This window comes from Janthinobacterium sp. SUN137 (genome assembly GCF_030587265.1).
GTDB lineage: Bacteria > Pseudomonadota > Gammaproteobacteria > Burkholderiales > Burkholderiaceae_D > Janthinobacterium > Janthinobacterium kumbetense.
This window is the reverse complement of the sequence record NZ_JAPWHZ010000001.1, coordinates 630659-855973: the sequence shown is the minus strand read 5'-3', so window position 1 is coordinate 855973 and position 225315 is coordinate 630659. Positions and strand designations below refer to the sequence as shown.

At 63.1% G+C, this 225315-nt stretch carries 215 protein-coding genes and 2 tRNA genes (2 of these 217 only partly in view); 95 read left to right on the top strand and 122 right to left on the bottom strand.

What is annotated here, in order from left to right; genetic code table 11:
• Window positions 1-71: the 3' portion of a nitroreductase gene (locus tag O3298_RS03965; protein ID WP_305058562.1), read on the top strand. 649 nt of this gene lie to the left of the window's left edge; the window shows 71 of its 720 coding nt (coding positions 650-720); its start codon lies off the left edge, out of view; the stop codon is at window positions 69-71.
• A gap of 177 nt (window positions 72-248) precedes the next feature.
• Window positions 249-1322 (top strand): D-alanyl-D-alanine endopeptidase, encoded by a 1074-nt coding sequence (gene pbpG, locus O3298_RS03960; protein WP_099666799.1) that lies wholly within the window; start codon window positions 249-251, stop codon window positions 1320-1322.
• Window positions 1323-1357: 35 nt separating this feature from the next.
• On the opposite strand, the gene O3298_RS03955 is transcribed toward pbpG, so the two are convergent.
• On the bottom strand, window positions 1358-2137 hold the full coding sequence (locus tag O3298_RS03955) for an IclR family transcriptional regulator (protein ID WP_099378009.1): 780 nt from the start codon (window positions 2135-2137) through the stop codon (window positions 1358-1360).
• Between the two features lie 151 nt (window positions 2138-2288).
• Here O3298_RS03955 and O3298_RS03950 point away from each other — a divergent pair, with 151 nt between their 5' ends.
• The 8 genes from O3298_RS03950 to O3298_RS03915 all read left to right on the top strand — a co-directional run bounded on the left by O3298_RS03950 (window position 2289) and on the right by O3298_RS03915 (window position 9184).
• Window positions 2289-2672 (top strand): diacylglycerol kinase, encoded by a 384-nt coding sequence (locus tag O3298_RS03950; protein ID WP_035821531.1) that lies wholly within the window; start codon window positions 2289-2291, stop codon window positions 2670-2672.
• Between the two features lie 130 nt (window positions 2673-2802).
• Complete coding sequence (locus tag O3298_RS03945) at window positions 2803-3807, top strand: sulfate ABC transporter substrate-binding protein (protein ID WP_099666802.1); 1005 nt, start codon at window positions 2803-2805, stop codon at window positions 3805-3807.
• Window positions 3808-3860: 53 nt separating this feature from the next.
• Complete coding sequence (locus O3298_RS03940; RefSeq protein ID WP_034747509.1) at window positions 3861-4427, top strand: alpha/beta hydrolase; 567 nt, start codon at window positions 3861-3863, stop codon at window positions 4425-4427.
• Between the two features lie 45 nt (window positions 4428-4472).
• Window positions 4473-5111 carry a peroxiredoxin gene (locus tag O3298_RS03935; RefSeq protein ID WP_034785187.1) on the top strand — a complete coding sequence of 213 codons (639 nt, stop codon included), beginning with the start codon at window positions 4473-4475 and terminating at the stop codon, window positions 5109-5111.
• Window positions 5112-5434: 323 nt separating this feature from the next.
• Window positions 5435-6244 carry a sulfate ABC transporter permease subunit CysT gene (cysT, locus tag O3298_RS03930; RefSeq protein WP_099408869.1) on the top strand — a complete coding sequence of 270 codons (810 nt, stop codon included), beginning with the start codon at window positions 5435-5437 and terminating at the stop codon, window positions 6242-6244.
• A complete protein-coding gene (gene cysW / locus O3298_RS03925; protein WP_251350677.1) occupies window positions 6241-7167 on the top strand; it encodes a sulfate ABC transporter permease subunit CysW in 927 nt (308 codons plus the stop codon). Before cysT ends, cysW begins: the two co-directional genes overlap by 4 nt.
• Window position 7168: 1 nt before the next feature.
• Window positions 7169-8239 (top strand): sulfate/molybdate ABC transporter ATP-binding protein, encoded by a 1071-nt coding sequence (locus O3298_RS03920; RefSeq protein ID WP_034747519.1) that lies wholly within the window; start codon window positions 7169-7171, stop codon window positions 8237-8239.
• Between the two features lie 12 nt (window positions 8240-8251).
• Complete coding sequence (locus O3298_RS03915) at window positions 8252-9184, top strand: CysB family HTH-type transcriptional regulator (RefSeq protein WP_034785189.1); 933 nt, start codon at window positions 8252-8254, stop codon at window positions 9182-9184.
• Here O3298_RS03915 and O3298_RS03910 read toward each other — a convergent pair.
• Complete coding sequence (locus O3298_RS03910) at window positions 9181-9534, bottom strand: MmcQ/YjbR family DNA-binding protein (protein ID WP_289911250.1); 354 nt, start codon at window positions 9532-9534, stop codon at window positions 9181-9183. The genes O3298_RS03915 and O3298_RS03910 overlap by 4 nt on opposite strands.
• Window positions 9531-10142, bottom strand: coding sequence for a DUF2185 domain-containing protein (locus tag O3298_RS03905; protein WP_305058561.1), 612 nt, complete (start codon window positions 10140-10142; stop codon window positions 9531-9533). The genes O3298_RS03910 and O3298_RS03905 overlap by 4 nt, the downstream gene beginning before the upstream one ends.
• A 353-nt stretch (window positions 10143-10495) precedes the next feature.
• On the opposite strand from O3298_RS03905, the gene O3298_RS03900 reads away from it, so the two are divergent.
• The gene (locus O3298_RS03900; protein ID WP_289911248.1) at window positions 10496-11050 is read left to right on the top strand and encodes a PEP-CTERM sorting domain-containing protein; all 555 of its coding nucleotides are present in this window, start codon (window positions 10496-10498) and stop codon (window positions 11048-11050) included.
• 92 nt (window positions 11051-11142) lie between these two features.
• On the opposite strand, the gene O3298_RS03895 is transcribed toward O3298_RS03900, so the two are convergent.
• From O3298_RS03895 to O3298_RS03885, 3 genes are all read right to left on the bottom strand, one after another.
• A complete protein-coding gene (locus O3298_RS03895) occupies window positions 11143-13563 on the bottom strand; it encodes a TonB-dependent siderophore receptor (protein ID WP_305058560.1) in 2421 nt (806 codons plus the stop codon).
• A gap of 296 nt (window positions 13564-13859) precedes the next feature.
• Window positions 13860-14906, bottom strand: coding sequence for an aldo/keto reductase (locus O3298_RS03890; RefSeq protein WP_289916892.1), 1047 nt, complete (start codon window positions 14904-14906; stop codon window positions 13860-13862).
• Window positions 14907-14915: 9 nt separating this feature from the next.
• Window positions 14916-15965, bottom strand: coding sequence for a quinone-dependent dihydroorotate dehydrogenase (locus tag O3298_RS03885; protein ID WP_099666807.1), 1050 nt, complete (start codon window positions 15963-15965; stop codon window positions 14916-14918).
• A 203-nt stretch (window positions 15966-16168) separates the two neighbouring features.
• Here O3298_RS03885 and O3298_RS03880 point away from each other — a divergent pair, with 203 nt between their 5' ends.
• Entirely contained in the window at window positions 16169-19480 is a 3312-nt protein-coding gene (locus O3298_RS03880; RefSeq protein WP_305058559.1) for a S41 family peptidase, read from the top strand.
• 43 nt (window positions 19481-19523) lie between these two features.
• Here the strand turns inward: O3298_RS03880 and O3298_RS03875 are convergent, their stop codons facing one another.
• The 3 genes from O3298_RS03875 to O3298_RS03865 are packed head-to-tail and all read right to left on the bottom strand — an operon-like array spanning window position 19524 to window position 21632.
• Window positions 19524-20246, bottom strand: a complete 723-nt coding sequence (locus tag O3298_RS03875; RefSeq protein ID WP_305058558.1) for an arginyltransferase — start codon at window positions 20244-20246, stop codon at window positions 19524-19526.
• A gap of 60 nt (window positions 20247-20306) precedes the next feature.
• Complete coding sequence (gene aat, locus O3298_RS03870; RefSeq protein WP_305058557.1) at window positions 20307-21023, bottom strand: leucyl/phenylalanyl-tRNA--protein transferase; 717 nt, start codon at window positions 21021-21023, stop codon at window positions 20307-20309.
• A 30-nt stretch (window positions 21024-21053) separates the two neighbouring features.
• Window positions 21054-21632 carry an NUDIX hydrolase gene (locus O3298_RS03865; RefSeq protein ID WP_305058556.1) on the bottom strand — a complete coding sequence of 193 codons (579 nt, stop codon included), beginning with the start codon at window positions 21630-21632 and terminating at the stop codon, window positions 21054-21056.
• 224 nt (window positions 21633-21856) lie between these two features.
• Here O3298_RS03865 and O3298_RS03860 point away from each other — a divergent pair.
• Window positions 21857-21933 (top strand) — tRNA-Met (locus tag O3298_RS03860).
• Window positions 21934-22096: 163 nt separating this feature from the next.
• A tRNA-Met gene (locus O3298_RS03855) sits at window positions 22097-22173 on the top strand.
• A gap of 59 nt (window positions 22174-22232) precedes the next feature.
• On the opposite strand, the gene O3298_RS03850 is transcribed toward O3298_RS03855, so the two are convergent.
• Window positions 22233-23021 (bottom strand): helix-turn-helix transcriptional regulator, encoded by a 789-nt coding sequence (locus O3298_RS03850; RefSeq protein ID WP_305058555.1) that lies wholly within the window; start codon window positions 23019-23021, stop codon window positions 22233-22235.
• A gap of 110 nt (window positions 23022-23131) precedes the next feature.
• Between O3298_RS03850 and O3298_RS03845 the strand changes: the two genes are divergently transcribed.
• A complete protein-coding gene (locus O3298_RS03845) occupies window positions 23132-24337 on the top strand; it encodes an MFS transporter (protein WP_305058554.1) in 1206 nt (401 codons plus the stop codon).
• On the opposite strand, the gene O3298_RS03840 is transcribed toward O3298_RS03845, so the two are convergent.
• Entirely contained in the window at window positions 24334-26640 is a 2307-nt protein-coding gene (locus tag O3298_RS03840; RefSeq protein WP_305058553.1) for a xanthine dehydrogenase family protein molybdopterin-binding subunit, read from the bottom strand. The two genes, O3298_RS03845 and O3298_RS03840, sit on opposite strands and share 4 nt — an antisense overlap.
• A complete protein-coding gene (locus O3298_RS03835) occupies window positions 26637-27113 on the bottom strand; it encodes a (2Fe-2S)-binding protein (protein ID WP_289903870.1) in 477 nt (158 codons plus the stop codon). Before O3298_RS03835 ends, O3298_RS03840 begins: the two co-directional genes overlap by 4 nt.
• A 152-nt stretch (window positions 27114-27265) precedes the next feature.
• On the opposite strand from O3298_RS03835, the gene mug reads away from it, so the two are divergent.
• The gene (mug, locus tag O3298_RS03830; RefSeq protein WP_305058552.1) at window positions 27266-27787 is read left to right on the top strand and encodes a G/U mismatch-specific DNA glycosylase; all 522 of its coding nucleotides are present in this window, start codon (window positions 27266-27268) and stop codon (window positions 27785-27787) included.
• A gap of 43 nt (window positions 27788-27830) precedes the next feature.
• Here mug and O3298_RS03825 read toward each other — a convergent pair whose 3' ends face one another.
• From O3298_RS03825 to O3298_RS03805, 5 genes are all read right to left on the bottom strand, one after another.
• On the bottom strand, window positions 27831-28616 hold the full coding sequence (locus tag O3298_RS03825) for an anti-sigma factor (RefSeq protein WP_305058551.1): 786 nt from the start codon (window positions 28614-28616) through the stop codon (window positions 27831-27833).
• Entirely contained in the window at window positions 28613-29134 is a 522-nt protein-coding gene (locus O3298_RS03820; RefSeq protein ID WP_305058550.1) for an RNA polymerase sigma factor, read from the bottom strand. The genes O3298_RS03825 and O3298_RS03820 overlap by 4 nt, the downstream gene beginning before the upstream one ends.
• Window positions 29135-29155: 21 nt before the next feature.
• The gene (locus tag O3298_RS03815; RefSeq protein WP_289916882.1) at window positions 29156-29527 is read right to left on the bottom strand and encodes a hypothetical protein; all 372 of its coding nucleotides are present in this window, start codon (window positions 29525-29527) and stop codon (window positions 29156-29158) included.
• A 57-nt stretch (window positions 29528-29584) separates the two neighbouring features.
• On the bottom strand, window positions 29585-30508 hold the full coding sequence (locus O3298_RS03810; RefSeq protein ID WP_305058549.1) for a DNA-3-methyladenine glycosylase: 924 nt from the start codon (window positions 30506-30508) through the stop codon (window positions 29585-29587).
• A 69-nt stretch (window positions 30509-30577) separates the two neighbouring features.
• Window positions 30578-31585, bottom strand: a complete 1008-nt coding sequence (locus tag O3298_RS03805; protein ID WP_305058548.1) for an XdhC family protein — start codon at window positions 31583-31585, stop codon at window positions 30578-30580.
• A 100-nt stretch (window positions 31586-31685) separates the two neighbouring features.
• Between O3298_RS03805 and O3298_RS03800 the strand changes: the two genes are divergently transcribed.
• Complete coding sequence (locus tag O3298_RS03800; RefSeq protein WP_162835767.1) at window positions 31686-31826, top strand: hypothetical protein; 141 nt, start codon at window positions 31686-31688, stop codon at window positions 31824-31826.
• A gap of 82 nt (window positions 31827-31908) precedes the next feature.
• Here the strand turns inward: O3298_RS03800 and O3298_RS03795 are convergent, their stop codons facing one another.
• The 15 genes from O3298_RS03795 to O3298_RS03725 all read right to left on the bottom strand — a co-directional run bounded on the left by O3298_RS03795 (window position 31909) and on the right by O3298_RS03725 (window position 49481).
• Window positions 31909-33012: a M48 family metallopeptidase gene (locus tag O3298_RS03795; RefSeq protein WP_305058547.1), complete on the bottom strand. Its 1104-nt coding sequence runs from the start codon at window positions 33010-33012 to the stop codon at window positions 31909-31911.
• 10 nt (window positions 33013-33022) lie between these two features.
• Entirely contained in the window at window positions 33023-33472 is a 450-nt protein-coding gene (gene dut, locus O3298_RS03790) for a dUTP diphosphatase (protein ID WP_099666823.1), read from the bottom strand.
• A gap of 34 nt (window positions 33473-33506) precedes the next feature.
• Complete coding sequence (gene coaBC, locus O3298_RS03785; RefSeq protein ID WP_099666824.1) at window positions 33507-34727, bottom strand: bifunctional phosphopantothenoylcysteine decarboxylase/phosphopantothenate--cysteine ligase CoaBC; 1221 nt, start codon at window positions 34725-34727, stop codon at window positions 33507-33509.
• A gap of 17 nt (window positions 34728-34744) precedes the next feature.
• Entirely contained in the window at window positions 34745-35248 is a 504-nt protein-coding gene (gene lspA / locus O3298_RS03780; RefSeq protein ID WP_077407922.1) for a signal peptidase II, read from the bottom strand.
• A gap of 183 nt (window positions 35249-35431) precedes the next feature.
• Window positions 35432-38332, bottom strand: coding sequence for an isoleucine--tRNA ligase (ileS, locus tag O3298_RS03775; protein WP_289898672.1), 2901 nt, complete (start codon window positions 38330-38332; stop codon window positions 35432-35434).
• An 81-nt stretch (window positions 38333-38413) separates the two neighbouring features.
• Entirely contained in the window at window positions 38414-39385 is a 972-nt protein-coding gene (locus O3298_RS03770; protein WP_077407919.1) for a bifunctional riboflavin kinase/FAD synthetase, read from the bottom strand.
• A 187-nt stretch (window positions 39386-39572) separates the two neighbouring features.
• Window positions 39573-40784: a hypothetical protein gene (locus O3298_RS03765; RefSeq protein ID WP_099666826.1), complete on the bottom strand. Its 1212-nt coding sequence runs from the start codon at window positions 40782-40784 to the stop codon at window positions 39573-39575.
• Window positions 40785-40862: 78 nt separating this feature from the next.
• The gene (locus tag O3298_RS03760) at window positions 40863-41294 is read right to left on the bottom strand and encodes a biopolymer transporter ExbD (protein ID WP_170840419.1); all 432 of its coding nucleotides are present in this window, start codon (window positions 41292-41294) and stop codon (window positions 40863-40865) included.
• 105 nt (window positions 41295-41399) lie between these two features.
• Window positions 41400-41828: a biopolymer transporter ExbD gene (locus O3298_RS03755; protein ID WP_071075811.1), complete on the bottom strand. Its 429-nt coding sequence runs from the start codon at window positions 41826-41828 to the stop codon at window positions 41400-41402.
• Window positions 41829-41833: 5 nt separating this feature from the next.
• Complete coding sequence (locus tag O3298_RS03750) at window positions 41834-42754, bottom strand: MotA/TolQ/ExbB proton channel family protein (protein ID WP_180278707.1); 921 nt, start codon at window positions 42752-42754, stop codon at window positions 41834-41836.
• Window positions 42755-42840: 86 nt separating this feature from the next.
• Window positions 42841-43497 (bottom strand): energy transducer TonB, encoded by a 657-nt coding sequence (locus O3298_RS03745; RefSeq protein WP_289911227.1) that lies wholly within the window; start codon window positions 43495-43497, stop codon window positions 42841-42843.
• Between the two features lie 539 nt (window positions 43498-44036).
• The gene (locus O3298_RS03740; protein WP_099666828.1) at window positions 44037-45638 is read right to left on the bottom strand and encodes a SpoVR family protein; all 1602 of its coding nucleotides are present in this window, start codon (window positions 45636-45638) and stop codon (window positions 44037-44039) included.
• Window positions 45638-46906, bottom strand: coding sequence for a YeaH/YhbH family protein (locus tag O3298_RS03735; RefSeq protein WP_077407911.1), 1269 nt, complete (start codon window positions 46904-46906; stop codon window positions 45638-45640). Before O3298_RS03735 ends, O3298_RS03740 begins: the two co-directional genes overlap by 1 nt.
• A gap of 72 nt (window positions 46907-46978) precedes the next feature.
• Window positions 46979-48901 (bottom strand): PrkA family serine protein kinase, encoded by a 1923-nt coding sequence (locus tag O3298_RS03730; RefSeq protein ID WP_099666829.1) that lies wholly within the window; start codon window positions 48899-48901, stop codon window positions 46979-46981.
• 328 nt (window positions 48902-49229) lie between these two features.
• Complete coding sequence (locus tag O3298_RS03725) at window positions 49230-49481, bottom strand: hypothetical protein (protein WP_305058546.1); 252 nt, start codon at window positions 49479-49481, stop codon at window positions 49230-49232.
• Here O3298_RS03725 and O3298_RS03720 point away from each other — a divergent pair.
• Window positions 49480-50511 (top strand): adenosine deaminase, encoded by a 1032-nt coding sequence (locus O3298_RS03720; protein WP_305058545.1) that lies wholly within the window; start codon window positions 49480-49482, stop codon window positions 50509-50511. The two genes, O3298_RS03725 and O3298_RS03720, sit on opposite strands and share 2 nt — an antisense overlap.
• 21 nt (window positions 50512-50532) lie before the next feature.
• The gene (locus tag O3298_RS03715) at window positions 50533-53064 is read left to right on the top strand and encodes an ABC transporter permease (protein WP_305058544.1); all 2532 of its coding nucleotides are present in this window, start codon (window positions 50533-50535) and stop codon (window positions 53062-53064) included.
• On the opposite strand, the gene O3298_RS03710 is transcribed toward O3298_RS03715, so the two are convergent.
• Together O3298_RS03710 and O3298_RS03705 are read right to left on the bottom strand one after the other, a co-directional pair.
• Window positions 53061-54068, bottom strand: a complete 1008-nt coding sequence (locus O3298_RS03710; RefSeq protein WP_289911221.1) for a response regulator — start codon at window positions 54066-54068, stop codon at window positions 53061-53063. The genes O3298_RS03715 and O3298_RS03710 overlap by 4 nt on opposite strands.
• Before the next feature lie 3 nt (window positions 54069-54071).
• Window positions 54072-55370 (bottom strand): HAMP domain-containing sensor histidine kinase, encoded by a 1299-nt coding sequence (locus O3298_RS03705; RefSeq protein ID WP_289903884.1) that lies wholly within the window; start codon window positions 55368-55370, stop codon window positions 54072-54074.
• A 152-nt stretch (window positions 55371-55522) separates the two neighbouring features.
• On the opposite strand from O3298_RS03705, the gene cqsA reads away from it, so the two are divergent.
• Complete coding sequence (gene cqsA / locus O3298_RS03700; RefSeq protein ID WP_305058543.1) at window positions 55523-56770, top strand: alpha-hydroxyketone-type quorum-sensing autoinducer synthase; 1248 nt, start codon at window positions 55523-55525, stop codon at window positions 56768-56770.
• Between the two features lie 5 nt (window positions 56771-56775).
• Here cqsA and O3298_RS03695 read toward each other — a convergent pair whose 3' ends face one another.
• From O3298_RS03695 to O3298_RS03685, 3 genes are read right to left on the bottom strand one after another with little or no spacing between them, the layout of a single operon-like run.
• Window positions 56776-57225 carry a MarR family winged helix-turn-helix transcriptional regulator gene (locus tag O3298_RS03695; RefSeq protein ID WP_099668394.1) on the bottom strand — a complete coding sequence of 150 codons (450 nt, stop codon included), beginning with the start codon at window positions 57223-57225 and terminating at the stop codon, window positions 56776-56778.
• A 57-nt stretch (window positions 57226-57282) separates the two neighbouring features.
• Complete coding sequence (locus O3298_RS03690) at window positions 57283-57630, bottom strand: GIY-YIG nuclease family protein (RefSeq protein ID WP_305058542.1); 348 nt, start codon at window positions 57628-57630, stop codon at window positions 57283-57285.
• A 3-nt stretch (window positions 57631-57633) separates the two neighbouring features.
• The gene (locus O3298_RS03685; RefSeq protein WP_305058541.1) at window positions 57634-58911 is read right to left on the bottom strand and encodes an MFS transporter; all 1278 of its coding nucleotides are present in this window, start codon (window positions 58909-58911) and stop codon (window positions 57634-57636) included.
• Window positions 58912-59043: 132 nt separating this feature from the next.
• Between O3298_RS03685 and O3298_RS03680 the strand changes: the two genes are divergently transcribed.
• Together O3298_RS03680 and rmuC are read left to right on the top strand one after the other, a co-directional pair.
• The gene (locus O3298_RS03680; protein WP_034785429.1) at window positions 59044-59439 is read left to right on the top strand and encodes a group II truncated hemoglobin; all 396 of its coding nucleotides are present in this window, start codon (window positions 59044-59046) and stop codon (window positions 59437-59439) included.
• 5 nt (window positions 59440-59444) lie between these two features.
• Window positions 59445-60830, top strand: coding sequence for a DNA recombination protein RmuC (gene rmuC, locus O3298_RS03675; RefSeq protein ID WP_289898665.1), 1386 nt, complete (start codon window positions 59445-59447; stop codon window positions 60828-60830).
• 12 nt (window positions 60831-60842) lie between these two features.
• On the opposite strand, the gene O3298_RS03670 is transcribed toward rmuC, so the two are convergent.
• The 6 genes from O3298_RS03670 to O3298_RS03645 form a co-directional block, all read right to left on the bottom strand.
• Window positions 60843-61742, bottom strand: coding sequence for an MHFG family PEP-CTERM protein (locus O3298_RS03670; protein WP_305058540.1), 900 nt, complete (start codon window positions 61740-61742; stop codon window positions 60843-60845).
• Between the two features lie 288 nt (window positions 61743-62030).
• Window positions 62031-62813, bottom strand: coding sequence for a hypothetical protein (locus tag O3298_RS03665; RefSeq protein WP_305058539.1), 783 nt, complete (start codon window positions 62811-62813; stop codon window positions 62031-62033).
• Window positions 62810-64687 carry a gephyrin-like molybdotransferase Glp gene (glp, locus tag O3298_RS03660; RefSeq protein WP_305058538.1) on the bottom strand — a complete coding sequence of 626 codons (1878 nt, stop codon included), beginning with the start codon at window positions 64685-64687 and terminating at the stop codon, window positions 62810-62812. The genes O3298_RS03665 and glp overlap by 4 nt, the downstream gene beginning before the upstream one ends.
• Before the next feature lie 62 nt (window positions 64688-64749).
• The gene (gene moaA, locus O3298_RS03655; RefSeq protein WP_305058537.1) at window positions 64750-65871 is read right to left on the bottom strand and encodes a GTP 3',8-cyclase MoaA; all 1122 of its coding nucleotides are present in this window, start codon (window positions 65869-65871) and stop codon (window positions 64750-64752) included.
• A 29-nt stretch (window positions 65872-65900) separates the two neighbouring features.
• Window positions 65901-67238, bottom strand: coding sequence for a chromate efflux transporter (gene chrA, locus O3298_RS03650; RefSeq protein ID WP_305058536.1), 1338 nt, complete (start codon window positions 67236-67238; stop codon window positions 65901-65903).
• Between the two features lie 87 nt (window positions 67239-67325).
• The gene (locus O3298_RS03645) at window positions 67326-70421 is read right to left on the bottom strand and encodes an Rne/Rng family ribonuclease (protein ID WP_305058535.1); all 3096 of its coding nucleotides are present in this window, start codon (window positions 70419-70421) and stop codon (window positions 67326-67328) included.
• A gap of 686 nt (window positions 70422-71107) precedes the next feature.
• On the opposite strand from O3298_RS03645, the gene O3298_RS03640 reads away from it, so the two are divergent.
• The 4 genes from O3298_RS03640 (at window position 71108) to O3298_RS03625 (ending at window position 74265) form a co-directional block, all read left to right on the top strand.
• The gene (locus O3298_RS03640) at window positions 71108-72103 is read left to right on the top strand and encodes an RluA family pseudouridine synthase (protein ID WP_077407877.1); all 996 of its coding nucleotides are present in this window, start codon (window positions 71108-71110) and stop codon (window positions 72101-72103) included.
• Between the two features lie 87 nt (window positions 72104-72190).
• The gene (locus O3298_RS03635) at window positions 72191-72850 is read left to right on the top strand and encodes an HAD-IIIA family hydrolase (RefSeq protein ID WP_035821424.1); all 660 of its coding nucleotides are present in this window, start codon (window positions 72191-72193) and stop codon (window positions 72848-72850) included.
• The gene (locus O3298_RS03630; RefSeq protein WP_099666844.1) at window positions 72847-73224 is read left to right on the top strand and encodes a Rieske 2Fe-2S domain-containing protein; all 378 of its coding nucleotides are present in this window, start codon (window positions 72847-72849) and stop codon (window positions 73222-73224) included. Before O3298_RS03635 ends, O3298_RS03630 begins: the two co-directional genes overlap by 4 nt.
• A 39-nt stretch (window positions 73225-73263) precedes the next feature.
• A complete protein-coding gene (locus O3298_RS03625) occupies window positions 73264-74265 on the top strand; it encodes a S49 family peptidase (RefSeq protein WP_099666845.1) in 1002 nt (333 codons plus the stop codon).
• Between the two features lie 374 nt (window positions 74266-74639).
• Here O3298_RS03625 and O3298_RS03620 read toward each other — a convergent pair whose 3' ends face one another.
• Window positions 74640-75017 carry a hypothetical protein gene (locus O3298_RS03620; protein ID WP_305058534.1) on the bottom strand — a complete coding sequence of 126 codons (378 nt, stop codon included), beginning with the start codon at window positions 75015-75017 and terminating at the stop codon, window positions 74640-74642.
• Between the two features lie 256 nt (window positions 75018-75273).
• Here O3298_RS03620 and O3298_RS03615 point away from each other — a divergent pair, with 256 nt between their 5' ends.
• The 11 genes from O3298_RS03615 (at window position 75274) to O3298_RS03565 (ending at window position 86599) form a co-directional block, all read left to right on the top strand.
• Window positions 75274-75984 (top strand): pseudouridine synthase, encoded by a 711-nt coding sequence (locus O3298_RS03615; RefSeq protein ID WP_034754110.1) that lies wholly within the window; start codon window positions 75274-75276, stop codon window positions 75982-75984.
• Between the two features lie 87 nt (window positions 75985-76071).
• The gene (locus O3298_RS03610; protein ID WP_305058533.1) at window positions 76072-77070 is read left to right on the top strand and encodes a fumarylacetoacetate hydrolase family protein; all 999 of its coding nucleotides are present in this window, start codon (window positions 76072-76074) and stop codon (window positions 77068-77070) included.
• 139 nt (window positions 77071-77209) lie between these two features.
• Window positions 77210-78403 carry a flagellar biosynthesis protein FlhB gene (gene flhB, locus O3298_RS03605; RefSeq protein ID WP_289916853.1) on the top strand — a complete coding sequence of 398 codons (1194 nt, stop codon included), beginning with the start codon at window positions 77210-77212 and terminating at the stop codon, window positions 78401-78403.
• A complete protein-coding gene (flhA, locus tag O3298_RS03600) occupies window positions 78400-80496 on the top strand; it encodes a flagellar biosynthesis protein FlhA (RefSeq protein WP_289916852.1) in 2097 nt (698 codons plus the stop codon). Before flhB ends, flhA begins: the two co-directional genes overlap by 4 nt.
• 267 nt (window positions 80497-80763) lie before the next feature.
• Complete coding sequence (gene flhF / locus O3298_RS03595; protein WP_305058532.1) at window positions 80764-82092, top strand: flagellar biosynthesis protein FlhF; 1329 nt, start codon at window positions 80764-80766, stop codon at window positions 82090-82092.
• Window positions 82085-82948 (top strand): antiactivator of flagellar biosynthesis FleN protein, encoded by an 864-nt coding sequence (locus tag O3298_RS03590; protein ID WP_251350710.1) that lies wholly within the window; start codon window positions 82085-82087, stop codon window positions 82946-82948. Before flhF ends, O3298_RS03590 begins: the two co-directional genes overlap by 8 nt.
• Window positions 82949-82993: 45 nt before the next feature.
• Entirely contained in the window at window positions 82994-83725 is a 732-nt protein-coding gene (locus O3298_RS03585) for an RNA polymerase sigma factor FliA (protein WP_077407859.1), read from the top strand.
• Window positions 83707-84453 (top strand): flagellar motor protein, encoded by a 747-nt coding sequence (locus O3298_RS03580; protein WP_099666849.1) that lies wholly within the window; start codon window positions 83707-83709, stop codon window positions 84451-84453. Before O3298_RS03585 ends, O3298_RS03580 begins: the two co-directional genes overlap by 19 nt.
• A gap of 5 nt (window positions 84454-84458) precedes the next feature.
• The gene (gene motD, locus O3298_RS03575) at window positions 84459-85241 is read left to right on the top strand and encodes a flagellar motor protein MotD (RefSeq protein ID WP_077409251.1); all 783 of its coding nucleotides are present in this window, start codon (window positions 84459-84461) and stop codon (window positions 85239-85241) included.
• Between the two features lie 64 nt (window positions 85242-85305).
• Window positions 85306-85668 carry a translation initiation factor Sui1 gene (locus O3298_RS03570; RefSeq protein ID WP_251350711.1) on the top strand — a complete coding sequence of 121 codons (363 nt, stop codon included), beginning with the start codon at window positions 85306-85308 and terminating at the stop codon, window positions 85666-85668.
• Window positions 85669-85741: 73 nt separating this feature from the next.
• Window positions 85742-86599 carry a hypothetical protein gene (locus O3298_RS03565; protein ID WP_305058531.1) on the top strand — a complete coding sequence of 286 codons (858 nt, stop codon included), beginning with the start codon at window positions 85742-85744 and terminating at the stop codon, window positions 86597-86599.
• 49 nt (window positions 86600-86648) lie between these two features.
• On the opposite strand, the gene O3298_RS03560 is transcribed toward O3298_RS03565, so the two are convergent.
• The 3 genes from O3298_RS03560 to flgA form a co-directional block, all read right to left on the bottom strand.
• Window positions 86649-87116: a flagella synthesis protein FlgN gene (locus O3298_RS03560; RefSeq protein ID WP_099666853.1), complete on the bottom strand. Its 468-nt coding sequence runs from the start codon at window positions 87114-87116 to the stop codon at window positions 86649-86651.
• Window positions 87117-87124: 8 nt separating this feature from the next.
• A complete protein-coding gene (gene flgM / locus O3298_RS03555) occupies window positions 87125-87433 on the bottom strand; it encodes a flagellar biosynthesis anti-sigma factor FlgM (RefSeq protein ID WP_034787161.1) in 309 nt (102 codons plus the stop codon).
• A gap of 111 nt (window positions 87434-87544) precedes the next feature.
• Window positions 87545-88240: a flagellar basal body P-ring formation chaperone FlgA gene (gene flgA, locus O3298_RS03550; protein WP_099666854.1), complete on the bottom strand. Its 696-nt coding sequence runs from the start codon at window positions 88238-88240 to the stop codon at window positions 87545-87547.
• Window positions 88241-88431: 191 nt separating this feature from the next.
• Here flgA and flgB point away from each other — a divergent pair, with 191 nt between their 5' ends.
• The 13 genes from flgB (at window position 88432) to O3298_RS03485 (ending at window position 101280) form a co-directional block, all read left to right on the top strand.
• Window positions 88432-88884: a flagellar basal body rod protein FlgB gene (gene flgB / locus O3298_RS03545; RefSeq protein WP_099666855.1), complete on the top strand. Its 453-nt coding sequence runs from the start codon at window positions 88432-88434 to the stop codon at window positions 88882-88884.
• Window positions 88885-88886: 2 nt separating this feature from the next.
• Window positions 88887-89288 carry a flagellar basal body rod protein FlgC gene (flgC, locus tag O3298_RS03540; RefSeq protein ID WP_071075845.1) on the top strand — a complete coding sequence of 134 codons (402 nt, stop codon included), beginning with the start codon at window positions 88887-88889 and terminating at the stop codon, window positions 89286-89288.
• Between the two features lie 15 nt (window positions 89289-89303).
• Entirely contained in the window at window positions 89304-89999 is a 696-nt protein-coding gene (locus O3298_RS03535) for a flagellar hook assembly protein FlgD (protein WP_099666856.1), read from the top strand.
• Window positions 90000-90052: 53 nt separating this feature from the next.
• On the top strand, window positions 90053-91600 hold the full coding sequence (locus O3298_RS03530; RefSeq protein ID WP_099666857.1) for a flagellar hook protein FlgE: 1548 nt from the start codon (window positions 90053-90055) through the stop codon (window positions 91598-91600).
• A gap of 60 nt (window positions 91601-91660) precedes the next feature.
• Window positions 91661-92404 (top strand): flagellar basal body rod protein FlgF, encoded by a 744-nt coding sequence (locus tag O3298_RS03525; protein WP_070253727.1) that lies wholly within the window; start codon window positions 91661-91663, stop codon window positions 92402-92404.
• 72 nt (window positions 92405-92476) lie between these two features.
• Entirely contained in the window at window positions 92477-93259 is a 783-nt protein-coding gene (gene flgG, locus O3298_RS03520; protein ID WP_034754070.1) for a flagellar basal-body rod protein FlgG, read from the top strand.
• A 50-nt stretch (window positions 93260-93309) separates the two neighbouring features.
• Window positions 93310-93960 (top strand): flagellar basal body L-ring protein FlgH, encoded by a 651-nt coding sequence (locus O3298_RS03515; RefSeq protein WP_099377950.1) that lies wholly within the window; start codon window positions 93310-93312, stop codon window positions 93958-93960.
• Window positions 93961-93962: 2 nt separating this feature from the next.
• Window positions 93963-95078: a flagellar basal body P-ring protein FlgI gene (locus O3298_RS03510; protein ID WP_099666858.1), complete on the top strand. Its 1116-nt coding sequence runs from the start codon at window positions 93963-93965 to the stop codon at window positions 95076-95078.
• A gap of 10 nt (window positions 95079-95088) precedes the next feature.
• Window positions 95089-96015 (top strand): flagellar assembly peptidoglycan hydrolase FlgJ, encoded by a 927-nt coding sequence (gene flgJ, locus O3298_RS03505; RefSeq protein ID WP_289898654.1) that lies wholly within the window; start codon window positions 95089-95091, stop codon window positions 96013-96015.
• A gap of 88 nt (window positions 96016-96103) precedes the next feature.
• The gene (flgK, locus tag O3298_RS03500; RefSeq protein WP_099666860.1) at window positions 96104-98071 is read left to right on the top strand and encodes a flagellar hook-associated protein FlgK; all 1968 of its coding nucleotides are present in this window, start codon (window positions 96104-96106) and stop codon (window positions 98069-98071) included.
• 51 nt (window positions 98072-98122) lie between these two features.
• Window positions 98123-99364 carry a flagellar hook-associated protein FlgL gene (flgL, locus tag O3298_RS03495; RefSeq protein ID WP_180278709.1) on the top strand — a complete coding sequence of 414 codons (1242 nt, stop codon included), beginning with the start codon at window positions 98123-98125 and terminating at the stop codon, window positions 99362-99364.
• A 155-nt stretch (window positions 99365-99519) separates the two neighbouring features.
• Window positions 99520-99972 carry a MarR family winged helix-turn-helix transcriptional regulator gene (locus O3298_RS03490; RefSeq protein WP_369811453.1) on the top strand — a complete coding sequence of 151 codons (453 nt, stop codon included), beginning with the start codon at window positions 99520-99522 and terminating at the stop codon, window positions 99970-99972.
• 48 nt (window positions 99973-100020) lie between these two features.
• The gene (locus tag O3298_RS03485) at window positions 100021-101280 is read left to right on the top strand and encodes an MFS transporter (protein WP_305058529.1); all 1260 of its coding nucleotides are present in this window, start codon (window positions 100021-100023) and stop codon (window positions 101278-101280) included.
• A 1-nt stretch (window position 101281) separates the two neighbouring features.
• Here the strand turns inward: O3298_RS03485 and fliR are convergent, their stop codons facing one another.
• The 13 genes from fliR to fliF all read right to left on the bottom strand — a co-directional run bounded on the left by fliR (window position 101282) and on the right by fliF (window position 112636).
• Window positions 101282-102136 (bottom strand): flagellar biosynthetic protein FliR, encoded by an 855-nt coding sequence (gene fliR / locus O3298_RS03480; RefSeq protein ID WP_289903910.1) that lies wholly within the window; start codon window positions 102134-102136, stop codon window positions 101282-101284.
• 16 nt (window positions 102137-102152) lie between these two features.
• Complete coding sequence (gene fliQ, locus O3298_RS03475) at window positions 102153-102422, bottom strand: flagellar biosynthesis protein FliQ (RefSeq protein ID WP_035821365.1); 270 nt, start codon at window positions 102420-102422, stop codon at window positions 102153-102155.
• Between the two features lie 10 nt (window positions 102423-102432).
• Window positions 102433-103191: a flagellar type III secretion system pore protein FliP gene (gene fliP, locus O3298_RS03470; RefSeq protein WP_369811507.1), complete on the bottom strand. Its 759-nt coding sequence runs from the start codon at window positions 103189-103191 to the stop codon at window positions 102433-102435.
• Between the two features lie 7 nt (window positions 103192-103198).
• A complete protein-coding gene (gene fliO / locus O3298_RS03465; protein WP_305058528.1) occupies window positions 103199-103798 on the bottom strand; it encodes a flagellar biosynthetic protein FliO in 600 nt (199 codons plus the stop codon).
• Window positions 103795-104229 (bottom strand): flagellar motor switch protein FliN, encoded by a 435-nt coding sequence (gene fliN / locus O3298_RS03460; RefSeq protein ID WP_034754038.1) that lies wholly within the window; start codon window positions 104227-104229, stop codon window positions 103795-103797. Before fliN ends, fliO begins: the two co-directional genes overlap by 4 nt.
• Window positions 104230-104277: 48 nt before the next feature.
• A complete protein-coding gene (gene fliM, locus O3298_RS03455) occupies window positions 104278-105264 on the bottom strand; it encodes a flagellar motor switch protein FliM (protein WP_034754035.1) in 987 nt (328 codons plus the stop codon).
• A gap of 6 nt (window positions 105265-105270) precedes the next feature.
• The gene (gene fliL, locus O3298_RS03450) at window positions 105271-105783 is read right to left on the bottom strand and encodes a flagellar basal body-associated protein FliL (RefSeq protein WP_099666868.1); all 513 of its coding nucleotides are present in this window, start codon (window positions 105781-105783) and stop codon (window positions 105271-105273) included.
• Window positions 105784-105969: 186 nt separating this feature from the next.
• On the bottom strand, window positions 105970-107274 hold the full coding sequence (locus O3298_RS03445) for a flagellar hook-length control protein FliK (RefSeq protein WP_305058527.1): 1305 nt from the start codon (window positions 107272-107274) through the stop codon (window positions 105970-105972).
• A 19-nt stretch (window positions 107275-107293) separates the two neighbouring features.
• On the bottom strand, window positions 107294-107734 hold the full coding sequence (gene fliJ / locus O3298_RS03440) for a flagellar export protein FliJ (RefSeq protein WP_077407817.1): 441 nt from the start codon (window positions 107732-107734) through the stop codon (window positions 107294-107296).
• Window positions 107735-107766: 32 nt separating this feature from the next.
• Window positions 107767-109083: a flagellar protein export ATPase FliI gene (gene fliI, locus O3298_RS03435; protein ID WP_233516143.1), complete on the bottom strand. Its 1317-nt coding sequence runs from the start codon at window positions 109081-109083 to the stop codon at window positions 107767-107769.
• Between the two features lie 89 nt (window positions 109084-109172).
• Entirely contained in the window at window positions 109173-109886 is a 714-nt protein-coding gene (locus O3298_RS03430; RefSeq protein WP_305058966.1) for a flagellar assembly protein FliH, read from the bottom strand.
• A gap of 43 nt (window positions 109887-109929) precedes the next feature.
• Window positions 109930-110928, bottom strand: a complete 999-nt coding sequence (gene fliG, locus O3298_RS03425) for a flagellar motor switch protein FliG (protein WP_077407811.1) — start codon at window positions 110926-110928, stop codon at window positions 109930-109932.
• Window positions 110921-112636 carry a flagellar basal-body MS-ring/collar protein FliF gene (fliF, locus tag O3298_RS03420; protein WP_251350721.1) on the bottom strand — a complete coding sequence of 572 codons (1716 nt, stop codon included), beginning with the start codon at window positions 112634-112636 and terminating at the stop codon, window positions 110921-110923. The genes fliG and fliF overlap by 8 nt, the downstream gene beginning before the upstream one ends.
• A gap of 337 nt (window positions 112637-112973) precedes the next feature.
• On the opposite strand from fliF, the gene fliE reads away from it, so the two are divergent.
• The gene (gene fliE, locus O3298_RS03415; protein ID WP_230539976.1) at window positions 112974-113276 is read left to right on the top strand and encodes a flagellar hook-basal body complex protein FliE; all 303 of its coding nucleotides are present in this window, start codon (window positions 112974-112976) and stop codon (window positions 113274-113276) included.
• A 143-nt stretch (window positions 113277-113419) separates the two neighbouring features.
• On the opposite strand, the gene O3298_RS03410 is transcribed toward fliE, so the two are convergent.
• The 12 genes from O3298_RS03410 to O3298_RS03355 all read right to left on the bottom strand — a co-directional run bounded on the left by O3298_RS03410 (window position 113420) and on the right by O3298_RS03355 (window position 126253).
• Window positions 113420-114166, bottom strand: a complete 747-nt coding sequence (locus tag O3298_RS03410) for a flagellar brake protein (RefSeq protein ID WP_251350722.1) — start codon at window positions 114164-114166, stop codon at window positions 113420-113422.
• A 25-nt stretch (window positions 114167-114191) separates the two neighbouring features.
• Window positions 114192-114518 carry an EscU/YscU/HrcU family type III secretion system export apparatus switch protein gene (locus O3298_RS03405; RefSeq protein WP_099666872.1) on the bottom strand — a complete coding sequence of 109 codons (327 nt, stop codon included), beginning with the start codon at window positions 114516-114518 and terminating at the stop codon, window positions 114192-114194.
• Window positions 114511-115671, bottom strand: coding sequence for a flagellar hook-length control protein FliK (locus O3298_RS03400; RefSeq protein ID WP_305058526.1), 1161 nt, complete (start codon window positions 115669-115671; stop codon window positions 114511-114513). The genes O3298_RS03405 and O3298_RS03400 overlap by 8 nt, the downstream gene beginning before the upstream one ends.
• A 53-nt stretch (window positions 115672-115724) precedes the next feature.
• On the bottom strand, window positions 115725-116051 hold the full coding sequence (locus O3298_RS03395) for a flagellar protein FliT (protein WP_305058525.1): 327 nt from the start codon (window positions 116049-116051) through the stop codon (window positions 115725-115727).
• A gap of 3 nt (window positions 116052-116054) precedes the next feature.
• Window positions 116055-116501 (bottom strand): flagellar export chaperone FliS, encoded by a 447-nt coding sequence (gene fliS, locus O3298_RS03390; protein ID WP_289903915.1) that lies wholly within the window; start codon window positions 116499-116501, stop codon window positions 116055-116057.
• 22 nt (window positions 116502-116523) lie between these two features.
• Entirely contained in the window at window positions 116524-119205 is a 2682-nt protein-coding gene (gene fliD / locus O3298_RS03385) for a flagellar filament capping protein FliD (protein ID WP_305058524.1), read from the bottom strand.
• A gap of 230 nt (window positions 119206-119435) precedes the next feature.
• A complete protein-coding gene (locus O3298_RS03380; RefSeq protein WP_251350725.1) occupies window positions 119436-119807 on the bottom strand; it encodes a flagellar protein FlaG in 372 nt (123 codons plus the stop codon).
• Between the two features lie 84 nt (window positions 119808-119891).
• Window positions 119892-121355, bottom strand: a complete 1464-nt coding sequence (locus tag O3298_RS03375) for a flagellin (protein WP_289898647.1) — start codon at window positions 121353-121355, stop codon at window positions 119892-119894.
• Between the two features lie 340 nt (window positions 121356-121695).
• The gene (locus tag O3298_RS03370; RefSeq protein ID WP_077407790.1) at window positions 121696-123267 is read right to left on the bottom strand and encodes a GGDEF domain-containing protein; all 1572 of its coding nucleotides are present in this window, start codon (window positions 123265-123267) and stop codon (window positions 121696-121698) included.
• A gap of 201 nt (window positions 123268-123468) precedes the next feature.
• Complete coding sequence (locus O3298_RS03365) at window positions 123469-124116, bottom strand: response regulator transcription factor (protein WP_077407788.1); 648 nt, start codon at window positions 124114-124116, stop codon at window positions 123469-123471.
• Between the two features lie 23 nt (window positions 124117-124139).
• Window positions 124140-125648, bottom strand: coding sequence for a sensor histidine kinase (locus tag O3298_RS03360; RefSeq protein WP_305058523.1), 1509 nt, complete (start codon window positions 125646-125648; stop codon window positions 124140-124142).
• Between the two features lie 17 nt (window positions 125649-125665).
• Window positions 125666-126253 carry a hypothetical protein gene (locus O3298_RS03355; protein WP_305058522.1) on the bottom strand — a complete coding sequence of 196 codons (588 nt, stop codon included), beginning with the start codon at window positions 126251-126253 and terminating at the stop codon, window positions 125666-125668.
• 115 nt (window positions 126254-126368) lie between these two features.
• Between O3298_RS03355 and greB the strand changes: the two genes are divergently transcribed.
• Window positions 126369-126935, top strand: a complete 567-nt coding sequence (greB, locus tag O3298_RS03350) for a transcription elongation factor GreB (protein ID WP_289898644.1) — start codon at window positions 126369-126371, stop codon at window positions 126933-126935.
• 55 nt (window positions 126936-126990) lie between these two features.
• Here the strand turns inward: greB and O3298_RS03345 are convergent, their stop codons facing one another.
• The 3 genes from O3298_RS03345 to gmk all read right to left on the bottom strand — a co-directional run bounded on the left by O3298_RS03345 (window position 126991) and on the right by gmk (window position 130250).
• Window positions 126991-129273: a bifunctional (p)ppGpp synthetase/guanosine-3',5'-bis(diphosphate) 3'-pyrophosphohydrolase gene (locus O3298_RS03345; protein ID WP_305058521.1), complete on the bottom strand. Its 2283-nt coding sequence runs from the start codon at window positions 129271-129273 to the stop codon at window positions 126991-126993.
• Window positions 129274-129355: 82 nt separating this feature from the next.
• Window positions 129356-129559, bottom strand: coding sequence for a DNA-directed RNA polymerase subunit omega (gene rpoZ / locus O3298_RS03340; RefSeq protein ID WP_010400723.1), 204 nt, complete (start codon window positions 129557-129559; stop codon window positions 129356-129358).
• A 52-nt stretch (window positions 129560-129611) separates the two neighbouring features.
• Window positions 129612-130250, bottom strand: a complete 639-nt coding sequence (gene gmk / locus O3298_RS03335; protein ID WP_099666877.1) for a guanylate kinase — start codon at window positions 130248-130250, stop codon at window positions 129612-129614.
• 210 nt (window positions 130251-130460) lie between these two features.
• Between gmk and O3298_RS03330 the strand changes: the two genes are divergently transcribed.
• Window positions 130461-130871 (top strand): DoxX family protein, encoded by a 411-nt coding sequence (locus O3298_RS03330; protein WP_251350732.1) that lies wholly within the window; start codon window positions 130461-130463, stop codon window positions 130869-130871.
• 6 nt (window positions 130872-130877) lie between these two features.
• Here the strand turns inward: O3298_RS03330 and O3298_RS03325 are convergent, their stop codons facing one another.
• The gene (locus tag O3298_RS03325) at window positions 130878-131768 is read right to left on the bottom strand and encodes a YicC/YloC family endoribonuclease (RefSeq protein ID WP_289903925.1); all 891 of its coding nucleotides are present in this window, start codon (window positions 131766-131768) and stop codon (window positions 130878-130880) included.
• A gap of 302 nt (window positions 131769-132070) precedes the next feature.
• Here O3298_RS03325 and rph point away from each other — a divergent pair, with 302 nt between their 5' ends.
• The 3 genes from rph to hemW all read left to right on the top strand — a co-directional run bounded on the left by rph (window position 132071) and on the right by hemW (window position 134793).
• A complete protein-coding gene (rph, locus tag O3298_RS03320; RefSeq protein WP_034787067.1) occupies window positions 132071-132799 on the top strand; it encodes a ribonuclease PH in 729 nt (242 codons plus the stop codon).
• Window positions 132800-132937: 138 nt separating this feature from the next.
• Window positions 132938-133522, top strand: coding sequence for an RdgB/HAM1 family non-canonical purine NTP pyrophosphatase (gene rdgB, locus O3298_RS03315; protein ID WP_099666881.1), 585 nt, complete (start codon window positions 132938-132940; stop codon window positions 133520-133522).
• Window positions 133519-134793 (top strand): radical SAM family heme chaperone HemW, encoded by a 1275-nt coding sequence (hemW, locus tag O3298_RS03310; protein WP_305058520.1) that lies wholly within the window; start codon window positions 133519-133521, stop codon window positions 134791-134793. Before rdgB ends, hemW begins: the two co-directional genes overlap by 4 nt.
• Window positions 134794-134811: 18 nt before the next feature.
• Here the strand turns inward: hemW and O3298_RS03305 are convergent, their stop codons facing one another.
• The 3 genes from O3298_RS03305 to O3298_RS03295 all read right to left on the bottom strand — a co-directional run bounded on the left by O3298_RS03305 (window position 134812) and on the right by O3298_RS03295 (window position 139044).
• The gene (locus O3298_RS03305) at window positions 134812-135999 is read right to left on the bottom strand and encodes a tetratricopeptide repeat protein (protein ID WP_305058519.1); all 1188 of its coding nucleotides are present in this window, start codon (window positions 135997-135999) and stop codon (window positions 134812-134814) included.
• Window positions 136000-136129: 130 nt separating this feature from the next.
• Window positions 136130-137848: a methyl-accepting chemotaxis protein gene (locus tag O3298_RS03300; RefSeq protein ID WP_305058518.1), complete on the bottom strand. Its 1719-nt coding sequence runs from the start codon at window positions 137846-137848 to the stop codon at window positions 136130-136132.
• Window positions 137849-137970: 122 nt separating this feature from the next.
• Window positions 137971-139044: a patatin-like phospholipase family protein gene (locus O3298_RS03295; RefSeq protein ID WP_289903930.1), complete on the bottom strand. Its 1074-nt coding sequence runs from the start codon at window positions 139042-139044 to the stop codon at window positions 137971-137973.
• 203 nt (window positions 139045-139247) lie between these two features.
• Here O3298_RS03295 and O3298_RS03290 point away from each other — a divergent pair, with 203 nt between their 5' ends.
• A complete protein-coding gene (locus O3298_RS03290) occupies window positions 139248-140126 on the top strand; it encodes a hypothetical protein (RefSeq protein WP_305058517.1) in 879 nt (292 codons plus the stop codon).
• 75 nt (window positions 140127-140201) lie between these two features.
• Here the strand turns inward: O3298_RS03290 and tal are convergent, their stop codons facing one another.
• Window positions 140202-141137 (bottom strand): transaldolase, encoded by a 936-nt coding sequence (gene tal, locus O3298_RS03285; RefSeq protein ID WP_086146874.1) that lies wholly within the window; start codon window positions 141135-141137, stop codon window positions 140202-140204.
• Window positions 141138-141344: 207 nt separating this feature from the next.
• Between tal and O3298_RS03280 the strand changes: the two genes are divergently transcribed.
• From O3298_RS03280 to O3298_RS03235, 10 genes are all read left to right on the top strand, one after another.
• Entirely contained in the window at window positions 141345-144197 is a 2853-nt protein-coding gene (locus O3298_RS03280; protein ID WP_305058516.1) for a type VI secretion system Vgr family protein, read from the top strand.
• A gap of 13 nt (window positions 144198-144210) precedes the next feature.
• Window positions 144211-145140, top strand: a complete 930-nt coding sequence (locus O3298_RS03275) for a DUF4123 domain-containing protein (RefSeq protein WP_305058515.1) — start codon at window positions 144211-144213, stop codon at window positions 145138-145140.
• Between the two features lie 40 nt (window positions 145141-145180).
• A complete protein-coding gene (locus tag O3298_RS03270) occupies window positions 145181-145636 on the top strand; it encodes a DUF3304 domain-containing protein (RefSeq protein WP_289911161.1) in 456 nt (151 codons plus the stop codon).
• A gap of 146 nt (window positions 145637-145782) precedes the next feature.
• Window positions 145783-146238, top strand: a complete 456-nt coding sequence (locus O3298_RS03265) for a DUF3304 domain-containing protein (protein WP_289903939.1) — start codon at window positions 145783-145785, stop codon at window positions 146236-146238.
• A complete protein-coding gene (locus tag O3298_RS03260; protein WP_305058514.1) occupies window positions 146174-148408 on the top strand; it encodes a DUF2235 domain-containing protein in 2235 nt (744 codons plus the stop codon). The genes O3298_RS03265 and O3298_RS03260 overlap by 65 nt, the downstream gene beginning before the upstream one ends.
• Before the next feature lie 67 nt (window positions 148409-148475).
• Window positions 148476-149099: a DUF3304 domain-containing protein gene (locus tag O3298_RS03255; RefSeq protein WP_305058513.1), complete on the top strand. Its 624-nt coding sequence runs from the start codon at window positions 148476-148478 to the stop codon at window positions 149097-149099.
• Between the two features lie 374 nt (window positions 149100-149473).
• Entirely contained in the window at window positions 149474-150097 is a 624-nt protein-coding gene (locus O3298_RS03250) for a DUF3304 domain-containing protein (protein WP_305058512.1), read from the top strand.
• A 27-nt stretch (window positions 150098-150124) separates the two neighbouring features.
• Window positions 150125-150394, top strand: a complete 270-nt coding sequence (locus tag O3298_RS29145; protein ID WP_369811451.1) for a hypothetical protein — start codon at window positions 150125-150127, stop codon at window positions 150392-150394.
• Between the two features lie 83 nt (window positions 150395-150477).
• Window positions 150478-151101: a DUF3304 domain-containing protein gene (locus tag O3298_RS03240; RefSeq protein ID WP_305058511.1), complete on the top strand. Its 624-nt coding sequence runs from the start codon at window positions 150478-150480 to the stop codon at window positions 151099-151101.
• A complete protein-coding gene (locus tag O3298_RS03235) occupies window positions 151098-151229 on the top strand; it encodes a hypothetical protein (RefSeq protein WP_305058510.1) in 132 nt (43 codons plus the stop codon). The genes O3298_RS03240 and O3298_RS03235 overlap by 4 nt, the downstream gene beginning before the upstream one ends.
• Window positions 151230-151255: 26 nt before the next feature.
• Here O3298_RS03235 and O3298_RS03230 read toward each other — a convergent pair whose 3' ends face one another.
• Window positions 151256-151480, bottom strand: coding sequence for a hypothetical protein (locus O3298_RS03230; protein ID WP_289916800.1), 225 nt, complete (start codon window positions 151478-151480; stop codon window positions 151256-151258).
• On the opposite strand from O3298_RS03230, the gene O3298_RS03225 reads away from it, so the two are divergent.
• Window positions 151479-152102 carry a DUF3304 domain-containing protein gene (locus O3298_RS03225; protein ID WP_305058509.1) on the top strand — a complete coding sequence of 208 codons (624 nt, stop codon included), beginning with the start codon at window positions 151479-151481 and terminating at the stop codon, window positions 152100-152102. The genes O3298_RS03230 and O3298_RS03225 overlap by 2 nt on opposite strands.
• A 141-nt stretch (window positions 152103-152243) precedes the next feature.
• Here the strand turns inward: O3298_RS03225 and O3298_RS03220 are convergent, their stop codons facing one another.
• Window positions 152244-152483, bottom strand: a complete 240-nt coding sequence (locus O3298_RS03220) for a hypothetical protein (protein WP_289911153.1) — start codon at window positions 152481-152483, stop codon at window positions 152244-152246.
• Between O3298_RS03220 and O3298_RS03215 the strand changes: the two genes are divergently transcribed.
• A complete protein-coding gene (locus O3298_RS03215) occupies window positions 152482-153102 on the top strand; it encodes a DUF3304 domain-containing protein (protein WP_305058507.1) in 621 nt (206 codons plus the stop codon). The genes O3298_RS03220 and O3298_RS03215 overlap by 2 nt on opposite strands.
• 162 nt (window positions 153103-153264) lie before the next feature.
• On the opposite strand, the gene O3298_RS03210 is transcribed toward O3298_RS03215, so the two are convergent.
• From O3298_RS03210 to O3298_RS03200, 3 genes are all read right to left on the bottom strand, one after another.
• Window positions 153265-154119: an SIS domain-containing protein gene (locus O3298_RS03210; RefSeq protein WP_034750862.1), complete on the bottom strand. Its 855-nt coding sequence runs from the start codon at window positions 154117-154119 to the stop codon at window positions 153265-153267.
• A 211-nt stretch (window positions 154120-154330) separates the two neighbouring features.
• A complete protein-coding gene (gene zwf, locus O3298_RS03205) occupies window positions 154331-155803 on the bottom strand; it encodes a glucose-6-phosphate dehydrogenase (protein WP_034750861.1) in 1473 nt (490 codons plus the stop codon).
• Between the two features lie 96 nt (window positions 155804-155899).
• Window positions 155900-156193, bottom strand: a complete 294-nt coding sequence (locus O3298_RS03200) for a hypothetical protein (protein WP_305058506.1) — start codon at window positions 156191-156193, stop codon at window positions 155900-155902.
• Window positions 156194-156364: 171 nt separating this feature from the next.
• Here O3298_RS03200 and O3298_RS03195 point away from each other — a divergent pair, with 171 nt between their 5' ends.
• Window positions 156365-157318, top strand: coding sequence for a chemotaxis protein (locus O3298_RS03195; protein WP_070281275.1), 954 nt, complete (start codon window positions 156365-156367; stop codon window positions 157316-157318).
• Window positions 157319-157389: 71 nt separating this feature from the next.
• Here O3298_RS03195 and O3298_RS03190 read toward each other — a convergent pair whose 3' ends face one another.
• The gene (locus tag O3298_RS03190; protein WP_289916790.1) at window positions 157390-158286 is read right to left on the bottom strand and encodes an SMP-30/gluconolactonase/LRE family protein; all 897 of its coding nucleotides are present in this window, start codon (window positions 158284-158286) and stop codon (window positions 157390-157392) included.
• Window positions 158287-158300: 14 nt separating this feature from the next.
• Window positions 158301-159965, bottom strand: coding sequence for a glucose-6-phosphate isomerase (pgi, locus tag O3298_RS03185; protein WP_305058505.1), 1665 nt, complete (start codon window positions 159963-159965; stop codon window positions 158301-158303).
• Between the two features lie 336 nt (window positions 159966-160301).
• On the opposite strand from pgi, the gene edd reads away from it, so the two are divergent.
• The 3 genes from edd (at window position 160302) to O3298_RS03170 (ending at window position 163549) form a co-directional block, all read left to right on the top strand.
• Entirely contained in the window at window positions 160302-162215 is a 1914-nt protein-coding gene (gene edd / locus O3298_RS03180; protein ID WP_305058504.1) for a phosphogluconate dehydratase, read from the top strand.
• A gap of 3 nt (window positions 162216-162218) precedes the next feature.
• Window positions 162219-162848, top strand: a complete 630-nt coding sequence (gene eda, locus O3298_RS03175; RefSeq protein WP_289903953.1) for a bifunctional 4-hydroxy-2-oxoglutarate aldolase/2-dehydro-3-deoxy-phosphogluconate aldolase — start codon at window positions 162219-162221, stop codon at window positions 162846-162848.
• A 188-nt stretch (window positions 162849-163036) separates the two neighbouring features.
• Complete coding sequence (locus O3298_RS03170) at window positions 163037-163549, top strand: Rhs element Vgr protein (protein ID WP_305058503.1); 513 nt, start codon at window positions 163037-163039, stop codon at window positions 163547-163549.
• Between the two features lie 20 nt (window positions 163550-163569).
• Here O3298_RS03170 and O3298_RS03165 read toward each other — a convergent pair whose 3' ends face one another.
• The 23 genes from O3298_RS03165 to O3298_RS03055 form a co-directional block, all read right to left on the bottom strand.
• Window positions 163570-164592: a LytR C-terminal domain-containing protein gene (locus tag O3298_RS03165; RefSeq protein ID WP_305058502.1), complete on the bottom strand. Its 1023-nt coding sequence runs from the start codon at window positions 164590-164592 to the stop codon at window positions 163570-163572.
• 13 nt (window positions 164593-164605) lie between these two features.
• Window positions 164606-165553: a type II secretion system F family protein gene (locus O3298_RS03160; protein WP_289911140.1), complete on the bottom strand. Its 948-nt coding sequence runs from the start codon at window positions 165551-165553 to the stop codon at window positions 164606-164608.
• A 19-nt stretch (window positions 165554-165572) separates the two neighbouring features.
• Window positions 165573-166547 carry a type II secretion system F family protein gene (locus O3298_RS03155; RefSeq protein ID WP_289916782.1) on the bottom strand — a complete coding sequence of 325 codons (975 nt, stop codon included), beginning with the start codon at window positions 166545-166547 and terminating at the stop codon, window positions 165573-165575.
• A 10-nt stretch (window positions 166548-166557) separates the two neighbouring features.
• On the bottom strand, window positions 166558-167925 hold the full coding sequence (locus tag O3298_RS03150) for a CpaF family protein (protein WP_099379045.1): 1368 nt from the start codon (window positions 167923-167925) through the stop codon (window positions 166558-166560).
• A 26-nt stretch (window positions 167926-167951) separates the two neighbouring features.
• Window positions 167952-169103, bottom strand: coding sequence for an AAA family ATPase (locus tag O3298_RS03145; RefSeq protein ID WP_289911138.1), 1152 nt, complete (start codon window positions 169101-169103; stop codon window positions 167952-167954).
• A 22-nt stretch (window positions 169104-169125) separates the two neighbouring features.
• The gene (locus O3298_RS03140; RefSeq protein ID WP_099666904.1) at window positions 169126-169644 is read right to left on the bottom strand and encodes a TadE/TadG family type IV pilus assembly protein; all 519 of its coding nucleotides are present in this window, start codon (window positions 169642-169644) and stop codon (window positions 169126-169128) included.
• Window positions 169645-169654: 10 nt separating this feature from the next.
• Complete coding sequence (locus O3298_RS03135) at window positions 169655-170122, bottom strand: TadE/TadG family type IV pilus assembly protein (protein WP_289903960.1); 468 nt, start codon at window positions 170120-170122, stop codon at window positions 169655-169657.
• Window positions 170123-170129: 7 nt separating this feature from the next.
• A complete protein-coding gene (locus O3298_RS03130) occupies window positions 170130-171677 on the bottom strand; it encodes a TadE/TadG family type IV pilus assembly protein (RefSeq protein ID WP_305058501.1) in 1548 nt (515 codons plus the stop codon).
• Between the two features lie 46 nt (window positions 171678-171723).
• Window positions 171724-172002, bottom strand: a complete 279-nt coding sequence (locus O3298_RS03125) for a hypothetical protein (RefSeq protein ID WP_305058500.1) — start codon at window positions 172000-172002, stop codon at window positions 171724-171726.
• A gap of 9 nt (window positions 172003-172011) precedes the next feature.
• On the bottom strand, window positions 172012-173598 hold the full coding sequence (locus O3298_RS03120; RefSeq protein ID WP_305058499.1) for a type II and III secretion system protein family protein: 1587 nt from the start codon (window positions 173596-173598) through the stop codon (window positions 172012-172014).
• Window positions 173599-173620: 22 nt separating this feature from the next.
• Complete coding sequence (gene cpaB, locus O3298_RS03115) at window positions 173621-174469, bottom strand: Flp pilus assembly protein CpaB (protein WP_099666909.1); 849 nt, start codon at window positions 174467-174469, stop codon at window positions 173621-173623.
• Entirely contained in the window at window positions 174466-175812 is a 1347-nt protein-coding gene (locus tag O3298_RS03110; protein ID WP_180278711.1) for an ATP-binding protein, read from the bottom strand. The genes cpaB and O3298_RS03110 overlap by 4 nt, the downstream gene beginning before the upstream one ends.
• A gap of 33 nt (window positions 175813-175845) precedes the next feature.
• A complete protein-coding gene (locus tag O3298_RS03105; protein ID WP_289916776.1) occupies window positions 175846-176466 on the bottom strand; it encodes an isoprenylcysteine carboxylmethyltransferase family protein in 621 nt (206 codons plus the stop codon).
• A gap of 40 nt (window positions 176467-176506) precedes the next feature.
• Window positions 176507-177094 carry a prepilin peptidase gene (locus O3298_RS03100; RefSeq protein WP_289916774.1) on the bottom strand — a complete coding sequence of 196 codons (588 nt, stop codon included), beginning with the start codon at window positions 177092-177094 and terminating at the stop codon, window positions 176507-176509.
• Window positions 177091-178161 (bottom strand): phosphatase PAP2 family protein, encoded by a 1071-nt coding sequence (locus O3298_RS03095; protein WP_305058498.1) that lies wholly within the window; start codon window positions 178159-178161, stop codon window positions 177091-177093. Before O3298_RS03095 ends, O3298_RS03100 begins: the two co-directional genes overlap by 4 nt.
• On the bottom strand, window positions 178158-178331 hold the full coding sequence (locus O3298_RS03090) for a Flp family type IVb pilin (RefSeq protein ID WP_077407717.1): 174 nt from the start codon (window positions 178329-178331) through the stop codon (window positions 178158-178160). The genes O3298_RS03095 and O3298_RS03090 overlap by 4 nt, the downstream gene beginning before the upstream one ends.
• Before the next feature lie 94 nt (window positions 178332-178425).
• Window positions 178426-178608 carry a Flp family type IVb pilin gene (locus tag O3298_RS03085; RefSeq protein ID WP_035821247.1) on the bottom strand — a complete coding sequence of 61 codons (183 nt, stop codon included), beginning with the start codon at window positions 178606-178608 and terminating at the stop codon, window positions 178426-178428.
• Window positions 178609-178678: 70 nt separating this feature from the next.
• A complete protein-coding gene (locus tag O3298_RS03080) occupies window positions 178679-178825 on the bottom strand; it encodes a hypothetical protein (protein ID WP_158300249.1) in 147 nt (48 codons plus the stop codon).
• A gap of 255 nt (window positions 178826-179080) precedes the next feature.
• On the bottom strand, window positions 179081-179782 hold the full coding sequence (locus O3298_RS03075) for a response regulator transcription factor (RefSeq protein ID WP_251350351.1): 702 nt from the start codon (window positions 179780-179782) through the stop codon (window positions 179081-179083).
• Complete coding sequence (locus tag O3298_RS03070; RefSeq protein ID WP_305058497.1) at window positions 179779-181446, bottom strand: sensor histidine kinase; 1668 nt, start codon at window positions 181444-181446, stop codon at window positions 179779-179781. The genes O3298_RS03075 and O3298_RS03070 overlap by 4 nt, the downstream gene beginning before the upstream one ends.
• A 150-nt stretch (window positions 181447-181596) precedes the next feature.
• On the bottom strand, window positions 181597-182568 hold the full coding sequence (locus O3298_RS03065; protein ID WP_289898622.1) for a sensor domain-containing diguanylate cyclase: 972 nt from the start codon (window positions 182566-182568) through the stop codon (window positions 181597-181599).
• A gap of 5 nt (window positions 182569-182573) precedes the next feature.
• Entirely contained in the window at window positions 182574-183200 is a 627-nt protein-coding gene (locus O3298_RS03060; protein ID WP_034786994.1) for a chemotaxis protein CheC, read from the bottom strand.
• A 2-nt stretch (window positions 183201-183202) separates the two neighbouring features.
• On the bottom strand, window positions 183203-183571 hold the full coding sequence (locus tag O3298_RS03055; protein WP_077407710.1) for a response regulator: 369 nt from the start codon (window positions 183569-183571) through the stop codon (window positions 183203-183205).
• A gap of 206 nt (window positions 183572-183777) precedes the next feature.
• Between O3298_RS03055 and rpiA the strand changes: the two genes are divergently transcribed.
• On the top strand, window positions 183778-184455 hold the full coding sequence (gene rpiA, locus O3298_RS03050; RefSeq protein WP_077407708.1) for a ribose-5-phosphate isomerase RpiA: 678 nt from the start codon (window positions 183778-183780) through the stop codon (window positions 184453-184455).
• Between the two features lie 32 nt (window positions 184456-184487).
• Here the strand turns inward: rpiA and O3298_RS03045 are convergent, their stop codons facing one another.
• Window positions 184488-185057, bottom strand: a complete 570-nt coding sequence (locus O3298_RS03045; RefSeq protein ID WP_369811506.1) for a DUF6622 family protein — start codon at window positions 185055-185057, stop codon at window positions 184488-184490.
• Window positions 185058-185179: 122 nt separating this feature from the next.
• The gene (locus O3298_RS03040) at window positions 185180-185452 is read right to left on the bottom strand and encodes an oxidative damage protection protein (protein ID WP_034750797.1); all 273 of its coding nucleotides are present in this window, start codon (window positions 185450-185452) and stop codon (window positions 185180-185182) included.
• A 219-nt stretch (window positions 185453-185671) separates the two neighbouring features.
• Here O3298_RS03040 and kdsA point away from each other — a divergent pair, with 219 nt between their 5' ends.
• The gene (kdsA, locus tag O3298_RS03035) at window positions 185672-186517 is read left to right on the top strand and encodes a 3-deoxy-8-phosphooctulonate synthase (protein ID WP_034750794.1); all 846 of its coding nucleotides are present in this window, start codon (window positions 185672-185674) and stop codon (window positions 186515-186517) included.
• 61 nt (window positions 186518-186578) lie between these two features.
• Here the strand turns inward: kdsA and argA are convergent, their stop codons facing one another.
• Window positions 186579-187889, bottom strand: coding sequence for an amino-acid N-acetyltransferase (gene argA / locus O3298_RS03030; protein ID WP_046685875.1), 1311 nt, complete (start codon window positions 187887-187889; stop codon window positions 186579-186581).
• 56 nt (window positions 187890-187945) lie between these two features.
• Here argA and hrpA point away from each other — a divergent pair, with 56 nt between their 5' ends.
• Window positions 187946-192151 (top strand): ATP-dependent RNA helicase HrpA, encoded by a 4206-nt coding sequence (hrpA, locus tag O3298_RS03025; RefSeq protein WP_305058495.1) that lies wholly within the window; start codon window positions 187946-187948, stop codon window positions 192149-192151.
• 48 nt (window positions 192152-192199) lie between these two features.
• Here the strand turns inward: hrpA and O3298_RS03020 are convergent, their stop codons facing one another.
• Window positions 192200-192790 carry a PRC-barrel domain-containing protein gene (locus O3298_RS03020; RefSeq protein WP_305058494.1) on the bottom strand — a complete coding sequence of 197 codons (591 nt, stop codon included), beginning with the start codon at window positions 192788-192790 and terminating at the stop codon, window positions 192200-192202.
• 239 nt (window positions 192791-193029) lie between these two features.
• Between O3298_RS03020 and O3298_RS03015 the strand changes: the two genes are divergently transcribed.
• The 3 genes from O3298_RS03015 (at window position 193030) to O3298_RS03005 (ending at window position 197869) form a co-directional block, all read left to right on the top strand.
• The gene (locus O3298_RS03015) at window positions 193030-194226 is read left to right on the top strand and encodes a PHB depolymerase family esterase (RefSeq protein WP_305058493.1); all 1197 of its coding nucleotides are present in this window, start codon (window positions 193030-193032) and stop codon (window positions 194224-194226) included.
• Between the two features lie 305 nt (window positions 194227-194531).
• On the top strand, window positions 194532-195746 hold the full coding sequence (locus O3298_RS03010; RefSeq protein WP_305058492.1) for an MFS transporter: 1215 nt from the start codon (window positions 194532-194534) through the stop codon (window positions 195744-195746).
• Window positions 195747-195829: 83 nt separating this feature from the next.
• Entirely contained in the window at window positions 195830-197869 is a 2040-nt protein-coding gene (locus O3298_RS03005) for a GNAT family N-acetyltransferase (protein ID WP_305058491.1), read from the top strand.
• A 66-nt stretch (window positions 197870-197935) separates the two neighbouring features.
• Here O3298_RS03005 and O3298_RS03000 read toward each other — a convergent pair whose 3' ends face one another.
• A complete protein-coding gene (locus tag O3298_RS03000; protein ID WP_099666919.1) occupies window positions 197936-199201 on the bottom strand; it encodes a putative Na+/H+ antiporter in 1266 nt (421 codons plus the stop codon).
• Window positions 199202-199406: 205 nt separating this feature from the next.
• Here O3298_RS03000 and imuA point away from each other — a divergent pair, with 205 nt between their 5' ends.
• From imuA to O3298_RS02980, 4 genes are all read left to right on the top strand, one after another.
• On the top strand, window positions 199407-200117 hold the full coding sequence (gene imuA / locus O3298_RS02995; protein WP_305052876.1) for a translesion DNA synthesis-associated protein ImuA: 711 nt from the start codon (window positions 199407-199409) through the stop codon (window positions 200115-200117).
• Entirely contained in the window at window positions 200047-201534 is a 1488-nt protein-coding gene (locus O3298_RS02990; protein ID WP_305058490.1) for a DNA polymerase Y family protein, read from the top strand. The genes imuA and O3298_RS02990 overlap by 71 nt, the downstream gene beginning before the upstream one ends.
• A gap of 79 nt (window positions 201535-201613) precedes the next feature.
• A complete protein-coding gene (locus O3298_RS02985) occupies window positions 201614-202318 on the top strand; it encodes a glutathione S-transferase N-terminal domain-containing protein (protein WP_251350362.1) in 705 nt (234 codons plus the stop codon).
• A gap of 84 nt (window positions 202319-202402) precedes the next feature.
• Window positions 202403-203179: a S9 family peptidase gene (locus O3298_RS02980; protein WP_305058489.1), complete on the top strand. Its 777-nt coding sequence runs from the start codon at window positions 202403-202405 to the stop codon at window positions 203177-203179.
• A gap of 2 nt (window positions 203180-203181) precedes the next feature.
• Here O3298_RS02980 and O3298_RS02975 read toward each other — a convergent pair whose 3' ends face one another.
• Window positions 203182-203970: a hypothetical protein gene (locus O3298_RS02975; protein ID WP_305058488.1), complete on the bottom strand. Its 789-nt coding sequence runs from the start codon at window positions 203968-203970 to the stop codon at window positions 203182-203184.
• 78 nt (window positions 203971-204048) lie between these two features.
• On the bottom strand, window positions 204049-204399 hold the full coding sequence (locus tag O3298_RS02970; RefSeq protein ID WP_305058487.1) for a hypothetical protein: 351 nt from the start codon (window positions 204397-204399) through the stop codon (window positions 204049-204051).
• Between the two features lie 221 nt (window positions 204400-204620).
• On the opposite strand from O3298_RS02970, the gene O3298_RS02965 reads away from it, so the two are divergent.
• From O3298_RS02965 to coaD, 5 genes are all read left to right on the top strand, one after another.
• Window positions 204621-205082 carry an Hsp20 family protein gene (locus O3298_RS02965; RefSeq protein ID WP_099666924.1) on the top strand — a complete coding sequence of 154 codons (462 nt, stop codon included), beginning with the start codon at window positions 204621-204623 and terminating at the stop codon, window positions 205080-205082.
• A 278-nt stretch (window positions 205083-205360) separates the two neighbouring features.
• Window positions 205361-206875: a Do family serine endopeptidase gene (locus tag O3298_RS02960; protein WP_305056060.1), complete on the top strand. Its 1515-nt coding sequence runs from the start codon at window positions 205361-205363 to the stop codon at window positions 206873-206875.
• Window positions 206876-206926: 51 nt separating this feature from the next.
• Window positions 206927-207586 carry a response regulator transcription factor gene (locus O3298_RS02955; protein WP_034783312.1) on the top strand — a complete coding sequence of 220 codons (660 nt, stop codon included), beginning with the start codon at window positions 206927-206929 and terminating at the stop codon, window positions 207584-207586.
• Between the two features lie 2 nt (window positions 207587-207588).
• Window positions 207589-208929, top strand: a complete 1341-nt coding sequence (locus O3298_RS02950; protein ID WP_289911481.1) for an ATP-binding protein — start codon at window positions 207589-207591, stop codon at window positions 208927-208929.
• An 87-nt stretch (window positions 208930-209016) separates the two neighbouring features.
• Window positions 209017-210162 carry a pantetheine-phosphate adenylyltransferase gene (coaD, locus tag O3298_RS02945; protein WP_305058486.1) on the top strand — a complete coding sequence of 382 codons (1146 nt, stop codon included), beginning with the start codon at window positions 209017-209019 and terminating at the stop codon, window positions 210160-210162.
• Window positions 210163-210168: 6 nt separating this feature from the next.
• Here coaD and O3298_RS02940 read toward each other — a convergent pair whose 3' ends face one another.
• Both O3298_RS02940 and O3298_RS02935 read right to left on the bottom strand, forming a co-directional pair.
• Entirely contained in the window at window positions 210169-210765 is a 597-nt protein-coding gene (locus O3298_RS02940; protein ID WP_305058485.1) for a 2-hydroxychromene-2-carboxylate isomerase, read from the bottom strand.
• Between the two features lie 86 nt (window positions 210766-210851).
• Window positions 210852-213050, bottom strand: a complete 2199-nt coding sequence (locus O3298_RS02935; protein WP_305056063.1) for an OsmC domain/YcaO domain-containing protein — start codon at window positions 213048-213050, stop codon at window positions 210852-210854.
• Window positions 213051-213246: 196 nt separating this feature from the next.
• On the opposite strand from O3298_RS02935, the gene O3298_RS02930 reads away from it, so the two are divergent.
• Complete coding sequence (locus tag O3298_RS02930) at window positions 213247-213780, top strand: histidine phosphatase family protein (protein WP_251350368.1); 534 nt, start codon at window positions 213247-213249, stop codon at window positions 213778-213780.
• Between the two features lie 399 nt (window positions 213781-214179).
• A complete protein-coding gene (locus O3298_RS02925) occupies window positions 214180-214575 on the top strand; it encodes a glyoxalase/bleomycin resistance/extradiol dioxygenase family protein (protein WP_305058484.1) in 396 nt (131 codons plus the stop codon).
• Between the two features lie 58 nt (window positions 214576-214633).
• Here O3298_RS02925 and O3298_RS02920 read toward each other — a convergent pair whose 3' ends face one another.
• Both O3298_RS02920 and O3298_RS02915 read right to left on the bottom strand, forming a co-directional pair.
• On the bottom strand, window positions 214634-217036 hold the full coding sequence (locus O3298_RS02920) for a TonB-dependent siderophore receptor (RefSeq protein ID WP_305058483.1): 2403 nt from the start codon (window positions 217034-217036) through the stop codon (window positions 214634-214636).
• Window positions 217037-217213: 177 nt separating this feature from the next.
• Window positions 217214-218008, bottom strand: coding sequence for a PhzF family phenazine biosynthesis protein (locus tag O3298_RS02915; RefSeq protein ID WP_305058482.1), 795 nt, complete (start codon window positions 218006-218008; stop codon window positions 217214-217216).
• 97 nt (window positions 218009-218105) lie between these two features.
• Here O3298_RS02915 and O3298_RS02910 point away from each other — a divergent pair, with 97 nt between their 5' ends.
• Both O3298_RS02910 and O3298_RS02905 read left to right on the top strand, forming a co-directional pair.
• The gene (locus O3298_RS02910; RefSeq protein WP_305058481.1) at window positions 218106-221246 is read left to right on the top strand and encodes an error-prone DNA polymerase; all 3141 of its coding nucleotides are present in this window, start codon (window positions 218106-218108) and stop codon (window positions 221244-221246) included.
• A gap of 39 nt (window positions 221247-221285) precedes the next feature.
• Window positions 221286-221765 carry a GNAT family N-acetyltransferase gene (locus tag O3298_RS02905; RefSeq protein WP_305058480.1) on the top strand — a complete coding sequence of 160 codons (480 nt, stop codon included), beginning with the start codon at window positions 221286-221288 and terminating at the stop codon, window positions 221763-221765.
• Here O3298_RS02905 and O3298_RS02900 read toward each other — a convergent pair whose 3' ends face one another.
• Complete coding sequence (locus O3298_RS02900) at window positions 221766-223175, bottom strand: FAD-binding oxidoreductase (RefSeq protein ID WP_369811448.1); 1410 nt, start codon at window positions 223173-223175, stop codon at window positions 221766-221768.
• 199 nt (window positions 223176-223374) lie between these two features.
• On the opposite strand from O3298_RS02900, the gene O3298_RS02895 reads away from it, so the two are divergent.
• The 3 genes from O3298_RS02895 to exbD all read left to right on the top strand — a co-directional run.
• Entirely contained in the window at window positions 223375-224289 is a 915-nt protein-coding gene (locus O3298_RS02895; protein WP_305058479.1) for a ChaN family lipoprotein, read from the top strand.
• A 153-nt stretch (window positions 224290-224442) separates the two neighbouring features.
• Window positions 224443-225192: a tonB-system energizer ExbB gene (exbB, locus tag O3298_RS02890; protein WP_289916742.1), complete on the top strand. Its 750-nt coding sequence runs from the start codon at window positions 224443-224445 to the stop codon at window positions 225190-225192.
• Window positions 225193-225195: 3 nt separating this feature from the next.
• A protein-coding gene (gene exbD, locus O3298_RS02885; RefSeq protein ID WP_305058478.1) for a TonB system transport protein ExbD crosses the window boundary here: on the top strand, window positions 225196-225315 show its beginning. 306 nt of this gene lie beyond the right edge of the window; the window shows 120 of its 426 coding nt (coding positions 1-120); the start codon lies at window positions 225196-225198; its stop codon lies off the right edge, out of view.

The following is a 225315-nucleotide window of genomic DNA, read 5'->3' as shown; positions in this document are numbered from 1 at the left end:
ACAAGGTCGAGAACCGCCTGAACACGGAACGTGAGCCGCTGGCCGGCTTTGTTAAATTCATGGACAAATAGACATTACTGGCGACGGGCGGAGAAAAACGGCCGGTTAAGGATGAGTTTGTTTGCTGATCGCTAACGATTTGTATTTCATTGCTGCAATAAATACTGTCCTAACTGTTAAATAGGCTTGCGATTGCTCTGCATTTCGCTACACTGCAATAAGGCAACAGCTTCACGGGGAATTATCGAATGGCTAAGTTTAAACTTGCGCTGGGTATCCTGGCTTCCCTGCTGTTTGCACTGGCGCCGGCTGCGGCCGTGCACGCCAAGGAAGCGAACGGCAAATCCTCAGCCTCGAAGAAGCACAACACCAAGAAAATCAAAGTCGTGCTGCGCAAGGGCGCGACGGCCGCGCCGCGCGAAAAGACCGTGCGCCGGGTCGTCATGGTGCGCGGCAAACGCAAGGTCATCTATCAAAAAGTCAGCAGCGTGGCCGTGCCCATGGCCGCACCGATGCCCACCATGGGCGACCTGGCCGGCCTGAACCTGACGCGCGATCCGCTCGACCTGAAGTCCAGCGTGGCGCTGGTGCTGGACCAGGCGAATGCGGAAGTGCTGTTTGAAAAGAATTCCAATGTGGCCTTGCCCATCGCCTCCATCACCAAGATGATGACGGGCCTGGTGGTGGTCGAAGCGCGCCAGGACATGGATGAGTTGCTGACGATCACGGACGAGGACGTCGACCGCGCCAAGTTCAGCAGTTCGCGCCTGAAAGTAGGCTCGCAATTGACGCGCGCGAATATGCTGCACATCGCCCTGATGAGCTCGGAAAACCGCGCCGCCTCGGCGCTGGGCCGCAATTATCCGGGCGGCTTGCCGGCGTTTGTCGACGCCATGAACAGCAAGGCGCGCCAGCTGGGCATGATGGATACGCATTACGTCGATTCCAGCGGCTTGTCGAAGATGAACGTGGCCAGCGCGCGCGACCTGGGCAAGCTGGCCATGGCCGCCTTCCGCCATCCGCTGCTGCGCGAGTACTCGACGGACCCGAAAGCCATCGTCGAAGCCAGCGGCCAGCCCATGCAGTTTGGCAATACGAATCACCTGGTGGCCAATCCGGGCTGGGAAATCGGCTTGCAAAAGACGGGCTTCATCAATGAGGCGGGACGTTGTTTGATGATGCAGGCCGTCATCGAAGGACGGGCCGTGATCATGGTCTTCCTTGATTCCAAGGGGAAACAGTCGCGTACGGCCGATGCGGGACGCATGCGCAAGTGGCTGGAAGCATTGAAACCTGCCAATATGAGCTTGCCAGGGGGGTAAGGTGTCCAGGGCGGCACGGCCGCCCTGCATTCTTATTACTCTTGAGGAATGAATCCCAAGGTCACGGAAATCTGGTTCGCCGTTTCCACCAGGTCCACCAGCCACTCATCCTGCAGGCGGTCGGCTGGCGCCGAGATCGACAGGCCGGCGATCAGCTTGCCTGTATCGTCGCGGATGCCGGCGGCCATGCAGCGCACGCCCAGTTCCAGCTCTTCATTGTCGCGCGCATAGCCGCGCTCGCGAACCAGGCTCAGCTCACGCTCGAGCTTTTGCAGATCCGTGATGGAATTCTTGTTGTGTCCGGCCAGTCCCGTGCGCGTGGCGTAGGCGCGGATGGCTTTCGGCTCGTCCACGGAGAGGAACAGCTTGCCCGTCGAGGTCAGGTGCAGCGGACCACGGCCACCGATGGCGCGCACCACCTGCATGCCCGAGCGCTCGGAAAAGGCGCGGTCGATGTAGACGATCTCGTCGCCCTGGCGCACGGACAGGTTGATGGTTTGCTGGGTTTTCTTGTGCAGCTGGCGCATGAAGTCCAGCGCCGCTTCGCGCACGCTGAGGCGGCTTTTCACCACATTGCCCAGTTCCAGCAGGCGCATGCCCAGCCGGTACGTGCCCGGTTCGATGCGGTCGACAAAGCGCGTCAGCACCATGTCGTTGAGGATGCGGTGCGCCGTCGAGGGGTGTAGACCGGAAACCTTGGATAATTCCTTCAGGCTGACCGGGTCGGAATATTTGGCCAGGGCGTCGAGCAGGGCGACCATGCGTTCGATCACCTGGATCGTCGTCTTCGGAGCAGCGACCGGTTCAATTTTCATGATGGATTTGGTGCAATGCAGTATTCATGCTTCTTTATACCATGATGTGAAAAAATAGTGAAATGTTCCGAGATATTCAGCGAATAAATGGTCACAGTGCTATGTCGCCCCCATAATGTGTCCACTGCACTTGCTTTACATATGGAAAACTATGCAACCTGTAAACGAATTCAAAAGTAAAAGTGGTTTGAAACGGATTTTTTCCGCTTTTTTCTACTCGCTCGATGGCTTGAAAGCGGCCTGGCGCCATGAACACGCGTTCCGCCAGGAACTCGGTTTGTTCGTCGTCGGCACCGTGATCGCCTTGCTGCTGCGCATCTCCGCCTTTGAAAAACTGGTGCTGATCGGGGTGCTGCTGCTGGTGCTGATCGTCGAACTGATCAATTCCGCCATCGAAGCCGTGGTCGACCGCATCTCGCTGGAGCGCCATCCGCTGTCGAAGAACGCCAAGGATTTCGGCAGCGCGGCCGTGCTGCTGACCTGCATCCTGGCCTTCGCCACGTGGGCCGTCGTATTATTTAACCGTTTTTATTAACCGCTTTATCCCCGTTGCGCGCCGTCCATATGCGAAAAATGCATATCAAACGGCGAAACGCTTCGTTCTCTTTGCGGCCATAGCGCCGTAATCTGGTGGCTCTGAAAGTTCAACCACACGGGGATATTAGATGCTGTCGAAAAAAATCATCACTGCCGCCGCCATCAGCGCGTTTGCCCTTCTGCAAACGGCGCAGGCTGCCGATATCACCCTGCTCAACGTGTCATACGACCCGACGCGCGAGCTGTACCAGGATGTGAATACGGCGTTTGCCAAGGAGTGGAAAGGCAAGACGGGCGACAACGTCAAGATCAAGCAATCGCACGGAGGTTCCGGCAAGCAGGCGCGCGCCGTCATCGACGGTCTGGAAGCGGACGTGGTCACCTTGGCCCTGGCCTACGACATCGACGCGCTGGCCGAGCACAAGCTGCTGGCCGCCGACTGGCAAAAGCGTTTGGCGCACAACAGCTCGCCTTACACCTCGACCATCGTGTTCCTGGTGCGCAAGGGCAACCCGAAAGGCATCAAGGATTGGAATGACTTGATCAAGCCAGGTGTATCCGTCATCACGCCGAACCCGAAAACCTCGGGCGGCGCCCGCTGGAACCATCTGGCCGCGTGGGGTTATGCCTTGCGCCAGCCGGGCGGCAACGAAGCCAAAGCCAAGGATTTCCTCGGCAAACTGTATAAAAACGTGCCCGTACTCGATTCCGGCGCGCGCGGCGCCACCACCACCTTCGTCGAACGGGGCATCGGCGACGTGCTGATCGCCTGGGAAAACGAGGCTTACCTGGCCGTCAAGGAACTGGGCCCGACCAAGTTCGACATCATCACGCCTTCCGTCAGCATCCTGGCCGAGCCACCCGTCGCCGTCGTCGACAAGTTTGCCGACAAGCACGGTACGCGCAAGGTGGCCGAGGCTTACCTGAACTACCTGTACACGGACGAAGCGCAAGACATCATCGCGAAGAACTACTACCGTCCGGCAACGGACAAGGCGGCAAAGAAATACGCGTCGCAGTTCGCCAAGGTCAACCTGTTCACCATCGAGCAAGTGGCCGGTGGCTGGACGGCGGCACAGAAGGCGCACTTTGCCGACGGCGGCATCTTCGACCAGATCTATCAGCCGAAGTAATCTTCACCGGCAGGCGGCAACGCTTGCCGGAATCGATCACGCAAGGACACATCATGGCGCTGCGCAGCTTTTCCGATTACCGGGTACTGATCGTGCCGGGCTTGCATAACAGCGGTCCCGAGCATTGGCAGAGCCGCTGGCAGCGCCTGTATCCGCAATTCGAGCGGGTCGAGCAGGACGATTGGAACGCTCCCGACCTGGCCACCTGGTCGGCGCGCCTGGATCAGGTGCGGCGCCAAGATGCGCGCCCGACCCTGATCGTCGCCCACAGCTTCGGCTGCCTGACGACGGCGCACAGCCTGGCCCGCGACCCGCAGGGCGTGGCAGGCGTGCTGCTGGTGGGGCCGGCCGATCCCGACAAGTTTGGCGTGGCCAAGGCCTTGCCGCAAAAGCGGCTGCCTTGCCCCGGCATCCTGATCGCCAGCCAGACGGACCCGTGGATGACGGCCGAACATGCGGCGCAGTGGGCACGGCGCTGGAATTGCAAGTATATTGATGGCGGTGCGCTGGGCCATATCAACGCCGAGTCGCGCCTTGGTGACTGGGTCTATGGCCAGGCGCAACTGCAAACACTGTTTGATCTGGCGCAAAGCGACAAACGCCACCGTCAGGCAGCCTGATTCGACGCACATCCCATTGCCACACAACCTCTCAAGGAGATCACGATGACTTTACGCCTGGGCGATGTCGCCCCTGATTTTGAACAAGACAGCTCGATCGGCCCCCTCAAGTTCCACGAGTGGGCGGGCAATTCCTGGGTGGTGCTGTTTTCCCACCCGGCCGACTTTACCCCCGTGTGCACGACGGAACTGGGCTTGACGGCCAAGCTCAAGCCGGAATTCGACAAGCGCAATGTGAAGGCCATCGCCCTGTCCGTGGATGCGGCCGAGTCGCACAAGAGCTGGATCAAGGATATCGAAGAGACGCAAAACACGGTGGTGGGTTTCCCCATCATCGCCGACGTCGACAAGAAAGTATCGGTGCTGTACGACATGATCCACCCGGAACAGTCCGTCACGGCCACCGTGCGTTCCGTCTTCATCGTCGACCCGAACAAGAAAGTGCGCCTGATCCTCACGTATCCGCTGAGCACGGGCCGCAACTTCAATGAAATCCTGCGCGTCATCGACGCTCTGCAACTGACGGACGGCTACACGGTGGCCACGCCCGGCAACTGGAAAGATGGCGACGACGTCATCATTCCACTGACGGTGCAAGACCCGGACGTGATCAAGCAGAAATATCCGAAGGGATTTACGGCAGCCAAGCCATACTTGCGCCTCACGCCGCAACCAAACAAATAAGAGCACCGAAAAAACGTCCATGGCGTTGTTGCATTGCCTCGCCGTACATCCGTACTGTCTTCGGCAAGGCGCCTAGCCCTGAACGTTTTATTCGGCGCTCTTGTTCCCACAACAACGCACCTCACCGGTGCGTTTTTTTTCGCCCAGCATTTCCATCGGCAAGTATGCAAAATCCATCTAAGCAAATGAGAAATGGTTAGTTCTTTTTATAACGAATGCATGTGATTATTGCACTCTATAACTCAAAAATGTAATAAGAAGGAGTTTCTATGTCTGCAGCATCAGCAGCACCGCTCAAGGCGCGCGGAGCGCCGTTTCGGGTCATGCCGGGGTTTAAGCTGTCACTGGGCTTCACGCTCTTTTACCTGGCCTTGATCGTTCTCATTCCGCTGTCGTCGGTGTTCCTGAAAACTTTCACCATGACATGGGACGCCTTCTTCAGCGCCGTGACGTCCGACCGTGTGATGGCGTCGTACCGCCTGACGTTTGGCGCTTCCCTGATCGCTGCCCTGTTGAACGTGGTGTTTGGCGGCATCCTGGCCTGGGTGCTGGTGCGTTACAAATTCCCCGGCAAGCGCATCATCGACGCGCTGGTCGACTTGCCGTTCGCCTTGCCGACGGCCGTGGCCGGCATCACCCTGACGGCCTTGTATTCGTCGAACGGCTGGTTCGGCCAGTTCATCGAAGGCGTGCTGGGCATCAAGGTGGCGTTCACGCCGCTGGGCGTGGTGGTGGCGCTGACCTTCATCGGCTTGCCCTTCGTCGTGCGCACCGTGCAACCGGTGCTGGAAGACGCGGAAAAGGAACTGGAAGAAGCGGCCGCCAGCCTGGGCGCCAATTCGCTGCAAACGTTTATCCGCGTCATCTTCCCCACGATCTTGCCATCCTTGCTGACGGGCTTTGCGCTGGCGTTTGCCCGCGCCACGGGCGAGTACGGTTCCGTGATCTTTATCGCCGGCAACATGCCGATGGTGTCGGAAATCACGCCGCTGTTCATTATTACCAAATTGGAACAATACGATTACGCAGGCGCCACGGCCATCGCCGTGGTGATGCTGGTGGTGTCTTTCCTGCTGTTGTTGACGATTAACCTGCTGCAAGCATGGACGCGCGGAAAGGCGAAGAAATCATGAGTACGAATACGACTAGCGTCGCTGGCGTGGACAATGCGCGCCCGGCAGTGCGCCGCTTCGAGCCGAATGTCGGCCCCGTCGTGCTGGAACCGTTGTGGGTACGCACCGTCCTGATCACCGTCGCCTTGCTGTTCCTGACGGCTTTCCTGATCGTGCCCCTGGTGGCCGTGTTCGCGGAAGCGTTCAAGAAGGGCTGGGAAGCGTATATCGCCGCCATCATCGACCCGGACGCGATTTCCGCCATTAAATTGACCCTGATCACGGCCGCCATCGCCGTGCCGTTGAACCTGGTGTTCGGCGTGGCCGCTTCCTGGTGCATCGCCAAGTTCGAATTCCGCGGCAAGAGCATCTTGCTGACGCTGATCGACTTGCCGTTTTCCGTCTCGCCCGTGATTTCCGGCCTGATCTATGTGCTGATGTTTGGCGCCCAGGGCTGGTTCGGCCCGTGGCTGCAGGCGCACGACATCAAGATCCTGTTCGCCGTGCCCGGCATCGTGCTGGCCACCATCTTCATCACCTTCCCGTTCGTGGCGCGTGAATTGATCCCGCTGATGCAGTCGCAGGGCAGCGAAGAGGAAGAGGCCGCCATCGTGCTGGGTGCCTCGGGCTGGAATACCTTCCGCCGCGTGACTTTGCCAAATATCAAGTGGGGTCTGCTGTATGGCGTGATCCTGTGTAACGCCCGCGCCATGGGCGAGTTCGGCGCCGTGTCCGTCGTGTCCGGCCATATCCGTGGCGAAACCAACACCATGCCGCTGCAGGTGGAGATTCTGTACAACGAGTACAACTTCGCCGCCGCGTTTGCCGTCGCCTCCCTGCTGGCCCTGCTGGCGCTGGTGACCCTGGCCTTGAAAGCTTTCATTGAGTGGCGTTTGAACGAGAGCAACGCCGACGATTCCGCCTTACGTTCCACGGAGCACTGATATGACCATCGCAGTTAAAAACATCCACAAGCGCTTCGGCGATTTCGTTGCCCTCGACAATATCTCGCTGGACTTTCCCGCCGGCGAACTGACGGCCTTGCTGGGCCCGTCCGGTTGCGGCAAGACCACCTTGCTGCGCATTATTGCTGGCTTGGAACATCCGGACAGCGGCCAGGTGCTGCTGGACGCGGAAGACGCGTCGAACCGCCATGTGCGCGAGCGCCAGGTCGGTTTCGTGTTTCAACACTATGCGCTGTTCAAGCACATGACCGTGTTCGAGAACGTGGCCTTCGGCTTGCGCGTGAAGTCGCGCAGCGAGCGCCCGTCGGAAGACCAGATCCGCCGCAAGGTCAAGGATTTGCTGGAGCTGGTGCAGCTCGATTGGCTGGCCGACCGCTATCCGCCGCAATTGTCGGGCGGGCAACGCCAGCGCATCGCCCTGGCGCGCGCGCTGGCGGTCGAGCCCCGCGTGCTGCTGCTCGACGAGCCGTTTGGCGCCCTGGATGCCAAGGTGCGCAAGGAATTGCGCCGCTGGCTGCGCCGCCTGCATGACGACTTGCACGTCACCAGTATTTTCGTCACGCATGACCAGGAAGAGGCGCTGGAAGTGGCCGACCAGGTCGTACTGATGAACAAGGGCACGGTCGAGCAACTCGGTTCCCCAGAGCAAGTCTATAACCACCCCGCGTCGCCGTTCGTGTATGGCTTCCTCGGCAACGTCAACCTGTTCCACGGCCGCGTGCATGACGGCGTGATGGCCACGGGCGACGCCAGTTTCGAGGTGCCCGACTACGCGGGCGTGAGCGACAGCAAGGGCACGGCCTATGTGCGTCCGCACGACCTGGAAATCGACCGCTACACGCAGGGCGCGGAAGGCATCGTCGTGAAACTGAGCCGCGCCCATGCCATCGGCCCGCTGGCCCAGCTGGACTTGCAGCGCGTGGATAACAGCGAACTGATCGAAGCGGTGATGTCGAACGAGCGTTTCACCCACCTGCAGCTGAAGGAAGGCGAGACATTGGTTGTCCGCCCGAAACGTCTCCATGTATTTGTTGAACCCACCCGAACTTGATACAGGATAGCCATGAACTTTCAACAATTGCGATCGATCCGCGAAGCGGCCCGCCGCGGCTATAACCTGACGGAAGTGGCGAACGCCCTGTTCACGTCGCAACCGGGCGTGAGCCGGCAAATCCGCGAGCTCGAAGACGAGCTGGGCGTGGTGATTTTCGAGCGCAACGGCAAGCGTTTGACGGGCTTGACGGAGCCGGGCAAGGGCATTCTGAAGATCGTCGACCGTCTCTTGATCGAGGCGGAAAACCTGCAGCAGGCCAGCCTCGAATACAGCGGCCAGACGAGCGGGACCTTGTCCGTGGCGGCCACGCACACGCAGGCGCGCTATGCGCTGCCGAAAGTGGTGCAAAGCTTCCGCGCCGCTTTTCCCGAAGTGCGTATTGCGCTACAACAAAGCGCGCCCGAGCACATTGCGGAATGGGTGCTGTCCGGCAAGACCGATATCGGCATCGCCACGGAAGGCTTGAGCCAGTTCCCCGACCTGGTGTCGTTCCCGTGCTACCGCTGGAGCCATCTGATCGTCGTGCCCGACGGCCATCCGCTGCTCGAACATTCGCCCATCCGCCTGGAAGACCTGGCGAAGTATCCGCTGATTACCTACGACAAGGGTTTCACGGGGCGCGGGCATATCGACGACGCCTTTGCCAAGGCTGGCGTGGCGACCGATATCATCCTGACGGCCATGGATTCCGACGTCATCAAGCAATACGTGGCGCTGGGCCTGGGCGTGGGCATCGTCGCCTCGATGGCCTTCGACCATGGCCGCGACAAGGGGCTGCGGGCCGTGGAAGCGTCGCATCTGTTCGCCACCAACACGACGCGCCTGGCCGTCCGGCGGGGCGCCTACCTGCGCGCCTACGCCTACGAGTTCATCCTGCAGCTGGCGCCGGACCTGACGCGCGAAGACATCGACCGCGCGATGGCGGGCGAGGACGCCCTCTAGGCGATGGCCGCCCTTTGCGCGCGCGTCAGGCTGGCCACGGCGCGCGCGTAGCTATCCTGAACCAGTTCCGCCAGGTAATCGGACGGGAAGCGCGCCACGTCGACGATGGTCACCCAGTGAAAGCGGCCCATGTAACGGGCCGGTTTCACGCCGGGCATGTCCGTCAGTTCGATAAAGCGCCCGGCGCTGGCGCGCAGGCTGAAGCGCCACTGTTCCGGCATGCTGGTTTTAAAGTACGCAAATTTCTTGCCCGCCACTTCATACACGAGGATATTCGACGGCGCACCGTACAGCACGGCTTGCGCGCCGGGCAGGGTTGCGCAAAATTCCTTCAGTTCATCACTTGTCATTCGTCCACCGCCATGAATTGTTGCGTGTCGTGGTCGAAGGCAAACGCCGCGCCGGCGGGTGCGTCCAGCAGCGCAATGAAGCGGTCATCCACGCTGAGCACGGCGCCCAGCGACACGAGGGCCACGTTGGCGCTGTCGTTGATGTAGTCGTCGCTTTCATCATTCGCCGTGAAGCGCCAGCCGCTGTCGTCGTCGTTGTCCGGTTCCTCGCGGTACAGATAGCCGACGGGCGCGCCGTCTTCCAGCACTTTTTTCGTGACGAAGCACAGGCCCGCATAGCGGTTGACGAGGTTATCGTCATCGTCGTGCTGCGTATTGATGATGTGGCGCGCCGCGAAGGCGACGGGGTCCTGGGCGCGCAAGTCGGCGATGTAGCCGGGCGTGTTGTCGAGCTTGCCAGTGAATTGGCCGCCGGCGTCCACCGTATCGACCAGCACCCACATGCGCTCGGCGCCGGGTGCCTGCGGATCGTCGCTGTGGAAGGCGAAGATCAGCTTGACCACCTCGCCGGGGCGCACCTGGGCGATGGCCTCGGGCGGCGATTTGTAGAAGGTGTAGGGATGGCGCGCCGCCAGTTCGGCGGCGTCGGCTAGGTGCCAGCTGGGCATGGTTATCCGTCATCAAGAAGAGTAAGGCCCATGGTAGCCGATTGCGTGCCAGGATGACCACGCCTACCTTCCGGCTTGCCGTTGCCGCAGGGCTACACCGCTATCTGGCATGTGCCGATCTACAACAATCCTGCTGCCAGGAGCGGCGCCCGGACATGGCAGGGAGGGCTGCATGCCCCGCGATAGCCGGCACCGGCCATAAATCGATAAGGCCAATTGAAAATGCCAATGGTAAAAATTGTTTCTTTTATTGTATTTCGATTTCCTGAATGATATCTTTTGCTCTGCGATGTGAGAGTGATAGAAAAATAATTAAAATTGCAATTATTGAAATATTTATATCAGGGGAATATATGAACATGACCAAACGCGCGTTGCTGGGTCTTTGCCTGACCGCTGCGGCTTGCCTGGCGCCATTGGCCCAGGCGGCGAGCTGGGTGGAAATCACCGATCCTGCCATGACGGGCTTTTCGGTGGGCGGCAAGACCGTCACCTATGGCAGCGTGGCAGCGGACTCGGTCTGGGTCTATGACGGCGCCAACCCGCCCGGCGCGCAAAGCGCGGCCGCCATCCAGAGTTTGGTCAGCAGCACGTTTGGCCTGCCGTCCAGCGGTACCGGCTCCTTGGTCTTTGCCGCCCAGGGCGACTTGGCCAGCAGCAACTCTGGTTCGTTCACCGTCAACTCCAGCTTCGACTACCTGGCCGTGCATTATGGCCGTGGCGAACTGTTGTTCCACTGGGACACGCCGCTGGCCGCCAATACGGTTGTCACCATTGCCAACCTGCCGCGTGGCCTGAGCAATTTCCGCGCGTTCAATTCGGTCTCGGCAGTGCCTGAGCCAGCGACCTACGGCATGCTGATGCTGGGCCTTGGCCTGGTCGGATTTGCCGCGCGCCGCCGCGCCTGAGCCTGCAGCGCCTGCGGGCGCATGCGCTGACGCATGAAAAAAAAGCCTGGAAACGCGATGCGTTCCAGGCTTTTTGCATGGCAGAGCGCCATTTACCAGCTATAGCCGGCCTTGGCGTAGTAATAGCGGCCGTTGAAGCCGTTCGGCGCGAAGATGCTGTAGGGCTGGGTGCCGTTGACGTTCAGGTTGCCCGCGCTCGTCACTTGCGCCGGGTAGCGGTTGGTGACGTTGTCGATGCCGGCCACCAGGCGCCAGTTCTTGCCCAGCTTCACGGAACCGGACACGTCCAGCACCCATTGCGGGTCGTACGTCTGGTCCAGCTTGACGTCATTTTGCGGTACGGTGAAGCTGCCGTAGCGCGTCACGACGCCGTGCGCATTCCAGATGCCGAAGCTGTAGTCGGCGGCCAGGCTGAACTTGTCCTTCGGCGACGCCACCGTGATGCGGTCGATGCTCTGGCGGTCGATCAGTTTCAGGTTGTTGGCCGTCAGGATGGCCGGATTGTCGGCGATTTTCTGTACCGTGCTCTTGTTGTGGTTGTACGCCACGGTGAGGTCCAGGCGGTCCTTCTCCTGCAGGTCGATGCGGTAGGTGCTGACGATGTCCACGCCTTCCGTGCGCGTGTCGACGGCGTTGGTGAAGTAGCGCGCCGCGCCCACCGGCGTGCCTTGCGCGGCCAGCTGGGCCTTGAGCTTGTCGTTCAGCGCCAGGTTGGCCGAGAACAGGATGCGGTTGTCGATGTCGATGCGGTAGGCGTCCACCGTCGTCGTGAAGTTGCGGCTGGGCTGGAACTGCAGGCCCAGGCTGTAGTTGCGGGCCTTTTCCGGTTTCAGGTCCTGTGCACCGAGGGCGCGCGCCTGCGGCGTATTGACGGCGAAGGTGCCCGTCTCGATGGCCGTATTGTTGCCGTTGATGACCTGGAAGTTGGTGGTGGTGATGGTGTAGTACTGCTGTGCCAGCGATGGCGCACGGAAGCCGCTCGATACCGTGCCGCGCAGGGATAGCGCATCCGTGAACGCATAGCGGGCGGAACCCTTGGCCGAGGTAGTGCTGCCGAAATCGCTGTAGCGCTCATGGCGTAAGGCTACGCCGCCCGAGAGTTTCTTCGTCGCTTCCGCTTCCAGGTTCACATAGATCGATTCGTTGTGGCGCGAATGGCTGCCCGCGTTGGCAGGACGGAAGCCGGCAAAGCCTTGCGAGCCGCCGCCCGTGTACGACGCTGCGTCGCCTGCGCCGATGCTGTACTTTTCATGGCGTGCTTCGGCGCCGACGGCCACCGTCAGCGGGCCGGAGAAGGCGGCGACGGGGAATTCGCGCGCCGCATCGAGGTTGAACACGGTCTGCTCGTTTTTCAGCGAACCCGCATAGAAATGCGTGGGGCTGTTCGCGCCCAGCGACTGGTTGACCGTGTTGTCCAGGTCCAGCTCGAACTTGTTGCTGCCGTAATTGAGGCTGGCATCCCAGCGCCAGCCGGCGGCTTCGCCGCGCAAGCCCGTGACGATGGACTGGTCGGTCAGCGTGCTGTTTTGCAGCGGCAAGAAGCCTTCCGGGTAGATCGGCGTGCGCTGCGAATACGCCTTGGTGACCGCATCCTGGATCAGCGCCGTGCGCCACGTGGCGGCAGCCGACGTGTCGCGCTTGCCATAGTTGCCGAAGGCATACCAGTCGAGGTTATCGCTGATGCGGTATTCGCTGTTGAGGAAAATCGTCGCCGGCTTGCTTTCCGGGTCGCCATAGCGCTGGTTGACCTTGCCGTAGCGCGGTTCCAGTGGGTTGCGGAAGTCGGCGCCGGCGCGGTTGGTCGGGTCGCGCTCGGCCACTTCCGCCGAGACGCGCACCCAGCCGTCCTCCCCCAGGGCGAAGCCGGCCGAACCCTTGATGGATTTTTGCTTGCCGTCGCGTTCCTGCGTCTGGCCATAGCCCACTTCGACGTCGCCGCCGGCCGCGCCTTTTTTCAGGATGATGTTGATCACGCCGGCGATGGCGTCGGAGCCGTACTGGGCCGCCGCGCCATCGCGCAGCACTTCCACGTGGTCGATGGCGGCCAGCGGGATGGCGTTCAGGTCGACGGGCGCCGAGCCGCGGCCCAGGGAACCGTTGACGTTGACGACGGCCGACGTGTAGCGGCGCTTGCCGTTCACCAGCACCAGGGTCTGGTCGGGCGACAGGCCGCGCAGCTGGGCAGGGCGCACGGCGTCGCTGGCGTCGGCGCCCGTGGCGCGGGCGAAGTTCAGCGAGGGCAGCAAACGCGCAAGCACGGTGGCCAGTTCGGCCGAGCCCGTGCTTTGCAGGTCGCGCGAGGTGAGGATGTCGATCGGCGATTCGGAATCGATGGTGCGGCGGTTCTTGGCGAAGGTGCCGGTGACCACCACCGATTGCAATTCACCTTCGGCCGGCAGCTCTTGCTGCGCTTGCGCCTGCATTGGCAGGCTGAAGCAGGCGATCAGGCTGGCGGCGATAACGGTTTTCACGGGCAGGGCGGGAAGCTGGGAGCGGGCGGTGCTTGAACTCATCGACAATATCTCTTCGGTTGGTGGTTACGCGGACCATGGCGGTCCGGTGATGACATCAGAGTAACAGTGGGCCTGTGGCGTGCTTACGAATCGTTCTGTCTATCGATATGCAATAAATGTCTGATACGCGTCCGAATGACGCGGGTAGCGCATATGGCCTCGTTTCCAGCATACGGCCGGGCATGGCAAGGCTGCAATGCTGCACGGCAGTAAATTGCCAGCTGTTGTATAAATGCGACTATCTGCGATGAGCGTGGGGAGTCTGGCGGCGGCATGCGCCGCCAGACGGAGCGAGCCTACTGTCCCGGATTGGGCAGGCTGGCGTGGATGGCGTCGACGGCCGCAACCAGTTCCGGCGACAGGGTGACTTGATGGGCGTCGATATTTTGCTGCAACTGCTCCACGCTGGTGGCGCCGATGATGGTGGAGGCCACGAACCAGCGCGTGTAGCACCAGGCCAGCGCCAGCTGCGCCGGCGTCAAGCCGTGCGCGCGGGCCAGCGCCGCATACTGGCCGGCGGCCGCGATGGTGGCGGGGCGCACGTAGCGGGGGCTCCAGCCGGCCGGAAAGCGCGTCAGGCGGCCCTTGGCCTGCGGATCGTCGAGGTATTTCGCCGTCAGCTGGCCGAACGCCAGCGGGCTGTAGGCCAGCAAGCTGACATTTTCCCGGTGGCAGGTTTCGTCAAGCAAACTCGTCTCGAAATGGCGCGCCGTCAGGTTGTACAGGTTCTGGATGGAGGCGATGCGCGGCAAGCCCTTCAGTTCCGCCTGCTTGATGTATTCGCACACGCCCCACGACGATTCGTTCGACACGCCGATGTGGCCGATCTTGCCTTCCTCGACCAGCTTGCCCAGCACGGCCAGCGTGTCTTCGATGGCGACGCAAGCGTGCTCCTTGCGCGGGTTGTATACGCTGGCGCCGAAGATGGGCAGGTTGCGGCTGGGCCAGTGCAATTGATACAGGTCAATGTGCTCCGTCTGCAGCCGGCGCAAGCTGTCTTCGACGGCGGCGCGGATATTGACCGCGTCGTGATCCGTCTTGCCCTTGCGTATCCAGTGCATGCGCGAATTCGGCCCGGCCACCTTGCTGGCCAGCACGATGTTGCCGCGCTTGCCGCTTTTCTTCAGCCAGCTGCCGATGTGGCGCTCGGTGCTGCCCTGCGTTTGCGCGCTGGCCATCACCGGATACATCTCGGCCGTGTCGATGAAGTTGATGCCCCGTTCCAGCGCGTAATCGAGCTGGCTGTGCGCTTCGGCTTCCGTGTTCTGTTCGCCGAAGGTCATCGTGCCCAGGCAGATCCTGCTGACTTCCAGGCTGCTGGTACCCAGCTTGATCTTTTCCATGCGCCGTCCTTAGCGGGCCTGCTTGCCGTGCAGCGCGCGCGCACAATCCTTGATCAGCGCGGGGCCGGCGTAAATCAGGCCGCTGTACAGCTGCACCAGCTGTGCGCCCGCCTCGAACTTGGCCACGGCGTCGCTGCCCTGCATGATGCCGCCCACGCCGATGATGGGCAGCGCGTCGCCCAGTTCCGCCTTCAGCAGGCGGATGACATTGTTCGACAGCTCGAACACGGGTGCGCCCGACAGGCCGCCCGCTTCCGCGCCGTGCGGCATGCCTTCGACGGCGCTGCGCGACAGGGTCGTGTTGGTGGCGATGACGCCGTCGATCTGGTGGCGCGTGAGCGACTCGGCGATGCTCTTCACCTGTTCGCCATCCATGTCCGGCGCGATTTTCAGGGCCAGCGGCACGTAGCGCTTGTGCTTGTCCGCCAGGCGCGCCTGCGCATCTTTGAGCTGCGACAGCAGGGCGTCGAGTTCCGACGCGCCCTGCAGCTGGCGCAAATTCTTGGTGTTCGGCGACGAGATGTTCACCGTCACATAGCTGGCGTAGGGGTAGACTTTTTCCAGGCACAGCAGGTAGTCGTCGGCCGCGCGCTCGATGGGCGTGTCGGCGTTCTTGCCGATGTTCAGGCCCAGCACGCCGGCGCGGTTCTGGTAAAACTTCGACGCCTGCACGTTGGCGACAAACGCGTCCACGCCGCCATTGTTAAAGCCCATGCGGTTGATGATGCCCTGCGCCTGCGGCAGGCGGAACATGCGCGGTTTCGGGTTGCCCGCCTGCGCGCGCGGCGTGACGGTGCCCACTTCGATGGAGCCAAAACCCAGGTCGGCCAGCGCGTCGATGTAGGCGCCGTCCTTGTCCAGGCCGGCGGCCAGGCCGACCGGGTTCGGGAAGGTGATGCCCATCACCGTGCGCGGGTCCGCCGCCGGTTTGCCGGCCAGCTTCGTCAGGCCCAGCGCGCTGGCGCGTTTCAGGGCGGGCAGGGTGAGATGGTGGGCCGCTTCGGCATCCATCGAAAACAGCAAGGGGCGGGCGAGGGAGTACAGGAATTTTTCAGACATGGGGCGCTTTGAGTAGGTATGCGGGCTGCCGGGAAGGGCTGGCGGCGCGCGAAATAAGTGGCGTATTTTACCGTGTTCCGCGCGGCTGCCGGGTGTATAGTTCTCGTTGGTCTAATGCAATATTGAATCCTTGATAATTCGCATTCGACCGTGGACCTTCCTGTTTTTTCTCTGTTCTGTTGACTTCATAAGCGAGACATCGATTGAAAAAGACACGCATCCTGACCGCCATCGCGGCCGCCAGCGCACTGCTGCTGAGCCATCCGGCCCTGGCCCTGCCCAATACGCAAGACACCCGCATGCTGAGCGAACCGGCCGTCTCCAGCCGCCACATCGCCTTCATCTATGCGGGCGATGTATGGCTGTCGAACCTGGACGGCGGCGGCGCGCGGCGCCTGACCTCCGACCTGGGCGACAAATCGAACCCCGTGTTTTCGCCCGACGGCAGCCTGATCGCGTATAGCGCCAACATCGACGGCAATGTCGACGTGTATGTGATCGCCGCGGCGGGCGGCGTGCCGCGCCGCCTGACCTTCCACCCGGGTGTTGATCTGGCGCAATCGTTTACGCCCGATGGCCAGTCCGTGATGTTCACCTCGCCCCGCGCCGCCTTCAACAACCGCTTCCAGAAGCTGTTCACGGTGCCGGTGGCGGGCGGCGTGGAGACCCAGCTGGAAATCCCCAACGCCTCGCGCGCCACGTATTCGCCCGATGGCCAGCGCATCGCCTACAACCCGCTGGCGCCCGCCTTCAAGCAGTGGAAGCGCTACCGGGGCGGCACCAATTCCTGGCTGTGGCTATTTTCGTCCAGCGACAAATCGATTGAAAAAATCCCCCAGCCGACGACGCGCTCGAACGACGTCGACCCGATGTGGATCAAGGATACCGTGTACTTCCGCTCGGACCGCAACGGCGAATTCAACCTGTTTGCCTACGACGTCAAGACGAAAGCCGTGCGCCAGTTGACGCAGCACAAGGATTTCCCCGTGCTGAACGCGTCGGCGGCGAACGGCACCATCGTCTACGAGCAGGCCGGTTATCTGCACTCGCTCGATATCGCCAGCGGCCAGGCGCACAAGCTGGCCATCGCCGTGGCCAGCGACCTGGGGCAGGCGCGCCCCCGCTGGGTCAAGAACGCGAAATACATCCGCGACGCGTCGATTTCGCCGTCGGGCGCGCGCATCGCCTTCGAATACCGGGGCGAAATCGTCACCATCCCCGCCGACAAGGGCGACGTGCGCAACCTGACGCAGACGGCCGGCGCCCACGAGCGCACGCCCATCTGGTCGCCCGATGGCCGCTCGGTCGCGTATTTCTCGGACGAGTCGGGAGAATATGAACTGCATGTGCGCTCGCAGGACGGCAAGGGCGCCGTGAAAAAGCTCAAGCTCAATGGCAGCGGTTTCTATGACAACGCTGTCTGGTCGCCCGACAGCAGGAAGATCGCGTTTGCCGACAATGGCTGGAGCATGTATGTGATCGATGTCGGCACGGGCAAGGTGCAAAGAATCGCCACGGAGCCGATGTATGGCGTCGACAAGAGCATGCGCGCCTCGTGGGCGCCCGATTCGCGCTGGCTGGCCTATACGCTCAATTCGCCCACCTACACGCGCAGCGCCTACATCTATTCCGTCGAGCAGAACAAGTCGATGCCGGTGACCGACGGCTTGTCCGACGTGGCCCAGCCCGTGTTCGACAAGAGCGGCAAATACCTGTACTTCTTCGCCTCGACGAATGCTGGCCCCAGCAACAACTGGTTCTCGCAGCAGAACGAAGACAATCTGGTGACGCGCACCGTGTGGATGGCCGTGCTGCGGCGCGACTTGCCATCGCCCCTGATCAAGGAAAGCGACGAGGAAAAGGCCGCCGGCGCGGAGAGTAAAAAAGACACGGCGAAGGGGGAAGCGGAAGCGAAGAGCGAGCCGAAGGTCGATCCGAAGACGGGGCGCGACGACCCGAAAGTGGTCGTGGCGCCGGTGGCGCCGATCCACATCGATTTCGACGGCATCGCCACGCGCATCGTCGACTTGCCGCTGCCGGCCGCGCAATTCTCCAGCCTGACGGCTGGCGCTGCGGGGCAAATCTTTTTGCTGCGCGAAAGCGACGGCAAGAAGGCCGTGCAGCGCTTCGATCTGAAGGAGCGCAAGGCGGAAACCGTGGTGGCGGAAGCCGATGATTTCGAAGTCTCGGCCGACGGCAAGAAGCTGCTGTACCGCCAGAAGGACAATTGGGCCATGGGGTCGGCCACGGGCAAGCTGCTGGCGCCGGGCGAGGGCAAGATCAAGGTCGACGCCATCGAAGTGAAGGCCGATCCGCGCGCCGAGTGGACGCAGATTTTCAACGAGGTGTGGCGCATCAACCGCGATTACTTTTATGACCCGGGCATGCATGGCGTGGACTGGAAGGCCATGCGCGACAAGTACGCCGTGTTCCTGCCCGAGCTGTCCAGCCGCGCGGACCTGAACCGGTTGATACAGTGGATGTGCAGCGAGCTGGCCGTGGGGCACCACCGGGGCGGCGGCGGCGATGATTTTATCGAGGCAAAGAAAGTGCCGGGGGGCTTGCTGGGCGCCGATTATGAAGTGCGCGACGGCCATTACCGCTTCAAGAAGGTGTATGGCGGCTTGAACTGGAATCCGGCCCTGCGCGCGCCGCTGACGGAGCCGGGCCTGAACGTCAAGGCGGGCGAATACCTGTTGGCCGTCGACAGCCGTCCTTTGCTGCCGCCGACGAATATCTACAGCGCCTTCGAGAACACGGCCGGCAAGGCCGTCGACCTGACCGTGGGACCGTCGGCCGACGGCAAGGGCGCGCGCACCATCACCGTGGTGCCCGTGCCGACCGAGGATGCCTTGCGCAACCGCGACTGGATCGAAGGCAATATGCGCAAGGTCAATGCGGCCACGGGCGGCAAGGTGGCGTATGTGTACGTGCCGAATACGGCGGGCCTGGGCCATACCTACTTCAAGCGCTACTTCTTCCCGCAGGCGGACAAGCAGGCCATCATCGTCGACGAGCGTTTCAACGGCGGCGGCAGCGTGGCCGATTACTACATCGAGATCCTGCAGAAAAAGGAAATCGCCTGGTGGACCATGCGCTATGGCGCTGACATGAAGACGCCGTCCGCGTCGATCCAGGGGCCGCGCGCCATGCTAATCGACGAGACGGCCGGTTCGGGCGGCGACCTGCTGCCGTGGATGTTCCGCAAAAACAACATGGGCCCGCTGATCGGCAAGGCGACGTGGGGCGGCCTGGTGGGCGTACTGGGCTTCCCCGTGCTGATGGACGGCGGCTTCATCACGGCGCCGAACCTGGCGTTCTGGACGCGCGAGAATGGCTGGGGCGTGGAAAACGAAGGCGTGCCGCCCGATATCGACGTCGAGCAAACGCCGGCCGACGTCATCGCCGGGCGCGATCCGCAGCTGGAAAAGGCGATCGAGGTGATCCAGGCCGAACTGGCAAAGAATCCGCCCGTGCAGCCCAAGCGTCCTGCGTTTCCGGACAAGAGCAGGTAAGCCGGTACGGCAGGCATGAAAAAAGGGGCGCGAGCCCCTTTTTTTACAGGATGACCCACTGCCCCTTGATGCGGGCTTCCAAGGGCTTGAAATTGATCTTGTACGCCATCTTCGGGCTTTGCTTTATCCAGTAGCCCAGGTAGATGTAGGGCAGGCCCAGTTCGCGCGCCTGGGCGATTTGCCACAGCACGTTGTAGGTGCCGTAGGAGGCGCCCGGCACGTCCGGATCGAAAAAGGTGTAGACGGATGACAGGCCGTCGGCCAGCACGTCGATGATGCTGACCATGCGCAGGATGCCTTCGGCATCGCGAAACTCCACCAGGCGCGTGTTGACCCGGCTTTGCAGCAGGAATTGCGCATACTGGTCGCGGCTGTCCTGGTCCATGCCGCCGCCCGCGTGGCGCGTGCTCTGGTAGCGCAGGTACAGCTCGTAGTGTTCGTCGAGGAAGGACAGGGTGGCCACGCCCGCCTGCAGGTCAGCGTGGCGGTGCCAGGCGCGGCGCTGGTTGCGGTTCGGTGTGAACTCGCCCGTCACGACGCGCACGGGTATGCAGGCCTGGCAGCCATCGCAATACGGGCGGTAAGTAAAAATGCCGCTGCGGCGAAAGCCGTTGCGCACCAGTTCCGAATACACGTCGCTGTTGATCAGGTGCGAGGGCGTGGCCACCTGCGAGCGGGCCTGGCGGTCGTCCAGGTAGCTGCACGGGTAGGGCGCCGTCGTGTAGAACTGCAGGGTGGCAAACGGTAGTTCGTTCAGGTGCGTCATGCTGATCCTGTCTGGTCTGTCCGCGGCAATGGAAGTCTGCGTGGAGATATCATAGCTTTTTTATGCCGCCGGTGCAGCTTGCCAATCCGTGATTTGCGCTGCTTCAATGGCGACGCGCACATGGGCCAGGAAGCGCGCGCGCGAAATGGGCGCCGCACCCAGCGACGCCAGGTGTTTTGTTTCTTGCTGGCAGTCAATCATGGTCACGCCGCGCGCCTGCAAAAAGCGCACGAGGTGCGCCAGCGCGATCTTCGAGCCATCCGTCACGCGCGCGAACATCGATTCGCCATAGAACATGCGCCCGATCGACACGCCATACGCGCCGCCCACCAGTTCCCCGTCCAGCCACAGTTCCGACGAATGCGCGTAGCCCAGCTTGTGCAAGCCCGTGTAGCCGGCGATGATTTCATCGGAAATCCACGTGCCCGGGCCATCCTTGCGCGGCGCGGCGCAGGCGCGCATGACGGCGTCGAAATCGCCGTCGAAGCGCAGCTGCCAGCGCCCGTCCGTGGCGGCGCTGCGTTCGACCTTGCGGATCGCCTTGGCCAGGCTGTCGGAGACCTTGAAATGCTCCGTCATCAGCACCATGCGCGGATCGGTGCTCCACCACAAAATAGGCTGGCCTTCGGAAAACCAGGGGAAGATGCCGCGCCGGTAGGCGTCGAGCAGGCGCGCGGGCGACAGGTCGGCGCCGGCCGCCAGCAGGCCGGGGGCCTCGTCGGTCAGGGCGCGCGAGACGTCGGGGAACGGGGTGTGGATGTCGAGCCAGGGAATCATGCGGCGTCAAAGGTGGCAGGTGAGGGGAGCTTATTCTGCATCCGTGCGCGCCATCGGGCGCGTGATGTCGCCCGTATGCACGCCGTAGCTGCCGCCTTCGCGGATTTTCACGCGGTCGGCAAAGAACAGTTCCAGGGTGGCGCGGATGGTGGGGAAGGCCAGGTCATCCCAGGGAATCTGCGCTTCCGTAAACAGCTGCACGTCCAGGCTTTCGATGCCCGGTGCGAAATCGAGGTCGCGCAGGCGGGCCAGGTAGAACAGGTGCACCTGGTGCACGCGCTGCACGTTCAGCAGCGAAAACAGGGGCCCCAGTTCGATATTCGCACCCGCTTCCTCCACCGTTTCGCGCTCGGCCGCATCCGACGTCGTTTCATCGTTTTCCATGAAGCCGGCCGGCAGGGTCCAGTAGCCCAGGCGCGGTTCGATGGCCCGCTTGCACAGCAAGACCTGCAACTGGCCATCCTCTTCCCAGACGGGAATCGAGCCGACCACCATTTTCGGGTTCTGGTAATGGATGGCGTCGCAGTTGGTGCACACATAGCGCGGACGGTTGTCGCCTTCCGGGATGGACAGGCTGACAGGATGGGCGCATTCGGAGCAGAATTTCATGGGCGGGCTTAGGAAAAGTATGATGTCTAGTGTAACGCTTACTGTACACCGCTTACTGTACACCGATTGCGTGCGGCGTGGCGTGACGGGCGGACACAATGCCAACCGGCAATTGGCCAAGCTGCTTGACGCACTTTGGAACGCATTTTTAATAAAATGGCTCTATTGCAGTCTAAGTTGAGATAGCTATTGCCTAAGCCACCTGTTTGCCCTTATAATTCTTGTGCGGGGTGGAGCAGTCTGGCAGCTCGTCGGGCTCATAACCCGAAGGTCACAGGTTCAAATCCTGTCCCCGCAACCAATACCGGAAAGCCGCTGATTCTTGCAAAAGATCGGCGGCTTTTTTCATTTCCGCCTGGCGCTCTTCATCTTCTATCCATCGGCAATCGCCGCGAGGCGGGACGCGCATGCAATTGTCAAATTTTGCCCTTTACGCCTCGCAACAATCTGGTATATAATTCTGCTGCGGGGTGGAGCAGTCTGGCAGCTCGTCGGGCTCATAACCCGAAGGTCACAGGTTCAAATCCTGTCCCCGCAACCAATTCGAAGCCGCTGATTCCTCGCAAGAGGGTCAGCGGTTTTTTCGTTGTGCGGCAGTGTTTACTCTGGCACCTGGCGCGCATACACCACCAGCCGCAGGTGGCGGTCCGCGTCGATGGTCAGCGAGGTGTGCTCATACGCGATGCCTTCGCCGCCGACGTCCAGGCGGCGCACGCCGGCACATGGCGCATGCACGTCGTGGCGGCGCCACCACAGCTTGAATTCGGGCGAGACCTTTTCCAGTTCGTCCACGAGCGCGTGAATGTCCGCTTCCTGCGTGGCGCGCGCATAGTCGCGGCGAAAGCTCGACAACATCAGCGGCGCCTGCTCTTCCCAGCCGATGAAGCGCGAGCGCAGCAGTGGATCGGTAAACAAGAGCCACAGCAGATTGCGCCGCGCCGGCACATGCGCGCCGAAGCCGAACAGGGCGTCCGCGCCCGCATTGAACGCCAGCACGTCCCAGCGCAGGTTGAGCACATACGCGGGATGCGCCAGTTCGTGCATCAGGCGGCGCACCGGCGGCGGCACCACGCAAAACGTCTTGCCTTCTTCGGCCGGCGGACGCGCATGCGCGAGCAGGAACAGGTGGCGGCGTTCGCCCGCGTCCAGTTTCAGCACTTCGGCCAGCTTGTCGAGAAAGGCGCTGGAGACGCCGATGTCGCGCCCCTGTTCCAGCCAGGTGTACCAGGTCAGCCCCACGCCGGCCAGCGCCGCCACTTCTTCGCGGCGCAAGCCGGGCGTCCTGCGCCGCCCGCCGCCGGGCAAGCCCACGTCTTCCGGCGACAGGCGTGCGCGGCGCGCCTGCAGGTAGGCGGCCAGTTCGTGGCGGGTGCGGGCCAAAGTGCGCATGGTGCTGCCTTCAAGGTAAGCCTGTTGCTATCAGTAATAGCATAAACAGTTAAATTGTAATTGTTTATATTGTATTCCAGAATGCCTGCTTTCTTCCCGAAGGCTTGCCCATGTCCGATTATTCTTCTCACGCCAGTACTGGCACTTCCGCCGCCGTGCTGCCCGCCACCGTCTATCTGATCGCCGTGGGCGCGTTCGCGCTGGGCATGGCGTCGTATGTGACGGCAGGCCTGATGCCGATGATCGCCGGCGCGTTCTCCGTTTCCCTGGCGATGGCGGCGCAGCTGGTGACGGCGTTTACGCTGGCCTATGGCCTCGGCTCGCCGCTGATGGTGGCCTTGCTGCCGGCGCGCGCGCAGCGCTCCGGCCTTTTGGTCGCCCTGGGCGTGTTCGTGCTGGCGAACGGGGCCAGCGCGCTGGCGCCCGGTTTCAGCGGTTTGCTGGTGTGGCGCGCCATCGCCGGCATCGGTGCGGGCGTATACCTGGCGCTGGGCATCGCGGCGGCGGCCGGCGTGTCGGCGCCGCAGCAGCGGGGCAAGGCCATCGGCGCGATCATGGGCGGCATGGCGGGCGGCACGGTGCTGGGCGTGCCTTTGAGTTTGCTGCTGGCGCAGCAGCTGGGCTGGGCCGCGGCCCTGTGGCTGGTGGCGCTTCTCGGTGCGCTGGCGCTGGCGGGCTTGCTGTGGAAGCTGCCCGCGCTGCCTGCCGCATCGTCCGCGCCGGCCATCTCGCTGCGCCGCAAACTGGCCTTGCTGGCCGACGGGCAGGTGCTGGCCATCCTGCTCGTGTCGCTGCTGGCGGCCATCGCCAGCCTGGGCATGTACACCTTCATTGCGCCGTTGCTGGCGTGGTCGGCGCAGGGCGCAGCGATCTCCGCCACGCCCTTCCTGTGGGCCTGGGGCGTGGGGGGCATCGTTGGCAGCGTGCTGGTCGGGCCATGGGCGGACAAGGCGGCGGCGCCGAAACTGACCTGGCTCATCTTGCTGCTGCTGGCGCTGGCCTTGGGCGCGCTGCCGCTGGCGGCCGGCTGGTCGGCCTGGCTGATGCTGGCGCCTATCGTGCTGTGGGGCGCGGCCGGCTGGGCCCTGCAAGTGCCGCAAAACCAGCAACTGCTGGCCGTGCGTGCGCGCCAGGGCGACGGCAACCTGGCCATCGCCCTCAACGAATCGGCGCTGTACCTGGGCAGCGCCATCGGCGCCGCCACGGGCGGGGTGCTGCTCCTGCTGGACTGGCCCATGTGGCTGCTGGCGGCCGGCGCCGCCCTGGTCGCCGCCGCAGCGTTGCTGCTGCAGTTGCCGGCGGCGCGGCGCGGCTAGCCTTTCTTCGCCAGTTGCATGCCCACGGGCAGGGCGCGGATGCGCTTGCCCGTGGCGGCGAAGATGGCGTTGCACAGGGCGGGCGCGATCGGCGGCGTGGCCGGCTCGCCCACGCCGCCCAGCTCCATGTCCAGGGTGCCCGGCACCAGGTGCGTGTGGATCACGCGCGGCGCGTCGGCCGCGCGCAGCACGGCGTAGTCGTGGAAATTGCTTTGCTCGACCCGGCCATTTTTAAAGCTGATTTCGCCGCTCATGGCCAGGGACAGGCCCATGATGCAGGCGCCCTCGATCTGCGAGCGCACGCGGTCCGGGTTGATCTGCGGGCCGCAATCCATGGCGATGTCGACCCTCGGCACGATGACTTCGCCGGCCGCATTGATCTCCACTTCGATCACGGCCGCCACACAGGTAACGAAACTGTAGGACACGGCCAGACCCAGGCCCCGTCCCTTGGGCAGCTTGCGGCCCCAGCCCGCCTTGGCCGTCGCCAGCTCGATCACGTGGCGCATGCGGCCGATATCGACCGGATACTTCGCCGGATCTTCGCCATAGTTCCAGCCGTCGGACAGGTCGGCCGGGTTGATCTTGCGCGCGGGGCCCAGGAGCGCCAGCAGGTAGTCGCGGTGGTCCTTCTTCGCCGCATGCGCCAGTTCGGCCGTGAACGACTGGATGGCAAACGCGTGCGGGATGTTCGACACGGAACGGAACCAGCCGATGCGCGTGTGGGCCGGCACTTCCGGCACTTCGACGCGGATGTTCGCAATGGCGAACGGCACGTTGATGGCCGACATGCCCAGTTCGAACGGCGCCTGTTTGTTCGCACCGGCGGCGAAGGTCGACGTGATGGTGGGGGCGGCCGTGCGGTGCAGCCAGGCCGTCGGCATGCCTTTCGCGTCGAGCGACGCTTCCAGCCGTTCGACCGATACCGTATGCAGGTAGTCGTGCTGCAGGTCGTCGTCGCGCGTCCACGTCAGCTTGACGGGCGCGCCATCCATGGCTTTCGACAGCAGTGCCGCCTCGACGGCGAAATCGGGTTTCGATTTGCGCCCGAAGCCGCCGCCGAGCAGGGTCACGTGGACGGTCACGTCGTCATACGTCAGGCCCAGGGCCTTGGCCACGTTGCTGCGTGTCGCCTGCGGCGCCTGCACGCAGGCCCACACTTCGGCCTTGCCGTTGGCGATGCGCACGGTGGCGGCGGGCGGCTCCATGGTGGCGTGGGCCAGGTGGGGCAGATAGTACTCGGCGCTGAATTTTCGCGCGGCGGGAGCGGCGGCCAAGGTCGCCACCGTCTTGCCCTGGTCGCGCGCCGGGTTGGCCGGCTGGCGCACGGCCGCTTCCAGCGTCTTGCGGAAGGCTTTCGAATCGTAGCCGCCATTCGGACCGTCGTCCCATTCCAGCACCAGCGCTTCGCGGCCCTTGATGGCGGCCCAGGTGTTGCTGGCGATGACGGCCACGCCGCCCAGGGGATTGAACATGGCCGGCGGCGGGCTGCCCGCCAGTTCGACGATGCGCAGCACGCCCGGCACTTTCAGGGCCGCCGTCTTGTCCACGCTTTTCAGCTTGCCGCCGAAGACGGGCGGACGGGCGATGACGGCATACGCCATGCCATCGAGGCGCGTGTCGATGCCGAAGTGGGTGTTGCCCGTGACGATGTCGTGCAAGTCGATGCCGCGCGTGCTGGTTTGCCCGATGTAGCGCAGCTCGCCCGCCGTTTTCAGGCTGATGCGCGCGCGTGGCGGCACGGGCAATCTGGCCGCGTCTTCGGCCAGCGGGCCGAAGGACAGCGAGCGTCCGCTGGCCGCATGCACGACCGCGTGATTGACGGCTTTCACTTCGGTCACGGGTACGTCCCAGCGCACGGCGGCCGCCGTTTCCAGCATCAGGCGCGCTGTGGCGCCCACGTGGCGCATGGCGCGGAACGAGTGGCGCATGCTGCGCGAGCCGTCCGTATCCTGGCTGCCGTAGCGCGCTTCGTCGGCGGGCGCCTGCTGCACGCGCACCTGCGCCCAGTCGGCGCCCAGTTCGTCGGCCGCCACCATGGGCAGGCTGGTGCGGATGCCCTGGCCCATTTCGGAGCGGTGCGCCACGATGGTGACGATGCCGTCGGCGCCGATCGACAGGAAGACCAGGGTGTCGTCGACCACGCCGCCAGCCATATTGTCGCCGCCGTATTTGACGGCATCGGCCGCCATCACGAGGCCGGAAGGGCCGGCCACCAGGGTCAAGCCGGCCAGCGCGCCGGCGGCCTTGAGCCAGTTGCGCCGCGCAGGCGAATGTGCGGCGGCAGTGTCATGCATGCTCATTTGGCCGCTCCTTTTGCGTGGATGCTGCTTGCGGCCTGCTTGATGGCCGCGTGGATGCGCGTGTAGGTGCCGCAGCGGCAGATATTACCGCTCATCGCTTCGCGGATTTGCTGGTCGTTCGGTCTTGGCGTCTTGTGGAGCAGGGCCGTGGCCGACATGATTTGCCCGGCCTGACAGTAACCGCATTGTGGCACGCCGTGTTCCTGCCAGGCTTGTTGCAGCGCAAGGCCGACCTTGTCTTCGCCCACCGCTTCGATGGTGGTGATCTTCTTGCCTGCGGCGGCCGACATGGGCGTCACGCAGGAGCGGATGGCTTCGCCATCGAGGTGCACGGTGCAGGCGCCGCACAGGGCCATGCCGCAGCCGAATTTGGTGCCGGTCATGCCCAGTTCGTCGCGCAGGGCCCACAGCAGGGGCGTGTCTTCAGGCAGTGCAAGGTCGTGCTGCTTGCCATTGATGGTCAGGGTCGTCATGTGTATTCCTCGGAGTGGGGATGGTGCGGGACAGCGCGACGGCCATCCGCCAGACGGATTAGCGCATCAGTAGGGGATGGTAGCACCGCTCGCCCTGCGCTGCAGGAGATGGCGCCGGTGGCATACTGCGGTTTCTGATATCGGAGTTTTCCATGACATACCCCACAACGGCGCCGGGCTTGCCCGACATCCTCGCTCCCGGCTTGCAGGTGGTTTTTTGCGGCCTCAATCCCGGCGTGGACGCGGCGGCGGCCGGCCACCATTTTCTCGGCCGCGGCAACCGCTTCTGGCCCGTGCTGCACCTGGCCGGCTTCACGCCGCACCTGGTGGCGCCGCAGGACGATGCCAGCGTGCTCGGTTTCGGGCTGGGCTTGACGGCGGCCGTCGGGCGCCCGACCAGCCGCGCGGACCAGGTGGGGGCGGACGAATTTGCGCAAGCGGCGGCGGGCCTGCGGCACAAGCTGGCATGGGCGCAGCCGCAGTGGATCGCCTTCCTGGGCAAGGCCGCCTACGCGGCGATGACGGGAAAACGCCAGCTGGCGTGGGGTGAGCAGCCAGAGCGCTTCGGCGGCGCGCGCGCGTGGATCTTGCCCAATCCGAGTGGCCTCAATCGCGGCTATTCGAAGGAGCGGCTGGTCGACGCATATGCGGAACTCAAGCGCGCGCTGGGCTGATGCCGGGCTGGCGTTCAGCGCACTTGCGCATGGATGGAGGGGCTTAGCGGGCCTGCTCCAGCTGCGCGTACACGGCGTCGGCGATCTTGCCCAGTTCCCGTTTGGGCAGGTTCGCCGAGAGGGCATAACCGAGCTGGCCGTCGATCCAGTAAAACACGCTCAGGTCCTTTTCCTGCGTATAGCGGAAAGCCGTTTCCTGCCTGCCCGCCCGTTCCTTGGCCACGTACAGGGTCAGGCGCTTGCCACCGCCATCTTCGTACATGAATTGCGCAACGGGGCCATCGCCATCGCCGGGCAGCAAGCGCCCGCCGATCAGGTGATAGCCGAGTGGCGACAGCGCGGGCGGCTGCAGTTGCGTGCCCAGGCGTTTCGACAGCCATTGCACCAGGTGCGCTTCCTGCGCCGCTCCGACCTCGACGGGGTGGCGCACTTCGGGCGTGTAGACGGCATGGGCGATGGCGGCGCTGCGCGCCAGGGTCAGGGGGCTGGCGCTGGCGCTCGTGCCATCGCTGCCGCGCAGCAGCCAGCCGCCCGCGCCGCCGGCGATGAGCAGCACGATGGCCGCTGCCGCCTGCATGGCGGGGCGGCGCCAGGCGCCGTTCGCCGCCGCTGGCGATGACGCCTGCCGCAGGGCCGGCGGCACGGCTTCGTCCAGCACGGGATCGAACAGCGCGCGCAATTGCCGGTTCTGTTCGCGCCACGCGTCCACCCTGGCGGCGTCCTCGGGATGCGCGCGCAGGTGGGCGTCGATGGATGCGCGCTGCTCCTCGGGCAGGACGCCGTCGGCCAGGGCGTGCAATTGCGCTTCGCTGATGGCTTGCATTGTCATTTCACGACTTTCAGGGTAGGGGCGCCTTGGCTGCCGGCGGGGCGGCCGTCGAGTAGTCCGCGCAGCCGCTCGCGCCCGCGCGACAGCCGCGACATGACGGTGCCGACGGGGATGCCCAGCGTGGACGCCACCTGTTCGTACGGCATCTGCTCCAGCGCGACGAGCAGGATGACTTCGCGCTGCCCCAGCGGCAAACGGGCCAGCGCCGCATCCATTTCGCCGATGGCGATGGCCTGTCCCGGCGCGCGCTCCGGCGCGGGCAGCAGGGCGTCGTCGTCGAGCTCCTGCAGCGCCAGGCCGGGGCGGCGCAGTTGATCCACGTGCAGGTTATGCATGATGGAAAACAGCCAGGGCCGCATCTCGCCACCGCGCTGCCACTGGTCGAACTTGCGCCAGGCCCGCTCCACGGTGTCCTGCACCAGGTCGTCCGCGTGCGCGGCGCCCGCCAGCGCGCGCGCATAGCGGCGCAGGCCGGGCAGGCAGGCTTGCAGCTGGCGGCTGTCCTCTTGCGTGGTCATCGTGGCGGCGGGATGGCGTGCTTAAGGCTTGACGACGTGCCACACGTTCTTGAAATTGTCGCCGGCCGCGTCGCCCGGTTTCTTGTCTTCCTTGTACAGGTACAGGGGCTTGCCCTTGTAGGTCAGCTGCATGGCGCCGTTGTCTTCGCGCTTGATGCTGCCATACGGGGCGGCGGGCGCCGCTTCGGTGGCGATGACGGCGGGCCAGGCCACCAGGCAGCCGCCGCTGCAGGCGCTCTTGCCGCTGTCGGCGACATCCTTGTCGAACACATACACGGTCATGCCGCTGGCGTTGACCAGCATGCCGTTGGCGGGCATGGCGTCGGCGGCAAAGGCCAGCGGGGCGGACAAGGCGGTGAAAAGGGCGGTGGCGGCAAAAGTGGTAAAGCGCATGGTGGTCTCCTTGAGGTTTTGGGGGCTTGCAAAGGATAGACGCGTGCCGCCCGCCGTTTATTCCCCGGCCGGCAAAATATTTTTTTCCGGCGCGTGCAGGCTGGCCCACAGGTGGGCGGCGGCCATGGTGCGGTGCGGCGCGTACTGGCGCAGCCACTGCTCCGTGCGCGCCATGTCCGGCTTGACCTCTTCGCCGAGCAGCTTTTGCAGGGCGGCGCGGATGGCCACGTCGCCGTGCAGCGAGCAGTCGGCATAGCCGTAGCCGCGCAGCAGCGCGTAATTGACGGTCCACGGGCCGATGCCCTTCACGGCCAGCAGCGCCTGCGAAATGGCCGCCACGTCGCCGGAAGGAGGCAGCTCCAGCGACAGTTCCCCATCGTTGACGAGATGCGCCAGGCGCAGCACGGTTTCCGCCTTGGCGCGCGAGAATTTGCGGCTCGTCAAATCCTGGACGGATAGCCGCGCCACGTCGCGCGCCTCCGGGTAGCACCACAAGCCGCTGCCATGCTGGCGTCCCGCCTGCACGATGAAGGTGCGGCGCAGGGCGATGGCGAACGGCAGGTTGATCTGCTGGCCGATGATGGCCCAGGTCAGCGCTTCGAAGGGGCTGGCCGATTGCACGATGCGCAAGCCCGGATTGACGTGGATCAAGGGCGCCAGCAGCGGGTCGGCGGCGGCCAGTTGCGCGAATGGCTGCGGGTCGATGCGCATGCCGAGGATGTTCAGCAGGGCGCCGTGCAGCGGCGTTTGCAGGTCGGCGACGGTGTCGTCATTGTCGTCGAGGTCTGCCTGGCAGATGGCGGCATCCTGCGTGAAGGCCACGTCCAGTACGACGGGGACGCCGGCAAGCAGGATGCCCTTGCGCAGGCCTGTCGGCGTGACTTGTTCCGCCACGGCTTGCGTATCCCGGCTGTGGAAGGCGATGACATCGTCGCGGCGGTAGCCGGCGGGCAGGGGGAGGGTCCAGTGCAGCAGGGTCATGGCGGGCCAAAGTCAGGGAAGGTATCAGGGGGACGATGCTGGCGCATCCCGTTTCTTGCTTTTCACGCTTCAGCGCACGCAGAGGTCAGGATTGGGCGGCGTCAAGGCGGCCGCGTGCTGGATTTGCAGCGCATCGGGCACGCCGTTTTTCACGGCCGTCAGTTCGGCCAGGATGGAAATGGCGATTTCGGCCGGCGTCTTGCTGCCGATGTACAGGCCGATGGGGCCGTGCAGGCACGCCAGCTGCTCGGCGCTGACGTCGAACTGCAGCAGCCGTTCGCGCCGCTTGGCGTTATTCGCGCGCGAGCCGATGGCGCCCACGTAGAACGCTGGGGATTTCAATGCTTCCATCAGGGCCAGGTCGTCGAGCTTGGGGTCGTGCGTGAGGGCGACGACGGCGCTGCGGCTGTCGAGCTTTAATTCCAGCACCAGGTCGTCCGGCATGGCGTGCAGCAGGGGCACGCCCGGTACGTTCCAGCCGCCCCGGTATTCCTCGCGCGGATCGCAGACGATGACATGGTAATCCATGGCCATGGCGATTTGCGCCACGAAGCGCGACAGCTGGCTGGCGCCGATGATCAGCAGGCGCCAGCGCGGGCCATGCTGCGTGGTGAGCGCCCCGTCTTCCAGGGCCAGCACGGCGCCCGGCGTGGCGCGCTGCAGGGTGACGGCGCCGGTATCCAGATCGAGGCGGCGCTCGACGAGTTCATGGGCTTCCAGGCGCGCCAGCAGTTCAGCCACGCGGCTGCCCGCGTGCAGCGGCTCGATGGCCAGTTCGATGGTGCCGCCGCAGGGCAGGCCGAAGCGGTGCGCCTCGTCGGCGCTGATGCCGTAGCTGACGATTTCGGGCCGCGTGCGCACGATGCCGTGCACGCGCACGGTGTCGATCAGGTCATCTTCGATGCAGCCACCGGAGACGGAACCGACCACCGTGCCATCGTCGCAGATGGCCAGGGTGGCGCCCACGGGGCGGGGGCTGGAACCCCAGGTCTTGATGACGGTGACGAGTTCGCAGCGGCGGCCGGCGGCGAGCCAGGCGGCGCTGGTTTTCAGAACTTCAAGGTCGATGCTGTCCATGGCGCGCGCGAGTTACATGCCGCATGTTTGCGGCAAAGTATGGAAAAGTATTCAAGATTGTGGATATACTACCTGTTCCACCACCCTGCGGAGAATTTTCATGTCAAATGAAGTCAAGACGCAAGAAGAGGGTATTCCCAAGTTCGGCAAGCTGCTCATTGTCCTGTTCTTAGCCGTGGTGTTCTGCGGTGCCCTGACCTGGATCATGGGCACCTACTTCCCCAACTTCCCGGGAGCCTGAGCAAACCCTGTTTGATCAGGATTGAGCACAGTGAGCATCGCAGACCGCAAAGCGCGACGCGCAGTAGCTTATGGCAGGCGTTCTAAGGCTTGAGCGGCTTCTTCGCCGCCTGCTTGGCGCGCACGTCGGTGACGGCGCGGTTGACGGCGGCCATGCGCGAGTTGGTGCCCGGATGCAGCGCCGTGTAGCCGTTGGCGACTGTGGCCGGCACTTGCGTGGCCAGGCGCTGCCAGAAGCGGGCCGCGTTGTCGACGTTGTAGCCGGCGCGCGCCAGCAGGTAGATGGCCAGGGTGTCGGCTTGCACGTCGAGTTCCTGCGGCATGGCCTTGATGCCGGCGGCGCCCGTCAGCATCGACACGTCGGGCTGCACGGCGCCCAGGCTGTCTATGATGCTGCCGGCCGTCCCTGCCGTGCGCTGGCTGCGCGCGTGGTCGAGGATGTTGTGCGCCATTTCGCGGGCGATGACAAAGGCGATGCCTTCATCGTTTTGCGCCGCATTGACCATGCCGCGCGTGAGCATGATGCGCGCGCCGTCCGAGTAGGCGTTGATATTGTCCGCATTGCCCAGGGCGACGCGGAAGGCGCAGGCGCGCGTGACGGGAATCTTCAGGTCCTGCTGCTGGCCATCGCGGGCGATGGTCATGTTCAGACTTGCGCTTTTCGAGGCCAGCGGGCCGACGATGGCGCCAAACGGGCCTTCCGCCTTCGGGCCGGCCGGCAGCGGCTTGCCTTCGGCTGCCAGCAAGCCGTCGCCCTTGCGCAAGCCGGCGCGCGCCGCGCCGCTGCCCGGCAAAACGCCGGAGACCTGCATCTGTTCGCCGTAGCCGAGGGCCGCCTGCGCCGCGTCGGCATAGATGCCGGGGTAGGAATACTTGTTCTGCGCCGTGAAGCCCAGCAGGTTGCGCGCATACGTCTTGCACAGGTCCGCATTGTTGATCAGCAGGGGCGCCGAGACTTTCGACAGGCGGTCCTGCAGCGCTACCATCTTCACCAGTTCTTCCTGCGCCGCCTTTTGCTGCGCCGTCGGGGCGGGCGCATCGGGCGCCGGCACCACGTTGAACGGGCCGCTGACATGCGTCGTTGGCGTAGTGCAGCCGGCCAGCATGGCCGCGCCGGCCAGCAGCAGGGGAGTGGCCAGTTGGCGCAGCGAAGTTGGGGCTGTGATCAGATGGCGGAAACCTGGCATGAGAAAATCCTTAATGTTTGCCGGTGCTGCCGAAACCGCCAACACCGCGTTCGCTGTCGCCGAATTCCTCGACGACGTTAAAGCCCACTTGCAGCACCGGCACGATAATCAGTTGCGCCAGGCGTTCCATGGGATTGAGCGTGAAAGCGCTCTGGCCCCGGTTCCAGGTCGATACCATCAGCTGGCCCTGGTAATCGGAGTCGATCAAGCCTACCAGATTCCCCAATACGATGCCGTTTTTGTGGCCCATGCCGCTGCGCGGCAGGATCATGGCCGCATACGAGGGGTCGCCGATGTGGATGGCCAGGCCCGTGGGAATGAGCACGGTCTGGCCGGCTTCGATGGTGATCGCCTCGTCGATGCAGGCGCGCAGGTCCAGGCCGGCGCTGCCTGGGGTGGCGTAGGCCGGCAGCATTTCTTTCATGCGGGCGTCGAGGATCTTGATGTCGATATTTTTCATTAATCTAACTAACTAAGCTAAGTCGTGTAAAAGGTTATTTGAGCAGCGAATTCTTGGCCAGCCGCTTCGAGATTTCCGAAATCAGCTGGCGCGCCAGGTTCAGTTTCGAGGCGCGCGGCAGCACGGTATGGCCTTCTTCGTCGAACAGGATGATGGTGTTGTCATCCTGGCCAAAGGTGTTCTGGCCGATATTGCCGACCAGCAAGGGGATGCCCTTCTTTTCGCGCTTGGTCGAGCCGAATTCCACCAGGTTTTCCGATTCGGCGGCAAAACCGACACAGTACGGATAGCCGGCCAGGTTGGTGCGCGCCGCCACAGTGGCCAGGATGTCGGGGTTTTGCGCGAACTGCAGTTCGGGCACGGAGCCGTCGGCCTGTTTTTTCATCTTTTGTTCGCTGGCGTTGGCCACGCGCCAGTCGGCCACGGCGGCCACGGCGACGAAGACATGCTGGCCGTCGACGTGGGCGAGTACCGCGTCGTGCATCTGCTGCGCGCTTTGCACGTCGATGCGGCGCACGCCGAAGGGGGCGTCCAGGGCCGTGGGGCCGGAAATGAGCAGCACCTCGGCGCCCGCTTCGCGCGCCGCGCGCGCCACCGCATAGCCCATCTTGCCCGAGGACAGATTGGTGATGCCGCGCACGGGGTCGATGGCTTCGAACGTGGGGCCGGCCGTGACCAGCACGCGCTTGCCCGCCAATACCTTCGGCTGGAAGGCGGCGATCAGCTCCGTCAGCAGCTGTTCCGGTTCCAGCATGCGGCCCAGGCCTGTTTCACCGCACGCCTGTTCGCCGGCGGCCGGGCCGAACAGCTTGATACCGTCGTCGCGCAGCTGCTGCACATTGCGTTGCGTGGCGGGGTTTTGCCACATTTCCACGTTCATGGCCGGCGCCACCAGCAGGGGCAGGTGGGATGGACGGGCCAGGCACAGGGTCGACAGCAGGTCGTCGCACACGCCGTGCGCCAGCTTGCGCATGAAGTCGGCCGAACACGGCGCGATCAAAATCGCGTCCGCATGGCGCGTCAAATCGATATGCGCCATGTTGTTGGCTATGCGCGCATCCCACTGGCTCGTGTGCACGGGGTGGCCGGACAGGGCCTGCATCGTGACGGCCGTGATGAAGTGGCTGGCCGCATCCGTCATCACCACCTGCACCGAGGCGCCTGCTTTTGTGAGCGCGCGGCACAATTCCGCCGCCTTGTAGCAGGCGACGCCGCCCGAGAGTCCCAGGACGATTTTTTTGCCGGACAGTTCCATGCCGTTCTCCTGCGTGTTTATTTGTTTACCCGGCGCAGTTCATCGATGATGAACAGGGCCGCGCCGATGCAGATGGCGCTGTCGGCGATATTGAAAGCGGGGAAATGGCCCCAGCTTTTCCAGTGGAAGTCGAGGAAATCGACCACGTGGCCGTACATCAGGCGGTCGATGGCGTTGCCCAGCGCGCCGCCGAGGATCAGCGACAGGGCCCAGCAGAACATGCGCTGGCCCGCGTGCTTTTTCAGCAGGTAGATGATGTAGATGGCGGCCGCCAGGGCGATGCCGGTGAAGAAATAGCGCTGCCAGCCGCCCTGGTCGGACAGGAAGCTGAATGCGGCGCCCTTGTTATACGCGAGCACCAGGTTGAAATACGAGGTGATGACCATTTCCTGCGCATAGCGGAAGGTCTTCAGGATCGTGATCTTGGTGATCTGGTCGAACAGGATGACGATGGCGGCAATGCCCAGCCACAGCGTCAGCGGCGATTGCGGTTTCGATGAAAAACGGTTTTTAGTGGCCATATTTTTCCAGGGAAGATAAAGCCGCCGCCTGGCAGCAGGCGGCGGTTGGACGGATAGCATACAACGGCGGGCAAAATCGTAGCGAGCGGCAGCGATTTGTGGCCGAGAAGCGCAACCGTACTCTAGTACGGTGAGCATCGCAGGCCGCAAATCGCGACGCGCAGCAGATTTTGACGCCGTTGTTTAGGCGAAGCGGCGAACTTCGCCCTTGCCAAACAGGTTGCTGACGCAGCGGCCGCACAGGGTGGCATGCGCGGCGTCCGTGCCCACGTCGCTGCGGTAGTGCCAGCAGCGCTCGCACTTCGGCGCCGTCGACGCGGCCACGACCACTTCCTCGGCCGCTTCGTCGGCCACTTCGGCCACGCTTGCCTGCGAGGTGATGAAGACAAACTTCAAGTCGTCGCCCAGGGTCGTCAACAGCTTGTACTTCATCGGCGCGGCCTTGATCGTCAGTTCCGCCTGCAGCGACGAGCCGATGGCGCCCGAGGTGCGCAAGTCTTCCAGCTGTTTTGTGACGTCCGTGCGCACGGCGCGCAGGGCCGTGTATTTCTCCAGCAGGTCGGCCGCATCCGCCACTTCCGGCAGCTGCCACCAGGTTTGCGTGAAGATGGTTTCATCGCTGGCGGCATACGCTTCGCTGCCGGCGAAGACGGCCCACGCTTCCTCTGCCGTGAACGACAGGGCCGGGGCCATCAGGCGCAGCAGGCTTTGCGTGATGTGCCACAGGGCCGTCTGCGCGGAACGGCGCGCGTGCGACGTCAGGCCGGAGGTGTACAGGCGGTCCTTCAGGATGTCCAGGTAGAAGCCGCCCAGGTCTTCCGAGCAGTACGTCTGCAGCTTCGACACGACCGGGTGGAATTCGTAGCGCGCGTAGTTGTTCTCGATCTGCGTTTGCAGCGAGGCCATGTTGGCCAGCGCATAGCGGTCGATTTCGAACATCTCGGCCACCGGCACGGCGTCCGTGGCCGGATTGAAGTCCGAGGTGTTCGCCAGCAGGAAGCGCAGGGTGTTGCGGATGCGGCGGTACGATTCCGTCACGCGTTTCAGGATTTCGTCGGAGATCGACAGTTCGCCCGTGTAGTCGGTCGAGGCGATCCACAGGCGCAGGATGTCCGCGCCCAGGGTGTCCGAGATCTTTTGCGGCGCCAGCGTGTTACCCAGCGACTTCGACATCTTCTTGCCTTCGCCATCGACCGTGAAGCCGTGCGTCAGCAGCGCTTTATATGGCGGACGGCCATTGAGCATCGACGACACGAGCAGCGACGAGTGGAACCAGCCGCGATGCTGGTCCGAGCCTTCCAGGTACAGGTCGGCCGGGAATTGCAGCTGCGTCGAGTGCGAACCGTGTGCTTGCGGGCCGCCCAGCACCGTCTGGTGCGTGGCGCCGGAATCGAACCACACGTCCAGCGTATCCTTGTTCTTCGCGTAGATGGCCGCTTCGTCGCCGATCAGGTCAGCCAGGTCTAGCGCCTGCCATGCCTCGATGCCGCCTTTTTCGATCAGCTTGGCCACTTGCTCCAGCAGTTCCGGCGTGCGCGGATGCAGGTCGCCCGTTTCCTTGTGCACGATGAAGGCCATCGGCACGCCCCACTGGCGCTGGCGCGACAGGGTCCAGTCGGGACGGTTGGCGATCATGCCGTGCAGGCGCGCCTGGCCCCAGTCGGGGAAGAACTCGGTGTCGGCGATGCCTTTCAAGGCCGTTTCGCGCAAGGTCGCGCCGCCGTCCTTCGGCGTCACGTCCATGCCGGCGAACCACTGCGAGGTGGCGCGGTAGATGATCGGCGTCTTGTGGCGCCAGCAATGCATGTAGCTGTGGTCGAACATCTTGACTTCGAACAGCGCACCGGCTTCGCGCAGGGCGTTGCAGATCGGCTTCGATGCTTCCCAGATGGTCATGCCGCCGAACAGGGGCAGGGTCGAGGCGAACTTGCCGTCGCCCATGACGGGTTTGATGATGTCGTCGTCCTTCATGCCGTGCGCCTTGCACGAGATGAAGTCGTCCAGGCCGTAGGCTGGCGCCGAGTGCACCACGCCCGTGCCGCTTTCCGTGGTCACGTATTCGGCCAGGTACAAGGGCGACAGGCGGTCGTAGAAGGCGTCGGCCGCATGCAGCGGGTGGCGGAAGCTGATGCCGGCCAGGGCCGCGCCGTCGCAGGTGGCGATAGTCGTGCCATCGAGCTTGAAGCGCGCCAGGCTGGCGACGACCAGGTCTTGCGCCAGGATCAGCAGCAGCGGCTGGCCATCGCGCTCGGCTTTCACCAGCGCGTATTTGACTTCCGGGTGCACGTTCAGCGCCTGGTTCGACGGGATGGTCCACGGCGTGGTGGTCCAGATGACGATGAAACCGTTATCGGTCGGCAGGGAAGGCAGGCCGAAGGCGGCTGCCAGTTTTTCCGGCTCGGCGAACTTGAATCCGACGTCGATGGCGGGATCGCGCTTTTCCGCGTATTCCACTTCCGCCTCGGCCAGCGCCGACTGGCAGTCGAAGCACCAGTTGACGGGTTTCAGGCCGCGGTACACATAGCCTTTTTCCAGCAGCTTGCCCAGCGCGCGCAATTCGTCGGCTTCATTGCCGTGCGCCATGGTCAGGTACGGGTTGTCCCACTCGCCCAGCACGCCCAGGCGGATGAAGTCTTTCTTCTGGCGCTCGACCTGCACGTTGGCGTAGGCGCGGGCCTTTTCCAGCACTTCGGCCGTCGGCAGGTTCTTGCCGTGCAGTTTTTCGATCTGGATCTCGATCGGCATGCCGTGGCAATCCCAGCCCGGTACATACGGCGCGTCGAAGCCGGCCAGCGAGCGCGACTTGACGACCATGTCCTTCAGGATCTTGTTGACGGCGTGGCCCAGGTGGATATCGCCATTCGCGTACGGCGGGCCGTCATGCAGGATGAATTTCGGACGGCCGGCGGCAGCCTTGCGCACGCGCTCGTAGATTTTCTTGTCTTGCCATTGCTGTACCCATTGCGGCTCGCGCTTGGCCATATCGCCGCGCATCGGGAACGGGGTTTCCGTCATGTTGACCGGGTATTTGCTTTCAGGCTTCTTGTTCTGCTTGGGCGTGGCTGGCTTGTTTTGATCGGACATAATCTTCTTTAATGGTATGGAGTATATTTTTGCAGCGGGTTTGCGACGGCAAGTGCCGCCAGGCGGCGGAGTTGGCCGGCGTCAAATTCGGTCGGTGGCGGTAATGGCGCCGCTGCGCTGCTCAAAATAGGCGCGCGCCTGGTTCGAGTCGCGCTCGATGGCGGCCGTCAGGGTGGGCAAGTCGTCGTACTTTTCTTCGTCGCGCAGCTTTTCCAGGAATTCCACGCGCACCAGCTTGCCGTAGCAGGATTGATTGAAATCAAACAGATGCACTTCCAGCAAGACGCGGCCGCTGTCGTCGACGGTGGGGCGCACGCCGAGGCTGGCCACGGCCGGCAGCGGCTGCGGCGCCAGGCCGTGCACTTGCACGATGAAGACGCCGGACAGGGCGGGACGATGCGCCACGCGCAGGTTCAGGGTGGGGAAACCGAGGGTGCGGCCCAGTTTCTGCCCGTGGATGACATGGCCGGAAATGGCGTACGGATGGCCCAGCAGCTGCGTGGCCAGCGGGAAATCGCCGGCGGCCAGCGCCAGGCGCACGGCGGACGACGAGATGCGCGTGCTGCCGTTCATCACGGTAGGCAATGTTTCTACATGGAAACCATATTTGCGGCCCGCTTCCTGCAGCATGGCCACGTCGCCGGCGCGCCGGGCGCCATAGCAAAAGTCGTCGCCGACCATCAGCCATTTCACGTGCAAGCCGTCGACGAGGACTTTTTCCGTGAATTCCTGCGGCGTCAAGGCGGCGAACTGGGCGCTGAAGTGCTCGACGACGACACGGTCGATGCCGGCGTCATCCAGCGATTGCAGCTTGTCGCGCAAGTTGGCGATGCGCTGCGGGGCCTTGGACAGGTCGCCCGCGCGCTGCGCGAAGAATTCGCGCGGGTGCGGTTCGAACGTCATCACGGCCGCTTCAATGCCGAGTTCGGTCGCCGCGCCGCGCACGCGCGCCAGCAAGGCTTGATGGCCGATGTGGACACCGTCAAAATTGCCGATGGTCAGAGCGCAAGGCGCTCGTGCCTGGGCATTGGGAAGTCCGCGGAATACCTTCATAGGAATCTGATGAAAAACTGTGCCAAAAGGGGGATTATACGGACTGTTTCAGGGATGCACACCCGGCAGGGTGGACGCAGGGCGAATTTCACTGCTGAAATGATAAAAAGCGTTGCCGGCGGGTATGCTGGCAACGCTTTTGGATGGCACTCGACTAGCTGCCCGACAACGCCTTGGCGGTGTTGTCTTATTTATTCATTAAGGTCCAGTAGCGGGCCAGGTCAGCCGCGCCATCCGTGCCCTTGACGGCTTTGAGAGCCGTCGTGGCGTTGGACTTCTTGCCGGCGTGGATGTAGGCGATGCCCAGGTGCAGCTTGGCTTCTTCCGCATACTTGGCGGTGCCCAGCTTCACGGCGTCGTTCATCAAGCCCAGACCTTTTTCGGCCTGGCCATCGTAGACCAGGGCGAAGCCCAGCTTGCTCAAGCTGTCGGCGTCCTTGTTCTTGGTGTATTCCGCTTCCGACTTGGCCGCGTTGGCTTTCAGGTCAGCCTGGGTTTTCAGGGCCAGGTCTTTCAGACGCTGGTGACGTGGCGCATCGGCGCCGGTACCCAGCACGCCTTTTTTGTAGCCTTGCTCGATGATGCTCAGCGCTTCGCCAGGATTGCCTGCTTGCAGGGCCAGCTGGCTGATTTCCATGTATTCGGAAGGCTTGCTGAACAGGCCGTTGGCCAGGCGCAGGCGCTGGACATCCAGGCCCAGGCGTTGCGAGAAGCCAGGTTTGCCCGAAACGCGGTTCAGCAGGTCGGCCCAGTAGCTGGTTTTCGGATAGCTCGATGCCAGTTTTTCCAGGGTGGCGACGTAGCCGCCCTTGTCGTTTTGCTTCAACTGGATGTTGGCCAGCATTTGCAGGCTCGCTTCCGAGTTGCCGCCGCGCGCTTGCAGTTCTTTTGCCGCTTCGGCGAAGTTGCCGCTGACGTAGTAGGTCTGGATCAGCAGTTCGCGCATCTGTGGATCTTCGCGGTCTTTCAGCGAGCGTTTGATCCAGGTGATGGTGTTTGGCCAATCCTTGGCGCGGTAGTACATGCCTGCCAGCGCTTGCGTGAATTTGGGGGCTTCGGCGGCGCTCAGGCGGCCGGAATTGATGACGGCTTCAAAAGCCTTGATGGCGGTGCCGTTGTCGCCAGCGGCGGCGGCAGCCGAGGCGCGCACGCGTTCGATCTGGTAGCTTTCAAAGGCGGTCTTGCCGCCGACGCTGTCAGCTTCGCGCAGCTTGGCCAGTGCTTCCTTGTTTTTGCCGCTGCCAGCGAGTTTTTGCGCTTCTTGCAATGGCTTGCCCACTTCGGCACGCACGGTGTCCGCGGCATATGCCAGCGAGCCCAGGCCGATTACGGGAGTTGCTGCGGTAAAACCGATAGCGGCCATGACGAGGCCGAGATGAGCGAGACGAAACTTGGACATGAGAAAGTCTTTCAGTAAAAAGCGAATAGGCAGGAAGTCCTGCCTATTCGGATGTAAAGATAACCTGATTGCTACAGCTTACTGGAATTGCTCGTTGCCGACCAGACCGATTTTGGTCACGCCCAGACGCTGCGCCGACGCCATCACACCGGCGACGACTTTGTATTCCACCAGCTTGTTAGGACGCAGATGCACTTCTGGCTGATCTGCTTGCGCAGCAACGTTGCTCAGCTTGGCTTCCAGCGTATTACGATCAGGTACGACCTGATTGTCCCACAAGATAGTGCCATCAAAATCGACATCGATCGTGACGACCACTGGTTCGGTTGTCGGTGGCGGCGGGGTGCCGACCGGCATGTTCAGGTTCACCGAGTGGTTTTGCTTAGGAATCGTGATGATCAACATGATAATCAGCACCAGCATCACGTCGATGAGGGGCGTCATGTTCAGTTCCATCATTGGTTCCGGATCCGCGCCTGCTGCGCTTCCCGAACCGACATTCATACTCATAGTGTTTCCTTTAAGAAGTCCAACGAAGCACCGGGCGATACTGCCGCCCGGCAAGCTTCCGTCAGTGGCGCCCCCATGTTGCCGGGGCGCCGCTGTCAGTCGCTATCAGCCCTTGTCAGGTGGTTCGGTGATGAAGCCGACCTTCTGGATCCCGGCACGTTGGGTCGTGTAAATAACCCGGCCGATCGATTCGTAGCGTGTTTCTTGGTCGCCACGAACGTGTACTTCCGGCTGCGGTACTTTCACTGCTTCAACTTTAAGATAATCGAACAGTTCGTTCGTGTCTTTCAGTCTGGTCTGGCCCAGGTAAATCTCACCATCCTTGTTAACAACGATGTTGACGTTCTCTGGCTTGGTTTGCAGGGCTTGGTTGGCCTCAATCGGCAGATCGATTTTCTGCAATTTGAGGACAACCGGACTGGTGATCAAGAAAATGATCAGCAAAACCAACATGATGTCGACGAGCGGCGTCGTGTTGATTTCTGACATTACTTGATCTTCATCTCCGCTGTCGGAGCCGACGGACATCGACATGATTCTTATCCGATCTTTTTAGCGCCGGCAGCACGGCCAGCTTCGCTGGTGGACATTACGCCGGAAACCAGGACCGAGTGAACGTCGGCGCTGAACGAGCGGATGTCTTCCATTGCGGATTTGTTACGACGAACCAACCAGTTGTAACCCAGAACGGCAGGAACAGCGACCAGCAGACCGAAAGCGGTCATGATCAGTGCTTCACCAACTGGACCTGCAACTTTATCGATCGATGCGTTACCGGTCATGCCGATAGCGGTCAGCGCGCCGTAAATACCCCAAACGGTACCGAACAGACCGATAAACGGTGCGGTCGAACCAACGGTTGCCAGGAACGACAGGCCATCTTGCAGACGCGATTGGACTTTATCCGAAGCGCGCTGGATCGACATCGTCACCCAGGTCGACAGATCGATCTGTTCCAGCAGGGCGCCGTCATGGTGAGCGGTTGCCTTGGTGCCCGATTCAGCGATGAAGCGGAATGGCGAGCCTTCGCTCAGGGTTGCCGAACCAGCAGCGATCGAAGGAGCTTTCCAGAATTTGGAAGCGGCTTCTTTAGCTTGCTTGAAGATCTTCATTTGATCCAGCAGTTTGGTGATGATGATGTACCAGCTGCCGATCGACATGATGGACAGGATGATCAGGGTGGCGCGTGGCACGAAGCCGCCGTCCCATACTGCGGACAGGCCGAACGGGTTGTGCACTTCTTCGGTTTTGGCTGGAGCGGCTGCATCAGCGGCTGGAGCTGCTGCTGGAGCGGCGGCATCTGCAGCAACTGGTGCTGGTGCAGCGTCTGCCGCAGGAGCCGAAGCGGCAGCCGATGCTGGCGCGTCAGCGAATGCCGGAGCTGCTACCAGAGCGGTAGTAGCGGTAACGGACAACAGAACCGCGGCAAAAAATGCGGACAAACGGGTATTCTTAAACATGCTTCCTCCAAAATTAAAAATAACAGATCGCTGAACGTAATGACAACGAAATCATAGTGTGAGACAGGGGATAACTGTCTCGGGTTTTAATCCAGCGACCAAACGTATTGCATTTGCTGCCAGCCTTGTTCCGGCTTGCCGTCAACTGTTGCCGGCTTAAATGTACAGCGGCTGATACCTTGCACCGCAGCTTTGTCCAGGTCCCTGAAGCCGCTGGACTTCACGATCTTCGAATCAGCGACCTTGCCGTCTACACCGATCAGGAACGACAGTGTCACCACACCGGTTTCCTCGTTACGCTGCGACGACTTTGGATAAGCCGGTTTTTCGCAGACGCTGAAGTCAACCACGGCCGGTGTACGCACCGATTTGGCTGGTCCAGGAGTTGGCGCAGGCTGTGCTGGCGGCGTTGGCGGTGCCAATACATTCGATGCTGGCTTCACGGCAGTCGCATTTGCAATCACGTTCTGCTGTGGCGGCGGCTGCTGCACGTTCACCTCGACTGGCGGAATGAATGGCGGCGGTGGCGCCTTCATTTCTGGCGGCGGTGGTGGCGGTGGAAGATCCTTCGGTGGAGGCGGTTTGACTTCCTCGATAATCTTGGTTTCAACCGGTTCCATCATTTTGGTGACCAACCGCTTGCCCAAGCCCGTCGCGATCCCGTAAGCCGCGAGAACGTGCAGCAGGACAACGACGGTTATGCCTGTGTAGTTCTTGGGACTTTTCTCGTTCGAAAAATTCATGCCTGCTTTCTCCAAATACCATCTCTTGTCTTGCAACTGAACCCCAAAATGACGACACAAAGCTCCAGCCGTATCCGGGACGTCGCCGAATTATACATACGAATTCTTTATTTTACACAGATTTTTAACGCCTAAAACCGGTTAAATTTTTGGCGCTTTTGCGCCCTGAAAACGTACTTGCTTATGTCATCTTTGCACGCTTTCGGACATAAAAAAAGGCGGTCTTATCGGTTTTTTACAGCCGTTTTGGGCGACCGCTGCTAAGTTCTCCGATGTGTCGATCTGGCGGAATTATATTTCGTGATATTCAATATGGAAACTGCTAAATTTGGAGAAAAATCTTTCTTTTTGGAAATGTTTTGGCTCGGAACCAGACCACTTAGCCCGTCGCGCGCACCAAACGGGTGCGGAACGCACTTCACCCAGGTCAAAAAAGGCGCTCCTGACAGCCGTTTCGAGGCCGTCAGGCCATACTGAATTCCTATATAGGCATAGGAAGCGCTTATATTCTTGCTATTGATTATTATCAACAAATCATTTCATGGCTTGGCAACCGGGTCATCGCGCCGGTTGCGCTTCTCGCGCCGGCAATTCAAGGTGCCCAGCACCGCCCCCTGCGGGTCGACCGTATCGAGGTGCACATCGAAGCCCCACAGCCGTGCCACGTGCTTGAGCACCTCGGCCGCCTGCTGGTTCAGCGGGCGGCGCTGGAATTGCGTGTGGCGCAGGGTCAGAGCGCGGTCGTCGCGCGTGTTGACGGACCAGACCTGGATATTCGGCTCGCGGTTGCCCAGGTTGTACTGTTCCGCCAGTTGCTGGCGCACGTAGCGGTAGCCGGCATCGTCGTGGATGGCGGAAATGGCCAGTTTTTCATTCTTGTCGTCGTCGAGCACCGTAAAGAAGTGGAATTCGCGGATCAGCCGCGGCGACAGGTACTGGGCGATGAAGCTTTCATCCTTGAAATTGCGCATGGCAAAGTCCAGGCTCTTGCGCCAGTCGCTGCCGGCCATGTCGGGGAACCAGGCGCGGTCTTCATCGGTCGGGTGCTCGCAGATGCGGCGGATGTCGCTCATCATGGCAAAACCCAGCGCATACGGGTTGATGCCGCTGTAATACGGGCTGTCGATGGGCGGCTGGTAGACCACGTTGGTATGGCTTTTCAGAAATTCCATCATGAAACCGTCGCCCACCACGCCTTCGTCATACAGCTGGTTCAATATCGTGTAATGCCAGAAGGTGGCCCAGCCCTCGTTCATGACCTGGGTTTGCCGCTGCGGATAGAAGTACTGGGAAATCTTGCGCACGATGCGCACCATCTCGCGCTGCCACGGTTCCAGCAGCGGCGCATACTTTTCGATGAAGTACAGCAGGTTTTCCTCGGGTTCTGGCGGAAAGCGGGGCGCGGCCTTGCGCTGGTCTTCCTCTTCCTCCTCATCCTCGCGGCGGGGCAGGGTGCGCCACAGCTGGTTGATCTGCGACTGCACGTAGGCTTCGCGCTCTTTCTGGCGCGCATATTCCTTCGCCATCGACAGTTTCGCCGGGCGCTTGTAGCGGTCCACGCCATAGTTCTGGATGGCATGGCACGAGTCGAGCAGCAATTCCACGGCGTCGACGCCATGGCGCTGTTCGCATTCGGCGATGTAATTCTTGGCAAACACCATATAGTCGATGATGGCGTCCGCATCCGTCCAGGCGCGGAACAGGTAATTGCCTTTAAAAAAGGAGTTGTGGCCGTACGCCGCATGCGCGATCACCAGCGATTGCATGGTCAGGCTGTTTTCCTCCATTAAATAGGCGATGCACGGGTTCGAGTTGATGACGATCTCGTAGGCCAGGCCCATCTGCCCCCGCTTGTAGCTTTTCTCGGTCGATAAAAAATGCTTGCCGAACGACCAATGGTTGTAGGAAACGGGCATGCCCACCGAGGTATAGGCATCCATCATCTGCTCGGCTGTGATGATTTCCAGCTGGTTCGGATAGGTGTCGAGGCCAAACTGTTTCGCCACGCGGCGGATTTCCTCGTGGATTTGCTCGATCAGTTCGAACGTCCATTCCGACTGTTCGGGCAGGGCGTTCGGGTGGCGCAGGCGCGCGAACGGTTCGCCCGGGGTGTTGCTGGCGCGGTCAAAGGCTGCACTCATCATTTCACCTGTTTCTTGAACAGTTCGCGGAAGACCGGGTAGATATCGGCCGGTGTGACGATCTTTTGCATGGCGAAATGGGCGTGATGGTCGAGCACGCCCGCGTATTGCTCCCACAGGTTTTGCTGCGGGCCGTCCGTGATCTCGACATAGGTGTAGTACTGCACCTTGGGCATGATGGTATTAATAAGCAATTGCCGGCACAGCACGGAATCGTTGTCCCAGTTGTCGCCGTCGGACGCCTGCGCCACATAGCTGTTCCATTGCCCGGCGCCATAGCGTTCGTCGATGATGGTGTTGAGCAAGTGCAGCGCGGACGATACGACGGTACCGCCCGACTCGCGCGAATTGAAGAATTCATGCTCGTCCACTTCGGCCGCCGCCGTATGATGGCGGATGAAGACCACCTCGATCTTGTCGTAGGCGCGCTTGAGGAACAGATATAACAGGATGAAGAAGCGCTTGGCCGTGTCCTTGCGCGATTCGTCCATGGAACCGGACACGTCCATGATGCAGAACATGACGGCTTGCGTCATCGGCTTGGGCACCTTGATGCGGTTGCTGTAGCGCAAGTCGAACGGGTCGATGAAGGGGATGGCCAGCAGGCGCGTGTGCAAGTGGTGGATCAAACGGCGCAGTTCCGTGACGAGCGGGTCGCTGTCGGGCGCGCCTTCGTGCAGCAGTTCGGCCAGGTCTTCCTCGGCCTGCGCCAGCTGCTTGCGGGCGCCGCCGCCGACGGCGATGCGCCGTCCCAGCGCGCCGCGCAGGGAACGCAGCACGTGGATGTTCGATGGCGTGCCCGACATATTGTAGCCGGCGCGCTGGTTCTTGAATTCCGTGGTGGCCGTCAGCTGGGTTTTCACCATGTGCGGCAATTCCAGGTCCTCGAAGAAGTAATTCATGAATTCTTCGCGCGACAATTCGAAGATGAAGTCGTCTTCCGTCGTCTCGTCGCTATTGCCCGCCTTGCCCCGCCCGGCGCCACCGCCGCCTTTCGGCCGCGCGATCTGGTCGCCTTTCAGGTATTCCTTGTTGCCGGGATTGACCACTTCCCATACGCCGCCATGCGCGTGGCCGAACGACGGTTCGCCCACGTCCTTGACGGGGATGCTGACCTTCTCGCCATTCTCGACGTCCGTGATCGAGCGCCCCTTAATGGCGCGCCCCACGGCATCCTTGATCTGGCCCTTGTAACGCCGCAGGAAACGCTCGCGGTTGACGGCGGATTTATTCTTGCTTTGCAAGCGCCTGTCGATGAGATATGTCAAAGGGTGCCTCCTTGCTTCTCGTCTTGCGCGCCCCGCCAGCCTTCGGGCGGGAGCGCGCCTCCGCTGTCCGCGCTAGGATGACTTGCGCACGCGCAAGTACCATTCGCATAACAGGCGTACCTGCTTGGCCGTATAGCCTTTTTCCACCATGCGGGCCACGAAGTCGGCGTGCTTGTTGGCATCGTCGGCGCTGGCCTTGGCATTGAAGGAAATCACGGGCAGCAATTCCTCCGTATTCGAAAACATTTTCTTTTCAATGACGGTGCGGAACTTTTCATAACTGGTCCAGGCGGGATTCTTGCCGCCGTTCGAGGCCCGCGCGCGCAAGCCGAAGTTCACGATTTCATTGCGGAAATCCTTCGGATTGGAAATGCCCGCCGGCTTCTCGATCTTCTCGAGTTCATTGTTCAGCGATTCGCGGTCGAAGCTTTCGCCCGTGTCCGGATCGCGGTATTCCTGGTCCTGTATCCAGAAATCGGCAAACGTCACGTAGCGGTCGAAGATGTTCTGCCCGTATTCCGAATAGCTTTCCAGGTAAGCCGTCTGGATCTCCTTGCCGATGAATTCCACGTAGCGCTGCGCCAGGTGCTCTTTTATATAGGAGAAGTAGCGCTGCTCGAGTTCCGGCGCGAACTGCTCGCGCTCGACCTGCTGCTCCAGTACATATAATAGATGCACGGGATTGGCAGCCACTTCGGAATTGTCAAAGTTGAACACTTTTGACAGGATCTTGAAGGCAAAGCGCGTCGACAGGCCGTTCATGCCTTCGTCCACGCCCGCGTAATCGACGTATTCGTGCATGGACTTGGCTTTCGGGTCCGTGTCCTTGAGGTTTTCGCCATCGTAGACGAGCATCTTCGAGAAGATGCTGGAGTTTTCCGGGTCTTTCAGGCGCGACAGGATGGCGAACTGCGCCATCATGCGCAGGGTGCCGGGCGCGCAGGGCGCCTTGACGAGCGAGGAATTGGCCACCAGCTTGTCGTAGATCTTGATTTCATCGGACACGCGCAGGCAATACGGCACCTTGACTATATAGATACGGTCAAGAAACGCCTCGTTGTTGCGGTTGTTCTTGAACGTCTTCCATTCCGACTCGTTCGAGTGGGCCAGGATGATGCCGTCGAACGGAATCGCGCCGAAGCCTTCCGTGCCCTTGTAATTGCCTTCCTGCGTGGCCGTCAGCAAGGGGTGCAAGACCTTGATCGGCGCCTTGAACATTTCCACGAATTCCATCAAGCCCTGGTTGGCCAGGCACAGGCCGCCCGAATAGCTGTAGGCGTCCGGATCGTCCTGCGCATAGTCTTCCAGCTTGCGGATGTCGACCTTGCCCACCAGCGAGGAAATGTCCTGGTTGTTTTCGTCGCCCGGCTCCGTTTTCGAGATGGCGATCTGTTTCAGCACGGACGGATAGCGCTTGACGACGCGGAACTGGTTGATATCGCCATTGTATTCATGCAGGCGTTTCACGGCCCACGGGCTGGGGATGTTGCGCAGGTAGCGGCGCGGGATGCCGTAATCCTCTTCCAGGATGGTGCCGTCCTCTTCCTCGTTGAACAGGCCCAGCGGCGACTCATTGACGGGCGAGCCTTTCAGGCAATAGAAGGGCACGTGTTCCATCAGCGACTTGAGTTTTTCCGCGATGGACGACTTGCCGCCGCCGACGGGTCCCAGCAGATACAGGATCTGCTTGCGTTCTTCCAGGCCTTGCGCGGCGTGGCGGAAGTACGAGACGACTTGCTCGATCACCTCCTCGGTGCCGTAGAACTCGCGGAAGGCGGGATAGATCTTGATGATCTTGTTGGCGAAGATGCGCGACAAGCGCGTGTCGTTGCGCGTGTCGACCAGCTGCGGCTCGCCGATGGCGGCCAGCATGCGTTCGGGCGCGCTGGCGTACGTCAGCTTGTCCTTCTTGCACAGGGCCAGGTAGTCGGTGAGCGACATTTCCTCTTCGCGGGTGCGCTCGTAGCGTGCTGCATAGTTATCAAAAATGGTCATGTCAATGTCCTTTAATGTAAACCCGTACTGCCAGTCACCATGGCCGCCCGCCTGGCACTCGCCTGGGCTTGCCGCTTGAACTTTTCCTGTACCCCGTATCGATTTTTATTGTTGTTTCAAGCCCGGCTGTCTTTGCGAGTCCGGATTGCCCGGACCAAAAAACTGGCGCTTGATGCCGTGTGCTGACGTGGCCAGCCGGCTTTTTTTTCACTGTTGATAGCGCTTGCTGCACCTACCATTACCCCATGAAATTTATTATTGCTCTAAAGGATCAGGAAGTCAAAAGATATGTCGGCATATCCTTAATACTTGTTTGTAAATTGTTGATTTAATTGGATAAATCATCAAATTTTTCATCGGTTCCAATGAACTTTTGTATACCTTTTAAACCATCATACGACAATTCGCCAGCGCGTGCCGGAGCCGGCCATGGCGCTGCCGCAGCCTGCGCCATGGCGGCCTGGCGCCGGTGAGGCTGGCCATCTTGCGCTAAGATGCCTGCATGTCTGATGGCCCTGCGCGCCGCGCGTGCGCGTGCGCGAGCCAGCATTTTTATCGTCACCCTATAAGGAACACCCATGATGAACCCCCAATTGCGCGCGATCGTCCGCGGCATGCCGAAGGCCGAACTGCATATCCATATCGAAGGCTCGCTGGAGCCAGAACTGATTTTCGCACTGGCAGAGCGCAATGGCGTGCCTCTGGGCTATGAATCGGTGGAACACTTGCGCAGCGCCTATGCTTTTACGGATTTACAGTCTTTTCTCGACATTTATTACGCTGGCGCAAGCGTGCTCTTGAAAGAGCAGGATTTCTATGACATGACGCAAGCCTACCTGCGCCGCGCCGAAGCCGATAACGTGCTGCACACGGAAATCTTTTTCGACCCGCAAACCCACACGGCGCGCGGCGTGCCCATCGCCGACGTGATCAACGGCATCCACCGCGCCTGCCAGGACAGCCCCGTCAGCGCGGCCCTGATCCTGTGCTTCCTGCGCCATTTGAGCGAGAAAGAGGCGTTCGAGACGCTGGAAGACGCCTTGCCGCACCGCGACAAATTCATCGGCATCGGCCTCGATTCCTCGGAAGTGGGCAACCCGCCCGAGAAATTCTCGCGCGTGTTTGCCCGTTGCCGCGAACTGGGCCTGCACCTGGTGGCCCACGCGGGCGAGGAGGGCCCGCCGGCCTACATCCGCACGGCGCTCGACGACTTGCAGGTCGAACGCATCGACCATGGCGTGCGCTGCCTGGAAGACGCGGACTTGACGGCCCGCCTGGCGCGCGAACAGATCGCCCTGACCGTCTGCCCCCTGTCGAACACCAAGCTGCGCGTGTTCGACCAGATGCATGACCATAACCTGGTGCAATTGCTCGACGCGGACTTGCTGGTGACGGTGAACTCGGACGATCCCGCGTATTTCGGCGGCTACATGAACGACAATTTCGACGCCATCTTCGATGCGCTGCCGCTGGGCCTATCCCACGCGCAACGCCTGGCGCGCAACGGTTTCATCGCCGCCTTCCTGCCGCAGGCGCAGAAAGACGCCTTCCTCGCTACCGTCGATGCGTATTTCGCGCAGCACGCCGCCGCCCACGGCAGCGCGCAGTAACTCTATAAAGACCCGCCGCCCATGTTCCGCCTCTCCCTGAAAATGACCGGCCGCGACTGGCGCGCCGGGCAACTGCGTTTCCTGCTCGTCGCGCTGATCGTCGCCGTGGCGGCCCTGTCGGCCGTCGGCTTCTTCGTCGACCGCCTGCGCGCGGGCCTGAACCGCGACGCGCACCAGCTGCTGGGGGCCGACCTGGTCATCAGCGCCGACCAGCCCGTCAATGCGGCCTGGCGCGCGGAGGCGCAGAAGCGCGGCTTCATCCTGGCCGACACGGTGACGTTTCCCAGCATGGCGCAGGCGGGCGAGGGCGAGCAATCGCTGTCGCAACTGGCCTCCATCAAGGCCGTCTCGCCCGGCTACCCGCAGCGGGGCAAGCTGAAAATCACCACCCAGGTTAGCGAGGCGCAGGATGCCGTCGGCCGACCAACCGACCAGGTGCCGGCGCCCGGCACCCTGTGGGTCGATGCGGCGATTCTGTCCAGCCTGAACGCCAAGCTCGGCGATACGCTGACCCTGGGCGACAAGGCGTTTACCGTTACCCAACTGATCGCCAGCGAGCCGGACCGAGGCGCCTCCTTCCTCAACTTCGCTCCCCGCGTGATGCTGCCCTTGAGCGACCTGGCCGCCACGGCGCTGGTACAGAACGGCTCGCGCGTGTCGTACCGCTTGCTGCTGTCGGCGCCGCCCGCCAAGGCGGGCGAGCTTGCGCAATATCAAGCCTGGCTGGAGAGCCAGATCAAGACACAGGCGATCAAGGGCGTGCGCATCGAATCGCTGGAATCGGGCAGTCCGCAGATGCAATCGACCCTGGACCGCGCCGACCGTTTCCTGTCCCTCGTCGGCTTGCTGTCGGCCATGCTGGCGGCCGTTGCCGTGGCCATGGCGGCGCGCCGCTTCATGCTGCGCCACCTGGACGCCTGCGCCATGCTGCGCTGCCTGGGGCTGACGCAAAACCAGGTCACTGCCATGTACGTGATCGAATTCTTATTGGTGGGACTGGCCGGCAGCGTGGTGGGCGTGATGGTGGGTTTCGGCGGCCACCTGGTGCTGCTGGAGCTGCTGGGCAAGCTGGTGCAGAGCGACTTGCCGCCCGTGTCCATGTTGCCCGCCCTGCAAGGCGTGGCTACCGGCATGCTGTTGCTGCTCGGCTTTGCCCTGCCGCCGATTTTGCAGTTGCGCAATGTCCCCCATAACCGCGTGATCCGCCGCGAGCAGGAGCCGCCGCAGGCGCTGGCCCTGGCCACCTACGGCCTGGGCATCGCCGCCTTCGTCGTGCTGCTCCTGTGGCAAGCGGGCGACGTGAAACTGGCCCTGCTGACGGCGGCCGGCTTCCTGGGCGGCTTCGCCCTGTTCGGCCTGGCCGGCTGGCTGGGCATCCGCTCGCTGAAAACCCTGCGCGGCGCCTTCAATCACCAGGGCTGGCGCTTCGCCGTCACGTCCCTGCAGCGCCGCCCGGGCGCCACCGTCATCCAGGTGGTGTCCCTGGCCCTGGGCCTGATGGCCTTGCTGCTGCTGACGGTGGTGCGCGGCGACTTGATGGTGGCCTGGCGCAACGCTACGCCGCCGGACGCGCCGAACCGCTTCATGATCAATATCCTGCCGGAACAGAAAGACCCCATCGCCGCGCGCCTGGCCCAGGCCGGCGTGGCCAATGCGCCCTTGTATCCGATGATACGGGGGCGCCTGGTGGCCGTGAACGGCAACGCCATCACGGAAACCACGTATGAGGACGACCGCGCCAAGGGCCTGGCCGACCGCGAATTCAACCTGTCGACGATGGCCACGATGCAGGAAGAAAACAAGCTGGTGGCCGGCAAGTGGTTCGGCAATGCGCCGGGCGCGCCAGCCGAGGCGTCGGTGGAAGAAGGCATCGCCAAGACCCTGAAGCTGAAGCTGGGCGACAAGCTGCGCTTCGACATCGCCGGCCAGCCCGTGGAAGCGGCGATTACCAGTTTGCGCAAGCTGGAATGGGGTTCGATGCGCGTCAATTTCTTTGTCATCATCAACCCGGCCGCCATGGCGGACACGCCGCAGACGTGGATCACGGCGTTCCACCTGCCGCCCGCGCAGGCGGACCTGGGCAACGCCTTGCTGCGCGATTACCCGAACCTGACGGTGGTTGACGTGGGCGGCGTGCTCAAGCAAATCCAGGGCGTGCTGGACCAGGTGGTGACGGCCGTCGAATTCCTCTTTGCCTTTACCCTGGCCTCGGGCTTGCTGGTGCTGTATGCGGCCTTGATGGGTTCGCAGGACGAGCGCACGCGCGAAGCGGGCCTGCTGCGCGCGCTGGGTGCCACGCGGCGCCAGCTGGCGCAGGCGCAGCTGATCGAGTTTTCCCTCGTCGGCGCGCTGGCCGGCCTGTTGGCGGCCTCGGGCGCGGCGGCCATGGGCTGGGCGCTGGCCACGTACCAGTTCAAGTTCGCCTGGAGCTTCGCGCCCGGCGTGTGGGCCTTTGGCTTGCTGGCCGGCGCCCTGTGCGCGATCGCCGGCGGCTGGCTGGGCTTGCGCAATGTCCTGAAACATCCGCCGCTGCAAACCTTGCGGGAAAGCTAGGCTCCCACGCTGTCGTCCGCCTGCGCGCGTAAAAATTGCGCGTAGGACATGACTGGCTGCCCCAGCTGGTGCGGCGGCACGTCGAACAGGGCCCAGAAATAGGTTTCGCGCCCCAGGCAGATGGTCGGCGCGGCGCAGTAGCGGAACCAGTTTTCGCCGATGTGCGCCGCATACATGCCGTCGCTGTCGGCATCGGAAAAGTACGGGATCACGCGCATTTCCAGCAAGGCCAGCAGCAGGGACTCGGGCGCGTCGCTGTCGCGCGCCATTTCGTACTGCGTGTGCAGGCTGCGTTCCGTCTCGATGATCATCAGGCGGGCCTGGCCGTCGCGCGTGAAAAACAGGATGCCGCAGGGATTCGGGAAAATATAGAACTCGACAAAGCCATGGCGCCGGCACAGCTCCTGCACGACGGCGGCCATGGCTTCGTCTTGCAGGAAACTATAGTCGTGCAGCAATAGCAAGTCGCGCACCGTGTCCGACTGCTGCAGGAAGAATTCGCGTTGCAGGGAAACGATTTCCTGTTCCAGGATATCGAGCGCATCGTCGTCGCTCTTCTTGATGTAGCGGTCGATCAAGCCCCGGTTGAAGGCCGTCACGGCCACTTTTTCATCGGCCGCGCCCGTAAATAAAATCTTCTTGCACGGCAAGTCACGCACGGCCTGGCAGAATTCCAGGCCATTCATCTGCGGCATCGAATAATCGACCACCAGCACGGAAGGCACGGCAAAGCGCTGCGCCTGGCCGCTGATGCGCCAGATGCGTTCGAGGTCGAGCGCCACGTTGCGCTGGTCGCGCGGCAGGTTTTGCGTATCGAAATTGACGTGCAGCGGCGTCTCGCCCGGCTGCGTGCTGTGGCGCAGCCAGTGCAGCGCGCTGCTGGTGTCATGAAAGGTCAGGCGCGCCAGCGCGGGATCGAGCTGGAACGCCAAGCTTTTCAGGAAGGAATCGCTGTCATCGATCAATACGGTCAGGGTCGGATGGGAGTAGACGGGCAGTTGCATGCATCACCTTGCGGGGGAAGAGGGTTGTAAGCGGGCAGGCAGGGGCTGGGGAAATTCCAGGATGAAAATCGCATACGCATGCTCGCGCGACACGCAGCGGATGCGCGCCTGCCAGGCCGTGATGATCTGCCGGCACAGGGCCAGGCCGATGCCGCTGCCGTTATGCACGGGATACGAATAAAAACGCTCGAAGATCAGCGGCAGGCGGTTCTTCGCGATGCCGCAGCCCGTGTCGATGAACAGCAGCCTGGGCACGGGGCGGGCGCCGTCGATGATGATGCGCACGCGGCCCTTGCCGGCCCGCTGGATGGCTTTCAGCGCGTTTCTCAGCAGGTTCAGCAGGATCACCACGCACAGTTCGTCCTGGCCGGCGAACTGGAAGTCGGCGCGCACGTCCACCTTGACGCGGCTGCGCTGGCTGTTGCCGGTGAATGGGTAGCGCTTCAGCACGGAGTTCACCATCGCCAGCATCGACAGCGCCTGGCTGGGCTGCAGGTTGCGGTTCACGGCGCTGGCGCTCATCAGGAACAAATCGATCATGTGCTGCATGTGGCGCACTTCGAACTGGATGCGCGACAGGGCTTCCTGCAGCGGCGGCAAGTCGTGCGTCTGGCCGGCCAGCTGCGGCAGCAGCCGGCGCATGCCCCGCACATTGGCTTCCACGCTGGTCAGCGGCGTGCGCAGCTCGTGCGCCACGGAACCGAGCCCGGCGGACAGGCCGGCCAGCCGCTCCAGCTCCAGCACCTTGCTGCCCACTTTCACCACGGACAGCGCGGCTATGGTGAACCAGTGCACGGGCAGTTGCTGCAGCACTTCACGCTGCAGCAGGAAGTCGCCTTCTCCCTGCAGGATGACGGCGAGGCAGGCGGTGCTGGTGCCGATCAGGTAGGCGCGGCAAGCCAGCTTCGTTTCGAAATGAAACAGCACGACCAGGCCGATCAGCAGCGATTCGCTCCAGATGGACGACGCGTGGTTCATCAGAAACATGAAGGTAAAGAAGAACGGCAGGATGTAGCTGAGCGCGAACAGCAGGTAACGCGACAGCCAGCGGGCCGAGAAGTGGCGCGCAAACAGGCCGACCGCGCAGATGCCCACGCCCGTCAGGCGCAAGGTCAGGTTTTCATAGGCTTGCGGAAAAAAGTAATTCCACAGCAGGTAGTACAGCGGCATCGCCACCGTGCCCACGGCGGCCAGCATGGCAACCCTGCCGGCCAGGTTTTCATGGGGCATGCGTTCATGCAGCAGCGAATGGAGCAGGCGCCTGCGCCAGTGTGTCCATCGTCCTTGCAATTGCTGCGTCATGACTCTGCCTTGATTCTCTTCAGAACATTATCATCGCGTAAATTTTCCTGGTTGAACGGTTATCTCATCGGACATTGATATACGTCAATGGATGGGTTCGCGAGACGGTCAAGGCTTTAAGCCGCAGCAAACCTTTCCCTAGGAGAAAACTCATGACCATCGCTACCAGCTTGCACGCCCCATCCTTCGTCCGCGCAGAACACTGCTTGCCAGACTACATCGTGCGGCGCATGGATGCGCACCACGTCACGCGCATCGAAAAGCTGCTGGGCGGCCAGCATCCCCATGCCTGGCAACCGACACCCGCCCATGCCATTTTCCTGGCTGGCAATGACTACCTGTCCATCGCCGCCGAGCCGGCGCTGGTGGCGGCCCAGGTGGCGTCCCTGCAGGCGAATGCGGGCGGCATGCTGATGTCGGCCGTGTACTTGCAGGAGGGCAGCGAACAACACCGGCTGGAAAGCCGGCTGGCCCGCTTCATGGGCAGCGAGGACGGCATCCTGGCGCAGTCCGGCATGGCGGCCAACGTCGGGCTGATCCAGTGCATCGCCAGCCCCGGCATTCCCGTCTACCTCGACATGCAGGCCCACGCCTCGCTGTGGGAAGGCGTGCTGTCGGCGCAGGCCCAGGCCGTGCCCTTCCTGCACAACGACATGACGCACTTGCGGCGGCAGGTGGAAAAGCATGGCCGCGGCGTGATCGTCGTCGACGCTCTGTACAGCACCAACGGCAGCCTGGCGCCGCTGCTGGAATTGCTCGACATCGCCGAGCGCAGCGACTGCGTGGTGGTGGTCGACGAGTCGCACTCGCTGGGCACGCATGGCCCGCAGGGCGCGGGCCTGGTGGAGGCGTGGGGACTGGGCCACCGCGTGCATTTCCGCACGGCGTCGCTGGCCAAGGCCTTCGCGGGCCGGGCCGGTTTCATCAGCTGTTCCAGCCGCTTCAAGGGCTATTTTTTGTCCGAATCGCGGCCCGCCATCTTCAGTTCCTGTTTGCTGGCGCACGAGCTGGCGTGGCTGGGCGCGGCGCTCGATTTCATCATGGCCGCCGATGGACGGCGCGCCACCCTGCAACGCCATACGCTGCAGGTGCGCGAAGGCTTGCGCGAACTGGGCTACAACGTCAGCGATGGCACGGAGCAGATCGTGGCGCTGGAAGCGGGCGGCGAACCGGCCACCCTGGTCCTGCGCCAGGCGCTGGAGCGGCAAGGCATTTACGGCGCCATGTTTTGCGCCCCGGCAACGGCGAAGAACCGCGCCCTCGTGCGCCTGACCCTCAATGCGGGGCTCGACGGGGCGGCCATCGAGCGGGTGCTGGCGGGCTGCGCCGCCATCCGCGCCGAAGCGGGCGTGGAACACTGGCCGTCGACGCGGCGCCTGCGCAGGCTGGCGCTCGTGTAGCGTCGTCAGCCGGCCAGCCGGCCCAGGAGGGCTGAAAGCGCTCCCAGCTGCTCTGCCGGCGCATCCTGCAGCAATTCGCGCCCCACCGCCTGCGCGGTGGCGCTCGCATGTCCCAGCAATTCCTGGCCGGCGGCAGTCAGCACGGCATAGCCGACGCGGGCGTCGCGCGCATCGGCCTGGCGTGCCACCAGGCCAATCTTTTCCAGTGGCATCAAGGAGCGCGTGACGCCGGAGGCCGTCAACGCCAGGCGCTCGGCCAGGTCGATGCGGCGCAGGCGCGCACCGGGCGCGCGCTGCAGCTGGTACAGCAATTGATAGTCGCTGAAGCTCAGGCCATGCAAATTGCCCAGGGCGCTGTCGAAGCGGCGCACGATGAGCGCCTGGGCGCGCGCCAGGCGCAGGCAAAAGTCCAGCGCGCCATCGGCGTCCGGCGACGGGAGAGTGTGATCGTTCATGGCGTCCATTTTATCCGTTGCGAAATGCTTGAGTACGCAAGTGTAAAGCAATGCCGCTCAATACAGCGGCTGGCCTTGCTCCAGCCACTGTGCGCGGTGCAGTTCCAGCAGGGCGCCCAGTTCGGCGTCCGCATCGAAGGCGGGGTCGTCGGGCAGCTTGAGCGTATCGATGACGGCGCAGGAAAAGGCCGTCGCGCCGTCGCGCCGCCAGTCCGCCTGCAGCAGGGCGTTGCGGTGCTTGCCCAGGTTCAGCTCGAAGCGGTGCCGGTTCAGCATGCCGGGCGCGTTGCGGCTGCTGTCGAGCAAGGTGCGCCCGCTGGGCAAGTGCCGCAAGGCGATGATGCCCAGCGGCGGCGGCTGTTGCCGGTAGTGCGCTTTCAATGTTGCCTGTCGTGTCTTGTCCATGTTTTACTTCTCCGATATCGTTTGCTTGATCGTTTCCGGTCCTGCGATGCGCGGGATGGCGGTAAATAATGCGGCCGCCACGGCGGCTGCCAGCAGCAGGGCGCCGCCGCCGCAGAACAGCTCCCCAACGCTCAGGTGGCGCAGCAGCGCGCCCGTGGCCGCCGCCGACAGCGGCGCCAGTCCCAGGAAGATGCCCATGAACAGGGCCATCGCCCGTCCCAGCATGGCGGGCGCCACGCGCCGCTGTATCCACGTAAAGATGGCCACCTGCAAGTAGCCGCCCAGCAACCCTGTCACGGCCAGCAGGGCCGCGCCTTGCCAGGCCGAGCTGATTTGTCCCAGCGCCATCAGCAGCAGGCCGACGACCGCGTCGACGAGCAGCAGGGTGGCGCCGAAGTGGCGGCGCAGCCAGGCGCCGCCCAGGCTGGACGCCAGCATGCCGGCCAGGGTGCCGGCGCCATGCGCGCCCATCAGCAAACCCAGCGCGGAGGCGCCCTGCAGGCGCTCGCTGGCCAGCACGGGCAAGGCCACTTGCAGCGGCCCCATGACGAAGAACGCCACCACCGCCCAGTACGCATAGCAGCTGCGCAAGGGAAGGTCGCGCCACACCATAGCCAGGCCCGCCGCCATGTCGCGCCACATGCCCTGCGCCGCCGCCGCGGCCAGTGGCCGCAGGCTCACTTGCCGCAAGGTCCACGCGGAGAACAGGAACGTCAGCGCATCGATGGCAAAGGCGGCGGCCAGCGCCGTCATGGAGGTGTGCTGCGCGCCATCGTGGGCGCCGAGCACGAGCGCCGCCAGCAGGGGGCCGGCCAGCAGGGACAGCTGGCGCGCGCCCATTTGCAAGCCATTGGCGTTCTGCAGCGATTGCGGCGGCACGGCTTGCGGCAGGATGGCCGTGCCGGCGGGAATGCCGAAGGCGGCCGCGATGCCCAGCGCCAGCGCGGCCGCATACGCGAGCGTCACACTGGCCTGGTCCAGCAGCAGCAACCCCGCCAGCGCCAGCAGGATGGCGGCATTTGCGTATTTGCTCAGCAACATCACGCGCCGGGGCGAATAGCGGTCGGCGATGGTGCCGCCCAGCAAAATCAGCACGGCGCGCGGGGCGCCCATCAGGGCCACGGCGATGCCCAGGCTGAGGCTATCGCCCGTCAGGCTCAGCACCAGCCAGGGCAGGGCCAGCATGCTGAACTGGTCGCCCAGCATGGAGACGAGGCCGCCGCCCAGCAGCCAGCGGAAGTTGGTATTGCGTAGCAAAGGAGGTTCTGCGGTGGTGGGCATGGTTGACCTGTCCGTGTTTAAAGATTGCATAGTAGTTGATAAAAGCTTGAGTAGTCAAGTATATTGCTTTTTATGCCGGCAGCGGCAACTGGCGCCGCATGGGCCGCCGGCGCTTGCGCTATCATGGCGGCCATGACTGATACCACTGCCCCCACCCTGTACGAAACCATCGGCGGCGCCCCCGTGCTGCGCGAAATGGTCGACCGTTTTTATGACTTGATGGAACTCGAAGCCGAGTTCGCCGGCATCCGCGTCATGCATCCGCCTTCGACGGACGGTTCGCGCGACAAGCTGTATTTCTTCCTGACGGGCTGGATGGGCGGACCGGACTTGTATATCGAGAAATTCGGCCACCCGCGCCTGCGCGCGCGCCACTTGCCCTACGCCATCGGCACCAGCGAGCGCGACCAGTGGCTGCGTGCCATGGCGTGGGCCATGGAAGATACGGGCATCGAAGAATCCTTGCGCGTGCGCCTGATGGAATCGTTCTATCAGACGGCCGACTGGATGCGCAACAAACCTGACTGACACCCATGAGCCCAATCGAGTTTTACAGCCTGCTGGGCGCCGCCATCGTCGCCATCGTCCTGTTGCTATTGATCTTGCTGCGCCCCCGCGGCGCGGCCGGCGATGGCGCCACCACCCTGGCCCTGGTGCAACAGCATCAGCAGCAAAGCCTGGAACGCATCGACCGGGTCGAGCGCGAAGTGCGGCTGCAGCTGCAGGCGTCGGCACAGGCGACGCGGCAAGACCTGGCCACCAGCCTGGCGCAATTCCAGGCGGCGACCCTGCAGCAGCTCGACAGCCTGCGCACGCAGATGCAGGCGCAGGGAAAAGTCGGGCGCGAGGAACAGGCGCAAAGCCTGGCGCGCTTTGCCGACAGCACGAACCAGACCCTGGCGCAGCTGACGGAGTCGAATGCGCAGCGCATGCTGGAAGTGCGCGCCACCCTGGAAAGCAAGATCCGCGATTTGCAGGCCGACAATGGCGCGCGCCTGGAAGAGATGCGCAAGACGGTCGATGAAAAGCTGCACGCGACGCTGGAAACGCGCCTGACGGCCTCGTTCCAGCAAGTGTCGGAGCGGCTGGAAAAAGTCCACCAGGGCCTTGGCGAGATGCAGCAGCTGGCGCTGGGCGTGGGCGACCTGAAGCGGGTGCTCACCAACGTCAAGACGCGGGGAACGTGGGGCGAAGTGCAGCTGGAAATGCTGCTGGAGCAGGTACTCACTGTCGACCAGTACGCGAAGAACGTGGAAACCTTGCCGGGCAGCGGCGCGCGCGTGGAATTCGCCCTGAAACTGCCGGGCCTTTCCGATGGTGGGCCGCCCGTGTGGATGCCGATCGATGCGAAGTTCCCCAAGGAACAGTACGAGCGCCTGGTCGAAGCGGCCGAGCGGGCCGATGCCGACGGCGTGGCCCTGGCCGGACGCGAGCTGGAACGGGCCGTGCGGGGAGAAGCGAAAACCATCGCGGACAAATACCTGGCGCCGCCGCTGACCACCGACTTTGCCATCCTCTTCCTGCCCACGGAAGGCTTGTATGCGGAAGTGTTGCGCCGCCCGGGCCTGGCCGATGAATTGCAGCGCGTGCACCGGGTCAGCATCGCGGGGCCATCCACGTTGACGGCCTTGCTCAACAGCCTGCAAATGGGTTTCCGCACTCTGGCGCTGGAAAAGCGCTCGTCGGAAGTGTGGCAAGTGCTGGGCGCCGTGAAGACGGAATTCGGCAAGTTTGGCGACGTGCTGTCGCAGACCCGCCTGACCCTGGAAAAGGCGGCGAAGAATATCGAAAGCGCGGAAGTGCGCAGCCGGCAAATGGCGCGCAAATTGAAATCCGTGGAAGCCTTGCCGGGCGAGGCGGCCGCCTTGCTGCTGGGTAAGGCGGACGCGGGGCTGTCCGCCGAAGCGGACGGCGAATAGCGCCGCCGTCGTTCAGGCCGCCGCCGCAGGCCGGCGGCGCAGCGTGGCGCAGACCAGCAGCGCGAGTCCCGCCAGCAGCATGGCCCACGTTTGCGGTTCCGGCACGGCGGGCAGGACGGACAGACCGGTGGGCGGCAGCGAAGGCAGTATGACGGTGGGGTTGAACGGCTCGACGATGATGCTGCTGCCGCGCGGTGGCTGGCCACCGCCTATGCCCGACGGCAACATCGTGTCGCGGCTGCCGCGCACGAAATCGAAGCCCGGCAGGGGCAGGCCGGCCACCACGGCCGGCGGCGCCGCGCCCGTGAGCGAGCCGCCATGCGCGGCGACGGGATGCTCGATGACGGGCACGCCCGTTGCCGCCGGCGCGGCCGCTGCCGGCGTTGCACCGCCCGGTGCGGCGCCAACGGGGGCCGCGCCAGCGCCGCGCGGCGCGGCCGCCGCCTGCGTGATGCGGCTGACATTGCGGCACACGGTGGGCACGAGGATGCAGGCGCCCTGCACGCAGTACACGAGTCCCCTTTCCTGCATCTGCTCGCTCCAGCCTGCACGCGTGACATTGCGGCAAACGCGGCCCGGGCCGAAATGCATGTCGCTGATGCGCGCATCGTAATTGCCCTTGCCGCGGATGGCGTCGCGGCTGATCACGACGATTTCATCATACTGGCGCGCGCGCATGCGCGCCTTCAATTGCTCGCGCACCTGCGGCGCGATGTCCGGGTACCTGTCCACGGCGGCCACGACGTCGCCCATGAACGGGTCGGCGCCGGGGCGGTTCCAGCTGCAGTTGTCCAGTACGTCGGCCCGAGGGGCCCCTTTTGCGTAGGCGGGCGGCGGCGCGAGGGTCAATAGGCCAAGCAGGCAAGCCGCTCCCAGCATGCTGGCGCCCGCGCTCCAAGAGCGGTGTCTCATTATTAGTTTCCTCGTGAAAACAATATCAAAATTGAACTTTTCGTATAAGTTCGGATGTTATCATCGAAGAAACTTCAATATCAACAAATAAATAAAATAATTACAATTAGTGTTGTGTTTGTTGATATGTTATTTAAAGAAATAATTAACATTTTTATCTCAATAGCCGAGCAGTTTCCGGGAAGAAAATTGATTGCGAAGGGGCAATGCAAACGGCCCGCGCAAGGCGGGCCGTTCGGGAGGGGAAGCTTGGGGATGCGCCGCCGGCGGCGGCGCGGCAAGGGATGCTTAGATGCGGCCCGGGCAGGCTTGCGTATCGAAGGCGGGATAGCCGATGGCGGGCAGCTTGTGCAGCCAGGTGCGCATCAAGGTGCGCGCGCCTTGCGCATCGTACTGCCGCCCTTGCTGCAAGTCGGCGGCGAGCGTGTCCAGTTCCGCGCAGATCGATTGCTTGCCGGCCTGGGCCGCCAGCAGGGAGGCCAGCAGTTCCGGCAGTACGGACGCCGCCGGCGCCGCCTGGCGCGTGGCGCGGTAGTGCTGCCAGTAGCGCCCGGCGGCATCGCCATCAAAGCTGGGGACGAAACCGAACGTGGCGTCATCGCGGTGCAAGCGGTACACGGTGGGAAAGTAATGCGGGCCCGTCAGTTCGCCAGGGAAGCGGTCGCGCCGCAGGACGTCGATGGCCAGCGATCCGTCGCGCTCCACGCGCACGGGACTGGGCGCATCGTACTGGTCCACGCTCACCATGGCGGGCGAGGTGCCTTGCATGAAAATGATCTTTTGCGTGTAATGGCGCCCGCCCAGGTGGCCGCACAGGGCGACGAAGCGGTCGTCGAGGGCGGTGACGGCCGCAACGGCGCCGCAGCCGGGCCGCAAGGGCGTGTTTTCCTGCCACACGAGCGCCTGGTCGCTGGTGCGCACGAGGCGGATGCGGCCCACGGGGTAGCCGCGCGAGTCACCGCGTGCATCCTCGATGCGTTCGTCGAAGCGCACCGTGTAGCCATTGCTGTGCACTTCGCCGGCGTATGCCGTCATGCCCTGCAGCAGGGCCAGTGCCAGTGCCAGTTTCATACCAATCCCTGGAACAGCACGATATCGACCAGGTCGCCTGCGGCCACGTGGCCTTGCGCTTCGTGCAGCACGATCATGCAATTGGCTTGCGTCATCGAGCGCAGGATGCCCGAGCCTTGCGCGCCCGTCACGCGCACGTGCTGGCGCCCGTCCGCGCCGCGCTCGACGATGCCGCGCTGGTATTCCGTGCGGCCCCGTTTCTTGCGGATCGCCGCTTGCGCCGCCACTTGCAGCAGCGGCAGGGCGGACGTGTCCGCGTCGGCGCCCATCAGGCGCAGCAGGGTGGGGCGGGCGAGGAAATAAAACGCCGCCATCACGGCGACCGGGTTGCCGGGCAGACCCAGCAGCAAGGCCGATTCGCCCTCGCTGGCAATCCGCCCGAAGGCCATGGGGCGGCCCGGGCGCATGTTGATTTGCCAGAAGGCCACGTCACCGAGGCGCGCGAGGATGTCGCGCGTAAAATCGGCCGCGCCGCTGGACACGCCGCCCGAGGTGATGATGACGTCGGCCGTGGCGCAGGCGCCGCGCAGGGCCGCTTCCAGCGCTTGCGGATTGTCCTTGACGATGCCCATGTCGAGCACTTCGCAGCCGAGGCGCGTCAGCATGCCCAGCAGGGTGTAGCGGTTGCTGTCGTAGATGCAGCCCGCGTCGAGCGGCTCGCCGATCGAGCGCAATTCGTCGCCGGTGGAAAAGAAGGCCACGCGCAGGCGGCGGCGCACGGGCACCGTGGCGATGCCCAGCGAGGCCAGCAAGCCCAGCTCGGCCGGCCCGAGTATCTTGCCTTGCAGCAGGGCCGGCTTGTCCTGCATCAAGTCTTCGCCCTTGAAGCGGCGGTTGTCGCCGGCGCGGATGCAGTCCGGTGCCACGGTAATGCTGGCGTCGCCCGCTTGCAGCACCAGTTCCTGCGGCACCACGCTGTCGCAGCCGTCGGGCATGACGGCGCCCGTCATGATGCGCGCGCATTGGCCGCGTCCGATTTTGACGGTGCCGGGACGCCCGGCCAGGATGGTGTCGACCACGGCCAGGGTCACGGGGGTGTCGCCGCCGAGGTCGGCGCCAAGGTCAGCTCCGTAAAGCGCATAGCCATCCATGGCGGAATTGTCGTGCGCGGGCACGCTGATGGGCGAGATGATGTCGGCCGCCAGGATGCGTTCGAACGCTTGCGGCAGCGGCAGTTCCTCGATGTCGGCCACGGGCGTGACCGTGTCGGCCAGGATGGCTTGCGCCATCGGCACGGACAGGCCCTGCGCCTGCAGGGCGGCCAGCTCGTCCGGCGTATTGATGTTGCCGAATGCACTATTGTTTTCGAAGAGTACTTCGGCCAGTTTCAAGGGGCCGTGCCAGGTGCGCATGCGGCGTTCGCCGCCGCGCAGATAGGCGTCGAGCTGGGGCAGGGCGGATGTTTTTACCAGGCAAAAGACGGGGTGGGGGCGGCGCACGGCCGCTCCCGTCGTCGCATCGATTTCCTCGGTGACGGCGATGGCCAGGTCGGCATTGTCTTGCGTCAAACCGGCGGCCAGGCGCGCCGCCAGGTCGGGCGGCAGCAGGGGTGAGTCGCACGGCACGGTGAGCAGATAGGGCGTGCCGGCGTGCTGCATGCCGCTGTGCAAGCCGGCCAGCGGACCCAGCTGGCCTGGCAGCACGTCGGGCCACACGGGCAGGCCGAAGCGCGCGTAGTCGCCCGCATCCGCGTAGTCGCCCGCATCCGCGTGGACGCTGAGGGCCAGCTGGCCCACTTGCGGCGCCAGGCGCTGGGCCACGTGGCGCGCCAGGGGCTGGCCATGCAGGGGCAGCATGCCCTTGTCGCGCTGGCCCATGCGCGTGCCGAGGCCGCCGGCCAGGATCAGGCCGGTAATGTCGTGTTTGTTGATCATGTCAGGTAGGAAAATTGGCGCATGCGCCATGGTAGCAGCGGCGGGCGCGTGCTGCGCCCGATTCAGCCGCCGATGTACGACATTTCCACTTTCTTTTTACCGTGCTCAAGCGTGGCGCCCGTCAAATCCGTCTGGCTGGTGCGCAATTGCGAATAGCGGTCGCCGCGGCCGCGCCACAGTTGCGCCACGGCCGAGGAGATTTCCGCATCGCTGCGGCCGCCGCGCAGCAGGCTGCGCAAGTCGTGGCCGCTGCTGGCGAACAGGCACGTGTACAGCTTGCCCTCGGTCGAGAGGCGGGCGCGGCTGCACTCGCCGCAGAACGCTTGCGTGACGCTGGAAATGAGGCCGATTTCGCCGCTGCCATCGGCATAGCGCCAGCGCGCCGCCGTCTCGCCCGCGTAGTTCGGATCGATGGGCTGCAAGGGCATGTGCGCGGCGATGCGCCGCACCACTTCCGCTGAAGGGATGACCTCCTGCAAGTTCCAGCCGTTCGAGGCGCCCACGTCCATGTATTCGATGAAGCGCAGGATGTAGGGCGTGCCCTTGAAGTGGCGCGCCATGGGCACGATTTCCTGCTCGTTCATGCCGGCCTTGACGACCATGTTGATCTTGATGGGCCCCAGGCCCGCCGCGTGCGCCGCATCGATGCCGTGCAGCACGTCGGCCACGGCGAAATCGACGTCGTTCATGCGCTTGAAGGTAGCGTCGTCGAGCGAGTCGAGCGACACGGTGACCCGGTTCAGGCCCGCATCCTTGAGTGCCTGCGCTTTTCTTGCCAGCAAGGAACCATTGGTCGTCAGGGTCAGGTCCAGCGGCTGGCCCGACGGCGTGCGCAGTTCGGCCAGCATGGCGATGAGCTTTTCGATATTCTTGCGCAGCAGCGGCTCGCCGCCCGTCAGGCGGATCTTTTCCACCCCGTGCGCGACGAACAGGCGCGCGACGCGCGTGATTTCCTCGAACGACAGCAAATCCGTGTGCGGAAGGTAGACGTGGTTCTTGTCGAATACGTCCTTGGGCATGCAATACACGCAGCGGAAATTGCAGCGGTCGGTAATCGAGATGCGCAGGTCGTGCAGGGGCCGGCCCAGGCTGTCGGCCACGTTGCCGCTGGGGCTATCCAGCTGCGCGGGAATCGCCAAAGCCCCATTGCGGGCTTCGGCGAGGTAGATAATCTTGTCAGCCATGAAAGGTGATACCACTTACGTTGAGTCGTTCAAGGCAGATACGATAGCACGAGGCCGAAGATGGCACAGGCGAGCAGCAATTTGATGGTGCCAACCTGAAACTTGATCAGCGCCACGCCGGCCGCCAGCGCGATGGCGATCGCCAGCCAGTCCCAGTGCGGCAGCGGGTTTTCTTGCCAGAAGACATGGCGGCCAAAGAATAGGGCCAGGCTGGCGATGACGCCCACCACGGCCGCCGAGATGGCCGTCAGGGGCGCGCTCAGGCGCAGATTGCCGCGCGACGCTTCCACCAGCGGCGCGCCGGCCAGGATGAAGATGAACGAGGGCAGGAAGGTGAACCAGCTGGCGACGAGCGCGCCGCACACGCCCGCCAGCCACAGGTGTTCTCCCGTCACGGCATGGCTCCAGCCGCCGACAAAACCGATGAAGGCGACGATCATGATCAGGGGGCCGGGCGTCGTTTCGCCCAGCGCCAGGCCATCTATCATTTGCGCGCTGGTAATCCAATGGTAGTGCTCGGCGGCGCCTTGCACCAGGTAGGGCAGCACGGCATACGCGCCGCCGAACGTCAGCAGGGCCGCCTTGCTGAAAAACACGCCCATCTGCGCCAGCGGCTGGTCCGCGCCGCCCGCCAGCGCCAGGCCCAGCCAGGCGAGGAAGGCCAGGACCAGGCCCACGGCGGCCGTGCCAAGCAGGCGCGGCCAGCTGAAGCGCGCGTGTTCCGGCGTGGGCGTGTCGTCATCGATCAGGGCGGCGCCGTAGCGGGCCGCGCCGCCATGCGAGGCGGCGCCGGCATGGAAGTGGGCCGGCAGCCAGCGGCCGCCCGCCATGCCCAGCAGGGCGGCGGCGAGCACGATCAGCGGAAATGGCAGCTGTAGCGCGGCGATGGTGACAAATGCACCGGCCGCGATGGCGATCAGGCCGGGGCTGCGCAAGGTGCGCCGGCCCAGGCGCCAGGCGGCCGCCAGCACGATGGCGACGACGGCCGGCTTGACGCCGTACAGGATGCCGGCGATGGCGGCCACGTGGCCATACGCCATGTACAGCCAGGACAGGACGATCAGCAGCAGCAGCGAAGGCAGCAAAAACAGCAGGCCCGCCACCAGGGCGCCGCGCGTGCGGTGCATCAGCCAGCCGATGTAGATGGCCAGCTGGGTCGCTTCCGGCCCCGGCAGCAGCATGCAGTAATTCAGGGCGTGCAGGAAGCGCTGCTCGGAAATCCAGCGCCGCTTTTCCACCAGTTCCGCATGCATCATGGCGATTTGCCCGGCCGGACCGCCAAAGCTGACGCAACCGAGCTTGAGCCAGTACCAGAAGGCGCTGCGCAGGCTGACGGGGGCGGGAAGTTGGTTGGCGTTCTCGTGCATGGCGGCTGGCTGGCAAAGTTGGGGACGTAAAAAAGGGGAAGCCTGAGCTTCCCCTTCATCATCGGCGGCTGGGCGAACCCCGCACGCTTATGGACGTTGTGTGTTGACCTGGATCAACGGCTCATCCGATTGCGGCGGCAATGGCTTGCGTTCGCGCGGCTTGCGTACCGGAGCGACTGCCTTGGCGGCCGCTTCCTGCGCCAGGCGCAGTTTTTCCGGATCGGTGGCAGCCAGGGTCAGGCCGGCCGAACCGAGCACTGCGCTCAAGTCCAGCGGCGCGGCCACTGGCGCGGCAGGTGCCGGGGCAGGCGCGGCGACAGGTGCCGGCGCTGGAGCAGGAGCAACTTCGGCAACCACCGGCGCGGCTTCCGCCACGACAGGCGCCGCTTCGGCTACCGGCGCTTCTTCCACCACGACGACCGTTTCCACGACAGCAACTGCTTCCACGACTGGCGCCGCTTCGACGATGACTTCCGCTGGAGCAGGGGCTGGTGCGGCTTGCGCTTTCTCGGCGAAGCTGTACTCGGCAACCGGCGCCGGTTCGGCAGCGGCTGGTTCAGCTTGCGCTGCAGCAACGACGGCTTCGACAGGGGCTGCCGGCACGATCACTTCCGCAACGGGTGCAGCTTCCGCGGCAGGAGCGGCTTCTTCGACCTTGGCGATGTCCACGACCTTGGCCACTTCCACCACTTCAGCCACGACGGCTGGCGCGGCTTCGGCGGCAGCTTCCACTGGCGCGGCAGCGACAGCGGCTTCTGGCGCCGGAGCAACCGTAAAGCTGATCACTGGCGCATCCTGGCCTTCGTTCTCGCCATTTGCCGATTCGATCAGCTCGCCCGTTTCGCGGTCGCGGCGGTTGCGGTTGCGGCCGCCACGACGACGACGGCGGCGCGGTTCTTCGCCTTCCACGTCGTTTTCCGTCTCTTCGCCTTCAGGACCGGCATTCGCCGGTGCTTTCAGCAGGTTGGCCGGTGCGGTGTCGGATTCAGGGCCGTTGGACGGCACGACGACGTTCACTGCGCTGGCGGTGGCGCCAACCAGTGCCAGCTCTTCAGCTTTCACTTCAGCAACAACAGCCTTGTCGGCGCGTGGTTCGCGGCCTTCGCGTGGCTGGCGTGGCGGACGTTCGGCACGTTCCGGACGCTCGGCGCGCTCCGGGCGTTCCGCGCGTTCAGGACGTTCGCCCCGTTCGCGTGGCGCTGCCGTTGCATCGCCGCCTTCGCGTGCTTCACGCGGTTCGCGTGGCGGACGCGGCGGGCGTGGCGGACGGGCCGCTTTTTCCAGTGCTTCCGCTTCTTTCGCGGCATCGTCCTGGGCTGGACGGCCTTGGCCAGGTTCGCGCTCTTCGCGGCCAGGCTTGCCATTGCGGCCACGGCCACGCGGGCCACGGCTGTTGCGGTCGCCGCGGTCGGCGCCGGCCGGCTTGGCTGGTGCGACTGGGGCGGGTGCCGGTGCCACCGGTGCCGGGGCGCCGGTGAAGAAGCTGATGATCTTGGCGATCAGGCCTTGCGGCGCGGCAGGCGCGGCCACGGGAGCCGGTTTCGCTTCGACGGGCTTGCGCTCGACCAGCGGTGCCGGCTGGTCAGGGGTGATCGTCTTGACGACGGCTTCCTGGCGCGGCTTGGCTTCTTCCTTCTGGCGCTTGCTGTAAGCCATGTCGGTTTCAGCGCTTTCGGCCAGGTTGTAGCTGGCCTGGCTATCTTCCAGACGCGGATCGTCGTGCTTGATGCGTTCCAGCTTGTAGTGCGGCGTTTCCAGATGCTTGTTCGGGATCAGGATCACGGCGATGCGGTGGCGGTTTTCGATCTTCAGCACTTCGCCGCGTTTTTCGTTCAGCAGGAAGGCGCCCACGTCCACGGGCACTTGCACGTGGATGGTGGCCGAGTTTTCCTTCATCGCCTCTTCCTGGATGATGCGCAGCACCTGCAGGGCGGACGATTCCGTATCGCGGATGTGGCCGGTGCCGGAGCAGCGCGGGCACGTCACGTGCGAGCCTTCGGACAGCGAAGGGCGCAAGCGCTGGCGCGACAGTTCCATCAGGCCGAAGCGGGAAATCTTGCCCATTTGTACACGGGCACGGTCATGGTGCAGCGCATCTTTCAGGCGCTGTTCCACTTCGCGCTGATTCTTTGCCACTTCCATGTCGATGAAGTCGATGACGATCAGGCCGCCCAAGTCGCGCAAGCGCAGCTGGCGGGCCACTTCTTCGGCCGCTTCGCAGTTGGTGTTGAAGGCGGTCGTCTCGATGTCCGAGCCGCGCGTGGCGCGGGCCGAGTTGACGTCGACGGAGACCAGCGCTTCCGTATGGTCGATCACGATGGCGCCGCCCGATGGCAGCGGCACGGTGCGGCTGTACGCCGTTTCGATCTGGTGTTCGATCTGGAAGCGCGAGAACAGCGGCACGTCGTCGCTGTAGCGTTTTACGCGGTGCACCATGTCGGGCATCACGTGGCTCATGAACTGGTGCGCCTGGTCGTAGATCTCGTCGGTGTCGATCAGGATCTCGCCGATGTCGGGCTGGAAGTAGTCGCGGATGGCGCGGATGACGAGCGACGATTCCTGGTAGATCAGGAAAGCGCCGTTGGCCGACTTGCCGGCGCCTTCGATGGCGCGCCACAGTTGCATCAGGTAATTCAAGTCCCACTGCAGTTCATCGACGTTGCGGCCGATGCCGGCGGTGCGGGCAATGACGGACATGCCGGCTGGCAAGTCCAGTTTATCCATGGTTTCGCGCAATTCCTGGCGCTCTTCACCTTCCACGCGGCGCGATACGCCACCGCCACGCGGGTTGTTCGGCATCAATACCAGGTAACGGCCGGCCAGCGAGACGAACGAGGTCAGGGCGGCGCCCTTGTTGCCGCGCTCTTCCTTTTCCACCTGGACCATGATTTCCTGGCCTTCGCGCAGCGCTTCCTTGACGGAGGCGTTACGCACGTCCACGCCTTCGCGGAAGTACGTGCGGGCAACTTCCTTGAAGGGCAGGAAGCCGTGGCGGTCTTCGCCATAGCTGACGAAGCACGCTTCGAGCGATGGCTCGATGCGCGTGATCACGCCCTTGTAGATGTTGGATTTGCGCTGTTCGCGCCCGGCTGTCTCGATATCGATGTCGATCAGTTTTTGTCCGTCGACAATCGCTACGCGCAGTTCTTCTTGCTGCGTGGCATTAAACAACATGCGTTTCATTTTTATAACTCCGCGACCCGTAGGCCATCTCAAAGCCGCTTCCGGGGAAGCGGCGAAGTACAGGGATATATGCGAGAACGGGAGTGCTGGCGGGGGAAATGCCTAGGCGTGCGGAGCAACAACGCGTACGAGGTATACGTTACGGCCGCAACAGGCGCGGTGAGGTCGATCGTCATGCCGAGTGCACAGGACACCTGCAACTCATCTGAAGCAGCCCGGATGTCGGGGGCAGAGAATGCAAGTGGTCAGCAAATTCAGAGCCAAATCGTAAGCCGGCTCATTACAGGGATCGCGATGGCGAGGCTTGGCCTCAGCCTATTCATCGACAACCCTCAGTATTGTGGCCGCATACGGGGTTTGGCGAAAACGGCAAGCGTTATCAACTTCATCAACCCGCGAGCCCGACTCGATAAGTCGCGCTAACGGGTACTTATCCTTATAATCCAATACACTCACTTCAGCATCTCCACGCGTTATCCGATTACAACTACGGTGCAACCTTGATTCGCGCAGGGATGGTGCATATACATTTTTTTCCACCGAATTTGCAATTTGGCGAGGCCGGTGGAGACGCCCCTGTGTAAAATGTGCTTTTATTCTTACACTCGCAGCAGCCAGGGCCGCAGCAAAAACAATTATATATTCAAAATGAAGGACTTAGAGAGATTTCTGGGAAGACATAGTAAATGAAGAGTCAAAATGATGTTGTTCCCCCTTCAACACCCCCGGTTCAGCCGCAAGCCCAATTCGTAACGATCGCCGAGGAAGAAGCAGGCCAGCGCATCGACAACTACTTATTAAGAGTGTGCAAGGGAGTGCCTAAAAGCCACATCTACCGGATCTTGCGATCGGGAGAAGTGCGGGTTAATAAAGGCCGTATCGATCAGCTGTACCGTCTCGCCGCCGGCGACGTGGTGCGCATTCCACCCGTGCGCGTGGCCGAAAAGGCCGCCACGGGCGCGCCGGCCGCCGAATTCAAGATCATCTTCGAAGATGCGCAGCTGCTCGTCATCGACAAGCCGGCCGGCGTGGCCGTGCATGGCGGCTCGGGCGTGTCGTTCGGCGTGATCGAGCAATTGCGCGCTTCGCGCCCCGACGCCAAGTTTTTGGAGCTGGTGCACCGCCTGGACCGCGACACGTCCGGCTTGTTGTTGCTGGCAAAGAAACGTTCCGCGTTGACGAATCTGCATGAACAGATGCGCGACGGCGTCACGGACAAGCGTTACCTGGTGCTGGTGGCCGGCGACTGGAAGAATGCGCGCCAGCATATCAAGTTGCCCTTGCACAAATATACGACGGCCGAAGGCGAGCGCCGGGTGGCCGTGCAGGCCGACGGCCTGGCGTCGCACACGGTGTTTTCACTGTTGCATAAATATCACAACTTCGCCTTGCTGGAAGCGGAATTGAAGACGGGACGCACGCACCAGATCCGCGTGCACCTGTCTTCGTCCGGTTTCCCCATCGCCGGCGACGATAAATATGGCGACTTTGCCCTCAACCGTGCCCTGTTGAAAGCCGACAGCACGCGCGGCGCCCTGAAACGCATGTTCCTGCACGCGCACCAGATCACGTTCACGCATCCGGAAACGGGCAAGACGATGACCTTGAACGCGCCGCTGGCTGCCGAATGCGAGCGTTTCTTGGTAAGCTTGGGCAAACCATTGGCCGTTGCCGCACGCTAAATATCCACCGTGCGCGCGACACTACCCACAAGGTAGTCGTCGCCAGCATTCATTCTCAAGGAGCCGGCGGCTATGCCGTCGGGAAACATGGCAAGAAAGCAATTTGATCTGATCGTCTTCGATTGGGACGGTACCCTGATAGACAGTACCTCGACCATCGTCAAGTGCATCCAGGCGTCGGCCAAAGACCTGGGCTTGCCAATTCCCACCGAGTTGCTCGCTTCGCACGTGATCGGCCTGGGCTTGCAGGAAGCCATGCAGCTGGTGATGCCCGACGTGGAGCCGAAATACCATGCGCGCATGGCGGAACGCTACCGTTATCACTATCTGTCGCGCGACCATGAGCTGGCTTTGTTTCCTGGCGTCTACGAGATGCTGCAGGAACTGTCGCAGCAAGCGTATTTCCTCGCCGTCGCCACGGGCAAGAGCCGCGTCGGCCTGAACCGCTCCTTGAATGCCGTCAAGCTGCTGTCCCTGTTCGATGCGACGCGTTGCGCCGATGAAACCTTTTCCAAGCCCCATCCAGCCATGCTGCAGGAGCTGACGCGGGAACTGGGGCAGGATATGCGCCGCACCGTGATGATCGGCGACACCAGTCATGATTTGTTGATGGCAAGCAATGCAGGCGCGGCCGGTATTGCCGTAGAGTATGGAGCGCATCCGGTGGCACAGTTGCAAGCTTGCAATCCCCTGTATTCGGCCGCCACGGTGGCCGAGCTGCATCAATGGCTGAGCGAGCACGCATGATGAACGATGTTGTCGACGTTTTCATCTGTGCCGCCGACGCCGTGGCCGATGGCGGCAAGGGCGTGCGCTTTCCCGTCTCGGCCGGCGGTGAAACCACCACGGGCTTTGTCGTGCGCCATGGCGGCAAGGCGTATGGCTACCTGAACCGCTGCGCCCACGTGCCGATCGAGCTGGACTGGGCGGAAGGCGAGTTTTTCGAGTCCAGCGGCTTGTACCTGATGTGTTCGACGCATGGCGCCATCTATGTGCCGGAAAGCGGCTACTGTGCGGGCGGTCCCTGCAAGGGCGGGCGCTTGCGCCCGATCGCCGTGGCCGAACGCGATGGCCAGCTGTACTGGCAACCCGACGAGTATGTCCAGCCGCTGCCGGCCTGAGGCCGGGGCAGGCCTTCTGTAATTTACGCAAAGTGAACCATGAGCGATAACACGAATGACAAGCTGGACAGTAGCGCGCCAGCCGCCGGCCACGGCGCCCCTGCGGGACACTGGGAGCGCGAAGTGCTGGAAAAGCTGGTATTTGCCACTTTGCAAGAGCAACGCGCGCACCGCCGCTGGAGCATCTTTTTCAAGGTCTTCGGCTTGCTGATCGTGCTGTTCGCCCTGTGGGTGTTTTATGACTACAACACGGCCGACGACAGCGAAACCCTGGGCCGCCACACGGCCCTGATCGACATCAGCGGCGCCATCGAGTCCGAAGGCAGCGGCTCGGCCGCCGTCGTCATCCCCGCGCTGGACAAGGCGTTTTCCGATGCCGGTTCCGTGGCCGTGGTGCTGCATATTAATAGTCCGGGCGGCAGTCCCGTGCAGGCCGGCATGATCGTCGACGAGATGCAACGCCTGCGCAAGGGCTATCCGGACAAGCCTTTATATGTGGTGGTCGATGAAATGTGCGCCTCGGGCGGCTATTACATCGCCGCCGCCGCCGACCGCATCTACGTCAACAAGGCCAGCGTGGTCGGTTCCATCGGCGTGCTGATGGATGGCTTCGGCTTTACGGGCGTGATGGAAAAGGTGGGCGTCGAGCGCCGCCTGCTGACGGCGGGCGAGAACAAGGGCTTCATGGACCCGTTCAGCCCCCTGACGGAAAAACACAAGGCGTATGCGCAAGGCATGCTCAATGAAATCCACCAGCAATTCATCGACGTGGTGCGCGCGGGACGGGGCAAGCGCCTGAAGGAAACGGCCGATACCTTTTCCGGCTTGTACTGGACGGGCGCGAAAGCCGTGGAAATGGGCCTGGCCGACGATTTCGGCACGGTCGACAGCGTGGCGCGCGACGTCGTCAAGGCGGAAGACATCGTCGACTACACGCAGCATGAAGGCTTGCCGGAACGGGTGCTCAAAAAGTTTGGCGCCGCCATGGGTGCGGGCGCCATGAAGGCGGCCGTGCAGCAGTCGCAACCGGCGTTGCGCTGAGGATATCACTCTTGGCAGGCAGGCAAGCCAGTCGAGAATGATTTTCAATAAGGTGGTAAATTGGCTTGAAAATAGGGCTGCTTGGGCTATAGTGAAAGCGTAGTTCTTTTCAAGGAGGGGCGATATATCAACTATGTTGTCAGTACTAACTTGATTGGCAGGTCTTGGAACTACTCGCCGCATCGCAGATGTGGTTTTGAGTGAATTTACATTCCTCACTAAAGTCCCGATGGGGCTTGGGAACGGCGGCGCAATGCCGCCGTTTCCTTTTGTGCGTCGTTCATGCTCGATGGTCCGGTGTCGCTGGATGGGGTTGGGCGTGCTGGCAAGGCAGGCATGCGAGGGCGTGGCATGGCTGGTCGGATGGGCCGCGCTCAGACGGCGCAGCCGTTGCAGTGCAGGGGCAGGGGAGCGGCGCTGGTTTCCCTGGCTGCTGTTGCACCGGCGTCAACGTTGCTGCCGATGTCGGACGGCATGTCCGCCATGACGGGCGCGGTCGCGTTGTCGGCCTGCGCATCCGCGTGCGCAAAACCGCCCAGTTCCAGCCAGCACATGAAATGACATTGCGCCTCGGCATGCCAGCGCGTCTGGCTTGCCGGCGATGGCGGCGCGTCCGCATCCTGCGGCGCAGGGGCGGTGCTCCAGCGCGCCACGCCGAGTCTGACCTTGTGCATGGCCGCCTGTTCTGCGGCGATGCGCAGGCGCATGTCGGCGATGTTGCCTTGTAAGGCGATGGTATCGGTATGCTCCATACGATGTCCTTGTCAGTCGTTGCCTAGTTATTATTCCTAAACCTCGTTAGGCGGATTCCTAACGAAGTTTCAGTCTATCAACGCGATATTCCGAGCGCTTGATATTTCTCAAAGGAATCAACCATTTCTCGCCAAATCTCACCTTGTTCTTTTTGGTATTTCTGCGTGCACCATGGTTTCGTGCCGCCTGGGCCGCCGCGCGGACGCCAGGCGCCGCCGCTTCACGCTGCCAGCCGCTTCTGGTAAAGTCACGCCCATGAGTAAATTATCCCTAGACCGCATCCTGCAATCGCAGGGTTTTGGCACCCGTAAATATTGTCGTTCCCTCATCGAGGATGGCGATGTCGTCATCGATGGCGTCACCCAGACCAATTACCGCACCACCGTCGAGACCGAAGGCCTGGTGCTGCACGTGTTCGAAGAAGAGTGGGTGTATCGCGCGCACCTGTACCTGGCGCTGAACAAGCCCGCCAACTTCGAATGCTCGCGCAAGCCCAGCCATCATCCTGGCGTGCTGACCCTGCTGCCGGAACAATTCACCTGGCGCGAAGTCCAGCCCGTCGGCCGGCTCGACCACGATACGACCGGCATGCTGCTGATGTCCGACGATGGCCCGTTTATCCATGCACAATCGTCGCCGAAGCGCCACGTTCCGAAGATTTACCAGGCCACCACGCAAGAGCCCGTGACGGATGAGCTGGTGGCCCTGCTGCTGGCCGGCGTGCAATTGCACGACGAGCCGGCCCCGCTGGCGGCCCTCGTCTGCGTCAAGCGCGGCGAGCACCAGCTGGAAATCGTGCTGGAACAGGGCAAGTACCACCAGGTCAAGCGCATGCTGGCCGCCGCCGGCAACCATTGCAGCGCGCTGCACCGTTCCGCCATCGGCAGCCTGACCCTGGAATCGCTGGGCATCGCCGAAGGCGAGTGGTGCTACCTCACGCCCGAGCAGATCGCGCTCCTGGCCTAGCCCCTTCCTGACCGCCAAAGCCGGGGATATCCCGGCTTTTTGGCGTCTTTAGTCTCCATTGCCTGCATTTGACGAAGTTTCCCGCACATGAAATTAGCTACCCTGAAGGATGGCACGCGCGACGGCCAGCTGGCTGTCGTCTCGCGCGACCTGAAAACGGCCCATCTGGCCGATGGCATCGCCTCGACCCTGCAAAAGGCGCTCGACGACTGGAGTTTCATCGCGCCCCAGCTCGATTTGCTGTACCAGACCATCAATAGCGGCCGCGGCCATCGCGCCTTCGAATTCGATCCCGCCAACTGCATGGCGCCCTTGCCGCGCAGCAGCTTGCGCGTGGCCGGCGCAGCCTACCTGCAGCAGATCGAGCGGGCCTGCAAGGCGGCGGGCAGCGAGGCGCCCGCCAATCTGCGCGATGCGCCGCGCCTGTACCAGGGCGCCAGCGACGATTTCCTGGGCGCCCAGGACGAGATCGTGCTGGCGCATGAGCAGTGGGGCATCGACTACGAGGCGGGCATCGCCGCCATCACGGACGACGTGGCCATGGGGTCGACACCCGACCAGGCGCACCTGAACATCAAGCTGTTGATGCTGGTCAACGACATCACCCTGCGCAACCTGGCGCCGGACGAGCAGGCGAGTGGTTATGGTTTCCTGCAGGCGAAACCCGCCATGGCGTGCTCCCCTGTCGCCATCACGCCCGACGAGCTGGGTGACGCCTGGCGCGGCGGCAAGGTGCATTACGCGCTGCGCTGCAGCCTGAACGGCAAGTTGACGGGCCAGCCCCACGCGGGCGCCGACATGGCGTTCAATTACCCGCAATTGCTCGCCCACCTGTGCCAGACGCGCAACGCGCGCGCCGGCAGCGTGGTCAGCGCGGGCGGGGTCGCCAACAAGGAAGTCAAGAAGGGATTTTCCAGTATTTTTGAGCGACGTAACCAGGAGATGATCGCCGATGGCGTCGCCGGCACGCCGTATTTGCTGTTCGGCGACGTGCTTCGCCTGGAAATGCTGGGCGATGACGGCAAGTCCCTGTTTGGCGCGATTGAACAGACGGTGAAACAGGCTGAAGCGCGCAAGTCCCGCTAAGGTTACTGGGGAGCAAAGGAAAAGCAGGGGATTCGCCCTCCTTTTCCCTTGATGGCGTTGCGGTAATTGAACCGATAATGCCACATGCCCAGTCCGTATTGCGCCTAGCCAGGCTGCAGGACTTCACCGGAGTTGATTGATGTCGGAAGACAGCGACGCAGAAAAGACCGAAGCCGCGTCACCGAAGCGCCTCGAGCAGGCGCGTGAGGAAGGCGACGTTCCGCGATCGCGTGAAGTGGCAACGTTCACTGTGTTGATGGCGTCCGGCTGCTGCCTGTGGTTTGCTGGCGACGCCATCGTGCGGCGGTTGACGGCCGTCATGGTGTCCGGGCTGACCCTGGACCGGGAACAGATACTCAATCCCGACGCGATGATGTTGCGCATCGGCTACGACGTGGGTTCGGTCCTGCTGACGTGCCTGCCGTACGCGCTGGCCATCATGCTCGTCGCCCTGGCTTCGCCCGTGCTGGTGGGCGGCTGGCTGTTCAGTTCCAAGGCGTTTACACCCAATTTTGGCAAGCTCAACCCGATTCGCGGCCTGGGCAACATGTTTTCGAAGAATGCGCTGGTGGAATTGCTCAAGGCCATCGCCAAGACCCTCGTCGTGGGCGTCGTCGCCTGGATGGTGATGCAGCATCAAAAGGACGCCGTGCTGGGCTTGTCGGTGGAATCCCTGCGCGCCGGTTCGGCCCATCTGATCAGCCTCTTGATCACGGCTTTCCTGTTGATCGTCGGCGCGCTGGGCTTGATCGCCGCCATTGACGGTCCGTACCAGATGTGGCATTACGCCAACAAGATGAAAATGTCCTTGCAGGAAGTCAAGCAAGAGTCGAAGGAATCGGACGGTAATCCGCAGATCAAGGCGAAGATCCGCCAGATGCAGCATGAAATGTCGCGCCGCCGCATGATGGCCGACGTGCCGACGGCCGACGTGGTGGTGACCAACCCTACCCACTACGCGGTGGCCCTGAAGTATGGCGAGAATTCGCGCGGCGCGCCGCAGGTGGTGGCCAAGGGCGTCGACGAGGTGGCGGCGAAGATCCGCGAACTGGCCGGCGAACACAAGGTCGCCATCCTGGAAGCGCCGGCCCTGGCGCGCGCGCTGTACAAGCACACGGACATCGGCGACGAGATTCCCGAGGCGCTGTACGGCGCCGTGGCCGAAGTGCTGGCCTACGTGTTCCAGCTGCGCAGCTATGGCAAGGGCCAGGGCGAGCGTCCCGACAAGCCGAAGAAACTCGACGTGCCGCCCGAGCTCGACCCGCTCGACCCCGCGTCGCAGACCAAACCCGCGGCAGACGCGGCAGACAAGAATAAAGGAAGCACACCATGAACGGCCTGACCATGCCAGCCTGGCTCAGCGGATTGAAAGGCAGCGCCAGCAAGGGCGTCGCCGCGCCGATCATCATCATCATGCTGCTGGCGATGATGGTGCTGCCGTTGCCGGCCTTTATCCTCGACATCTTCTTCAGTTTTAATATCGCGCTGTCCATCATCGTGCTGCTGACGGCGCTGTACACGGTCAAGCCGCTCGACTTCATGGCGTTCCCGACCATCCTGCTCGTGTCGACCATGCTGCGCCTGTCGCTGAACGTGGCGTCCACGCGCGTGGTGTTGACGGAAGGCCATACGGGCGCCGACGCGGCCGGTAAGGTGATCGAGGCGTTCGGTCACTTCTTGATTGGCGGCAACTACACGGTCGGTATCGTCGTGTTTATCATTTTGACGATCATCAACTTTACCGTCGTGACCAAGGGTGCGGGCCGTATCGCCGAGGTGGGCGCCCGTTTCGCGCTGGACGCCATGCCTGGTAAACAGATGGCCATCGATGCCGACCTGAACGCCGGCCTGATCGGCGAAGACGAGGCGCGCCGCCGCCGCACGGAAGTGGCGCAGGAAGCGGAATTCTACGGCGCCATGGACGGCGCCAGCAAATACGTGCGCGGCGACGCCATCGCCGGCATCATGGTCACCGTCATCAATATCGTCGGCGGCTTGCTGGTGGGCTTGCTGCAGCACGACATGGGCTTTGCCGATGCGCTCAAGAACTACACCTTGCTGGCCATCGGTGACGGCCTGGTGGCGCAGATTCCTTCGCTGATCATTTCCACGGCGGCCGGTATCGTCGTCTCGCGCGTGGCCAGCGAACAGGACATCGGCACCCAACTGGTGGGGCAATTGTTTGCGAAACCGCAAGTGCTCTATATTACCGCCGGCATCATCGGCGGCATGGGCTTGATTCCCGGCATGCCGAACATGGTCTTCATCCTGCTGGCCTCGTTGCTGGCCGGCTCCGCCTATCTGATCAGCAAGAAGCGCACGCAGGAAAAGGCGGCGGCCGAAAAGCCGGCCGAAGTGCCGCAAGCAACCGTGGCGCCCGAGCAGGAAGAAGCCAGCTGGCAAGACATCATGCCCGTCGATACCCTGGGCCTGGAAGTGGGCTACCGTTTGATCCCCCTGGTCGACAAGACGCAGGGCGGCGAATTGCTCAAACGCATCAAGGGCATCCGCAAGAAATTTGCCCAGGAAGTGGGTTTCCTGGCGCCGCCCGTGCATATCCGCGACAACCTGGAATTGAAACCGTCCGCCTACCGCATCACCCTCAAGGGCGTGGAAGTGGGCGTGGGCGAAGCGTTCAACGGCCAGTTCCTGGCGATTAATCCCGGCATGGCCAGCGGCACCTTGCCCGGCCTGGCCACGAACGACCCCGCCTTCGGCCTGCCCGCCACCTGGATCGACGCCAGCCTGCGCGACCAGGCCCAATCGATGGGCTATACGGTGGTCGACGCGGGGACGGTGGTGGCCACGCACCTGAACCACCTGATCACCTCGCACGCTTCCGAGCTGCTGGGCCGCGCGGAAGTGCAATCGCTGCTCGACCACCTGGGCAAGGAGTCGCCGCGCCTGGTGGAAGACCTGGTGCCGAAGATGCTGTCCCTGTCGACCTTGCAAAAGGTGCTGCAGAACCTGCTGGCCGAGGGCGTGCACATCCGCGACATGCGCACCATCATCGAAACCCTGGCCGAGCATACGGTCAGCACGCAAGACCCGAACGACCTGACGGCGCTGGTGCGCGTGGCCCTGGGCCGCGCCATCGTGCAGCAACTGTTCCCCGGCTCGGCCGAACTGTCCGTGATGACCCTCGACAGCCGCCTGGAGCGGCTGCTGATGCAGGCGATGGGCAATGGCGGCGACGGCGCCGGCATCGAGCCGGGCCTGGCCGACACCATCGCGCACCAGGCGGGCCTGGCTGCCCAGCAACAGGAAGCGCTGGGCCTGACGCCCGTGCTGCTGGTGCCGGCACCGCTGCGCGCCTTGCTGTCGCGCTTCCTGCGCCGCGCCTTGCCGCAGCTCAAAGTGCTGTCGCATGCGGAAGTGCCGGAAACCAAGACCATCCGCGTCACGGCGCTGGTGGGGGCACAATAGTTGGCAGCATTAGTACCGGGGTCAGACCCGCCGGGTCTGACCCCAGCCCTTGTCTTTGGTCAAATAAACATCAATTTCCTCTCGGCAAACTGAATAACGGGTACTTTCCCGTCCTGTTCCTTCGATCATTTCCTGTAAGCATCGCTAATAATGGAAACTGTCCGGGTGATCTGTGTCCATGTGGAAGACAGCACTCAAGCAACAGGAGTCGACGATGGTCACACAGTTCAGCCAATATTGCGCCACCCCCGCCCTGGGAGGCCGGTCATGAATGTGAAGAAATTTACGGGCGCCTCGTCGCGCGATGCGCTGCGCAAGGTGCGCGAAGCGCTGGGCCCCGACGCCGTGATCCTGTCGAACCGCCAGGCCGATGGCGTGGTGGAAATCCTCGCGCTGGCCAATGACGATGCCGCTTCGCTGGCCTCGCCGCCGGCCGCGTCCGAAATGGCCCAGCCCCGTCCCCAGTTGCAGACCCAGTTCGCCACGTCGCAGCGTCCGGCCGCCCCGGCCCAGCGCCCGGCTGCGCCACGTCCTGCCGCGCCGCGCCAGGCTGCCTCCGAGCCAGTGGACATGGCCCGCATGCAGCAGATGATGGCCAGCGCGCTGGCGCACGTCAAGGAAAACGCCGCCGCCGAGATGAGCGGCATGATGAATGAAATCCGCGCCATGCGCGGCATGATGGAAACCCAGCTGGCGGAAATCTCGTGGGGGTCGACGCAGCAGCGCGAGCCGCAAAAAGCCGTCGTGCTGCGCGAAATGCTGGCGGCCGGCTTCTCGGCCAGCCTGGCGCGCTACCTGATCGACAAGCTGCCGGCCGGCCTCGACGGCGCGCAAAGCATGCGCTGGATCAAGACGGTCCTGAGTCGTAACCTGAATACTGTGGCCAATGAAGACGCCATGCTGGAGCAGGGCGGCGTGTTTGCCCTGGTGGGCCCGACCGGCGTCGGCAAGACCACCAGCACGGCCAAGCTGGCGGCCCGCTGCGTGATGCGCCACGGCCCGGAAAAGCTGGCCCTGATCACCACGGATGCCTACCGTATCGGCGCGCATGAACAGTTGCGCATCTACGGCAAGATCCTCGGCGTGATGGTGCATTCGGTGAAGGACGAGGCGGACTTGCGCATCGCCCTGAAAGAATTGAAGAACAAGCACACGGTGCTGATCGATACGGTGGGCGTGAGCCAGCGCGACCAGATGGTGACGGAACAGGTGGCCATGCTGTCGGGCGCCGGCGCCGACGTGAAGCGCCTGCTGTGCCTGAACTCCACGGCCACGCAGGAAACGTTGAACGAAGTGGTGCGCGCGTATCAGGGCAGCGGCCTGGCCGGCTGCATCATGACCAAGCTCGATGAAGCGGCCTCGATCGGCAATGTGCTCGACGTGGTGATCCGCCAGAAGCTGAACCTGTTTTATGTGTCGAACGGCCAGCGCGTGCCGGAAGACCTGTACCTGGCCGACCGCGGCTACCTGATCGACCGTGCCTTCAAGCTCAAGCGTGATGCGGCGGCGACGCAGTTTTCCGACGCCGAACTGCCGCTCCTGATGGCGCAGGCGGCTGCCCGCAACAATGAAGCGCGCGGGGTGCACCTTGGCTAATTTCGATTTCGACCAGGCCGAAGGCTTGCGCCGCATGCTGGCCGGCCCGCAGCCGCGCGTCATGACGTTCCTCTCGGCCACGCCGCAGGACGACAAGGGCGCCATGCTGGTCAACCTGGGCGCGTCGCTCGTCTACGGCGGCAATGACGTGCTGCTGCTCGACGCCAGCGGCGGCAGCGATGGCGTGGCATCGCGCCTGGGACTGGCGCACGGCGCCAGCCTGCGCGACGTGGCGCGCCAGCAGTGCGGCTTGAACCAGGTCATCCACCAGGTGCCGCAAGGTTTCGGCGTGGCCAGCCTCGGCGCGCGCAACCATTTGATGGACAGCATGGATTATGCGGGCGAGGATGAACTGCGCCGCCTGGGCAAGACGTTCGACGTGCTGGCGCGCCAGAGCGGCATCGTGCTGGTCGACGGCGTCGTGGCGGACGAGGGCGCGTGCTTCCCCGTGCCGCTGATGGCGTCGTCGGATATCGTCGTGCAAGTCTCGACCAGCGCCACCTCGATCAAGGCGGCGTACTGCCTGATCAAGCGCCTGAGCCAGGAACTGGGACGCCGTCCGTTCGGCATTCTCGTCACCGGCGCTTCCGAATCCGAAGCAAAAGTGGTATACGATAATATGGCGCAGGCGGCGAGCCGCTACCTGGCCGTGAAGCTGACTTCGATGGGTTCCGTGCCTGCCGACGAGTATCTGCACCGCGCGGCGCGGCTGGGCCGCAGCGTGGTCGATGCGTTTCCGCTGGCGGGAGCGTCGGTGGCGTTTCGCGGACTGGCCGAGCGGCTGGCCCGTTCGGCGGCGCCGGTGCTTGGCGGCACCTTGTACCAGACGGGGAGCCCGCACCAGTTCAGCGCCTGAATCGAACCGCAGCACCAGATAAGATGAGAAAACAATAAGCAGCCTATGTACACGGTCAAAGGGAAATCGAACAAGGACTATTTGCTGACGGAGCATATTCCGCTGGTGAAGCGTCTGGCGCACCATATGAAGGCGAAATTGCCGCCTTCGGTCGAGGTCGATGACCTGATCCAGGCCGGCATGATCGGCCTGCTCGATGCCATTACGCGCTATGAAGAGACGCATGGCGCGCAGTTCGAGACGTATGCCGTGCTGCGCATCCGCGGCGCCATGCTCGACGAATTGCGCACCAGCGACTGGCTGCCGCGCAGCATGCGCCAGAACATGCGCAAGATCGAAGAGGCGATGAGCACCCTGCAGCAGCGCCTCGGCCATCCGCCGACCGAGTCGGAAGTGGCGAAGCTGCTGAAAATGTCGCTGGCCGACTACCAGGAAATGCTGGGCGACGGCGGCGGCCACCAGCTCGTGTACTACGAAGACTTTCATGACCCGGACGGCAATGACAGCTTCCTCGACCGCCACTGCGTGGACGAGGACAGCGACCCCTTGCGTTCCCTGCTCGATACCGATTTCCGGCAATCCGTGATCGATGCCATCGACGCGCTGCCGCCACGCGAGAAAATACTCATGGGCCTGTATTACGAAGAAGAGCTGAACCTGAAGGAGATCGGCGCGGTGATGGGCGTATCCGAATCGCGCGTCTCGCAGCTGCATACCCAGGCCGTCGCGCGCCTGCGCGCAACCTTGAGGGAGCTGGCGTGGACTGGTCCAGCGTAATCGGGCTGGCGCTGGCGCTGGCGGGCCTGCTGGTCGGCCAGGCACTGGAAGGCGGCAAGATGGCCTCCCTGCTGCAGCCGGCCGCCTTTGCCATCGTCATCGTCGGCACCTTCGGCGCCGTGCTGCTGCAGACGCGGCTGCGCACTTTTGTCCGCGGCCTGGAAATGCTGCGCTGGGTCTTCCTGCCGCCGTCCGACACGCGCGCCGCGCTGGCGCGCGACATCGGGCAATGGAGCCTGACGGCGCGCCGCGACGGCCCGCTGGCGCTCGAACGCCTGATGGAAAACACGGCCGACCGCTTCAACGCCAAGGGTTTGCGCATGATCGTCGACGGCATCGCGCCCGACAAGCTGCGCCAGCTGCTCGACGTGGAAATCTCCGCCTACGAAATGGCCGAGCGCCAGGCCGTCAAGGTGTGGGAATCGGCGGCCGGCTATTCGCCCACCATCGGCATCCTGGGCGCCGTGCTGGGCCTGATCCACGTGATGGAAAACCTCACCGACCCCAGCAAGCTGGGCGGCGGCATCGCCGTGGCGTTCGTCTCGACCATCTATGGCGTGGGCCTGGCCAATCTGCTGTTCCTGCCGGTGGCCAATAAACTCAAGGCCATCGTCTCGCGCCGCGTGGTGCAATATGAAATCACGGCCGCCGTGCTGTACGACATCGCCACGGGCGACCACACGCGCATCATCGAAGAGCGCGTGTCCAGCCTCTTGCACGAGCATTGACCATGATGCGGCGCGCGCGCAGGAAGTATGACGAGGAACCGGACAACCAGGACCGCTGGCTGATCTCGTACGCCGACTTCATCACCCTGCTGTTCGCCTTCTTCGTCGTCATGTATGCGATTTCGCAAGTCAACGAAGGCAAATACCGCGTCTTCCAGAACGCCATCGGCCAGGCCTTCAGCCTGGAAAAGGGCGCGCCGCCCATCATCATGGAAGCGCCGCAGGCGATCCCGTTGCCGAACCCCGCCCTGAAACGCCGCACGGAAGCCATCCGCCGCGAGCGCGAACACATGACGCGCCTGGCGCAGGACCTGACGTCGACCCTGGCGCCGCTGGTCAAGGAAGGCAAGGTGCGGGTCACGCAGACGAGCCGCGGCGTGAGCGTGGAAATCAATGCCAGCGTGCTGTTCGATCCGGGTGCGGCGGGCTTGACGGCCGAATCGGACCAGGCCTTGCGCGCCGTGGCCGTGCTGCTCAAGGACGACACGCACGACGTGCAGGTGGAAGGGCATACGGATGTGCAGCCGATCAGTAATTCGACCTTTGCCTCGAACTGGGAATTGTCGGCTGCGCGCGCCAGCGCCGTGGTGCGCCTGTTCATCGCCAGCGGCGTCAAGGCGTCGCGCCTGACGGCCGTCGGCCACGCGGACAATATCCCCGTGGCGCCGAACGCCACGCCGGAAGGGCGCGCGCGCAACCGCCGGGTCGCCGTGACGATTTTGTCGGGCATCCCCGAAACGGTGACGGAAGTGCCGACGGCGCCCGTGGCGCCTGCGCCGGCCAATTGACGCTCGTCAACTGCGGGCTGCCGCTTGGTACAATCGCGCTTTCTTCCTCTTTTATCGTTTCCTCATGAAAAGCAGCTCCCTGGGCGGTCTCGTCTATTCCACTGAAACGGGCCGCATGTGTCCCGCCTGCCGCCAGCCGCTGGCGCAGTGCGCGTGCAAGGCGCAAGCGAAGGCTGCGCCTGCGGGCGATGGCGTGGTGCGCGTCTCGCGCCAGACCAAGGGTCGTGGCGGCAAGAGCGTCACCGTGGTCAAGGGCTTGCCGCTGGACGCCGTCGCGCTGGCCCTGCTGGGCAAGCAGTTGCGCACGCAGTGCGGCTCGGGCGGCACCGTCAAGGATGGCGTGATCGAAGTGCAGGGCGACCATGTCGACGCCATCCTGGCCGCGCTGGTCAAGCTGGGCCACCAGCCGAAAAAGGCCGGCGGCTGAGCGTGCGGAGGCGTGCGGCCCGCTGCCGCGCGCCTGTGGTAACGTGCATTTCCCATCCACGCGCTTCCTCACCATGAACGTCAAATTCACCGGCATGGCCATCGCCGCCGCCATCGCGGCAGCGCTGGCGCTCGTGTACTGGCCCGCACCCGAGAGCGGCGCGCCGGACGCTGCCGCCGCCTCCGCCGCTGGCGCGCCAGCGGGACGCAGCCTGGAATCGTATCTGAATATCGATGCCAGCCCGGTCGCCGATGCCGCGCCGATGCCCGTCACCCTGGCGCAGCAGCTCGCGCGCCTGACGGCCAGCGGCAAGCCGGAAGACGCGTATGCGGCCTACAATCTGCTCGACGACTGCATTTCATTTGAGAAAGAAAGGCGCTTGCCGGGGCTGGAATTCGAGCTGGGGCGCGAGATGACGGCGCAGGAAAAAGCCGCCCAGCAGCAGCTGTGCGCGGGCCTGACGCAGCGCCAGCGCGAGGAGCGCCTCGGCTACCTGGCGACTGCCGCCAGGGCGGGCGTGCCCGGCGCGGCGACTATCTTCCTGTCGGAAGGGCCGTTCGGCGACCGCAGCGCGCTGCGCAACCGTCCCGACGATCCGCTGGTGCAGGCGTGGAAGCGGCAAGCGATTGCCCAGCTGACGGCGCAGGCGGACGAGGCGGAGCTGACCAGCGTGTCGACTCTGATGATGGCGTATCTGCGCGATGGCGAGGTGGTGCAGAAAGATGCGCCGCGAGCGTATGGCTACCTGCTGGCGCTGCGCCAGGTCTACGACGACATCCTCGCGCCCGGCGTCACCAATCCCTACCAGGATGAGTACTGGCACTGGCTGCAGGCGGAACTGACGCCGGAGCAGCAGGTGGCGGCCAGCGCCAGGGCGCAAGCCATCGTGGCGAAATACCGCCAGCATGCGGGGCGTGCCGCGCACGGTTGAAGGGCAAGGCGGCTGCGCCTTGCCGGCGGATTGCTGTTAACTAGGGGAATCAGCCGATGACGACGCGCCGGCTGGCCGTGTTCGTCGTCGGTTGGCCGCTGGGACCGTAGAAATTGCCGCTCTGGGCCGGGGGGCGCATGGCGTTCAGGGCGCCTTGCGTGTGCAGCATGTGCTTGTTGACGAGCAGGCTGTTCAGGCGGTTTTGCTCCTTGGCTTCGCGCGTCGTCTCGAGCAGGGCTTTCCACAGGGGCGCCGCGTCGGCTTCATTGGCGCCGACCAGCCAGTCTTCCATGCCCGCTTCGGCCGCCGTGAAACCGGCTGCCGCCAGCGCCTGGTGGCGTTGCGCCGCCAGCTGGCTCAATTGTCCTACCAGTGCCGTCTTGCGCGCCGTGAGTTCCGTGATTGCATCGATGTCAGCCGCAACCAGATGCCGCTGTTCTTCTTTCATCAATGCCAGCAATGTGGTCATGAGCTGTTGCTCGTCGCGCAGGCTGGAAAACGGAGTCACTGATTGCATGAGGGAACCTATCTATTTCGTGAGTGCAGCAAGTCCTTGACCGTGTCGAGGAGACCGTCCGCCACTTTTTCTGAGTTGACCTGGAACTGGCCGTCGGCGATCGCGAGCTTGATGCGTTCGACTTTCTTCGTGTCGAACACGGCGCCGCTGCCGGCAGTTGCACTGGCCGCTAATGCCTGTCCTTGCGGCGACAGGCGTACATTGTCCGACGTTGTCGGTGTTGCCTGGGCTTTCTCGGCATTCCGGGCGCCGGAAGTACTCGCGGGCGCCACCGGCAGGCCGGGATTGCTTTTAATGGTGTTATCGGTAATTTTCACAGCGTGATCCTCGTCTGGTCGAAGTCAAAAAACTCCGGGATATGTGTCATTATCGGCACCTTTTGCCGAAACTTTAGTGCGCCAGACCACAATATCGCTGTCCATCCGTGTTTAAAACGCCACCTCCACCAGGCCGCCAGCCCGCGCCACGCCGCTGATCTGCTGGCCGCTCTGCGTGCGCACCTGCACCGTCTGGCCATCGCCGGCGCTGCCGATGGCGCGTCCTTCTGATGCCACCTGGAAACCGTTGCCACTCGAAACGACGCGCACCAGCTGGCCTTGCATCACCACCGGTTTGCGGCGCAGGGTGTCGAGGCGCATCGGCGTGCCTGGCGGCAAGGAAATATTTGTGCTGGCGCCCACGACCTGGGCCATGTCGGTGGCGATGCCTGCCGGCAATGCGGCCAGGTCGCCCTGCATCGTCACCAGCTGGCTGGCGTCGATGGCTTGCCCTTGCGCCAGCGGCACGGCGCTGGCCACGTAGTCGCCGACGACGGCCACGTTCGCTTGTAAGTAAATGGTCCAGCTGGAGGGCGCCGTGCAGCGCACGCCGACGGTGGTCTTGCCCCAGGCGCGCGCGCCCGGCGCCATGAACGCTTGCGGCGCGGGGCAGGCAGCCAGGTTCAGGCGCGGATCGACGGCGCCGACGGTGACAGTCACCTTGCCGGGCAAGCCGTTGCTTTGCACTTGCAGGAATTGTTCCACGCTGTTGCGCAGCGCTTCCGGCGTTTGCCGGCCGGCGTTTTGCGCCTGCGCCAGCAGTGGCAGGGCGGCAAAAGCAAAGAAGAAAGCGAGCGGTGTTTTCATGGTGATAGGCCTCTGGAATAGTGCCATGATAGTGCGCGCCGCCCCGATCGAAGCGCCGATTAAGGGGTAAAAGTACGGTCTGATCCGGCGATGGTCTTGCTGGTGGGCACCTTACTATGTTTCCTGTCATCACTAATCCGCCATCCTTCCGCCATCTCGGGCGCCAGTGGCAGATCTTTCCGGAGCCTGACATGATAGGGAAACTCGACGATTACATGCGCTTCAACGAGACGGCGCTGAGCCTGCGCTCGACGCGCCAGGAATTGCTCGCCTCGAATATCGCCAATGCCGACACGCCCAACTACAAGGCGCGCGACGTCGATTTCGCCGCCGCGCTGAAGGGGGCGATGGCGCGCAAGGATGGCGTGCCGCCGGCCCTGAAGGGCACGGCACCGCAGCATATGCCGGGCAAGGGCGTGGCCGCAGCTGCGGGCGCACCCGGTGGCGGCAAGGTCGAGACCCTGGCCGACGGCACGCCGCTGCTGTACCGCGCGCCGGCCCAGGGCGCCGTCGACGGCAATACGGTGGACATGGATCTCGAACGCAACGCGTTTGCAGACAATGCCATCCGCTACGAGGCGGCCGTGACGTTCCTCAATTCGCAGATCAAGGGCATGCTGACGGCCATCCAGGGAGGACAATAATCATGTCGCTATTTAATATCTTCAATGTTTCCGGTTCGGCCATGAGCGCCCAGGCGCAGCGCCTGAACACGGTGGCCAGCAACCTGGCCAATGCCGACAGCGCCACCAGCGCCACGGGCGAAGCCTACCGCGCCAAGCAGGTGGTGTTCGAAGCCGTGCCCATGGCCAACGGCGCCACGGCCGTCAAGGTGCAGAAGGTGATCGAGGATCCGTCGCCGATGAAGCTGGTCTACGACCCGAAGAACCCGCTGGCCGACGAGAAGGGCTACGTCACCATGCCCAACGTGAATACGGTCGACGAAATGGTCAACATGCTGTCGGCTTCGCGCTCGTACCAGACCAACGTGGAAACCATGAACGCGGCCAAGTCGCTGCTCCTGAAAACCCTCACCCTCGGCCAGTAAGGCTGACTGATCATTATGGCAATCATCGATACGAACACCTCCAAAGTCACCGACCTGATGGCGACGATGAATCCGAAGAAGACGACGGCCGAGGCAGGCAGTGTCGAAGCGGAAACGAACAAATTCCTCACCCTGCTGGTTACCCAGCTGAAAAACCAGGACCCGATGAATCCGCTGGACAATGCACAGCTGACCAGCCAGCTGGCCCAGCTGTCGACGGTGACGGGAGTCAACAAGCTCAATACCACCGTGGAAAGTTTGAAAGCCAGCTACCAGCAAGCCGAATCGATGCAGGCGGCCAACATCATCGGCCATGGCGTCTTGACGGCGGGCAAGGACATCAACTTGAGCAAGAGCGCCGCGCTGCTGGGCGTGGACCTGGCCACGGCCGCCGACAAGGTCAAGGTCGTCATCTACAAGGATGGCAAGGAAGTCCATTCCATCGACCTGGGCGCCCAGCCTGCGGGCACCTTGCCGCTGGGCTGGAACGGTTCCACCGCCGACCTCGACAAGGATGGCAAGCCGGTCGTGCTGGCCGACGGCGCCTACACCTTCGCCGTGGAAGCGACGCGCGGCGGCACCAAGCTCAAGGATGCAACGGCGCTGATGTTCGGTTCGGTCGCCAGCGTGTCGACGGGCGCCAATGGCGTGAAATTGAATGTGCCGGGCGTGGGCAGCATCACCATGGCCGACGTGAAACAGATTCTGTAAGCCGCTTCCCCTTAGCGTGACCCTCTACCCCTAATTTCTACCAGGAGAACACAATGTCTTTCCAACAAGGCCTGAGCGGCTTGAATGGCGCCGCCAAATCGCTGGACGTCATCGGCAACAACATCGCCAACTCGTCGACCGTGGGTTTCAAGCAGTCGCAGGCCCAGTTCGCCGACATTTATGCCAACTCGCTGTATGGCGTGGGCGGCAACCAGGCGGGGATCGGCGTGTCGGTCTCGCAAATCGCCCAGCAATTTAACCAGGGTAACCTGGAAACGTCGCAAAATCCCCTCGATATCGCCATCAATGGCGGCGGTTTCTTCCGTACCAGCGTCAACGGCGCCATCCAGTATTCGCGCAATGGCCAGTTCCAGGTCGACAAGAGCGGTTTCATCGTCAACGCCCAGCTGGCGCAGCTGACCGGCTATCCGGCCGACGTCAACGGCAAGATCGTCGCCGGCGCCGTCGTGCCCCTGCAGATCGACCAGTCGGACATGAAGCCCCAGGCAACGACCAAGGTCGACACGCAAGTCAACCTCAATTCGAACACGGCCATGCCGACCACGGTGCCGTTCAAGTCGACGGACGACACCTCCTACCACAAGCAGTTCCCCGTCGAAGTCTTCGATTCGCTGGGCAATTCCCACAACATGGCGAATTTCTATGTCAAGACGGGCACCAACACCTGGGATGTCTACTCGGCCATTGACGGCACGGAAGTGACCAGCATGAAGGTCGCGGCCGCCCTGCAGACGGACCCAGCCTCGCTGGCCGCGCGCGCCGCCTACCAGGCCGCCGCCACGGCCGTGCCGCTGGTGCCGGCCAACGTGACGGCCGCCGCCGTCGCCTATGGCAATGCGGTCGGTGCCGCCGTCTCGGCCGCCGCCGCCGCCGCGGGCGCCACGCCGGCGCAACTGGCCGCCATCGCCGCCACCTACGGCAGCGCAGTGCCGAACGGCGTCAACTCGAGCCGCACGCCCGACCAGATCGACGAGGCCATCCGCAACGTGACCGTGGTGCCGGCCGTCAAGACCGGTTCCCTGGTCTTCAACACGGTCGGCAGCCTGGACCGGGCCGCCATGCTGGCCCTGACGCCGCCGCAAACCTTGCCCGTCACCGTCAACCTGCCGATCTTCCCGGCCACGGGCGCGAATGCGACCCTGTCGGTCCAGGTCGATTTCACCAGGTCGACCCAGCTGGGCACCACCACGGCGGAAAAGAAAACGGAAGCGGACGGCTACAAGGCGGGCCAGTTGAGCCAATTCATCGTCGGTGACGACGGCGTCATCCAGGGCCAGTACAACAATGGCAAGACGCGCGCCCTGGGCCAAGTGGTGTTGAGCAACTTTACCAACCCGAACGGCCTGGAACCGCTGGGCAACAACGCCTGGGTGGAAAGCTCGGCCTCGGGCAAGCCCATCACGGGCGAGCCGAAGACTGGCACCCTGGGCAACTTGCGCGCCTCGGCCGTGGAAGTGTCGAACGTCGACCTGACGGCGGAGCTGGTCAACATGATCACGGCCCAGCGCGCCTACCAGGCGAATGCGCAGACCATCAAGACGCAGGATTCCGTCTTGCAGACCCTCGTCAACCTGCGTTAAGAGTAAGGGGAGCGGTTCTTTCGGACTGCTCCCGGCTTTCGTTTTGCACGGAGAAAACACATGGACCGTCTCATCTACACCGCCGGCTCGGGCGCCAAGCACATCCTCGACAAGCAGGCGACCACGGCGAACAACTTGGCGAACGCCACCAGCACGGGTTTCCGTGCCCAGCTCGACTCGTTCCGCGCCGTGCCCGTGGTGGCCGACGGCATGATGCCGACGCGCGCCTTCGTCGTCGATTCGACGGTCGGTTCCGATTTCACGCAAGGACCCATGCAGCACACGGGCCGCGCGCTCGACGTGGCCGTGGAAAACGGCGGCTGGATCGCGGTGCAGTCGGCCGACGGTTCCGAAGCCTACACGCGCAACGGCGCCCTGAAACTGAATGAAAACGGCATGCTGCAAACGCAGGGCGGGCTGATGGTGCAGGGCGATACGGGCCCCATGGCGATTCCGCCCGGCGTGACGGTGGCCATCGCCAGCGACGGCACGGTGGGCACGATTTCCACGGACGTGCCGCCCGGCCCCTCGACGGTGCTGGGTCGCATCAAGCTGGTCAACCCGCCCGAGCAGCAACTGGTGCGCGGCGACGACGGCCTGTTTCGCCTGAAGGATGGCACGGTGGCGCAGGCCGACCAGGCCGTCAAGCTGACCACCGGTGCGCTGGAAGGCAGCAATGTCAGTCCCGTCGACTCGATGGTCAGCATGATCGCCCTGGCGCGCCAGTTCGAAACGCAAATGAGCTTGTTGAAGAATGCCGAGAATAACGCGGCGAAAGCCACCCAGATCCTCGCTTTGAATTGATGGGGGCCACCGCATAATGGTCGCATAGAAATAGTCTACAGGGCTGGTTAGCGCTGTTATTGGAGAAATATCATGATTCGTTCCCTTTGGATTGCCAAGACCGGCCTGGAAGCGCAGCAAACGCAGATGGACGTGATCGCCAATAACCTGGCCAACGTCAGCACCACCGGCTTCAAGAAGTCGCGCGCCGTGTTCGAGGACTTGCTGTATCAAAATGTGCGCCAGCCGGGCGCGCAATCGTCGCAGCAGACCCAGCTGCCATCGGGCTTGCAGATCGGCACGGGCGTACGCACCGTGGCGACCGAACGCATCCATACGCAGGGCAATCCCCAGGCCTCGGGCAATTCGCGCGACGTGATGGTCAACGGCACCGGTTTCTTCCAGGTGCTGATGCCGGACGGCGCCACCGCCTACACGCGCGACGGTTCGTTCCAGACGGACGCCAACGGCCAGCTCGTCACCTCGGAAGGCTTCGTCATCCAGCCCGCCATCACCGTGCCGACCAATGCGCTGAGCCTGACCGTGGCGCGCGACGGCACCGTGTCCGTCACCTTGCCCGACACTGTTGCGCCATCGCAAATCGGCTCGTTGCAACTGACCACTTTCGTCAACCCCGCCGGCCTGGAATCGAAGGGCGAAAACCTGTACATGGAAACGGGCGCCTCCGGCGTGGCGCAAACCAACACCCCGGGCACGAACGGCGCCGGCGTGCTGATGCAGGGCTATATCGAGACGTCGAACGTCAACGTGGCAGAGGAAATGGTCAACATGATCCAGACGCAGCGCGCCTACGAGATCAACAGCAAGGCCATCACCACATCCGATCAAATGCTGCAGAAATTGTCGCAACTTTAATTTTCATAGTCGTCATGCCATCCGCCGCCGGATGGCAGCGGAGGTTCGCCATGCAATACCCCATCATCGCTTTGTTCTCTGCAGTCCTGCTGTCCGGCTGCGCCATCACGCCTACGTCCATCGTGCAATATCCCACCACCACGCGCGCGCCGATGCCGGAACCCGTGGTCGTCAACAACGGTTCCATCTACCAGCCGTCGACCTACCGTCCCGCCTTCGAAGACCGCCGCGCGCGCCACGTGGGCGACACCATGACGATCGCCATCACCGAGCGCACGAATGCCGTCAAGGCGGGCGCCAGTTCCGGCAACAAGTCCGGCAGCGTGGGCTTTTCCACGCCCGGCTTCGCCCAGGGCCGTTTCGGCGGCACCGTGGCGGCGAATGGCGCGACGAAATTTGCCGATGGCGACAACCAGTCCGCCAGCAACACGTTTTCCGGCACCATCGGCGTGACGGTGATCGAGGTATTGCCAAACGGAAACTTGATCGTCGCCGGCGAAAAACAGATCGCCATGAACAAGGGCACGGAATTCATCCGCTTCTCGGGCATGGTCAATCCGGATACCATCGGCACGGGCAATGTCGTGCCCTCGACCCAGGTGGCCGAAGCGCGCGTCGAATACCGCACCAACAGCCAGATCGACCGCGCCGAAATGGCGTCGATGGCGTCGCGCTTCTTCCTCAGCCTGTTGCCGTTCTGATCATGGCAACGTCGACCTTTCCCCGCTTTCTCGCCATTTTCGGCTTGGCCATCTCCCTGCTGGCGCCCGTGGCGCAAGCCGAGCGCATCAAGGACCTGGCCAGCATCGCCGGCGTGCGCCAGAATCAGCTGATGGGCTATGGCCTCGTCGTCGGCCTCGACGGCAGCGGCGACCAGACCACGCAAACCCCGTTCACCATCCAGAGCGTGGCGGCGATGCTGCAGCAGCAGGGCATCAACTTGCCGCAAGGCACTAGTTTGCAGCTGAAAAACGTGGCCGCCGTGATGGTGACGACGGCCTTGCCCGCGTTTGCCCAGCCGGGCCAGTTGCTCGACGTGACGGTGTCGTCGATGGGCAATGCGAAAAGCTTGCGCGGCGGCACTTTATTAATGACGCCCCTGAAGGGCGCCGATGGCCAGGTGTACGGCATGGCGCAAGGCAACGTGCTGGTGGGCGGCGTGGGCGCGCAGGCGGCCGGCAGCTCCGTCGTCATCAATCACCTGAGCGTGGGCCGCATCTCGGGCGGCGCGACCGTCGAGCGCACCGTGCCTTCGGCGCTGGGCGCCAACAACACCATCCGCCTGGAATTGAACGCCACCGATTTCGCCACCGCCAGCCGCGTGGTCGACGCCATCAACAGCCGCTACGGCGCCGGCACGGCCGCCGCGCTCGACGGCCGCGTGATCCAGGTGCAGTCGCCGAGCGGCAGCGACCAGCGCGTGTCCTTTTTGGGCCAGCTGGAAAGCATCGAAGTCAACCCGGCCCGCCTGGCGGCCAAGGTCATTATGAATGCGCGCACCGGTTCCGTCGTGATGAACCAGTCCGTGACCCTGGAAACGTGCGCCATTTCGCACGGCAACCTGTCCGTCACCATCAATGTCGAGCCGCAAGTGAGCCAGCCGGCGCCCTTGTCGGGCGGGCGCACGGTGGTCACGCAGACGGCGCAGATCGATATCAAGAAGGAACCGGGCAAGGTCATGCTGGTCAAGGGCGGCGCCTCGCTGTCCGACGTGGTCAAGGCCCTCAACGCCATCGGCGCTTCGCCGCAAGACTTGCTGGCCATCCTGCAGGCGATGAAGGCGGCCGGTTCGCTGCGCGCTGAACTTGAAATCATTTGATGGACACGCCATGATCAGTCAAACCGACCTCAGCAATACCGCCGCCTATGACGTGAAAGGCATGGATGGCTTGCGCCAGTCCGCCAAGGCGAAGGACCCCGCCGCCCTGAAAGAGGCGGCCACGCAATTCGAAGCCATGTTCATCAACATGATGATGAAAAGCATGCGCGAAGCCACGCCGCAGGACGGCATCATGGATAGCCAGCAAAGCAAGATGTACACCTCGATGCTGGACCAGCAGACGAGCCAGAACCTGGCCAAGCGGGGCACGGGCCTGGCGGACGTGCTGATCCGCCAATTGTCGTCGTCGAACCAGGCGCTGGCCGCCGATGGCGCCGAAGCGCCGTCGCCCCGTTCCTCGAGCATGGCGCAGGCGCTGGCCGCCTTCCGCCAGCAGCAGGGCGCCCTCGCCGAGGGGGCCGGCAGCGCCGCCGCCAGCGGCAAGACTCTGAGCGACAAGGCCAACGCCACGCAGGCGCCGCACGTGCGCGCCTTCCAGGAAAAGCTGGGCGTGCATGCGGAAGAAGCCAGCCGCGCCACGGGCATCCCGGCCAAGTTCATGCTGGGCCAGGCGGCGCTGGAAACGGGCTGGGGCAAGCGCGAAATCATCAGCCGCGACGGCAGCAGCAGCCACAACCTGTTCGGCATCAAGGCTTCCAGCGACTGGAAGGGCAAGGTCACGGAAGCCGTCACCACGGAATACGTGAATGGCAAGGCGCAGCGCAAGGTGGAAAAATTCCGCGCCTATGACAGCTATGCCGACAGCTTCAAGGATTATGCGCAGTTGATTACCAACAACAAACGCTACGAAAAAGTCCTGGCCAGCGCGGGCGACGCCAGCACCTTCGCCCAGGGATTGCAGAAAGCCGGTTATGCGACGGACCCGAATTACGCTGCCAAATTGACAAAAATCATTAAAAATTCTCTGGTCGGCTGACGCCCCGCCTTGCCCCCGTGCAAGCCGCGCGCTTCAAGTTTTCGCCGCGGCTGCCGTAAATACTTTTGACGGTAACCAATAAGACACCATGACTTCGAATCTACTCAGCATCGGTAAGAGCGGTTTGCTTGCAGCGCAGGTGGGCCTGTCGACGACCGGGCATAACATCACCAATGCCAACGTGGACGGTTACAACCGCCAGGTGGTGCTGCAGCAGACGGCGCAGTTCAACAATGCCGGTTATGGCTTTGTTGGCAATGGTACCGAGGTATCGCAAGTCAAGCGCCAGTACGACGGTTTCATGGCGGCCCAGGTGAATGCCGCGCAGTCGGCCACCAGTTCGCTCGACGCGTATTACACGCAGATCACCCAGATCGACAATATGCTGGCGGACCCGACGGCCGGGCTGTCGCCGGCGATGGCCGATTTCTTCAAGGGCGTGCAGGATTTCAGCTCGAATCCCTCGTCCGTCTCGTCGCGCCAGGCATTGTTGTCGAGCGCAAACTCGCTGACGGCCCGTTTCCAGGGCCTCAGCGCGCGCCTGACGGAGATCGGCGACGGCGTCAATTCGCAGATCACGTCGAACGTCAAGGTGATCAATTCCTACGCCAAGCAGATCGCGGAACTGAATACCTCGATTACCAACCTGACCGTGAATGAAAGCAATCAGCCCAACGATTTGCTGGACCAGCGCGACCAGTTGATCACGGAACTGAACAAATACGTCAAGGCAACTGTTCAGCCTGGCGCCGGCAACTCGATTACCGTTTCGATCGGCTCGGGCCAGCCGCTGGTGGTGGGCGACAAGAACTTTGAACTGGCCACCACACCGTCGCCGACGGACCCGAACCGCCTGGACATCGGCTATGTGACGGGCTCGAGCGTCAGCAAACTGTCGGAAAGCTCCCTCAGCGGCGGCGCGCTGGGCGGCTTGCTGGAATTCCGCAGCGGCAGCCTGGACCGCATCCAGAATTCGCTGGGCAAGGTCGCCATCGCACTGGCGTCCACCTTCAATGAGCAGCACAAGCTGGGCCAGGACTTGAATGGCGACATGGGGACCGACTTCTTCAAGTTGCCCGATCCCGTCATCGGCGCCGACTACCGCAACAATGCGACCAGCACGACCGTTCTGTCGGCCAAGGTCAGCGATCCGACCAAGCTGACGGCCAGCGATTATGCCGTCAAGTATGACGGCTCCAATTATGTGGTGACGCGCCAGAGCGACGGCGCGAAAACGACCATCAACCCGTATCCGCAAACCGTGCCGCAAACCATCGACGGCGTGGATTTCTCGATCTCGGGCGCGGCCGCCGAAGGCGACAACTTCATGGTCAGGCCGACGGCGCACGGCGCTTCCGACCTGGCCGTGGCGATTACCGACCGCAACAAACTGGCCGCCGGCGCGCCCATCGTCACGGCTGCGCCCGTCAGCAACACGGGTAGCGGCAAGCTGGGCGCAGGTAGCGTGGACAAGGCGTATTTGACGCCAGGCAACGCCTTGACGGGCCCCGTCACCTTGACGTATGACAAGGCGACCACTTCGCTGTCGGGTTTCCCCGCGGGCCAGGCCGTGACGGTGAAAGGCTTGAACGGTGCCACCACCACGTATCCGGCCGGCACGGCGAACATCCCGTACACGGAAGGCGACAGCTTCAGCTTTGGCGGCATCAACGTCAACATGACGGGGGCGCCCGCGCAGGGCGATAAATTCACCATCGGGCCGAACTCGGGCGGCGTGGGCGACAACCGCAATGCCTCGCTGCTGGCGGGCTTGCAGACGAAAAACATTCTCGACGGCGGCAAGGCCACGTTCCAGGGTTCGTACGCGGAAACCGTCAGTTTTGTCGGCAACAAGACGCGCGAAGTACAGGTCAGCGGCTTGGCCAGTCTTGCGTTGTTGCAACAAACCAGCACGCAGCAGCAAGCCGTCTCCGGCGTCAACCTCGATGAAGAGGCGGCCAATCTGCTGCGCTACCAGCAAGCCTACCAGGCTTGCGGCAAGGTCATGCAGATCGCCAGCACCCTGTTCGACGTGGTCATCGGCCTCGGACGTTAATTATTCAAGCGGCGGCGCCTGGCGTCCGCCGCCATCAGGAAGGGCAGCATCATGCGCATCAGTACCAAAATGATCTATGACGCGGGCAGCACGCAGCTGAACAACCTGCAGGGCGCGTTGAACCGTAGCCAGATGCAGCTGTCGGCGAACCGCCGCAACCTGACGCCGGCCGACGACCCGATCGCCTCGGCGCGCGCGCTGGAAGTGACGCAGTCGCAAACGATCAACACGCAATTCGTGACGAACCGCTCGAACGCCAAGAATTTCCTCTCGCAGGAAGAGCTGGCCCTGGCCAGCACCACCTCGCTGCTCGCCGACGTGCAGGAACTGGTGCTCAAAGCCGGTAATCCGGCCTTGAAGGATGTCGACCGCCAGAGCCTGGCCACGGAACTGCAGGGCCGTTTGACGGACCTGCTGGGCATCGCCAACACGTCCGACAACGCGGGCGGCTACCTGTTCGGCGGCTACAAGTCGACGACGCAACCGTTCAGCCAGACGCCGGGCGGCGCCACCTACGCAGGTGACCAGGGGCAGCGCGAACTGCAAGTGGGCTCGGCCCGCTACCTGGCCACCAGCGATTCGGGCGCGGCCGTGTTCGAGAATAATTTGACGGGCAACGGCAAGTTCACCACGGCGGCCGATCCGGGCAACTTCACGCGCGGCGGCGCCGGCATCATTTCCGGCGGCACCGTCACCGATCCCACCAAGTTGACGGGGCACAAGTACTCGATCGATTTCCAGGTGACGGGCACGGGCACCGCCGCCGTCACGACCTATACCGTGACGGACGTGACCCTGGGCCAGACCATCCCGAATCCGGCCGTGCCGGTGGCCTACAAGTCGGGCGATGCCATCAACTTTGACGGCCAGCAAGTCAATGTCGCGGGCAAGCCGGCCGACCTGGACAAATTCACCCTGGAGCCCAGCAGCAAGGAATCGATCTTTAGCACGATTACCAACCTGATCGGTGTGCTGGGCCAGCCGGCCTCGGGCGACGCGGGACAGGCGCGCCTGACGGCCGGTCTGAACGCGGCGCACGACATCCTCGATACGGCTTACGACAACGTGCTGTCGGTGCGCGCGGAAGTCGGTTCGCGCCTGAAGGAACTCGACACGCTCGACAGCGCCGGCGACGACCTCGACCTGCAATATGCGAGCACCCTGTCGGGCTTGCAGGACCTGGACATGGTGAAGGCGATTTCCCTGTTCAGCCAGCAACAGATCACCCTGCAGGCGGCGCAGAAGTCGTTTACCTCGATCTCGGGCCTGTCGCTGTTCAATTACATCAGCTAAGCGGCCCGCATCGGATAACCGGCAAGCCGGGGCAGGGAGGACATCTCCCGCCCCGGCTTTTTTACGTCCGCAAGATGGCCGTTCTGGCAAGATATACAGGCAAACTGTGCAGTCTACCTGCATATCTGCTATAGTGGAGGCCGTTGATCCACTACATGACTGCCATGACCACCCCGCAAGAAGACCACGAACAAGTTCTGCAACTGGCCGGCGAATTGCGCATCCTGGTCGGCAAGCTGCGCCGCCGCCTGCGCGAAGAGGCGCACCTGGGGGATGTCAGCATGTCGCAGGCATCCGTGCTCAGCCGTCTCGAACGCGACGGCCCGGCCACGGCCAGCAGCCTGGCGCGCGCCGAAGGCATGCGGCCCCAGTCGATGGCCGCCACCGTGCTGGCGCTGACCGAGGCGCGGATGGTGACGGGGTCGCCCGATCCGCTGGATGGCCGGCAAACCATCTTGACCCTGACGGACAGCTGCCGCGTCTGGATCGCAGCCAGCCGTGCCGCGCGCGAAGACTGGCTGGCGCGCACCATTGAAACCCGGCTCACGCCGGACGAAGTCACCGAACTGAACCATGCGGTGGCATTACTCAAACGCTTGGCGGAGTGATCCGCTGAATTTTCCACCACGACCCCGGCAAGGAGCCCGCACGCCCAGATGAACAACACATTCCGTTCGCTACGCATACCCAATTACCGTATCTGGGCCGGCGGCGCCCTCGTGTCGAATATCGGCACCTGGATGCAGCGCACGGCGCAGGATTGGCTGGTGCTGAGCGAATTGACGCAGCACAATGCCAGCGCCGTCGGCATCGTCATGGCCTTGCAATTCGGCCCGCAACTGCTGTTGCTGCCCCTGACGGGCATGGCGGCCGACTTGCTCGACCGCAGGAAATTGCTGTTGTGTACGCAGGCGGCCATGGGTTTGCTGGCGCTGGGCCTGGGTTTGCTGTGCATCAGCGGCCTGGTGCAACTGTGGCACGTGTATGTGTTTGCTTTCCTGCTGGGCTGCGTGACGGCCTTCGATTCGCCCGTGCGCCAGACTTTTGTGGCCGAAATCGTCGGCGAGGAAGACCTGACCAATGCCGTGGCGCTCAATTCCACCTCGTTCAATGCGGCGCGCATGCTGGGCCCGGCCGTGGCCGGCTTGCTGATCAGCAGTGTCGGCAGCGGCTGGGTCTTCATCATCAACGCCGTCTCGTTTGCCGCCGTGATCGGTTCGCTGTTGCTGCTGCGCGTGGAATTGCTGCGCCGCGCGCCGCGCCTGAAGGCTACGCGGGCCAGCCTGGGCGAGGGTTTCCGCTATGTGCGCCAGCGGCCCGACCTGATGGCCATTTTGCTGATGCTGTTCCTGATCGGTACCTTCGGCCTGAATTTCCCCATCTTCCTGTCGACCATGTCCGTGACGGCCTTCCATGCGGGTGCGGGCCAGTACGGCGTGCTCAGTTCCGTGATGGCTTGCGGCTCCGTGGCCGGCGCCCTGCTGGCGGCCGGACGGGGCCAGCCTACGCTGGCCTTGCTGCTGGGCGCTGCTGCGCTGTTCGGCCTGGCTTGCGCGCTGGCCGCCGTGATGCCCAATTACTGGCTGTTCGGCATGATGCTGGTAGTCATCGGTATCGCCGCGCAAACCTTTACCACCAGCGTCAACAGCAGCGTGCAACTGTCGACGGCGCCCGCCATGCGGGGCCGGGTCATGGCCATCGTGCTGGCCATCTCGGCGGGCGGCACGCCGCTGGGCGCGCCCATCGTGGGCTGGGTGGCCGACACCTTCGGCCCGCGCTGGGCGCTGGGCATAGCCGCCTTGTCGGGCCTGGCGGCGGCGCTGGTCGGCGTGCGCTACCTGGTCAAGCATCACCAGTTGCGCCTGAACGTCGACATGCGGCGCTGGCGCGCGGCGCTGAGCAGCGACCCGCGGTGAGTCAGCGCGCCGGCGCGGCCGGCGCCGGGGGGCGCAAGGGATTCGGCGGTGCGGGTGGCGGCGGCCGGTCGCGCGTGGCGAAGCCGCGCGGCAGCAGGCGCGCTGTTTCTATGCCGCGCAGGAACATGTTCTGGAAGGGCGTGGCCAGGTAGGGCAGGACCATGCTGATCACCAGCAAGCCCACGCCCAGGGTGACGGGAAAACCGATACCGAAGATGTTCAGCTGCGGCGCGGCCCGCGTCAGGATGCCCAGGGCCACGTTGGTCAGCAGCAGGGCGGCGATGATGGGCAGCGAAATTTGCAGGCCGGAACGGAAAATTTCCCCACCCCACGCCGCCAATTGCTGGAAGCCGCCGCCGCTGATGGGACTCGATGAAATCGGCAGGCTGACGAAGCTTTCCGCCAGCGCCGCCAGCAAGACCAGGTGGCCGTTGACTGTCAAAAACATCAAGGTGGCCAGCATGACGAGGAACTGGCTGATGGCGGAAGACCTGCCCTTGGTTTGCGGATCGAAGAACGAGGCGAAGCCCAGGCCCATGGTAAGACTGCTGATTTCGCCTGCCATTTCGATGGCGGAAAACACAATGCGGATGGAAAAGCCCATGGCCAGGCCCACCAGCATCTCCTGCGTGAGGATCAGCAGGCCGGGCAAGGACATCGGGTTGACGGCAGGCAAGGCCGGCACGGTGGGGGCGATGATCATGGCCAGCAGGGCGCCCAGGCTCACCTTCACGGTGGCCGGCACGGCCGCGTTGCCGAACAGGGGGGCGGCCGCGATCAGGCCGAGGATGCGGCTAAGCGGCCACAGCAGTGCTGCGATCCAGGTATTGAGTTCGATGCTGGACAGGGTCAGCATAGCAACAAGCGCGGCACTAGCCCACCAGGTTCGGGATGCCCGTGAAGACCTGGCGCATGTAGTCGAGCATGACGGACAGCATCCAGGGGCCCGCCACGACGAGGGCGACGAAAATGCCGACCAGTTTGGGGATGAAGGACAGGGTCGCCTCGTTGATCTGCGTTGCCGCCTGGAAAATACTCACGATCAAGCCGATGATGAGGGCGACGAGCAGCATGGGCGCGGCCACCATGAGGGTGATTTCCATCGCATGGCGGCCCAGGGTCATGACGCTTTCGGGTGTCATCGTATTTCCCCTAGTAAAAACTCTGTGACAGCGAGCCCAGCAGCAACTGCCAGCCATCGACCAGCACGAACAGCATCAGCTTGAACGGCAGCGAAATCGTCGCCGGCGACATCATCATCATCCCCATCGACATCAGCACGCTGGCGACCACCATGTCGATGATCAGGAACGGGATGAAGATGGCAAAGCCGATCTGGAACGCCGTTTTCAGTTCGCTGGTGACGAAGGCGGGCACGAGGATGCGCAGCGGCACGTCTTCCGGACCTTGCAGGGCCGGCGAGCGCGACATCTTGGCGAACAGGGCCAGGTCGGCCTGGCGCGTCTGCTTGAGCATGAAGGTTTTCAGGGGATCGACGCCCTTGTCCATCGCCTGCTGCATGGTGATCTTGTTTTCCTGATAAGGAAGATACGCATCCGTATAAATCTTGTCGAACACGGGCCCCATGACGAACAGGGTCAGGAACAGGGCCAGCCCCACCAGCACCTGGTTCGGCGGCGCCGATTGCGTGCCGATGGCCTGGCGCAGCAGGGACAGCACGATGATGATGCGCGTAAAGCAGGTCATCATCAGGAGGGCCGCCGGCAGGAAGGTGAGCGACGTCATCAGGATGAGCGTCTGCACCGGCAACGAGTAATTCTGGCCTCCGCCCGGGGCCGGCGTGCTGTTGAAAGCCGGGATGCCCGGCTGGGCCATGGCCCACAGCGGCAAGGCCAGGGCGGCGGCGGCCAGCAGCCAGGTCAGGGGAGTCTTGAAGGTGGACCACGCCATCTGCTGCTTATTTCCCATTGCGTTTTTCGATGGTCTGTTTCAGCCACTCGGAAAAATTGGCGGCCGCGGGGCCGTTTTGCGCCGTGGCCAGTTGCGGCAAGTCGCCTTCCTGGCGCGGCATGGTGGCCAGCGCGTTGATCCTGCCGGGCGAGGCGCCGACGACGATCCACTGGTCGGCCACTTCGACGAGGACGATGCGTTCGCGTCCGCCCAGGTTGAGCGAGCTGACGACGCGCATCTTGCTGTTGCCGCCCATGACCTTGGGGCCATAGCGCTTCATGAACCAGGCCAGGCCGATCAGGAGGGCCAGCACGAACACGAGTGCGAAGATGGTTTGCAGCAAGCTGCCGGCCGAACTGGTCGGCGCCATCGTCATCGGCGCGCCGGGCGGCATGGCGGGCAGGGCGGCGGCAGGCGCGGAGGCCGGCACCGCCGTTGCAGCTGAGGCGGCCGGCGCCGTGGCGGCTGGCGGTGTCTCGCTGGCCGCCGCGACGGAAGCGCTGGCGGCGCTGGCCGCCGGTGCCGAGGCGGTTGCCGGTTCGGCGTGCGCGATGCTGCATGCCGCCAGGAACGGCAGCACAGTGGAAATCAACAGGCCAGGCTTCATTTATTCAATTTTCGGATGCGTTCGGAAGGCGTGATGATGTCCGTCAGGCGGATGCCGAACTTGTCATTCACCACCACCACTTCGCCCTGGGCGATCAGGCAGCCGTTCACCAGCACGTCCATCGGTTCGCCGGCCAGGCCGTCGAGCTCGACCACGGAACCCTGCGCCAGTTGCAGCAGGTTCTTGATGGCGATCTTGGTGCGGCCCAGTTCGACCGTCAGCTGCACGGGGATATCGAGGATGAAATCGATATCGTTGTGCGTTTCCGACTTCGATGCCTGCTTGGAAAAGTCCTTGAACACGGCGGCGCTGGCCGCGCTGGCCGTATTGGCAGCCTGGTTTTGCAGCGCTTCGGCTTCCGCCTTGGCCTGCTCGGCAATGGCCGCGCCCCAATCGTCTTCCGCGCTTTGATCGTCTTGGTTGTCAGACATGTGTTTCTCCTGTTGTACAGATGCGGGCCGCAGCGGCCCGGGTATTTTTTAATGATTGTTCATGTTATCGGCGTTAGCCAGCAACTTTTCAACCTTCAGCGCATATTGTCCGTTCAACACGCCGTACGTGCAATCCATCACGGGCACGCCGTCGACGGTGGCGGCGATCAGTTCGGGAATATTCAGGGGGATGATGTCGCCCACCTTCATGTTCAGGATTTCATCGAACGACACGCGGGCCGTGCCCAGCGAAGCGACCAGTTCGACTTCGGCGATCTGGATCTGCTGCGTCATCAGGCGGATCCAGCGCTTGTCCACTTCCAGCGCCTCGCCCTGCAGGCTCGAGGTCAGCGAATCGCGGATCGGCTCGATCATCGAATACGGCATGCAGAAGTGGATTTGTCCTGAAACGGAGCCCAATTCCACCGTAAACGTGGACGCCACCACCACTTCGTTCGGCGTGGCGATATTGGCGAACTGCGTGTTCATTTCTGAACGGATATATTCGAACTCGACGGGGAAGACCGGCTCCCACGACTTGGTGTACGCTTCGAAGACGATATCGAGGATGCGCAGGATGATGCGCTGCTCCGTCTGCGTAAAGTCGCGCCCTTCGACGCGCGTATGGAAACGTCCGTCGCCGCCGAACAGGTTGTCGACCAGCAAGAACACGAGGCCCGGATCGAAGACCATCAGGGCTGTGCCGCGCAGCGGCTTCATGTGCACCAAATTCAGGTTGGTCGGCACCACCAGGTTACGGATGAACTCGCTGTATTTCGACACGCGCACGGAACCGACGGACACTTCGGCGCTGCGGCGCAGGAAGTTGAACAGGCCCACGCGCAGCAGACGGGCGAAACGCTCGTTGATAATTTCCAACGTTGGCATCCGGCCGCGCACGATGCGCTCCTGGGTTGCCAGGTTGTAGGTACGAACTCCCGTGACATCTTCCGGCGCCTGCGCGTCGTCCTGGTCTCCGTTGACGCCCTTCAGAAGGGCATCGACTTCTTCCTGGGAGAGGAAATTATCGGCCATGGCTGCTTATTGAATGATGAATGCGGTAAATAATACGTCCGTCACGTCCTGCTCCGGCCCTTTGTCCTCGAACGGCTGGTTCACCTGATTGATGATTTCGGCCGCCAGTTGCTGCTTGCCTTCCACGGTATTGAGTTCGGACGCCTTCTTGCCGGACAGCAGCAGCAGCAAGCGGCTGCGCACTTTCGGCATGTTGACCTTGATCAAGTCCATTTCTTCCGGGCTGCTGGCCTGCAAGGTAAACGCGATTTGCAGGTATTGCTCGCCATTTTCCGGCTGCAAGTTGACGGTGAAGGCATCGATGGGCACGAAGACGGGCGGACCTGCCTTGGAAGCGGCATGTTTTTTCTTGCTGGGCGCCGATTCTTCTTTATCGGCCTTGCCATGCAGGAAATACCAGGCGGCACCGCCACCGATACTGCCAGCCACCAGCACCGAGGCCAGCACGATGATCAGAAGCTTCTTTTTCGAGGCGCCGGCGGGAGCCAGGCCTGCATCTGCTTTCGGATCTGCTTTCATTTTTGGATTTGCTTTCAATGGTACTCGAGTGCATAGAAGTGGATCACGACGCCATTATGTCATTATCGGCAAATTCTGCGCAGAAGGATGCAGTGAAAAGAGGGCGGAAGCGCCCTCAACTCGCTGTTTTTAGACGAAAAGTTACGTCAGGGAGTGCGCCAGCGGCTGACGGACGACGAATTGTCCTCAGGCAAAGGTATCCACGGCACTCAGGCTGGGCCGGCTGCGTCCGCCTGCCGCTGGCGCGATGGCGATCTCGCCGCCCGTTACGCCGCCGCCCTGGCCATTGCCACGGCGTCCGCCGGATGCTTCCCGGTTACCCTGGTCCTGCTGTTCCGGCGTGCCAGCCGAGACGGTGGCGCTGCCAAAGGCGATGCCCGCTTCGCTCATCATTTCTCGCAGGCGCGGCATGGCCGCTTCCAGCGCCTGGCGTACTTCCGGCTGGGCCGACATGAAGGCGGCATCGGCCTGGTCATTGGTGACTGTCAGTACCACTTGCACAGGTCCCAGGTCGGGCGGATTCAAGGTCAGGGTGGCGCTCTGGTCGCCGCCGGCCGCCATCCACACGACTTTCTGTCCCAGCTGCTGGTCCCAGGCCGGCGTGCCGACCCGGCCCGTCAGCTTGTCGGCCGGCACGGCCACGGCGGCCGCCGCCTGCTGCAGCGCGCCCGGCTGCAACTGGGCCGCCAGGCGGCTCAGGTCGGCAGGTGTTTCCTTGATGATCGGTTCGGCCACGGCGGTGCCCGCCTTGGCGGTGGCTGCCAGCTGGGCGTCGATGGCCAGCTTGCCAGGTTCGGCCTTGCCGGTTGGCACGCTGGCGCCCGGTGTGGCGGCCGTTTTGCCCTGGGCCTGGCCCAGGCTGTCGGCAAAGTCGCCGCCGTCGGCTTGCGCGACGGCGGTGGCGGCAGCCTTGCCGCTGCCCTGGCCCGCTGCCAGCAAGGGGCCTGTGGCCGGGTTCTTGCCGTCGGCCTTGATGCTGGCGCGCGCGGGTAGTTCCGGCACGGCCTTGGCGGCTGCGGCCGGCGGCTGGATGGCCAGCTGGATGCTACCTACCAGGGCCAGCATCTCGGCGGCCGGATCGGCTGGCGGCGCGACTGTCGCGGTAACGGGGGCGGCGGGTACGCTGGCCTCGGCCGGGGCGCTGGTGTTGTCGGCGGTGGCGGGCGCGGCCGCCTCGCTGGATTGCGCTGGCGGCTGTTCGCTGCTGGCCGCCTGTTCGGTACCCGTTGGCGCCGGTTTCGCTTCGCTCGCTGGCGCCTGGGCCGGTGTGGCCGCAGGGCTGGTAGGGCTGGCAGGGCGGGCCGCCGGCGCAGGCGCTTGTACTTGCGCCTGCGCCATATTGCGGCTGGCCTGGCGTTGCTCGATCTGGCGGTTCAGGGTGCGCTGGAAGTCGCCCGCCGTGCCGCTGGTGGTCGGCTGGCTGCGGTTGGCGGCGCCCGGCGTGGCGTTCGGCGAGATAATCTGGGAAATCGGGGTTGGCTGGGTTTGCATGATGCTGCCTCAGTGTTGCTTAGCGTTTGTAATAGGCTTGTCGCGCCGCGTGCTCATCCATTGCTTTCTGGTCGCGCTTGTTTTCCAGCTTCAGCGCCTGTTCCTGCGCCCGGTTGTTCAGGGTGGTGTACGACATGCGCTTGCGTTCGGCCAACTGCCAGCGCATCTTTTCATTGTCGCTGCGCGCTTGCGCATGCTCGACTACCTGCTGCTGGCCCAGGATGGCGCTGTCGAGCTTGACCATGAAGGCCTGGAAGTTGCGGTAAGCCATGGGCGTAATGCCGCTGCTCATGCTTGTCTCGAAGCGCTTGGCGTAGTCGTCGCGGTAGCCGGACAGCATGTCGAGCTTCTGGCGGCAATCGTCGAGCGCTTTCAGGGCCGCGCCCAGGCGCTTGGCGCAGTCATCCGTTTCGCGCTGGGCAAGGTCGATCAGGGTTGCAAGTTGGGAAGGAGAAGCCATGGCTGATTATATTCCCGCAATGCAAGCCCTAATCAGTCGAATAGAGCGGTAAGTTGCCCCAAGCTCTCGTCCATGCTGACCCGCTCCGTGATTTGCTGTTGCAAAAACGCCTCGATCTTTTCATGCAGGGCGATGGCCTGGTCCAGCACGGGGTCGGTACCGGCGCTGTAGGCGCCCACGCTGATCAGGTCGCGGCTGCGTTCATAGCGCGAATACAGCTGTTTCAGCTTGCGCGCCTGCTGCTGGTGTTCGTGCGTGGTAATCGAGTGGGCGGCGCGCGAAATCGATTGCTCGATGTCGATGGCGGGATAATGGCCCGCTTCGGCCAGGCGCCGGTTCAGCACGATATGGCCATCGAGAATCGCGCGCGCCGAGTCGGCGATCGGGTCCTGCTGGTCGTCGCCCTCGGTCAGCACGGTGTAGAAGGCCGTGATCGAGCCGCCGCCTTCCTCGCCATTGCCGGCCCGCTCCACCAGCACGGGCAGCTTGGCGAAGACGGACGGCGGATAGCCCTTGGTGGCGGGCGGTTCGCCGATGGCCAGGGCGATTTCGCGCTGCGCCATGGCGTAGCGGGTCAGCGAATCCATGATCAGCAGCACGTTTTGCCCCTGGTCGCGGAAATGTTCGGCAATCGCCGTCGCATACGCGGCCCCTTGCAGGCGCATCAGCGGGGGCGTGTCGGCCGGCGCGGCCACGACGACGGAGCGGGCCAGGCCTTCGGGGCCCAGGATCTGTTCGATGAATTCTTTTACTTCGCGTCCCCGTTCGCCGATCAGGCCGACGACGATCACATCCGCCTCCGTGTAGCGGGCCATCATGCCCAGCAGCACGCTCTTGCCCACGCCGGAACCGGCGAACAGGCCCATGCGCTGGCCACGGCCCACGGTCAGCATGGCGTTGATCGAGCGCACGCCCACGTCGAGGGTATCGACGATGGGTGCGCGGCCCAGGGGATTGGCGGGGCGTACATTGATGGGGGCGCTGTCCGTCGTGTGCAGCGGGCCCAGCTGGTCGAGCGGACGGCCCGCGCCGTCGAGCACGCGGCCCAGCAGTTGCGGACCCACGGGCAGGTGGCGCGCGCGGTCGCTGGGGCGGCGGCGCGGGTGCGCCACGCTGCCGGGACGGGGGATGGCCGGTTCGACGGAAAACACGCGCGTGCCGGGCACGATGCCCTCGACGTCGCTTTGCGGCATCAAAAACAGGCGTTCGCCTTCAAAACCGACCACTTCCGCCTCGACCCGGCCGCCATTCGGCAGCGGCACAGTGCAGGCGGCGCCGACGGCCAGGCGCAGGCCCACGGCTTCCATCACCAGGCCGGCCACGCGCGTGACGCGGCCTGAAATCTGCATCGGTTCGACAAAGCCGACCACGGCCGTACAGTCGCTCAGGTAGGCGCGCCAGCGCGCCGCATGGGCAGCAGGGCCTTTGACGGGCTCGCTCACGGCGCCAGCCAGTCCAGGTCTTTGCCCAGCGCATGCGTCAGGCGGTGCCAGCGGGTGGACGTCTGCGCATCGATCTGGTTGCTGGCCGTGTCGATCTTGCAACCGCCGCGTTCTACGGACGGGTCTTCGATGACGCGCCAGCCGCCCTTGTCGAGCTCATCGCCGATGCCGTCGCGCACCACTTGTGCATCGTCCGGGTTGAGCATCAGCAAGGCTGGTTGTTGTAGTACAGGCAAGTATTCGATGGCTTCGCGCACCATCGGCAGCATCAGTTCGGGGCGCACGGGCAAGGCCGTCTTCAGCATGCCCTTGGCCAGCTGCAAGGCCAGTTCCATCACGTCATTGGCGATCAGCTCGTCGGCCTGGTGCACGGCCGTGCCGAAGTCGACGGCGATGGTTTGCAGGTGCGCCAGTTCCACGGCGGACGCCGCCTTGCCTTCCGCATACGATTGCGCATGGCCGTCGGCATGCCCGGACGCATGGCCTTCCGCATAGCCGGCCGCGCGGCCTTCGTCGAAGGCCGTGGCGCGCGCTTCCTCGCGGATGGCGTCGAGTTCTTCCTGCGTCGGGTATTCCAGCGGCGGGGCCAGCTCTTCCTGGTGCAGCTCGCCGTAGGGATCGGCTTCCGGATCGATCTCGGGCTCGGGGTCCGGTTCCAGCAGCTTGCGCGCCGCCACCACGCTGGGACGCTCGTCGCCAAACGAGGTCATTTCCCAGCGCTGGTAGGCGGTTTGCTGCTCTTTGGGAATTAAACTAGACAAACGAATCCTCGCCTTTTCCGCCTAAGACAATCTGCCCCTCGTCCGCCAGGCGGCGCACGATCTGCAGGATCTGTTTCTGCTGCGATTCCACTTCCGACAGGCGCACGGGGCCTTTCGACTCCAGGTCTTCGCGCATCATCTCGCCGGCGCGCTGCGACATGTTCTTGAAGATCTTGTCGCGCAGCTCTTGCGAGGCGCCTTTCAGGGCGATGATCAGCATTTCCGACTGCACTTCGCGCAGCAGCAGCTGGATGCCGCGGTCGTCGATATCGATCACGTTGTCGAACACGAACATTTCGTCCATGATCTTTTGCGCCATGTCATTGTCGTAATTCTTGATATTGTCCATGACGGAGCCTTCTTGCTCGCCGCTCATGAAGTTCAGGATCTCGGCCGCCGCGCGTACGCCGCCCAGCGACGATTTCTTGATGTTTTCGTTACCGGACAGCAGTTTCGTCAGCACGTCGTTGAGTTCGCGCAAGGCGGCCGGCTGCACGCCGTCCAGGGTGGCGATGCGCAAGACCACGTCGTTGCGCAGGCGGTCGGTAAAGTGGCCGAGGATTTCGCACGCCTGGTCGCGTTCCAGGTGGACGAGGATGGTGGCGATGATCTGCGGGTGCTCGTTGCGGATCAGCTCGGACACGGATTGTGAATCCATCCACTTCAGCGATTCGATGCCGGACGCGTCCTTGCCGCCCAGGATGCGCGACAGCAGCACGGATGCCTTGTCGTCGCCCAGCGCCTTGGTCAGCACCTGGCGGATGTATTCGTCCGAGTCGAGGCCGACGGTGGAATTGAGTTCCGTCTGCGCGCGGAAGTCGTCGAGCACCTCGACCACCTGGTCGTGCGCGATGCCCTTCATGGTGGCCATGGCGGCGCCCAGTTTCAGCACTTCGCGCGGCCCGAGGAATTTCATGACCTCGGCCGCTTCGCTCTCGCCCAGTGCCAGCATCAGGATCGATGCTTTTTGCAGTCCCGTTGTCTCAGTCATTATTGCCTATCCATGCTTTGATTACGTTGGCCACGACGCGCGGGTCTTCCTGCGCCAGTTTCCGGGCCATCGCCAGGTTTTCGCGATAACCGCGGGCCGTATCTTCTTCCAGTTCTTCCAGTTCCGCTTCGCTGAGCAGGACTTCGTTTTCTTCGCCGTCCTTGCTCAGTTCCGGCTCGATGACGGGCGGCGGGGCGCCGAAATCGTCGATCTTGCGCATGACCGGGCGCAGCATCGGGCGTACGATCTTGATGAAGATATACAGCAGGATCAGGGCCGTGATGAGGAATTTTGCCAGTTCCTTGGCCAGCGGCAAGTTTGCCGGGTCGCGCCACCACTCCAGCTTGCCTTCCGGCGCGCGGTCGATGCCGTCGAAGGGCGAGTTGGCCACGCTGAAACTATCGCCGCGTTCCTTGTTGTAGCCCATCGCTTCCTTGACCAGGTTATTGATCTGGATCATTTCTGCTGGGGAAATCGGCTTGACCGTGACCTTGCCATCCTTGTCGAAGCTGCGGCGGTAGTTGACGACGACGGCCACCGACAGGCGGCGCAGGCCGCCCATGGATTTCTGTTCGTAGCGCACGGTCTTGTCGACTTCATAATTCGTCGTCGATTCCTTCTGCGTCGGCGCCGTCGGCGCGCCGCCCGGGGCGCCCGGCGCCTCGGCCGTCAATGGCGCCGTGGCCACGCCTGGCGGCTGGTTCGACAGCGCGCCCGGCACGCCGGACGGGTTGGCATTGCCGGCACCCGTCGATTCGCTCGTCTGCTGGCTGCGGATGGTGGACGCTTCCGGCGGCGAGTTCGGCTTGTAGGTTTCGGCCGCCTGCTCGCTTTGCGAAAAATCAACATCGGCCGTCGCTTCGGCGCGCACATTGCCTTCGCCGACGATGGGCAGCAGGATCGATTCGACCTGCTTGATCACGCTTTGCTGCAATTGCTGCACGTACTTCAGCTGGTTCGGGTCCAGGCTCTTGATGCCGTTGGCGCGGTCCTTGTCCTTTTCCTGGTTCGACAGCAGGGTGCCGGCCTGGTCGACCACGGTGACATTGATTGGCAGCAATTCCGGTACGCTGGACGCCACCAGGTGCACGATGGCGCTCACCTGCAGCTGGTCCAGGCCGCGGCCCGGGTGCAGGTTCAGCAGCACGGAAGCCGTCGGTTTTTGCTGTTCGCGCACGAAGACGGACGGTTTGGGCAGGGCCAGGTGGACGCGCGCCGTGTCGACGGCGGACACCGATTCGATCGATTTCGCCAGTTCGCCTTCCAGTGCGCGCTGGAAATTGACCTGTTCCAGGAATTGCGAGACGCCCAGCTTCTGGTTTTCCATCAGCTCGAAACCCACGTTGCCGCCCTTCGGCAAGCCTTGCGCGGCCAGTTTCAGGCGCGCGTCGTGGACTTGCTCGGATGGCACGAGAATGGCGCCGCCGCCTTCGGAAAACTTGTGCTTGATGCCCAGCTGGTCCAGCGATGCGGTGATGGCGCCGCCGTCGCGGTCCGTGTAGTTGGAAAACAGGACCTTGTATTCGGGCGGCTGGTTCCACATGTACAGGGCCACGCCGATGGCGACCAGTGCCGCCACGCCCAGGCCGCGCAGGAAATTCTTGCCCATCGGCGTCTTGGCGAACGCTTGTACGGACTCCACGGGCGAGCGGGCAGGCGCCGGTTCCGGCGGTATGCGGTTCACATCGATTTCTTCGGCTACAGCCATGATTGCCTTCCAGGGCGGTGTATTTATGTGTATTGGGTGGTGCGTGGGGGCCGCTTCCTCGGGAGGATTGGGCGATATGCAGAATTATCCGCCACTGTCACGCGCTTCAATCGTCCAAATAGAAGGCGCTTTTGCCGCCTGCTCGGCCGAGCGGCTGGCGTTGGCGCTGGTATTGTGGAACCCTGGCAACATGTGACGGAAGTTATTGTACCCGTCGTTGCCTTGCAAGCCAGGGTTTTGTTCTCTGGGTGCAACAGGCATGGAACAGTTACGAAGCACACCAGAATCGGGAGGCAAAGTGAAAACAGGCGGTATCGATAGCAGCAGGATCGAGGCGATGATCGCGCAACTGAAGTCGGCGGCCACGCGGCCGGAGGCGAAAATACCGGCGATCCAGACCGAGATGCCGGCGGCGAAGGTGAATTTTGCCGATGCCTTCAAGAGCGCGCTCGACTCCGTGAGCGGCGCGCAAAAAGCCTCGTCCGCGCTGGGCCAGCGCTTTACCATGGGCGACGAAAAGGTCAGCCTGTCGGACGTGATGGTGTCGATGCAAAAGTCGAGCATCGAATTCCAGGCGACGGTGCAGGTGCGCAATAAGTTAGTCTCGGCATATCATGAGATCATGAATATGCAGGTTTGATACAGGCAAGTGTATTGGTTCGTCACGAACGCCTTACAAACCGTAGCGAGCGGAAGCCAGTTGTGGCCGAGAAGCGGAACTGTACTCTAGTACAGTGAGCATCGCAGGCCGCAAATGGCGACGCGCAGTAGGTTTGTAAGGTGTTAACCTAACCCAGCCATGCGGGCGTTGCGCTCGCGTTCCAGGCGCGTGATATAGCGCTGCACATGCGCCAGCATGCTGCGCGGCAGGTCGACGAACTGGCAGCCGAGTCGGCGGTTTAGTTTATTATTCAGCAAGGTCATGTCCAGCGAGTTGCGAATTTGCAAAGTCGCCGTGACGATGCCGACGTCGGGCAAGTCGATGCGGCAGCCGGGATAATTCCGGCCGATGGTCTCGCCCAGCATCAGTTTATTGTCGAGGATGGCGATGCCGCCGCAGCTGATGTCGGCCAGCGGGAATAGGGTGTCGGCGCCGCCCAGCGAGGGCGGCAGGGGAATCGCTACGCGCACGGGATTGCTCACGGGCGTAGTCATGCGGTAATACTCGCGCCGCTGCAAGCGGATCAGTGTTTCTGGAATGGCAATTTTCAAGGCGGGCGTGCCGCCGTAATTGCACTCTTCCACCAGGGCGCTGGCAAACAGGATGCGGATCTTGTCGAGCGAGGTTTCAAACGAAATGCCCTTGGCGGCCACCATGCGCCGGTTCTGGTCGGCATTCACGGAACGGTCGAGGATGACGCTATCGTGGTCGGCATCGACTTCCAGGATGGACGTGACGCACACATCGGATTCACCGTGGATCAGCATGCGGATCAGCTGGTTCTTTTCGCCTATGCTGCGCAGCAAGGCGATGATTTCCCGCCGCGATTCCACTTCAAAATCATGCCAGTTTTCGAGGCCGGAATCCATAATATGTGCTTGCATTGATGCCTGTCTATGTATCGGTGAGGTTGATGCTGGTGTCGGGCGGCGGCGGGATGGGCCCGCCATTCGCAGATTCAATATGATATAACCAGGCCAGCAGTTCCGCAATCGCCCGATACAGGCCGGGCGGAATCTGGCGGTCCAGGTCGACATCCATCAACAACGCCACCAATTCCTTCGATTCATGCACGAAGACGCCGTGTTCGCGCGCCGTGCTGATGATCTGGTCCGCGATCAGGCCGCTGCCCTTGGCCACCACCTTGGGGGCGGGCGCGCCGCTCTGGTAGGCCAGCGCGACGGCCGTCTGCGGCACCTTGCGCTTGGTGTCGTCAAGCATCGTCCGCTTCCGCTGGCCCGGCGGCGTCCGGCTTGCCGGCGATCGTCAGCGACGTCAATGGCCATCCGGCCGCATCGAGCGACGCTTCCAGCGCCGCCGCATGCTGGCGCAAGGTGTCGGCGCTGCCTTCGCTGCCCGCTTGCAGCTGGATGGCCACGCGGCCGCCCTGTAAGACCACGTGCGCGGCCAAGTCGCCCAGCAGGGGAAACTGGAAGCGCACGTTGCTGCGCCAGGCCGTCGCTTCCTCGTCGCCGTCGCGCCCATCGTGCTGCTGTCCTTCCGGCGCATCCTTGCTGATATCCCACTGCATCTTCTGGCCGGGCCACGCTTCGCCCTGCCACTGTACGCGCGCCTGTTCGTGCGTATGCAGCTGCAAATTGATCAGTTGCGCCGAGGCTAGGTCGGTCCCCGTCCTGGCCGCGTCGCCCTGTGCCGCCTTCTGCATCTGCGGCTCCAGCAGCAGCGACGCCAGCGGCCGCTTGCCTTCGGCCCATTCGGCCACATGCGATTCATAGAACAGACCGCTGCTGCCGACGGCGTCGTGCAGCTTCTGGGCCACCTGGGCCGGGGCGGCGCCCGGCGTGGCCATCAGCGGCGTCTTGCCGACCAGGGACAGGGGTGCGCCGGGCACGCTTTCCGCCTGGCTGAGCACAGTGCTGATGGCGCGCGCGGTGGTGCTTAGCTCGGGCGCGGGCGTGTCGCCAGCCAGGGCGGGCAGCAGATTGGCCGGCGTCAGGGGCGCGCGGCTGAGCAGGGTGGCGGCCGTGCTGCTGGCGCGCGTGCCCGCCTGGGCGGCGCCGGGCTGGGGACCGCGCGTTTCAGCGGCGTCCGGTTCGGCTTCCGCATCCGCATACGTCAGCAGGGCGCTGGCGGGCTGGTCGCGGTTATTGCCGATTTGAAAAGAGGGGCGGGGATTGATGCCGATCAAGGTCAGCGGGATTTCCGTGCCGGGCTGGGCGCCGGCAGGCAGCTGCATGCGGGCCGGCGTACCGGCCACGCGCACGAGAAAGCTGCCGTCGCCCATGCGGGCCAGCACCTGTCCCTGCATGGATTTGCCGATGAGTCCCTGCAGCGAGCGCTGGAACTCGGCCTGGCGCGGGTCGGCGACGGTGTCGGCCGGGCGAGTGCCCTTGATCGGGGTCAAGGGCGTCATGCCGATTGCATCCATCTTCGGCAACATGATAGCGGACCTTGCCCCGTGGGCGCTTACGCGCCGTAGGCGTTGGCCAGGCGCCGCTCGGTGCCGGTGCTGTTGATCAGCTTGGACAATTGCGCCATCCACGGCATGGTGAGGTCGCGGATCTTGCGGTCGTCTTCCAGGATCTGCTTGATCAGGGCGACCTTGCGCTGGCGGCCAGCGCTTTCCAGCACGACTTTTTCTTCATTCGCCTTCAGCGCGGCCACATGTGCGCTGATGCGCTGTTCCAGCGCTTCCAGCGCATCCCAGTCGGCGTTGGTGGCGGCGGTCACCATCTGGCCCGTCAGGGTCTGCATGGCTTCGTAGGTGGTCAGGACTTCTTGATTCGTCATCATGGGTCAGGCGCTCGCAAGGCTGGGCATACGTTTCAGATCGGCGCCAGGCATGGCGGCGGGAGTGGCGCCGATGGCGTTCCAGGTTTCGCGCAAGTCGGTGAGCAGGCGCTGCACTTCTTCCAGCAGGGTAATATCGTTGTGCAGGTTGGCCGTCAGCAGGCGCGCACTCATGTATTCATACAGGGCATCGAGGCCTTCGGCGATCTGGCCGCCCGCTTCCTTGTCCAGGCTGGCGCGCAAGCCATTGTCGATGATCTGGATGGCTTTCGAGATGGCCTTGCCTTTTTCCGGCACATTGCCCGATTTCATGTGCATCTGCGCGCTGAGCACGGCCACCAGGGCGCCGTCGTACAGCATCACGATCAGCTTGTGCGGCGAGGCCGAAACGATGCCCGTTTCCAGACCGACCTTGGCATAGGCGTTGACGCCGCGTTGTTGGGTTCCAAACATGTAATTCTCCTGATGAATGGGCTTAACGGTTGGCGGCGATGGCGGCCAGCTGCTGGGTCAAATAAGTTTGCATGCCCTGTAATTTATTCAGGGACACGTCCAGGCGCGAGTACTGGGCGCGGTAGCGCGCCTCGATGTCGGTCAGCTTCTCGCTGAACTTGTCGCGCTGCGCCGCTATCGACTTCAGGGTTTCGTTGATGCCGCTCGTGCGTCCGGTGATCATGCCTTTTGTGCCGAGGAAGGACGTGGCCAGGTTGTTCAACTGATAGGCATAGCCTTGCGAGAAACTGACCGTGCCGCGCGAACCGGTGGTGCCGCCGGTCACTTCAATTTTCAAGCCTTCCGCTGGCGAACCGGGTGCGCCCGTCAGGCTCTGGCCGGAGCCGACGACCGGTTGCCCTCCAAGGGTGCCGGCTACGTCCGCGCCCTTGACGGGCTTGGCGGCGCCAAACAGGGTCTCGATACCGGTCCCCTTGCCGTTACTCAAGGCCAGATTCGATACCGAGCCATAGCGGCTCGACACCAGGACCAGTTTGCCGGTGCCGTCGATCGACGCGGAGACCGTTGAGCCAATGTCCGAAAAAGCCTTCACCCCGTTGATCGACGATTGTATCAGCGATGCCATCTGCGCCGGAGTATAGGTGCCCGCCGGTATCGACACCTGGGCCGTATTCTTGGCGGAGCTGGGATCCGTATCATTGAGGGTGATATTCCAGGTAGTGTCGCTGGCAATCGTGGTGCTGGCTGCCAGCACGCCGTCGGACGTGAGCGAACCCTGGCTGGCCATGGTCGTGATGCTCAGGTCATAGGTGCCGGGCTTCGTGGCGGCCGTCGAACTGGTGAAGGCGACGTTGCTGTCGCTGGCCTTGCCGATGGCTGAAAACAGACCGGCGATATCATTGAAATTTGTACTGATGGCTTTGTCAAGCTTGCTGGAATCCAAGGCCAGGCTGCCATCTTTTTGGAATGAAATACCCACCTGGCTCATATTGCTCATGCCGCTGCTCAAGCCGGTAATCGGTGCGCCCAGCTGCCGGCGCAACTGGCTTTGTATCGATTGAACGGTCGAATCCCCCAGCAAGATGCCTCCCGTCTTGGTTTCGGGATTGTAGGCTGTCATCTTGCCGATCGAAGTGTTCAGCTCGTTGTAGGCCTTGACGAAGGCAGTGATGCTGGTCTTGACCGTCGTTGTATCCTTGGCCACCGACAGGCTGGACGTGCCTATCTTGGTAATGCCCAAGGTGACGCCTTCGATGGCCGTATCGACGTTGTTCGAACTGCTGGTGATGGCGATGCCGTTGACGCTGAACATGGTGTTTTGCGCCGCGCTGTTCTGCTTGAGGTTTTGCGTGCCGCCCGCATCGTACGACAGCAAGTCGTTCAGGGCGCTGTCGGCGGGCTGGCCATCGCTGCCGCTGAGCGAAATCTTCATGGCCGAATTGGCGCCTGTCTTGGTCGAACTGAGCACCAGGTGATACGGTTTGTCCGTGCCATCGGAAACGATGCTGGCGGTGACGCCCAGGCCGGCGTTATTGATGGCGTCGCGTATGCCTTGCAAGCTGTTGTTGGTGGAATCGATCACCACCGAACCCGTCGCCTGCGTGCCATCCTGGGTAAAGTTCGTGTTCATGTAGCTGCCGCCCGTGCCCGCGGTCAGCCCTGCTGCGGCAGGATTGCTCCCCCCGACGACGATGGGACTGGCGTTGCCCGAGGCCAGGGTAATCGAACTGGCAATCGTTACGTTCGAGCCGTCATTGACCGAGTTCGATGCATGGCCGATGCCGCCCTTGACCGAACCCGTCACCACTTCCTCGATGTTGAGGTTGGAGCCGTCGGCGCGCGTAAATTTCAGGGTGCCATCGGCGGCCTTGCCGGTGACGGTAATATTCGCGGCGGCCAGTGCATTCGAGACGGCATTCGGGCCTTCGAGCGTCGTGTCGAGCGACGCGGCCGTAATGCCGGCGCCTGCGCCGACGCCGTTACCCTGGGTCACGATCTCGATGCCGCCTATCGACAGCGAGTAGGTGCCGTCCGCGCCCGTTTCGATATTGCCGAAACCGTTGAACATGGTGGCGTTGCTGGCCGTCGGCTGGGCCGTGGCTGTCACACCCGTGGTGCTGCTCTTGGCGTTGATGGCGTCCGCCAGCGCGCGTGCGCTCTTGGTGCTGGCGTCCGTCGGAATGGCCGTGCCATTGATGATCAGCGAGCCGTTGCTTACGCCCGTGAGCAGGGTGCTGCCGCTCAGTGTCGTGCCCGTTACACCAAAGGTGCCGCCGGCGAGTGAGCCCAGCTGGAAGGAAATCGTGGTCTTGGCGCCGCTGCCGATGGTCGACAGTTTGCTGGCCATGCCGCCCGACGTCAGCGTCTGCGCCTGGGCCAGCTGGGAAACATTGATGTTATAGCTGCCGGCGACGGCCTTGGCGCCGGCACTGGCCGATAGCACCAGTGGATCGGACGGCGTGGCGCTGACGGCGCGGAAGTTGCTTGAGTTGGTGAGCGCTGACAACGAGCCCTGGAAAGTGCTGACGGCGCCGCTCAGCGTGCCCAGCGCGCTGAGCTTGGCCTGGTACGAGGCCGTTTTCTTGTCAAAGGTACCCAGCGGCGCGGCTTCGGCCGTCATCAGCTTGTCGATGATGGCATTCACATCCAGGCCGCTGGCGCCGGCGCCGATGCCTATGGATGAAAGGGTAGGTGTGATGGCCACTGAATACTCCTAGGAAAACGCTAATATAAGCTGTTATCGGCAGAATCAATCAGGACTTGAGAGGGGGATTTACCGCGCTGTTTTCAGCGGGAGCAAAAAAGCGGGGAAGAGATAGGAAAATATTGCACGAGTTGCAATAAAAAACGGGGCCGGATAGCCAGGCTACCGAACCCCGTGGTCATGCTGATGCCTGCTGCCGCGATGTCGCATGTCCGTGTGCCATGCCATCATCAGGCGCTTTGGCGGATCAGCGAACCCTTGGCCGAGTCAAAGGTCTTGGCCAATTCCAGCGCTTCCCGGGTGGGAATCTGGCGCAGTACTTCCTTGGTTTCCTGGTCGATGACCTTGACGACCGTGCGCTGGCTGTCTTCATCGACGGAAAATTCCAGGCCTTGCGTCTTCATCTGCGACGACTGGTTCAGCTCCGATACCGCCTTGTCGAGCTGCTCGCGGCTGGGTTCCTTGCTGGCTTGCTGTGGTGCAACCTTGTCGGTTTCCGTGGCGGCGCGTGGCGCTGCCGGGCGCGCCGGTGACGTGTCCGCAGACACATAACTCTTGTCTATCCTGGCCGCGGAGGCGGCCGCTATCGTGTCGATAGTCATGGTGCTCTCCTAGTGAAAATTCCCCGGCCGAAAAAATCCGGCAGGGGAATCAGAGTCCTACGCTGTTGCGCTACTAATCAGGGATTAGCCACGCAGCAGGCTCAGGACGCCGTTTGGCAGCGAGTTTGCTTGTGCCAGCATGGCCGTACCAGCTTGTTGCAGGATCTGGCCGCGGGTCATGTTGGCCGTTTCCGATGCAAAGTCGGTATCGACGATGCGGCTGCGCGATGCGGACAGGTTTTCCGTGGTCGATTGCAGGTTGGAAATCGCCGACGAGAAGCGCGATTGCAAAGCACCGTACTGGGCGCGTTGGCCGTTCACCGTTGCCAGTGCTGCATCGGCAATTTTCAGTGCCAACTGGGCGCCGTCAAACGACGTCACGTCCAGCGAAGCCACCGATTTCAAGTCCGATGTCTTGTTCGTGGCTTTCAAGCCCGACGTGTCGGTGATGGCAAAGCTGCCCGGCGCATCGTAGGTAACGGTGCCGTTGGCGACGGCGACCGCGTTATTGGCTTTTGCGTCGAACGCCGAACCCGTCAAGGTTTTGTCGGCCTTGTAGGAGTCGATATTGAACACCGTGTTACCGGCAGCTGCCGTGTTTTTGATGGCAATGTCGGCGCCGTCAGCATGCGTCAGTTTCATGCTGCTGGTCGATGCATCGTATTCGGCGGTGATGCCGGTTTTCGACGTTTGCGCATTGATTGCATTGATGCCTGCCGCATAGTCCGAAGCCGACTGGCCTGCGCCCACCGAGAAGGAAATCTGCGCTTCCTTGCCGGTGGCCGTATTGTCGCCCACCAGGGTGAACGAGTACGCTTCGGTGGAACCGAGTTTCAGGCTGGTGGCGGTTTTTGCCGTTGCCGTGACGCCCGTGTCGGCGCTAACCTTGTTGACGCTGGCGGCGATGGCTTGCGCGCTGTCGTTGGCTTTGGTGGTGACGGTGGAGGTGCCGCGTGCGCCGGCGACGACCACCGAACCTGCCGTTGCCGTTGCCGAGGTGGCGAGGACGGCGGTCGCATCATTTTCCACGCGGTTATTGCCGTAGGTACTGGTCAGGAAGTTCGCGCCGCTGGCGGAAATCAGCTGATTGGCATCTGCGCCGACCTGGAAGTTGGCCGTACCCATGGTGCCGTCCAGCAGCGCCTGGCCGTTGAACGAAGTCGTGGTGGCGATGCGGTTCAGTTCCGAACCCAGCTGGCCTACCTCTGTTTGCAGCGCCTGGCGGTCGCTGGCCGAGTTGGTGGCGTTCGACGATTGCACGGCCAGTTCGCGGATACGTTGCAGGATGTCGCCCGAGCTTGCCAACGCGCCTTCAGCCGTTTGGGCCAGCGAGACGCCGTCGTTTGCATTGCGGGTGGCTTGGGTCATGCCGCGGATTTGCGACGTCATGCGGTCGGAAATTGCCAGACCAGCGGCGTCATCCTTGGCGCTGTTGATGCGCATGCCGGAGGACAGGCGTTGCAGCGAGGTGCTCAGGGCCGACTGCGAGGTCGACAGGTTGCGTTGCGAATTCAGGGACGAGATGTTGGTATTAATTACTGCAGCCATGATAATTCTCCAAACAGGTACTACATTGCGCTATGTGCTAGTCACTTTGGCCTGCCCCGCTGTTCCGGGACAATCAAGCCGCTGTTGTTTAGGGTAACGGTTGCTCTGCGGGAAAATTTATGGCGAAAAGTGCTTTAAATTTTAATTTTTAGCCCTTCAGTTTGCCGCCGGCCGCGCGCTAGACGACATGATTTAAAGAAACTTGAGGGTAAAAATAGTTTTATTTTCATATCGCGCGGACGCCGGCGGAAGGCGGGAAGGCGATGAATGTTATTGTTTTTGCCATGAAAAATGCCGTCCGGCCGGGTGGCGGGACGGCATGGCGTGAAGCGGACCGGGCTTAGTCGGCCACCACCACGCGGTTCTTGCCCGTCTGCTTGGCCTGGTACATGGCGCGGTCGGCGCGCTTGACCAGCTCGGCCTGGTCTTCGTTGGGCAGGCGCAGGGCCACGCCGGCGGAAAAGGTGATCAAGACTTTTTCGTTGTCGTGCAGGAAGAAATGCCGGGTCAGCTCGCGCTGCAAGCGCGTCATCGTCGACGAGGCCGCCTCGACCGTGGTTTCCGGCAGCAGGATGAGGAATTCCTCGCCGCCGAAGCGGGCGATGACGTCCATCGAGCGCAGGGTTTCCTTGACGATCTTCACCAGGTGTTTCAAGGCGGCATCGCCGGCCAGGTGGCCGTAGGTGTCGTTCAGGCGCTTGAAATCGTCCAGGTCCAGCATGGCGATGCACAGCGGGGTGCCGCGGCGGTCGGAGCGGGCCGTCTCGCGTTCGAACACGTCGTCCAGGCCACGGCGGTTCAGGCTGCCCGTCAGCTGGTCTTCCCGCACCAGTTCGCTCATATGCTGGAGCTTGGCTTCCAGGGTGTGGATGCGCTGTTCCGCGTCCTGCACTTCCTGGCGCGCCAGCACCATCTTGTCGCGTGCGCGCAAGGCTTCGTTCTGCACCATGCGCGTTTCGCGCAAGACTTCGTCGAGAACGCTGTTCAGTTCGCTGATATTTTCTGCCTGGCTGATCTTTTCCGAATAGCCGCCGATCTTTTCATGGAAGTCGCCCGTGCTGGCCGCCACTTGCCCCAGGCGGTCGATGAAGGTCATCATCATGTTCTTGACCGTCAGCTTGACGTCGGACAGGCTGTGCTTGAGCTGGCCTTGCTTGTAGATGACTTCCTTCAGGCTGCGCGTGGCGTCTTCCAGCGCGCGCTGGTCGAGCGGGCCGGCGATCAGGTTTTGCACGGCATCGACCTGGCCGCGCAGCCAGCTGTCGTCGTCGAGCAACTGGCTGACGTTGTCCAGCAGCAACTTGAACAGGCGCAGCAGCAATTCCTGCTGCTCGGCCGTGTCGCCGCTTTTCAGTTCGATCTGGTAGCACAGCTGTTTCAGGCGCAGCGCCGCTTCGTTCAGCGCTTCTTCCGTGTGGGCCAGCTTGATGGCCGCACCCAGCGATTCGGCCTCTTCCACCAGCGCGGGCGTGCCGGTCAGCAAGGTGGCGACGGCAAAGCCCAGGGTGCGGCTGAGCAACTCGCGCAGGGTGCGCGTCTGTTCGCCGTCCGGCAGGGGCGGCAATTCGATGCCGCCGCCTTTCTTCACCTGTTTTTCCGCCAGTTGCGCCAGGGTGCGCGCATAGCTGTCCCAGTCGCGCGCTTTCAGGGCGCGCTGGAAGCGCCGGCCAAAGTCGCCCAGTTCGCCCGCCGATTCGCTCATCTTGGCGGCAAACTGCGTCAGGACGTTTTCCGCGCCACTCTCCGTGGGTGCGCTGGCGGCCAGCACGGCGGCAGGCGCGCCGGGCGTCTCTGCCGGTTCGCTGATGCCGGCGATTTCATTGTAGATATCGCGGTAGGCGCTCGGCGTGGGGGCGATGCGGCGCGTGGCCAGGCGGCGAAACGCTTCGCGGGCGATATCGGCAGGGTTCATCGCTGCAGCGGCGGCGGTATTCGTGGCGCCGGCGGGAGCGCTTGCTGGTGAAGTTGGCAATTTACTGGACATGTAGGCACAGCCTTTTTAGATATTTCTAATTATCCTCATGATATGCGAGTTGGCAAAGAACTTATTGTGCGAGAAGCAAGGAGAACTCCTGTCAATTCGCCCGATGCCAGCGGGCATGCCGCTTTGCCGTCAATCCACCAGCTGGTTGCGGATGGCGTAATGCGTCAGTTCGGCGCTGTTCTTGAGTTTCATCTTGACGAGCAAGCGGGCGCGGTATTCGCTGACGGTTTTCACGGACAATTTCAGCTCTTCGGCGATGGCGCCCACGGCCTTGCCCGAGGCGATCATGACCAGGGTCTGGTATTCGCGGTCCGACAAGGTGTCGTGCAAGGCCGTTTCGTGGTCGTCGCCCACCGTGTTGGCCAGTTCCTGCGCCAGCGAGGCGCTGATGTATTTCAAGCCTTGCGCCACCTGGCGGATGGCCGTGACCAGTTCGCGCGGCGCGCTCTGTTTCGTCAGGTAGCCGGCCGCGCCCGCCTTGAGCGAACGGATGGCGTACTGGTCCTCTCGGTGCATGGACAGCATCAGCACGGCCAGTTCCGGCTTTTCCTTCTTGATCTGCTTGAGCACCTCGATGCCGCTGCGGTCGGGCAGGGAGATGTCGAGCAGCAACACCTGGCATTTCGAGCCGCGGAACAGCTTGATGGCGTCGTGGCCATTTTCGGCCTCGCCGGCCACGATGATGTCCTTCGTATCGGCGAGGATTTGCTTCAAGCCCTCGCGCACAATCGCGTGATCGTCGGCGATGAATACCCGGATGGTGGCTTTTTCTTTCATGACTGCGTTGTTTCCTATCTAATTCACCCACTGGTCGCGTCTGGTGGCGGCCCGCTGTGCGCGGGCGCACTGGCTGCAGCCGCTATTATCGCCTCTCGCGGCGTGGTCAGCCGGATTTTTATGCTCAGGATGGTGCCGCCGTCCGGCCCGTCCATCAGGCTCAGGGTGCCGCCCAGCGCGCTGGCCCGCTCGGCCATGCCGCGGATGCCGAACGATTGCGGCTTGGCGCGGTCGGACAGGCGCATGCCGACGCCATTGTCGGCGATCGACAGGCTGAAATGCTGGCGCTGGCGGGCCAGGCGCACGCTGACCTTGCTCGCCTGCGCATGCTTGGCGATATTCGTCAGCGCTTCCTGGGCGATGCGGAACAGGCTGGTCGCCTGGTCCAGCTCCAGTTCGATGTGTTGGCGGTTCGAAATGAACTGGCATTCGATGCCGGCCTGGCGCGCGAATTCCTTCACTTGCCAGTCCAGCGCGGCGACCAGGCCCAGGTCCAGCATGGAGGGGCGCAAGTCCAGCGAAATGCGGTGCACGGCGTCGATGCTGCGGTCGACCAGGGCATCGACATAGTCGGCCTTTTCCTGCAGTTGCTGGTCGTCCGGCGGCAGGCGGCGCGCCAGCATGGCCAGCGCCATCTTGATCGCCGTCAAATTGCCGCCCAGGTCATCGTGCAATTCGCGCGCCAGGCGCGTGCGTTCGTGTTCCTTGACCTTGTCGATATGCGCCGTCAGCTCGGCCAGGCGGGCGCGCGACTGGCGCACTTCGCTCTGTTCCAGCCGGCTTTCCGTGATATTCGTCATGATGCCTTCCCACTGCACCGTGCCATCGGCCAGCGCGCGCGGCGTGGAGCGCAGGTTGATCCATTTGACATCCTTCCAGGCATCGATCCAGATGCGGCCTTCCCAGTTCCAGCTCCACAAGGCGTTTTTCGACGCTTGCATCGATTCCAGATACGAGGCGCGGTCGTCGGCGAGGATCAACTGGTAAAACAGTTCCGGGCGCGCGTGCAGCTGCGCCGGCCCCAAGCCCAGCAGGGCCTGGCAGCCATCGCTCAGGTAGGGGAAGGCGGCGCGCCCATCCGCATGCAGGCAGAACTGGTACACGAGACCCGGCGTATTCGAGACGATGGCGTTGAAGCGCGACTGCACCTGCGCCAGGGCGGCGGCTGTCGCCTGGGGCGTGCGCAAGTCTTCGCCCTCGGCCAGCAGCAGGGCGCGTCCGTGGCGGCTGGCGCGCGACAGGTGCAGGCTGAGCGAATACAGGCTGCCGTCGCGGCGGCGCTGCTGCACGTGCAGCAGGGCTTGTGCACCGATGCTGTCGTCCAGGGTCGCCAGCACGGCGGCCAGTTGCTGCGCGTCCAGCTGCGGCGCCAGGGTGAAGGGTGTCATCGACAGCAATTCCTTGCGCGCATACTGCAAGTTGTCGCAGGCGGCATCGTTAGCGTCCAGCAATTGCAAGCTGGCCGCGTCGTACAGGTAGATTTCCGGCGCCGCCGCGCGCATGGCGGGGGCCAGGCGGGGAGTGTCGTGCATGGAATGGCCTTTCTTCATCAGCGGCGGGCGCGCCAGAAGGCGGCAAAGCGGCGCAGCACCCTGGCCAGGCGCGAATTATGGCGCCCTGGCGTGCCCTTGCGCAAGCGTTGCCACCAGGCACGGCGGGCGCGGCCCAGCGCGGCCGACAGGCGGCTGACACGGCGCCAGGGGCGCGTGGCGCGCAGGCGGGCGATCCAGCGGTCCTTGGTTTCCATGAACAGACCATGCCAGTGGGCAAACCATGGCAAACTGAGCAGGGTAGGGCGCGTCAGGCTGTACAGGCGCGCCACGGCGGCCGCGCCGCCCAGCTTGGCGATGACGATCACGCCGATGCCGGAAAAGGCATGGCCGCGCGCGATGGCCAGCAGGGCCAGCAGCTTGACGGGGAACAGCAGCACGGCCGGCAGCACGAAGATGGCCAGCGCCCAGTACGGCGGCAGGCGCTTGATCCACGCTTCCAGCGCATGCAGGGGCGGAAATTGCGCGATCACCTGCATGAGGCGTGCCCCGGTCGCCCACAGCCATTCCTCGATCAGCAGGAAGATGGCGGCCAGGTAGACCAGCGGCGCAAACAGCCAGCGCCTGACTCTATAGAATTTTTTCATCCGTCTCCGTGTGCGGCGCAGGTTTGCCGCGATTGCCACGATGATACGTCAAAAAAGCCCGTTTGCCCCCGCATCCCGTGTGCCCGTGGCTCCCTGGCGGGGCTACAATAGGCAGATGAATAAAGCCTTTGTAAAAGAATCCGACAACGACGACGATGAAGAAGCGGCCGCGCTGGCGCTGGCCATTCCCGCCGGCGCCAAGAACTACATCACGCCGGCCGGTTACCAGCGCATCAAGGATGAGCTGCTGCAGCTGATCGACGTCGACCGTCCGGAAGTGGTGCGCATCGTCCATTGGGCGGCGTCGAATGGCGACCGTTCGGAAAATGGCGACTATATCTACGGCAAGCGGCGCCTGCGCGAAATCGACCGCCGCATCCGCTTTCTCACCAAACGCATGGACCTGGCCGCCATCGTCGACCCCAGCGTGCACCATGGCAACGACCAGGTGTTTTTCGGCGCCACGGTCACCTACCGCACGAGCGACGGCGAAACGCACACCATCACCATCGTCGGCATCGATGAATTCGACCCCTTGAACGGCAAGATCAGCTGGGTCTCGCCCATGGCCCGCACCATCACCAAGGCGCGCGAAGGTGATGTGATCACCCTCAACACGCCGCTGGGCGAGCAGGAACTGGAATTGCTGGAAGTGACGTATCCGGCGCCGGGGGAGACCTGAACTGATGTGTTCCGCATGAAAAAACGGCTGGGCAGAGAATCTGGCCAGCCGTTTTCTAGTTGCGCTCGCGCAATATCCTATTGACCCCGGCGACCCGGCGCACATTGCGCAGCAGGGCGGCCAGGTGGACGCGGTCCTTGACTTGCACGGTGAAGCGCAGCTGGTCGAGGACGTTGTCCTTGTCTTCGTCCATGCCCACGTAGATGATGTTGGCGTCGGATTCGCCGATTTCGGCGGCGACTCTGGCAAGGATGCCCCGTTCGCTGTTGATCAGCACCTTGATGCGGCAGTCGAAGCGGCGGTTCAGTTCCGTTCCCCAGCGTACGGCGATCCAGCGGTCCGGTTCCTTGGCGCGCTGGCGCTTCGCTTGCGAGCAGTCGCTCGTGTGCACGAGCAAGCCCTGGTCGCGGCGCAGCTGGCCGATGATCTGGTCGCCGGGAATCGGCAGGCAGCACGGCGCCAGCTGCACGGAGACGCCTTCGCTGCCGCAGATGGTGACGGGGTCGAGTTCGCTGCCGCTATTGTGTTCCACGGGCATGCTGGCCGCTTCGCCGCCGATCAAACCGAAGATGTGGCGCGCCACCAGGGTGGCCATGCGCTTGCCGATGCCGATGTCCGCGTACAGCTCGTCCATGGAATTGGCGCTCGATTCGTTGAGCAGGCGTTCGACCAGCGGCGCCTGCAGGTCGGCGTCGATGTTCAGGGCGTGCAGCGCCTGCGACAGCAGTTGCTGGCCCAGGGCGATCGATTCGGGCAGGTTGATCGTGCGCAAATGGTGGCGGATGGCCGAACGGGCCTTGCCGGTGCGCACGAACGACAGCCACGTCGGGCTGGGGCGCGACGAGGAGTCGGTGATGATTTCCACGATGTCGCCATTGTGCAGCTCGGTGCGCAGGGGCGAGGTTTCGTTGTTGATCTTGACGGCCACGGTCTGGTCGCCGATGCCCGTATGGATCGAGTAGGCGAAGTCGATGGCCGTGGCGCCGCGCGGCAGGGCGATGATCTTCGACTTCGGCGTAAACACGTAGACGGAATCGGGGAACAGGTCGACCTTGACGTGTTCGAGGAATTCGGCCGAGTCGCCCGTCTGCTGCTGGATGTCGAGCAAGGATTGCAGCCAGGCATGCGTGCGCTGCTGCAGGTCGGACGGGTTCGATTCGCCGCTCTTGTACAGCCAGTGCGCCGCCACGCCCGATTCGGCCGTGCGGTGCATTTCCTGCGTGCGGATCTGGAATTCGACGGGCGTGCCGTAGGGGCCGATGACGGTCGTGTGCAGCGACTGGTAGCCGTTCAGCTTGCGGATCGCGATGTAATCCTTGAACTTGCCCGGCATGGGCTTGTACAGGCTGTGCAGGGTGCCCAGGGTCACGTAACAGTCGGCAAAACTGCCCACCACCACGCGGAAGCCGTACACGTCCAGCACTTGCGAGAACGACAAGTGCTTGCTGCGCATCTTCTTATAGATGTCGTACAGGGTCTTTTCGCGGCCCGTGACGTCGGCATCGAGCTCGGCCATGGACAAGGTGCTTTTTACGGCTTCCATGATCTTGTTGACCACTTCGCGCCGGTTGCCGCGCGCCGCCTTGACGGCTTTCGCCAGGGTGCGGTAGCGCATCGGATACAGGTGCGAGAACGACAGGTCCTGCAGCTCGTGGTAGATGTTGTTCAGGCCGAGGCGGTGCGCGATCGGCACGTACACTTCCATGGTCTCGCTGGCGATGCGGCGCTTTTTGGCCGCCGTCATGAAGTCCAGGGTGCGCATATTGTGCAGGCGGTCGGCCAGTTTGATCAGGATCACGCGCACGTCGGACGCCATGGCCAGCAGCATCTTGCGGAAGTTTTCCGCCTGCGCTTCGATCTGGCTCTGGAATTCGATCTTTTCCAGCTTCGACAGGCCGTCGACCAGGTGCGCCACGGGTGCGCCGAAGCGCTCGATCAATTCTTCCTTCTTGACGTCCTGGTCTTCCATGACGTCGTGCAGCAGGGCGGCCATGATGGCTTGCGCGTCGAGCTTCCAGTCGGCGCAGATTTCCGCGACGGCGATCGGATGCGAGATATACGGCTCGCCCGAGCGGCGCATCTGGCCCAGGTGCATCTCGTCGGAGAAGCGGTAGGCTTCCTTGACTTTCTTCAGGTCGGCGGGAGACAGGTATTCGGCCAGCTTGTCGGCCAGGTGGCTGACGGAGGCTACGCCCAGGGCGGGCGCTGGCGGTGCTGCGGGGATGTTGCTGCCGGACGTGCCGACGCCGGGCGTGGAAGCGCCCTGCGATTTTGCCGCCTGGCGCGAGGCCAGGGGCGGCAATGCTGCGGAAGTCGTGTCGGCTGGGGTCAGACTCATAAAACGTCGCGTTGCTTCACAGTGTGAATAAAGGATACGGTAGAACCAGGGGTCAGCACTGTTCCGGCACGCGGGTTCCCACTTACATCGGGACCTTTTTCAGCATTTCGATGCCGACTTTGCCGGCAGCGATTTCACGCAGTGCAACAACGGTAGGCTTGTCCTTGGCTTCCACCTTAGGGGTGTGGCCTTGCAGCAACTGACGTGCGCGATAAGTCGCAGCCAGGGTCAGCTGGAAACGGTTAGGGATCTGCTTCAGGCAATCTTCGATTGTGATACGGGCCATAGTAACTCCTAAAATTTTTGCGTGGTGCTGTGTGAACTGGCGTGCAGGCGAATTACTCTGCGTGCAGGCCCAGCTGGGCGAATAGCGATGCGTTGCGGGCCGCTTGTTGCGCAAACCGGCAACGGGCCGCTCTCACGATCGCGCTCAGTTCGGACAAAGCGACCGTAAACTCTTCATTGATAATAACATACTCGAACTCGGGAGCGTGTGCGATTTCGCCGCCGGCCGCCAGCAGGCGGCGCGTGATCACGTGCGGCTCGTCCTGGCCGCGCTTGTTCAAGCGTTCTTCCAGCGCATCGATCGATGGCGGCAGGATGAAGATGCCGGCCGCGCGGGGGAATTGCTTGCGCACCTGGCGCGCGCCCTGCCAGTCGATTTCCAGCAGGATATCGGTGCCGGCCAGCATTTGCTGCTCCACCATGATGCGCGAAGTGCCGTAGTAATTGCCATGCACTTCCGCCCATTCCAGGAATTCGCCCTGTTCGGCGCGCGCGACGAAGTCTTCCGCCGTCGTGAAATAGTACTCGCGGCCATGCTGCTCGCCCGGACGGGGGGCGCGCGTGGTGGTCGAGATCGACAATTTGATGCCGGGCTCTTGCGCCAGCAATGCATTGACCAGTGTCGATTTGCCGGCGCCCGAGGGCGCGGCGACCACGAACAGGCTGCCGGAGAAGGCGGTAGGGTGGCTCATGCGGATCTTTCCATTTGCGTGTGATGGCGGCGTTTGCGCTTGCGTGGGCGCCGCCCAATTCGGTATTTTACCAAGAGGCAAGGCGGCGAGCCAGCCCCGCGATGCGCCTCGCCGCCCCGCTTGTGCATATTTTTCTTGTTATCCTGAGGAAATAGTTATTTAATTTGGATGGTTTTTTCTCAATAACTATTCTACTGACAGGATGCGCGCATGAAGAATTTCCCGTTTCTCAGTTCCGCCCAGGCCATGTTGTTGTTGCGCGTGGCCATCGCCGTGATGTTCATGGCGCACGCCATCACGCGCATCGCCAATGGCACCATTCCCCGCTTTGCCGGTTTCCTGGAAGACAAGGGGTTTATTTACGGCCTGGCCGTGGTGTGGGCGATTACCGTCGTCGAGATCGTTTGCGGCAGTTTGCTCATCGTCGGCAAATACACGCGCTGGGCGGCGGCCGGACTGATGGTGATCTGCATCGGCGGCATTGCCATCGTGCATGCGGCCAAGGGCTGGTTCGTGGGCGAGCATGGGGCCGGCGGCGTGGAATACAGCATCGTGCTGTTTGTCGCCTGCGTCGTCATCGCCGCCAGCGACCAGGGGCGCGCCGGAGCGCGCCTGGCCTGACGGGGTTTATTCCAGGTTCTGCACCTGTTCGCGCATCTGCTCGATCAGCAGCTTCAAGTCCATCGAGGCGTCGGCCAGTTCCTTGACGGACGCCTTGGCGCCCAGCGTGTTGGCTTCGCGGTTCAGTTCCTGCATCATGAAGTCGAGGCGCTTGCCCACTTGCCCGCCCTTGGTGAGGATATGGCGCGTTTCGCCCAGGTGGGCCGACAGGCGCGCCAGTTCTTCCGACACATCGATGCGGATGCCGTACAGGATGACTTCCTGGCGGATGCGTTCCATGGCGTCCTGGCGCGACAGGGCCGAATTCGAGCCCTGGCTGGCCAGGCCCAGCGCGTCCTGCATGCGCTCGATGGCTTTTTGCTGGAAGGCCGCCACCACTTGCGGAATCAGGGGCGTGATGCGCTTGACGATGGCTTCCATCGCCTCGATGCGCGACACCAGCACCGCTTCGAGCGCGGCGCCTTCGCGCTTGCGGCTGTCGACGAAGGCGGCCACGGTGCGTTTGGTCAGCGCGCCCACGTCGGCCTGCAGGGACTCCTGTCCCACTTGCGCTTCTTCGATGACGCCAGGCCAGCGCAGCAGTTCGGCCACCGTCATGACGGGGGCGGAGACAAAATGCTGGCCCACTTCGTTTTGCAGGCGCGCCAGTTCGGTCAGCAGGGGCAGGTTCAGCGCCTGCGTGCCGTTTGTGGCGGCCTTGCGGCCAAAGCTCAGGCGTACCTCGACTTTGCCGCGCGTGATGGCGGACATGACGGCGGCGCGCAAGTCAGGCTCCAAGGCCCGCAGATCGTCGTTGATCCGGAATTGCAGGTCGAGAAAGCGTGAGTTGACGCTCTTGATTTCAATTGTCAGTGTGCCTGCAGCACCTTCGCTGGTGGCAACCGCGTAGCCTGTCATGCTTGAAATGCTCAAAGGATTCCCCGATTTGGTCTTGTATACAGTCACTTATACACTTAATCAGCCAGCGCAGGCAATACCGCCCGCGCCGCAAAAACAGAACCGCATGGTCTGATGGCCTGAAAATTGCTGAATAGTGTGCGTTTTACGGCATTGTAAAGAAAATTGTGTTTGGTGGGGCAGGATTGTAGGGATCATGTGTGCGCCGCCTGCCATTGCGTCTTGCGCTGTTGCATGACTGCAAATAGACGGGCGCGCGGTGGTAAAATCGCCGCCGCAACTCCAATCACACAGGACATCCCATGACATTTGAATCCCGCCCGAGCGGCCGCGCCGTCGACGCGCTGCGCGCCATCCGCATTACCCGCCAGTACACCAAGCATGCCGAAGGCTCGGTGCTGATCGAGTGCGGCGACACCAAGGTCATCTGTACCGCCAGCATCGAAGACAAGGTGCCGGGTTTCCTGAAAGGCAAGGGCCAGGGCTGGTTGACGGCCGAATACGGCATGCTGCCCCGCTCGACGCACACGCGCATGGACCGCGAAGCGGCGCGCGGCAAGCAGTCCGGCCGCACGCAGGAAATCCAGCGCCTGATCGGCCGCTCGCTGCGCGCCGCCTTCGATTTGCAGGCGTTCGGCGAACGCACGCTGCACCTCGATTGCGACGTGATCCAGGCCGATGGCGGCACGCGTACGGCGTCGATCACGGGCGCGATGGTGGCCGCGTATGACGCGTTTTCCCAGCTGCAGGCGCGCGGCGCGATCGCCGCCATTCCCGTGAAAAGCTTTGTCGCCGCCATCTCGGTGGGCGTCTACCAGGGCATGCCTGTGCTGGACCTGGACTACGTGGAAGACTCGGGTTGCGACACGGACATGAACGTGGTGATGACGGAAGCGGGCCACTTCATCGAAGTGCAGGGCACGGCCGAAGGCGCCGCCTTTGACCGCGCCGGCATGAACCGCCTGCTGGACCTGGCGCAAGGCGGCATCGCCGACCTGATTGCCCTGCAGAAGCAGGCATTGGGGATCTGATCTTTACACAGATTTACATCCGCTGGCCCGCCGCGCCAGGCAAAAAGCCCACAGTTGCCGCTTCTTGCGGCAGCTTCGGGGCGAGGTGAGGGGGGCGCAAAAGGTTTACAATGTCGGCACTTCAACCGGACTATTGACATGACCCAACGCCTCATCCTCGCCTCCAACAACGCCGGCAAGCTCAAGGAATTCAACGAGCTGCTCTCGACCATCGGTTTTTCCGTCCATGCCCAGGGCGAGTACGCCGTGCCGGAAAGCGACGAACCATTCCACACCTTCGTTGAAAACGCCCTGCAAAAGGCGCGCCACGCGTCGCGCCTGACGGGCTTGCCGGCGCTGGCCGACGATTCCGGCGTGTGCGTCAATGCGCTCGGTGGCGCGCCCGGCGTGTATTCGGCCCGCTATGCGGGCGAGCCGAAATCGGATGCCGCCAACAGCGCCAAGCTGATCGCCGACCTCGAGGCGCATGCCGACAAGTCCGCGTACTACTATTGCGTGCTGGTGTACGTGCGCCATGCGGATGACCCGCAGCCGGTGATCGCCGACGGCCGCTGGAATGGCGAGATGATTGCCGCGCCGCGCGGCAACGGCGGCTTCGGCTACGATCCGCACTTCTTCATTCCCGCGCTGGGCAAGTGCGCGGCCGAACTGACGTCCGATGAAAAGAACGCGCTGTCGCACCGTGGCCAGGCCCTGCGCGCGCTGGTGGAAAAGCTGCGATGATCCCGATCAAACTGGTGGGCGCCGTTGCCAGGTCGGCAGCCAAGCCCAATACCGCTCCCGCGCCGCAGGAAGGCATTTCCGGCGCGGCCGGGGCGGCCCTGAAATACCTGCAGCCGGGCGCGCTGAACCTGACGGCCCTGCCGCCGCTGTCGCTGTACATCCATTTCCCGTGGTGCGTGAAGAAATGCCCGTATTGCGACTTCAATTCGCACGAGGTGCGCGGCGACTTGCCGGAAGCCGAATACCTGGCGGCCCTGCGCCTGGACCTGGAAATGGCGCTGCCGCTGATCTGGGGCCGCAAGATCCACACCATCTTCATCGGCGGCGGCACGCCCAGCCTGATGTCGGCGGCGGGCCTGGACCGTCTGATGTCGGATGTGCGCACCTTGCTGCCCCTGGAACCCGATTGCGAAATCACCATGGAAGCCAATCCTGGCACCTTCGAAGCGGAAAAATTCAAGTCCTACCGGGCCAGCGGCATCAACCGCCTGTCGATCGGCATCCAGAGTTTCAACGGCCGCCACCTGCAGGCGCTGGGCCGCATCCATGACGACAGCGAAGCGCGCCGCGCAGTGGAGATCGCCCACGCGAACTTCGACAATTTCAATCTCGACCTGATGTATGCGCTGCCCACGCAAACCCTGGCCGAGGCGCAGCAGGACCTGGAAACGGCGCTGTCGTTCGCGCCGCCGCACCTGTCGCTGTACCACCTGACTTTGGAGCCGAACACGCTGTTCGCCAAGTATCCGCCCGTGCTGCCGGACGACGACGAGAGCGCCGATATCGCCGACATGGTGGCCGCGCGCGCGGCGCAGGCGGGCTATGGCCGCTACGAAGTGTCGGCCTACGCGCAGCCGGGCCGCCAGGCTAAGCACAACCGCAATTACTGGGAATTCGGCGACTACCTGGGCATCGGCGCAGGCGCCCATTCGAAGATTTCGTTTCCGCACCGCGTGCTGCGCCAGGCCCGCTACAAGCAGCCGCGCGCCTATATGGACGCGGTACTGGCCGGTAAGCCGGTGCAGGAAGAGCGCGAACTGGCGCGCGAGGAAATGGGTTTTGAATTCATGCTCAATACCCTGCGCCTGACGCAGGGATTTTCGCCGAACCTGTTCGCCGAGCGCACGGGCCTGGCCATCAACGCCATCGAACAGCCGCTGAACGCGGCCGAAGCCAAAGGCTTGCTGTACCGCGACCACCAGGTCATCCGCCCGACGGCGTTGGGATTGTCCTTCCTGAATGACCTGCAGCAGATGTTCCTGGAAGACTGACTGCCTTAATGGCGCCTGCTAATGCGCGCCGGCGGCGCGCAGGCGCTGCAGCTTGGCCGCGTACAGCCCGTGCTCGCTGCGCGTGGTGCTGTTGTCCATCGCCAGTTCCAGCTGCTTGTCCGCCTGCGAGAGCTGTCCCATGCGCGCATACGCCTGCGCCAGCCAGAAGTGGAATTCATGGTAATACGGATCACGCGCGATTTCGCGCTTGAACAGGCGTGCCGCTTCCTGGTAGTCGGCGGCCTCCATGGCGCGCTGGCCCAGGTTGAAGAAGTGGAAGGGCGGTTCTGGCTGCAGGGCCAGCAATTTGCGCCGCAGCAGCTGCGCTTCGCCCGCGTGTCCCAGGCCGTCGAGTGCCTGCGCCAGGTTGGACAACAGCACGGTGTTCGATGGCGAGCGTTCCAGTGCGTAAGCGAGCGTGCGCCGCGCCGGTTCGGTGTCGCCGTGGCGCAGCTGGATGATGCCCAGCGTATTGAAGGCGCCCGCAAACGTGGGGTCTTGCAGGATGGCGGCGCGCGCATACCAGTAGGCTTGATCGAGCTCGCCGCTGGCCATGGTTTCGGCAGCGCGATTGTTGAGGTACATGGCCAGGATGGTCGCCTCGCTGATTTGCTGCGTGCGCTGGCCGGCGAGGTCTTCGCCAGGCAGGAAGTCGATGAGCAGGATGGCATCGGCGTCGTAGCCGACGGTATTGCTGACGGCACGGCGTTCCAGCGCGAGATTGACGTGGCCGGCAACGAAATACATGCCGCCGCTGCGGCTCCAGCTTTCCTCTCCCAGGACCAGCTGGTAGTGCACATCGAGCCCCATTTCCTTGGCCAGCGCGGCCGTCATCAGCACCAGCGACAGGCAATTGCCGCTGCGCGCGTCGAACGCCTCGGCCGCCGTGCGCGTCATGGCGGCATCGTATTCCAGCTGCAGCCCGGACCTGTTGCGCAGGGCCTCGGCCAGCGCGCGGCGGGGATTCTTGTTGCGTGCCTCGCGCGCGACATCGACACGCAGGTAGTACCGCATGGCCTCGCTCATGGCGAACGCCTGTTGCGGGTCGACCGGCACGGCGGGTGCGGCAAAGCTGGCATCGTTGAACAGGTCGGGCGGAGGCGGGGTGGCGGGTGTCGTGGCGCAGCCGGCAAGGGCTGCACACAGCAGCAAGGGGGACAGGAAGCCCAGGCGCAGCTGTGCGCTGACGCGGCGGATACATTTCATGTTCGTGCTCCCGCAGAACGATGTCAGGCGCAACACGTATTGCTGCCGGTGGTGCGCCATGCCACCTGAAACAAGTATCCTCGCGCGCCAGGGCGCTGTCAAACCCTTTCAACTGGCGCCGCCGTCAGCCTTAGAACTCTTCCCAATCCTGCTCGCCCGCCACCTGCGCCTGGGGCTTGCGTGCAGGAGGCGCGCTCCGGGCCGCGCTGCCTGGCTGCCTGGCGGGTGTGCTTCTGGCCGCCGGCTTGGCCAGCTGGGCGGCGGCCGGCCGCGCGGCGCGTACCGGCGCCGCCGCGGCCATGTGTTCGAGCTGGAAGCCGGCCGCCACTTGCGCCAGGCGCGCCGCCTGGTCCTGCATGCTTTCGGCGGCGGCCGCCGCTTCCTCCACCAGGGCCGCATTTTGCTGCGTCACCTGGTCCATCTGCGCGATGGCCTGGTTGACCTGGTCGATGCCCATGCTTTGCTCGGCGCTGGCGGCAGTGATCTCGGCCATGATGTCGGTGACCCTGCGCACGCTGTCGACCACTTCGCCCATGGTGTTGCCGGCCTGCTGCACCAGCCGCGTGCCGTTGTTGACCTGCTCCACGGAGTCGCCGATCAGGGTCTTGATTTCGCGCGCCGCCGCCGCCGAGCGCTGCGCCAGGCTGCGTACTTCCGTGGCGACGACGGCAAAGCCGCGTCCCTGCTCACCGGCCCGGGCCGCTTCCACGGCCGCGTTCAAGGCCAGGATATTCGTCTGGAAGGCGATGCCGTCGATGACGCCGATGATATCGACGATTTTCGTCGATGCCGTATCGATGGCGCCCATGGTGTCGACCACCTGGCTGACGATGCTGCCGCCCCGTTCGGCCACGCCGGAGGCGGCCACCGCCATCTGGTTGGCCTGGCGCGCATTGTCCGCATTCTGCTTCACGGTGCTGGTCAGTTCTTCCATCGACGACGCCGTCTCTTCCAGCGAACTGGCCTGCTGTTCCGTGCGCGCCGACAAATCCTGGTTGCCGGCGGCGATTTCGCCAGACGCCGTGGCAATCGCATTGGTGCCCGTCTGCACTTCCGACACCACCTTGCGCAGCGCCTCGTTCATGCCGTGCAGCGCACGCATCAGGTCGCCGATTTCATCGCTGGCAGGCGTGCCGAAATGCGTGCGCAAGTCGCCGTCGGCCACCGTTTCGGCCACCTTCACGGCGGCCTTCAGCGGTTGCGTGATCGAACGCGTGATCAGCCAGGCGCAGACGCTGCCCAGGGCCACCACCAGCGCGCACAAGGTCAGCAGCAGGGTGAAGCTGCGTTCGTTGGCCGCCTCGATGGCTTGCGCCGTGGCGTCGATGGCCTGGCGCTGCTGCGCCAGCAGGGCCTTGACGTTGTTCTGGTAATTGGTGGCGGCCGGCGCAAAGCTGTCGCGGTAGGTGCTTTCCGCCTGCGCCGCATTGCCCGCCTTGCGCGCATTCATGACCAGGGTCTTGGCATCCTGGTATTTGACGCGCTCGGCGATGGATGACTTGAAGATGGCTTTTTCTGCATCGCTGTCGAGCAACGCCTCGATTTTCTTCAGCAGTTCGCTGCCCTGTTTCGTGCTGTCGGCGATGGTGTCGGCAAACACGTTCGACAGCGTTTCATCGGTGCTCCTGGCGATCATCGAGGTGCGGGCGATGGCCGAGTAAATCAGCACGTACCAGTCCGATACGAGGCGTTCCTTGGCCAGCGGCTTTTCCATCATTTGCCGCGTCGCTTCGGCATTCACGTGGGCGCTGTACAGCGCGTACGAGGTGGAGATCACGGACAGCAGCAGCACCAGCGCGAAGCCTGCAGCCAGGCGTGTGCCGATACGAAGGTGGGAGAGGGCGTGCATGGTCGGAACTCCTGTCGCAGAGGGATTGAAGGTTGCCTGTGCGACATAGTATGCACTGATAAGTGACCAATAGGCGAGGGAAAAGCGCGCTTGTTTTGGCGCCTGTTGCAGTCTCGCCCGTGCTACAGATCGAGCGCCTGGCGCAGGTCCGGCTGCTCGGCCCAGCGGGCGAAGGCGGCCGCCATGCGCTCGCTTTCCGCGATGGCGCGGCGCCAGTCGCGCATGCGCGCCGCGTGGTCTTGCCCGTAATGGGCGAAGTCGCGCCGGTCCGGCAGCTTGCCGTTGGGCAGGCTGGCCACGAAGGCGGGCGAGGGCGAGACGAGGATCATGTTGTCGAGCGCGCTATCGCCGCTGCGCGCGCGGCGCCAGGGCATGGCCTTGTCCAGCCAGCCCGGCACGATATGGTCGGCAAAATGCGGGTACAGCACCAGGTCCGGTTCGCGCTGGTAGGGCAGGTGCAGATGGTAGTCGACCAGGCCGCCATCCCAGTAGCGCCCCGGCGGCGCACCGGCGATGTCCGTGACCGCGTCGAGCACCAGCGGGATGGAGCCGGAGGCCAGCAGCGCGTCGCGCAGGTTGTCTTGCGCCAGCGGCACGAAATGGGATTGAAAGGCGTCGAAGCGCGAGCGCAGCCAGCTGGCGCCGTCCGGCCCTGCATGGAACACCGCGCGCTCCAGCGACGCGGCCAGGCGCGCGCGCGCCACGGCATTGCCGGCGGCCGCCAGCAGAAAGCCGCGCCGGTCGCGCCATTTGCCCGGCTGCGCCAGCGCGCCGATGCCGCGCACGGCCAGCACGGACAGGCTGTGCTGGCCGTGCTGCAGCAGCTGCGCATCCTGGCCATCGAGGACGGCGTCGAGCAGGGCGCGGCAGGTGCGGCTGACGTGCGCCGCATCGGGTTTGTCGGGGTAGCGCTGGCCCACGTATTCGCGCACCAGGCGACGCTGCGCTGCCACCGGGTCCGGGAACACGGCGGCGGCCATGCGCCAGGCGCCGATCGAGGCGCCGACGAAGTGGCGCGGGCGCGGCGCTTGCGCCAGGAAGTCGCCGAACAGCCAGCAATCGAACTGGTGCAGGATCAAGCCTTTCGGCCCGCCCGCGGCGGCAGGGACGATGGCGACGTCAAGCGCGCGCAAGCCGTTGTCGGCGATGCGGGCACGGGCGCGGCGGCCCAGGCGGATGGTGATCGGTGATTGCATGCGTAGTTGTTGACGGCGTATGGCCAGCTATTTTACCGCCAGCGTGGCGTCACGACACAGTCGCGCTCGTTATAGTCACATTGTTGGTATTAATAAATTTCTTTAAGGCAACCATTCTCTTGAGAAATATTGCATAATATTGGACGTTGAATTTTTGGCATGTGCCAAGGATTCCTTATGTCTTGCTTTTTTATCGGAATCGTATGCAACTGAATCACGCTTTTGTTTTGACCCTGATCGCCGGCTCTCTCGTTGCCTGTGGCGGTGGCGGCTCGTCCTCCCCAACTGACCCGGTAGTCGCCGTGAATCCACCCGTGACGCCTGTGGCACCTGTTGCCCCGCCAGTGGTGCCTGTTGCGCCACCAGTGGTACCTGTCACGCCGACGGGCACTGGCGAAAACACGGGCACCGTCAGCGCCCGTTTCGTCAATGGCGACAACAGCCGTTTCATCTTTACGTCGATCGGCTTGCAGAGCAGTGGCAAGGCCAGCCTGGTGGTACAGGATGCCTCCGGTGCCTTGAGCACTATCGGCGGCATTTTCCTGACGGGCAACCCGTCCGTGACGCGTGAAATCAGCGGTGACGCCGCCTTCGCGCAGGGCCGCTGGTTCAAGGGCGCGTTCAGCTATAGTTCCGGTGCCACGACCTTGACCGGCAACAATGCCAGCGCACATTACGTCGCCTATAACGTGCTCGCCGCACTGCCAGCGACCGGCACGTTGACCTGCGATGCGGGCGCGTTCACGGCGCCGAGCTATACGGGCGGCAACAGCGTCTCGTCGAGCGCTTACTTCGGCACGGCCAGCGGCACGGCCAGCGTCTCGTTCGATGCCTCCGGTGCCAAGGTGGCGCTGTCCATCGACGCCAGCGCCGGCGACAGCACGGGCAAAGTAACGGCTTCCACCAGCATGGGCTCGGCGGCGTCCAGCAGCATCACCGGCAACTATCTGTCGAGTGGTACGGGAGCGCAGCTGATGCTGGGCGACGGCGGCGCTGGCCGTTATCTGCTGATTGCCGCTTACAAGGCGCAGCTGGCGAATGGCGCCAATTACCAGGGCATGGCGACATTCCGCTGCTCCTGATCGCGCGGGCATGAAAAAGCGGCATCCGTGCACTGCACGGCGCCGCTTTTTTTTCGTCCGTCGTAATTATCGCGATTAGCGCAGTGCCGCGATCATCTGTTTCAGCTTGCCGGAGTCGACGCAGAAGGCGCGGATGCCTTCGGCCAGTTTTTCCGTCGCCATCGCGTCTTCATTCATCATGAAGCGGAAAGCTTCTTCGTTCAGCGACATTTGCACGATGTTGGTCGATGGCGCCGCTTCGGCGCTCAGCTTGCGCTCCACCGGCGCATCGCTGTCGGCCAGCTTTTGCAGCAGGTCGGGGCTGATGGTGAGCAGGTCGCAGCCGGCCAGTTCGAGGATTTGCGAGGTATTGCGGAAGCTCGCGCCCATCACCTCGGTCTTGTAGCCGAACTTGCGGTAGTAATTGTAGATGCGGCGGACCGACTGCACGCCCGGGTCTTCCGCGCCCATATAGTCGATACCCGTCGATTTCTTGTACCAGTCGTAGATGCGGCCGACGAACGGCGAAATGAGCTGCGCGCCCGCTTCGGCGCAGGCGATGGCCTGGGCCAGCGAGAACAGCAGGGTCATGTTGCAGCGGATGCCTTCCTTTTCCAGGATGGCGGCGGCGCGGATGCCTTCCCAGGTGGAGGCGATCTTGATCAGCACGCGTTCGCGGGCAATCCCCGCGTTCGAATACAGGGCGATCAGGTCGCGGCCCTTGGCCACCGTGCCTTCCGTGTCGAACGACAGGCGCGCATCGACTTCGGTGGAGACGCGGCCGGGAATGGTTTGCAGGATTTCCACGCCAAAGGCGATCAGCAGGCGGTCGATGATTTCAGCGGTGGAGGCATTCGGATGGTCGCGCACGGCCTTTTCCAACAGCGGCTTGTATTCATCCTTTTGCACGGCCTTCAGGATCAGCGACGGATTCGTCGTCGCATCGCGCGGCGTGTAAGCCTGGATCGATTGGAAGTCGCCGGTGTCGGCCACCACGGTAGTAAATTGCTTCAGTTGTTCGAGTTGGTTCATGGCTGCACGGGAAAGAGTGAATGGGCTTGCCGGAGTATTGTACCGAATCCCTTGCCCGAAGCAGCGACTATTGTCTTCCCCGCGCACTCCTTGTTCAATTGAATCTTGCTTTTTTAAGAACTCGCGCATAATTGCCTGGACTTGTTTATTTTGCACATTGTTTTGACAAGTAATGTGCGATGCCACTTTCCAGATGAAGAGCATCCTTTGACACAAGATATCGTTAGCGCGGTAGCCGCCTTCAATGGCGCGACGCGCCTGTATGCATTGGCCATCGGCGACGATGGCCAGGACAGCGGTTTGCTGGTCGAAGCCTTTGCCGCCGATGAACGGCTGCAGGAGCTTGGCGCGCGCGAGATTATCGCCTTGTCCACGAATGCCGATGTTGCGCTGGCCTCCTTGCTGGGGCAGCCGGCCAGCCTGCAAATCAGCCTGGCCGACGGCACGCGCACGCAGTTTTCCGGCTATATCAGCGCAGCGGCCATGCTGGGCAGCAATGGCGGCCTGGCGCGCTACCGGCTGCGCATCACGCCCTGGCTGTGGCTGTTGACGCAAGTGCGTAACAGCCGCGTATGGCAAGATCGTAGCGTGACGGCCATCGTCGACGAGGTATTGCAAGCCTATGCGCCGCATGCCCTGTGGCAATGGAGCGACGAGGTGGCGCAGTGCATGCAGCAGGCGGGAGAGCGCAGCTATTGCTGCCAGTACCGGGAATCGGACTTCGATTTCGTGCGCCGGCTGCTGACGGAAGAGGGCATCTCCTGGCGCTTCGACGAGCACACACTGATTTTGTTCGCCGACAGCAGCCAGCCCTGCGCCACACCCGAGGATGCCAGCAGCGCGCAAGGCGGCGGCTTGCGCTTTCATGGCGCCAGGGCCGGCGAAGCGAGCGACAGCGTGCAGGCGTTGTGCGCGCGGCGCAGCCTGCACGTCGGGCTGAGCAGCGTGCTGAGCTACGATTACAAGGCCAAGAAGGCGGTCGCCGCCAGCGTGCCGACGAATATGGCCATCGGCGGCCAGCATGCGCCGGTGCTGGAAAGCTACGATACGCCGGGCCAGTACTGGTATGCGAATGGCGCGCAGGCACAGCACTATGCCGCGTTGCAGATGCAGGCCCGCGAAGCGCGCGCCCAGTTGTGGCAGGCGCGCTCGACGGTACGCACCTTGCGCGCCGGCACGCGGTTTACCCTGACGCAGGGACCGTTGCCGCAGGCCGATGGCGCCGCGTCCGACTATGTCGTGCTCCGGGTGGCGAGCATCGGCATCAACAACCTGCCGGCGCCCGCCTCCCAGGCGCTGGCTGAACTGTTCGGCCCGGTGCCCGAACTGCTGGACGAAGCCATGCCCGGGCTGGGCGACGGCTTTGCCGACTTTGCCGCCGCGATTGCGCAGGCGCAAGCCAGCGGTTACGCCAACTGCATCGAGATGATCGCCGCGGCGACGCCATGGCGTCCTGTACATGGCGACAACGACGCGCGCCACCATCCGGAGCCGACGGCCCGCGGCAGCCAGAGCGCCATCGTCGTCGGTGCCGACGGCGGCGCCAGCGCCAGCGGCGGCAGCGAGATCCATTGCGACAAGCTGGGCCGGGTGCGCATCCGTTTCCACTGGCAGCAGGAAGGCGGCGCCACCTGCTGGGTACGCGTGGCGCAGCGCTCGGCCGGCGGCGGCATGGGCAGCCAGTTCCTGCCGCGCATCGGCCAGGAAGTGCTGGTGCAATTCCTGGAAAACGATATCGACCGCCCCATCATCGTCGGCGCGCTGTACAACGGGCAGGGCGAGGGCGGCGTCGCGCCCTCGCCGGGCGGCATCACGGACAAGCCTGCGGATGCCAGCGTCTTCGAGCCGGCGCGCGACCATGCGCCGTCGGCGCAGGGCAACGTGGCCGGCGGCAACAGCCCGGTCTGGCATGGCGCGGCCGGCGGCAGCGCCGGCCACCGCAACGGCGCGGCGCAGTGGGGTATCCGCAGCAAGGAATTCGGCGCCGCCGGCTACAACCAGTTGCTGTTCGACGATACCGACCAGCAGGGGCGCATCCAGCTCAAGAGCAGCCATGCGGCAAGCGAGCTCAATCTTGGCCACCTGATCCATGCGGCCGACAATTACCGGGGCAGCCTGCGCGGCACGGGCGCCGAGCTGCGCACCGACGCTTACGGCGCCGTGCGGGCCGGCGCCGGCCTCCTGATTTCCAGCTACCTCGTCAATCACGACGCGCAGGCACGCGATCCGGCCGGCGACAATGCGCCGGGCATGGTCTTGCTCAAGCAGGCGGCCAAGCTGGGTGCAACCTTCAGCGCCGCCGCCGTCACGCACAAGACGGTCGCGTATGCCAGCCACCTGGGGCCGGCCAAGGCGAATGCCAGCGTGCTCGACGAAAAGGCGGCGCCCTTGCCGGCGTTTTTGACGAGCGTTTCCGGCATGCTGAGCCAGGACGATACGGCCGCCGCCAAGCGCGACGCGGCGGGCAAGCCGACCAGCCCCGGCGATGACAAGTTGCCGCACAGCAGCGACGCCATCATCGCCATTGCCGCCCGCGCCGGCCTGGGCGTGCTGGCGGGCCAGGATATCCAGCTGGCGAACGGCGAAACCACCTCGCTAATGAGCGGCCTGGACACCCAGTTCGTTGGCGGCGGCCAGTTGCGCGTGCACAGCGGCCAGGCCATCGGCGCCCTGGCCGGCGTGGTCAAGGCGGGCGAGAACAATATCGGCCTGCAATTGATCGCCGCCAAACAGGCCATCGACCTGCAGGCGCAGGCCGACGTGCTCAACGTGCATGCGCGCGAGGAAGTCAACATCGTCAGCGCCGCCGCGCACATCGACTGGGCGGCGGCCAAGAGCATCCGCCTGTCGACGGCGGGCGGGGCGAACATCACGATCGAGGGCGGCAACATCACCGTGCAGTGTCCGGGCAAGATCACGGTGCATGCCGGCAAGAAGAGTTTTATCGGGCCGGAACGGCTCGCTTATCCATTGCCGGCGCTGCCTGCCAGCGTCTGCAAGGCGTGCCTGCTGGCGGCGTTGCGTAGCGGCAGCCCGTTTGTCGCGCCCACGGCAGCCTAGAAAAGGAATCCTGATGTACTTTGCCATCGATCTTCCTGACCCTGCGGTTCCAGCGCAGATCGCGCAGCAAGTGCAAGCCTTGCGTGCGGAAGCGGCGGTGGCGAACGGCGGCCAGCCCTTGCACCTGCTGGCGCTGCTGGACGGCGCCTGCGATGAGGAGTTTTTTACCAAGCGCTACCCGAGCCGCTTGCGGCGCCAGTCGCTGTATGCGCACACCTCGCTGCAAAACTTCAAGAGTGCCGCACCGCATTTAATGGCGGCGCCACAGGCAAGCAGCGAGCAGGCCGAGTGGCTGCAGCGCCTGTTCTCGCTGTGCGCGGGCAAGCCCATGCTCAGCATCATCGCCAGCACGCTCGATATCGACCGGCTGGAGCAGCATCTGCGCCCCTATTTGATTGCCATCACGCCAGACACCGTCGAATGGCCTGTGCGCTGGGCCGATAGCCGCACATTGCCGGCCTTGCTGGCGGCCTTGACGCAAACCCAATATGCGCATTTGCTGAGCCCCATCTACCGCTGGTGGTCGGTGCAGCGCGATGGTTCCCTGATCAGTTGGCAGGGCGAGGCGCAGCCCAGTCCCGTCCCGGCGGAGTTTGACAAATTTCCGCTCAGTGACGCCGCCTTTGCCGCCTTGGTGAATATCGCCGAAGCCGACGCCATCCTGGCCAATCTGCATGATGTACAGCCGGACCTGTTTCATTCCGGCACCCCGGCCCAGTGCCACGCGCGCGTGGCGCGTCATTTACTAGTGGCAAGCGCCAGTGGCATCGAGGCGGCAGGCCAGCGTCAGCATTTCAGCGCCCTGGCCTTGATGCTGGCCGATGATTTCACCTTGCATCCTGCGATGGCCAGCCTGTTGCGGCGGACGCGCCAGGGGGCGAATTACCTGTCCGAACTCGACACGCTGCCCGACGATTTCTGGCAGGCGCGCTCGGCTGCCTAGCCTTGTTCCTTCAACTGCCTATTTTTATAAAAGGAAAATCATGAAATGGATTATGTATCTTGGCACGGCCTTGCTGCTGAGCGGCTGCGCCCTCAAGGCCAGGCAGGCTGAGCAAGTTGGCCCAAGTCCTACCGCGACGGCGCAGGTGGGTATTGTCAACCATACGGGGAAGTATATTTATTCCGCGTCAGTGGATGGGGCGGGAGGAGCCAATATGGCCAGATGGGGGGCGGGGGGGGCAGAAATCTGTTGCGCCTCTATCCCGAGAGTGTGGTATCCGGGAATGATGGTTCTGGTGCGGTGGGATATGCCAGAAGAACATACGCATATTGTCAAAGAAAAAATGGTGGAAGTGGAAAAATACGATGAAACAGGAAGTATTTATATCCATTTTTTTCCAAACGACGAAGTTAGGGTTGTGGTTTCAGTTTATCCCGGATATAGCACTGCTCATCCAATACGTCACTATGGAAAGCCGGGAAATATCAATCCTTAGAGGTTTATTGCGATCAATGAAACTCCACTCTTGCACATTTTCCTGGTTTTTCTTAAACCATTTGCGACGCGTGGGAGTTCTATGTTTTCTATTGTCATATGTGGCAGTAAAATGAAAAATGGCGTAGCATTTTTTATAAGGTGCAAATGATGAAATGGATTATTTATCTTGGTGCGGCCTTGCTGCTGAGCGGCTGCGCGTTTAAGGCCAGGCAGGCTGAGCAAGCTGGCCCAAGTCCTACCGCGACAGCGCAGGTGGGTATTGTGAATCATACCGGGAATTTCATTTACTCCGCGTCGGTGGATGGGGCCGGAGGTGCGGATATGGCCAGATGGGGGGCGGGGGGAGCAGAAATCTGTTGCGCCTCTATCCCGAGAGTGTGGTATCCGGGAATGATGGTTCGGGTGCGGTGGGATATGCCGGATGGACTAAAACATATTATTAAAGAAAAAATGGTGGAAGTGGAGAAATATGATAGGCCAGGAGATATCTATATGCATTTTTTTCCCAATGACGAGGTGAGAGTGGTTGTGTCAAATGTGGACGGCCATAGTAAAAATCATCCTATTTTTCATTCCGGAAAACCTGCCAATATTCCTTGATATTATGATCAGCGAAACTCCCAATTCCGCACCGTTTCCCGTCGATTTTTTTTTGAATCCGTCGACGAAAGAACAATCAAAAATTGCGAAGGAGGCATGTGCTAATAAAGATGGTGCGCCGTGCAGTATTCCAGTGAGGGTTGGGCTTTTCTTTGATGGAACCAATAATAACTTGGAACGCGATAGAAATGGGGTTAGAACGGGCGTGCTCGACCCTAAAACAAAGAAGCCTATTCCTATAAGTAATGCTGTAGTTGACGCCAATAGCGCCAGTCATAGCAATGTGGCGCGGCTATTTTCGAGTTTTCCATCTGATAAGCGGGATGCCGGTTATTTCCGATATTATATTCCTGGCGTCGGAACGCCATTTAAGGAAATTGGTGAATTGACTGAGTCGGACGAGGGGAAGGCTTTTGCCAAAGGAGGGCAGCCGCGTATTATATGGGGGTTGTTGCAGGTTTTAAATGCAGTTCATCTGACTGTTGTTGGTAAGTTAATGTATGAATCAGATGAGGCTGGCGAACTTGCCCGTACTTATGATAATGCCGTAGGCCACAAAAAGGTACCGCATCCCTCAACCGGCAGGGAGCGCTTCATGACCCACTCGGACTGGTTCGCTGAGCATATTGAAAAACTCAAAGTGGCGGTGGCGGCACAACCCAAGCCGCATATTCCATCGCTGACCTTGTCGGTGTTCGGTTTTTCGCGTGGCGCCGCCGAGGCGGTGGCGTTTTGCCAGCTGTTTGCCGATTTGCTCACGCCACGCGAAGGTAAGGTGCAGGAGTTTGCCGGCATCCTAGCCAGCATCGATTTTCTTGGCGTATTCGACACGGTGGCAACCGTGGGCAGTTCGGCGTCTGTAGCGAAAACCACGATCGCTCCTGGCGCGATGTTCGATGGTCATTGGGCCTGGGCCAACGAATTGCTCAAGCCGCTGCCTCGCTGCGTTCAGGCAGGCTTGCATTGCATTGCCACGCATGAGCAGCGCATGAATTTTCCTGTCACGCGCCTGACAGGGAAAATCGAGGAAGTATATTTTCCTGGCGTGCACTCCGACGTGGGAGGCGGCTATGGTCCGGGCGAGCAGGGAAAGGGGCGTGGCGGACAAGCGGCCTTGCTGTCGCAAATCCCGCTGGCACATATGTTCAAGGAGGCGCGCCTCAAGGGCGTACCTTTGAGGCCGTTCAGCGAACTCGAGGCTACGGTACAAGTTGATTTCCAGGTCAGTCAAGAGCTTGCCAAGGCATGGGAAGCTTATACCGCCGAGCTTAACAAGCAAGGCGGCTTGCTGAGCAAGCATATGGAGCTGTATTACCGCTGGCGCGCCGTGCGCGTCAAGACCCTGGAAGCCACGGCCAGCTTCAATGCGGCCAACGCGCAAGAGCGGGAGGATCTGGGTTCCTACAACCGCTTGCTGGCAGGCGATCTGGAAGCGCTGCGCGCACGCAAAGCCTTTCGTCATGGCGATGAGGATAAACCGTTCAGCGCCCGGGATATTGCGCGCATCAATCACTGGCAATACTATCGCGCGCAAAATCATACACCGCTGGATGACTGGGAAGCTTGGGCGCTCGACATATTCGATCACCCCAAACCGCTGCCGCCCGAAGTGATGCGTTTTTTTGACGACTATGTACACGATTCCCTGGCCGGATTCTATATGGCGGGCGAAGTGACGGAATACGACAAGCGGGCCAAGCTCGCCTCGTTCGCCGATAAACCGCCTGAAGAAGGCTTTTATAAACGCGCGTATGAACTGAGCCGGAAGACCGAAGCCGCGCAACTGAAACAGAAGAATGGCGAAGCATTGACGCCGGAAGAGGAGACGCTGGTCAAGGAAGCGCAGTACGGCACTCCCTATCCGATCCGTACGGATGCCGACAGCGCCGACATGCGCAGTGCGGTGATCACCACGCAAACCTATACGCGTCGCGAGGGTGGCGGCTATATCTTGCGCCGTGGCTACTACCCGCAAAGCGGCTTTTTCCGGAAAAGCGTGCACGAGAAGGAACTGCAACGCATGCCGACGTCCGGTATCCAGGCGGAAGAAACACCAGAAAAATTCGTGTGGAGTGAAAACTTAACACAGGATATTGCGCAAGCCAAAGCCGATGAAGAGATTTACCTGGCGCAGCAGCGCTATGCAACGCGGATCGAGGCGCTCGCATAGAGCGTGATTTCAGCGCGGCTGGAGCCGGGTAGATTCATTTGGCGATTTTATAGATAGCGATGACATCATGACGACGTTGCTCAAGCACCATTGCTGGCGAGGCCTCTTGCTGGCCGCATGTTTACCCGGCATCGCCATGGCCGCGAGCATTCAGGCGCTGAATTATTCTTCGCGCGAAGTCGATTACATCGCGGTTGAAAATCCCGGCAATACCAACAGCGGCGGCGGTGGCGATTCGATCCGTCCATACGGGCAGGGCGGATCGATATGCTGTTTCAGCGTGCCGGAAAAGTGGCATGCGGATTTGAAGGTGGTGGTGGTCTATCAGTTCTCCCCGGACCCGACCTTTCATCGCGAGACGGTCAGTGTTCCACCGTATCCGGATGGGAAGGGAGGTGATATCTGGCTGATTGTCTATGAAGATGGCAGCGTGGGAGCCGTGGCGTCACATTACGGACCGAGCCGGCCGGAGTGGCCGGGAAAAATCAAGGGGTATCCAGTACCGACGAAGGAGTATCAGGCACAGCGTCGTAAGGCAAAAATAGAATTGGAAAGAAAATGGTTAGATACTATGGAAAAAGGATTGGAACGTAATAGTAATAAGATGACGGCCACTGAAATTGATGAATTAAAGGATGTAATTGAATATAAGAAGAAACTCATTCAGAGCCTTGAGGGAATGCATCCATGACTGAATTTTTTGCTGCTAGTTATTCTGCTGAAAAAATGAGTCAGAAGATTCATCTAAGTTTTTTGATGACGAGACAGAATTGAAAATATTAGGTGATTTAGTCAAAAAAGGGAATTTCCCACCCCAGGCTTTCCCCTAGATGCGATGCGAATCCAATTTTCGGTTTCTTTTTTGACGGCACCAACAATAATATGGAGCGGGACGTGCCGTTTCACTCGCACAGCAATGTGGCGCGCTTGTATCGTGTATTTCCCGGTGGTAAAGATACGCATGGCAGTGACGTTTGGCAATGCAGACTGGATGCGTAACTGACCGTTAACAATGGCGTCAAGGCACGCGCTCTGAGTCTTGGCATTGATGCATAGGGGGAAACCATGAATGTGTTACTCAAGAGACAACTGTTGCGAGGTCTTTTGCTGGCTGCATGCTTACCCGGCGTCGCCATGGCCGCGAGCATTCAGGCGCTGAATTATTCTCCGCGCGAAGTCGATTACATCGCGGTTGAAAATCCTGGCAATCCCAACAGCGGCGGCGGTGGCGATTCGATCCGTCCATACGGGCAGGGCGGCACGATATGCTGTTTCAGCGTGCCGGAAAAGTGGCATGCGGATTTGAAGGTGGTGGTGGTCTATCAGTTGTCCCCGGACCCGACCTTTCATCGCGAGACGGTCAGTGTTCCACCATATCCGGATGGGAACGGAGGTGATATCTGGCTGATTGTCTATGAAGATGGCAGCGTGGGAGCCGTGGTGTCGCTTTACGGACCGAGCCGGCCGGAGTGGCCGGGAAAAATCAAGGGGTATTCGGTGCCGACGAAGGAGTATCGGGATGAACGCCGCAAGGATAAACTAAAGAGAGAGAGAAATACACTCGATTTTTTGGAAAAAAGATTTTTGCGTGATTTTCATACTTTGTCAGACGAAAAGATAAAAGAAAAAAAAGAAATTATTGATTTTCAAAAAAAAATTGTCCAGAGTTTAGAGGGGGATGTGCGATGACATATTTTTTAGCCGAAAGCTATTCTGTTGATAAAGCTGATCCATCTGACAAGGACCATTTTTTTTGACGGAATTAATGAAAAGGATGAAATTATAGAACTTATGAAGAAGCGTGAGTGCCCACTTCCCGGCTTCCCTCCCCCATGTGATGTCAATCTGTTTTTCAGCCTCTTCTTCGACGGCACCAACAATAATATGGAGCGGGATGTGGCGCTTCACTCGCACAGCAATGTGGCGCGCTTGTATCGTGCATTTTCTGGCGATGAAGATACGCATGGCAGTGACGTTTGGCTATGAAAACTGGATACGCAACTGAACGTTAGTAAGGGCGTCAAGGCACGCGCGCTGAGTCTTGGCCATTTATGCATAGGAATATAACCATGAATACGTTACTCAAGAGCCAACTATGGCGAGGTCTTTTGCTGGCCGCATGCTTACCCGGTATCGCCATGGCCGCGAGCATCCAGGCGCTGAATTATTCTTCGCGCGAAGTCGATTATATTGCGATTGAACATCCCGGCAATACCAACAGCGGCGGCGGTGGCGATTCGATCCGTCCATACGGGCAGGGCGGCACGATATGCTGTTTCAGCGTGCCGGAAAAGTGGCATGCGGATTTGATGGTGGTGGTGGTCTATCAGTTGTCCCCTGACCCGACCTTTCATCGCGAGACGGTCAGCATTCCACCGTATCCGGATGGGAAGGGAGGTGATATCTGGCTGATTGTCTATGAAGATGGCAGCGTGGGCGCCGTGGTGTCGCTTTACGGACCAAGCCGACCGGAGTGGCCGGGAAAAATCAAGGGGTATCCGGTACCGACGAAGGAGTATCGGGATGAGCGTCGAAAGGAAAAGATAAAAAGAGAAAAGGCTTGGTTGAACGCTATGGAGAAGGGTTTGACAGAGGATACAAGTGCGTTGTCAAATGATCAGATTATTGGTATTAAAGATTCAATTGAGCGAAAGAAAAGTTTTATAAAATATCTTGAGGATATAAAACCATGACGGCATTTTTTTCTGATATTTATCCCGCTAATAAAAATGTCCCATCGGGTTTAATTCAGTTTTTTGATAGGCAAAAAGAACTGTCAAAAATTGAAAAAATTACTGAAAAAGAGAATGCCCTTCCATAGGATTTCCTCCCTCATGCGATGCGAATCTATTTTTCGGCTTCTTCTTCGACGGCACCAACAATAATATGGAGCGGGATGTGCCGTTTCACTCGCACAGCAATGTGGCGCGCTTGTATCGTGCATTTCCCGGTGGTAAAGATACGCATGGCAGTGACGTTTGGCAATGCAAACTGGATGCGCAACTGACCGTTAGCAATGGCGTCAAGGTACGCGCGCTGAGTCTTGGCATTGATGCATAGGGATGAAATCATGAATACCTTACTCAAGCACCATTGCTGGCGAGGCCTCTTGCTGGCCGCGTGTTTCCCCGGCCTCGCCATGGCCGCGAGCATCCAGGCGCTGAATTATTCTCCGCGCGAAGTCGATTACATCGCGGTTGAAAATCCTGGCAATCCCAACAGCGGCGGCGGTGGCGATTCGATCCGTCCATACGGGCAGGGCGGATCGATATGCTGTTTCAGCGTGCCGGAAAAGTGGCATGCGGATTTGAAGGTGGTGGTGGTCTATCAGTTGTCCCCGGACCCGACCTTTCATCGCGAGACGGTCAGCATTCCACCGTATCCGGATGGGAAGGGAGGTGATATCTGGCTGATCGTCTATGAAGATGGCAGCGTGGGCGCCGTGGCGTCGCATTACGGACCGAGCCGGCCGGAGTGGCCGGGAAAAATCAAGGGGTATCCGGTGCCGACGAAGGAGTATCGGGACGAGCGCCGCAAGGAAAAGATAAAAAGAGAAAAGGCTGCTCTACATTCTATGGAGAATGCATTAGATGGTGATGTGAGCGACCTAACTCCTGTAGAGTTGATGAGATTGAAGGGGGCAATTGAATATAGTAAAAAGCTTATTAATTTTCTTGAGGAAAATGATAAATGACTGCTTTTTTTTGGTTGATATTTATCCAGCCATAAAAAATGACCCTTCTGATTTCATTGTTTTTTTGACGCGAAAAATGAAAAACCAGTTCTTGGTGATTTTGCAATGGATCGTGAATGCCCACTTCCAGGTTTCCCTTCGTCATGTGATGTCAATCTGTTTTTCGACTTCTTTTTCGACGGCACCAATAATAATATGAAACGGGATATGGCATTTCATTCTCATAGTAATGTGACGCGCTTGTATCGTGCATTTCCCGGTGGTAAAGATACGCATGGCAGTGACGTTTGGCAATGCAAACTGGATGCGCAACTGACCGTTAGCAATGGCGCCAAGGTACGCGCGCTGAGTCTTGGCATTGATGCATAGGGATGAAATCATGAATACCTTACTCAAGCACCATTGCTGGCGAGGCCTCTTGCTGGCCGCGTGTTTACCCGGCATCGCCATGGCCGCGAGCATTCAGGCGCTGAATTATTCTCCGCGCGAAGTCGATTACATCGCGGTTGAAAATCCCGGCAATACCAACAGCGGCGGCGGTGGCGATTCGATCCGTCCATACGGGCAGGGCGGATCGATATGCTGTTTCAGCGTGCCGGAAAAGTGGCATGCGGAGTTGAAGGTGGTGGTGGTCTATCAGTTGTCCCCGGACCCGACCTTTCATCGTGAGACGGTCAGTGTTCCACCGTATCCGGATGGGAAGGGAGGTGATATCTGGCTGATCGTCTATGAAGATGGCAGCGTGGGTGCCGTGGTGTCGCTTTACGGACCGAGCCGGCCGGAGTGGCCGGGAAAAATCAAGGGGTATCCGGTGCCGACGAAGGAGTATCGGGATGAGCGTCGCAGACAAAAATTGAAGAGGGAAAAAGCGACCTTACTTACGTTGGAAAGGGTGTTGTTACGTGACATCAATATTTTGTCAGTTGAAGATATAAAGGAGACTCAAGAAATTATTGAATTCCAAAGAAAACTCATCCAAAGTCTGGAAGGAAACCCATGACTGCTTTTTTAGCTGAAAGCTATTCTGTTGATAAAACTGATCCATCTGACAAAGACCGTTTTTTGACGGAACTATTGAGATGAAAGAAATTGTGAAATTAATACGCCTTGATGCCTGTCGCGCAAAGCAGAGGCTCCAGCGAGGCTGGAGCCGATGGGGGGATCAGCCGATGAAGGAGTCGAACTGCATGTCGAATTCCTGCAGCGCCTTCTGCGCATTCTGCATCTTCTTGCGGAACTCCGGTCCTCGTTGCAGGGCCAGGCCCACGGCCAGTACGTCGATCACCACCAGGTAGGCCAGGCGGGCGGAAATCGGGGTGTAGGGGTCGGTGTTGAAGACCAGGTCGATCGGGATCAGGACGGTCGCCAGGTCGGCCAGCGGCGTGCCGGACGGGGCCAGCACGACGACGTCGGCGCCGCCGCGGCGCGCCAGTTTCACGGAGCGGACCAAGGCGGGGCTGTTGCCGCGCTGCGAGATGGCCACCAGGCAGTCGCCGCCGCGCAGCAGCGCTGCGGCGATGCTGTGGATGTTCGGGTCGCTGTAAGCCACCGTCGGCACGCCCGAGCGGAAGAACTTGTGCTGCGCGTCGGCCGCCACGATACCCGACGTGCCCTGGCCATAGAATTCGATCTTGCTGGCGCGCGACAGGATGTCGAGCGCGCGCTGGATCGCTTCCGGGTTCAGGTTGTTGCGCAGGTCGAGCAGGGTGTTGATCGAGCGGCTGCAGATTTTATTCACCAAGTCGGCAGCCAGGTCGTCCTGCGCCGGCTGCTCGTTCGCGCCCGGCATGGCCAGGGCCAGGCCCTGCGCCAGCTTCAGCTTGAATTCATGCCAGCCGTCGTAGCCCAGAGTGCGGCAAAAGCGCACCACGGTCGGTTCCGACACCTGCGCGCTTTTCGCCAGCGCCGTGATGTTCTGGCTGACCGTCTGGTTAGGCTGGTCAAGCACGGCCAGGGCAACCTTCTTCTCCGATTTGGAGAGCGAATCGAGCTGGGTGCGGATGGAATCAAGCAGCATTAAATTAGTCTTCTGTTTTCGGGAAGCGGTGAAGCAGGGGGTTCGCAGAGCACCGCTCCGCACCTGCGTAACGGCCTGTCCATGCATGGGCAGGCTCCTTGCGTTGCCAAACTAGTCTTCTGGCAGGGGTGAAGCAGGGGTTTCGTGGAGCACCGCTCCACGCCTGCGTAACGGTCTGGCCTTGCAAGGCCAGACTCCTTGCGCTTCCAAACTAGTCTTCAGGAAGCGCCTCTTCACGCCACTGCAAGCCATCGCGGCCGATCAGGGCGCTGGCGGCCGCGGGGCCCCAGGTGCCGGCCGTGTAGGGAATCGGCGCGCTGTCGTTCTGTTCCCAGTTGTCGAGAATCGGCTCGACCCATTCCCAGGCCGCTTCCAGTTCGTCGCCGCGCATGAACAGGGTCAGCTGGCCGCGCAGGACGTCGAGCAGCAGGCGCTCGTAGGCGTCCATGCGCGGGGTCTTGAACGATTCGCGGAAATCGAGTTCCAGTTCCGCCGGTTTCAGACGCATGCCGTCGCCCGGGGTTTTCGCCATCAGGTTCATGCGCAAGCCTTCGTCCGGCTGCAAGCGGATCACCAGGCAGTTCGGCTGGAAGCTGGACGTCGGCTGGTTGAAGATCGAGTGCGGAATCTGCTTGAAACGCACGACGATCTCGGCCAGGCTGTCAGCCATGCGCTTGCCCGTGCGCAGGTAGAACGGCACGCCTGCCCAGCGCCAGGTGTCGATTTCCGCCTTCAGGGCAACGAAGGTTTCGGTGCGCGAGTGTTCCGGCGCATCCGGCTCGTCGCGGTAGCTCGGCACGGTGGCGCCATCGACGTGGCCGGCGCGGTACTGGCCGCGCACGATGTTCTGCGCTAGGGTGGTGGGCGTGAATTTTTTCAGCGAGCGCAACACTTGCAGTTTTTCATCGCGCACGGCGTCCGGCGCGATCGAGGTCGGCGGTTCCATGGCGACGATGCACAGCAGTTGCAGCAAGTGGTTTTGCAGCATGTCGCGCAGCGCGCCCGAGGTGTCGTAGTAACCCATGCGGTTGCCCACGCCCAGCTTTTCGGCGATGGTGATCTGTACGTCGGAAATCCATTCGCGGCGCCACAGCGGTTCGAACAGGATGTTGCCGAAGCGCAGGGCCAGCAAGTTCTGCACGGTTTCCTTGCCCAGGTAATGGTCGATGCGGTAAATCTGCGATTCCTGGAAGACCTTGCCCACTTCGGCATTGATCTGCTTGGCGCTGGCCAGGTCGCGGCCCAGCGGTTTTTCCAGGACCACGCGCGAATTCGGCGTCACCAGGCCGTTGTCTTCCAGGTTGTCGCAGATGAGGGCGAACAAATGCGGCGGCGTCGCCAGGTAGTACACGCGCGTCAGGTCGGCATCGCCGCGCAGCGCTTCGACCAGCGGCGCGTACGTGGCCGCATCGCTGGCGTTGAGCGACACATACACGATGCGCGCGCAGAATTTGCTCCAGGTGGCGGCATTCAGGGTGCTGGCCTTGATGTGGGGACGCGAGTTGGTCTCTACCATTTTCAGGAAAGCATCCTGGCCGCTGTCCTGGCGGCCCACACAGATGATGCGCGCCGTCGGCGGCAAATCGTTCGCGACGTCGCGCGCATACATTGCAGGCAACAACTTGCGCATTGCTAAATCGCCGCTGCCGCCAAACAGGACCAGGTCAAAATCGGTAAGTGCCATAAGTGAGTGTCGTCGCAAAAGTAAAAGGGCCGGAGCGGGGAGGAAGCCGACCGGAAGTGCCAGTCTGTCGCTACTATAATCGATGGTGTAAATTTACTACGTAGAACAGGCAATTGCAAGAAATTTTACTACATTCCCTCCGCTGCCGTCGCCATTTTGCCCGGTATGCATGCCAGCGATGCCGGCATGGCCATTATATGCCGTTCGCCGGCGCCGGCGCAGCGTCCTGCTTTGCATTGGCTTTTCAAAGCAACCATGGTTGCCAGGGAAATTTTCGATTCTCTCCATCATCATTTGCGCTGTAGCAACAAGCAAATCAAGAAATACTGTCAGGATCGCTGTTGGCAGCGTAAAGTAGCTTTGAAGAAAGTAAAAAACCGTATAATTCAAGCTCGAATCGATAGCAACTATTGGTTGTAAGAAATTGTACGATATACACTGCACCGCTAGCGCCGGCCATGCCCCGAACCCGCCATCCGACGTCCATGCGACGTGCAGTCCGCACTGTCCGCAGCATCAGGGCAGGCGACTTAACTTTACAAGACGGCTCAAGGGGACACAATGAATTCAATGCAGCAAGATGTCGATGAACGCACCAGCCTGACAGGCAATAATAAATTCGAACTGTTCCTGTTCAAGCTGGGCACCAGTGATCACTCGACCAGCCGCGAACTATTCGGCATCAATGTGTTCAAAGTCCGTGAAATTATGGAAATGCCGGCCATCACGGCCGTAGCCGGTTCGCACCCCCACATGCTGGGTGTGGTCAACATCCGTGGCCAGATCGTGCCCGTGATCGACTTGCCGATGGCGGTCGGCTGCAAGAGTAATGGTTTGAAGATCCTGATGGTGACCGAATTTGCCCGCTCGACACAGGCGTTTGCCGTGGAAGAGGTCGATGAAATCGTGCGCCTGGAATGGAATCAGGTGCTGTCGGCCGAATCGAGCGTCGGCGGCGGCCTCGTCACCAGCATCGCGCGCCTCGATGGCGACACGGACAAGACGCGTCTGGCCCAAGTGCTTGATGTGGAACAAATCCTGCGCAACGTGCTGCCGTCGGGTGACCCGGATGTGGACGAGAACAGCATCGGCCCGCAAGTGCGCTTGCCGGCCGGCGCCGTGATCCTCGCGGCCGACGATTCCTCGCTGGCCCGCTCGCTGATCGAAAAGGGCCTCGAAGCGATGGGCGTGCCTTTCATTATGACCAAGACGGGCAAGGAAGCGTGGGAGCGCCTGCAGGCGATCTCGGCCCAGGCCGCCACGGAAGGCAAGACGGCGAAAGACAAGGTCGCGCTGGTGCTGACGGACCTGGAAATGCCGGAAATGGATGGCTTTACCCTGACGCGCAACATCAAGAACGATGGCCGCTTCGCCAACATCCCCGTGGTGATCCACTCGTCGCTGACGGGTTCTACCAACGAAGACCACGTCAAGGGCGTGGGCGCCGATGGTTATGTCGCCAAGTTTGTGGCGGCTGAACTGGCGGAGACGATCCGTAAAGTACTGGCGCGCTGATTTGCTCGCTCGCATGTGAAAAAGCGCCGGTACCCGCGAGGGGCCGGCGCTTTTTTTATGCGGGCAAACGATTACGCCTGATACAGGTGTTCCGGCTGGCCTGCCACGTCCACGCGCACGGACAGCACGTGGCCGCTCAAAGGGTGGCTGGCAATTTCCTCGGCCGAGCGGTTATGGCTGGCGCTGGTGATGTACAGGGTGCGCAGGTCCGGGCCGCCAAACGTCACCATGGTGGGGCAGCGCACGGGCACGGCGATTTCGCCCAGCAGATGGCCATCGGGGGCGAAGCGCAAGATCTTGCCGCCTTCAAACATGGCCGACCAGTAATTGCCTTCGCTGTCGACGGCCGCGCCATCGGGGCGCCCGCCGTAATCAAAGGCTTTCTTGTCCGTGGAAAAGCGCTGGAATGGTTGCGGCGCGGAAATGGCTCCACTTGCCGCGTCGAAATCGAAGCGGTCGATGCGGTGCGTGGTGGTATCCGAGTGGTACATGGTGCGCTTGTCCGGGGAAAATCCCAGGCCGTTCGATACGGTCATGCCGCCCGACCAGACCTTGCGCACATGGCCCTTTTCCAGCACGAACATTTCTGCCGCATCGGCGTTGCGCGGCTCGAAAATCGTGCCGACCCAGAAGCGTCCGGCAGGGTCGACCTTGCCATCGTTGAAGCGCGTGGTGGCCATGTCGAACGGCGCCGGGGCGATTTCCGCCAGGCTGCCCGTCTTCGTGTCGAGGTGGGCAAAGCCGCTGCGCAAGGCCACGACCAGGCCGCCGCCCGCGTTGATGGCCAGCGCCGATGGTTCCGTCGGCATGCTCCACTGTTCATGCTTGCCGCTGGCGGGGTGCAGGCGGTGCACGGCGCGGCCATCGATGTCGACCCAGTACAGGGCCGCTTCCTTGCCATGCCATAGCGGGCATTCGCCCACTTGCATGGCTTTGTCGCTGACTACTTTGATTTCGTAAATGTTCATAAACCTCAATTAAGTTAATACGCCGCCTTGGCGGCTTTCGCCAGGGCAATCAAGCCATTGGTCGAGCTGTCGTGATGGTCGGGACGGGCTTCGCCCGTCAGTTCGGCCTGGATTTTCTTGGCCAGTACCTTGCCCAGTTCCACGCCCCACTGATCAAAACTGTTGACATTCCACAAGACGCCCTGCACGAAGGTCTTGTGTTCGTACAGCGCGATCAGGGCACCCAGGGTGGTCGGGGTCAGCTGGTCCATCAAAATGGTATTGCTGGGGCGGTTGCCGGGGAAAGTCTTGTGCGGCACCAGCGCTTCGATCTCGCTGTCCGGCAAGCCTTGCGCCTGCAAGTCAAGACGCACTTCCTCGCCCGTCTTGCCCGTCATGAAGGCTTCCGACTGGGCAAAGCAGTTCGCCAGCAGGGCGTCGTGATGGCCGGGCAAATCGTGCGTGGCGCGCAGGGCGGCGATGAAGTCGATGGGCGTGATGTCGGTGCCCTGGTGCAGCAGCTGGAAATACGCGTGCTGGGCATTCGTGCCGCAATCGCCCCAGATGACGGGGCCGGTCGGCACGTCGACGGGCACGCCATCCTTGGTGACGCGCTTGCCGTTGCTTTCCATGTCCAACTGTTGCAGATAGGCAGCAAAGCGGCTCAAGTCCTGGTGGTACGGCGCGATGGAAACGGAGCCGCAATCGAGGAACTGGCGGTTCCAGAAACCCACCATGGCCAGCACCACGGGCATGTTCTGCTCCAGCGGGGCCTGGCGGAAGTGTTGATCCATCGCATGCGCGCCGGCGAGGAAATCGCTGAAGTATTCAAAGCCGACGGACAGTGCCACGGCCAGGCCGATCGACGACCAGACGGAATAGCGGCCGCCGACCCAGTCCCAGAACGGGAACATGTTGTCCGGCGAAATGCCGAAGTCGACGATGGCTTGCGTGTTGGTCGAGACGGCCACAAAATGCTTGGCCAAGTCGCTTTCTTCGCCTTCGAGCAGGAACCAGGCACGCGCCGTGTTGGCGTTGAGCATGGTTTCAGCCGTAACGAAGGTTTTCGACGCGACGATGAACAGCGTCGTTTCCGGGTCGACTTTCGACAGGGTTGCTTCCATGTCGTGCCCGTCGACGTTGGAAACAAAGTGCATTTCCAGGCCCGGGTTGGCGTAGGAGCGCAGCGCCAGGCACGCCATTTTCGGGCCCAGGTCCGAGCCGCCGATGCCGATGTTGACGATGTCGCAAATCGGCTTGCCCGTGTAGCCGAGCCAGCTGCCATTGCGCACCTTGTCCGTAAACGCCTTGACGCGTTGCAGCACATCTTGCACGTCGGCATCGATATCCTGGCCATCGACCACCAGCTTCGTGCCGCGCGGCGCGCGCAAGGCGGTATGCAGAACGGCCCGATGTTCGGTAAGATTGATTTTCTCGCCAGTGAACATGGCTTCGCGCTGCGCTTCCACGCCGCGCTCGCGGGCCAGTTCCATCAGCAGGCCCATGGCGGTGGCGTCGACCCGGTTCTTCGAGTAATCGAGCAGCAGGCCGGCCGCATCCACCGTCATGCTGGAAAAGCGCGCGGGGTCGGCCGCGAACAGCTGGCGCAGATGCACGTCGCGCAGGCTGGCGCTGTGCGCTTGCAGGGACTGGAAACTGGCGGTGGCGGTGATGGCAGGAGTAGGTGCTGGCTGGCGCATGGCGGTCGGCTTGGGTGCTTGTCTCGGTTGAAAGGAGCGCGGCGCGTTCGGGGTGGCGAACTGCGGATCCGGCGTTGATGTGAGAATAATACATCAGAAAAACGTAATTTCACTACAGTTTGTGATGTGACGCTGATTTTGTTGTGCTTTTTTTAGCGATTGCGCCAGTGGTATACAAGGGAGAGGTTGGCCGGTGCTGATACGCGATATTGACCGGGTTTGCTTTGATACGCCGCAATCCGTGGCTTATTTGTGTTGTTGGCCCATGCAAGAGTGCTTCTTCTTCGCCATTTTGTAGTAAAATTTCACGAAATACTCATTTTTAAGGAAATCCATATGGCGCTGCATCCAGTAGTCGAATCCGTAACAGCGCGCATCATCGCGCGCAGCCGGCCATCGCGCGGCGCCTACCTGGCGCATCTGGATGCGGCCCGCATCCAGGGCGTGCAGCGCGGCGCCCTGTCGTGCACCAACCTGGCGCACGGCTTTGCCGCCTTTCCCGCCAACGACAAGCTGTCGCTGAAGGAATATAAAAAGCCGTCCGTGGCGATCGTTTCCTCGTACAACGACATGCTGTCGGCGCACCAGCCGTTTGAAGGCTTCCCGCAGATTATCAAGCAAGCAGTGCGCGAAGTGGGCGCCGTCGCCCAGTTCGCCGGCGGCGTGCCTGCCATGTGCGATGGCGTGACGCAAGGCCAGCCGGGCATGGAACTGTCGCTGTTCTCGCGCGACACCATCGCCATGTCGACGGCCGTGGCGCTGTCGCACAATATGTTCGACTCGGCCCTGTACCTGGGCGTGTGCGACAAGATCGTGCCGGGCCTGTTGATCGGCGCGCTGCACTTCGGCCACTTGCCGGCCGTCTTCGTGCCGGCCGGTCCGATGACGTCGGGCCTGTCGAACCAGGAAAAAGCCAAGGTGCGCCAGTTGTATGCGCAAGGCAAGGCCACGCGTGAAGACTTGCTCGAAGGCGAGTCGAAAGCCTACCACGGCGCCGGCACCTGTACCTTCTACGGTACGGCGAACAGCAACCAGATGCTGATGGAAGTGATGGGCCTGCATTTGCCGGGCGCCGCCTTCATCACGCCGAACACGCCGTTGCGCGATGCGCTGACCGCCGCCGCCGCCCAGCGTGCCGCCGTCATCACGGCGCAAAGCGCCAATTACTTGCCGGTCGGCCATATTGTCGACGAGAAATGTATCGTCAACGCCGTCGTGGGCTTGCTGGCCACGGGCGGTTCGACCAACCATACCTTGCACCTGGTGGCCATCGCCAAGGCGGCCGGCATCGTCATCGACTGGAACGATTTCAACGAGCTGTCGGCCATCGTGCCGATGCTCACGCGCATCTACCCGAACGGCGACGCCGACGTGAACCATTTCCACGCGGCCGGCGGCACCGGTTACCTGATCCGCGAACTGCTGGACGCGGGCTTGCTGCACGAAGACGTCAACACCATCCTGGGCCACGGCTTGCGCGCGCACTGCATGGAGCCGTTCCTGGGAGAAGACGGCAAGGTCTTCTGGAAAGACGCGCCGGCCGCCAGCGCCGACGAAAATGTGCTGCGTCCGGCTTCGAACCCGTTCGCGCCGGACGGCGGCATGGTATTGGTCGCAGGTAACCTGGGCCGCGCCGTGATGAAGGTGTCGGCAGTCAAGCCGCAGCACCGCACGGTGGAAGCGCCTGCGCTGGTGTTCAATTCGCAGGAAGATTTCATGGCCGCCTACAAGGCGGGATCGCTGGACCGCGACTTCGTCGCCGTGCTGCGCTTCCAGGGCCCGCGCGCCAACGGCATGCCGGAACTGCATGCGCTGACGCCGGCGCTGGCCAACCTGCAGGATGCGGGCCGCCACGTGGCGCTGGTCACCGATGGCCGCATGTCGGGCGCGTCGGGCAAGGTGCCGGCCGCCATCCACGTGTCGCCTGAAATCCTCGCCGGCGGCCCGCTGGGCCTCGTGCGCGACGGCGACATCATCCGCCTCGACGCCTTCACGGGCGTGCTCGAAGCGCTGGTGCCGGCCGACGTCTGGCATGCCCGTTCGCTGGTCACTGCCGACCTGTCGCCGAACCACATCGGCATGGGCCGCGAGCTGTTTTCCATGTTCCGTTCCACCGTCAGCGCGGCGGAAGAGGGTGCCACCACCTTCGGCCTGCCGTCGCCGATTCCCACCACCGTCGCCTTGCACGACGCCGACAATGTCGGTGATACCGTACCGGGTTCCGATGAAGACTTTTTGGCTAGGAAATAAGAGATGACCATGACACTACTGGAAATTATGCGCACCTCGAGCGTGATCCCCGTGATTGCGATCGACGATCCTGAACATGCCGTACCGCTGGCGCGCGCGCTGGTGGCGGGCGGCATCCGCGTGCTGGAAGTGACCCTGCGCACCAAGCACGGCCTGGAAGCGATCCGTGCCATGTCGGCCGTGCCGGGCGCCATCGTCGGCGTCGGCACCCTGACCCGTCCCGAGGAATTCGCGCAGGCGCGCGACGCGGGCGCCGTCTTCGGCGTCTCGCCAGGCCTGACGTCCGCGCTGGTGGCGGCGGCGAAAAGCAGCGGCTTGCCCTTGCTGCCAGGCGTGATGACACCCGGCGAAGTGATGGCGGCGCGCGAAAATGGCTTCCAGCAGCTGAAACTGTTCCCGGCCGTGCCGGCGGGCGGCATCGGCATGCTCAACGCCATTTACGGCCCGCTGCCGGACATCACGTTCTGCCCGACGGGCGGCATCTCGCAAGAGACGGCGTCGCAGTTCCTGGCGTGCAAGAACGTCGCCTGCGTGGGCGGTTCGTGGCTGACGCCGAAAGACGCGATCGCAGCCGGTAACTGGGACCGCATCACGGAAATCGCCAAGGCTGCCAGCGGCCTGCGCTCGGTTTAGTCGTACCTGACATAAGCTACTGCGCGTCGCGCTTTGCGGCCTGCGATGCTCACCGTGCTCCAGCACGGTTGCGCTTCTTGGCCACAAATCGCTGCCGCTCGCTACGCTTCTGTCAGGAACTTGACGCTTTGATAATGCGGCAGGCATGCATGCCTGCCGCGCTTTTTTCTCCTCTTCTTATGCGCGTCTTGCGCCGTCCCCTCACCATCGGCGAAACCGCCATGGCCCGCAGCGTCTTCCAGGGCGCCATCGACTACACGCGCGTGCGCGTCGTGCGCGGCTCCTTTCTACCATTTGGCTTGCAGGATCAGAACACGGCGATGACGCCGCGCGGCAGCCTGCACTTCATGCCGGCCCAGTACCGCGACGATTTTTCCCGCGAAGGCAATGGCGGCAAGCTGTTCTTCATCCACGAGATGGTGCATGTGTGGCAATACCAGCTCGGCTACAGCGTGCTGCTGCATGGCGTGTTGCTGGCGCTGTGCGGCGGCTACATCCGGCAGCGCGCCTACCGCTACGACGCGCAGGCGGGCGGCGTCCTGTCCGACTTCAACATGGAACAGCAGGGCGACCTCATCGCCCACTACTTCGGCGCGCGCCAGCTGGGCATCCCCACCTATGTGGCGAAGCTGCCGCAACTGCAGGAGATCCTGCAGGGCTTCCTGCTCGATCCCGCCAACCGCCGCCTGCTGCCACGCTGACGCCGCCGCTGATGCCACTGCTACGGTGCCGTGTTCGATGCCAGGCGCGCATCCGGCGCGCGCAGGCTGGCCGCCGCATCCTTGCCCAGCAATAAACGCAGGTCGGCGCCCGTGCCGATGCCGCTGTCATCAGACGCTTGCAGTTGCGGCATGCCGCCCAAGGCGAGGGCGAGGGTGGCGGCCGCCTGCGCATGGCCGGGCCGGTAGACGATGCTGCTGGCCTGGACGCCGTATGGCCGCTGGTTGCCCAGCCGCAGTACGCTGATGCCCATGCCACCCAGCATGCCGCGCATGCGCGCCGCCATCCCCGTTTCGCCATTGCCGTTGATGACTTCCAGCCGTGGCAGCGGCGCCGCCAGCGCCACCGTTTTTGCCGGAGCGGGCAAGGCGGCGCGCGCCGCCACGGGAGCATCGCGCCAGCTCAGCGCGAAGATATTCGGCTGCAATTGCGTCAGTTGCAGGCGGCTGGCAGGCGCCGCTGGCGCCAAGTCGGGCGCGAGGGACTGCGTGGCGGCATCGCCCGCATCGGCCACATCGACCGTGCCGATGCTGCGCGCCAGCGCCGCGATGGCCAGCTCCAGATTGGCGCGCGCCGGCTGCTGGCCGTTGTCGAGCTGCAGCGACTGGCGCAGCACGCTTGCCGCCTGCGCGTAGTCGCCCTGCAGATACAGCACGTAGCCGAGGTTGTTGTAGGTCCTGGCCGTCGGCGCCTCCTGTGCCAGCGCCTGCAGCATCGCGCGTGCCGTTTCCAGCTGGCCCAGCTGCGCGTGCAGCACGGCGGCGCCATTGCGGGCATCGGCCGAGTCGGGTGTCAGCAGCAGGGCTTCGCGGTACGCCGCCAGCGCCGCGCGCTGATCGCCCAGTTCCTGCTGGCGCTTGCCCAGCTTGCAGAACGCTGTGGTGCGGGTGGCGGCGCTGTCATCGATGCGCGCCTGGGGCGGCGCAGCGTGACTACCCTGGCTGGCCGGGCCGGGCAGGTGGCCGCAGGCGGGCAGCAGGCCGGCGCAGGCGAGCATGAGCATCAGGGTGGTGTGCTGTGACATGGCGGTTCTCCGGTCAGTTGCCGCTGCCCATGCTGGGCAGGAGCACGCGGTAAATTTGCAGGAAGGCTGGTCCCATCAGGACGACCAGCAGCGACGGGAAGATGAAAAAGATCAGCGGGAACAGCAGCTTGAGGGCGATCTTCGCCGCTTCTTCCTCGGCCATCTGGCGGCGCTTGGTGCGCAGCTGATCCGACTGCACGCGCAGCGAGGCGGCGATGCTGGTGCCGAAGCGCTCGGCCTGGATCAGCATGGCCACCAGCGCGTCGACATCCTCGACGCCCGTGCGCAGGGCCAGGTTGCGCAGCGCCCGCTCCTTGGTGTTGCCGGCGCGTAGTTCCAGCATCACCAGGTGGAGTTCCTCTGCCAGCACGGTGCTTTTCAGCGCGATTTCGGACGCTACCCTGGCCAGCGCCGCATCCATGGCCAGGCCCGCTTCCACGCACACCGTCATCAAGTCCAGCGCATCGGGAAAGCTTTCAAAGATATCGCGCTGGCGCCGCTTGATCATTTGCGCCAGGACAATATTGGGCAGGTAGTAGCCGATGGCGGCGACGATCAGCAGCCAGAACAGCAATGCCTTGCCCGCCATCTGGCTGCCTGAGGCGCTCAGTCCCAGGAACAGCAGCAGGGGCAGGCCGATGGCCAGCATGGTCTTGGCGGAAAAGAACAGGATGGGCGCCGACGCCTGGCGCAAGCCGGCATTCATGAAGCGCCGGCGCATCACGGAGCCTTCCCAGCCCTGGTCGGGAAGCGACAGTTTGGCCAGGGGACCGCTCAGGCGCACCATGCGCGCCAGCCAGGGGCTGGGTGCGGAGGCGCCAGGCGCCGCCGCGCTCTTGCCTGTGGCGTTGTCCATGCGCTGGCGCAAGGGATCGGGTGCAAAGCTGCGCATGGCCACCAGCACGGTGCCGAAGACGGCAATGAAAAGCAGGGCGAGGAAGGCGAAATGGACGGGGTTCATGAGGATTCTCCTTGCGGGCTCAGACACGGATGCGGATGATACTGCGCATGACCAGGACGCCGCACACCATCAGCAGCAGGGCGCCGACGAGCATCTTGCGTCCGCCCGGGTCGACGAACAGCATTTCCAGGAACTGCGGATTGGTGAGGTGGATCATGGCCGCCGCGCCGAACGGCAGCAGGGACAGGATCCAGGCCGACAGGCGGCCTTCGGCCGACAGCACGCGCACCTGTCCCAGCAGCTTGATGCGCTCGCGGATGATGCGGCTGATGCTGTCGAGCAGTTCGGCCAGGTTGCCGCCCGTTTCGCGTTGGATCAGCACGGCGATGACGAAGTAGCGCAAGTCCGTGCTGGGCACGCGCGTGGCCAGGTTCATCAGGGCATCCTGCATGGCGATGCCGAAATTGACTTCGTCGAAGGTGGCGCGAAATTCCACGGCCAGCGGCGCGTTCATTTCATCGCCGACCATTTTCAGGGCGGTGGGAAAGGCGTGGCCGGCGCGCAGGGCGCGCGCCATCAGGTCCAGCGCATCGGGCAATTGCTGCTCGATGCGCTGCAGGCGCTTGGCCTTGGCGCGCAAGACCACCAGCAGCGGCAGCAGGGCCGCGCCGGCCACCAGGGGCAGGCGCAGCAGCCACGGCACGGCGAAGTAGCTGAGCAGCAAAAACGCCGCGCTGGCCGAGGCCAGCATCACGCCGGCGAAGCTGGCCACGCTCCAGCTCAGGCCCGACTGTTCCAGCAGGCGGTCGAGCGCATGCACGCGGGGCACGCTGAGCAGCACGCGTTGCAGGGCCGGGGTGTCGCTCAGCAGGCGCTTCTTGATCATCGAACTGCCCGCGTCGCCATGCGCGCCGGCCGACATGATGCGCAGGCGGCGCGCGACCCGTTCCGCTTCCGGTCCGCGCGACGTGTTCCACGCCAGGTACAGTCCCTCGATCAGCAGCACCACGGCGATGAAGGTGAGGATGGCGAATACGTAATAGAGATAGTCCATGATGCTCCCCTTAATGGTACTGGCGGGCGGGATCGAACAGGGTTTCCGGCAGGCTGATGCCGAAGGCGCGCAGGCGTTCTAGGAAATGCGGCCGCACGCCGCTGGCATGGAAGTGCCCCTGCACCGTGCCGTCCTCGCCGATGCCTGTCTGGCGGAAGGTGAAGATTTCCTGCATGGTGATCATCTCGCCTTCCATGCCCGTGATCTCCTGGATCGAAATGATCTTGCGCTTGCCGTCCGTCAGGCGCGCCACCTGCACCACCACGCTGATGGCGGAACTGATCTGCTGGCGCATGGCTTTCACGGGCAGGCCCGCCGAGGCCATGCTGATCATGTTTTCCAGCCGCGTCAGCGCGTCGCGCGGGGTGTTGGCGTGGATGGTGGCCATCGAGCCTTCGTGGCCCGTGTTCATGGCGCCCAGCATGTCGAGCGCCTCGGCGCCGCGCACCTCGCCCAGGATGATGCGGTCGGGACGCATGCGCAGCGCGTTGCGCACCAGCGCCCGCTGCGTCACTTCGCCCTTGCCCTCGATGTTCGCGGGCCGCGTTTCCAGGCGCACCACGTGCGGCTGCTGCATCTGCAGTTCGGCCGCGTCCTCGATGGTGACAATGCGTTCGGCCGTGCTGATGAAGCCGGAAATCGCATTGAGCATGGTGGTCTTGCCGCTGCCCGTGCCGCCCGAGATCAGGATGTTGACCTTGGCCTTGCCCAGCGCCTGCAGGGTGGTGCTCATTTCCTCCGTCAGGCTGTGCTTGAGCATCAGGTCGGCCAGGCGCAGGGGCTGGGCCGAGAAGCGGCGGATCGACATCACGGGGCCGTCGATGGCCAGCGGCGGGATGATGGCGTTGACGCGCGAACCGTCGGGCAGGCGTGCATCGACCATGGGGCTCGATTCATCGATGCGGCGGCCCACGCGCGAGACGATCTTGTCGATGATTTTCATCAGGTGGGCGTCGTCGGTGAAGCAGACGTCGCTCAGCTCCAGGCGGCCATGGCGTTCGACATACACCTGGCGGTAGGTGTTGACGAGGATATCGGACACGCCGGGATCGGCCAGCAGCGGTTCGAGCGGGCCGAAGCCGAGCACCTCGTCCTGGATGTCGCGGATCAGCGAGCGCCGTTCCAGCTCGTTGATCACCACATTGTCTTCCGTGAGCACGTCGCTGACGAGGATTTTCAGTTCTTCGCGGATCTGTTCGCGCGACAGGCGCTGCATGCCCTCCAGGTCGACGCGGTCAAGCAGCGCCTGGTGGGTGCGGTGCTTGAGTTGCTGGTAGCTCTGGCTCGATGCGCCTTGGTGCGCGGCATCGTCATTCAGGCTGGCGTCATCCTGGGCATAGCCCAGTCGGTCCCGCAGGGTGAGTTTTTCGGCAGTCATGGTCGGTCTCCGGTAAATAGGGGGTATCAGGCGCGCGCCAGCAGCCGCGAAACCCAGCCTTGCGCGGCGGGCGGGGTCTCGCCGGCCAGGCTGGCGGCCAGTTCCTGCAGGGCGCGCGAGACGGGATTGTGCGACGCCAGCTTGAGGATGGGCACGCCCTGGCTGACGGAGGCCGCCACCGCCTCGTAGTGGTTGGGGATGGATTTGTAGACATGCTTGCCATACGCCGCTTCCAGGTCGGCCACGCGGATGTTGTCGCTGCTGGCATAGCGGTTCAGGATCAGGCGGATCTTGTCTTCGCGGTAGCCCAGGCCGCGGAACACGTCGAGCAGGCGCTTGCCGTCGCGCACATACGGCAGCGTTGCCTGCAGCACGGGGAAGATCAGGTCGGCCCGGTCCAGCGCGCGCACGCTGACGGGGTCGAGGCCGCGTCCCACGTCGAGCAGGATGTAGTCGTACTGGCTGCGCGCCAGGGTCAGCAGACGGTCGATATGGTCAGCTTCGACATCGGCCGCATGGGCGGGATCGTCGGCGGCTGCCAGCACGCTGTAGGCGGGCGTGATCTGGATCATGCTGGCGCTGAGCAGCGAAGCGTCGAGGCGCACGATCTGCTGCGACAGCTGCGACAGGGTGGTGGCCGGCTTGTGGTCCGAGACGAACAGGGCGGCGTCGCCGAACTGCAGGTTCAGGTCGAACAGCGCCACCTTGCGCTGTTCGCCGGCGGCCAGCGCGTAGCCGAGGTTGGCGGCGATGAAGGTGGCGCCGCTGCCGCCCTTGCACGAGACGAAGGCCAGTACCTGGCCCTTGCGCGTGACCTGTTTTTGCAGTTTTTCCTCGATGCGGCGCAAGGCGGCGCACAGGGCTGCGTCGTCGTCCGGTTGCAGCACTTCGCGTACGCCGGCGCGCATCGAGCGCAGCAGGAATTGCGGATTTTGCTGCGTACATTGCACGATGATGGCCAGGTTCGGATGGCGCCCGCCCAGCAGTTCCAGCTGTTCCAGCTCCGCCTCGCCCGTCTGCTCCTGCTCCAGCAGCAGCAAGTCCGGCGTGACGCCGTTGTCGAAGACATCCGGTATGCTCGCCAGCAGCGCGACGCGGTCGGCCGCGCTGCGTTCGCGCAGCAGGCGGGTGAGCCGCTTGAGCTGGGCTTCATTTTTCGAGACGATGACGATATTCACGTGGTACTCCTGGTAAAGGCGTTCAGTTGATCTGGAAGCCCAGGCTTTCGGCGTGCATGACCACCACCGAGGCGGGTACGGCGATATTGAGAAAACCGAACAGGCTGACCATTGGCGTATAGCTGACGTTGTCGATCGATACGCGCACGCTGTCGATGCAGCTGGCCGTGCGCGTGTTGTCGCCGCAGGCCGACAGGTTGTCGCCGGGATCGGTGGGCGGCGAGGTCACTTCGGCGCCGCTCTTGTTCAGGTAGCTGATGGTGATGTTGGCGGCCGTCAGTTCCGGGGCGGCCGGCAGGGCCGTGCCGCCGAACAGGGCCAGCGTCTTGACGGCGTCGGTCTGGTCGATCCAGCGCACCACCGCTTCGCGCGCGGCGCGGCGGCTCACTTCCTGCACCGTGTTGTACAGGTACAGCATGCGGCCAAATTCGAGGATGCCGAACAGCAGGGTGAAAAACAGCAGCGCCACCAGGGCGAATTCGACGGCGGCGGCGCCGTGCTGGCGGCCGGCCCGGGGTGCAAGCGGAAGGCGGTGGCGCATGGCGTTCTCCTTACAGCATGTAGCGCATGGTGGTGCGCGGCGACAGCGGCGTGGCATAGCTGCTGGCCGCGCCGATGACGAAGGGCAGGTACTGGCCCACCGACAGCGTGTAGTTGACGACTTCGACGCGGATGCCGCCCGGCGCCGTGCCATCGGTGCAGCTGCTGTCGTTGAAGCTCGCGTCCAGGCAGGTAACCGTTACGTTGGCCGTGGTGAAGCCGCTGATGCCGGCGCTGACGGCCGCATCGACCACCGTCTGCCTGGCCGCCGGCACGCCCTGCGAGGAGATGCTCGCCTTTGCCTTGACGGACATGTTGCGCGCCGCGTCGCGCGTGGCCTTGGTCAGCGCGTCGTAGTACCAGAAGGCGCGGCCGAAGCCGAAGATACCGGCCAGCAGGGTAACCAGCAGGGCCAGCACGATGCCGAATTCGACGGCGGCGCCGCCGCGCTGCCTGAGGGGGGGAAGGGGGATGCGCATGGCCGCCTCACTTGTAGAGTTTGATTTCGGAATTCGGCACGGGCTCGATCAGGCCCGCGAACTCGACGTCGAGGCGCGCGCCGCCGCTGAAATCGGCCTTCATCGTCATGAAGAATTTGCCGATGCCCACGGCATCCATGGAGCCGCACGAGGCCGGTCCCACGGGCGCCGTGCGGCAGTCGACCAGCACCACGTTGAGGATGCGCCGGTTGTTGCGGCCCGGATGGGCTGCCGAGGGCGCCTGGAACGTGGGGCCGCTGGTCTGGTTGTACGGCGAAGGCGGCGTACTGGCAGGAAAGCTTGCGCCGGGGCTGACGGGGTAGCTGGCCGTGTCGAAGTAGTTCGCCTTGGCCGTGCTGTACATGGGATTGGCGTTGGCGTCCGCGACGCTATAGGCCGTGCCGGCCTTGGCCGGGGTGGCGCCGTTGCTTTGGTAGGCGGGGCCGTAGGACCACAGCACGCCGTAGCCGGCGAACTGCGCCTGGGCCGCCGTCACGGGCGTCGTGAAGGCCGGCGGCAGGCGGTAGTTCGGCTTGTTGCCGGACAGGCTGACCGATTGCTGGCTGGGCAAGGTGCTGGCGCCCGGTTCCATCCAGCCGGTGGGCGGCGAGTTGGCGGCGCTGGCGACGCAGGGCGATCCGCCGCCCTTGCATGGATATTCCTTGATGTTGGTATCCGGCGGTGCCGTCGCGGGGTCGCACACGGAAGGCGAGGAATAATCGTCGAAGCGCGAATTGAGGGCGGCTGCGATCTTGCCGGCGCTCAAGCCTGTGTTCGTGTAGACCTTGCCCGAGCCGCTGCTGACGACGGCGCTGCTGCCCGTGCACATGAACGGCGCGGTGGAATTGGCGCTGGAATGCGAAGCGTCGCAGGCGCCAGGGGGCGCGTCGACGGGGTTGATCAGGTAGGGATCGGACGAGCCGCCCAGTGGATTGAGGCCGAACAGGTTGTAGGTGACGCCGCGGCGAAAGCCGAATTCCAGCAGTTCCGTCAGGCCCGTGCCGGCCGGTGCGGCCGGATACGTGTATTGCGCCGTCTTGTTGGCCGGATCGACGGCGCACACGCCGATCGGCGTGACGTCGTTGACGAAGCGGCCTGCCACCGCCACGCCCGAGGTGCTGGTGCTGGCGATGCCGGCGATGCCCATCAGGTAGGTGGCGAAGGTCTTGCTGCCCGTGTCGACGCGGATGAAGGTCTGGCCCTGGGGGCTGGTGCGGGCGCTGGCGCCGGACGACCATGGCCCGTCCGGGCTGGGGCCGAAGCTGATGTTGGCGGCCGTGATGGTCAGGGTGGTGGAAAAATCGTAGCGGTTCTTTTGCGCGATGGCGATGGCCTTCGTCTGCGCGTTGTCGATGCCGGCGGCGCTTTGATTGAGCTCCACGGCGCCTGCCAGCGCCGAGCTGTCGGCGCCGTTCTGCAGCTCCGTCTTGGCGATGTACAGGTGGCCCAGGTCCAGCACCAGGCCGCCCATGGCAAACAGTACCACCAGGGTGAGCCCCAGCACGATGGCGATCGCGCCCTGCTGCTTGTCGTGCCTGCGGAATGCGGTGTTCATGGCTGTCTCCTGGTGGCCTTGGGGAAGTGCATCGCGGGACTGGCGCCTACTGGCGTCCGCCCACGCCGATGGTGAAGACATTCGGTTGCGGGTCCGGCGCCGCAAACGATTTCTGGTAGCGCTGGTAGGCGCTGGCGCCGGCCTTGCCGTCGATGCCGCTGACGGGGTTGGTATTGCGGTAGGCGTCCGGATACATGATCTGCTGGGCCTTGAGCAGGGCTACCGATTCGCCGAAGTGCGAATCGAGCACGGGCGTGGTGGTGGCGGTGCAGCCGGCCAGCAGGCATACCAGGGCGGCGTAAGGCAGGCAATGAGCGGTTTTCATGGTGTTCTCCTATTTGAGGTCGAAGCCGGCGGCAGGCTGGGGCGCGGCCGCTTGCGGCTGCATGGGGGCTGCTGGCGCTGCGGGGGCGGGCGCAGGGGCGCTGCCTTCCATTTTTCCCTGCATGAACATGTCGCCGCGCGTCGGCTGGATGTAGCCGTCGGTGGGCAGCTTGTAGTCGGCCGGCAGCGGCTTGACCAGGTGCGGCGTGATGATGAAGACCAGTTCCGAACGGTCCGTCTGGAAGTCCGTGCTGCGGAACAGGGCACCCAGCACGGGCACTTCGCCCAGGCCCGGCAAGGCTTTGATATTGCTGGTCACGTTGTTCTTGATCAAGCCGCCGATGGCGAAGCTCTGGCCGTCGAACAGCTGCACCGTGGTGGTGGCGCGCCGCGTCGTAAACGAAGGCAGGACGGCGGTGGCCGAGATGCCGGTGGCGGTGATGCCGATGCCGTCCTTGTTCAGGTCCGACACTTCCGGCGCCACCTTCAGGTTGATGCGTCCCCCTTCGAGCACGGTGGGCGTGAATTTCACGGCCACGCCGAATTCCTTCTCTTCCAGCGTGATGGTGGGCACGCCGCCATTGTTGGTCTGGCTGACGGGGATGAAGATTTTGCCGCCGGCCAGGAAGCTCGCCTCCTGCCCGCTGATGGCCATGATGTTCGGTTCGGCCAGCACCTTGATCAGGCCATCGCGTTTTTGCGCGTCGAGGTTGAAGAAGTTGTTCTTGCTGGCGCCGCTCAAGCCGCTGGGATTGTTGCTGAGCAGGCTGGACAGCAGCGAATACGACCAGCTGCCGATGGTCTTGTTGATGCCCAGGCTGGCGCCCAGCTGGTCGACCAGCACCTTCGACACCTCGGCCACCTTCACTTCCAGCATTACCTGCTGCGGCGCGGCGATCGACAGCAGGTTGATCACGCGCGGCATGCCCGCATCGGGCGCAGGGGCTGGAGCGGCGGCGCCTGCGGCCGGCGCTGCGCCGGAGGTGGCGCCGCCGCTGCGGGTGCTGCGCTGCACATAGGCGTTGGCCAGCGACAGGGCCTGGTCGGCCTTGACGACATCGCTGACCATGCCCGACAGGATCAGCGTGTCGCCTGCCACCGTGACGTGGATCTTTTCGTTCGGCAGCAGCTCGGCCATGCGTGCCTGCAGGCTGCTGCTGTCGATGCCGACGGCCAGGTCGATGATGGTGGCGTCATTGCTCTTGTTCCACAGGATCAGGTTGGTGGTGCCGACGGAGCGTCCCAGCAGGTACACCTCGGTGGGGTTGAGCAGGATCACGTCGGCGATGCGCGGATCGCCGACGGACATGCGGCTGGCGGCGAACGGCAGGCGCACCAGGGTCGACTTGCCTTCGGCCAGGCTCATTTGCGGCGCCATCTCGGTGCGGCCGGTGCGCGATTCGCTTTGCGGCGGCGTGGACTTGGGACGGACGGCGGCCCGGCTGCTCCTGGCGGCGCCCGTTTCGGCAGCGACGGCGGTAGCGGCCGTGGCGGCGACTGGCTCGGCGTGCGCCCGGGGCGCCAGGGCGCCGATGGCGGCGATGGCAAGCGCCAGGCGCAGGCCCCGGATGCCGCTTGCTGTGCGATATGTACTCATGGCTAGGCTCCTCTGGTGCAGGTTAGAATTGTTGGGAGCTGCGTTCCAGCCCCTTGATGACATCGACGCGTGGACCGGCCTGTGGCGCAGCTGCTGCGGCAGGACGGCGGCGGGGGAGCGGCTTGGCTTGCACCATGGCGGCGGGGGCTGCCATGGCGACTTTTTCATCGAGCAAACTGGATTTGGTGGCGCCTTCCGTGTTGACGGGCTTGTCCTCGACCTGGTTGCGCAGCACCAGCGACAGGGTGCCCACGCTGCGCGCCAGGTCGAGTTTTTCCGCCTGCTCCGGCGTCAGCTCTAGGGTCACGGCGTTGACCACCTTGGGCTTGGTGTCGTCGCGGCTCGATTCCTGGGCGATGGCCAGCACGAGGATGCGTTCGAGCACGATCTTGGATATGTTCGGATCGCGGTCCGGTGTCTTGCGCGCCCCTTCGCCCTGGGTGTTGACGAGGATGTCGACGAAGTTGCCGGGCAGGGCGAAGCCGGCCACGCCCACCACATCGTTGACGCGCACGGTCATGGCGCGCTTGCCCTCGGCGACGACGGCCGACAGGCCGCCTTGCGTGCCGGGAGGCGCCAGCTTGCCTTCCATGATCGGTTCGCCGTGCTGGATGCTGGTGCGCGTGACGCGCGTTTCCAGCAGTTTCGGATCGTTGACGGCGCCCGGCGGCAGCGCGTTCGATGGCCAGTCCACCATGCGGACCATGTCGGGCGTGAGGCGCGCGCCCAGGCTGATGTCGACCTGGGCCACGGCCACCTTGTTGATGTTGCCCGAGGCTTGGGCATTGATCCAGCGCGCGGCCACGATGACCGCGGCGAACGCCAGGATGACCGCAATGGCCATCATCGTCAGAGCGCGTGCGTTTCTCATTTTGCTTCCCCTTTGTGCTGGACCGCTGCCGGTCCGTTATGTGTGCTTGCAAGGTCGTCATCGCTGCCGAAATAGTTTTTCCATGCCCACAGCAGCACTTCCGGATTCAGCTGCGCTGCGTGGTCTTCATAGCGCGCCTGGTCGCACACCTGCGCCAGGATGTCGCGCGGATAGCAGGCCAGCAAGGGCCGCTGGTACTGGCTGTGCAGGTGCAGCAGGTAGGTGTAGGAGGCTTCGTCGAAATTGATGCCCAGCTGGGCGCAGGTGCTGCGGAACACGGCCAGGTAGTGGTAGGCGCTCAGGGGGCCCACGTGGATCTTGTAGCCGATGCGGCGCAGGAAGGAGTCGTCGGCCAGGTGCTGCGGCGCCAGGTTCGACGAGAACACGACGATGACGTCGAAGGGCACGGGGAATTTGTAGCCCGTGTGCAGCGACAGGTAATCGATATGCCGCGCCATCGGCACGATCCAGCGGTTCATCAGCTCCACGGGCGAGCAGCGCTGGCGGCCCAGGTCGTCGATGATGAAGATGCCGTTATTGGCCTTCAGGTGCGGCGGCGCCTGGTACAGGCGGTTACCCTGGTCGAATTGCAGGTCCAGCATGTCGAGCGTCAGCTCGCCGCCCGTCAGCACGGCGGGACGCTCGGCGCGCACCCAGCGCGGGTCGGGCGGCACGGAGCCGCCGTGCGACAGGGTGTGCAGCATGGGGTCGAGGAAGGGCAGCACTTCGCCGTCGACCATCACGGCATGGGGCAGGGCGATGGCGCCGCTGAGCAGGCCGTTCAGACGCTCGGCCAGGTAGCTCTTGCCGCTGCCGGCGGGGCCGTGGAAGAACAGGGCGCGCCCGGAATTCATGGCCGCGCCCAGCTGGTCGAGCACGGCCGAACTGGCCACCACGTCGCGAAATTCGCGCTGCACGTCGTCGCGGGTGACCTGCATGTCCGCCACGCTTTGCGCCAGCACCTGGTTGCTGTAGTCGGCCAGGGTGACGGGGGCGGGACCGCTGTAGGCATTGCGGCGCATGTATTCGGCGGCGCGCAGGCGGCCCTGGTCGCCCAGCAGGTAATACAGGTCGGCGTCGGTGCCGCTGCCGCCGTTGCGGCGTGCCTCGCACAGCTTTTCGGCGCGCATGAAGGTCAGCAGCGGTTCGAGCACGCCGGCGCCCAGTTTCACGTGCGTCGACAGGGCGGGCAGGCCGATCTGGCCGCGCAGGAAGAGTATCTTGACCAGCAGTTCGACCAGGAACAGGAAGGGCAATCCCGTTTCCTCGACCGTGCGTGGCGCGCGCTTGGCCGCCGGCTCGATGCCGCCGCCGTCGCTGCGTTCTGGATAGGTGTCAGGCATGATAGGTACTCCTCTTGCTTGGGTGGCCGGTTATCAGAAAATGAAGGGCAGCAGGCGGTACTTCACCTGCCGCATGTAGACGCGGTAGCGCACGTCGGTGGACAGGAAGCGCTCTTCGCGCAGCAAACGCGCCACCAGCATCAGCATGGCCAGCACGTACACGACGCCGTTCATGGGCGAGGTATTGGCCAGCAGGTAGCCGCTCAGGGAAATCAGGTAGCTGGCATACAGCGGATGGCGCACCACGCGGTAGGCGCCGCCCGTCTTGATCTCCCGCTGCGCCGCCACCAGGCCGAAGCTGCGGTTCAGCGACAGCAGGCCGGCGATCTGCAGCAGGCTGCCGAGGGCCAGCAGGTAGCGCGCGCCGGGCCAGATGGCCATGTCGGCGGGCGAGAGCAGGAAGGGGGCGAAGGTGGCGCCGATGGCCAGCAGCCAGTCGCCCGCATCGGTGGAGACGCTGACGGGGGCCGAGCGCACGATGAAGAACAGGGCGGCGAGGGTTTCGGCGGCGCAGAACAGCAAATAGCTCCAGTCGCCGCCGTGCAGGTAGCCCACCACGTGGGCACTGGCGAAGAAAGTCCACAGGCAAGCCATGGCGATGCTGGTGAACAGGCTGGCGTGGCGCGAGTGGCAGAGGGTGGCGAGGGTGTGCATGGTCGGGTCCTGTGGTGGCTGGTCGTCGGAGCGGCGCGTTTCAGCGCAGGCTCCACAGATGGTGGTATTGCAGGAACACCTGCAGCGCGGTGCCGCTGGCAATGGCGAAGGCGTAGGCCAGCTTGCCGGTGGCTGGCGGCGGTTCGGCGATCGTGGCGGCGCCGCCGGCAAGGCTGTGCAGCAGCGCGCCCAGCATCATGTGATAGGTGTTGCGCAGCACCAGGCGCAGGCGGCGGCCTGCCAGCGCGGCGGCCAGGGCCAGCACGCCGCCGCACAGGAAGGTCAGCAGGGCCGCTTCCAGCACCGCATCGGGGCCGAGGAAGGCGCCGCACATGGCCATCAATTTGACGTCGCCGGCGCCGAGGGCGCGCAGCAGGTACATGGGCAGCAGCAGGGCCAGTCCGGCGCCGGCGCCGGCCAGCGCCTGCAGCAGGCCCAGGCCGCCGAAGGAGGCGTCGAACAGGCCGTCGCCGGATGGCACGAAGCTGTTCAGGATCAGCCCAGCCAGCGTACCCCACAGCACCAGCAGGTTGGGGATGCGGCGCGTGCGCAGGTCGTGCCACAGCGCGGCGGCGAGCAGGGTGGCCAGCACGGCCAGGCACAGCAGCATGGGCAGGCGGGCGCTCATGATGTCAGTCCTCCCTTGCTCAGACAGGGCGCCGTGGCCAGGTTCATGGCGGGGGCTGCGGCCTGGCTGCCCAGCATGCGTCCCACCAGGTGCCACACCAGCGCCGCGCCGGCCGCACCCACATAACCGTCGAGCGCATAGTGCCAGCCCAGGTGGATGGAGCCGAGCAGGATCAGCACGGCGAAGGCGGACAGGGCGAGCCCGGCGGCGCGGCTCACTTTCCAGCCCATGATCGCCATCAGCACGGCCGTGGCCACATGCATGCTGGGCATGGCGGAGATGCCCAGTTCGCCGTTCGTGCCCTTGCTTTGATAGCCTTGCCACAGCATGTCCTGCACTTGCAGGGCCCACACGGGGACGTGCTGGTTGGCGTCATGCAGGTAGGCCATCAGCGGCGCATACGGGTCGCTGGTGTGCAGGTGGCCGTAGTAGCAGGGGCCGACCGAGGCAAACAGCACGGCCAGGATGCTGCCCAGGGCGATCCAGGTCAGCGCAAAGCTGAGCAGGAACTGCATGCGCAGCAGCGGCCGGCGGGTATCGAGGATGAGCCAGTACAGGATGGCGTAGAACAGGAAGAACCAGAAGTGGTAACTGAAGTTGAGCAGGCCCGTGATGAGCGGGTGGCCCAGCAGCGGCTGCAGCCTTTCCCATGGGGCCTTGCCGCCATGCAGCGCCATGTCCCAGGCGGACAGGCTGGCATCCCAGGTGTACGGATGCAGGCGGGGGATGGCGGCCTTGAAGACGGTGAAGCTGGAGGCGAATATGGGGATCAGCAGCATGGCCGGCAGCGCGTGCAGCAGGCGCTCGTTGCTCAGGTAGCGGCGCAGATCGTGGTACAGATAGTGGCACAGGCGGTGCGGGCGTTTCACCACCATGACATGGATGGTGTAGCCGCACAGGATGAAGACGGGGCCCGTGAGGATGGCCACGAGGAAGCCGGCCAGTACGTTGAGGGTGTCCGAGGCGCTGGGCAGGCCGCCGGCCAGCAGTGCGGCGGCGGCGGCATACAGCAGCACGATCAGCAGCAGGGCGCGGTGGGTGCGCAGCGAGGCGCGCAGGGTATTCATGACAGGGCCAGGACCACTTGGTCCTTGACGTAGACAAACAGCAGCTTGACCTGGTCACCGAGCAGGGTGATCGTGATCACCAGCACTGCCGCGATCAGGCCCGCCAGCAGCGCGTACTCGATCGCCGTGACGGCGGACTCGTCGGATAAACGGCTGAAGAGAGTTTTCACGATGGGCCTCTGATAGGTGAGCAGGGGGAAACTTGCCTGTGGCATTGACCTGGCGGTAACCGGACTGGCGACGTGCCAGCCCGGAGTACCGTGTTCAGGCGGCAGCGGTATTGGCGGAGGTGAGCTTGGTGCCGATGGTGCTGAACGTTTTTTTCAGCTGCGTGCCGACGATGGTGACGGCAGCGATGATCACTACGGCAATCAGGGCAGCGATCAGGCCATACTCGATTGCGGTGACGCCATCTTCTTCGCGGATAAAGTTTTTGATGAGGTTCATGACAACTCCTGGTGGTGGTTAAAGTACAGCGGTGGGTAAAACGGCATGGCAGCGTTGCTTCCTGGCGCACTCATGGACTTTCGCCCAGTGCCAGCAGTCCGATGATGCAGACCACCGCCATGAGGGCCGCCACAAGTGCATAGCGGTAGAACGCAGCCTTTTCCTTGCCCTGTAAATAGGTGATCAGGGCTGTCGGAAGAAACTTGTCAAAGCGCATGCTGTGCTCCGTGTTGTGGTGGGCCGCGCGGTGATTTGCACTCCGGTAAATCCACTATAGAAGTCGGCACCTTGATCTACATCAGAAGAACATCCTTTTATTGCGAGGAGGAACTGCTTGTTTTTTCCGTGACAATTGTCATGGTCGAGTTTGGCGTGCAGGGGCGAAGGGAGGCCATGCCGGTGGCTGGCGCAGGGAGGTGGCGGGGAAGGGCGTGCGCGGCCGTGCAGTGGCCGGGCAGGGGGAGCGGCGGCGTCAGGCGCCGGGCGGCAATTGGCCCAGCTGGTGCTTGGTGGCGTAGGCGTACAGTTCCAGGCGGTTGTACACGCCCAGCTTGCGGTAGATCGACGTCAGGTGATTGCGCAAGGTGTGTTCGGAGATGAACAGCTGGTCCGCCAGCAGCTTGGCCGGCGTGCCGCTGCCGTGCACCAGCGCGGCGATGATCTTTCTTTCCTTGAGGGTCAGGCTGGCGACGGCGATGGCTTGCGCCGACCCGCCGCCGGGCTGGGTCAGCTGCGTGAGCATGCGTCCCAGCATCGCGTGTTCCAGCCACAGTTCGCCCTGGTACACCTTTTCGATGGCTTTCAAGACCATTTCCGCCGGCGCGTCCTTGCTGACGATGCCGCGCGCGCCTTTCAGTACCGTCTGGTCCAGGATGGCCTGGTCGTGGCTGGCCGTCAGCACCAGCACGCGCGTGCTGCCGCACTGCGCCAGCGCGGGCAGGATGGCCAGCGAGCTGATGCCGCCCAGGTCCAGGTCCAGCACGATCACATCCGGTTGCAGCGCCTTCGCCTGTTCCAGCGCCTCGGCGCTGTCGGACGCCGTGGCGACCACGCGCATGCCCGAGTGCTCGCCGCCGATCAGCCGCTCCAGGCCCCACAGCATGGTCTTGTGATCGTCCACCAGCATGACGCTGATGACATGGCCGGCCGGAGGGATGTGGCGTAAGTCATTCATATGGGGATCTCGATCTGCACGGAGGTGTTGCCCAGCATGCCATGCGTGACGCGGGCGGTACCGCCCAGGGCGGCGGCGCGCTCGGCCAGCGAGTCGGGCAGGAAGTCGGGGACGTGCGCGGCGGCGCATTCGTTGTCGATGCTGATGTGCAGCGCGCCCTGCACGCAGGTCAGCTTGACGGCGCCGTGGCGCGCCGACGTATGCTTGCGGATATTGCTCATGCCTTCGTTGACGATCTGGAACACTTCGGCCGCCAGGCGGTCGTTGATGTGCAGGTCGCCTTCGATATGCAGGGCGATGTCGATGCCATAGAATTCGCGGATCTGCGTGGCCTGGCGGCGCAGCGCGACCAGCAGTTCCGGCTCGCTTTGCACTTGCCCATTCTTGAACGTGCGCGCGTAGCTGCGCAGGTCGGTGATCACCTGGCCCGACATGATGATCAGCTTTTCCAGCTCGGGCAGCAGCGGGTTGCCCGGCGTGGCTTCGTTGCGCAGGGCGGCCAGGGCATGGCGCAAGCCGATATACGGCTGCACGGCCGTGTCATGCAAGTCGCGCGCGATCTTTTCGCGCTCGCGCGAGGCCGCCTGCGATGCCAGACGGTCGAGCAGATCGATGTTTTCAATGACGGGGAACGCTTGCGCGCCGATATGGCTGAGAAACAGGGCGTCCGTCTTGCTCATGCTGGTGGCGGACACGATGAAGATGCGGCCCTTGCCGTTGCGCAAGGGCAGCGGCGCGCTGATGAAGGCGTGCGCTTCGAGCAGTTCGGCCAGGCGGCCGCCTGCCGCGTCGTCGTGCCGCAGCCAGCGCCCGCTGTCGGGCTCGAGCATGCGCGCGCCGCCTGACCATGGCAGCCAGCGGCCGGCGGGCTGGTTGTACAGGGCGATCTTGTCGTACGGGAAAGCGAGCAGGGGACTGGCCGCATCGTCGCTGAGGATCGAACTCGTATGCACGACGCCCGTGCCCGTATGAATCACGCTGCGCAGCGACCAGACCCGCGTGCCCTTGTCCTGCATGATCAGCAGGCAACTGCGGCCGTTGAAATAACTGCGGGTTTTTTCCAGCACCGAGGTGATGGTCTGGTCGACGCCGAAGCGCGGATTGGACAGCTGGCTGACATCGCGCAGCAGCGCCAGGTGGCTGCGCTGGGTGATGGCCGAGCCGCCCCAGTAGGCGATCATGTAGCCGAGCGCCAGCAGGAAGGTGGTGCGCAATAGCAGGCGCGACAGTTCCGCATCCGTTTCGCCGAACAGGGCGGTGGCGGCAAACAGGCCGGCTGAGGCCAGGGTGACGCGCGCGCCTTCTTCGAAGCCCCGCTGGAACGACGAGGTCAGGATGGCAAAGAAAAAGAACAGGAAGAATAAATTGTTGTGGCTGCTGGTGGAAAACACGATCAGCGCATACCAGGCCACGTCCAGCCAGTACAGCAAGATATCCTGCGGCAGGCTGAGGCCCAGCAGGGTCAGCAAATAGAGCAGCAGGCTGTGCATGGTGTAGGCGGAAAAGATCAGCCAGGTGATCTTGCTCAGCTTGCCGGCGCTTTCGGGGTCGATGAACAGGGTCAGCAAGGTGGCGCTCGACAGCAGCAGGCGCATGCCGTTCACCATGGTCGTATCCATGCCGGCACCCGGCAAGCCGGATATGAGGGGAGGATCGAGATTCACAAGCGCTCCTGGCCATGTCCCGCATGGGTGGGCCATGCGCAGGGATAGATACCACAGATAAATTCTTGTTATTGTTGCTGCAATCAGTGACGAGTCTACGCACACGCCGTAAAGATGTCTACTGGAATCATTTGCTCTGCGTTGCTTTTTTTATAGCGGCTGCGCCATCACGCGGTTGCGCCCGGCGCCCTTGGCCTGGTACAAGGCGCGGTCGGCGGCGCCGATCAGGGCGGAGATGGCCAGCGGCTGCTGCGGGTACTGCGTGGCGATGCCGATGCTGACCGTGATGTGCTTGACTTCATTGCCCGTCTTGGCATGCGGAATGCGCAGGTCGGCCGCATGCTGGCGGATCGCCTCGGCCATGCGCAGCGCCTGCGCCGCGTCCGTATCGGGCAGGATGGCGGCAAATTCTTCGCCGCCATAGCGGGCCAGCAAGTCGGTGGGGCGCTGCAGCATGGCGGCCAGCTCGGCTGCCACGCGGATCAGGCAATCATCGCCCTGCTGGTGGCCGTAATGGTCGTTGTAATCCTTGAAATGGTCGATGTCGATCATCAGCAGCGACAGCGGGCTGCTGGTGCGCATGGCGCGCCGCACTTCCTTCTCTATCGCCACGTCGAAGTGGCGGCGGTTGGCGATGCCCGTCAAGCCGTCGGAAAAGGTTTGCGAGCGCAAGACCATGGTCTGTTCGCGCAGCAGCTTTTCGCGTCCCACGGCGATGGTGACGTCATTGATCTGGATCAGGCAGTGGCGCGGCGAATCGGGTAAATTGATCGGTGTGACGGCGATGGCTTGCTGCATGCGTTCCTCGGCGTCGTTGCCGCCCGTGGCCGCGCCATGCGTGTACAGCGCAAACGGCGCCTTGTGCAGGGTTTGCGACAGCAGCGACTGGAAATTGTCGCGCAGGGCCTGGGTGATGGCCGAATCGATGCGCTTGTGCCGCATTTCCGGGAAGACGGCGAAGAAATCCTGGCCCAGCACGGCGTCGGCCTGGCGGGCCGAGTGGCGCGCCATCCAGCTGTTCCACAGCACGATGCGGTGCTGTTCATCGAGCACGATGGCGCCCAGGTTCACGGCGCCGAGTATGCTCTCGAGCAGGGCGAGTCGATGCAATGCATCCGGCATGATCGTCACGCCTGTCCCAGGACCTTGGCCAGGTAGCGGCTGACCTGCTGTTTCAGGTCGTGCAGGGCGGACAGGTCGAGCACGAAGGCCACATAGCCATGGATCTGGTGCTTGGACAGCACGAAGTCGATATGCAGCATCAGCACGACGGCTTCGTCATCCTGGCCGCCGAACGAGGACAGGATTTCCGCGCTGGTGCCCACGTGGTACAGGGGCAGCGAGCCATGCAGTTCGCTGTCGAACAGGTTGGCCAGGGTTCCGACGCAGGAGTTGAGGATGATGTTGCCGATCTCGCTCATCGCCTCCTGTTCCATCTCCGTCAGTTCCTGCAGCGGCATGGCGTCGCCCACCATCAGGCGCACGATTTCCAGGCTCTTGTCCTCGGGAAACATCAGGATGGCTTCGGTGGCGAAAGCGCCATCGTAATGCTGGCTGACGCCGCAGATGCGTTCGCCATCCTTCTTGCTGCCCAGCAAGGCGGCCGCGTCGGCACGGTTCAGGAAGGTGATCGACGGCACCGACATGGTGACTTCTTCATTCACGATCTCGCTCATGGCCGCCGCCGCATGGCCCACCCCGATGTTGAATATCTCTACCAGGGCATCATTCTCGAGTTCGGAAAGATTGACCATGCTCACAGTCCCAGTGATTCGATCAGCTGGTGGATGCGCGTTTCCGTGATCGGTTTTTCCATGAAGCCGACGCCCAGTTCGCTGGCGCGGTTGCGGGTGGCGTTCTGCACATTGGCCGTGACGAGAATGATGTGCGTCTGCGGACACAGCGCGCGCAATTGTTCCGCCGCCGCGATGCCGCCCATGCCGGGCATGTTGACATCCAGTAGTATCAGCACAGGGGTGGCGGTCTTGACTTTCTCCAGGGCTTCCTCACCCGTCGCCGCCTCAATCACTTGCCAGTCGGCATGTTTGCTGAGGATGAACTGATGCGACATCAAACGTGAAACCCGGCTGTCATCGACAACAAGTACCTGTTTACTGTGATTCATGTGCTATTCCTGAAACGTCATATCGGTCAATCGTGCCATTTTCGCATATTTTAAAGGGCATAGAGTGTAAATGGACGCGCAATTGCCTTATGGCAAGGTTTTCGCGCTTGCCTGTTGTATCGCGGCGCCTTGTCGGTCATGATGGCCGGCTGGCCGGGCTGGCAATCCGTTAAAATAGCGCCATTCCTCACTTTAGCCTGAATGCCATGACCCAAGACGAATTGAAGCAAGCCGTAGCCCGCGCCGCCATCGACTACGTAGTAAAAGGTGAAATCATCGGCGTCGGCACCGGTTCCACCGCCAATTTCTTCATCGATGAACTGGCCAAGATCAAGGACAGCATCAAGGGCACGGTCGCGTCGTCCGAAGCGACGGCCGCGCGCCTGGCCGGCCATGGCATTCCCGTCTTCGACTTGAACGATGTCGAGTCGATCGCCGTCTACATCGACGGCGCCGATGAAATCACGGCCAGCGGCGCCATGATCAAGGGCGGCGGCGCGGCATTGACGCGTGAAAAGATCGTTGCTTCCGTATCCAAACAGTTCGTCTGCATCGCCGACGGCTCCAAGCTGGTGGAAACCCTGGGCGCCTTCCCGCTGCCGGTGGAAGTGGTGCCGATGGCGCGCGCCGCCGTGTCGCGCCAGCTGGCCGCGCTGGGCGGCACGCCCCGCCTGCGCCTGAAGGCAGGCACCACCGAAGCGTTCATTACGGATAACGGCGGCGAGATCATCGACGTGCTGGGCTTGAAAATTGCCGACCCGGTGGCGCTGGAACAGCAGATCAACCAGATCGTCGGCGTCATCGCCGTCGGCCTGTTCGCCGTGCGCGGCGCCAACGTTTGCCTGCTGGGCATGCCGGAAGGCGTGCGTACCCTGGCGTACTAAGATGATAGCCGGCGTTCGCCGGCATAGATGTGTTAAACGGCGGCCCCTTGCGGGCCGCTTGTCATGTGTGCCTGGCGGTACACGGCCACGGTGCGCAGCAAGCCGCCGAGGAAGATGCCGCTGAAGCAGCCATAGGCGAGGCAGACAGGTACGATGAAGCTGGTCGCATGGGCATAGGCCGGGGCGACGGCCAGGGTCACGGCGACCGCATATTTCATGCAGAAAATGCTCATCATCAAGATCATGGGTACCCAGCTGCCGGGGCGCTGCACGCTGGCCCGCTGGGGAATGGCCACGATGGTGTCTGTCTTGGTCAGCGACCATGCCAGCGCCGCGCCGGCCAGGGCGCCGGCGACCCAGGCGAACGGCGCCACGCCGGCCAAGCCGAAACTGCCATGCACGCCGCTCAGCGACAGGGCCAGCATGACGAGCGGAATGATGCACAGCTTGCGCAAGGTCACTTCGCGGGCGCGGCTGGCCAGCACGCCGCGGTAGACGAGAAAGCCCAGGATGGCCCAGACGTAGAGGGGAGTGTGGCTGAAGATTTGCTGCAACATGGTGTCCGCCTTGGTGTGAGGTTGTCGATGGACGTACTGTGCCAGCCGGCGGCGTGGGCGGCGAGCGGCTTGCGACGAAACGGGGAGGTGGTGCCGTGAAACGGCGGGGAACGGCGTGAAACGAAGGTGAAACTGCCCGTGACGTGGTCACGGGCAAGCGATACAGCTTATTCCGTAGGTGGAACGTAACCCATGGCCGCATCGGCGCCATCGCCGAAGAAATGCTTTTCCATCTGCGTGGCCAGGTATTTGCGGGCGCGCGCGTCGGCCAGGTTCAGGCGGTTTTCATTGACCAGCATGGTCTGGTGCTTGAGCCAGGCAGCCCACGCTTCCTTCGACACGGATTCGTAAATCTTCTTGCCCAGTTCGCCCGGGTACGGCGGGAAATCCAGTCCTTCGGCTTCCTTGTTGAGTTTGATGCAGTGGATCGTGCGGGCCATCTGTGCTCCTGAATCAGTGTAGAGATAAAGCGTGATTATAAGGCACTTTGCGCCTGCCCTCGCGGGGCCGTCGCGGCCTGGCGACAAGCCGTTTGCCGCGCCCTTGCGTTGGATCAAATTTGATCTGCGCCGCCCTAGCTAGTAAGATGCCTTATCGCGCCAGCCGCTGGCGGCGCCTCTTCCAACCAAGTAGTAATAATTAACCAATATGGAATCCCTATGACCTCAGTGAAAGTCCATGGCATCGATGTCAGCAATACAGGCAGCTTTGCGCTGTTTGGCGGCATCAACGTGCTCGAATCGCGCGATCTCGCCATGCGCGCTTGCGAAGAATACGTGCGCGTCACGCAAAAACTGGGCATTCCATATGTGTTCAAGGCCAGTTTCGACAAGGCCAACCGTTCATCGATCCATTCCTACCGCGGCCCGGGCCTGGAAGAAGGCATGCGCATCTTCCAGGACGTGAAGGCGGCGTTCGGCGTGCCCGTCATTACCGACGTGCATGAACCATGGCAGGCGCAGCAGGTGGCCGAAGTGGTGGATGTGCTGCAATTGCCCGCCTTCCTGGCGCGCCAGACGGACCTTGTCGTGGCCCTGGCGAAAACCGGTAAAGTCATCAACATCAAGAAGCCGCAATTCCTCAGCCCTGGCCAGATGGCCAATATCGTCGAAAAATTCAAGGAAGCGGGCAACGATCAATTGATCCTGTGCGACCGCGGTACCTGCCTCGGCTACGACAACCTGGTGGTCGACATGCTGGGCTTTGGCGTCATGAAAAAGACGTGCGATGACTTGCCGATCATCTTCGACGTCACGCATGCGCTGCAGCAGCGCGACCCCGGCGGCGCCGCTTCGGGCGGCCGCCGCCAGCAAGTGGCGGACCTGGCCCGCGCCGGCCTGGCTGTCGGCATCGCCGGCCTGTTCCTGGAAGCCCACCCCGATCCCGACAACGCCCGCTGCGACGGCCCCAGCGCCTTGCCGCTGGACCAGCTGGAACCGTTCCTGGCGCAATTGAAGGCGCTCGACGACCTGGTCAAGTCGTTTGCCCCGCTGAACATCAAGTAATGGTGTTTCAGTAAAGGTGTTTCAGTAAAGAAAAAGCCCGGCATGCCGGGCTTTTTCAGTTTTACAGTGTCTTGATCAGCACTTGGGATTTACGTTGCCAGTTATACATATGCTGGCGGTCCTTCGGCAAATCGTCGACGGTAGCCGGCACGAAGCCGCGTTTCTTGAACCAGTGCGAGGTGCGCGTGGTCAGCACGAACAGCTTGTTCAGGCCAGCGGCGCGCGCGCGGTTTTCCATGTGTTTCAGGATGCGCTCGCCGTCGCCCTGGGCTTGCACTTCCGGGTTGACCGTCAAACATGCCATTTCTGCCATCTTTTGCGCGGGGAACGGATACAGGGCGGCGCAGCCGAAGATCACGCCGTCATGCTCGATGACGGAGAAATAATCGATTTCGCGCTCGATCAGCTCGCGGCCCCGCTTCACCAAAGTGCCGTCCGCTTCCAGCGGTTCGATCAGTTTGATGATGCCGCCCACGTCTTCGATGGTGGCCTGGCGCAAGCTTTCCAGGTTTTCATGGCTGATCATGGTGCCCACGCCATCATGGGTAAACAATTCCAGCAGGGCGGAACCATCCATCGAGAACGGCACGATGTGCGAGCGCTCGACGCCGTTGTGGCATGCTTTGACGCAATGTTTCAAATAAAACGCCGTGGCGTCTGGCAAGAAGCCGGCCATCAGCACGGCTTCGGCCTGGTGCGACGACAGTTCGCGGATTTCCACGCCCGTCGCGTCTTCCATCATCGGTGTTTCCGTGATGAAAATCAGCTTGTCCGCGTGCAGGGCGATGGCGGCGCTGCACGCCACATCTTCCATGGTCAGGTTGAACGCTTCGCCCGTCGGCGAAAAACCCAGCGGCGACAGCAGCACCAGGCCGTCCGAACCGAGGATGGAATGGATGGTTTCGGCGTCGACCTTGCGCGTGATGCCCGTCAGTTCCAGGTCCACGCCATCGATCACGCCCAGCGGGCGCGCCGTGATGAAGTTGCCGGAAATGATACGGATGGCTGCATGCGACATGGGCGTGTTCGGCAAGCCCTGGCTGAACGCGGCCTCGATATCGAGGCGCAGCTCGCCGGCGGCTTCCTTCGCACATTCCAGAGCGGCAATATCCGTGATGCGCACGCCGTTGTGGAAGCGGCCTTCGACGTTACGCAAAGCCAGTTGTTCCGCCACCTGCGGCCGCGAGCCGTAGACGACGGTGACATTGATGTCCAGCGCATGCAGCAGGGACAAATCATGGGCCAGCACCTGCAGCGCCCCGGCGCTGACGAGTTCACCGGGGAAGGCGACCACGAAGGTCTTGCCGCGAAAGGCGTGGATGTAGGGCGCGACTGAGCGCAGCCATTGGACGAATTGGGTAGGGTTTTCCATTAAGCGCATTATAATTCGCTGCGCGATGTGCGCGCTTAAAATACCTGTAAAAAACAATGTCTTCAGCCAGCAATAAGTCTTCCCCTCCTTCCACCGTTGCAAATGTGCCCGCCAGCGGGGATGTTTCCGCGCCTGCGCAGGGCCGCCCACGCCCGCCCGTGAGCCAGCAAAGGCAGCAAGCGCCGCGCGCGGAACAGCAGAAACAGCAACAGCAGCAGCGATCGGGAGAGGGCAAGCCCCAGGCCGCGCGCCCGCCGCGCGAGGGGCAGGAAAGCCGCGAAGCCCGCGATGCGGCCCGCGCCGCGCGCGAAGCGGAAAAGGCTTTCCGCAACCCGCTGCCGCCGATCACGTATCCGGAAGACTTGCCCGTCTCGGGCCGGCGCGCAGAAATCGCCAAGGCCTTGACGGAAAACCAGGTGATCATCGTCTCGGGCGAGACGGGTTCCGGCAAGACGACCCAATTGCCGAAGATTTGCCTGGAACTGGGACGCGGACAGAAGGGCTTGATCGGCCACACGCAGCCGCGCCGCATCGCCGCCTCGTCGACTGCCAAGCGCATCGCGCAGGAACTGGGCACGCCGCTGGGCGAAACCGTGGGTTTCAAGGTGCGCTTTGCAGACACCTTGACGAAGGGCGCATCCGTCAAGCTGATGACGGACGGTATCTTGCTGGCCGAGACACAGACCGACCCGTTGTTGAAAAATTACGACACCATCATCATCGATGAAGCGCACGAACGCAGCCTGAACATCGACTTCCTGCTCGGGTATCTGAAGCAGCTGCTGCCGCGCCGGCCCGACCTGAAAATCATCATCACCTCGGCCACCATCGACGCGGAACGCTTTGCGCGCCATTTCGGCACGCCGGAAAAGCCGGCGCCCGTGATCGAAGTGTCGGGCCGTTTGTACCAGGTGGAAGTGCGCTACCGCCCCGTGGAGCGGGAGCAGGTGGCCATGCCGGGTGCCGGCGCGAATGCGGACAAGCCGGGCCAGCGCACGGCCGCCGCGCGCGAAAAGCGCGATTTGATGGATGCCGTCGTCGATGGCGTGGAAGAGCTGTGTCGCATCGGTTCGGGCGACGTGCTGGTGTTCTTGCCGGGCGAGCGCGAAATCCGCGACTGCGCCGAAGCGCTGCGCAAGCACCACCCGCCGCATGTGGAGATTTTGCCCCTGTTCGCCCGCCTGTCGGCCGAAGAGCAGGAGCGCGTGTTTAAAACCAGCAATGCGCGCCGCATCGTGCTGGCCACCAACGTGGCGGAAACCTCGCTGACGGTGCCCGGCATCCGCTACGTGGTCGATGCGGGTCTGGCCCGCGTGAAACGCTACAGCTACCGCAACAAGGTGGAGCAGCTGCAGGTCGAGCCGATCGCCCAGTCGGCCGCCAACCAGCGCGCCGGGCGTTGCGGCCGCGTGGCCGACGGCGTCTGCATCCGTCTGTACGAAGAGCAGGATTATTTGCTGCGCCCGAAATTCACGGAGCCGGAAATCCTGCGCTCCTCCTTGGCCGCCGTCATCCTGCGCATGAAGTCATTGCACCTGACGGACGTGGAAACGTTCCCCTTCATCGAGCCGCCGCTGGCGCGCGCGGTGGCCGACGGCTATCAGCTGTTGCAGGAGCTGGGCGCCGTCGATGAAGTCAATAAACTCACGCCGCTGGGCAACAAGCTGGCCAAGCTGCCGCTGGACCCGCGCGTGGGCCGCATGATCCTGGCCGCGCTCGACAACGCCTGCCTGACGGAAGTGCTGATCGTCGCCTCGGCCCTGTCCGTGCAAGACCCGCGCGACCGCCCGATGGAGCACCAGCAGGCGGCCGACGAGGCGCACAAGAAATTTGCCGACGAAAAATCGGAATTCCTCAGCTATCTGAAAATCTGGCGCTGGTTCGAATCCGCCATCGAGCACAAGAAAACCAACCGCCAGCTGCAAGACAATTGCCGCACGAATTTCCTGTCGCAGATGCGCTTGCGCGAATGGCGCGACGTGCACTCGCAGTTGTTGACCATCGTCAAGGAACAGGGCTGGCGCCTGAACGAAGCACCCGCTACCTATGATAATCTGCACATGGCCTTGCTGACTGGCTTGCTGGGCAATATCGGCTTCAAGGGAGAGGACGAGCCGGGCGCGGGCTACCTGGGCGCGCGCGGCATCAAGTTCCATATCTGGCCCGGTTCCTCGCTGCTGAAAAAACCGGGCAAGTGGATCATGGCGGCCGAGCTGGTCGACACGACGCGTTTGTACGCGCGCTGCGTGGCGCAGATCCAGCCCGAATGGCTGGAAAAGGTGGGCGAGCACCTGCTGAAGAAATCGTGGGGCGAGCCGCGCTGGGAAAAACGCTCGGCGCAGGTGACGGCGTCCGAACGGGCTACTCTTTATGGCCTGGTGGTGTACAGCCAGCGCCGCATCAATTACGGCAATTTCAACTTGCCGGAAGCGCGCGAAATCTTCATCCGCGACGCCCTCGTGGGCGGCGACTTCGATACGCGCGCGCCGTTCTTTGCGCATAACCATAAACTGATCAAGGACATCGAAAACCTCGAGCACAAATCGCGCCGCCTGGACGTGCTGGTCGACGATGAACTGATCTCCGCCTTCTACGACAAATTGCTGCCGGCGGACGTGTGCAATGGCGCCGGTTTCGAGAAATGGCATAAAGAGGCCATACGCGACAACCCGAAGCTGCTGTACCTGAACCGCGAAGAGCTGATGCGCCACGAGGCGGCCGGCGTGACCACCGACCTGTTCCCGAAAACCATGTCCGTGACGGGCCTGGAAATGGGCCTCACGTACCATTTCGAGCCGGGCAGCGTGCGCGATGGCGTGACGTTGTCGGTACCCCTGTATGCCTTGAACCAGTTGCCGCGCGAACGCTGCGAATGGCTGGTGCCGGGCATGCTGAAGGAAAAAGTGCATCTGCTGCTCAAATCGCTGCCGCAAAAGCTGCGCCGCCACTGCGTGCCGCTGCCCGATTACGCGGCGAAGTTCTGCGAGCGCGTGCATGCAGCGGGCGTGTTTGGCCGCGGCGACCTGATCGACGCCATCATCCTCGACATCCGCACGCAGATCACGATCAATGTGCTGACGACGGATTTCAAGCCGGAAACCTTGCCTGCCCATCACTTCATGAATTTCAAGGTGATCGACGAGCATGGCCGCCAGCTGGACATGGGCCGCAACCTGGCCACTTTGCAGGCGGAATTCGGCGGCCAGGCGCGCCAGAGTTTCCAGAAACTGGCCGAAGTGTCGGGCGTGTCCGGCACGGGTACGCCCGGTGCCAAGGTGGCGGGCGCGCAAGTGGCGTCGCGGCTGCAGGCGCAAGCGCAGGGTGCCAGCGCGGCGGCAGGCAAGGGCGGTGCGCCGGCCAAGGGCGCAGCCGCCGCTGCGGCGCCGGTGTCAGGCAATGCCACCGTTTCGCAGCACATGGGCTTGACGGGCTGGACCTTTGGCGAATTGCCGGAGTTGCTCGAAATCGTGCAAGGCAAGCTGACCCTGATCGGCTTCCCCGCGCTGGTCGACAAGGGCACGCATTGCGACCTGGAAGTGTTCGACGATCCGACGGTGGCCGCCCGCACGCACAAGGTGGGGTTGCGCCGCCTGTTCGCGCTGCAAATGAAGGAGCAAATCAAGTACGTCGAGAAAAGCATCCCCGGTTTGCAGCAGATGGGCATGCAATTCATGGCCCTCGGTTCGCAGGAAGAATTGCGCGAGCAAATCATCAACAAGGCGCTCGATATTGCTTGCCTGCAAGATCCGCTGCCGCTGGACGCCGCCTCGTTCGCCAAGCGCCAGGCGGAAGGCAAGTCGCGCCTGGTCTTGCTGGTCAATGAAATCGCCCGTTTGCTGTCGCAAGTGTTGACGGAATTCCACGGCTTGCCTAAGCGCCTGCAGAATATTCCTGCGGCGGCGGCCACCGATATCCAGTCGCAGCTGCAGGGACTCGTGCATAAGCGTTTCCTGACGGAAAACGAGTACACGCAGCTGGCGCATTTCCCCCGTTACTTAAAAGCGATCAACGTGCGCCTGGAAAAGCTGCGCGCCGATCCCGCGCGCGACACCAAGTTGATGGCCGAGTGGCAATCGGCGGCCGCGCCGTATTTGCGCCAGGCCAAGGACCGCCAGGCCGGCAAGAACACGGACCCGAAACTGGTCGACTTCCGCTGGATGCTGGAAGAGCTGCGCGTTTCGCTGTTCGCGCAGGAATTGCGCACGCCGATGCCTGTTTCCGCCAAGCGCCTGCAGAAGGTATGGGAGTCCATGCAGCGCTAGGTTTTTTGCCCCCGGCCCACGCGTAGGCTGCATGACGCGGTTTTACCGCTAGTCCGGCTGGCGTTGATCCTGCTCATCATCGCCGAGCGATGAGCGCGAGCCACCCTGGCTGCTGCCCGTGCCGGCGCGGCTGCCGCTCATGGAGGTGCCGGACATGCTGCCTTCGCTGCCCGATTGCAGGCTGGCGCTGCCGCGCAGGTCGCTGCCCGATGGCATGCGGCTGCCTGCCATGGCGCCGCTGCCGTAGCGCGTGCTGCTGCCATAGAAGGCTTCCATCTGCTGGTTCCACGCTTCGCTGCCCATGTCGGGCCAGTTGTTCTTGTCGAAGCCGGGTGCGTCTTTCAGCAAGTCTTTGTCCACGTTGAGCAGGAAGCGTTTGTTGACGGTGTCCAGGGTCAGGCGTTCCCAGGGTACGGCAAACAGCTTGTCGCCCATGCCCAGGATGCCGCCGAAGGACAGCACGGCATAGGCGATCTGGCCCGTGCGCATGTCGAGCATGATTTCCTTGATGTCGCCCAGTTCCTCGTCGTTGTGATTGTAGACATCGTCGCCGAGCAGGGTATCTGCCCCCATCAGTGCCGGCCCCGGGCCGTCGTGGTTGCGGTACATGCCCAGGATGTCGCGGTCCAGATAGCTCATGGTGTTCTCTCCTCTGGTGAAGTGCGGATCGAACATCCAGATTAAGCATGCGCACGAGGTCGCGCTTGATCTGCCTCAATCGTGCCAGCGGCACTTTTATCCGTGTGCAAACGTACGGTGTTGCCAGACAATTGCGGTACTCTATGCATTCTACGGAGGAGGCCGCACATGCTGACGATGCAACGATGCAGTGGGATGAACTTGCGGTACGCTCCACCACGCCATGCGCGCCGCTTGCCATGGTAAAGCCCGCCACCAAATGGCTGCGCGGGCTATTGCGCGCCGGTAAGGCGCAGCAGCGCACGGCCAGCAAGCTGGCCAAGGTGCTGTTCGGGCCCGTGCCGGCCAAGCCCAAGGCCAAAGCCCGCAGCAAGGTCGTGGCCAAGACCACGCAGGCGAGCCACAAGCCGCGCGCCAGGCCCGCCAGCGACGCGCTGCCCGCCCTGGCGCCCTTCGGCACGCCCCTGTCGCCCCCGCGCGTGCGCAAGCGAACGGCGCCCCCGCCGGGCAAGTGGCTGGCCGCCCACTATGCGCCGTTGCCGGAACTGGGGCAGTTGCCGGGCCGGCGCCTGCCATATTTCCTGTACCTGCCCGAGAAGGCGCCGAGCGCCGCCATGCGCAGCCGGGGCCGGCCGCTGCTGGTGATGCTGCACGGCTGCGAGCAGAGCGCCACGCAGTTTGCCGAAGGCACGCGCATGAACCGCCTGGCCGAGCGCAAGGGCTATGCCGTGCTGTATCCGCAGCAATCGCTGCGCTCGCATGCGCGCCGCTGCTGGAAGTGGTACGACAAGCTGACGCAGGACGGCGGCGGCGACGTGCGCCTGATCGTCGGCGCCATCGAGCAGGTGGCAGCCCGCTATGCGATCGACCGCGCGCGCATCTATATCTGCGGCATTTCCGCCGGCGCCGGCATGGCGCATATCGTGGCCCTGAACCATCCGCAGCTGTTTGCCGCGCTGGGCCTGCATTCCGGGCCCGTGTTTGGCGCCGGGCATAACCTGATCGGCGCGCTGGGCGTGATGCAGCATGGTGCGGCCGCCCGCGCCGACGCGGCCATCGATGAAGTGCTGGCGCGCCAGCCCGCGTTTCCCCGCCTGCCCACCATCCTGCTGCAAGGGCTGGCCGACAAGGTGGTGCGGCCCATCAACCAGACGCAACTGGTGCGCCAGAGCGTGCGCGTCAACCGCTTGCCGGTCGATACCGTGGTGACGGCGCAGCGCCTGCCTGGCGGCGCGGCGGGCGGACGCAATCCGGCCCATGCGTATGGGCTGCACGATTATCAGGTGGACAAGCAGGTGCTGCTGCGCGTGGCGCAGGTCGAGCACCTCGAGCACGCCTGGAGCGGCGGCGACGCCAGCCTGCCGTTCAACGACAAGGCCAAGCCCGACGCCAGCAAGATGCTGCTCGATTTCTTCGCCAGCCACCGCCGCCGATAAGCCGCCGTGCCGCGCGCCGCAACGGTGCGCAGGCACTGGTACGCATCGTTCTTCCCTTCCTTGCAGGGCCGCTGCCGCGCGCCGGCACGCTGGCCGCGCCCTTTCCAGTGCCGATTTCCAATGCCGCAGTAGCAGGGATTTTTCTCAAGTGGTATTGCTGCGGTATTTAAAAATCACAAAAACAGGCGCTAAAAATACTAACTGGTATACAATTGGTACACGTTTTCAGTGAAGTCGTGTCCGCCGTCCCATGCCCCGACAGCCGGTACGCACTGACGGCAGCCACCCACGTTACGGAACGCGCCATGTCCATCAAGTCCAAGCAGTTGCTGTGGTTTTTTGCGTTTTTCCTCGTCTTTGAACTGAATATCTATCTGTCGAACGATATGATCATGCCGGCGATGCTGGGCATCGTCGGCGAGTTCCAGGCGGAGGCGAAATTCGTCCCCTTGTCCCTGAGCCTGTATCTGCTGGGCGGCAGTTCCCTGCAGATATTCCTGGGGCCCCTGGCCGACACCATCGGCAAGCGCAAGCTCGTGTTGACCGGCAATACCTTGTTCCTGCTGGCCACGTTGGCCGTGCCATTGACCGCTTCGATCGAGCAATTTCTCGTCGCGCGTTTCATCCAGGGCATGGGCTGCTGCTTCATCTTCGTCGGCTATGCCATGATCCATGAACTGTTCGACGACATGGCGGCCGTCAAGCTGAGCAGCATTCTGTCGAGCACCACCATCCTCGCGCCCCTGGCCGGCCCCATCCTCGGCAGCGCCATCATCAGCCGGCTGGACTGGCGCTACGTGTTTTTCCTCTCCGGCCTGCTGGCGCTGCTGTCCTTGCTGGGCCTGTGCAAGACCATGCCGCGCACGCCGGCGCCGGTCGCTCGGCTGGACCTGGGCGCCATCGCGCGCAGCTATGGCGCCATTTTCAGCAACCGGCGCTTCATGTTCGGCATGTTCACGGCCGGGCTGGCCACCGTGCCCCTGACGGCCTGGATCGGCTTTTCGCCCCTCTTCGTGCTGCAGGAAATGGGCGCCTCCTACGCCACGTATATCGCGCTGCAATGCGTGATCTTGTCCGGCTTTGTGCTCAGCAGCATCGCCATCCAGCGCCTGCGCCAGGATTTCCCCCTCGTGTCCCTGCTGCGCCTGGGCGGGCTGATCGCGGCCGCCGGCATGCTGGGCGCCGGTGCGGGCCGCCATCATGTCGACGTGTTTGCGGCCTGCATGTTTGTCTATTCCATCGGCTTCGGCCTGTTCAACGGCGCCCTGATCCGCAGCGCGATCACGGCCAGCAAGGAATCGATGACCTTGACGACAGCCGCCATGAGCTTGCTGTACTGCATTTATCTGTCCGCCTGGCTGCAGCTGTACAACGTGCTGTGCCAGCGCTTCGGCTATGCGCTGGAAACGTATGCGCTGCTGAATATCCCCGTCATCGTGGTCATCACGGCCTGCCTGCTGCTGTTTACACGGGGCATGGCGGGGCGCCGGGAAAGCGAGGTGCTGCTCGCCCGGCACTGATGGCGCAACGATGCGCATGTTGTCGACCTTGTTTTATCTCCTGCGACGTTTATTGACACTCTCCTGCGGAAAATGGTGCGCCCATGAAAATAGATGACCTGGCCTCGAAACACGATCAAGCAAAGATTTTCAACCTGGAATACGAGTTCCGCATCAACCGGCTGAAACTCGATTACATCACCCTGGCCGATGTCAGGCCGGCCGGCAGCGACCTGGAGCAATTGGCAGCGGAGCACCAGGCGGGCATCGCCGCCCTGCGCAGCTTCGTTGCCCTGAACTTCAATCATTTCAATGCGGCAAGCTGTTCCTCGCTCAGCTGCATCCCCACGCGCGCGCTCGGCGAGGACGAGCGCTACCTGCACCGCATCTGGATGGGCGGACCCTTGCCGGCCATCGCCTGCGAGGCGATCCAGCAGTGGGGCGCGGCGCTCGACGACGTGCGCTGCAACGGCGGCGCGCCGTATGTCTCCATCCTGTGGGTGTGGGATGCGCAGCAGCTGCGCGATGACGAGCGCTTCAGCCCCACGGGCGGCGCCGGGCGCTACACGATAGGCCGCTACGACATCGGCGGCACGACCCTGCATATCAATTCGCTGCGCGCGCTGGCGCTGGACTTCGCGCCGGCCCGCTTCGATATCCTCGATACCCTGCATACGCAGCGCTATTTCGCCACCTTGTCCGATTATTTCCGCATCCTCATCATGTGCGAATACGGCGGCCTGTATATGGATGTCGATACGATCCCGCACAATCCGGCGACGATTTTCCTGATGAAGCCGGAAGTGCCCGATTATTTCCAGCGCAAGGATGATGACAGCGAAGAGCGCCGGCATGTCAGCTGGATGAATCTGTTTCTCGATGAAACGGGTATGTTGATCGCCAAGAAGAACGATGCGGCGCTGCGTGTGATCCAGCGCAATGTGAACCGCGCGTATGCGGACATCGACCAGCAGATTCCCCGTTCCTGCCCGCAATTCGAGGCGCGGCTGTTCGGCCAGTTCTATGCCGAATGGAAGAAAAACCTGGGCGTGACCCTGCTCAGCCATGCCGAGTTTTACCAGCGCTATTGCGTGCTGTATGACGGCGCGCGGGAAGCGGTGGCGGGCGGCATCCGCGGCATGCGCCTGCTGGACGATATCATTACCGACATGCACATCCCCTTGAGCGACGAGGAGCGGCGCGCGTATGCGCGCTGCGTGGCGCGGCTCGACGAAATCGGCTGGCAACTCGACGATCCTTTGATCTTGCCCAATATCGTCGACGTGTTCGATATCGAGGAAGTGCCGCGCATGGCGTATGCTGCCCAATTGCGGGCAGATATCGAGCATTTCCACTATTACTCGGTGCTGTCGGACGATCCGCAGCTCGATCGCGTGAATGACGTCTTTTGCCGCTACCTGCTGGCCCATCGTTCGCAGCATATTGCTGCAGGCAACTTCTGGCGCCCCACCGTGGGCCGCCACGGCAGCCGCATGCCAACCGCTGGCGATACCGCCCCGTCCGGCGACGAAGTTCAGGCTCAGGCGGGCTTGCTGTCGCATGCGCCGCTCACGCTGGTGCCGGGAGAACTGCTGGGCGACGAGGCAAAGAACCGCATGGCCAAATTGCTGTTTGCCACCAGCTACCTGGAATACTGTTCGTTCGGCAATAAACTCAATCTGCAGTTCGTCGAATTGCAGCGGCGGCAGAACATCGACCCGTACCTGGCGCACATCCACGGCCTGCATGACGAGGACGGGCGCTTCATCGGCTTCTTTACGGCCGCGACGATGGACGAGTTCCAGGCTTGCGGCGCCGTCTCGTATTACCGCGATGACATGAAGGCGCTCGACGATGCGTATGACGCCTTCGTGCTCGCGCATGCGCGCGCCGACGACTGTTTCGTCAGCAGCTTGGCCATCGACGAAAAATACCGGGGCCAGGGTTTATTCAGGCAGATGTTCCATGAGATCCGCGACCTGTCCAGCCGCAAGGGCTGCGCGCGCATCACCCTGACGGTGTGGGAAAAGAGCGAAGCGCTGCAAGTGTATCTGCACAAGGGTTTTCGCAGCGTGGGCACGTTCGACTATGCCTACAGCCTGTTCTATGACCGGCTGCATTTCCTCGTGTATGAAGGAAACTGAGGAAGGTAACTGAGGAGGGAGAACGAGGGAGAACAGGGGCGGCCGGCAGCCGCCCCGTGTAGTGTCTTACAGGGCCAGGAAGGCCAGGCCCGCCACGGCCGTCGGCAGCAGGGCACCCGCCAGCAGGCCGACGGCGCCGATCGATTCATCCTTGAAGCCGCGGCGCAGCAGGGCCACGCCGGCCGGGTTCGGCGCATTGGCGATGACGGTCAGGCCGCCACCGGCCACGGCGCCGGCCATCAACATGTATTTCGCTTCGTCCGTCATGCCGACGATCAGCGAACCGAGGTAGGTGAGGGCTGCATTGTCTGTAATCGCCGTCAAGCCCAGGGCGCCGAAGAACAGGGCCAGCGGTTTCAGGCTGGAAACGATGGGCTGCAGCCACCATTGCTGCATGCCGCCCAGCACCACCAGGCCGCCCAGGAAGAAGCCGACCAGCAAGCCTTCCTTGAGGATCAGCGGGCTTTGATAGCGCTCATACGCCTGCACGAAGCCGAGGAAGAACAGGAACAGGCCGATGAACAGCACGGGATGGTGCGCCAGGGTGACGACGCCGGCCAGCACGATCATGTGCACCAGGCTGACGGCCAGCGGCACTTTCGGCGCTTCCACTTCGCCAGCCTTCGGCTTGATGTCGGAGGTGTTGCTGTGCAGATATTTGCGCAGCAAGATGCTCACGCCCGTGGCGTTGACCAGCACGGCGATGGCGGCCTTCCAGCCGAAGTGGGTGGCCATGTAGGCGCTGTCCCAGTTCCACGTGGTGGCCACCATCAGCACGGGCGGCGCCGCGTACGAGGTGAGGGTGCCGCCGATGGAAACGTTGACGAAGAGCACGCCCAGCGCGCCGTATTTCAGCCATTCAGGGATGCCCGGGCGGAAGATTTGCGGCGCCAGCATCAGCGCGGCCAGGGTCATGGCGGCCGGTTCCGTGATCAGGGAGCCCGTCAGGGGCACGAGCGCCAGGCCCAGCCAGACGAGGGCCAGTTCCGTGCGCAGCGGCATCACGCGCGCCACGCCCTTCAACAGGCGCTGCACGGCGTCGAGCACGGGGCGCGAGGCGGCCACCACCATGACGACAAAGACGAACAGCGGCTCCGTGTAATGGCGCGACTCGGCATACTCGATGGCCGCATCGCCGCCCGAGACAAAGGCCATGATGATGATCAAAATGAAAGCCCAGAAGCCGAACACGACTTCCACTTCGCCCAGCAAATGCAGCAAGCCCGCATGGCGGGGATGGCGCCGCGATAATGTTTCAAACGACTTGGCGGCGAAGGTATGGATGAGCGCGAGGCCGAAGACGATGGCGCTGATGAGTTGGATGGTGGTCAAATGCGTTTCCTTATGGACGGAGGAAGCCGCCCGGTGCATTGCCGAGCGGTAAGGAGAGTGCTTATGGTACAGCAATCGATGTGAAAAACGGTGTTTTTCGGACGTCGCGGGACGGCCCCCGGATGGGGATGCGCAGATATGCCTTGCCAAAAGGGGGACTGGATAGTACTGTATATGCATACAGTATTCATCTTCATATTCAATTATGCAACATTCCCAATTGATGGCCTCGCCGGAAGCCTTGCACCCGTCCCTGTGGCGCGCATCGCAGCTGGGGCAGGGCGCCACGCGCTGCCTGGACACGGGCTTTGCCGCCCTGTCCGCGCAGCTGCCCGGCGGCGGCTGGCCCTGCGGCAGTCTCATCGATCTGCTGGTGCAGCAGCCGGGCAGCGGCGAAGTGCGGCTGCTGGCGCCCGCGCTGGCGCAGCTGCCCGGCTTGCCCATCGTGCTGCTGCAACCGCCCCACCCGCCGCAGGCGCTGGCCCTGGCCGCGCAGGGGCTGGCGCCGTCGCAACTGCTGTGGCTGAAGAGCGCCGGCAGCAAGGATGCCCTGTGGGCGGCGGAAAACATCTTGCGCAGCGGCACGTGCGGCGCCTTGCTGTTCTGGCAGCCGCACGTGCGCGCCGACAGCCTGCGCCGCCTGCACCTGGCCGCGCAGTCCGGCAACACCCTGTTCTGCATGCTGCGCCCCTTGCATGGCGCGCAGGATGCGTCGCCGGCGCCGCTGCGCCTGTCCGTGCGCCCGGCCGCCGGCGGCATCGAGATCGGCTTCATCAAGCGCCGGGGACCGCAGCGCGACGCGCCCCTGTTCCTGCCCCTGCAACCTCCTTCATTACTGCTACGCCATGCGACTCTGGATCGGCCTGTACCTGCCCCGGCTCCCGCTCGAAGTGTTTTGCCCGCGCTGGTCGGCTGACCTTCTCGGCGTGGTGCTGGAGCAGGAGCAAGTGATGGCCGTGTCGCCGCTGGCGCGGGCGGCGGGCATCCGGCCGGGCATGCGCCGCGCGGGCGCGCTGATGCTGGCGCCGCAGGCGCGCCTGCACGAGCGCTCTTTGGCACTGGAGGCGCAGGCGCTGCAAGCGGTGGCGCTGGCGCTGCTGCAATATTCGCCGCTGGTGGCGCAGGGCGAGGAAGCGACCCTGCTCGTCGATGCGGGCGCCAGCCTGCGCCTGTTCGGGGGCGTGCGCGCCCTGTGCCGGCAGATTGCGGCCAGCTTGCGCGCGCTGGGCTACACGGCTCAGCTGTCGTGCGCCCCCACGGCGCGCGGCGCCTGGCTGCTGGCGCGCGCCGGGACGCGCCGGAGCCGCGTGCTGGGCATGGCGAGCCTGGTGCGCCGTCTCGACGGCTTGCCATGCGCCTTGCTGCCGCCCGCGCGCCCCTGGCTGGAATGGCTGGACGGCATCGGCTGCCGCACCCTGGGACAGTTGCGCCACTTGCCGCGGCCCGGCTTGCAGCGCCGCTGCGGCGGGGCCTTGCTCGACATGCTCGACGATGCGCATGGCCACGGCACGGAACTGTACCTGTGGCTCGAAGCGCCGCCCACGTTTTGCGCCAGCCTGGAACTGTTCGACCGCGTGGAGCACGCGGAAGCGCTGCTGTTCGGCGCGCGCCGCCTGCTGCAGCAAATGACGGGCTGGTTGTGCGCGCGGCAATTCGCCGTCGAACGCATCCAATTGCTGCTGGCGCACGAGCGGGGCAGGGTGGCGCGCCCGCCCACCGTCATCGACCTGGCCCTGGGCGAGGCCGTCTGGCGCGACGAGCATTTATTGCGCTTGCTCAAGGAACGCCTGGCGCAGCTGGTGCTGGACGCGCCCGTGATCGGCCTCACCCTGGAAGCGCTGCAGGTGCAGCCGATGGCGCCGCCCAGCGACACCCTGTTTCCCGAGCCGGGCGGCACGCCGCAGGAGCGCCAGCGCTTGCTGGAATTGCTGGTGGCGCGCCTGGGCGCCGAGAATGTCTTGCAGGCGGCGCCGCGCGCCGATTATCGCCCCGAGGCGGCCAACCAGTGGCTGCCGCTGCCGGCCAAGCCAGGCGCACAAAACGCGCAGCCGGACTTGCCGCCCGGCTTGTCCAGCATGCCCCGTCCCGGCTGGCTGCTGGCCCAGCCCATCGCCCTCCTGATGCGCGAACACCGGCCGTTTTATGGCTCGCCGTTGAAAATGGTGTCCGTCGCCGAACGCATTGAGGCGGGCTGGTGGGGGCAGTCGCAGGCGCGCGATTATTTCATTGCCGAAGGACTCGATCACGCCCATTACTGGGTCTACCGCGAACGCATCGCCGGCAGCGGAGAAGATGCCGCGCCGCGCTGGTTTTTGCATGGCTTGTTTGGCTGAATGCGTTGTCCTGCTGAAACTGTCATGCTTGGCTATACTTGCCTGCTTGTGCCACGTCATACACCTCAAAAGGATTTCCATGTCCCAACTCTCCGACTTCCCCATCACCCAAAAATGGCCTGCCCGGCATCCCGAGCGCTTGCAGCTATACTCGCTGCCGACGCCGAACGGCATCAAGGTCTCCATCCTGCTGGAAGAGCTGGGCCTGGCGTACGAGCCGCACCTGGTCAGCTTCGAGCAAAACGACCAGCTGTCGCCCGCCTTCCTGTCCCTCAATCCGAACAACAAGATTCCCGCCATCCTCGACCCGGACGGTCCCGATGGCAAGCCGCTGGCCCTGTTCGAGTCGGGCGCCATCCTGCTGTACCTGGCCGAGAAAACGGGCAAGTTCATCCCGCAGGACGCGGGCTTGCGCTATGAAACGATCCAATGGCTGATGTTCCAGATGGGCGGTATCGGCCCCATGTTTGGCCAGGTGGGCTTCTTCCACAAATTCGCCGGCAAGGATTACGAGGACAAGCGGCCGCTGGAACGCTATATCGGCGAAGCGAAGCGCCTGCTGGGCGTGCTCGAGCAGCGCCTGCAGGGCCGCGACTGGATCATGGGGAGCCAGTATACGATTGCCGACATCGCCATCTTCCCGTGGGTGCGCTGCCTGGTGGGATTCTATGGCGCGGGCGACCTCGTCGGCTTTGCCAACTTCCCGAACGTGCAGCGCGCGCTGGACGCCTTCCTGGCCAGGCCAGCCGTTGCCAGGGGCGTGGATATTCCCAAGCGTGATTGAGGCTTGCCAGCCGCCAGCGGCGACGGCCGGGCGGCGCTACAATGCGCCATCGGCCGCCCTGCGCGGCAGCTTTGATCTGAGACAATGAAATCCACCCGGCAAGATTTTCCCGGCGCGCACGGCCATGTGCTGGCGGCGCGGCTCGATGCGCCCGACGGCGCCATCCGCGCCTATGCGCTGTTCGCCCACTGTTTTACCTGCGGCAAGGATGTGCTGGCCGCGCGGCGCATCGCGCAAGGTCTCACGGAACACGGCATCGCCGTGCTGCGCTTCGACTTCACGGGGCTGGGCGCCAGCGAAGGCGAGTTCGCCGCCACCAATTTTTCGTCGAACGTGGACGATCTGGTCGCCGCCGCTGATTTCCTACGGGCAAAACATGCCGCGCCGCAATTGCTGATCGGCCATAGCCTGGGCGGCGCGGCCGTGCTGGCCGCCGCGTCGCAAGTGCCGGAAGCCACCGCCATCGCCACCCTGGCCGCGCCCAGCACGCCCGCGTACGTGACGCGCATGTTCAGCGAGCACCTGGAGCAAATCGCCGCCGAAGGCGAAGCGCTGGTGCAGCTGGAAGGGCGGCCCTTCCGCATCCGCCAGCAATTCGTCGACGACGCGGGCCGCCACAGCCTCAAGTCCCACATCACCGGCCTGCGCCGCGCCCTGCTGGTGATGCATGCACCGAACGACACGACGGTCAGCCTGTCGAACGCGATGGAGATCTTTACGGCGGCCAAGCACCCGAAAAGCTTCGTTTCGCTCGACGATGCCGACCACCTGTTGACGGGGCGCGACGACGCGGCCTATGTCGCCAACGTCATCGCTGCCTGGAGCGCGCGTTACCTGCAGCCAACGCCTCCTGCGCCATAGTTTCAGCTGCCCGCAGGCGCGGCCAGTTTTTTCCTGACAAGCAGAAACAGGATGGCGCCCAGCGGCAAGGAGGCGACGAATGTCCAGGGCTGGTAGGCGCTGGTGCCGGCGGCAACGCCAAACAGCTGGATGGCGATGGGCAGGAACAGGTATTGTCCCGTCGCCCAGTTGAGCGACAGCCGGCCGAAGCCGATGCTGATGAACAGCAGCCAGGGCCATTTCCTGACGGTCAGCCTGCTGCGCAGGCATAACACCAGGGTCGACAGGATCAGCAAGGGAGAGAGGATGGCAGCGCCGAGCACCACGTAGTGGCGCAGCGATTTGCCGCGCAGCGTGAAGGTCGCCTGCTGTTCCAGCGATGCGGTCTGCGGCGCCACGCTCAAGCCCATGATGGTGGCGTCAGTGCCATATTTTCTCAGCGTGATGGTGCTGACGATCCATTTTTCCGGATAGGCATACTCGAAGCTGACACGCAGCAATTGAGGCATATCGCGCTGCTCGATGCGCTGGTAGCCCACCACCTTGACGGACAGGGGTTCGCTTTGGGGGAAGGCGGCGCTCAAGGCGGGCAGCGCCTGGCGGATTTGATCGCCGTTGTTGCCCGGCTCGGTTGCCATGCGTACGTAGTCCAGCTGTTTTTCGCGCAGCAGGTCGCTGTAATGCCGCGCCAGCTGCTGGTCTTGCAGCGGCACTATCTGTTCAAAGTCCTTGATCAGGTCGGATTGTTGGCATCCGGTCAGGATGCAGAGCAGGACAGGCAGGGCGCAGGTGCGCAGAAAGAGCAGGAGCATGGGTAGAGAAAGCAAGGAGACAATGAAAAACGCCGCCCCTGCAGTGGCAGGTGCGGCGCATGATGGGGCGGAAATGGATCAGTCTTCGTCAAACTCCGCCGAAAGATCCTTCCAGCCCTTGCTCACGGCAAAGGCGGAAAATTCCTCGGGCGCTTCCAGGACGATCAGTTTCTTGTCTTGCAAGCCCAGGTCGCCATGACCGAAGTCGGGGCCTACGTAGCCAAGGCCGCGCAGGCGGGCCAGGATGTGGCCGACCAGGGTCTTGTCCTTATAGGCGCCCGTTTCGAGCGGGGCGGCGAAATCGACGTAGACGTCGATGATGCCGTAGCCTTCGTCGAAGATGCGGATGGCCTTGATGTCGTGGGCACGGCCGGAGCCGTCGGTGGCCTTGAAGGGGCCGCTGAGCTGGATGTCGGTGTCATTGTTCATGCCGCCAGCATACACCAAAAGCCGACCCTGCATGAGGGGTGTCATGCAACCCATCGCTGGATGGGGCATGTAAAAATTTCTTACAAATTCTTTGCCGTCTGGGGCGTTTTTTGCCAATTTCAAGGCCTTGAAAGGGCGTTGGCAGGCCGTATATCGGTAACAGGCGGATGCTCATGGTGAGGTCCGCCCCTCTTATCGCTTTAATGAAAAGGATATTTATCATGCGTACTTTTGACCTTGCTCCCCTGTACCGTTCTGCCATCGGCTTCGACCGCCTAGCACAATTGCTCAACGAACAGCGCGCCGATGCGCAGCCCAGCTACCCGCCCTATAACATCGAACTCGTATCGGAAGACAAGTACCGCATCGTGATGGCATTGGCCGGCTTCTCGCGCGAAGAGATCGACATCATCACGGAACGCGATTCCCTGCACGTCACGGGCCGCAAGCAGAAAGATGGCGTCGAGCGCACGTTCTTGCACCGCGGCATCGCTGCCCGCGATTTCGAACAGCGTTTCCAGCTGGCCAACCACGTGAAAGTCACGGGCGCCACGTTTGAAAACGGCATGCTGACCATCGACCTGGTGCGCGAAGTGCCGGAAGCGCTGAAGCCGCGCAAGATCGAGATCGGCACCACCACTGGCGCCACCGTCAGCGCGCTGGAACAGCGCCAGGCAGCCTGAGCTGAGCTGAGCTGATTTCGGCGCCACGCGCCGGCATTGGCGGGAGGGAATATTCCCTCCCCATGCAGTAAAATACTGGCCGGTCAATCCGGCCAGTGTCACGTCCGGAGCCCGTTCGGGCCGCATTCAGGGCTTCCATTGGTTGCCCATGATACGCAAGATTAAACCCCGCTTAAAGGCGCAAATGCCTGTTTCCAAATGGAAAAATGTTAAGCACCGCCTAAGACTCGTGGCCCACTATTGCATACATCAAAATCTCATTGAATGAGGAGCAATTCATGGAACAGCAAACGAATACCGCATCGCTGAAAATCAAACGCACCGTAGCCGCGTTGGCCGCGATCGGTGTGCTGGGCGCCGGTGGCGCCATGGTGATGCATCAGAACAATGCCGGCGCGAATGCCGCCGCAGGCACTCCCGCCGCACCCGTGGCCGCCGCCGTGGCGCCTGCAGCAAGCGCGCCGCTGGTGGCCTTGCCCGACTTTAGCCAGATCGCCGCGCGCAACAGCCCGGCCGTCGTCAATATCAGCGTCACGGGCAGCACCAAGGTGGCGTACGATCCATCGGCCCAGGCCGGCAATGACGACTTCGGTAACGACCCCTTCCTCGAATTCTTCCGCCGCTTCCAGGGCCCGCAAGGCGGGCAGCGCGGCGGCCGCGACGTGCCTACGCACGGCCTCGGTTCCGGCTTCATCGTCAGCCCCGACGGCATCATCATGACGAATGCCCACGTGGTGCGCGATGCGCGCGAAGTGACCGTCAAGCTGAACGACCGCCGCGAATTCCGCGCCAAGGTGCTGGGCACGGATCCGAAGACGGACATCGCCGTGCTGAAGATCGACGCCAACAACCTGCCCATCGTGCCGCTCGGCCACTCGAGCGACCTGAAAGTGGGCGAATGGGTGCTGGCCATCGGTTCTCCTTATGGCTTCGACAGCACGGTGACGGCTGGCGTCGTCAGCGCCAAGGGCCGTTCCTTGCCGGACGACAGCAATGTGCCGTTCATCCAGACGGACGTGGCGGTGAACCCCGGCAACTCGGGCGGCCCCCTGTTCAACACACGCGGCGAAGTGGTCGGCATCAATTCGCAGATCTACAGCCAGACGGGCGGCTTCCAGGGCTTGTCGTTCGCCATCCCCATCGACCTGGCCGGCCGCATCAAGGACCAGATCGTTGCAACGGGCAAGGCCAGCCACGCCAAGCTGGGCGTGACGGTGCAGGAAGTCAACCAGGGCTTTGCCGACTCGTTCAAGCTGGCCACGCCGGAAGGCGCGCTGGTGGCCAACGTGGAGCGGGGCAGCCCGGCCGACAAGGCTGGCCTGAAGTCGGGCGACGTGGTGCGCAAGGTGAATGGCCAGCGCATCATCGGCTCGGCCGACTTGCCGGCGCTGGTGGGCACGTCTTTGCCAGGCGACAAGATCAGCATGGATGTCTGGCGTGACGGCAAGATCGTCAGCCTGACGGCAACCCTGGGCAATGCGGCCGACAAGGTGGCCGAAGTGGCGAAGAGCGACAGCGCCGCCGGCAAGGTAAAGCTGGGCCTGGCCCTGCGTCCGTTACAATCGGATGAAAAACGCGAGGCGGGCATCAGCGCCGGCCTGCTGGTGGAAGATGCGGGCGGCGCCGCCGCGAATGCCGGAGTGCAGCCGGGCGACGTGCTATTGTCGGTGAATGGCCGTCCCGTCAACACGGTCGAGCAGGTGCGCGACGTGGTGGAAAAATCCGCGAAGTCGGTGGCCTTGCTGATACAGCGCGGCCCCGATAAGATCTTCATTCCCGTGCGCCTCGGTTGATCTGGCGCAGGATGCAAGGTCGATAAAACAGTCAAGATGAAGGAGTAGGGCATGCGCTTATTGCTGGTAGAAGACGATACGATGATCGGCGAGGTGGTGCTCGATTTGCTGCGCGCCGAGCATTACGCGGTGGATTGGGTCAAGGATGGCGACATGGCCGATACGGCCCTGCAGACGCAAACCTACGACCTGGTGCTGCTGGACCTGGGCTTGCCCCGCAAGGATGGCCTCGACGTGCTGCGCTCGATGCGCTTGCGCAAGCTCGACACGCCTGTGCTGGTAGCCACGGCGCGCGACGCCATCGAGCAGCGCATCGCGGGTCTCGACGCGGGCGCCGACGATTACGTCTTGAAGCCGTATGACCTCGACGAATTGCTGGCGCGCATACGCGCCCTGCTGCGGCGCGCCTCGGGGCGGCCGGAACCGATCTTCGAACACCAGGGCGTCTCCATCAATCCGCTGACGCGCGAAGTGATCGCCGAGGGCCACCCGGTCAACCTGTCGGCGCGCGAATGGGCCGTGCTGGAAGCCTTGATCGCCCGCCCCGGCATCGTGCTGTCGCGCGCGCAGCTGGAAGAAAAGCTGTACAGCTGGAAGGATGAAGTCAACAGCAATGCCGTGGAAGTGTATATCCATGGCTTGCGCAAGAAACTGGGCAGCGACCTGATCCAGAACGTGCGCGGCCTTGGCTACATGGTGCCCAAGGCATGAGGATGAAGGTCACGGTGACGCATTCGCTGCGCGGCCGCCTGCTGTGGTTTTTGCTGGCAGCCATCATCATGGCGGCCCTGGCGCAAGCTTCGATCGCCTACCGCAGCGCCCTGTACGACGCCGACCAGATCTTCGATTACCACATGCAGCAGATGGCCCTGTCGCTGCGCTCCGGCGCGCCGCTGGCCAACCATGCGCAGGCGTTGCCGGCCGACCCCGTCAACAACGACATGGTGGTGCAGGTGTGGACGCCGGACGGCGTGCAGGTGTTCCGCTCGATCACGCGCGCGGAATTGCCGCAGCGCGCCGTGCTGGGCTTTTCCAACGTGAAAGCCAACGGCACGACGTACCGCATCTTTTCCGTGCAAACCAGTTCCCAGACCGTGCAGATCGCCCAGGACATGGCCGTCAGGAAGCGCATGGCCGGCAGCCTGGCCCTGCGCACGGTGGGGCCGATTGCGCTGATGGCGCCTATTTTGATGCTGGTCGTCTGGTGGGTCGTCAGCGGTTCGCTGGCGCCCGTCTCGCGCGTGCGCAAGCAGGTGGCGGCGCGCCAGGCGGACGATCTGTCTCCCGTCTCGGAAGCGGGCTTGCCCGACGAGGTGCGCCCCCTCGTGCATGAACTGAATTTGCTGTTCGGGCGCGTAAAAACGGCGTTCGACGCGCAGCAGCATTTCGTTGCCGACGCCGCGCATGAATTGCGCACGCCGCTGGCGGCCCTGAAACTGCAGGTATTGAGCCTGGAGCGGGCCGAATCCGAGGAAAAACGCAGCCTGGCGATTTCCCGCGTGAGCGCCGGCATCGAACGGGCCACGCGCCTGGTCGAGCAGCTGCTGGTGCTGGCGCGCCAGGAAGCGAGCGCCGCCAGCGGCGACCAGCTGCAGGCGGTGGACTTGAACGATGTCGTCAAGCGCGCGCTGGGCGACATGGCCGGCATCGCGCAGGCGCGCAAGATCGACCTGGGCCTGCATCACATGGACCCGGCCAAGGTGGCGGGGCAGGCCGATGCGCTCAACATCATGCTGCGCAACCTGGTCGACAACGCCATCAAGTACACGCCGCAGGGCGGCACGGTCGACATCGACCTGCGCGCCAGTCCCGTCGGCGTGACGTTATCGGTGGAAGACAGCGGCCCCGGCATCCCGCCCGAAGAGCGCGAGCGCGTCTTCAGCCGCTTCTACCGCGTGCCCGGCACGGACGCCAACGGCAGCGGCCTGGGGCTGGCCATCATCAAGGCCATCGCTGAACGCCACGGCGCGCGCCTGGTGCTGGACAAATCCGAGCGCCTGGGCGGCCTGTGCGTACGCGTGGAATTCCCGCAAGCCGCGAAAAGAGCATTTTGATCATGATCTTTGGCATGTTGCATTGACGCGCGCGCCGTGGCCCTATATTGTCTGCGAAACAAGCAGAACCAGACCACGGAGCGCAGCATGCAGAAGATCGGATTTTCAGGAACCCTCGACCCCATCACCAACGGCCATATGTGGGTGATCGGCGAAGCGCGTTCGCTCGCCGACGAGGTGATCGTGTTCCTGTCGCAAAACCCCGCCAAGAAGCCGCAATTTCCCGCCGAAGACCGCAAGCGCATCATCGAACAGAGCGCGCGCGAGTGCGGCTGGGACAATGTGCAGGTGGTTATCGTCAAGGGCGACTACACGGCGCGCGCGGCGAAGAAGCATGGCTGCGACTACCTGATCCGCGGCATCCGCACGACGGCCGATTTCGACTATGAAAACCTGATCCAGCAAACGAATGTGGACGTGTTGCAGGGCGCCAAGACGATTTTCGTCATGCCCCCGCGCGACCTCGGCTCCGTCAGCTCCAGCTTCGTCAAGGCGCTGGAAGGCCCCGTGGGCTGGAACTGGACCATGAAGAAATTCGTCCCCGGCCCGGCCTACCAGGCGTGGATACTCGACTGCCTGCGCAAGGAGTGGGAAGCGTTGTGGAACTACGCCACCGCGTCCGATGCCGACATCGCGCTGGCGGATCACTGGTTCGCCCACCTGACGGGGCCGCAGGCGTATGGCGGCGCGGACCGCCACTATCACAACCTCGACCACCTGGTGCACGGCCTGTCCGAAATCCGCGTGTGGGCCGACAATACCTATGCGCCCAAGCGCGACAGCGCGCTGGTCAAGAAAGCGTTCTGGTTCCACGACGCCGTCTACAGCCACGATGACGATGCCCTGTATTCCAGCGAAGAGGCGAGCGCCCAGCTGTGGCTGGCCAGCGGCCTCGATGCGGGCGACAACCTTGATGTGGCGCAATTGATACGCGTCACCGACCATTTCCAGGGACCGGGCATCAGCCATCCGCTGAAAGACGCCATGCTCAGTGCCGACCTGGCCATCCTGGGCCAGGATGACGAGGTGTACCAGGCCTACACGCAAGCCATCGGCCGCGAATACGCGCACGTGGACCCCGTGCGCTTCAACGAGCAGCGGGGCCTGGCCCTGCAGCATTTGTGCGGCAAGGCGCAGGCGGGCCAGCTGTTCGGCGATGCATACTTTGCCGACCAGTACAACGAACGGGCCATTGAAAACATGCAGAAGGAAATCGCGGCGCTGGCCGGCTGATTATCGTCAGGGGAGGGCGGCGGCATGCGCCAGCGCATCGTCGAGCCGGTCGTTGCCCCAGAACAGTTCACCGCCGCTGAGGAAGCTGGGGGCGCCGAACAGCTTCAACGCTTGCGCCTGCTCAGTCTGGCGGCGCAGGCGCAGCTTGTTGTCCTGTGTCAAAGCCAGCGCCACGATGGCGCGCGCATCGAGACCCAGCCCTTCCAAGGCTTCGCTGACGGCTTCGAAGTTGTCGATGTCGCGGTCTTCGGCGAAATTCATCGCCATCATGCGGCGCGCAAACGGCGCGATCCAGCCCTGGTCCGCGCCGACCAGGGCCACGCGCATGGGCAGCAGGGCCGCGCGGGGAAAGGAACTCGGTTGCTGCCATGGCAATGCATACTTTTCGCACTGGCGCGCCATGTCGCGCCACGTGTAGTCGCCCTTGATTTTTTGCAAGACGAACGGCGACGTTTCCCAGCCCAGCGCCTTGAAGACGACGCCCAGCAGGAAGGGTTTCCAGATCACTTTTACCTTCTTTTCACGCGCCAGCGCATCGATGCGCATGGCGCTCAGGTAGCTGTAGTTGCTGCCGAAGTCGAACCAGAATTCCAGTGTGGCCATGGTCTCTTTTCCATGCGGTCGCGCAGGGTTGATTCCTGCGCCGGGGCGCGAAGGCGCGACTGCCGCGCCGGCCCCCGCCTGTCGCCTTAGCGGGCCGCTGCCTTGGCGCGCGCCGCGTGCAATTTCTTGAAGCTGTCGATCAGGCGCTGGTGCCGGTCGAGGCCTTCCAGTTGCATGCTGGTCGGGGTCAGGCCGAAGAAACGCACGCTGCCGTCCACCGAGCCCAGCACCGCATCCATGCGGGCGTCGCCAAACATGCGGCGGAAATTGACGACGTAATCGTCCAGCTCCAGCTCGTCATCGAGTTCCACTTCCAGCACCACGTTCAATGCTTGATAGAACAGTTTGCGCTCGAGCGTGTTGTCGTTGTACTGCAAGAAGGTTTCCACCAGCTCTTTCGCTTCCTCGAATTGCTGCAGGACGAGCTGTATCAGCAGCTTCAATTCCAGGGTCGTCAGCTGGCCCCACACCGTGTTTTCGTCAAACTCGATGCCGATCAGGGTGGCGATGTCGCCGTACTCGTCGAGCTCGCTGTTTTCCAGGCGGTCGAGCAAGTCTTCCAGGCTGGCATCGTCCAGGCGGTGCAGGTTCAGGATGTCGGCGCGGAACAGCAGCGCCTTGTTGGTATTGTCCCAGATCAAATCCTCGACCGGGTACACCTCGGAATAACCGGGCACGAGGATGCGGCAGGCGGTGGCGCCCAGCTGGTCATATACGGCCGTGTAGACTTCCTTGCCCATGCCGGCGAGGATGCCGAACAGGGTTGCCGCTTCCTCGGCATTCGAGTTTTCGCCGTGGCCGGAAAAATCCCACTCGACAAAATCGTAATCGGCCTTGGCGCTGAAGAAGCGCCACGAGACGATGCCGCTGGAATCGATGAAGTGCTCGACGAAATTGTTCGGCTCGGTGACGGCTTCGCTGGCAAACGTCGGCTGCGGCAAGTCGTTGAGGCCCTCAAAACTGCGGCCCTGCAGCAATTCCGTCAGGCTGCGCTCCAGCGCCACTTCCAGGCTCGGGTGCGCGCCGAACGAGGCAAACACGCCGCCCGTGCGCGGGTTCATCAGGGTGACGCACATCACCGGATACACGCCGCCCAGCGACGCATCTTTCACCAGCACGGGGAAACCCTGTTCTTCCAGGCCGGCGATGCCGGCCAGGATGCCCGGATATTTCGCCAGCACTTCCTGCGGCACGTCGGGCAGGGCGATTTCGCCTTCGATGATTTCGCGCTTGACGGCCCGTTCGAAAATTTCCGACAGGCATTGCACCTGTGCTTCGACGAGAGTGTTGCCGGCGCTCATGCCATTGCTGACGTACAAGTTTTCAATCAGGTTCGATGGGAAGTACACGGTCTCGCCATCGGACTGGCGCACATACGGCAGCGAGCAGATGCCGCGCTCCGCATTGCCGGAGTTGGTGTCGATCAGGTGCGAGCCGCGCAGTTCGCCATCGGCATCGTAGATGTCGCGGCAGTAGGCGTCGAGAATCTCCTTCGGCAGCGCATCCTTGCGGCCCGGCTTGAACCAGCGCTCGTTCGGGTAATGGACAAAATCCGCGTTGGCGATGTCTTCGCCCCAGAACGAACCGGCGTAGAAATGGTTGTTGCTGAGGCGTTCGATATACTCGCCCAGGGCCGACGCCAGCGCGCTTTCCTTGGTTGCTCCCTTGCCGTTGGTGAAACACATGGGCGAATGCGCATCGCGGATGTGCAGCGACCACACGTTGGGAATGATGTTGCGCCACGAAGCGATTTCAATCTTGATGCCCAGGCCCGCCAGCAGGCTGGACATATTGGCGATGGTCTGTTCCAGCGGCAAGTCCTTGCCGACGATATAGGTGCTCGCGCCAGGGGCGGGATTCAGGGCCAGCAAGGCCTGGGCATCGGCGTCCAGGTTCTCCACTTCTTCAATGACGAACTCCGGCCCCGCCTGCACCACTTTTTTCACCGTGCAACGGTCGATCGAACGCAGGATGCCCTGGCGGTCCTTGTCCGAGATATCGGCCGGCAACTCGACCTGGATCTTGAAAATCTGCTGGTAGCGGTTTTCAGGATCGACGATATTGTTTTGCGACAGGCGGATATTTTCAGTGGAAATATTGCGCGTATCGCAATACAACTTCACGAAGTAGGCCGCGCACAGTGCCGATGATGCCAAAAAGTAATCGAACGGGCCGGGCGCCGAACCATCGCCTTTATAGCGGATGGGCTGGTCGGCGATGACCGTAAAATCGTCGAACTTGGCTTCGAGACGCAGCTTGTCGAGAAAGTTGACTTTAATTTCCATGAGGTAATCCAATACTGTGCTTATGAGTTAGCCGCTATTATCCGTGCTTTCCGCCGCAGGGCAAAGATTGTTCGCGGCGGCCGTGCTGGCGGGGAGCCGCAGGACCAGGCCGGCAGGGCAGGCAAGGGGCAAGCTCCCCCATGAAGTGGACGGATAAATGTGCGAGGCGATCTGACTGGACATGCGAATAACATTAATGAGACACGGCGAGCCCCGACTCGCCAAAGGGCGCTGGATAGCGCCGCTGCAAATGGGACAGTGGATTAATCTCTACAATCAATCGATCATCAAAGAAGGTGGCATCCCTGCGCAGTGCGCTGCGGCAGCGCTTTCCGCGTCGACCATCGTGGCCAGCACGGCACCCAGGGCATGCTCATCGGCCAGGGCATTGGGTGACTTGCCATTCATGCAAGAGGCGATGTTCTCTGAAGCAGGGTTGCCCTTTGCGCTCTGGAAGGCCCCTTGGCTGCCGGCTGAAGCCTGGGCAGCGATTTTTCGCCTACTCTGGTTGTTTGGTTATGCGCGCGGATCGGACTCGTTGCAGATAACCCGGCGGCGCGCCAGGGCCGCCGCCGAGCGGCTGGTTGCGCTCGCCGCCAGGGGGCCCGTGCTGCTGGTCGGGCATGGCATCATGAATCGATTGATCGGCAAGGAGTTGCAGGCCTTGGGTTGGCTTGCCCGCAACAGGCAAGGCAGCCGGTACTGGAGTATGGGAGTGTATGAGCTGTGAAAACCTGTGACGAATGCGGCAGCCGATACCGTGACGACGCCGAAGGCATGGCCAGCCTGTGTCCCGAATGCGCCTCGGTCATCTATGGCTTGCCACGGTGCGAGCACGTGTTCGAGGCAGGCCGATGCCGGAAATGCCTGTGGGATGGCCGGAAAAGTGACTTTGTGCGAAAACTGGAGCAGCAGGGGCGTTGAAGCGATATCCATGTCTGTGGGGGGCAGCGTCCATCGGCGGTCACCGGTGTTTCCGTGACAATGCATGAGTTTTTCGGATGGATAATTGGCTATCCTCCATGGGGGCTGCCTGCAGCCACTGCTGGACGGTTGATCGCATCTGAATCTCCTGCCGGTGACCGCTCCGTCACTTTCGCTTTGCCTAACCTGATGCAAGGATGAGCTGATGCAATTATCCAATTATCTTTTCTTTACTACCACTTGCGAACAAGCCTTGGCGTTCTACACGCAATGCGGGCTGGGCAAGATAAGCGATGTCTTGCGCTTTGGCGTGGATGGCATGCCGCTCCGTCATGAAGCCATGCGCGGGAAAATCATGCATGCCCGATTTGAAGGACCAGGCGTGTTGTTTTTTGCTTCTGACAATGACGATGCCGAGCCCATGCGAGGGTCCGCACATATTTTGCAAATGCATGACAGGCAGTTAACGAAAGAGCTTTTTGACAAGCTGGCGTATCAAGGCGTGGTGACGACACCGCTCGCCATCCAGGTATGGGGCGATTATTACGGTAAATTGACGGACCAGTTCGGGGTGCAGTGGATGCTGAACTGTTCGGCCTAACTAAAAAACAGCGGCTGCCCATGCTGGCGCAGCCGCTGTTTTTATGCGGACACGGTGATCAGAACTTCACCCACAGCCGCCCGAAGTACGAAGCGCCGTTCAGGCCGAACTGCACGCTGTCGTATTTGAAGCCGTTGTCCGTCTCGTCCGCGTTTTGCGTGGTGGGCTTGACGTTGAAGATGTTGTTGCCGCCAAAGGTCAGCTTGGTATTTTTGCTGATGCTGTAGGTGAAGCTCAGGTCGGCGGACGTCTTGGCTGCGTAACGGGCATTCGGCACGCCTTCGGCCGTGCCGCTGAAGGTGCCCAGGGTTTGCGGGCCAAAATAAATGATGCGCAAGTCCGATTCCAGCTTGCCCGTGATGTAGTCGAAGCCCAGGGTGGCTTTCGCGCGCGGGCCGCCCTGTTCGATGAACAGGCGTTCGCGCTCGGACAGCAGCACGTCTTCAAAGCCCGTCAGCGAGGCGGGCGTCTTGACCTTCGTCACTTCCGTTTTGCTCAAATTCAAGGCCAGGAAGGTGTTCAGGCGGTTGCCGGCCAATTCTCCCTTGTGCGACGCCGTCAGGTCCAGCCCGCGCGTGCGCGTGTCGATGGAATTGACGAAGAATTGCGCCTCGCCCACGCCCAGCAGGGCCAGGCGCGCCGCCAGGTCCGGGTAGTTGTCGGCATTGAAACGGCCCGACAGCACGATGCGGTCCTTGATCTTGATGTTGTACAAGTCGGCCGTCACGGAAATGGCCTGCGTCGGCGTCCAGGTGGTGCCGAAGGTAAAACTGGTCGACTTTTCTTCCTTCAGCTTCGGAATGCCGGCCGCGTTGGCGACGGCGCCGCCATTCGGCGCCAGCACCACGTCCGTGGGCACGCCGCCGATGAAGTCCGTGAAGGTGGACGAGAAATACACTTGCTGCAACGATGGCGCGCGGAAGCCCGTGCTGGCCGAACCGCGCAGCAGCACGTTGGGCGCCACTTTATAGCTGGCGGCCAGCTTGCCCGTCACGGTGGAGCCGAAATCGCTGAATTTCTCGTAGCGCAGGGCCGCCTGGGTTTTCAGGCGTTCCGTCCAGTCCAGTTCCACGTCGCCATACGCGGCGATGCTGTGGCGCTTGGCCTTGGTGGCGTCGCCGGGCTGGAAGCCGGGGAAGCCCTGGCTGCCCGCATTGCCGCCCACGCCCACGCCGTCGGCGTCGTTGTAGGAGCCCGGTTCGCCGGCCATGATCTTGTATTCCTCGCTGCGGTATTCGGCGCCGAAGGCCACGTTCATGCCGCGCATCACCGTGTCGTAGTAGCGGCTGAAGTCGGCGTTGCTGGTCAGTTGCTGGAACGAAAAGCCGCCCGCATCGAAACGGCTGGAGCTGACGCCCTTGCCGCCGTTCATCAGGTCGAGGTTGGCGATCGAGGCATTCAGCGTGTTGCTGATGTCGTAGCGCATCTTGTTGTAGCCATAGGTTTGCGAAAAATCAGCATGCCATTCGCCGATCTGGCTGCGGTGGCCGATGGTGGCGTACTGGTCGTCGATCTTGCCATTGATGAAAGGCACGAAACCATCCGGATACATGGCGGCCGAATTGCGCGATGGAATGTCGTCGCTGCCGATGCCGCCCCGGCCGAATGCGGCGCTGGACGCGTCGCGCGTCTGCGCGCCGGCCGTGAAGTACAGCTTGCCCGTGGGGCTGGTGGCGTAGTCGCCATTCACGTACAGGGTCTTGTTCTTGGACTTGGTGTCGCCGATGATGCGCATGCTGTCCGCATCGGCCCGGTTCGAGCGGCCACGGTCCAGGTATTCGCCCGTGATGGCCAGGGTACCCTTGTCGCCCAGCGCGATGCCGCAATAGGCGGAGGTCATGTAATTCTTGCCGTCGCCTGCGGAATACTGGCTGTAGCCGGCCACGGCTTCGCAGCCCAGGCTTTTCTTCAGTTCGATGTCGATCACGCCGGCAATGGCGTCCGAGCCGTACTGGGCGGCGGCGCCGTCGCGCAGCACTTGCACGTTCTTGATCGCCAACAAGGGAATCGCATTCATGTCCGTGCCCGTGTTGCCGCGGTTGCGCGCGCCGAACAGGTTGACGAGGGCTGTCGTGTGGCGCCGCTTGCCGTTCACCAGCACGAGGGTCTGGTCGGAACCGAGGCCGCGCAGGGCGGCTGAATCGATCAGGTCGGCCCCGTCGGCGCCCGTCTGGCGCGTGGAGTTGAACGAGGGCGAGATGTATTGCAGCGACTGCGCCAGATCAAACTGGCCGCCTTGCTCGGCCACCTTGGAAATGGGAATGATATCGACCGGCACCATGGTATCCGTGGCGGAACTGGCGACCCGGCGCGAGCCGACCACGCTGACCGTTTGCACGGGGCCTTCCGTGGCGGCCGCTTCCGTGTTCTGGGCCATGGCGGCAGGACTGAAAACGGCCAGGGCGGCGCTGCCGTACAGGCTGATGAGGATGGCTTGACGCAAGGTGGTGAGGGTCGGCACGCAGTATCTCCAAGTGGCTGATGAGCAAGATTCGTGACTTGATTCTAGTGCCATCTTTTCAGCATTCACCAGCGATACTTTGTTTTGTTATTACAAATTTGCTGTAACTGTTGTTTCCTGGTTGATTATCTTTTGGCCACTGCCTGGCTTGCCTTGTGCTGGTGCGGCATGCCCCATTCAGGTGCTGCGTTGCACCATGCCGCCCACCCAGATCGCTTGCGTGCTGTATTGCACTTCGATCAGGCAGGGCTGCTGCGTCACGTGGCCCTGGTGCAGGCGCAGCGACTGTTGCAAGTGCGCTGCCAGCGCGCCCGCCGCCACGCCCGTGGCGCTGTCTTCCAGCGCCGGATCGAGGTGGTTGAAGTTGCGCCCCTCATATTCGTGCTCGCCCGTGCGGCAATACGCATAGCAGCCGCTGACCTTGTGCAAGGCGCTCCAGTCGGCGATCAATTCCAGGTTCGGCCGCAGCGCGCGCAGGGTGGTGCGGTCGGCCACTTCCAGCAGCAGCTTCGGGCTGCCGACGGACGCGACGACGGGCGGCGACAGCAAGTGCATGTGCTGGCCCATCAGCTCGGACGGCACATACTTTTCCACCAGGACGGCAGGCGCCGGCTGCGGCGCCAGGCCGATGAACAATCCCTCCGCGCGGCGCACCAGCTGCAAGGCTTGCCCGCGCATGGCGGTCGTCACCGTCAGCGCCGCCGGCGCGCCGGGCGCCGCCAGCAGCACATGCGCGGCCGCCAAAGTGGCGTGCAGGCACAGGGGACTGCGCGTGTGCGGATAAAAATAGTCGAGCACGATGCATCCCTCCGCGCCGTCCGCTTGCCGGTCGAGGAAGACGCAGGCGCTGACCTGGCGTTCGCGGGCAAAGGCCTGGCGCTGCGTTTCGCTGGCGTAGTCGTTTTCCACGACCAGCGCCGCATTGCCGCCACCGGGGGCGGCGCCGAAACATTTTAATGAGTGGACGATCATGGCGGGCACTGTGCAAGGTAAAACCTCAGCATAACTGAGATGGCCGTTTTCAGATGAGTATAATATACTGTGTTTATATACAGTATTGAGGTAGATCATGGGGAGCGCAGTCTTACCCGAGTATGCTGAGTTGTACTGCTTGAGTAATTTCAGCTTCCTGCATGGGGCCTCGCATGCGGAAGAGCTGGTGGCGCGCTCTGTCCAGCTTGCTTACCGGGCGCTGGCCATTACCGACGAATGCTCGCTGGCGGGTGTCGTGCGCGCCCATGCGACGGCCAAGCGGGCCGGCTTCCCCCTGATTATCGGCGCGCATTTTCACTTGACGCAGGCCGACGGCAGCCCGGGGCCGTCCCTGCTGGCGCTGGTGCGCGATGCCGACGGATACGGCAACCTGTCGGAACTGATCACCATGGCGCGCACGCGGGCGGCCAAGGGCCGCTATCTGTTGACGCCCGACGATTTCGCCGCGCCGCCGGCGCAGTTTGCCCATTTGCAAGGGCTGCCCGGCTGTTTGATGATTTTGCTGCCCGGCTATCCGGCCCAGCCCGCGACGCTGCGCGCGCAGGGGGCGTGGATGTTATCCACCTTTGGCGGCGAGCGCAGCTGGATAGGCTTGAACCTGCTGCAGCGGGCGCAGGATGACGCGCACCGCAGCGCCGTGCAGGACGCCGCGCAGGCGCTGGGCTTGTCCGTGGTGGCCGTCGGCCATGTGTGCATGCACGTGCGTTCGCGCAAGCCGCTGCTCGACACCCTGTGCGCGATACGCGTGGGCAAGCCCGTGGGCGAGTGCGGCTATGCGCTGGCGCAAAACGCGGAGCAGCATCTGCGCGCGCGCTTGCGCCTGGCCAATGTGTATCCGCCGCAGGCGCTGGCGGAAACCCTGCGCATCGCGGACTTGTGCACATTCTCGCTCGACAGCTTGCGCTATGACTATCCCGACGAGCTGGTGCCGCACGGCCACACGCCGGCGACGTATCTGCGCGCAGAAACGTATGCGGGCGCGCGCATCCGTTTTCCGCTGGGCATACCGGCCAACGTGCAGCAGCAGCTCGAACAGGAGCTGGAACTGATTGCGGAGCTGTCGTATGAAGCCTACTTTTTGACCGTGTACGACATCGTGCGCTTTGCCCGCTCGCAAGACATCCTGTGCCAGGGCAGGGGGTCGGCCGCCAATTCGGCCGTCTGCTATTGCCTGCATATCACGGAAGTGGACCCGGCGCGCGGCAATTCATTGGTCGGGCGCTTCATGTCGCGCGAGCGCAACGAGCCGCCCGACATCGACGTCGACTTCGAGCACCAGCGGCGCGAAGAAGTGATTCAATATATCTACGGCAAATATGGCCGCGAGCGGGCCGCGCTGGCGGCCGTGGTGATCAGCTACCGGCCGAAAAGCGCCTTGCGCGACAGCGGCCGGGCGCTGGGGATCGACCTGGCCATCGTGGAAAAAGTGGCCAAGGCGCACCGCTGGTTCGACGGCAAGCGCGATCTGCTGGAGCGCCTGGCCGAATGCGGGCTGGACCCGGAAGCGGCATTGTCGCAGCAGTGGGCCGGCCTGGCGCAGCAATTGCTGGGCTTTCCCCGCCATTTGTCGCAGCATCCGGGCGGCTTTGTGATTGCGCAAGGAAAGTTGTCGCGCCTGGTGCCGATTGAAAACGCCGCCATGGCCGAGCGCAGCGTCATCGAGTGGGACAAGAACGACCTGGAAGAACTGGGTTTGATGAAGGTCGACGTGCTGGCGCTGGGCATGCTGTCGGCCCTGCGCCGCGCCCTGGAACTGGTCGGTGCGCGGCGCGGCGAGCCACTCCGCCTGCAGGATATTCCGGCGGAAGATCCTGCCACCTACGACATGATGTGCCAGGCCGACACCATCGGCGTGTTCCAGATCGAGTCGCGTGCGCAGATGAGCATGCTGCCCCGTTTGCGTCCCCGTGAATTCTATGACCTCGTCATCGAGGTGGCGCTCGTGCGTCCCGGCCCCATCCAGGGCGGCATGGTGCATCCGTATCTGCAGCGGCGCCAGCAGAAAGAGCCGGTCGATTATCCCAAGGGCTTGGAAAAGGCGCTGGGGCGCACCCTGGGCATTCCCATTTTCCAGGAGCAAGTAATGCAGGTGGCCATCATCGCGGCCGGTTTCACGCCTGGCGAAGCGGACCAGTTGCGGCGCGCCATGGCGGCCTGGAAACGCAAGGGTGGCATGAACAATTACCATGACCGCATCGTCAATGCCATGGTGGAGAATGGTTACGGCAAGGAGTTTGCCGAGGCTATCTTCAGCCAGATCGAGGGTTTTGGCGAATACGGTTTTCCCGAGTCGCACGCGGCCAGTTTCGCGCTGCTGACGTACGCCAGTTCCTGGCTGAAATGCCACGAACCGGCCGCCTTCCTGTGCGCCTTGCTCAACAGCCAGCCCATGGGTTTTTACAGTCCCTCGCAACTGGTGCAGGATGCGCGCCGGCATGGCGTGCCAGTGCTGCCCGTCGACGTGACCGTCAGCGGCTGGGAAGCGGTATTGGAAGCAGGGCAGGACCCCGCGCCCGCCGTGCGCCTGGGCTTGAACAGCCTGTTCGGCATGCGCGCCGAGGCGGCCCGGCGCATCGAGGATGCGCGCGCCATCGCCGCCTTTGTCGACGTGGCCGACCTGGCGCGGCGTGGCGGCCTGGATCGTCATGACTTGCAGGTCTTGGCGGCAGGCAACGCGCTGCACGCGCTGGCCGGGCACCGGCGCGCGGCGCTGTGGCAGGCGGCCGGCGCCGTGCCCGACAGGGATTTGCTGCGCGTCACCACGCCAGAGGAAGACTTGCCCGTGCTGGCCGCGCCCACGGAAGGCGAGAGCATCGTCAGCGACTACCGCGCGCAAGGCCTGACCCTGGGCCGCCACCCGCTGGCGCTGTTGCGCAGGCAATTGCTGGAGCAGCGTTTCCTGCCGGCATCCGCGCTGGCCAGCTACACGGATGGCCAGCTGGCGCGCGCCTGCGGCATCGTCACCGTGCGCCAGCGTCCGGGCACGGCCAAGGGCGTCATCTTCATGACCCTGGAAGACGAGACGGGCACGGTCAACGTCATCGTCTGGCCCGACCTGGTGGAAAGCCAGCGCCGCGAAGTGCTGAGCGCGCCGCTGCTGGGCGTGTACGGCGTGTGGCAGCGCGAGGGGCTGGTGCGCAACCTGGTGGCCAAGCGCCTGGTCGACATGTCGCATCTGCTGGGGCGTTTGAGGACCAGCAGCCGCGATTTCTGTTGATGCTTGTCAATGTCGGCCAGGCGGTGGCATGATTATCATATGACTACTTTGCCCGAACCGACACTGCGCCCCGCCCTGGTCGCCGACGCGCCCGCCATCGTCGCCCTGATCGACGACTTGATGCCTTTTTTGACCCTGCACCCGGACGGCGCGGGGGCGGAAAAGTTCATCGAACATTGCCGCCAGCCGGCCATCGAAAGTTACCTGTCTCTCCCCAACTATCGTTACCAGTTGGCGCACATCGACGGCGAACTGGCCGGCGTGGTGGCCATGCGCGACAACACGCACCTGTTCCACATGTTCGTGCCGCGCGCGCTGCACCGGCGCGGCATGGCGCGCCGTCTGTGGCGGGCGGCCCGCGATGCATCCTTGGCCAGGGGGAAGGTCACGGCGTTTACCGTCAATTCCTCGGCCTATGCCTTGCCCCTGTACGAAAGCCTGGGCTTTGTCGCCACGGGGCCGAAGGTGGAGACGGGCGGCATCGCCTTCGTGCCGATGCGCATGGAATGGACGGCCTGATTACCAGCGCACGATCTTGCCCGGATTCATGATGTTCTTCGGATCCAGCGCGTGTTTCAGGGCGCGCATGGTGTCGATGGCGCCTTCGCCATGTTCTTCCACGAGAAAGGCCATCTTGTGCATGCCCACGCCATGTTCTCCCGTGCACGTGCCGTCCATGCCGATGGCGCGCGTGACCATGTCGCTGTTGACCTTTTCCGCGCGGGCGATGTCGTTTGGATCGTCCGGGTCGACCAGCATCTGCACGTGGAAGTTGCCGTCGCCCACGTGGCCGATGATGGCGTAGACGAGGCCTTGCGCTTCGCAATCGGCCTGGGTGGCGAGGATGCATTCGGCCAGGCGCGAAATGGGCACGCAGCAATCGGTGGAAATGGCGCGGCTGCCGGGGCGCATCTGCAGCAGGGCAAAGTAGGCGTTGTGGCGCGCGGCCCACAGGCGCGAGCGGTCTTCGGGGCGGCTGGCCCACTCGAAATCGCTGGCGCCGTGTTCCGCCGTGATGGCTTGCACCAGCTGCGCCTGCTCAGCCACGCTGGCCGGCGTGCCGTGGAATTCAAACAGCAGCAAGGGTTTTTCCGGCAAGGCCATCTTGTCGTAGGCGTTGATGGCTTTCACGCCGTTTTCATCGAGAAACTCGACCCGGGCCACGGGAATACCCATCTGGATGGTCTGGATCACGGCGCTGACGGCCTCGCCCGTGCCGGGGAACGAACACACGGCCGCCGAGATCGCTTCCGGCAACGGATACAGTTTCACCGTCACTTCCGTGATGATGCCCAGGGTGCCTTCGCTGCCGACGAACAGGCGCGTCAGGTCGTAGCCGGCCGACGATTTCTTTGCCCTGGTTCCCGTCTTGATGATGCGGCCATCGGCCGTCACCACCGTCAGGGCCAGCACGTTTTCGCGCATGGTGCCGTAGCGCACGGCGTTCGTGCCCGAGGCGCGCGTGGCCGCCATGCCGCCCAGCGAGGCATTGGCGCCCGGGGCGATGGGGAAGAACAGGCCCGTGTCGCGGAGCTCTTCGTTCAGCTGCTTGCGCGTGACGCCCGCCAGCACGGTGGCCGTCAAGTCTTCACTATGCACGGCTACCATCTGGTTCATTTGCGACAGATCAATTGTCACGCCGCCATGCAGGGCCAGCACGTGGCCTTCCAGCGAAGTGCCGCTGCCGTAGGCGATGACGGGCACGTCGTGCGCGCTGCACAGCTTGACGGCGGCCGCCACTTCCTCGGTGGAATGGGCGAAAATGACGGCGTCCGGCAGCATGGGGGGATAGCTCGACTCGTCGCGGCCATGGTGTGCGCGCATGGCTTGCGTCATGGAAAAGCGGTCGGCAAAGATCAGGGAAAGTACGGCAGCAAGGGATACGGGCAGCGGTTTTTTCAGTACCGCCAACTGGTCAGTTTGATTCACGCAAGTCCTCCGTTTTTTTTATTCTACTCCGCGCCTGGGGATTTCACCGGCGCAGCCTGTTGATTTTTTGCCAGTTGTAAAAAAATCTGCATGGTTCGCCGCGCTTTGGTTGTAAATGAGAATCATTTCTATTAGAATGCCCGCCTATACCTATTTTGCAACAGTTTGACCCGCAGCTCAGACCCCGAAAGGCCATGCCATGAAATTCCCCCTGTCCTTCTCCGCAGTCCTGCCCGCCTGTGTGCTGGCGCTGAGCGCCTGCAGCAGCGTGGCGCCAGCGACGGACGCTGCCACCGGCGCCACCTCAGCGTCCGCCGCGCAAGACGTGCGCCAACTGGGCGAAATCGTCGACTTGCGCAGCGGTCAGCGCGTGACCGCCGAACAATTGCTGGCCCAGCTGGCCGCCGCGCCCCGGGTCATCGTGGGCGAGCAGCATGACCAGCTCAGCCATCACCAGATCGAGCAATGGCTGCTGCAGCAATTGCAGGGCCAGCGTCCCCAAGGCAGCGTGCTGCTGGAAATGCTGAACCCGGACCAGCAAGCCAAGGTGGACAAGGTCAAGCCGTGGCTGCAGACGGACCCCGTCGTGCGCCCCGAACACGTGGCCGAGCTGCTGGCCTGGCAGCCCAGCTGGAAGTGGGCGCAATATGGCGACCTGGTGATGACCGTGATGCGCGCGCCGTATCCCGTCTGGTCGGCCAACCTGGACCGCAGCGAAATCAAGCAATTGTTTATCGACAAGCCGGCCGTGCAGGGCAAGCATTCGAACCTGGCCAACGACGGCAAGGTACATGAGAAACTGAAAGACATCATCCGCGTCATGCATGACAACCAGATCGACGAGCCGCGCCTGGCCGCCATGCTGTCGGTGCAGCAGCAGCGCGACCGCCGCATGGCCGAGCGCCTGCTGGCCGCGCCCGCGCCGGCCGTGCTGATCGCCGGCGCCTACCATGCGCACAAGGACCTGGGCGTGCCGCTGCACGTGCAGGACTTGACGGGCGGCCCGGCGCCGCTGGTGCTGGTCCTGGCACAGCAGGGCGCCACGGTGCTGGCGCCGCAGGCGGATTTCGTCTGGTTCACACCCGTAACGCCCGCCGTCGCCAGCGCCAAGTAATTTCTTGTATCGCCGCCGGGCGTTCTGCCCGGCACTCTCCCCCAGCAAGCTCCCCCATAGCAGCCAGGTAGTTCGTCCGATTTTTTTGCATGCGCGTGCGCGCCGTTGGCGCAGCCATGCCTGTTACCTGTCAAAGTTCTCATGCGTATCCCCTTGTTCCGTATCAAAGCCGCCAGCTGCGGTGTCGTTCTTTCCCTGTTGCATGCCACCGCGCAAGCGTCCGCCTTACCCCATGACATGTCGCCGCTGGGCATGTTTTTCGCCGCCGACCAGGTCGTCAAAAGCGTGCTCATCGGTTTGCTGGTCGCCGCGCTGGCCACCTGGGTGGTCTTGCTGGTGAAGGGCGCCAGTTTGCTGCAAGCCCGGCGCGAGGCGGCGCATGCCGTCGCCATGCTGAAGACGGCCACTTCCTTGCCGGACGCGGCCGTCAAAGTGGAGGGCGCAGGCGCCATTTCGCTGGCGCAACAGTTGCTCGCTGATGTACAGCAAGAACTGAGTCTGTCGCACGCCAGCGCGCCGGCGGCGGCACTGAAGGAGCGGGCCGGCTTTCGCCAGGAACAGTTCATTGCGCAGCAGGTGCGCGCCATGACGCAAGGCATCGGCTTGCTGGCCAGCATAGGCGCCGTGGCGCCGTTCGTCGGCCTGTTCGGCACCGTGTGGGGCATCATGAACAGTTTTATCGGCATCGCCGTCAGCCAGAGCACGAACCTGGCCACCGTGGCGCCGGGCATCGCGGAAGCCTTGCTGGCCACCGCCCTGGGCCTGGTGGCGGCGATCCCCGCCGTCGTCATCTATAACGTCTTGAGCCGTGGCATCAACCAGTACAAGGCGCAGCTGCGCGCCGCTTCCGCGCAAGTGCTGCTGATGCTGAGCCGCGACCTCGACACGCGCCAGCAGGCCTGAGCCATGGCTTCCCTGTTTCCCTCCCAGGACGATGACACGGCCGACATGCCGGAGTTGAGCGAGATCAATGTCACGCCCTTCATCGACGTGATGCTGGTGCTGTTGATCATCTTCATGGTCGTT

What these genes read in the sequence shown, in the direction of transcription:
- O3298_RS03210 (WP_034750862.1), bottom strand. Translation starts at nt 154,119, where the DNA reads ATGCTGCTTGATTCCATCCGCACCCAGCTCGATTCGCTCTCCAAATCG.
- ileS (WP_289898672.1), bottom strand. Translation starts at nt 38,332, where the DNA reads ATGTCCGATCAAAACAAGCCAGCCACGCCCAAGCAGAACAAGAAGCCT.
- O3298_RS02970 (WP_305058487.1), bottom strand. Translation starts at nt 204,399, where the DNA reads ATGAACAATGACACCGACATCCAGCTCAGCGGCCCCTTCAAGGCCACC.
- flgC (WP_071075845.1), top strand. Translation starts at nt 88,887, where the DNA reads ATGTCGCTATTTAATATCTTCAATGTTTCCGGTTCGGCCATGAGCGCC.
- O3298_RS03875 (WP_305058558.1), bottom strand. Translation starts at nt 20,246, where the DNA reads ATGACGCACCTGAACGAACTACCGTTTGCCACCCTGCAGTTCTACACG.
- O3298_RS03135 (WP_289903960.1), bottom strand. Translation starts at nt 170,122, where the DNA reads ATGCGCATCCCCCTTCCCCCCCTCAGGCAGCGCGGCGGCGCCGCCGTC.
- O3298_RS03305 (WP_305058519.1), bottom strand. Translation starts at nt 135,999, where the DNA reads ATGAAATGTATCCGCCGCGTCAGCGCACAGCTGCGCCTGGGCTTCCTG.
- rpoZ (WP_010400723.1), bottom strand. Translation starts at nt 129,559, where the DNA reads ATGGCCCGTATCACAATCGAAGATTGCCTGAAGCAGATCCCTAACCGT.
- O3298_RS03410 (WP_251350722.1), bottom strand. Translation starts at nt 114,166, where the DNA reads ATGGATTCCGGCCTCGAAAACTGGCATGATTTTGAAGTGGAATCGCGG.
- chrA (WP_305058536.1), bottom strand. Translation starts at nt 67,238, where the DNA reads ATGCACGAGAACGCCAACCAACTTCCCGCCCCCGTCAGCCTGCGCAGC.
- O3298_RS02975 (WP_305058488.1), bottom strand. Translation starts at nt 203,970, where the DNA reads ATGCTCCTGCTCTTTCTGCGCACCTGCGCCCTGCCTGTCCTGCTCTGC.
- O3298_RS02925 (WP_305058484.1), top strand. Translation starts at nt 214,180, where the DNA reads ATGCAATTATCCAATTATCTTTTCTTTACTACCACTTGCGAACAAGCC.
- O3298_RS03020 (WP_305058494.1), bottom strand. Translation starts at nt 192,790, where the DNA reads ATGAGCTATCTGGACCGCGACATCCTGGGCATGTACCGCAACCACGAC.
- fliS (WP_289903915.1), bottom strand. Translation starts at nt 116,501, where the DNA reads ATGTTTGGAACCCAACAACGCGGCGTCAACGCCTATGCCAAGGTCGGT.
- pgi (WP_305058505.1), bottom strand. Translation starts at nt 159,965, where the DNA reads ATGCGCCAGCCAGCACCTACTCCTGCCATCACCGCCACCGCCAGTTTC.
- edd (WP_305058504.1), top strand. Translation starts at nt 160,302, where the DNA reads ATGGCGCTGCATCCAGTAGTCGAATCCGTAACAGCGCGCATCATCGCG.
- O3298_RS03610 (WP_305058533.1), top strand. Translation starts at nt 76,072, where the DNA reads ATGAAATTAGCTACCCTGAAGGATGGCACGCGCGACGGCCAGCTGGCT.
- O3298_RS03110 (WP_180278711.1), bottom strand. Translation starts at nt 175,812, where the DNA reads ATGCCTGACACCTATCCAGAACGCAGCGACGGCGGCGGCATCGAGCCG.
- O3298_RS03845 (WP_305058554.1), top strand. Translation starts at nt 23,132, where the DNA reads ATGTCCGATTATTCTTCTCACGCCAGTACTGGCACTTCCGCCGCCGTG.
- O3298_RS03190 (WP_289916790.1), bottom strand. Translation starts at nt 158,286, where the DNA reads ATGAACATTTACGAAATCAAAGTAGTCAGCGACAAAGCCATGCAAGTG.
- O3298_RS03625 (WP_099666845.1), top strand. Translation starts at nt 73,264, where the DNA reads ATGAGCGATAACACGAATGACAAGCTGGACAGTAGCGCGCCAGCCGCC.
- O3298_RS03005 (WP_305058491.1), top strand. Translation starts at nt 195,830, where the DNA reads ATGAAAATAGATGACCTGGCCTCGAAACACGATCAAGCAAAGATTTTC.
- O3298_RS03130 (WP_305058501.1), bottom strand. Translation starts at nt 171,677, where the DNA reads ATGAACACCGCATTCCGCAGGCACGACAAGCAGCAGGGCGCGATCGCC.
- hrpA (WP_305058495.1), top strand. Translation starts at nt 187,946, where the DNA reads ATGTCTTCAGCCAGCAATAAGTCTTCCCCTCCTTCCACCGTTGCAAAT.
- O3298_RS03665 (WP_305058539.1), bottom strand. Translation starts at nt 62,813, where the DNA reads ATGAAACTGGCACTGGCACTGGCCCTGCTGCAGGGCATGACGGCATAC.
- gmk (WP_099666877.1), bottom strand. Translation starts at nt 130,250, where the DNA reads ATGAGCCACCCTACCGCCTTCTCCGGCAGCCTGTTCGTGGTCGCCGCG.
- O3298_RS03250 (WP_305058512.1), top strand. Translation starts at nt 149,474, where the DNA reads ATGAATGTGTTACTCAAGAGACAACTGTTGCGAGGTCTTTTGCTGGCT.
- O3298_RS03730 (WP_099666829.1), bottom strand. Translation starts at nt 48,901, where the DNA reads ATGACCATTTTTGATAACTATGCAGCACGCTACGAGCGCACCCGCGAA.
- O3298_RS03295 (WP_289903930.1), bottom strand. Translation starts at nt 139,044, where the DNA reads ATGCAATCACCGATCACCATCCGCCTGGGCCGCCGCGCCCGTGCCCGC.
- O3298_RS03215 (WP_305058507.1), top strand. Translation starts at nt 152,482, where the DNA reads ATGAATACCTTACTCAAGCACCATTGCTGGCGAGGCCTCTTGCTGGCC.
- O3298_RS03890 (WP_289916892.1), bottom strand. Translation starts at nt 14,906, where the DNA reads ATGGAAAAGATCAAGCTGGGTACCAGCAGCCTGGAAGTCAGCAGGATC.
- O3298_RS02895 (WP_305058479.1), top strand. Translation starts at nt 223,375, where the DNA reads ATGAAATTCCCCCTGTCCTTCTCCGCAGTCCTGCCCGCCTGTGTGCTG.
- O3298_RS03945 (WP_099666802.1), top strand. Translation starts at nt 2,803, where the DNA reads ATGCTGTCGAAAAAAATCATCACTGCCGCCGCCATCAGCGCGTTTGCC.
- O3298_RS03755 (WP_071075811.1), bottom strand. Translation starts at nt 41,828, where the DNA reads ATGTCGATGTCCGTCGGCTCCGACAGCGGAGATGAAGATCAAGTAATG.
- O3298_RS03485 (WP_305058529.1), top strand. Translation starts at nt 100,021, where the DNA reads ATGAACAACACATTCCGTTCGCTACGCATACCCAATTACCGTATCTGG.
- O3298_RS03895 (WP_305058560.1), bottom strand. Translation starts at nt 13,563, where the DNA reads ATGAGTTCAAGCACCGCCCGCTCCCAGCTTCCCGCCCTGCCCGTGAAA.
- O3298_RS03445 (WP_305058527.1), bottom strand. Translation starts at nt 107,274, where the DNA reads ATGCAAACCCAGCCAACCCCGATTTCCCAGATTATCTCGCCGAACGCC.
- O3298_RS03085 (WP_035821247.1), bottom strand. Translation starts at nt 178,608, where the DNA reads ATGAACCTCATCAAAAACTTTATCCGCGAAGAAGATGGCGTCACCGCA.
- O3298_RS02950 (WP_289911481.1), top strand. Translation starts at nt 207,589, where the DNA reads ATGAAGGTCACGGTGACGCATTCGCTGCGCGGCCGCCTGCTGTGGTTT.
- O3298_RS03260 (WP_305058514.1), top strand. Translation starts at nt 146,174, where the DNA reads ATGTGGACGGCCATAGTAAAAATCATCCTATTTTTCATTCCGGAAAAC.
- O3298_RS03670 (WP_305058540.1), bottom strand. Translation starts at nt 61,742, where the DNA reads ATGAGACACCGCTCTTGGAGCGCGGGCGCCAGCATGCTGGGAGCGGCT.
- O3298_RS03940 (WP_034747509.1), top strand. Translation starts at nt 3,861, where the DNA reads ATGGCGCTGCGCAGCTTTTCCGATTACCGGGTACTGATCGTGCCGGGC.
- O3298_RS03920 (WP_034747519.1), top strand. Translation starts at nt 7,169, where the DNA reads ATGACCATCGCAGTTAAAAACATCCACAAGCGCTTCGGCGATTTCGTT.
- O3298_RS03375 (WP_289898647.1), bottom strand. Translation starts at nt 121,355, where the DNA reads ATGGCTGCAGTAATTAATACCAACATCTCGTCCCTGAATTCGCAACGC.
- O3298_RS03160 (WP_289911140.1), bottom strand. Translation starts at nt 165,553, where the DNA reads ATGAACCCCGTCCATTTCGCCTTCCTCGCCCTGCTTTTCATTGCCGTC.
- O3298_RS03365 (WP_077407788.1), bottom strand. Translation starts at nt 124,116, where the DNA reads ATGAAAGAAAAAGCCACCATCCGGGTATTCATCGCCGACGATCACGCG.
- argA (WP_046685875.1), bottom strand. Translation starts at nt 187,889, where the DNA reads ATGGAAAACCCTACCCAATTCGTCCAATGGCTGCGCTCAGTCGCGCCC.
- O3298_RS03490 (WP_369811453.1), top strand. Translation starts at nt 99,520, where the DNA reads ATGACTGCCATGACCACCCCGCAAGAAGACCACGAACAAGTTCTGCAA.
- zwf (WP_034750861.1), bottom strand. Translation starts at nt 155,803, where the DNA reads ATGGCACTTACCGATTTTGACCTGGTCCTGTTTGGCGGCAGCGGCGAT.
- O3298_RS02905 (WP_305058480.1), top strand. Translation starts at nt 221,286, where the DNA reads ATGACTACTTTGCCCGAACCGACACTGCGCCCCGCCCTGGTCGCCGAC.
- fliP (WP_369811507.1), bottom strand. Translation starts at nt 103,191, where the DNA reads ATGGCGTGGTCCACCTTCAAGACTCCCCTGACCTGGCTGCTGGCCGCC.
- O3298_RS03720 (WP_305058545.1), top strand. Translation starts at nt 49,480, where the DNA reads ATGATGAACCCCCAATTGCGCGCGATCGTCCGCGGCATGCCGAAGGCC.
- hemW (WP_305058520.1), top strand. Translation starts at nt 133,519, where the DNA reads ATGATCCCGATCAAACTGGTGGGCGCCGTTGCCAGGTCGGCAGCCAAG.
- O3298_RS03370 (WP_077407790.1), bottom strand. Translation starts at nt 123,267, where the DNA reads ATGAACCCTGCCGATATCGCCCGCGAAGCGTTTCGCCGCCTGGCCACG.
- O3298_RS03690 (WP_305058542.1), bottom strand. Translation starts at nt 57,630, where the DNA reads ATGGACAAGACACGACAGGCAACATTGAAAGCGCACTACCGGCAACAG.
- flgJ (WP_289898654.1), top strand. Translation starts at nt 95,089, where the DNA reads ATGATCAGTCAAACCGACCTCAGCAATACCGCCGCCTATGACGTGAAA.
- O3298_RS03155 (WP_289916782.1), bottom strand. Translation starts at nt 166,547, where the DNA reads ATGGACTATCTCTATTACGTATTCGCCATCCTCACCTTCATCGCCGTG.
- O3298_RS03795 (WP_305058547.1), bottom strand. Translation starts at nt 33,012, where the DNA reads ATGCCAGGTTTCCGCCATCTGATCACAGCCCCAACTTCGCTGCGCCAA.
- O3298_RS03615 (WP_034754110.1), top strand. Translation starts at nt 75,274, where the DNA reads ATGAGTAAATTATCCCTAGACCGCATCCTGCAATCGCAGGGTTTTGGC.
- O3298_RS03800 (WP_162835767.1), top strand. Translation starts at nt 31,686, where the DNA reads ATGTCAAATGAAGTCAAGACGCAAGAAGAGGGTATTCCCAAGTTCGGC.
- rdgB (WP_099666881.1), top strand. Translation starts at nt 132,938, where the DNA reads ATGACCCAACGCCTCATCCTCGCCTCCAACAACGCCGGCAAGCTCAAG.
- flhB (WP_289916853.1), top strand. Translation starts at nt 77,210, where the DNA reads ATGTCGGAAGACAGCGACGCAGAAAAGACCGAAGCCGCGTCACCGAAG.
- O3298_RS03865 (WP_305058556.1), bottom strand. Translation starts at nt 21,632, where the DNA reads ATGAAATTCTGCTCCGAATGCGCCCATCCTGTCAGCCTGTCCATCCCG.
- O3298_RS03750 (WP_180278707.1), bottom strand. Translation starts at nt 42,754, where the DNA reads ATGTTTAAGAATACCCGTTTGTCCGCATTTTTTGCCGCGGTTCTGTTG.
- O3298_RS03955 (WP_099378009.1), bottom strand. Translation starts at nt 2,137, where the DNA reads ATGAAAATTGAACCGGTCGCTGCTCCGAAGACGACGATCCAGGTGATC.
- flgK (WP_099666860.1), top strand. Translation starts at nt 96,104, where the DNA reads ATGACTTCGAATCTACTCAGCATCGGTAAGAGCGGTTTGCTTGCAGCG.
- aat (WP_305058557.1), bottom strand. Translation starts at nt 21,023, where the DNA reads ATGATTCCCTGGCTCGACATCCACACCCCGTTCCCCGACGTCTCGCGC.
- glp (WP_305058538.1), bottom strand. Translation starts at nt 64,687, where the DNA reads ATGATCAACAAACACGACATTACCGGCCTGATCCTGGCCGGCGGCCTC.
- pbpG (WP_099666799.1), top strand. Translation starts at nt 249, where the DNA reads ATGGCTAAGTTTAAACTTGCGCTGGGTATCCTGGCTTCCCTGCTGTTT.
- O3298_RS03725 (WP_305058546.1), bottom strand. Translation starts at nt 49,481, where the DNA reads ATGGGTGTTCCTTATAGGGTGACGATAAAAATGCTGGCTCGCGCACGC.
- O3298_RS03825 (WP_305058551.1), bottom strand. Translation starts at nt 28,616, where the DNA reads ATGACAATGCAAGCCATCAGCGAAGCGCAATTGCACGCCCTGGCCGAC.
- O3298_RS03360 (WP_305058523.1), bottom strand. Translation starts at nt 125,648, where the DNA reads ATGCACGACACTCCCCGCCTGGCCCCCGCCATGCGCGCGGCGGCGCCG.
- O3298_RS03075 (WP_251350351.1), bottom strand. Translation starts at nt 179,782, where the DNA reads ATGAATGACTTACGCCACATCCCTCCGGCCGGCCATGTCATCAGCGTC.
- O3298_RS03710 (WP_289911221.1), bottom strand. Translation starts at nt 54,068, where the DNA reads ATGCAACTGCCCGTCTACTCCCATCCGACCCTGACCGTATTGATCGAT.
- O3298_RS03695 (WP_099668394.1), bottom strand. Translation starts at nt 57,225, where the DNA reads ATGAACGATCACACTCTCCCGTCGCCGGACGCCGATGGCGCGCTGGAC.
- O3298_RS03265 (WP_289903939.1), top strand. Translation starts at nt 145,783, where the DNA reads ATGATGAAATGGATTATTTATCTTGGTGCGGCCTTGCTGCTGAGCGGC.
- fliI (WP_233516143.1), bottom strand. Translation starts at nt 109,083, where the DNA reads ATGCAGATTTCAGGCCGCGTCACGCGCGTGGCCGGCCTGGTGATGGAA.
- dut (WP_099666823.1), bottom strand. Translation starts at nt 33,472, where the DNA reads ATGAAAAATATCGACATCAAGATCCTCGACGCCCGCATGAAAGAAATG.
- cysT (WP_099408869.1), top strand. Translation starts at nt 5,435, where the DNA reads ATGCCGGGGTTTAAGCTGTCACTGGGCTTCACGCTCTTTTACCTGGCC.
- O3298_RS02980 (WP_305058489.1), top strand. Translation starts at nt 202,403, where the DNA reads ATGAAATCCACCCGGCAAGATTTTCCCGGCGCGCACGGCCATGTGCTG.
- lspA (WP_077407922.1), bottom strand. Translation starts at nt 35,248, where the DNA reads ATGGCCACTAAAAACCGTTTTTCATCGAAACCGCAATCGCCGCTGACG.
- fliQ (WP_035821365.1), bottom strand. Translation starts at nt 102,422, where the DNA reads ATGACACCCGAAAGCGTCATGACCCTGGGCCGCCATGCGATGGAAATC.
- fliJ (WP_077407817.1), bottom strand. Translation starts at nt 107,734, where the DNA reads ATGGCTTCTCCTTCCCAACTTGCAACCCTGATCGACCTTGCCCAGCGC.
- fliO (WP_305058528.1), bottom strand. Translation starts at nt 103,798, where the DNA reads ATGAAGCCTGGCCTGTTGATTTCCACTGTGCTGCCGTTCCTGGCGGCA.
- mug (WP_305058552.1), top strand. Translation starts at nt 27,266, where the DNA reads ATGACATACCCCACAACGGCGCCGGGCTTGCCCGACATCCTCGCTCCC.
- O3298_RS03585 (WP_077407859.1), top strand. Translation starts at nt 82,994, where the DNA reads ATGTACACGGTCAAAGGGAAATCGAACAAGGACTATTTGCTGACGGAG.
- fliG (WP_077407811.1), bottom strand. Translation starts at nt 110,928, where the DNA reads ATGACTGAGACAACGGGACTGCAAAAAGCATCGATCCTGATGCTGGCA.
- coaBC (WP_099666824.1), bottom strand. Translation starts at nt 34,727, where the DNA reads ATGGAACTGTCCGGCAAAAAAATCGTCCTGGGACTCTCGGGCGGCGTC.
- flgA (WP_099666854.1), bottom strand. Translation starts at nt 88,240, where the DNA reads ATGAAAACACCGCTCGCTTTCTTCTTTGCTTTTGCCGCCCTGCCACTG.
- coaD (WP_305058486.1), top strand. Translation starts at nt 209,017, where the DNA reads ATGCAGAAGATCGGATTTTCAGGAACCCTCGACCCCATCACCAACGGC.
- O3298_RS03570 (WP_251350711.1), top strand. Translation starts at nt 85,306, where the DNA reads ATGAAAAGCAGCTCCCTGGGCGGTCTCGTCTATTCCACTGAAACGGGC.
- rpiA (WP_077407708.1), top strand. Translation starts at nt 183,778, where the DNA reads ATGACCCAAGACGAATTGAAGCAAGCCGTAGCCCGCGCCGCCATCGAC.
- O3298_RS02960 (WP_305056060.1), top strand. Translation starts at nt 205,361, where the DNA reads ATGGAACAGCAAACGAATACCGCATCGCTGAAAATCAAACGCACCGTA.
- O3298_RS02940 (WP_305058485.1), bottom strand. Translation starts at nt 210,765, where the DNA reads ATGGCCACACTGGAATTCTGGTTCGACTTCGGCAGCAACTACAGCTAC.
- O3298_RS03560 (WP_099666853.1), bottom strand. Translation starts at nt 87,116, where the DNA reads ATGCAATCAGTGACTCCGTTTTCCAGCCTGCGCGACGAGCAACAGCTC.
- fliR (WP_289903910.1), bottom strand. Translation starts at nt 102,136, where the DNA reads ATGCTGACCCTGTCCAGCATCGAACTCAATACCTGGATCGCAGCACTG.
- O3298_RS03510 (WP_099666858.1), top strand. Translation starts at nt 93,963, where the DNA reads ATGGCAACGTCGACCTTTCCCCGCTTTCTCGCCATTTTCGGCTTGGCC.
- O3298_RS03330 (WP_251350732.1), top strand. Translation starts at nt 130,461, where the DNA reads ATGAAGAATTTCCCGTTTCTCAGTTCCGCCCAGGCCATGTTGTTGTTG.
- O3298_RS03125 (WP_305058500.1), bottom strand. Translation starts at nt 172,002, where the DNA reads ATGAAAACCGCTCATTGCCTGCCTTACGCCGCCCTGGTATGCCTGCTG.
- O3298_RS03935 (WP_034785187.1), top strand. Translation starts at nt 4,473, where the DNA reads ATGACTTTACGCCTGGGCGATGTCGCCCCTGATTTTGAACAAGACAGC.
- O3298_RS03685 (WP_305058541.1), bottom strand. Translation starts at nt 58,911, where the DNA reads ATGCCCACCACCGCAGAACCTCCTTTGCTACGCAATACCAACTTCCGC.
- flgL (WP_180278709.1), top strand. Translation starts at nt 98,123, where the DNA reads ATGCGCATCAGTACCAAAATGATCTATGACGCGGGCAGCACGCAGCTG.
- O3298_RS03820 (WP_305058550.1), bottom strand. Translation starts at nt 29,134, where the DNA reads ATGACCACGCAAGAGGACAGCCGCCAGCTGCAAGCCTGCCTGCCCGGC.
- O3298_RS03805 (WP_305058548.1), bottom strand. Translation starts at nt 31,585, where the DNA reads ATGGACAGCATCGACCTTGAAGTTCTGAAAACCAGCGCCGCCTGGCTC.
- O3298_RS03240 (WP_305058511.1), top strand. Translation starts at nt 150,478, where the DNA reads ATGAATACGTTACTCAAGAGCCAACTATGGCGAGGTCTTTTGCTGGCC.
- O3298_RS03630 (WP_099666844.1), top strand. Translation starts at nt 72,847, where the DNA reads ATGATGAACGATGTTGTCGACGTTTTCATCTGTGCCGCCGACGCCGTG.
- O3298_RS03835 (WP_289903870.1), bottom strand. Translation starts at nt 27,113, where the DNA reads ATGACGACCCTGACCATCAATGGCAAGCAGCACGACCTTGCACTGCCT.
- O3298_RS03405 (WP_099666872.1), bottom strand. Translation starts at nt 114,518, where the DNA reads ATGCTTGACGACACCAAGCGCAAGGTGCCGCAGACGGCCGTCGCGCTG.
- O3298_RS03705 (WP_289903884.1), bottom strand. Translation starts at nt 55,370, where the DNA reads ATGACGCAGCAATTGCAAGGACGATGGACACACTGGCGCAGGCGCCTG.
- O3298_RS03430 (WP_305058966.1), bottom strand. Translation starts at nt 109,886, where the DNA reads ATGACCTCGTTTGGCGACGAGCGTCCCAGCGTGGTGGCGGCGCGCAAG.
- O3298_RS02915 (WP_305058482.1), bottom strand. Translation starts at nt 218,008, where the DNA reads ATGATCGTCCACTCATTAAAATGTTTCGGCGCCGCCCCCGGTGGCGGC.
- O3298_RS03635 (WP_035821424.1), top strand. Translation starts at nt 72,191, where the DNA reads ATGGCAAGAAAGCAATTTGATCTGATCGTCTTCGATTGGGACGGTACC.
- O3298_RS03530 (WP_099666857.1), top strand. Translation starts at nt 90,053, where the DNA reads ATGTCTTTCCAACAAGGCCTGAGCGGCTTGAATGGCGCCGCCAAATCG.
- O3298_RS03095 (WP_305058498.1), bottom strand. Translation starts at nt 178,161, where the DNA reads ATGAATACCCTGCGCGCCTCGCTGCGCACCCACCGCGCCCTGCTGCTG.
- fliL (WP_099666868.1), bottom strand. Translation starts at nt 105,783, where the DNA reads ATGAAAGCAGATCCGAAAGCAGATGCAGGCCTGGCTCCCGCCGGCGCC.
- O3298_RS03255 (WP_305058513.1), top strand. Translation starts at nt 148,476, where the DNA reads ATGACGACGTTGCTCAAGCACCATTGCTGGCGAGGCCTCTTGCTGGCC.
- rmuC (WP_289898665.1), top strand. Translation starts at nt 59,445, where the DNA reads ATGAGCCCAATCGAGTTTTACAGCCTGCTGGGCGCCGCCATCGTCGCC.
- O3298_RS03745 (WP_289911227.1), bottom strand. Translation starts at nt 43,497, where the DNA reads ATGAATTTTTCGAACGAGAAAAGTCCCAAGAACTACACAGGCATAACC.
- O3298_RS03355 (WP_305058522.1), bottom strand. Translation starts at nt 126,253, where the DNA reads ATGAAAAAATTCTATAGAGTCAGGCGCTGGCTGTTTGCGCCGCTGGTC.
- rph (WP_034787067.1), top strand. Translation starts at nt 132,071, where the DNA reads ATGACATTTGAATCCCGCCCGAGCGGCCGCGCCGTCGACGCGCTGCGC.
- O3298_RS03395 (WP_305058525.1), bottom strand. Translation starts at nt 116,051, where the DNA reads ATGATGACGAATCAAGAAGTCCTGACCACCTACGAAGCCATGCAGACC.
- O3298_RS03060 (WP_034786994.1), bottom strand. Translation starts at nt 183,200, where the DNA reads ATGGTCAATCTTTCCGAACTCGAGAATGATGCCCTGGTAGAGATATTC.
- O3298_RS02910 (WP_305058481.1), top strand. Translation starts at nt 218,106, where the DNA reads ATGGGGAGCGCAGTCTTACCCGAGTATGCTGAGTTGTACTGCTTGAGT.
- O3298_RS03525 (WP_070253727.1), top strand. Translation starts at nt 91,661, where the DNA reads ATGGACCGTCTCATCTACACCGCCGGCTCGGGCGCCAAGCACATCCTC.
- O3298_RS03915 (WP_034785189.1), top strand. Translation starts at nt 8,252, where the DNA reads ATGAACTTTCAACAATTGCGATCGATCCGCGAAGCGGCCCGCCGCGGC.
- O3298_RS02955 (WP_034783312.1), top strand. Translation starts at nt 206,927, where the DNA reads ATGCGCTTATTGCTGGTAGAAGACGATACGATGATCGGCGAGGTGGTG.
- cysW (WP_251350677.1), top strand. Translation starts at nt 6,241, where the DNA reads ATGAGTACGAATACGACTAGCGTCGCTGGCGTGGACAATGCGCGCCCG.
- O3298_RS03290 (WP_305058517.1), top strand. Translation starts at nt 139,248, where the DNA reads ATGCAACTGAATCACGCTTTTGTTTTGACCCTGATCGCCGGCTCTCTC.
- O3298_RS03195 (WP_070281275.1), top strand. Translation starts at nt 156,365, where the DNA reads ATGAATTCAATGCAGCAAGATGTCGATGAACGCACCAGCCTGACAGGC.
- fliF (WP_251350721.1), bottom strand. Translation starts at nt 112,636, where the DNA reads ATGGCTGTAGCCGAAGAAATCGATGTGAACCGCATACCGCCGGAACCG.
- greB (WP_289898644.1), top strand. Translation starts at nt 126,369, where the DNA reads ATGAATAAAGCCTTTGTAAAAGAATCCGACAACGACGACGATGAAGAA.
- O3298_RS03565 (WP_305058531.1), top strand. Translation starts at nt 85,742, where the DNA reads ATGAACGTCAAATTCACCGGCATGGCCATCGCCGCCGCCATCGCGGCA.
- O3298_RS03165 (WP_305058502.1), bottom strand. Translation starts at nt 164,592, where the DNA reads ATGTCACAGCACACCACCCTGATGCTCATGCTCGCCTGCGCCGGCCTG.
- O3298_RS03515 (WP_099377950.1), top strand. Translation starts at nt 93,310, where the DNA reads ATGCAATACCCCATCATCGCTTTGTTCTCTGCAGTCCTGCTGTCCGGC.
- O3298_RS03230 (WP_289916800.1), bottom strand. Translation starts at nt 151,480, where the DNA reads ATGATTTCATCCCTATGCATCAATGCCAAGACTCAGCGCGCGTACCTT.
- O3298_RS03815 (WP_289916882.1), bottom strand. Translation starts at nt 29,527, where the DNA reads ATGCGCTTTACCACTTTTGCCGCCACCGCCCTTTTCACCGCCTTGTCC.
- flhF (WP_305058532.1), top strand. Translation starts at nt 80,764, where the DNA reads ATGAATGTGAAGAAATTTACGGGCGCCTCGTCGCGCGATGCGCTGCGC.
- tal (WP_086146874.1), bottom strand. Translation starts at nt 141,137, where the DNA reads ATGAACCAACTCGAACAACTGAAGCAATTTACTACCGTGGTGGCCGAC.
- O3298_RS03535 (WP_099666856.1), top strand. Translation starts at nt 89,304, where the DNA reads ATGGCAATCATCGATACGAACACCTCCAAAGTCACCGACCTGATGGCG.
- O3298_RS03150 (WP_099379045.1), bottom strand. Translation starts at nt 167,925, where the DNA reads ATGACTGCCGAAAAACTCACCCTGCGGGACCGACTGGGCTATGCCCAG.
- O3298_RS03345 (WP_305058521.1), bottom strand. Translation starts at nt 129,273, where the DNA reads ATGAGTCTGACCCCAGCCGACACGACTTCCGCAGCATTGCCGCCCCTG.
- O3298_RS03220 (WP_289911153.1), bottom strand. Translation starts at nt 152,483, where the DNA reads ATGATTTCATCCCTATGCATCAATGCCAAGACTCAGCGCGCGTACCTT.
- O3298_RS03900 (WP_289911248.1), top strand. Translation starts at nt 10,496, where the DNA reads ATGAACATGACCAAACGCGCGTTGCTGGGTCTTTGCCTGACCGCTGCG.
- O3298_RS03715 (WP_305058544.1), top strand. Translation starts at nt 50,533, where the DNA reads ATGTTCCGCCTCTCCCTGAAAATGACCGGCCGCGACTGGCGCGCCGGG.
- O3298_RS03770 (WP_077407919.1), bottom strand. Translation starts at nt 39,385, where the DNA reads ATGAAGGTATTCCGCGGACTTCCCAATGCCCAGGCACGAGCGCCTTGC.
- kdsA (WP_034750794.1), top strand. Translation starts at nt 185,672, where the DNA reads ATGACCTCAGTGAAAGTCCATGGCATCGATGTCAGCAATACAGGCAGC.
- O3298_RS02965 (WP_099666924.1), top strand. Translation starts at nt 204,621, where the DNA reads ATGCGTACTTTTGACCTTGCTCCCCTGTACCGTTCTGCCATCGGCTTC.
- imuA (WP_305052876.1), top strand. Translation starts at nt 199,407, where the DNA reads ATGCAACATTCCCAATTGATGGCCTCGCCGGAAGCCTTGCACCCGTCC.
- O3298_RS03080 (WP_158300249.1), bottom strand. Translation starts at nt 178,825, where the DNA reads ATGCGCTTTGACAAGTTTCTTCCGACAGCCCTGATCACCTATTTACAG.
- O3298_RS03680 (WP_034785429.1), top strand. Translation starts at nt 59,044, where the DNA reads ATGACTGATACCACTGCCCCCACCCTGTACGAAACCATCGGCGGCGCC.
- O3298_RS03850 (WP_305058555.1), bottom strand. Translation starts at nt 23,021, where the DNA reads ATGCGCACTTTGGCCCGCACCCGCCACGAACTGGCCGCCTACCTGCAG.
- O3298_RS03760 (WP_170840419.1), bottom strand. Translation starts at nt 41,294, where the DNA reads ATGAGTATGAATGTCGGTTCGGGAAGCGCAGCAGGCGCGGATCCGGAA.
- O3298_RS03840 (WP_305058553.1), bottom strand. Translation starts at nt 26,640, where the DNA reads ATGAGCATGCATGACACTGCCGCCGCACATTCGCCTGCGCGGCGCAAC.
- O3298_RS03765 (WP_099666826.1), bottom strand. Translation starts at nt 40,784, where the DNA reads ATGTCCAAGTTTCGTCTCGCTCATCTCGGCCTCGTCATGGCCGCTATC.
- eda (WP_289903953.1), top strand. Translation starts at nt 162,219, where the DNA reads ATGACCATGACACTACTGGAAATTATGCGCACCTCGAGCGTGATCCCC.
- O3298_RS03040 (WP_034750797.1), bottom strand. Translation starts at nt 185,452, where the DNA reads ATGGCCCGCACGATCCACTGCATCAAACTCAACAAGGAAGCCGAAGGA.
- O3298_RS03140 (WP_099666904.1), bottom strand. Translation starts at nt 169,644, where the DNA reads ATGCGCCACCGCCTTCCGCTTGCACCCCGGGCCGGCCGCCAGCACGGC.
- O3298_RS03950 (WP_035821531.1), top strand. Translation starts at nt 2,289, where the DNA reads ATGCAACCTGTAAACGAATTCAAAAGTAAAAGTGGTTTGAAACGGATT.
- O3298_RS03010 (WP_305058492.1), top strand. Translation starts at nt 194,532, where the DNA reads ATGTCCATCAAGTCCAAGCAGTTGCTGTGGTTTTTTGCGTTTTTCCTC.
- O3298_RS03100 (WP_289916774.1), bottom strand. Translation starts at nt 177,094, where the DNA reads ATGAGCGCCCGCCTGCCCATGCTGCTGTGCCTGGCCGTGCTGGCCACC.
- O3298_RS03645 (WP_305058535.1), bottom strand. Translation starts at nt 70,421, where the DNA reads ATGAAACGCATGTTGTTTAATGCCACGCAGCAAGAAGAACTGCGCGTA.
- O3298_RS02930 (WP_251350368.1), top strand. Translation starts at nt 213,247, where the DNA reads ATGAGACACGGCGAGCCCCGACTCGCCAAAGGGCGCTGGATAGCGCCG.
- O3298_RS03235 (WP_305058510.1), top strand. Translation starts at nt 151,098, where the DNA reads ATGACGGCATTTTTTTCTGATATTTATCCCGCTAATAAAAATGTCCCA.
- O3298_RS03620 (WP_305058534.1), bottom strand. Translation starts at nt 75,017, where the DNA reads ATGGAGCATACCGATACCATCGCCTTACAAGGCAACATCGCCGACATG.
- O3298_RS03325 (WP_289903925.1), bottom strand. Translation starts at nt 131,768, where the DNA reads ATGACAGGCTACGCGGTTGCCACCAGCGAAGGTGCTGCAGGCACACTG.
- O3298_RS03225 (WP_305058509.1), top strand. Translation starts at nt 151,479, where the DNA reads ATGAATACCTTACTCAAGCACCATTGCTGGCGAGGCCTCTTGCTGGCC.
- O3298_RS03905 (WP_305058561.1), bottom strand. Translation starts at nt 10,142, where the DNA reads ATGCCCAGCTGGCACCTAGCCGACGCCGCCGAACTGGCGGCGCGCCAT.
- O3298_RS03380 (WP_251350725.1), bottom strand. Translation starts at nt 119,807, where the DNA reads ATGACTATCGACACGATAGCGGCCGCCTCCGCGGCCAGGATAGACAAG.
- flgB (WP_099666855.1), top strand. Translation starts at nt 88,432, where the DNA reads ATGATAGGGAAACTCGACGATTACATGCGCTTCAACGAGACGGCGCTG.
- O3298_RS02985 (WP_251350362.1), top strand. Translation starts at nt 201,614, where the DNA reads ATGTCCCAACTCTCCGACTTCCCCATCACCCAAAAATGGCCTGCCCGG.
- O3298_RS03270 (WP_289911161.1), top strand. Translation starts at nt 145,181, where the DNA reads ATGAAATGGATTATGTATCTTGGCACGGCCTTGCTGCTGAGCGGCTGC.
- motD (WP_077409251.1), top strand. Translation starts at nt 84,459, where the DNA reads ATGCGGCGCGCGCGCAGGAAGTATGACGAGGAACCGGACAACCAGGAC.
- O3298_RS03885 (WP_099666807.1), bottom strand. Translation starts at nt 15,965, where the DNA reads ATGTCTGAAAAATTCCTGTACTCCCTCGCCCGCCCCTTGCTGTTTTCG.
- O3298_RS03810 (WP_305058549.1), bottom strand. Translation starts at nt 30,508, where the DNA reads ATGACCCTGCTGCACTGGACCCTCCCCCTGCCCGCCGGCTACCGCCGC.
- O3298_RS03065 (WP_289898622.1), bottom strand. Translation starts at nt 182,568, where the DNA reads ATGCCGGATGCATTGCATCGACTCGCCCTGCTCGAGAGCATACTCGGC.
- flgG (WP_034754070.1), top strand. Translation starts at nt 92,477, where the DNA reads ATGATTCGTTCCCTTTGGATTGCCAAGACCGGCCTGGAAGCGCAGCAA.
- O3298_RS03015 (WP_305058493.1), top strand. Translation starts at nt 193,030, where the DNA reads ATGGTAAAGCCCGCCACCAAATGGCTGCGCGGGCTATTGCGCGCCGGT.
- O3298_RS03400 (WP_305058526.1), bottom strand. Translation starts at nt 115,671, where the DNA reads ATGACGCCCTTGACCCCGATCAAGGGCACTCGCCCGGCCGACACCGTC.
- O3298_RS02990 (WP_305058490.1), top strand. Translation starts at nt 200,047, where the DNA reads ATGCGACTCTGGATCGGCCTGTACCTGCCCCGGCTCCCGCTCGAAGTG.
- fliE (WP_230539976.1), top strand. Translation starts at nt 112,974, where the DNA reads ATGATCGCGCAACTGAAGTCGGCGGCCACGCGGCCGGAGGCGAAAATA.
- moaA (WP_305058537.1), bottom strand. Translation starts at nt 65,871, where the DNA reads ATGGCTGACAAGATTATCTACCTCGCCGAAGCCCGCAATGGGGCTTTG.
- O3298_RS03120 (WP_305058499.1), bottom strand. Translation starts at nt 173,598, where the DNA reads ATGAGTACATATCGCACAGCAAGCGGCATCCGGGGCCTGCGCCTGGCG.
- O3298_RS03055 (WP_077407710.1), bottom strand. Translation starts at nt 183,571, where the DNA reads ATGAATCACAGTAAACAGGTACTTGTTGTCGATGACAGCCGGGTTTCA.
- cpaB (WP_099666909.1), bottom strand. Translation starts at nt 174,469, where the DNA reads ATGAGAAACGCACGCGCTCTGACGATGATGGCCATTGCGGTCATCCTG.
- fliM (WP_034754035.1), bottom strand. Translation starts at nt 105,264, where the DNA reads ATGGCCGATAATTTCCTCTCCCAGGAAGAAGTCGATGCCCTTCTGAAG.
- O3298_RS03910 (WP_289911250.1), bottom strand. Translation starts at nt 9,534, where the DNA reads ATGACAAGTGATGAACTGAAGGAATTTTGCGCAACCCTGCCCGGCGCG.
- O3298_RS03105 (WP_289916776.1), bottom strand. Translation starts at nt 176,466, where the DNA reads ATGCACACCCTCGCCACCCTCTGCCACTCGCGCCACGCCAGCCTGTTC.
- O3298_RS03640 (WP_077407877.1), top strand. Translation starts at nt 71,108, where the DNA reads ATGAAGAGTCAAAATGATGTTGTTCCCCCTTCAACACCCCCGGTTCAG.
- fliN (WP_034754038.1), bottom strand. Translation starts at nt 104,229, where the DNA reads ATGTCTGACAACCAAGACGATCAAAGCGCGGAAGACGATTGGGGCGCG.
- O3298_RS02935 (WP_305056063.1), bottom strand. Translation starts at nt 213,050, where the DNA reads ATGGAAATTAAAGTCAACTTTCTCGACAAGCTGCGTCTCGAAGCCAAG.
- O3298_RS03275 (WP_305058515.1), top strand. Translation starts at nt 144,211, where the DNA reads ATGTACTTTGCCATCGATCTTCCTGACCCTGCGGTTCCAGCGCAGATC.
- O3298_RS03300 (WP_305058518.1), bottom strand. Translation starts at nt 137,848, where the DNA reads ATGCACGCCCTCTCCCACCTTCGTATCGGCACACGCCTGGCTGCAGGC.
- cqsA (WP_305058543.1), top strand. Translation starts at nt 55,523, where the DNA reads ATGACCATCGCTACCAGCTTGCACGCCCCATCCTTCGTCCGCGCAGAA.
- O3298_RS03740 (WP_099666828.1), bottom strand. Translation starts at nt 45,638, where the DNA reads ATGAGTGCAGCCTTTGACCGCGCCAGCAACACCCCGGGCGAACCGTTC.
- flhA (WP_289916852.1), top strand. Translation starts at nt 78,400, where the DNA reads ATGAACGGCCTGACCATGCCAGCCTGGCTCAGCGGATTGAAAGGCAGC.